We start from the raw sequence: 230,686 nt of genomic DNA on the forward strand, positions 1-230,686 counted from the left end.
TTTCAGAAAATCGGTATGTGAAGCATCATCAAACCATTCACGGATCGCATATTCACCTGCATGTCCAAAAGGTGGATTGCCAATATCATGTGCCAGACAGGCTGCCTGAATGATTGCCCCAACATCAGCAGGGGAAATCCATACGGGTAATTCATCCTGAATTTTTTCGGCAGCAAGCATCCCCAGTGATCGCCCAATACAGGACACTTCAAGGGAATGGGTTAAACGTGTGTGAATACCGTCATGTTGCGTCAGAGGGTGAACCTGAGTTTTACGGTTCAGTTGCCGGAAACTTTGTGAAAATATAATGCGGTCATAATCTTTGTGAAATGGGCTGCGTGCCTGTTCTGTACTTTGTTTTTTACTGCCTAAACGAACTGTGGACAGCAGTTCTAACCAACGCATCTGAGTCATTTATCGTTATTCACTGAATGTTTCTGTTACTGCTTTGCATCATGCCAAATTTCACTGTAAAGCACCAGTGCAGTGCGACATCAGTTGTCATGTCTTTTCTTTATTTTTAGTCATATGTGGATGCTGTCGGGCGACATTCAGGCTTTCCAGGGATGTTTTTCAGTGTGATTCAGCAGATGTGCTGACTCCTGGGGGACTGATGATGAATTTCTTCATCATTCTGTTTGAATATCATCATTACTTTTAAGGTGGTAAATAAAATAAATGAATAAAAACAGCTGGTTATTTTTATGCTAATGGTTGGCATGCATTTTGATATATGAAAGGTCAGAGACTGATTAAAAAAGATGGACAGGAAATCCATCAGCGGTCTTGAAGATTTTTGAATATGTGAAGGGAGTACAGCATGCCAAATTTATCTATTTTTAAAAGTGCCGGAAGACTGGTGACAGGACGGGATGCGCTGGACAGTCTACAGAGTGCGCTTGAAAAAATGAATGCAAAACGTGCATTTATTATTACTGATCAGGGTGTTATGAACTCTGGAACGATCAACAGAGTACTGGAAAAGCTGAATATTCCTTTTGATATTTATGATCAGGTCAATCCAGAACCTGAGCTGGAACAGGTTGAACGCTGTATTGAGCTGTTTCATCAGCAGAAAAATGATGTGCTGATCGCCGTGGGCGGTGGCAGTGCAATGGATGTTGCAAAATGTACTGCTTCACTTTCTGACAAGCCTGGGACGGTCAGGGATTATATTGGTCTGGACACCATCAGTTCACGCAATATTCCTTTGATTGCAATTCCAACCACATCAGGTACAGGTTCAGAAGTGACCAATGTGGCAATCCTTTCAGATACCGCAAAACAGACGAAAGAAGGCTTTGTTTCTGAAGCATTGCTGCCGGATATTGCGATTGTTTCTCCTTATATGTCTTTAACCTGTCCTGCATCTGTGACGGCTGCAAGTGGTGTCGATGCTCTGGTACACGCAGTTGAGTCCTATATTTCACTGAACCGATCAGAAATTACTGATGGTCTGGCATTGAAAGCCATTCAGCTGATCTGTGAGTTTTTGCCGCAGGCTTATACCAACCCTGAAGACCTGACAGCCCGGGAAAAAATGGCAACGGCAAGTCTGATAGCAGGGCTGGCTTTTGGTAATGGTGGTGTAGGCGCAGTACATGCGCTGGCTTATCCACTGGGCGGGAAATATAAAATGTCCCATGGGGTCAGTAATGCATTAATGCTGCCTTATGTCATGAAATGGAATGCACAGGGATGTGAAGAACGGTTTACTGATATCGCGGTTGCAATGCGGCTGGAAGTTTCAGCAGATCATGCAGAAAACGTTCAGAAAGTAGTTGCTTATTTGCATGATTTTTGTCGTAATTTAAATATCCCTTCAGGTCTGAAAACTCTAAATATTCCTTTTGAAGATATTCCATATCTGGCAGAAGAAGCCATCAATGTTAAAAGGCTTTTAAAGAATAATCCCCGAGTTTTGAGTCTTTCAGATATTGAGGAAATTTACCGCGAAGCATATTAAAAGGAACTTTATATGCAACAACTTTCAACTGATTCTGTGCAGGAATTAGGGCAAAAACTGATTCGTTTCTGTAAGTCTGATGATGCCTTTGTTTCTGAACCGGTGAACTCGATTCTGGAAGCTATTCAGGATGGTCTGTACATCACGGATAAAAATGCAATCACGGTTACTGTGAACAAAGCATATGAGCGGATTACAGGTCTGGACAGGAAGCTGCTGATCGGACGCAGTATGGATGAAATTGTGACCCAGGGGTATCTGACCAACTCGATCAGTGCGGATGTTCTGAGAAAAAAGGAAGTGGTCACCACTGTCCAGACCATCAATCAGAATCAGAAAATACTGGTGACAGGAAGTCCGCTTTTTGATGAACAGGGAAATGTCAGTTATATCATCAGCAGTGTGCGGGATGTAACCGAACTTGTTGCTGCAAAACATGCTCAGGAACAGCTGGAAAATCTTTATAAAACCAAGTCTCAGCATAAAGTGCAGTGCAGTGACACCGATTTTATTATTTCCCGACAGTCGCAGGCTGTCTTTGACCAGGCAACGCATATTGCTCAGTTTGACTGCAAAGTACTGATTCAGGGCGAAACAGGAACAGGGAAAAGTAAACTGGCTCGCTACATACACAGTTGCAGTCCTCGGGCTTCTGAAGTGTTTATGGAGCTGAACTGTTCCGGTATTCCTGAAAATTTACTTGAAATAGAACTTTTTGGTTATGTCGCAGGTGCATTTACAGGAGCATCTGCCAAAGGCAAAAAAGGTCTGCTTGAAATTGCACACAAAGGTACACTTTTTCTGGATGAAATAGGTGATCTGCCGTTGCCATTGCAGGTCAAAATTTTAAAGGTTATTGAAGAACAAAGGTTTATACCGGTCGGTGCGACTGAATATAAAACTATTGATATCCGGGTTATTTCAGCTACGCATAAACATCTGAAAACTCAGATTTCCAAAGGTGAGTTCAGGGAAGATCTGTATTACCGCTTAAATGTGGTGGAGCTGGAGCTTGCACCTTTAAGAGAAAGACGGACAGAAATTATTCCACTCATACAGTTTTATAAAAATCACGTTAATCAGAAATATGGGCTGAATACGGAGATTGAACTTGAAGTACTGGAGTTTCTTTCCTGCTGGAACTGGCCTGGCAACATCAGAGAGCTGATTAACCTGGTGGAACGGCTGCTCGTATCCAGTACAGACCGGATGATTACACTGAATCATCTGCCGAAAGAATTTACTGAATTTGGATTAAAAAAAGCAGTATCCACATCCTTGAAAGATCGCATGGTTGCCTATGAAAAGAGCCTGATTATTGAAGCAATGAGTAAGTTTTCTTCAATGCGCCAGGCAGCAATGGCACTTGGGGTGGATCAGTCCACCCTGGTGAAAAAAATAGCCCGTTATAAGCATGAACCCTAAGCATCACTGAGCAGAAAAACAGGGAAATACAGTTTCAGGAGTAAGAAAATGGATGTTACGGCGTTATCGGTATTTGAAAACCGCTGTCTGATTAATGGTCAATGGATTGAAACAGGGGGAACAGCTTCTGGGCAGCGAATAGATGTTACAAACCCTGCCACAGGTGAGTTACTCAGTTCTGTGCCGGTACTGTCTGAAGCTCAGATTCATGAGAGTGTTCAGACGGCACAGGCAGCTCAGGTGTTGTGGAAAAAATATTCGCCACAGCAGCGTGCAGATGTTCTGAAGAAATGGTTCAACCTGATGCATGAGCATAAGGAAGAACTGGCGACTTTACTGACTCTTGAGCAGGGCAAGCCTTTAAAAGAGTCCAGAGGAGAGATAACTTACGCTGCCAGTTATCTGGAATGGTATGCAGAAGAAGGCAAGCGAGCGTATGGGGACATTATTCCTTCTGCGGACAGCTCAGAAGTCCTTGTTTTTAAAGAGCCAATCGGGGTCTGTGCTGCAATTACACCGTGGAATTTCCCTGCGGGCATGATTACCCGCAAGGTCGCGCCTGCACTGGCTGCGGGCTGCACCATGATTTTAAAACCAGCATCTGAAACACCTTTAACCGCACTGGCTCTGGCAAAACTGGCTACTGAAGCAGGGGTGCCTGCAGGTGTTCTGAATGTGGTAACAGGTTCTTCGACATTGATTGGAAAAATCCTGACTGAAAGTCCTGTGGTTAAAAAGCTGAGTTTTACAGGTTCTACACCGATTGGCGCAAAACTGATGGAACAGTCTGCACCGACCATTAAAAAACTGTCACTTGAACTGGGTGGAAATGCACCGGTACTTGTTTTTAATGACTGCAATCTTGAGCAGGCAGTTCAGCAGGTGCTGGACTGTAAATTCAGAAATGCAGGTCAGACCTGTGTCTGTGCCAACCGTATTTATGTACAAAGCGGAATTTATGATGAATTTCTGGAAAAACTGGCACTGAAAGTTTCACAGTTAAAAGTGGGTAATGGACTGGATGAATCAACAACAGTTGGACCCCTGATTAATGCCAAAGCCACACTGAAAGTTCAGGAGCAGATTGATGATGCACTGGCAAAAGGAGCAGAGCTGGTTACTGGTACAGCTGTGCAGCAACCCGGGAACTGGTGTGTGCCGACTGTGCTGAAAAATGTCAGTCAGGACATGCTGTGTGCAAAAGAAGAAACTTTTGGACCTTTGGCACCGGTTTTTGTATTTGAAACCGAAGATGAAGCCGCGCAGTACGCAAATGATACTGAGTTTGGACTGGCTTCTTATGTCTTTACCCAGGATCTGAACCGTTTCATTCGGGTTTCAAGAGCACTGGAATACGGTATGGTCGGTGTAAATACAGGCATTTTATCCAATGAAGCTGCACCATTTGGTGGTGTTAAGGCATCAGGACTGGGACGTGAGGGAGCGAAATACGGTCTGGAAGACTATCTGGAAATTAAATATGTGTGTGTAGGGAATATCACATAAAAATCAACAGTTTTAGCTGAAAACGGTTCTAAAAATTTCAGCTGCTGTTTTATGGAAATGAAGAAGGGAAAAATAAAATGGAATTGACAACAGATAAGTCTGCTGCACTGGAAAGTGCAGCAAAGGATAAAGCATCCATTCGGAAAGTGGTTGGCGCTTCAATGGCAGGCACAGTAGCTGAATGGTATGAATTTTTTATTTACGGGATTGCAAGTACGCTTGTATTTTCCAAACTTTTTTTCCCATCCAGCGGGGTTGGGGTTTCAGTATTTGACGGGATTATTGCTGCGTTTGCAACCTATGCGGTGGGCTTTCTCGCACGACCAATCGGTGGTCTGGTCTTTGGTCATTTTGGTGATAAATACGGTCGTAAAAAACTTCTGCAGATCAGTCTGATTCTGGTTGGGGCTTCAACGTTTCTGATCGGCTGTATACCAGGTTATGCCTCGATTGGTTATATGGCACCCGTACTGCTGGTCATTTTAAGATTTATACAGGGCTTTGCTGTCGGGGGGGAATGGGGTGGTGCAATGCTGCTGGTCAGTGAGCACAGCGATGAAAAGCGTCGTGGTTTTTACTCCAGCTTCTTACAGGCAGCTGCGCCTGCGGGAAGTGTTGCAGCCAGTCTGGTACTGCTGACACTCTCTATGACACTTCCAGAAGAATCATTTCTGGCTTGGGGCTGGCGGGTTGCTTTCTGGCTTTCAGCAGTCATTATTATCATTGGCTATTATATCCGTAAGAATGTAGAAGAATCGGACGTCTTTAAGGCTTCACTTGAAAAGCAGGAAGCGACCCGAAAATCTTCAGCTGGTCTCAAGGAAGTTCTGAAATATTATCCAAAACAGGCAATCTGCGGCATGCTGATGCGTGTAGGTGAAAACTCGGCTTATTATATTATTGTGGTTTTCTCGATCACCTATCTGTCGGTTCAGCATCATATTGGTTATACCACCATGCTTTTGCTGCTCCTGTGTGCCAATACCTTCCACTTTTTTGCCATGATTTTTGGTGGTCATCTGTCTGATAAGTTTGGTCGTAAAAATATCATGATGTTTGGTTATGTCGGTATTTTACTGTGGATGCCATTCTATTTTCATGGACTGGATCAGGGAAGTTTTGCGGTCACTCTGTTTGCCATGTGTGTCGGTTTATTTTTCCAGGGCGTGACGTATTCAGGACAGGGCGCAGTACTGGCGGAAATTTTCCCGACCCGCATGCGTTATTCAGGTGTTTCGTTCTGCTATCAGGTTGCAGGCATTCTGGCAGGTTCAATTGCACCAATGATTGCTACAATGCTGTGGAAAGAGTTTGGCAGTACTTTACCGGTCATTATTTATATTCTGAGTATCAGTGTGATGTCGATGATTGCTATTTTCCTGCTGAAAGAATCCAAGCATAAATCACTGAAAGAAATTGATCTCGAAGACCGTAAAAATATAGCGTAGTACTGAAATTCTTAATCTGATTTTTAATAGGGCAGGACTGAATCATCCAGCAGATGTTTCAGTCCTGCTTTTTATGCAGTAGATCATATTTCATAAAGACGGTTTTATTCAGATATGTAACGTGGGTGTTCCTGAATTATCTGGATACAAACAGCCTGAGCCTTTCTATTGCTGTAGATTCAAAACTTTTATCTGAAAACAAAGCAGTTCTTTGAACTATTATACGATTAGCTTGCAGATTCGTGATTTTCCATCTAGCTGATTTGAGTAATACACAGTAGAATATGCGCTCTCTTCAAGTCACATTGCGGTAGGTTGTCTAGACCTGCCCGTGGAGCCAAAAACAGCATGTTTATCGTTGCCGGTGCACCTGCACACTCTTCTTTTAAGCAAACACAACTATTAGCACGCCTTGCGTCAATCAGTTCTGTTCAATCAATAGAAAGCCAATGGGTTTACCTTTTCGACCAAGCGCTCAACGAGCAACAACAGCAATCTGCTTTACAGCTTTTAAACGATGGCGCATCGTTTGAAGTTCGTCAGGCTGCAAGTGATGAAGTCCAGATTTTAGTGACACCTCGTGTCGGTACAATTTCGCCGTGGTCATCTAAGGCAACTGATATTTTTGCCAACTGTAATACACCTGTACACCGCCTAGAACGCGGTGTTTTGTTTACTTTAAAGGGTATTTCTGACGTATCTGATGAAGTTAAACAGGTTTTACATGACCGTATGACGGAAAGTGTTTTCAATCAGATTGATGATGCTGCGGCATTATTCTCTGAAACTGCACCAAAACCTTTAAATTCAATTGATATTTTAGGTCAAGGTAAAGATGCATTAGTCAAAGCAAACTCTGAGTTTGGTTTTGCACTGTCTGATGAAGAAATTGACTATTTAGTTGCGGCATTCAATAAACTGGGTCGTAACCCACATGACATCGAACTGATGATGTTTGCTCAGGCAAACTCTGAACATTGTCGTCATAAAATCTTTGGTTCTGAATGGACAATTGATGGCGAAGTTCAGCCATTGTCATTGTTCCAGATGATTAAGAATACCTACAAAGAATCTCCAACAGACGTATTGTCAGCATATAAAGACAACGCATCTGTGATCGTGGGCTTTGATACTCAACGTTTCTATCCGAAAAAAGACGAAGCGACAGGTCACCACGTTTATAAATACAAGAGTCAAGCCGCTCACATTCTGATGAAAGTGGAAACCCATAACCATCCAACAGCGATTGCACCATTTGCAGGTGCTGCGACAGGTTCAGGCGGTGAAATCCGTGATGAAGGCGCAACAGGTCGTGGTGGTAAACCAAAAGCAGGTTTAACAGGTTTTACAGTTTCAAACCTGAACATTCCTGGTTTTGAACAGCCTTGGGAAGACAACTATGGCAAACCATCACGTATGGCTTCACCTTTACAGATCATGATTGATGGTCCTTTAGGTGGCGCTGCATTTAACAACGAATTTGGTCGCCCTGCATTAAACGGTTACTTCCGTACATTTGAACAGAATGTAAATGGTGATGTGAAAGGTTTCCATAAACCAATCATGATCGCAGGTGGTTACGGCAACATCCGTCCTGACCATGTCGAAAAAGATGCAATTCAACCAGGCGACTTACTGATTGTCCTTGGTGGTCCTGCAATGCTCATCGGTTTAGGTGGTGGCGCAGCGTCTTCTGTAGACAGCGGTAAACTCGGTGAAAACCTTGATTTTGCTTCAGTTCAACGTGAAAACCCAGAAATGGAGCGTCGTTGCCAGGAAGTGATTGATGCCTGCTGGCGCATGGAAGACTTCAACCCAATCGTATCTGTACATGATGTGGGTGCGGGTGGTATTTCCAATGCAATGCCTGAACTTGTTAATGATCACGAGTTAGGCGCAATCCTTGATCTTCGTAAGATTCCATCCTTAGAGCCTGGTATGTCTCCAATGGAAATCTGGTCAAACGAAGCACAGGAACGTTATGTCCTTGCGATCAAACCAGAATCTTTAGAATTATTTGAATCCATCTGTGCGCGTGAACGTTGCCCATTTGCCGTTCTTGGTGAAGCAACTGAAGCACGTCAGTTGACTGTAAACGATCCATTGTTTGATAACAAAGCGGTGGATATGCCAATGCAAGTGATGCTTGGCGGTACTCCACGTATGAGCCGTTCATACGAAACTGTTGAACGTAAAGGTGATGATTTTACTGCTGTACAAGTGACTGATTTAAAAGATGCGATTTTCCGTGTCTTAAAAAATCCTACAGTTGCATCTAAATCATTCCTGATCACCATCGGTGACCGTTCAATCACAGGTATGGTTGCACGTGATCAGATGGTGGGTCGTTGGCAGGTTCCAGTGGCGGATGCTGCTGTAACAACCACAAGCTTACAAGGCTATACAGGTGAAGCAATGGCAATGGGTGAACGTCCACCTGTGGCATTGTTGAATCCTGCGGCTTCTGCTCGTTTATCAGTTGCTGAATCTATTTCAAACATCATGTGTGCCAACATCGAACAGATCAGCGACATTAAACTGTCTGCAAACTGGATGGCGGCTGCGGGTCAGAAAGGTGAAGATCAGGCATTATTCGAGGGTGTAAAAGCCATTGGTATGGAAATGTGTCCTGCATTAGGCATCGCAATTCCAGTTGGTAAAGACTCATTGTCAATGCGTACCACTTGGAATGACGAAGGTGAAGACAAATCTGTAACTTCACCAATGTCTGGCGTGATTACTGCATTTGCACCTGTTTTAGATGTACGTAAAACATTGACACCTGAACTGAAGAATGAAGATTCAGTACTGGTTCGCATTGATTTGTCTAAAGGTCAGTTCCGTCTAGGTGGTTCGATCCTTGCACAGGTTTATAAGGCAATCGGTTCAGTGACACCTGACGTAGACAGCTTTGATGATTTCAAAGCATTCTTTGCACTGGTTCAGGACTGGAACAACCGTGGCTTGATCAAAGCGTATCATGACATTGGTGATGGTGGTTTACTCGCAACTGTTGCTGAAATGATGTTTGCTTCACGCTTAGGTGTAGCACTTGAAAATCAATCGACTGAAAGCTTATTTGCAGAAGAAATTGGTGCAGTATTACAGATTTCTAAAGCAGACTGGGCAACTCTGGCAGACGAAGTTGCTGCTTCAAGCTTGAAAGATGCGATTGCTGTTGTTGGTACAGTGAATGATTCAGACACGTTATCTGTGAATGGTTTAGTGCTTGAACGTGCTGAATTACAACAGGCCTGGACTGAAGTTTCACATCAGATCCAGCGCTTACGTGATAACGTTGAAACCGCTGATTCTGAATATTCATTGATTGCTGATAAAAACCATAAAGGTATTATTGCATTACCAACATTCGATTTGAATGAGCCAGTAGAAGCGCCATACATCAATGAACGCCGTCCAAACATGATGATTTTACGTGAACAAGGCGTAAACGGTCATGTGGAAATGGCTGCGGCATTTGATAAAGTTGGCTTTAACACTGTCGATGTTCACATGAGCGATTTACTTTCAGGTCGTATTGATTTAGACGATTTTGAAGGTTTAGTGGCGTGTGGTGGTTTCTCTTACGGTGACGTACTGGGCGCAGGTGGTGGTTGGGCTAAATCTGTACTGTTCAATCCAAAACTGCGTGATCAGTTTGAAAAATTCTTTAACCGTGACAATACCTTCTCTGTCGGTATCTGTAATGGATGTCAGATGCTTGCACAGCTTGCTCCACTGATTCCAGGTGCAGACAACTGGCCTCGTTTCCGTCGTAATACGTCTGAAATGTTTGAAGCGCGTGTTGTGAACGTCAAAGTTGAAAAATCTCCATCTATTCTTTTAGAAGGTATGGAAGGTTCAATTTTACCAATCGCCGTGGCACATGGTGAAGGTCGTGCAGATACGACTGCTGAAAACTTTGCATCGTTGAATGCAGGTAATCAGGTGATCTTACGTTATGTAGACAGTCAGGGTAATGCAACTCAACAGTATCCATTAAACCCGAATGGTTCTCCTGAAGCGATTTCTGGTGTGACGTCAAAAGATGGTCGTGCAACGATTATGATGCCGCATCCTGAGCGTAACTTCCGTGCGATTCAGCATTCGTGGAAACCTGAAGAATGGACTGAAGATGGTGCATGGTTACGTATGTTCCGTAATGCACGTAAGTTTATTGGTTGATATTTTTAAATATCAATTGATTTGAAGAAGCTCCGAAAGGGGCTTTTTTTTTTAAAGGAATAAAATGCAAACTACAATTTTTACTAAGATGTTTATAAGTTTACTTATAGTATTATTTTGTATAGGGTTTAAAATTGATAATCCAAATTTAGAAATAAAAAAATATCTTGATTTATTAGGATCTTTTTCTTTTTTAATTATGATAGCTAGTTTAAGGATGTCATTAATTGGATTCTATCAAGGAAGCAACTTTTTTTTAAATCATCTAACTCCCAATAAAATTTTAGATGAAAGATATAATAAGTTGATTAAATGAAATATTAAATTATTTTTATTTTCTCAAGTTCCTTTATTGGAATCTAAGTATCAGAAATATTGCACTAATGATCGTGAAATTTTCATTTTTTTTAAATTATATGAAAATCAAGAATGAGCGATGTGATGAATATAATAAAAGAAAATTATTTTTGGCATTTTATTCTATAAATATCTGTATAGAAATGGCGATTTGGGGAATAATATTTCTAATGATTAAATACTCTATTGAAATTTTTTGAGTTGATAGGTGGGGTATTTTTTTGATTTTTAGATAAAATTAAAATGATATCAATTAATTAAGTTGTAAATCTCATAAGCAATTATTTAATGCTTTATCTATTAATTGTTATAAAAATATTTGAGAATGATAATGAAATTTAAAATCCAATTTCGTGAATTTGCATTGCTTATGTCGATCGTATTATTTTCCATAGATGCTGTTCTGCTTGCATTGGATGAAGATATTACACCTTGAACGTAACCTTCAGTGCGATTCAGCATTCTTGGAAACCTGAAGAATGGACAGAAGATGGTGCATGGTACGTATGTTTCGTAATGCACGTAAATTTATTGGTTGATATTTTTAAATATCAATTGATTTGAAGAAGCCTCGAAAGTGGCTTTTTTCTTTGCATGCACGTTTAAAATTGAGTGGAAAATAATCTTTAGTTACATTTCAAAACTTGGTTTATTTTTTGCTTCATTTAAATTGTTCAGATAAGGATAGATTTTTTGCTCCATATCTTATCAATTCAGTGAAGAATAAATGAGGGTGCTAAAATGATAAAAACAGTCAATTATCAAAGTATAGATCGAGTCGCGTTACGCCAAAAGGGTTGGTTGTGGTTTGGGACAGTGATGAGCTTACAAGTCTTTATTATTTTAATCGCTTATTTGTTTGCATAGATTTGCTGTATGGATTAGCAAAAAGACAGTTGGATTTTGTACTTTAATAAAAAAACCACCCGAAGGTGGTTTAAATTGATCAAACAGATAATTGAATCTGCCCCAATACAGACTTCAATGTATTTTCATAGTCAAAAGCATCATTTGTACTGTCCTGATAACGCCATGCGACATAGCCATCAGGGCGCACCAGTACTGCACCTGATTCATGAATTTCAGATATTGCATTCCATGTGCCATAAACATCACGGTAGTCACGTGAGCCAATCTGAATGACATCCATATAAGGTAGGTCCAAAGCTTCAACAGCTTTTTTCCAGCCTTTGCCTGACAGTCCTGTGATTAAGGTAAAACGTCCTTTACCACTGACATCCAGGGTTGAAAGTTTCTGACCTTTTGCATTAATCAGCCAGGTATGCGGTACTTTTGCACCTGGACGTGTGGTTGCCTGTAAGTACAGTTGTTGGTCTTTTTCAAACACTTCAGGTTCAGATTCAACAATCACTGCATTTGAAGCATAACGCTGATTCAGTTCTACACCCTGAGCATTAAACTCAAAGTTTTTAATTTCCAGTGCCTGATACAGTCTCTGACGGATTTCAGCACCTTGTTCATTTTCAGCGAAGATACGTTCCAGCATTTGCTTCTGCGTGGTCACACCCTGGTCAAAGCCAAAAACTTCTTTGAGATGTTTATAATCAAAGCGTGACTGGTTGGCACGCGCTACAATCTGTTTGCCGACAGGAGCACGCTCCAGTGTATAAGAGTCAAGCAGAGCAGGTTCAGCCCAGCCTTTCACTGCGTAGGCGAGTTTCCAGCCCAGGTTAAAGGCATCCTGCATACAGGTGTTTGAACCTAAACCGCTGGAGGGTGGATGACGGTGTACTGCATCGCCACCACAGAATACACGACCTTTGGAGTATTCGGTTGCCCAGGTCTGGTTGACGTACCAGTATGACAGTTTCTGGATCTCAACATCTTCAACTTCAGTGCCTACGAAAGTATTGAGACGGGCACGAACCTGCGCCTCTGTGACTTGTGGTTCACCCTTGGATATGTCAAAACCCCAACCCATAATCCACTCATTCCATGGCGTTATGGTACGCAGCAAGCCCATTCCCAGGTCACCAAAACGTGCTTCAGGATTGACAATCCATTGCAGAATAGCAGGGCGATGCTGAACGTATCTGGATAGATCGGCTTTAAAAGTCACATAAACTGTACCTGCACGGGACATTACGCCTTCAAGTGGTAAATCAAGCTGTTCAAGAACACGTGACTTAGCCCCATCCATACCCACTAAATATCTGGCACGTAAGCTGAATTCGGTATTGGTGATATGATTTAAAAAGGTTGCAGTAACGCCATCTTCATCCTGAACATGAGATAAATATTCAGTGTTGAAGTTATAGATTGCGCCTCGTTCACCCGCATTTTTAACCAGTAATGCTTCCATTTTGGGCTGGATTAAATCCACCAGTGGACAAGGACTGCCCTTAATATAATCCCCGTGACGTTCATCTCCAGTACCCCAGGCACTTAAACGGGCAATTTCTTCACCAACCAGACTGGTGGTTACCAGACTTTCCCCCATCTGTTCCCAGGGAGTGGCAATTTCCTTAACCTGTTCTTCAATGCCTAAATCACGTAATACTTCCATGGCACGCTGGTTGGTAATATGCGCACGTGGGCTGTTGGCTAACCAGTTAAACTGAGTAAAAAGCTGAACTTTCACTCCATAATTTGCCAGTGCTAAGCCCAGGGTTGAGCCCGCAGGTCCCGTACCAATGACTAATACATCGGTATCATATGCTTGTGTCATACTTAAATCCGTCTTTTAAAAATCCAGTACAGTCTTTGACTGGTGCAGCACGTGAGTCTATGCAAGCACTTCGGGTTATGAAATGCGTATTGGTTTTAAGTCTGGGTGTATATAAATTTCCTCTGCATACGTTTGATGATGAGGGAAATAATGAATAGGTTGTGCGATGGAACTGCGTCATTTACGTTACTTTTTAACGGTTGCTGAAGAGCAAAGCTTCACCAGAGCCGCAGAAAAATTGTTTACGGCTCAGCCATCTCTGAGTCAGCAGATTAAAGACATCGAGCAGGAGGTGGGTGTCGCACTGTTTGAACGTTCAGCACGGAAAGTTATATTGACGGATGAAGGGCATGCTTTTCTCATACATGCAAAACAGGCTCTGGAGAGCAGTAAACTGGCTGTGGCAGCTGCCCGGCAAGTAGCACAGCAAAAGAATAATCAGATTCATATTGGTTTTTTAAATGTCGCAGAAATTAAACTGATGCCTGGTATTCTGGCACAGCTGAAAACAACCATTCCCGATTTAAAAATTCATCTACACAGTCTGACCTGTTCAGAGCAAATCCAGGGACTGAAAAATGCGGAACTGGATTTAAGCTTTACCCGTTATGAGTTGCGGCATCCTGATTATGAAAATATTCACTTAATGAGTGAACAGATTTATCTGGTCGCTTTGGACAGTTTGCATCCAGCAGACCGTCCATTGAAACTTCAGGAACTGAAAAATCATACCTTGATCATGTGTGAGCAAAATGCTTCACCGGTTTTTTATGAAAAACTGAATACCATTATTCCATTCGATCAGCAAAGCCATGATCGAATGTTGTGGGTGACCAATGTGATGCAGCATTTAAACCTGATTAATATGGGAATGGGCTTTAGTTTTGTACCTGAATATTTATTAAAATTTTTAAATCCACAGGTTAAAATTATTCAGACAGATACAGTTTTACCTGAGCTTGGCTTATATGCAGGTTACGCTAAAAATGCCAGAAATACCGCGCTGAATCTGATCATAAAAGCCTTAAAACAGGATCATGCTGTTACAGAGGGTAAATATGCTTAAACTCATTTACTACGTTCCGGAATCTCACCTTGAACCCACCAAACTTGCGATATTTGCAGCGGGTGCAGGTGGAATCGGTAATTATGAACACTGTGCCTGGCAGGTTTTAGGTACAGGGCAGTTTAAACCTGTAAAAGGAGCCAATCCGTTTATAGGTGAACTGGATACTTTGGAGAGTGTTCCTGAATGGCGGGTGGAAACAATTGTCCCTGAAAATAAAGCAGGTGATGTGGCAAGGGCTCTAAAGGCGAGCCATCCTTATGAGGAACCTGCTTTTGAGTTTATTCAAACAGTGGATGTTGTATATTAAAGTGCTTCTGAACGAAAAAATATAAGTGGATACGCGTAGGGAGACATGGATGTCTCCCGTTAGCTGGAGGTTCAGGGATGAACCTTCCAGCTAACAAAGGATTTTGGTTACTTTGATCCTTCAAAGTAACGTATGCCTATACGGTAAAATCTGTAGTAAAGGATACAGCTTGAGGCAGTGCAGGCTAAAGTAAATCAAACCTTCTGAATAAATAAATCACGGTCAAAACGATACTGCGGAAAGAACACACCATCAGCTGCACGTTCACCAGCTCCAATCACCATCACAGGATATTGCTGATCATTCAGATTTAAAATCTTTTGGACCAGTGGTTCATCAAAACCTTCCATCATACAGCTGTCAAAACCGTAAGCACGTAAAGCTAAAACAAGGTTTTCACAGGCAAGTGCTGTGGTTTTGCTTGCCCATAATTTAGCATCAGCCTGATTAAAAGCAGTCACAGGCAATTGTTTATCGAGTGTACGTGCAACTTTGAAAGCTACTTTCTTAAAGTTACCAAGTGAGTTGAAGTAACCTGTTTTATAGTTATATGGAATAAACCTGTAATACTTCTGCACTGCAGCAGGAGCTTCAGGAAATGGAAATTCTGAAATATTACGTTTTGCCATTTCATCAACACGATCGGTACGTGCTACACAGACAATCAGTTCAGCCGCAGTTTTCGCAGCCAGCTGTCCTAAACACGCTTTTACCAACAGCTTCTTTTTAGCAGGGTTTTGTACTACATAAAATGTCCATGGCTGTAAGTTGGATGAATTGGGTGCGAGCAGGGCAAGGTCCAGACATTCATCCAGGATTTCAGCAGGAATTGCTTTGTCAGTAAATTTTCGTACAGAGCGGCGGCTTTGAATGACTTTTTTGAAATTTTCAACATCTATGTCTGTCGGTGCAGCTTCAAAATAGCGTTTCTTTTCGGTTTTAGCTTGTTCAGTCATGGTTTATATATTCACGAAAGGATTTGAAGTTTTAATGGGGATCAAACATGAAAAAACCACTTAACAGGTACTGCGAAGTGGTTTTTATCTCAATGAACAGAATCAGTTGAACTGAGCAAAATCAGGTTTGCGTTTTTGCATAAATGCAGCAACGGCTTCCGCCATTTCAGGTGACTTGACACGCTGCATGAAAATGACAGCTTCATCATCAACACACTGAATGATTTCTTCCAGATTATGTTTCATCATTTTTTTGGTCTGTACCAGAGATGCCAGTGGCAGTGCAGCCAGAGTCTGAGCCTGACGCAGTGCATGACCATAGACGTCATCTTCAATGCTGTTGATCAGACCTGCTGCCAGTGCTTTTTCACTGTTGAACTTCTGAGCCGTCAGTAACAGTTCAGCTGCTTTATGATAGCCTGCCTGCTGAATCAGCAGTTTACTGGAAGCACCTTCTGGTGACAGCCCTAAGCTGACAAACGGAATCTGGAACAGTGCGGTTGAGTCACTGTAAACAAGATCTGCATGAAGAAGAATCGTCACCCCAATGCCAATAGCAACACCACGGATCGCACAGATGAGTGGCTTGGACAGTCGTGCAGCAGATTTCAACAGTACAAAAGGAGGACCATCACCTTCTTTGCCCACTAAAGGCTGGGAGATGAATGCCATAAAATCTTTCATGTCATTGCCGGCACTGAAGTCTGCATCTGCACCACGTAAAATGACGACACGGACATCACGATCCTGATCGGCTTCATCAAGTGCTTTAGCAATCCATAAGTATAATTCACCATACAGAGCATTTTTAGCTTCTGGACGGTTAATGGCGAGTGTAAGAATGCCATTTTCAAGATTTGCGTTTAAATGTTGATGTGGTTGTTGAATACAACTGAGTGTCATCGTACTATCCTTGCTTCAATCTTAATTAGATTTTATGACCTCATTATGTCGCATATTTTATAACGTGGCACAACTGGTGAGTTCATAAAAAATGAATCCATGAACTATACATTTGATTATCTTGTTTATATTGGACGCTTCCAGCCTTTTCACCTGGCGCATATGCAGACCATCAACATTGCATTGCAACAGGGGCAGCATATTATTCTGGCACTGGGTTCCGCTCAGGATGAACGTAATGTCAAAAATCCATTTTCGGCATCTGAACGGGAACAGATGATTCTCTCAAATTTTTCTGAAGATATGCAGAAACGTATTCATTTTGTTCATGTGATTGATGTCTATAACGATGTGAAATGGGTCAGACAGGTTAAATCGCTGATTGCAGAGGTGGTTCAACCCTCTGATCGGGTAGGATTGATTGGACATTTTAAAGATGATTCATCTTATTATCTTGCGCTGTTTCCAGAATGGCCTTTGGTTGAACTGGACAGTCTGAAAGGCTCAATTTCAGCGACACCCTTACGCGAAGCGTATTATCGCGGTGAAATCATGCGGGCAGAATTTCCGCAGGGAACGATCAGTTTTTTGGAGCAATTTCAGAAAACTGAGACTTATCTTGAACTTAAAAATAAGTTTATGAGCGGTGATGCTTCAAATTTATAAAGACTCAAATAGCGGTCAGTAAAAATTGCATCTGTATCATCAGAATTAACAGAACGGGTTGTTAAAATCATTCATGATGTGTGGATTACATGCCGTGAGTAAAATGATATGAACAACAGCATTACAGAGATCCAGCAGTTGATACAGCATTATTTTGATGGTCTGTATCGTTGTGATGTTGCATTGCTCAGTCAGATTTTTCATCCCGATGCACGCTATGTCACGGCGACTGAAACACCTCCTTTGATGCTGTCTGTTCCAGAATATTTTAAAATTGTTGAACAGAGAACCTCTCCTGAGTCTTTAGGGCAGGAGAGACAGGATCAAATCACCTCCATTCAGATTTTAAGTGAAACCACAGCTGTGGTAACGCTTGAATGTGTGATTGCACCCAGATATTTTTATGATGTGCTGACATTGATTTATACAGATCAGCAATGGTGGATTATTTCCAAAGTGTTTCATTACAAAATATTCAATGAACAGATACAGACTCATTTTCAGTAGGCAATTAAGGTATTTTATTGATTTTCATTCATGAAGAAATGAATTGCTTATGCGGAAGATTCAGTTTTTGAAGAAAAATATTTTATTGAACAGTGCTGTAACTCTGATAGCACTGAGCCTGCTAACATCAGCAAATGCCGGAACTTATACACTGGCTCAAAACAGTCATGTTGGCTTTCACATTGAATCCATGGGTGTCAGTATTGTGAAAGCTCAGTTCACCAAAGTTCAGTCATCATTAAATTTTGATGTGAAAGTGCCACAGAATGCTTCAACCTCTTTTATCATGGATGTAAACAGTCTGAGTGTGAATAAACCGTCTCTGAAAAATATGATTATGGGACAGGATCTGTTTTATGCTGCGAAATACAAAACCGCCAGTTTTAAAAGTACTGCATTTCAACCTCTCGGTGGTCATCATTACAACATTCAGGGTTATCTGACTTTAAGGGGAGTTACCCGGCCAGTTACTTTTACTGCAACCATTAAACCTGCTGTGGCAGATGCCAGTGTGATGGATTTTAAATCTTCCACCACGATTAAGCGCAGTGATTTCGGTATGAAAAAATCAGTAGGTGGTGTGGGTGAAAAAGTCAGTATTGATGTTTCAGGACAGTGGAAAGCCCAGTAATTTTCAATGAAAAACCTGAAAATGGCGACTGAATCTGTTCGCCTTTTTCTGTCTACAGGTTTTGACCGATCTGATGGAAATAAACCATCAGCCATTTAAGAAATACCTGGCTTGCGTGGTCAGTAACTGAGTCAGGCTTTGCAATGGTGCAGACTGCTGTTTCCAGTGATGCCAGTATAAAGGCAGATCAATGCAAAGTTCAGGGGCAATTTCCAGTAATGTTTTATCCTGAAAATAGGGTTTTGCCTGGTGGAAAGGCAACCAACCATAACCCAGTCCCATTGTAACTGCATCAACAAAAGCAGTGGATGACGGTACAAAAAAATGTGGGTATTGCGATGAATGCAATCCAAACTCGCGCTGTATGTATTCGGTATGCATTTGATCTTTTGCATTGAAAATAACGGCTGGAGCATCGCGGAGAGTTTCCCTGTGTACGCCGTGGCTAAACCATTGCTGTGCAAATTCAGGTGTACAGCAAAAATGATAATGCATGGTACCCAGCGGACTCGCGACACAGCCCTTCATGGCACTGGCTTCCGCACTGACGCAGGCATTGACCAGACCCGCTTCCAGCAGGTGATGGGTTTCAGACTGATCATCCACATGAAAATGCAATGTGATCTTTTCCTGGATAAGTGTCTGCTTCAGCAGAGGGAGTAACCAGGTGGCCAGTGAATCTGCATTACTGGCAATTTTCAGCTGATAAAAAGCAGAGTCTGAAGACTTTCCCTGTAACTGCTGAGTCAGGTGCTGCTCCATCAGTTGTATCTGTTGCAGATGCTGCAACAGTTCCTGCCCGGCAGCAGTCACACGGCAGGGACGATCCCGTACGATCAGCACCTGTCCCAGCTGTTTTTCCAGATTCTGGATACGTAAAGTCACCGCGGAAGCTGTGATATGCAGTTTATCTGCCGCCTGCTCAAAACTGCCACACTCTGCAAGTGCCAGAAAGGCTTCACTTTGCCTGCTTTGTAATATAGACATGACGGGTTTTTAAACTAAGAAAAATTTAGTTTAACTGATATTTATTTAAAAATATTTAATATGATGAAAATTTACGGATAATGGCTGCATTGTAAAATTGATGAAATAACCATGTTAAATGCAGTGACTCAAGGCTTTTTGGTGGGGCTCAGCCTGATTGTAGCGATAGGGGCACAGAATGCTTTTGTACTCAAACAGGGGCTGAAAAAGCAGCATATTTTCTGGATCTGTCTGGTCTGTGCGCTGTCAGACTCATTACTGATTTTATCTGGGGTTATGGGTTTTGCTCAGATCATGATTCAGTATCCTGCGGTTGTGCAGATCAGTAAATTTGCAGGTGCTTTATTTCTGATCGTATATGGTGCACAGCATTTTTATCATTCGTTTAAGCATAGTGCTGTGATGCAGGAAAGCAGCATTCAGAAGCAGCATTTAAGTGAGCTGTTGCTGATCTGTCTGGCTTTAACCTGGCTGAATCCACATGTCTATCTGGATACAGTTGTTTTAATTGGCACAGTGTCCACTCAGTTTGCAGGGCAGGAGATGGCTTTTGCAACAGGAGCAATCACGGCTTCCTGGTTGTTCTTTTTCAGTCTGGGTTATGCTGCCAGATGGTTGCAACCTGTATTTACACATCCAGAAGCATGGAAAATACTGGATTTTCTGATAGGTGTTGTGATGTGGTCAATCGCAGTTTCACTGCTTATATAAAGTCAGTACCTGTATGAAAGGATTGGTGCATCTGTTGAACAGATACAAAAAAGCGAAAGATGATATCTTTCGCTTTTTTCAGAACTGTAGAGCTTATGCGTTTTGCAGAGCTTTTAGATCTTCCAGTACTGCTTCAGCATGACCTGCTGCTTTAACTTTACGGTACTCTTTCACCAGCTGACCTTGATGGAAAATGAAAGTTGAGCGTTCGATGCCCATGACTTTTTTGCCATACATATTTTTTTCTTTAATCACATCAAAGTGCTTACACAGAATTTCTTCTTTATCACTGATCAGATCAATGTTCAGGTTCTGCTTTTCAGTGAAGTTCTGATGAGCTTTGACAGAGTCACGTGATACACCATAAATATGGCAGTTCAGTGCTTCAAACTGATCTTTCAGACATGAAAAACCAACTGCCTGAGTGGTACAGCCAGGGGTATTATCCTTAGGGTAAAAATAAATAATCAACCATTCGGCAGCTGATGTTGCCAGATTGATTTCTCCATTTGTTGTTGGAAAAATTTGATCTGGAAGTTGAATGCTGTCAGACATATAAATAATCCTTCATGTTCATTTTGACGATGAATGAATGCTAAAAGTATTTTTCAGAACCAAGAATATCATCTTTATATGAAAAATGGCTTTGAAGTGGCATTGTTCATACATTATGTATTTCGAGTTTATTCAGGTTTAAACGGATAGGCAGTGAATACCATGTGCTGGAGCATAAAAAAGCCCGCATTCTGCAGGCTTTTTTATATCTGAACACTTAGTTTTTCGCTTGTGCAGCCTGAGCAGCTTTCATTGCTTCTTCAGTCAGATTTTTCAGTTTACCTGTTAACTGAGGACCAAAGCATGCCTGTAAATCTTTATTCTGTTTCTGTACAAAAGCTAAAGTTGCAGGGCTTTTCTTCTGATTGATTGTGCTTTGAATTTCCCATTTCTGAGCATTGGTCAGACGGCCATCCGCTTCAACAGCACATGAACAGTATTTACTGATTTCAGCAGCAGAAAGTTTTTTGCCTTTAGCTGTTTCATCTTTACAAACATTAATCAGCGCTGCTTTTACATTGGAGCTTTTATAAGCTTCCTGCAGTTTATTGGATTCTGCTGCATGAGTCGCAGTTGCAAACAGAGCGACAGTTGAAAAACAAGCAGACATAATAATGTTTGATTTTAAAATATTCATAAAAACTACCTTATTAATTCGGTATGTAACGAGTCGGGTCAGCAACATCTGCATCAGCAAAACCTTGCTTACGTAAACGACAGCTGTCGCATTTACCACAGGCTCGCCCCTGGTCATCTGCCTGATAGCAGGACACTGTATTGGCATAGTCTACGCCATGTTCCATACCTAAGCGAATGATATTTGCTTTGGATAAATGTAACAGAGGTGTTTCAAATTTAAGAGGTTTTCCTTCAACACCGACTTTGGTTGCGAGGCGTGCCATGTTGGCAAAAGCGTCAATAAATTCTGGACGGCAGTCCGGGTAACCCGAATAGTCCACAGCATTAATACCAATAACAATTGCTTGTGCATCAAATACTTCAGCTGCTGCCAGGGCATAAGATAAAAAGATGGTGTTGCGGGCTGGAACATAAGTGACAGGAATACCTTCCTGCTCGTGATCAGGTACTTCAATGTTATGGTCTGTTAACGCAGAGCCACCCAGGTTACCTAAATCTATATTAATGACACGATGTTCTACACCAGCCTGTTTTGTCAGTGCACGTGCAGCATCCAGTTCAGTTGTTGAACGCTGACCGTACATGAAACTCAGAGCAATACATTCGTAACGAGCCTGCGCCCATGCCAGACAGGTGGTTGAGTCAAGGCCGCCAGATAATAAAACGATGGCACGTGGGCGCATACTGAAATCTCCAGAAAATTGAAATCAAAAGGGTTTAACGACCAGTTTCGTCATTCCACAACAGTTTATGTAACTGTAACTGGAAGCGAACAGGGAGATGGTCTTCAAGAATCCACTGTGCAAGATCACGGGCAAGCTGAGGTAGTTTTACAGCACCTTTTTCGACAGCAAAAGCAGGGGAAAACCACACTGTGCTTACTTTCTCATTCAGTTGATACTGTTCGAGCTGCTGCCTGGACCATTCATAGTCCTGACGGTTGCAGATCACAAATTTGATCTGATCATGCTGTGTCAGATAATCCAGATTACTCAACAGATTACGGTGATCTTCGCCAGAGGTTGGTGTCTTTAAGTCTAAGACTTTAGACACTCGCGGGTCAACCCGGGATACATCAAGTGCTCCACTTGTTTCTAAGGAAACTTCGCAGCCGGCATCTGCCAGTCGCTGCATCAGAGGCAGGGCATTGGGTTGAGCCAGAGGTTCACCACCTGTAACACAGATATAAGGTGTTCTGAAATTCAGTGTAGTTTCAATAATCTGATCGAGGGACTGCCGTTCACCACCTTCAAATGAATACGTCGTGTCGCAGTATGTACAACGTAAGGGACAGCCCGTCAGACGGATAAAAACAGTGGGTAAGCCGGCAGCGTTGGCTTCACCTTGCAACGAATAAAAAATCTCCGTAATGCGTAACCCCGCAGACGGATCAGAAACAGGAATAGCGGAAGATCGGAGCGAATTCATAGCAATATTTACCATACTTCATAAAAACAAAAATCCCCACGGCCATGACTGACCGTAGAGATGAGAACTTTACAGTTCCGCAGAAAAGGGTGAAATCAATCAGTCTTCACGAAGAAGTTCGTTCAGGCTGGTTTTAGCACGTGTTTTAGCATCAACTTTTTTAACAATAATAGCTGCATAAAGATTGCAGGTACCGTCTTTGGAAGGCAGGCTGCCAGAAACAACCACAGAACCGGCAGGTACACGGCCGTAGTGGATTTCACCAGTTTCACGGTCAAAGATTTTAGTGGACTGACCAATGAACACACCCATTGAAATCACAGAACCTTCTTCGACAATAACACCTTCAACAATTTCAGAACGCGCACCGATGAAGCAGTTATCTTCAATAATGGTCGGGTTTGCCTGAAGTGGTTCAAGAACACCACCGATACCTACACCACCAGACAGGTGAACATTTTTACCAATCTGTGCGCATGAACCAACAGTTGCCCATGTGTCAACCATAGTGCCTTCATCTACATATGCACCAATGTTCACATAAGAAGGCATCAGCACCACATTTTTCGCCTGGAAAGAACCTTTACGGGCAACAGCTGGTGGTACTACACGTACGCCTGCTGCTTTGAACTGTTCTTCAGTCCAGCCGGTGAATTTAGTGTCTACTTTATCATAGAACTGAAGATCACATGATTCGATTGGCTTATTGTCATTTAACTTAAAAGACAGCAACACTGCTTTTTTAAGCCATTGATGAACAATCCATTCACCATCAATTTTTTCTGCTACACGAAGTGTACCGTTATCAAGTCCAGCAATAGCCTGCTCAACTGCCTGACGGATTTCAGCAGGGCAATCAGCCGCTGTGAAATTTGCACGGTCTTCAAACGCCTGTTCGATGATAGTAGAAAGCTGAGTCATGGTCGTCCTTCCAAAAAAATTTTCAAGATTTTACACTAAATTGTGACGGAGATAGATGAAAAAACCACAGAAGATCGAAAAAATATAATCAAGCCAGGTTGATTTATCCTGTATTTACAGCATGTTTTTTCTTCATTATTTAAAATCTGTTCTAAAAAACAGGTGGTTTTTCAAGCGGAAAAGTGAAATTGTATCAAAAAATAACAAAAACTAAGCAAAATTTGAATAAACAGTGATCAGGTTCTGCATTATAGTTCGCCATATAGAAAAACCAGTAATAAGTTTAAAAACCTTTTTTGAGGAGAAACACAATGAAAGCTTTACGTACTCTTTTAGTTGTATCCGCTTTAACAGCAGCTGGCACAGCAATGGCTGATTCATCTGTAGTGAAAGATGGTTATCAGTTTGCACCAAACCAGCTTGTTCCAACAGGTGTACGTGCTGAAGTTGGTACAACAGGTTATGGTGCTGCATTCCTTTGGACTGCTAACCCATACGTAGGTCTTGCGCTTGGTTATAATGGTGGTGACATTTCATGGTCTGATGATCTGTCTATTGACGGCACTAAATATGACATGGATATGGACAACAAACTTGCATATTTAAATGCTGAGATCCGTCCTTGGGGTGCCAGCGACAATGTATTGGCTCAAGGTCTGTATGTTGCAGCAGGTGTTGGTTATGTTGATAACGAATACGGCCTGAAAAAATCACTGCACAATTCAAATGACGTGATTAAAATTGATGGCAAAAACTACAATGCTCCATCTGGTAGCGGTAGTATCCAGGGCTCAATGAACTATGATAACCAGTTTGCTCCATACGTTGGTTTAGGTTTTGCACCTAAAATCAACAAAAACTTCGGTTTATTCGGTGAAATTGGCGCATACTATACAGGTAATCCATCTGTAAATCTGACTGCAACTGGCTTGAAAGAAGTTGGTGGTACTGGTACTGGTGTTGAAGCAGCGGATCGTCTTGAAGATAAAATCCGTAACAAAGATAAATATGAATGGTTACCAGTTGGTAAAGTTGGTGTGAGCTACCATTGGTAAGTTCAACACTGATTCATTCAGTATAAAAAACGGGCTTTGGCCCGTTTTTTTATGTCTATAGTTTATTAAAAATGAAAGCCTGTTTTAAAACCATAAATAATGGCGTGGTTATTTTCAGCTTCAGATAAAGAGGCGATTACATTTGAATCTGTACTTTTTTGTCTGGAAGCTTTTCTGAATCTGACATAATGCAGTCCAATGGCAAAAAAACTTTTTTCATTAAAGTGATAGATTAATGCTCCTCCAATGCCCAGATAGCCATTACTTGGGTTGAGTGTGGATAATGAATCATCTGTCCCAGAATCCCATGACAGCTCGTGTGCAGTGGACCAGTCTGAATTCCACTTGTGTATCAGACCTGCTTTGGCAGACAGCTGATTCTGATTGTACTGAATCATTCTGACGTTTTTTAATGAGGAATCGTAGACTGAATAAGCATTCAGAACCTCTTGAAAGGTTGGTGGCTGAACATAAAAGTCTTTCCATTCCACCCATCTTAGTGATGCATAAATGAGATCGGTTGTACTGACCGCAGTCTGAATATCAAAATTGACGGATTGAGGTGTTTTGACGGTGGTCTTACCTGTCAGTGTCACTGGTGTGGCTATGGGCAGCTGTTCCTGAACATCAAAAGTATGTTTGACAGGAGAGCGGTAACTGAGATTGGTTCTGAATGCAATTTCAGGAATCTGATAACTGAGCCCAGCCAGCCAGCCCATTGAAAAATCCTGCTTCAGGTCAGAGGTGTATCCATTCAGTAAATAATAGTTCTGTCCGCCCAGTTCAGCCTCTCCTTTCAGCGTCTGTAAGACTGGACCTGCAAAAAAGTTCCAGTGAGCATCTGGCTGATACCCAACAGGAATGCTGATATTGTTACTGTCAAATTTGACCCTGACGGATTCAATATCTAAAGGCCCGATGACAGTTTCTGGGCGGTAACGATAGTCCAGATCAGTTCCAAAAGGTTTGTCAAACAGGAATCCGACGGATAGATCAGGACGTAGTTGTAGTTTTATTGCCCCTGTAATGAAAAGATAGTTTTTGTTGACAAGGTTTCCAGTGGAAAAGTCTGAAATACCAATCTGTGCGAGGGAATCCTGATTTTGCACCTGACCTGAAATGTCAGCTTTAAGCTGTGCAATCCCAAGTTCTGCATAATTCCCTGACTCAAGAAAAGGCATGATTGTCTGGCTTGATTTTTCCATACCCGCTGAAAACGAAGCCTGTGCGAACAACAGTAAAACTCCAGACACAGCAAGTGCTGAAATATTCATGTGTAGACCCCGGCGATGTGATTAATTAATTATTTTTGGAGGAATTTTGATAAATCCGAATGTAATGTATTGTAATTCTTATTTCGGTACAAGAGGGTGCGTGATTGGATTTACTGGTGGATACAATTGATTTTATTAATATTATAAAAAGGGCAATAATGCTGTTCATTATTGCCCTTTAATGTTCAGTCTTCAGGATATGCGACTTTTTTCAGCGCTTTAATATCTGCTTCTGGTGAGCACAGAGAGATAAATTCATAGCCATAACCACGCAGCAGGTGACCTTTACGGACTGCAATCCAGGTTGTATTGACCCCAAAAATATCTGTTGGAATCTGTTTCAGACGATAGTCACGCTCTTTGTCATAGGCGACAGCATTGACAATACCTACACCCATGCCAAGTTCGACATAGGTTTTGATGACATCGGCATCCAGAGCTGACATGACAATATCTGCATCTACGCCTGCATCTTCAAATGCTTTATCAATTTTGGAACGTCCTGTAAAACCGCCATGGTAGGTAATAATAGGGTGTTCAGCGAGATCTTCGAGGCTGATATTGTCTTTGGTCGCCAGAGGATGGTGTTCAGGAGTAATGATGCTGTGCTGCCATTGATAATAAGGCACACTGGCAAGATTTTCTTCTGTAGTTAATGATTCGGTTGCAATCCCCAGATCAGCTTCACCCAGTAACAGCATTTCTGTGATTTCCACAGGGCTTGCCTGTTGTAAAATCAGATGAACTTTTGGAAACAGTTTTTTGAATGCATTGACAATCGGTGGAAGCACATAACGTGCCTGTGTATGTGTTGTGGCAATGGTCAGTGTGCCTTCATCCACTTTGTTGAAGTCATCTGCCAGACGTTTGATGTTGTCTGCATCGACCAGCATGCGTTCAACTATGCCAAGCAGCGACTGTCCTGGTTCTGTCAGACCCAGTAAGCGTTTACCTTTACGGACAAACAGCTGTACGCCCAGTTCATCTTCGAGGTCTTTGATATGTTTACTGACGCCTGACTGAGATGTATAGAGTGCTGCCGATGCTTCTGTCAGGTTAAAATTCTGACGCACTGTTTCCCGTATAATTCTTAGTTGTTGGAAATTCATAATTTTATTACTCTGGTTGGATGGGGGAGTTGCCCCCATCGGCATATTTTTATGCTACTTCATTTGCGAATAAATGTAATGCAGAAAGACTGATCCAGACGGTCTGATTCGGACGGAACTGATGCAGTTTTGCTTCTTCAGCCGACAGATTGATTTCAATCAGATTGCCTTGACGGTCAGTCAGTTCAGCCAGTACCTTTCCTGCAATCCAGACTTCACGCAGGAAGGTCGCCTGAATGGCATTTTCCTGAGGCTGAGCATGAATCTGCATTTCATCAGGACGGGCAAAAGCAATCACGGAACCCTGAGCTGCATTTTTAGCTGAAGCGAGCTGAATGGTGTCCTGACCAATCTGAACAGTGCCGGAGTTATTCTGTCCTTCAAAACGGTTTGCCTGACCTAAAAAGTCAAAAACAAACGGTGTTGCCGGTTTTTCATAAACTTCACGTGGCGAACCAATCTGTTCTACATTTCCTTTATTCATCACGATGATCTGGTCAGCAACTTCGAGTGCTTCTTCCTGATCGTGAGTCACAAAAATAGAGGTAATATGCAGTTCATCGTGCAGTGTACGCAACCAGCGGCGTAATTCCTTACGGACTTTGGCATCCAGTGCACCAAAAGGTTCATCCAGCAGTAATACCCGTGGTTCTACAGCCAGTGCACGTGCCAGTGCAATACGCTGACGCTGACCACCGGAAAGCTGTGCAGGGTATCTGTCAGCCAGGAAGCCTAACTGAACGAGGTCCAGCAGACGGGTGACACGTTTTTTAATTTCAGCTTCGTTCGGGCGGGTTGCACGTGGGCGTACACGCAGACCAAAAGCAATATTGTCGAAAACGGTCATGTGGCGGAACAGTGCATAGTGCTGAAATACGAAACCGACTTCACGTTCACGGACATGAACATTGGTTGCGTCTTCGCCTTCCAGAATAACCTGACCACCATCAGCAGATTCAAGACCTGCGATAATGCGTAGCAGTGTGGTTTTACCACAACCCGATGGTCCAAGCAGGGCAACCAGCTGTCCATCTGGAAAATCCAGGGAGATGTTTTTCAGTGCATGGAATGCACCAAAGTGTTTTTCAATATTTTTAACTTGAATACTCATGAGGTCATTCCTTAAGAAGCTGTTGAATCATCATTACGGGCGTTCTGTTTTTCCTGGCGTAACTCAACCCAGGTTTTCAGAATCAGTGTCACAATTGCAAGTAATGCAAGCAGTGAAGACACGGCAAATGCTGCGCTGAAGGTATATTCGTTGTAGAGAATTTCTACATGCAGTGGCAGGGTGTTGGTTTCACCACGAATATGTCCTGAAACAACAGAAACAGCGCCGAATTCACCCATTGCACGTGCATTACACAGAATGACGCCGTAAATGAGACCCCATTTAATATTTGGCAGGGTAACTTTCCAGAAAGTCTGCCAGCCTGAAGCACCCAGTACAATGGCAGCTTCTTCTTCTTCAGTTCCCTGTGCTTCCATTAAAGGAATCAGTTCACGGGCAACAAAAGGAACGGTAATAAACACAGTTGCAAGAACAATAGCAGGAACGGCGTACAGAATTTTAATGTCATTGTCCATGAGCCATCCGCCAAACCAGCCTTGCGTACCAAAAATCAGCACCAGCATTAAGCCTGCAATGACCGGAGAAACAGAAAAGGGCATATCAATGATTGTGGTCAGAATGGATTTGCCACGGAAGTTGAACTTTGCAACACACCATGCAGCGGCAACACCAAAAACAACGTTCAGTGGAACGGCAATCACAGCAGTCAGCAGGGTCAGTTTTACTGCGGACAATGTATCTGGGTGAACCAGTGCCTGAAAATAAACACCGACACCCTGTTTGAATGCTTCAACAAAAACCAGTACCAATGGCAGAATCAGGCAGCTGATAAAAAAGATCAGTGCAATGATAATCAGGGTATTGCGTACCCATGCCGGTTCACGTGTTGCATCACGGGATTGCAGTTTCTGGGCTAATGCATTGCTGTTTGTATTCAGACTCATTTTACAGTCCTCCCTGTGCGACGGCTTGCCCATGCCTGAACCAGGTTAATCAGGAACAGAATGGCAAAGGAGATGACCAGCATAACCACAGCAATCGTGGTTGCACCTGCATAGTCATATTCTTCCAGTCGGGAAATAATCATGAGAGGAGCAATCTCTGTTTCAAAAGGCTGGTTACCGGCAATGAAAATTACAGAACCATATTCACCGACGCCACGGGCAAATGCCAGGGCAAAACCTGTCAGCAGTGCCGGAAAAAGTACAGGCAGAATGACTTTGGTAATAATCTGGAAGCGGTTGGCACCTAAGGCAGATGCAGCTTCTTCAAGTTCTGTTTCAAAGTCACTCAGAACAGGCTGAACTGTCCGAACAACAAAAGGAATACCAATAAAAATCAGAGCAAGGGTAATCCCGATAGGTGTATAGGCAACCTTGATTCCTATCGGTTCCAGATACTGACCCAGCCAGCCTGTCGGTGCGTAAAGAGACGTTAAAGCAATACCGGCTACGGCTGTAGGCAGGGCAAACGGTAAATCCACCAGTGCATCTACAATACGTTTTCCAGGAAAACTGTAACGAACCAGACACCATGCCAGCAGCAGGCCGAAAATGACGTTAATAAACGCAGCAATAAGTGCTGCACTGAAACTTAACTGCAAAGATTTTAAAATACGTTCTGAGCTGAGAATTTCCCATAAACCATCCCATCCGATACCTAAAGATTTAATAAAAACCGCAGATAAAGGAATCAGAACAATTAATGATAAATACGCAAGGGTAAAGCCCAATGAAAGACCAAATCCAGGCAGCACTCGGGATCGCTGCGACATGATTACTCCTCAAAGAGAGAATACTGACCGAAGTCGGTCAGTGAAGATAAAATTCAATTTCGGCACAAGCATAATTTGCAGCTCTTAAATTGCAAATTTAAATAAATACTTCCTGTCATCAGTATTGCTGATATAAGGCAGAACATTTTCTGAAATCAGGAAATTCTGAAGTTGCGGGAATGTTCCAAAACCAGAAGCCACATTAATATGACCTGCCAGCCCAATATTTACAGGGGGCAGATCCCAGGCATCAGCCAGTTGCAGCGCATCTGAAAAATTCAGCCAGGGATCATTTTCACTGATGATCAGGGTGGTCGGAACATGAATCTTCAGATTATGGAAATAAGCCTGATAATCCGTCCGACTCAGTCTGGCAAAACCTGCTTCTCCAAATCTTGCAGGATTTGCAGGTGCAACCAGAATGACACTCTTAATTTTTTTTGCTAAGCGTGGATGCTGTGCCAGTGCGGCGACTGTGGTCAGACAGCCAAAACTGTGTGCAACAATCTGGATATTCTGTTGAACGGCATCTACAGTATTTACAAACTCTGCGATCCAGTCTTTCAGAACAGGAAGATTCCAGTCCTTTTGTTCAACACGGGAGCAGGACACAAGCTGACGCTGTAAAACTGACTGCCAGTGATCGTGTTCACTACCACCTACACCAGGTACAATTACGGTATGTATCATGTCCATGACTCCTTTGCTGATTTCAGGTCAGATTATTTGCTGGCACTGTTGGCTTTGACGATCTGGTCAAAAACACCACCATTTTCAAAATGCTGTTTCTGAACTTTTGCCCAGCCACCAAACTCTTTATCAATTGTGACGAGTTTTAAAGGCTTGAACGTTGCTGAATATTTTTTCAGAACAGCTGCATTACGTGGACGGTAGAAATTCTTTGCCGCAATTTCCTGACCTGCCGGTGAATACAGATAGTTCAGATAGGCTTTGGCAAGATTCAGTGTTCCATCTTTCTGTGCATTTTTTTCTACAATCGCAACAGGCGGTTCAGCCAGAATGGAAAGAGACGGGGTAATGATTTCAAATTTACCAGGTTGTTCGCGGGTTGCCAGGAATGCTTCATTTTCCCATGCAAGCAGAACATCACCAATGCCACGCTCTGCAAACGTGGTGGTTGAACCACGGGCACCTGAGTCAAGGACTTTTGTCTGTTTATAAATCTGACGTACAAAGTCCTGTGCTTTTGCATCTGAACCATGCTTATGTTTAGCCCATGCCCATGCGCCTAAATAGTTCCAGCGCGCACCGCCTGAAGTTTTAGGGTTGGGAGTTACAATTTCCACACCTGGTTTAACTAAATCGCCCCAGTCTTTAATCCCTTTTGGGTTGCCTTTACGCACTAAAAATACAATGGTGGATGTATAAGGTGTCGAGTTCTGTGGAAATTTCTTTTGCCAGTCTTTTGGAAGCAGGTTACTGTTCTCTGCAATCGCATCAATATCAGCAGCCAGTGCCAGTGTTACAACATCGGCATTCAGACCATCAATGACAGCACGTGCCTGTTTGCCTGAGCCGCCGTGAGACTGTTTGAAATCAATGTCCTGACCGGTTTTTGACTTCCAGTAGCTTGCAAACTGTTTGTTGAAGTTGTCATAAAGCTCACGCGTTGGGTCATAAGATACATTCAGGAAATCTTTAGCCACTGCGCCAAAAGATACCGCTGAAATCACTGCTGCCAGAACCCCGGTTCTTAATGTTTTGAATTGCATGTTCATACCTCGGAAATTTTAAATTTTTTAAATGTTTGTAACGTGAGGCAAGAATACATCTGCTTACTTTGCATAAAAAATAATAAAAAATGAATTTTATATGAATAAAAATGAAATATAAGATTTCATGATTTTCTTTTACACTATGGGCGGATTCAGCAGGAGCTTTCCGGTATGCGATGTTTCAGAAATGGTAAAGAGGTCAGTGACATTCATGTGCTTGATCGGGCATTTCATTATGGTGATGGCTGTTTTACAACGGCAAGGATCCGTAATGGTCTGATTGAAATGCAGCAACGGCATTTTACCCGCCTTGAAGACAGTTGCAGCCGACTCGCCCTGAAAGCAGATCTGAAACACATCACACAGACCTTTGAATTACTGGCGCAGACACAGGAAAGTGTTACTGGAACGCTGAAAATTCTGATCAGTCGTGGTCAGGGGCAAAGAGGTTACAGCCTGCCTGATCATCCGGCTGATGTATGGGTTTATTATTATCCGGCTCAGATGCTTGAATTTACTCATGACAGTATAACGACGGGTGTGCTGAAACAGTCCCTGGGCTTAAGCATGCCTGCACTGGTGGGACTGAAATCTTTAAACCGTCTGGAACAGGTGATGCTTAAAACAGAAGCAGACCTGCACGGATGGCAGGAAGCACTGGTCACAGATGTACAGGGTGCGGTTGTTGAAGGTGTGAGCAGTAATTGTTTCATGCGTATAAACGATACATGGATTACACCAGAACTCCGCTATAATGGCGTACATGGCGTGATGCGTGCAGAAATACTGGAGCGTATGCAACAGTCTTCGATTGTCTGTGAACAGCGTTATGTCGATATGGATGAAATCCGACAGATACAGAGTCTGTTTTTCTGTAATGCGCTTCACCCCATGAAAATTGCAGCGGAACTGGATCAGCGCCAGCTGGAAGTACAGCCGTGTATTGACCTTTTTAATGTTTTACAACTGAATCAGATTCATTGATATGTCCACACCCAAAAAGAAAACCAGAAAGAACGCTCAGAAAAAAGCAGCAGGTCTTCCTTTCAGCATGAAAGGTGTGCTGATTGCCTGTGCAGTATTTTCAGTCATGATCATTGTGATTTTAAAGCTGAGTCTGTTTAAGGACTATCCTGTAGAGGGTAAAAAACAGATGCTTGCAGTGGGTGCGGGAGATACCTATACAGGCTTTATTGACCGGCTGGCAAAGGAAAATAAAGTCAGTTTTCCTGCGGTGCTTAAGCTTTACCGAAAACTGATGATTCATGACACGATGAAAGCAGGTGTCTATGAAGTCCGTGCAGGCATGAGTATCCGTCAGGTACTGGAAATGATTTCAGATGTAAATAATGCTCAGATGAACCGGGTACTGATCATTGAAGGGACAACATTCAGACAGCTGGTCGATGCACTGAAAAAAGATGATCTGGTCAAAAAAGAAGTGATCAGCTTGCCTTATGATCAGATGCTGAAAGCACTGGATATTCCATACAGTCATCCTGAAGGACTGTTTGCACCGGATACATATTTTTTTGCTAAAGGTGAATCTGACCGTAAGATTCTGACAGATCTGTATAAACGTCAGATGAAAGCACTCGATGAAGCATGGGAGAACCGTGCCCCAGATCTGCCTTATAAAGATAAATATGAAGCGCTGATTATGGCTTCCATTATTGAAAAAGAAACCAGCCTGGACAGTGAACTGGAACAGGTTTCGGGTGTGTTTGTCCGTCGTCTGAAAATAGGGATGCGTTTACAGACAGACCCAACCGTGATTTATGGAATGGGTGAGCGTTATAACGGTAATATCACGCGGAAGGATTTAAGAACACCAACGCCTTATAACACCTACACTATAAATGGACTTCCGCCTACACCGATTGCATTGCCCGGTGCAAAAGCGATTCAGGCTGCCATGCATCCGGACAGCTCAGACAATATTTATTTTGTAGCCACAGGAAACGGTGGACACAAATTCAGCACCAGTTTAGTAGAGCATAATAAGGCGGTTCAGGATTATCTTTCAGTCATTCGTTCAAAAAATTAAGGAATCTGCATGTTTATCAGTTTTGAAGGCACTGAAGGTGTAGGAAAAACAACGCTCATTCGCAGTCTGTATGAATATTTTCAGCAGCAGGGACAGGATGTGGTGCTGACACGTGAGCCAGGTGGAACACCGATGGCTGAACAGATCCGCTCCCTGTTGCTTTCAGTCAATCATGATGAACAGATGAGTAATGACACTGAGTTGCTGCTGATGTATGCGGCACGTGCACAGCATCTTGAACAGGTGATTCTTCCTGCTTTGCAGGCAGGAAAAGTGATTCTCTGTGACCGTTTTACCGATTCCAGTTTTGCATATCAGTGTGCAGGTCGTGGTCTCAGTCGTGAAAAACTGCAGTTATTGAATGATAATTTTGTGGTGAAAATGCCTGATATCACCTTCTGGCTTGATGCACCTACGGAGCTTGGCATGAGTCGGGCGCGTGAGCGTGGCGCACTGGACCGTTTTGAACAGGAAAAAGTCAGCTTTTTTGAAAAAGTTCGTTCAGGCTTTGCAGAGATTTATCAGAATGAACCTTTAAGAATGAAGCGTCTGGATGCAACTCAGACACCTGAACAGGTGTTTAAGGACGCCCTGGAACAGATTCAGCATAAGCTCTGAAGATAACTGAATAAAAAAGCTGATCTGAGTCAGCTTTTTTTATTTGAACTGGCTTGTTTGCGATATTTTATGGCTGAATCAATCAATCATGAGTTTTCTACATTGATACAATAAATGAGAATTATTATTGATAAAGGTGGGATTCATGTACATTCATCGCGTTGAAAATTTTCCTGTTGTTGAAATCGACTGTTCCAGGTCTATGCCTGTCGATGAGTCACTGGCTGTTTTTTCAGAGTTGCTTTTGCGTAAGCAGCCATTTGTCTTTATCGGTTCGGGTTCATTTCAGGACGAACAGAACAGCCATGAAGACCGTAAAAAAGTCGCCTTATGGGTGAAAGCGCATAAAGCGGAACTGACAGCATTTGTTCAGGCAATGATTTATATTCAGCCTGATAAAGCCATCCCGGCTGTTTTGAGACAGTTTGCAGAAAACTATGAAAAATTTTCGGGTTATCCCATGATCATGGTTGAAAATGCAGAGCAGGCAAACCAGACTGTTCAAAGCTTATTATCTGCCTGATTTCCGGATTATAAAATGAGTCATATCCATCCACCCTTCAGTGTTACAGAACCGGATTCGATTGCGCGACCTGTGGCAGTGATGGCAATGGGTGGTGAAATTCCTGACTGGGAAATGGGAGCGCATACTCATCTTAAATCTCAGCTTATGGTGACTCAGTCCGGTATGCTGACAGTGGGTACAGCGGAAGGCATGTGGGTCGTTCCACCACGGACAGCCATCTGGATACCTGCCGGTGTGAGTCACTCGGTCACCAGTTTTGGTCTGTCTAAAGGGATTGTGGTTTTTCTTGATTCTGAGATTGTTTTTGAACATCTGCGCTTGTGTACCGTGCTTGAGGTCAGTACATTTTTGAATGTGCTGCTGGAGCGGGTCGTTGATATACCACAACTGTATGAGACTGAAGAAGATATTCGTTTGATGCAGGTCGTTGTTGATGAAATCGCTCAGGCACGGCAGCAGTGGTTTTATTTACCTGTTCCTAAAGACAAACGTCTGAAAAAACTGACTGATGAATTAATCAGAATGCCGGATATGGAGCTGCGTCTGGAACTTGCAGCTGACCTGTGTCATATCAGTCAGCGTACACTGACCCGACTGTTTCTGAAGGAAACTGGGTTGTCACTGAATGACTGGAAAAGGCGGCTGCATATCCTGCTCGCATTGCAATGGTTGCATGAAGGAAAGCCTGTGCAGATCGTGGCTCAGTTACTCGGTTATGAAAGCGATTCGAGTTTTATTGCCATGTTTAAAAAAATTATGAAAAGCCCACCTAAAAAGTATCTAAAACAATAAGGTACTTGTTATTTGTCAGGTCTGCGATTTATATTAAGTCAACAATATGAGCGTAGATAAAAGGATTTATGAAAAGTTCAAAAGATGAAATCAATGCCTTCCTGGAAAAGGAATTTCCACAAAGTTTAAAAAAATGTGAAATTGAATCCGTGTCAGATCGGGAAGCAACGGTTATTTATCATGTGGATGAACATGATCTGAGACCAGGTGGAACAGTTTCAGGACCTTCCATGATGACAGTTGCTGATTATGCTTTGTATATCGCTATTTTGGGTGAAATTGGCATTGTGGGTCTTGCGGTAACAACAAATCTCAGTATTAACTTTTTAAGAAAACCGACAGCCAATCAGGACATCAAGGGCGTATGTACCCTGATGAAAGTTGGTAAGGCTCTGGCAGTGGGTGATGTTTGGCTTTACTCGCTGGGCAGTGATGAACCGATTGCGCATGTGGTTGGGACATATTCCATTCCACCACGCTAGTTTTTTATGCAGTACAGGGCAAAAGCACCTGTGCTGCAAAACCGTATTATAAAATTAAAAAAAATCAGAAAAATGAAGCTTTATTTCTATAAAAAATGACAGGGGTAGGGGAATGACACAGGATCATGAAATTATCAGCCTGTATAAGGCAAAGGGCTTTGCGCTGTCTGCCACACTCACAGATATGCTGAATGAACTGTATATACATCGGACTGAGCGTAGAGGGTGTGGATATACTCAGTCAACCCGGTTGCTTGCAGGCTATATCAATGTTTCCCGAAACGCAGATGATTATTCAGATCTGAAACTTTTCCTGGATTACGACATACGTCCCTTAAAACGGATACTGGAGTTGTCCCGTGTTTCAGGCTTAAGTTTACAGGACTGGCATAACCTGGATATCAATGGCGAGGTTCAGACATTTATTCACAGCACAGGAGACAGTGAGCTGAAAAACCTGTTGCAACAGCAGTCAGATTTTCAGTCTTTGCTCAGGCAGACTGCATCAGAAGTCAGTCTCGAAGAAAGTAAGCTGTTATGTGGTCTGATTCAGGATGTTATTTTACCCAAAACACCACAAAGTTCAGGTCTTGTAGAGCTTAAACCGCTGGAGGAAAAACCGAAAGTCGGTTCTTGCCCAATGGCAGAACAGTTTTTTCTGAAAATTGCACATAGACGGGTATTACGTCAGGGCGAGCTGAATGTATTTGTCGATGCCGAGCAGCGACCTTTACTGCTTGAAAAAATGAATATGGGCGATAATCATTCATGTATCAGTCTGCAACCTCTGTTAATGAATGGCGTACAGTTGCCACCTGGGTCACTGTTTTCAGTGGATTATGACCGTGATCTGATACAGAACAAAATACCGAACAGAGAGTATGCAGGTTTTGTAATGCCATTTTCAGAAATAAGTGGATTCTGGTTTTTGCGTTTTACAACGCTGGTAATTTCACCTGAAAACCGAAAACGTGCGTTTACCACACATTTTGAACAGCAGGTCGCAAACGGACTGTTCAGTCCAGGTGTGACTCAGCTCCAGCAGCTGATAGATGTGGCTCAGGCTCAGATAAGGGGATGAAATATGCTCAATGTCTGTTATTCACCTGACTATTTTGCTCAGACACATACCAACAGTATGGAAAAATTAAAAGCAGTTGCTGATGCACTTAAAAAATCTTCTGTAATTTTATGGAATGAGCCTGAAGCCGTCAGTACCGAACTGCTGTACGTGTTGCATGACCCCGCTTATGTCGATGCTTTTTTAACAGGCTATCCTGAAAAACTTGCCACCTTTGCAGGGTTCAGACCGTGGAATGAACAGCTGAAAAATGCGGTGCTGAAGATCAATGGAGGGCAGCTTCTTGCCGCAGAACTGGCTCTGGAATATGGCATTTCAGGCAATATTGCGCAGGGCTTTCATCATGCACAGTATGAATATGGCGGATCATTCTGTACTTTTAACGGGCTGGCACTGGTGGCTCAGAAATATCCAGATAAACGTATTTTTGTACTGGACTGCGATCAGCATGGAGGAGATGGCACGGCAGAATTTACCCGAAGACTTGAGAATCTTTTTAATTTCAGTATCTATGGGCTTGCATGTGACTGTCCCACTTATGAACGTTCAGAAACCCGACATATTCACCGTGAACAGGGGAATTTTGCACGCTATACCATGGCAATTCATGAAGCGTTCAGAACAGCTTCACTATGGCAGGCTGATCTGATGATTTATCAGGCGGGAATGGACTGTCATCAGGCTGATCCTTTTGGATCGGCATGGTTCAGCTCTGAATTACTGCACAAACGTGATGAAATGGTTTTCAGTCTGGCAAAAAAGCATGATATTCCCATCATGTTTGTTCTTGCAGGGGGCTATCAGCCACTGGACGACCTGGTCCGTCTGCATTTACAGACCTTTGATGCAGCCCTGGATGTCTTTTACGCCGTATAAAAAAAGCCGAATGACAGTGCATCCGGCTTTTTGTTTTAATTCATGCTGTATTCAGCCTGATCGGCATTGACCAGTGGCTGTTCGACTTTAAAGTCAGGTGGGGTCAGTACAGTTTTGCGCAGTTCACCTGAGAGTTCAGGATAGTCCAGGGTGAAGTGCAGCCCTCGGGACTCTTTACGCTGCATGGCACAACGCACAATCATTTCTGAAACAAGGACAAGGTTACGCAGTTCAATCAGGTTTTTGCTGACCTGATAGTCCTGGTAATACTCAGTGATTTCCCGTTTCAGCATTTCTATACGGTGCAGGGCACGTTCCAGACGCTTGGTGGTACGGACAATTCCGACATAGTTCCACATGGTGGCACGCAGCTCATCCCAGTTCTGTAAAATGACGACATCTTCATCCGGATTTGTAACCTGAGTGTCATCCCATGCAGGAACAGCAGGAGACTGATAATCAGCACTGAAATTCTGTTCAATGTGTTGGGCTGCACTCATTCCATAAACAAAGCATTCCAGCAGGGAGTTACTCGCCATCCGGTTCGCACCGTGCAGACCTGTATATGAGGTTTCACCAATCGCATACAGTCCATCAATGTCAGTCTGACTGTTTTCATCGACCATGACACCACCACATGTGTAATGTGCAGCAGGCACAACAGGAATCATGTCTTTGGTAATATCAATGCCAAGTTCGAGCAGGCGTGCATACAGTGTAGGGAAGTGCTCTTTCACAAACTCAGGCGATTTGTGAGTAATGTCCAACCATACATGACGGATGCCGAGACGTTTGATTTCAAAATCAATTGCACGGGCAACGATATCACGTGGTGCAAGCTCAGCACGCTCATCAAAGCGCAGCATGAAACGTTCACCATCAGGAAGTCGCAGATATGCACCTTCACCGCGCATGGCTTCAGTAATCAGAAATGATCTTGCCTGCGGATGATAAAGACAGGTCGGATGGAACTGATTGAACTCCATATTTGCAACACGGCAACCTGCACGGTATGCCATGGCAATACCATCACCGGTTGCAATATCAGGATTGGAGGTATAAAGGTAGGCTTTCATTGCGCCACCACAGGCAAGTGCTGTAGAGGGGGCCAGAAAAGTATGGACTGTTTCAGTTGTTTCATCTAAAGCATAGAGACCAACGGCACGGTTATCCTGTTGCTTAAGTCCCAGTTTATGCGATGTGATCAGATCAATTGCGATGTAATTTTCAAAGATATGAATATTTTTCTTTTCCTGAGCTCTTTGAACCAGGGTTGTTGAAATGGCTTTGCCCGTTGCATCTGCTGAATGAATGATACGGCGCTGAGAATGCCCGCCTTCACGCGTCAGGTGCAGCTGTTCCTGTTCATCTAAAGTGAACTGAACACCATGTTTCAACAGAAAATCGACTGAGGGTTTCCCACCTTCCACTGTATGTTTAACCGCATCAAGCTCACATAGATGTGCCCCTGCAATCATTGTGTCATCAATATGCTGTTCAATGGAATCTGTTTCATCCAGTACAGCGGCAACACCACCCTGAGCGAAGTATGTGCTGGCATCCGTCAGGGTTGACTTCGCAAGAACGGCAATATTGAAATGCTGTGGCAAAGATAATGCCAGACTGAGACCAGCGCCACCACTACCCACAATGATCACATCAAAATGATGAGTTGTGCTTAAATTAGACATGTCCATCAGCTAATTTGAAAAAAGTCCGATAATGACACCCCTTTTTTATAAAAAAGGCAATAGCCAAAAAGCAGTGTATTCATGAGAAAAAGCGAATAAGTCACATTATTTTAATAAAATGTTTAAACGGTTGTTTTGACAGAACATAATCAAACATATTATTACGCAAGATATACCAGGATTGTGATAAAAAAAGATTGTTCAAATTTTAAAACAATTGAGTGAATGCATTAAATGAAAAATCGCTATTTACAACAGGGCTTATATGCAGCGGTATTCACCATGGCTGCGGTACAGACACAGGCTTCCTCGGTGGATTTTTCCAACCTGGTTGAGCAGGTCAGTCCAGCTGTGGTCAGTGTCAATGTTGTGAAAAAAATGACTCAGGAAGAGTTACTGCAGCAACAGGTGCCTGAAATCTTAAGACGCTTTTTTGGAAATCAGGTGATTGTTCCACAGCAGCAGGTCCCACAGGAAAAAACGGGCTACGGCAGTGCATTTTTTATTACTAAAGACGGTTATCTTCTGACCAACCACCACGTTGTTGAAGATGCGTCCAAAGTTACGATTGTACTGAATGACCGCCGTGAAATAGACGCAACTGTTGTAGGTAGTGATGAGCGTACGGATGTTGCACTGCTGAAAGTGAATGGAAATAACTTTCCTGCGCTGACCACAGGTAATGTTGAGCGTCTGCGTGTAGGTGAGCCTGTTCTTGCCATTGGTTCGCCATTCGGTTTTGATTATTCAGCTTCTGCAGGTATTGTCAGTGCGAAAATGCGGAATATGATGGGTGAGACATCAGTGCCATTCATTCAGACCGATGTTGCACTGAACCCAGGTAACTCAGGTGGCCCACTGTTCAACCAGAAAGGTGAAGTGGTGGGTGTGAACTCCCGTATCTTCAGTGGTACAGGCGGTTATATGGGGCTTTCGTTCTCTATCCCGATTGATGTTGCGATGGATGTAGCTGATCAGTTAAAGAAAAACGGTAAAGTCACCCGTTCTTATCTGGGCGTTATGCTTCAGGATATTGACAGAAATCTGGCAGATTCATATAAACTGCCAAAACCTGAAGGTGCGCTGATTACTCAGGTCACACCGGGTTCTCCAGCCGATAAAGCCGGCTTCCGTTCTGGTGATGTTGTTCTGAAATTTAATGGCGCTGCTATTTCCAGAACTTCAGATCTGTTGAACTATCTGAACAGAACTGTACCTAAACAGTCCATTCAGCTTGAAATTTTACGTGACGATAAAGTCCGCTCTATCTCTGCAACCCTTGAAACAGCACCAGATGATACGCCTGCTAAAACAGTCAGTCCTGCAAAAACCAAAGGACCGGTACTGGGCGTTGCAATCCGTAATCTGACTGCTGCTGAACTGAGTCAGCTGGATGTCAAAGGTGGAATCCTGATTCAGGAAGTCAGCCGTGGTGGACTGGCATCTCAGTCTAAAATTCTGTCTGGCGATGTTGTGATTCAGATCAACAACAAAGCAATCAACAATACCAATGAATTTGTCAGCGTTGTTTCTGAGCTGAAAAAGGGCACAGTTGCCAGAGTGACCATAGTGCGTCAGGGGCAGCGTGCCATGCTGGGTATGCGTATTCCTGAGTAAGTGAAACATCAGTAAAAAACCACTCGATTCAGAGTGGTTTTTTATATTTTGCAATTTGCAGTCTGGCTGTAAATGCGTAGACTGCACTTTAAATGGCGGTACTTTTATAAGACTCAGTTCTGACAGAGCGGATCAGCAGGACTTATGGAACACCCCATCATACTGTATGGCGAAATAAAAGAAGTGGAATGAAATGAGTACTGTTTTTGATATGAAGATCACTGTTCAGCCTGAACATATTGATGTACTGGGTCATGTAAATAACGTGGTCTATGTTGGCTGGATGCAGGATGTAGCAACTGCTCATATCAGCGAAACAGGTCTGGGGCTGGAGCAGTATCTGGAAATGAATCATGCCATGGTTGCTGTGGAACATCATGTACAGTACCGTAAGGCAGCTATGCTGGGAGATGAAATCATTCTTCGGACCTGGTTTTATGATATCAATGCGCTGTATTCATTCAGACAGTATGCTTTTTTTAAGGTAGAAGACAAAAGCCTGCTGTTTACCGCAACGACAAAATGGGCATGCGTGGAAATTTCTACAGGAAGAGCAAAACGGATGTCACCGACTTTTATGCAGGCGTATCAGCCACTGAATTCAGATATTGACCCGTTTCAGCTCTAAATTTCCCAATGATTTATAAAGATGCCATGCGGTATCAGAGCATATTAAAAATATGATGGCTTAAAGCGACTGCAATTGCTGTGAAAACAACTCCTGATGCTGTGCTTTGAACGCTTCAGAAGCAGAATGCGGTCACTTTTTTTGCATGGAAGATATTTTCTTGGGTGGATTCATTAATATGAATACATTGAAAATACCATCTGCTATAATCCACGGCAATTTCTTAAATGCTTTTGCTATGTAATGCAGTTTCATACATAGCGCACTTTATTTGTTCAAGGTAGCCCATGGCGCAAGCTAAAAAATCTGTCGATATTAAAAATATCCGAAACTTTTCGATTATTGCTCACATCGACCACGGTAAGTCGACACTTGCTGACCGTTTTATTCAGACCTGTGGTGGTTTACAGGATCGTGAGATGCAAGCTCAGGTTCTCGACTCAATGGAACTGGAACGTGAGCGTGGGATTACCATTAAAGCCACTTCTGTGACTTTATACTACACACATCCAGATGGTCAGGAATATCAGCTGAACTTCATTGATACCCCAGGACACGTGGACTTTTCTTATGAAGTGTCACGTTCTTTAGCGGCGTGTGAAGGCGCTTTATTGGTTGTGGATGCTGCACAGGGTGTGGAAGCACAGTCTGTTGCTAACTGCTATACCGCGATTGAACAGGGTCTGGAAGTTCTTCCAATTTTAAATAAAATTGATTTACCGCAGGCAGAGCCTGAGCGTGTAATTCAGGAAATTGAAGACATTATCGGGATTGAAGCAACTGAAGCGCCGACGTGTTCTGCAAAAACCGGTCTGGGCATTGAAGGTGTATTGGAAACACTGGTCAATGTAATCCCAGCACCTGAAGGTGATCGTGACGCGCCTTTACAGGCACTGATCGTGGACTCGTGGTTTGATAACTACTTAGGCGTTGTGTCTTTAGTACGTGTGAAACAGGGGCGCGTGCGTAAAGGCGATAAAATGCTGGTCAAATCAACAGGTCAGACGCACATCATTACTTCTGTGGGTATTTTTAATCCAAAACATACTGAAACCGGCATGCTTGAAGCGGGCGAAGTTGGCTTTGTGATTGCAGGGATTAAAGACATTTTTGGTGCGCCAGTGGGTGATACCATTACCTTATCCACTACGCCAGAAGTTGAAACATTACCTGGTTTTAAAAAGGTTAAACCGCAGGTTTATGCTGGTTTGTTCCCAATTGATGCCAGTGATTTTGAACCATTCCGTGAAGCGTTGCATAAACTGCAAATTAACGATTCGGCATTGTTCTTTGAACCTGAAAGTTCTGATGCGCTCGGTTTTGGTTTCCGTTGTGGCTTCCTGGGTATGCTGCACATGGAAATCGTACAGGAGCGTTTAGAGCGTGAGTACGATCTTGACCTGATCAGTTCTGCTCCAACCGTAATTTATGAAGCATTCATGAAAAACGGTGAGACGAAATATATTGATAGCCCGTCAAAAATGCCTGATGGTTCGACAGTTGAAGACTTACGTGAACCAATTGCTGAATGTCACATTCTTGTTCCTCAGGAATACCTGGGTAATGTCATGACATTGTGTGTAGAGCGCCGTGGTGTGCAGAAAGACATGAAGTTTATGGCAAATCAGGTTTCTATTACCTTTGAAATTCCAATGGCTGAAGTAGTCATGGATTTCTTTGATAAGCTGAAATCCTGTTCGCGTGGTTTTGCATCACTGGATTACAATTTTGTACGTTTTGAGAGTTCATCTTTAGTTAAGGTTGACGTGTTAATCAATGGCGATAAAGTTGATGCTTTAGCCATGATCTGCCACCGTCAGGATGCCCGTCATCGTGGTATTGCGCTTGTTGAAAAAATGAAAGACCTGATTCCTCGTCAGATGTTTGACGTCGCGATTCAGGCTGCCATTGGTGCGCAGGTGATCGCACGTTCAACTGTAAAAGCGATGCGTAAAAACGTACTGGCGAAGTGTTATGGTGGTGACGTTTCACGTAAGAAGAAACTGTTGGCGAAACAAAAAGAAGGTAAGAAGCGCATGAAGCAGGTGGGTAGTGTTGAAATCCCACAGGAAGCGTTCCTTGCTGTATTGAAAGTAGACAGATAAAAAAACTGGAGGGCTCATAGCTCATGGATTTTGATTTTAATTTAATCCTCGTACCCGTCACACTGGTATTTTTTCTGGTGTGGTTGCTGGATAAGTTTGTTTTTAAACAAAGACAGACCAAAGGCAGAGGAAATGAAAATTTTATCATTACCTGGGCATATGACTTCTGGCCAGTACTGGCTGTTGTATTAGTGTTGCGTTCTTTTTTATATGAACCGTTCAACATCCCTTCAGATTCAATGGTTCCAACCCTTGAAACCGGGGATTTTATTCTGGTCAATAAGTTTGACTATGGTGTCCGCTTACCGATTATCAATAAAAAAATTATTGATGTGGGTGAGCCGGAGCGTGGTGAGGTGATCGTATTCCGTTATCCACCACAACCAACCATCAGTTATATCAAGCGTGTGGTTGGTTTACCTGGGGATCACATTGTTTATGATCATGGTCAGTTAAGTATCAATGGTCAGAAAGTGCCAAAAGTACCTGTTCAGTTCAGTCGTGAAAAAGACAGTCAGGATACACCGACTTCTATTTATCATAAGGAAACACTGGGTAAGCATACTTTTACCATGCGTGAGCTGGAAGGTATGAATATTGCCCGTCAGGCGCCATTTATCAATTATGTTGAAAATGGTAAATACTCAACTGAAAATGGTTTATACTGGGAAGTGACCGTTCCGAAAGGGCACTATTTTGCGATGGGGGATAATCGTGATCAAAGTGCTGACAGTCGTTTCTGGGGATTTGTTCCTGAAGAAAATCTGACTGGTCGTGCGTTCTATGTATGGATGCACAAGGAACCTGGATTCCGGATACCATCATTCGGTCGTAACGGAAAAATTGATTAATAGCGAATCAGGAAAATAATAAATGCGTCAACATCAAAAAGGTGCATCGTATATTGCTATTTTAATTGCAATTATTGGTTTTGCGTTTCTTGCAAAAATCGCAATTGCAGTTTGGGGACCATATTGGGATGATCGAGTGGTGGATACTCAGATTACAGAGCTTATGCAAAGTAGTCCGAAAAATATCGCTCCTTCTAAGTTTGTAGGTCAGATGAGTCAGCGTCTGGATATGAACAATGTCCGCGATCTTAAATTCGAGGAAATTGCTCAGGTCACAAATGTTGAGGGCTTACAGGTTAAAAAAGCATATGAAATAAGAAAACCTTTCTTATTGAATATTGATTTAGTGTTAAAGTTCGAGAAAAGTTTTGATCAAAGCTCACTCCCGGCTAAGTGATGTTCGCTTGGCAAGTCGTATCGGTTATCAGTTCAAACAGCCTGAATTATTGCAGCTTGCGCTGACACACCGATCGGTGAGCCATAAATACAATTATGAACGTCTGGAATTTCTGGGTGACTCATTGTTGGGCATGATTATTGCCAACCATCTTTATCATGCATATCCGCATGAAAATGAAGGACGTTTAACGCGAATGCGTGCAACGTTAGTCCGTCAGGAAGCATTGGGTAAAATTGCCAATGACCTGAAACTCAGTCAGAATCTGATTCTGAGTACAGGTGAACTGAAGTCTGGCGGACATCACCGTGAATCCATCCTGGCTGATACCGTTGAGGCAATCATTGGTGCTATTTTTGTCGATTGTGAAGACCTCACGGTTTTAAGACCAATCGTGTTAAAATGGTACGAGCCTTATTTGGACAATATGGAACCAACTGACCAGCTGAAAGATCCAAAATCGCGTCTACAGGAATATTTGCAGGCGCGTAAAAAACCTCTTCCAGTTTATGAAGTGGTGGATATTCAGGGCGATGCTCCAAACCAGCATTTCAAAGTTGAATGTGCGGTTGAGGGGATGCCGGTCTTTAAAGGTGAAGGTTTAAGTCGTAGATTTGCTGAACAGGCAGCTGCGGCAGATATTTTAAAATTACTGGAGCAGTAATCTGCATGACCACAAATTCCGATCACAACGATGCTGATCACGAGCCACAGACAAACAGTGGCAATGACTTAATTAATCAATTCTTCAGTTCACAGGGAACAGAAATTCCTGCGGACTATAAAAGTGGTTTTGTTGCAATTGTAGGTCGTCCAAATGTCGGCAAATCGACACTGATGAACCACCTGCTGGGACAGAAGTTATCCATCACTTCACGTAAGCCACAAACGACCCGCCATAAAATTGTGGGAATTGACAGTCGTGAAACATCCCAGGCTGTATTTGTGGATACCCCGGGTATGCACAAAAAAGAAGTGCGTGCCATCAATAAAATGATGAACAAAGCGGCACATTCGGCGTTACGTGATGTCAACCTGGTTCTGTTTGTACTTGATGCAGACAAGTGGACACAGAATGATGAACTGGTATTGGAAAAGCTGAAAAATGCAGAGATGCCAGTGATTCTTGTGATCAATAAAATTGATACACTGGAAAATAAAAATCATGCTTTGCCATTGATTCAGGAACGCGCAAAATTAATGAATTTTGCTGAAATTGTTCCTGTATCTGCTTTACGTGGTGCAAATCTGGATCATTTACGCAATACCATTGAAAAGTATCTGCCATTCCAGCCACCGCTGTATTCACTTGATCAGGTCACTGACCGCTCAGAAAGATTCCTGGCTTCTGAAATTATCCGTGAAAAAATCATGCGTCAGTTGGGTGAAGAATTACCTTATGACCTGACCGTGCAGATTGAATCGTTTAAAACTGAAGAAGCGACAATCAACGAAAAAACGGGTCGCCCTAAAGCAGCCTGTACGTATATTGATGCCACCATCTTTGTTGACCGTCCTGGACAGAAAGCAATTGTGATTGGTGAAAAGGGTGCTAAGCTGAAAAAAATCGGTATGGATGCCCGTGTTGATATGGAAAAAATGTTTGAACAGAAAATTATGCTGACACTCTGGGTGAAAGTGAAAGGTGGCTGGTCTGATGACGAGCGTGCTTTGAAAAGCCTTGGGTACAGCGATATCTGATGATCTGAAACAGGAGCGGAAATGATTAAAGTTCTGGCTGTAATTGCGTGTGTCATGTTTTTACAGGGCTGCATTCATAAAATTGTGACCGTTCCTGTTAAAGTTGCCTATAAAACAACGAAAGGTGTGGTGAAAGGTACTGCTGCTGTCGTTGGGGCTGTCATTCCAGATGGGGATGACGAAGACAAAGATCAGAAAAAGGATTGATTATCTGAATCATGCGCAATGAAATTCTGCATGGTTATCTGATCCATCATCGTAAATACCGTGAACGCAGTCATATTGTACATCTGTTTACTCAGGAATATGGTCGTGTTGACGGTATTTTGCGTCAGACACCTCCTCCTCAGTATCAGCCAGTTTGTGTGCAGGCTTCAGGAAAGTCTGAGCTGAAAAATTTCAGTCAGCTGGAAATTGTGAATCAGCCTGTATTTTTCTTTGGTGATGCTTTTTTTTCAGGCTTTTATCTGAATGAAATTGTGCTGAGATTATGTCCTGCTGAAGTAGAAATGCCGCAGACTTTTCTCCAGTATGCTGCAACATTGTCTGATCTGCAGCGGATGTCTGAACAGGAAAATCCAGCTTTATTTCTCCGGCAGATTCTAAGAAAGTTTGAACATGAGCTGCTTGCAGAACTTGGGTTCTATCTGGACTTTGCTTCGGATACTGCTCAGCAGGAAATAGATCCTGCTCAGTATTATGTATTTCAGATGGATGAGGGATTCATTCCTGTTATTCAGCAAAACCGATCTGCTTTTTCGGGAGCATTGATTCTGTCCATGCTTAAATATGAAAAGGGTACTGATTTCAATCAGGAACAGTTACAATTATTGTCCCGACTGTACAGACAGATGATCAGCTCCTTACTGGGTGATCGTCCACTGAAAAGTCGGCAATTATGGATTCAGAATACTCAATCTTAATCAGGAAATTGTTATGGCTGCTTTACTGGGTGTAAATATTGATCATGTTGCAACATTGCGTCAGGCGCGCGGGACTGCTTATCCAGATCCTGTAAATGCAGCATTGATCTGTGAACAGGCAGGTGCTGAAGGCATCACTTTGCATTTACGTGAAGACCGTCGTCATATTCAGGATGATGATGTACGCCGTATGCGCCCATTGCTGAAAACACGTATGAATCTGGAAATAGCGGTTACAGCTGAAATGATTGAGTTTGCAAAAGAAATCAAACCGCATCATGTCTGCTTTGTTCCAGAAAAACGCCAGGAAATTACCACTGAAGGTGGTCTCGATGTGGTTGGGCATTTTGAAGATGTCAAAGCGGCGACTCAGGCGCTGACAGCGATTGGCTGTGATGTATCGTTGTTTATTGATGCTGATATTGCTCAGATTGATGCTGCGGTTGCGTGTGGCGCACCTACGATTGAACTGCACACTGGTGCATATGCGGATGCTGAAACAGCAGAAGCACAGCAGCATGAACTTGAGCGCATTATCCAGGGAGCTGAATATGCTGCATCCAAAGGGCTTGTGGTGAATGCAGGTCACGGGCTGAATCTGGAAAATGTGACGCCAGTGGCTCAGATCAAACAGATCCACGAGTTAAACATTGGTCATTCTATTATTGCAGATGCTGTTTTTGTGGGGCTTGCTCAGGCAGTTCAGCAAATGAAAGCAGCTATTCAGGCTGCACGTTAATTTTTTAATTTTGTTTTTAGATTATGTCTACGATTGATTATGATGAGCTGATGAAACCTGTCAAAGGTTTCCTTGGTTGTGAAACTCCCCAGGCGTGGCTTGATGAAGCGTTGAAGAATCTTGATATTCTGATGCAGGATCATGCCAACTGTGAGAAAAAAGCAGCAGGTACAGCAATGAACCTGATGTTCAGATACAGCTTTTTTACTGATCTGCAGGTTAAACTGGCGCAACTGGTGCGTGAAGAAATGCTGCATTATGAGCAGGTTCTTGAATTTATGACCAAACGTGGTCAGGAATGGAAAGGGCTGAGTGCAGGGCGTTATGCAGGTGGTTTACGTAAGGAAATCCGTACCTATGAACCTGAAGCGCTGATTGATGTGCTGGTAATCGGTGCATTTGTGGAGGCGCGTTCCTGTGAACGTTTTTACGCCCTTGCTCCTGTGGTTGATGATGAACTGGGACGTTATTACCGTTATCTGCTGAAGTCTGAATCACGGCACTATGAGGATTATCTGGCTTTGGCACTTGATGTTGCTAAAACAGCAAAACTCAAAAATCCTGAAGAAGATATCCAGCAGCGGATTGAACATATCCGTGAAGTTGAAAAAAATCTGATTCAAAGCCCTGATGAGACTTTCCGTTTTCACAGCGGTGTGCCTGTTTAAGTTGTTCTTGTATTTTAAAAGGCTGAATATCAATTCAGCCTTTTTTATTGGATGTTTTCAGGAGGCGGGATGTACTTGTGCTGATTGTAATTCATCAGTCAGCAAATACCGCATTGATGTGATTTATCTTATTTTTCAGATACTGATGACATGATAAATTTCAGGCATAAAAAAGCCCACTTCGTTATGAGTGGGCTTTTTAAAATCTGGCTCTCCAACCTGGGCTCGAACCAGGGACCTGCGGATTAACAGTCCGTCGCTCTACCGACTGAGCTATTGGAGAATCTGCATGCGATTATAAGCAGATTTTGTGAGGGGTCAAGTTAAAAGTGTCATCAGGGCTTCATTTTTGTTGCATATGCTTTTTATTTGAGCAGGAATGGTGAAATTGTTAAAAAAACTTGCACAGTCCTGTCAGGCTTGTTAGATTTAATTCATAAAGAGTGTCTGAGTAACTTCAGACGGTGTGGATTTAAACCAACTTGCCAGCACTAAATGGCTAAACAGGAGAAAGCGAATGAATGCGCTGACTATTTCGTCTATTATTAAAAATCTTCATATTTATCAATCCCAGTATCTTGAAATCATTGCAACTTCAGAGTGGTATTTTACACCTGTTGAAGATGCGTATATCCATTTATGGCCTTTGAAAAAGCAACAGTTGTTTCTTGGTGATCTGCTTCAGTTATGGTTTTCCAGAAAGTGGTGTCTGAATGTTCCTGAAATTCACTTTTTTGAAGCAGTCCATCAACAGGATTATCTTACCGGGTTTTCAAAACAGGATGGACTGCTGTTTAAAATCACAGGTAATCTTCTTACGGGAGAGGGATGTGCCGATGCATGGCAGGATCAGCAGCTGATATCAGAATCTCATTCATTTATATTCAGAACGCTATGTGAATATAAAGCTTTGAAACGACCTGAAGTATCTGTTCAGCATGGCCTATTTAAAACTGAAAAACTTCAGCATATCAGATAGTCTCTTTTTATTTTCTGCAGTCAGTTTGACAGCGTGAACCTGCGGTACAGAAAGTCAGCTTGAAACAGAGCAGACAACTGATTAAGCTGGTTTGAGCTTTTAAATTTATTGCAGGGAATACATCGGCATGGATATGTCAGTTACAGATTTTCAGATTCCTTTTCAGTCAGGTCAGTTGTTTGCCAGGAGATGGCAGGTTACAGATCTGACTACAGTTCCGATTGTATTAATGCATGATTCACTTGGCTGTGTAGCATTATGGCGTGATTTTCCAGAACAGCTTGCACAGGTAACGGGTAGAAATGTAGTGGCTTATGACCGTTATGGCTTTGGGCGTTCAAGTGCCTGCCAGGAGCTATTACGAACCGACTTTGTAAGGACTGAAGCGTCTGAAGCATTTCATGCGGTTTGTCAGTTTTTTGAAATTGAAAAATTTATTGTCATGGGGCATAGCGTTGGTGGTGGAATGTCTGTCTGCTGTGCGGCACAGTATCCAGATCGCTGTATGGCTTTAGTGACGATGTCAGCGCAGGCTTTTGTAGAAGACAGAACACGTAAAGGCATTATTCTGGCAAATGAAGCATTTCAGGATCAGCAACAGTTCTCCAGACTGGAAAAATACCATGGCGGACAAGCTCAGTGGGTACTGAGTGCATGGGTGGATACCTGGTTGTCTGAGCCGTTTGCAGAGTGGACCATAGATACTGAGTTACAGCAGGTTCAATGTCCCGCTTTAGTCATACATGGGGAGCATGATGAGTATGGTTCACTGCTGCACCCACAAAGATATGCAGAGCTGATCCCGGTTCAGACTGAAATGCGGATAGTTGAAGGGGCATTTCATATGCCGCATAAAGAAAAAACAGCAGAAGTTCTTCAGTATATACAGCAATTTTTAAACGGTATTGCTTAGTTTTTCTGGGGGAAAAGGGAAGTATTATCCTTCCCTTTATAACAGTAAATTTATGGATGGATAATCATGCAGGTTGCAGTGGCATGTGCATACAGTTTGCCATCTTCATCAATCAGCTGACCTTCTGAAATTGCCAGATTTTTACTTAAATTGATGACCTTACCAACCGCCAGCAGCGTTTTGTCTTTAGGTACGGGGCGGCACATTTTTACATTCAGATCAATCGTGCCATATCCGACACCGGCTTCCAGTGTGGTATGTACAGCACAACCGGTTACAGAATCAAGCACGGTGGCAGCAAAGCCACCATGAACCCCACCGAGCGGATTTAAATGACGATGGTCAGCCTTGACGTTAAAGCTTGCTTCACCTTTTGAAATAGAGTGCAAATCCATGGGGATAGTTTCGCTGATACTGGCTCTAGGGATATGACGATCGATCATTGCCTGTAAAAACTCAAGTCCAGTCATTTCTTTTGGGTGTTTCATGCTGCTATCCTTATGTAAGTTCTAAAAAGGAACCTTTTGATAAAAATAGGAGATACAGAACTGTCTGTCAATTTATTTTGTGAGTACTGCTTATATTAAAAATGAAAAATATACTGATTTATATCGTAAAACTGTTTTAACCATGATGGAAAATGGATCAGTGATTCATCTGATAAAATTTTTCGATATGATCTGAGCGATGAATAATTTTTAACTCAATTTTTTCACCTGTAGCCCAGGTTGCACTTGAATTGCTGAGATCAACATCAATAATATCCAGCTCTTTGCACAGCGTCCTTGATGTCTCTATCACAATGAACTGCGGTGTCTGATTTTTCAGACATCTGGCAATATAGCGGTGGATATTATTCAAAGGGTATACATCAATAATTTTATAACGCATATTTTTCCAAATATTATAATTAAGTTATTGAAATTTTATTAGAAATCAAATTATTTTATTTTTCAAATAAAAAATGAATCAAAATACCTGTTTGATTATTTACTGACAGAAAGGGCTGCATAGAGGGTGATTGTATGGGTTTCAGCATACTGTAGATATCACGGTCTTAAAAGTGCAGATTCATGATTAAGCTGAATTTTAAATAGCCTAAGCATTAGGCTTAATCCTTTATTTACAACAGGAACATATTTTCAGCGAAATGGAATGAAGTCCACTTTTGTTTATTCAGCAAATTTAACTTGTTGGAGGATGTACATAGTTGTTGTAATTTACTGATATGAATATCAAACAGTTGAGAATAAAAATGAAAGGACAGTGTGTATGTGGTGAGACTGCATTTACCGTTACGCTGAAAGACCATAATGTGCATGTATGCCATTGTTCAATCTGTCGCAGGCAGACCAGTGGTGTCATTATGACTGTGGATACGGTTCAGGGTAGCCTGAATTTTGACAAACAGAAATATTTGTCTGTATACAGTTCTTCTGACTGGGGTGAGCGCGGATTTTGTAATGCCTGTGGTACCAATCTTTTCTGGCGGACCAAAGATCAAAGTTACTGTAATATTAATGTATTTTCTTTAGAAGAAGCGCCTGAGGATCTGAAGCTTGATATGGAAATTTATATTGACAATAAACCTGAGTTTTATTCATTTTCAAACAGAACTCAAAAGATGACTGAGGCGGAGGTGGTTGCGCTGTTTTCTTCGGATCAATAAGAGAAGGAGCTGATGGTGATGCTGAAGCTGTGTTTTACATCAGTACTATTGATAAGTTTGATGAGAAAAATGCTATAGATTTAATAAGATATATTCGATATATCTAAAGCAGGCTGTTGAATAAGGATGCTCAGACATGCTGCTTAAAATAGTGATTGCCATGCTGGCATTTGCTGCAAACTCTGTATTGTGCCGTTTAGCACTTGCTGAACAGCAGATTGATCCTATGAGTTTCAGTCTGATTCGTGTATGCAGTGGTGCAGCAGTATTGTGGGGACTGTATTGGTTTTCTTCAAACCAGGCAACGATCGAATGGAGCGTGAAAAATGGATTTTTTCTCGCCTTATATATCATCGCTTTTTCCCTTGCTTATTTGCATATTGATGCGGGTGTAGGGGCATTACTTCTCTTTGGCACAGTTCAGCTCAGCATGGTTGGCTATGGTTTATGCCACGGTGAGAGGATAAATCTGCGTCGCGGTACAGGATTGGTCATTGCGATTGTGGGGATTCTGATTTTGTTATTGCCTGGAGCATCCGCACCTCATCTGGGCTATGCTGCAATGATGGTACTTTCGGGTATCGGATGGGCAATGTACAGTATCACAGGAAAAAATATGCATAATCCACTGGCAAGCAGTCTGGGGAATTTTGTACTTGCGATTCCTTTTGTATTGCTGGCATATCTGGTTTTTTACACACAGAGTTTTATCAAGCCGCAGGGCGTACTTTTAGCACTGTTGTCGGGCGGTCTGGCTTCAAGTGGTGCCTATGTACTCTGGTACGCCATAGTGAAGCAGATTGATCGTGTTACAGCCAGCAGTGTGCAACTGTCAGTACCATGTCTGGCTATTTTGGGGGGAGCTTTGTTTATTGGCGAGGCACTGAGTTTCAGAGTTGTTATTTCTGCAGTCATTGTTCTGGCTGGGATCGCTTTGGTGATCAGGTCTTCATCTGACAGTCAGCATTTGAACAAAGCAGTTTCAGCTGATTCGACAGGTTTGTACAAGAAGTTGAAGTAAGGTTCTCGGTCTGTTAATAAAAAACCCGCGATATTCGCGGGTTTTTTATTCTGATATTTAAATCAGATTATTTTTCAGCAGCAATTGAAGCAATCGCAGCATCAACGCCTTCGATTGAATCAGCAGCTTTCTTGATACGCGCAAGTGCATCTACAAGAACTTCATCAGCAGTTGCATAAGAAATACGCATATAACCGCCTAAACCGAATGCATCACCAGGAACAACAGCAACACCGGTTTCTTCCAGTAACCATGCAGAGAATTCTGTGCAGGACTTTAAACCTTTAGCACGGATTAATGGACGGATGTTTGCATATGCATAGAATGCACCATCAGCAGGCAGACAAGTGATACCTTTGATGTCGTTCAAGCCATTTACCACTAAGTCATGACGACGGTGGAATGCTTCGATCATAGGTTGAAGAACGTCCTGTGGACCATTCAATGCAGCTTCAGCAGCAACCTGTGAAATTGAAGTTGGGTTTGAAGTTGATTGAGACTGGATTTTTTTCATTGCGCCAATCAGTTTTGCAGGACCTGCTGCATAGCCAATACGCCAGCCAGTCATTGCATACGCTTTAGATACACCATTTAACACGATCGTGCGGTCATAAAGGTCAGGTGCAACAGTTGCGATGTTGTAGAACTCATCATCCCAGCGGATTGGTTCATACATATCATCAGAAGCAATAAACACTTCAGGATATTTACGAAGAACTTCAGCCAGAGCTTCCAGTTCAGCTTTAGTGTAGATCATACCTGTAGGGTTAGAAGGGCTGTTTAACACCACTAAACGGGTTTTGTCAGTGATTGCAGCTTCAAGTTGCGTAGGCGTGATTTTGAAACGCTGTTCTTCACCACATTTCACAACAACTGGTACGCCTTCAGCGATGATCACCATGTCTGGGTAGCTTACCCAGTAAGGTGCAGGGATGATCACTTCATCGCCTTTGTTTAACAAAGCAAGCGCAAGGTTAAAGAATGACTGTTTACCACCACAAGAAACCAGGATCTGGTTTGCAGCATATTCAAGATTGTTGTCACGTTTTAATTTAGCAATAATTGCTTTTTTAAGGCCTGGCGTACCATCTACAGCGGTGTATTTTGTAAAACCGTTGTTAATCGCTTGAATAGCAGCATCTTTGATGTGTTGCGGAGTGTCAAAATCTGGTTCGCCGGCGCCCAAGCCAATTACGTTCTTACCAGCTGCTTTTAATTCAGCAGCTTTGTTGGTAACAGCAAGTGTTGGGGACGGTTTGATGGCATTTACACGATCAGAGAGACGTACGTCCACGGCAATATTCCTTCTTATAGGGATAAAAAAATAAAAGCACACTATCTTAGCCTAAAACGGTGTGTTACGTCGCCCAGTATATGAAGAAATGTTTAAAAAAATGAATCAAAATGGAAAAAATCTGTTTCAAAAAATCAATTTATCCATTACTGCATGCCTGACTCGCATCAGGATGCAAATTTACGTACAATATAGCGAGCTGAAATTGAGTGAATCACATGACCACCCAAAATACTCCCAAGAAAAAGCCATTGGTTAACTTACCTTTTCCAGTGCAGAAAGTGAATGATGCTACACCTGCGGACGAGGAAATTGAAGACATGCGTCCAAAACCACAGCGTTATGCAGACCGGACATGGATGCCTCCAAGAGGTACACGTCGTTCGATGGGCAAGCGTTAATTTAGACGCGAATTAAAAATAGGTGCTGAATGCGCCTATTTTTATGCAAAGAAGATTTATAAGTCAGGAGATAAAATATTTTCAGGTTGAAAAGTAATACAGATCAAAGTCTTTTAATACGCTTTAGATTGATAATACGTGCTTTTAGCTGATTGTAATTTTAACGTTTTAATGGATATCTGAATTTTTAAGAGTTGCTCTTAATTTCAAAATTAATCTTTTAAAGATGCGTCATAGAAAGCCTGTTTATTGCGATACATAATTTCATCAGCTCTTTTGAGTAATTCCTCTATGCTTTCATCCTGTTGTGTAGTTGCATAACCCATCGCAACATGAATTGGAAAATCAGGATGTTTGATCTGGTCAATTTCAAGTTCACAGCGAATCCGATCTAATAATCGAATGATTTGCGTCTGTTTTGCTTTGGGCATCAGAATGACAAATTCATCACCCCCCAGCCGGGAAGCTGAAAAAGTTGTTTGTGTAAGTGATGTTTTTAAAATTTTACCAAACCGTCTTAATATCTGATCGCCCTGATCATGCCCATAGACATCATTAATTTCTTTTAAGCCATTAATGTCTAAAAATATACAGGAAACAGGATGATCCTTTTTTGCCTGTATATTAATGACTTCATCATTAAAAAAAGTACGATTATAGAGTTGGGTCAAATGATCATGTTTACTGACATGAAGTAAATGATTTTCTAATTTTTTACGTTCTGAGAAATCTGTAAAGGCGATCTGCACTGTATCCCAGTTATGGTGAGAATGAGGAAAAATCACCAGTTGCTCGCGTATATTGAGAATATCACCGTCAAGGGTCTGATATTCACACTCACGGGTTTGCTGGTGTTCACCATTCCAAAGTGCCAGTAATTGGGTATGGAAATTCTGCTGACTTGATTCACGTAAAATCTGCCATAAATTTTGCAGGAAACTTTGCTTACTGTCGGCTTTAAACAGTTCTAAAAGTGCCTGATTTACACCAATATTCTGAACGCTTTCAAAGCACATTCTGACAAAGTCAGGATGTCGGATCATATAATTGTCTAAATCATTGATTCCTTGTTGCTTCAAACGATCAAATATCAGTTTGATCTGACTGCAATCCCTGACCCATAATGCTGTAGGGGAGTGTAAAAACAAGGACTCAGCAAATCTACGGGCATTCTGATAATCTGAAATATTTTCAGTCGTGAGTAACAGACGTTCCCAGTCATCTTCATGTCCAGGCATAAAACTGGCTTTAAGATGAATATCAATTTGTTTGCCTTTGCAGGTGTAATTGACAGAAGGGCAAATGCATTGGTTTTTTCGGTTCCATAAGGCAACAAAAAAATTAACTTTTTCTATGCTGACTTTTTCTGCATGCAAGCTTGCAAAGCTTTGTAAAATTTCATTTAAATCTGAAGCTTCATACAGATCAAGGGTACTTTGATTGATCTGAATGGTCTGAATTGCCATTAAACAGGGCTGTAAGCGTTCGGGGTCTTCAAGCAGATATTGCTCCAGGTCTTCAATGCCTTCATCTGTCCATTGCTGAAAGATTTTTTTGACCGCACTGAAGTCCTGAATCCACATCGCCATGGGAGATAGGTGAAAAATGGATAAATCGACTTCCTCCATAATATTCTTCCTTCTCACCAGTATTGTTTATTGTTAAAACTGCTTTGTTCAAACCGTTTTATCAGCATCAGTTATTTTTTTGCACGATGTGCAGCTCTTGGTGGCATCACTTCTTTTTGAGCATTCCACGTTTCTATAAAATCATGCTCGTTGATATTATACAACTCTAAAATTGCTAAAATCACACCACCCAAAGTCCTGGTTTCATCACTCTGAATGTCATCTGTTAAAACATGTTTGCTTTTGAGTGTATTTAAAATATCGCTGATTTCATAACTGCGATCCCGACCGTTACTGTCGGTTGGATACATTGGGGTATTGATCACAATCGTTGCAAGGGTCTTTTCTGCATCGCTTAAATCTAAAGTCTGAATTTTTTCTTCGACTGTATGAAAGATCACTTCATTGCTGAGAATGCTTTGCAGAAATTTCTGAGTCAGTTTCGGTAAAGTTTTTTCCACGAATGGACGGAAAGAGACAGGGAAGATTACGTTACGTGAAATTCCTTTAAACATTGGAGCGATTTCTTCGACTTTGTAGCCTGCAACACCACAACCAACTGAAGTGATGAAATACTTCATTTTGAGATGGTTTCTGGTATAGATTTTAAAATCATCAATATAATGCTGAATTTGTGAAAGCGGCATCTGCTGAAGATGTTCATTCATGGTTGGAATGGCAAAGCTTTGTCCTGCCCAGCCCCGTCCGACACCTTTGGTCGCACCAAAGTGTAACAGTGCTGTTTTCGCAGCCCCCCCCTGGTGAGTACCCGCCATATTGCTTCCAAAGACAAAGATTGTATCTTCAGGTAAATCTTTGATTATGCTTTCATCATGATATTGATAAGTCATGTTTTCAATCTTTTAGCCGGCTTGTTTCAATGTTGCTATCGAAATAAAAAAGGGTCAAGGGTATTTGTTGAATATTGTGTAAAAAGCCCCATTAAAAAACAGTGTAAACCGTAGTTTGCGTGACATTCTGTTAAACTATCCTGTGCTTCTTAGCCTGGTCAAAGAGTGAATTATTGTGAGTGAAAACCAACCTTTTGAACTTGTGACAAATTATCAACCCGCAGGGGATCAGCCACAGGCGATTGCAAAACTGGTTGATGGGGTAAATCGAGGTTTACACGATCAATTGTTATTGGGTGTGACAGGATCCGGTAAGACTTACACCATGGCAAATGTGATTGCGCAAACGCAGCGACCAACCATTATCATGGCGCATAATAAAACCCTGGCAGCTCAGCTGTATGGTGAATTTAAAGCATTTTTTCCAAATAACGCTGTTGAATATTTTGTCAGTTATTATGACTATTATCAGCCTGAAGCCTACGTACCATCTTCAGATACATTTATCGAAAAAGATTCAGCCATTAATGATCATATAGATCAGATGCGTCTTTCAGCGACCCGGTCATTGCTGGAACGCCGGGATGCCATTATTGTGGCATCGGTTTCAGCCATTTATGGTCTGGGCGATCCGAATGCTTATATGAGCATGCTGCTGCATGTGGTTCAGGGAGACAGAATCAACCGTGATGATCTGATCCGTCGGCTTGTGGAAATGCAGTACACACGAAATGAACTGGAATTTTTGCGGGGTACTTATCGAATCCGTGGAGAAATCCTGGATGTTTTTCCTGCTGAATCCGACCAGTATGCCATCAGGATTGAACTGTTTGATGATGAAGTGGATTCGATTCGCTGGTTTGATCCTTTAACCGGTAAACTGGTACGCAAAGTACCAAGAGTGACGATTTATCCTAAAAGTCACTATGTCACGCCCAAAGACAATCTTGAACGGGCAATCGGTACAATTAAAGAAGAACTGAAAGAACGTCAGGTATTTTTTAAAGAACATGACAAACTGATTGAATTACAGCGGATTGAACAGCGAACCCGCTATGATCTGGAAATGATGCAGCAGCTGGGTTATACCAACGGGATTGAAAACTATTCACGTCATTTATCAGGACGACCGGCAGGCGAAGCACCACCAACGCTGTTTGACTATATTCCTGATGATGCTTTACTGATTATTGATGAATCGCATGTGACGGTTCCTCAGATTGGTGCCATGTATAAAGGCGACCGTTCACGTAAAGAAAACTTAGTGAATTATGGATTCCGTCTGCCGAGTGCGCTGGATAACCGTCCAATGAAATTTGAAGAATGGGAGCGGATTGTACCGTCAACGATTTATGTCAGTGCAACGCCTGCCCTTTATGAACTGGAAAAATCTGAGCAGGTTGCAGAGCAGGTGGTACGTCCAACAGGTCTGGTTGATCCTACGATTGAAATTCGACCGGTGCTCACCCAGGTCGATGATGTCCTGTCAGAAATCAATATCCGTAAGGAGCTGGATGAACGTGTACTGGTCACAACCCTGACTAAGCGAATGGCTGAAGATTTAACCTCGTATTTAAAGGAATATGGGGTAAAAGTAGCTTATTTACATTCAGATATTGATACGGTTGAACGTGTCAAAATTATTCATGAACTTCGGACAGGTGTGCATGATGTGCTGGTTGGCATTAACCTGTTGAGAGAAGGTCTGGATATGCCTGAAGTGTCTTTGGTTGCTATTCTAGATGCAGATAAAGAGGGCTTTTTGCGTTCGGAACGCTCGCTGATTCAGACCATTGGTCGTGCCGCACGTCATGTGAAAGGTAAAGCGATTCTGTATGCTGATCGTGTGACTGATTCGATGCAGAAAGCAATTGATGAAACTGACCGTCGCCGAGCGAAACAGATTCAGTTCAACGAAGAACATGGCATCATTCCACGCAGTGCAAAACGTCAGGCTATTAAGGAAATTGATACGGGCGAAGTGCTGACTGATGAACAGATCGAAGTCGGGGCTTCAGAGCAGAACAACGTGCTCACTGCTGATGAACGACACTTGCTTTCAGATCCTAAACTGCTTGCGAAGCATATTGCAAAACTCGAAAAAGATATGCTTAAAGCATCCAGAGAGTTGCAGTTTGAGCAGGCAGCCCAACTCAGGGATGAAATTGTCCGCCTGAAAGCACAAATGCTGCAATAATTTTCAGATTGTCAGACATCTTACATAACAATACAGTATGAGGAAAAAATAATCGTTATTTTAATGATAGTTACATCAGTTTAAATAAGCTGGAATCAGACAGGTAATATCATGATAACGAAAAATATTCCTCGTGCAGGTTATACATTGGCAAAAATTGCGGTTGGTGGCGTGCTGCTGGCAGGGCTTGGAATAGCTGCAGTGAGTTATGCACAGTCCAGACCTTTAACAACCGTGGATAAAATTGAAATAGACCGCTATTTAGGGGTGTGGTATGAAATTGCCCGTAAACCTATGTATTTTCAGAAACAGTGTGACCGTCATGTCACGGCAACCTATACCTTAAATGAAAATGGCAATGTGGATGTGCTGAATCGTTGTCTGAGTGAGGATGGCACAGTCAACCAGGTCAAAGGTGAAGCTTTTATTCAGAATGCACCGTTTAACAGTAAGCTGAAAGTCAGCTTTCTACCCGAAGTGGTTCGCTGGTTGCCGGTTGCCAGAGGGGATTACTGGATTCTGAAGATTGATGATGATTATCAGACTGTACTGGTGGGAGAGCCTAAGCGTAAATACATGTGGGTACTGTCCAGAACACCAGATCTGAATGAAGCCAAGCTCAACGAATACCTGCAGTATGCTCAGTCGCAGGGTTATAATACCAAAGACCTGATCCGGACAAAGCAGTCACTGAAATTGCTGAAGGAAACAGAGCAGCAGTTTTAATAATGGATTGATTTATATTCAGGAGTCTTTATTGTCCTGGAATATAATTTAAATTGAATATTCATGTTTTAGTTGCTTTAAAGCCATTATACTGATCTGCCCCATATCTCAGGAGTCAAAGATGTATAAAGGCGTAGCGCTGTCTGTATTGGCATCTGTGACTTTTGGGATTCTGTATTTTTTTACAACGTACCTGAAACCGATGGACAGTGAGCAGACCTTTGCCTGGCGAATGTTTGCAACAATTCCTTTTCTGACCCTGTTTATGTGGTGGTCAGGTGATCTTAAAAATATCCAGTCCATTTTCAGGCGGATACTGGATAAGCCGTTTTTTTTGATCTGGTTGCTTTTCAGCTCGTTGCTTTGTACGACTCAGTTGTGGCTTTTTTTGTGGGGTCCCATCAATGGACGGGGGCTTCAGGTATCTCTGGGGTATTTTTTACTTCCCTTAGTTATGGTATTGGTCGGTTGCCTGGTTTACAAAGAAAAATTGTCCAGATGGCAGCTTGCGGCTGTGATTTTTGCAGTACTTGGTGTTGCGCATGAAATATGGCGTATAGGCAGTATTGCTTGGGAAACGGTTTATGTGGCTCTAGCGTATCCTCTGTATTTCTTTTTAAGACGTTATTTTAAAACAGATCATTTAGGCGGTTTCTGGTGGGATCTGTTTCTGATTCTGCCCGTCGCGGTCTATCTTGGGTTCAGCCTGAGTGATTCAACAGGACTGATTGCTGCTTTTCCACATCTGATCTGGGCAATTATTGTGCTCGGTTTTTTAAGTGCGCTGGGACTGGGAAGTTATATTCTCGCCAGTCGTTATCTGCCATTTGTCATTTTTGGATTGTTGAGTTATCTGGAACCTGTGTTACTTGCACTGGCTTCAATCGTTCTGGGAGAGCGGGTGGAAGCAGGTGAGTGGCTGACCTATATTCCAATCTGGTTTGCTGTTTTACTGCTGGTTATTGAGGGTGTACTGCACATTTTCAGACAAAGACAGAAATCACAGGAACTGGAATGTAAAGCTGTTCAGTATAAGGATGAACAGAACTGAGCAGTGAAGCAAAAGTCATAAATAAATTAAGGGTTTAGATAAAATACCTTGTGTCGTCAGGAAAATGCATTCTGTCGTAAAAATAAAGCAAAAAGCTATTCATTGTGCTATTTGATTGAATAGAAAAATCTGTGTTTCATTGCTTACTGAAAATAAGTAATTGATTCACTAACATGATGAATATATTTAAAAAAGATAATCTAAAATAATTCAGCCGGGGATAAATTAATATGCAGCCAGCAATGATCCCATTTCATATCCGGGAAAAATTATTACAACTTGAGCCAGGTTTTGAGCCTGGCTGGCAAAGTGTGCTTGAAAACGTTTTTTCAGGACAGGATTCAGCCATTCAGGATATGCTGAATCAGCAGTTTTTAAAGACCAAAGAAATTGTCTGGGACAGGGAAGACAACAGTTTCAGTTACAGTTTTACGACTGCCTTAAATATTCTTAAACATTGTGTCAATAATACAGAGTTACAACTACTCGCGGATCAGCTGAACCAGGATCTTGAGGCAATGAAACTCAGTTCAGATGCTATGGCTGTTGCATCGTGTCTGGAACAGGGTGTTGCAGCAATCAGGCAGTTGCAGATGAAGGAAGATCAGTCAGGATGGCGGGAAAAAAACCTGTTGCTGAAAACATATCTGATTCAGGCAGCACAGATTGTTCATGCCATGACCATAGTGCCACCCACAGGTCAGAGAGAGCTGACAGAAGATCAGATCAGGCATTTTATTGTTGATGTTTTTCTGCGCTATCAGCTGCCGGTACCTTCTATAAAACCACAGTTCAAAGAAATTCAGGAGCTGAAAAAGCACCCTTTTTTTCGTTATTCCCTGAACAGAAAACAGGAGCTGAAACCTGTAGAACTGATCAGATCCTCCGACTATATTTTTGTCATTGCACCGAGTACGGATATTGAACAGAATCCTTATTCAATCAGCCGTTTTCTCAGGGAAACAGACAGAACAAGAGGGATGGAATGTTGTGTACTCGTGCTGGATCTTGAAAAATCACTTGAAAATGATTATATGGAGAGATTTCAGTCATTATTGCAGACGCTCCCTGAAAGTGTTGTAAAACTGAGCCCGAAAGCTTTTGAGCAGATTCAGCAGATGAATGAAATCTGTGAACAGACCATTTTTCCTTTACTGACTGAGTCGGTACATCTGGAAGAAAAAAGTTCGGATGTTTTCGTACAGCAGCATCTGAAAGAGCTGGAAAACACTTTGACTGAAAAACTGCTGATTCCACTGGCAGATCAGCTGAAAGACAATATATTTTCTGCTGAAGAATCAGCCGTGCTTTACTGGAATCTGAACCGCCTGTTTACAGAAATGTATGCTTATTATCGGGTGTTCTGTGCCCAGCCTGCTTTAAAGTCCAGTCAGGGAATAAAAGCATTTGAATATAAATTTGTCTCATTGGTGCGTTTACTGCAAAAGCGCCGTGCACAGATTTTTTCTGTTGCGACTGCATCTGAATGGCAGAATGCTCACAGTGAATCAACCGGACCTGTTCAGGGCATGATTCAGATCATGAATATCTGCTTGCCGGAATACCGAGAACTGAAAATCCGCCTGAATAAATTGCGGAGAGAGCTTTCAGAAGCCAGAAATTCTCTGTTTAAAAGAATGATTAAAAGTGACCAGTATGAAAAAGATATACAGCAGATCAGTGAGGAAATGCAGTTACTGAAAAGGCAGATATTCACCGACATACGCCGATTGCTTGAAGCCACACGCCATAACATGATTCATCTGGAAACAGAGAGTATGCTGAGCTTTACTGAAACAGCACGTCATTTTGCATTTCCATGTGGGGAAAATGGGCTGAGTCGTTTGCCGGTTGTGATTAAACTGCCCGAATCTTTCCTGGATTTTGATGTGGAAGTGTTCAATGCAAAATTTAATTATGAACTGAATTTTTCTGAAGGCTCAAAGGTTGAAAAAGAAATACAGAATCAGTCAGACAGCATGATGTCCTGATAGATTCCTGGTTCTGTTGGATCAGACTTTTTTGATGACATGGACGTATGAAAAAAACAGTAAAATGATCGGTATATGAAAATCATAAAAATAATTACAAGTATTTTTAAAATTTATAGTGAATATATGGGAAAATAAGCACCGCTTGAACAGCTTTTGATTCAAACTTTTCGATAATTCCATTACAATTGTCGGGTTTTGAATTTTATGCCTAGATTTACAATTAATTAGAGGACGTTTCTGTGAGCAAAGAGACTATCATCGCCCTACACGCAGAGCACCAGGGTCGTTGGAAAAACCGTGAAGAAATCGCGGAACAAATGATCGCTTTGATTGGTCAGCTTTACCGTGAAAAAAATATTGTGGTTTCAGTGTTTGGACGCTCTTTGGTTAACCGTTCAGTAATCCAGATTCTTAAAGCGCATCGTTTCACCCGTATGATGGATGTTGAACTTTCAGTTGTACATACATTCCCGATTCTTGAAGCGCTGGCTAAAATTGAAAATATTGGCACTGCTGAGATTGATCTGGGCAAATTAGCCGTTGCTTTCAAAGAGCAGGGTGGCGATGTTGATGCTTTTGTTGCAGCTTCAGTTAAATCAGTTGAAGGTCGTGCGACTTCTGTAGAAGGTCGTGATGTTGTACTTTACGGTTTTGGTCGTATCGGTCGTATTCTGGCTCGTCTGATGATTGGTCAGTCTGGTCTTGGTCGTGGCTTAAACCTAAAGGCAATCGTTGTTCGTAAGTCATCTGATGGTGACCTGGAAAAACGTGCTTCACTGTTACGTCGTGACTCAATTCACGGTCCATTCTCAGGCACTATTTCTGTTGATGAAGAAAACGAAGCAATTATTGCTAACGGTCAGTTCATTAAAGTGATTTATGCGTCGAACCCGACTGAAGTTGATTACACAGCTTACGGTATTGAAAACGCACTTGTGATTGATAACACAGGTAAATGGCGTGATTCAGAAGGTCTTGCACAGCATCTGAAATGCCCTGGCGCTGCACGCGTTATTCTGACTGCACCTGGTAAAGGTGACATGAAGAACGTTGTGTATGGTGTAAACCAGACAGACATCCTGGATGAAGATGCGATTATTTCAGCAGCAAGCTGTACAACCAATGCCATCACTCCAACTCTGAAAGTTTTACATGATAAATACACAGTATTGAATGGCCATGTTGAAACAGTTCACTCGTTCACAAACGATCAGAACTTAATTGATAACTATCATAAAGCTGACCGTCGTGGCCGTGCTGCAACACTGAACATGGTAATCACTGAAACAGGTGCGGCTAAAGCAGTTGCTAAAGCACTTCCTGCACTTCAGGGCAAACTGACTGGTAACTCAGTACGTGTTCCAACACCTAACGTATCTCTTGCTATTCTGAACTTAACTTTGGATAAAGAAGTTGATCGTGATGAAGTGAACGAATACATCCGTCAGATTTCTATCAGCTCAAGCCTTCAGGGTCAGATTGGTTATACCAACTCAACTGAAGTTGTATCTTCTGACTTTATTGGTTCACGTACAGCAGGTGTATTTGATGCTCAGGCAACAATCACTTCAGGCAACCGTCTGACTGCTTATGTATGGTATGACAATGAAGTAGGTTACAGCTGCCAGGTACTGCGTATTGCAGAACAGATGGGCGGTGTAAGCTATCCTAAGATTCCTGCAGAAAAAACTGCATAATCTTTAAATAAAAAAGAGCTTCTTCGGAGGCTCTTTTTTTTGCCCGTTTTTTTATGAATAAAAATATGGCGTATGTCTGAGGTATACGGGCTGAGACAGGGAGATTCAGAAAATCAGTTATTCAGAGTAAAACAGAGGAGTGTACAAATGTAATAGACTCTTATACATAAAAAAGCGATTCAATTCACAATAATAATTAAAATAATGAAAGGAAATGGAACTTAAGGATAAGTTTTGCAACTGAAAAATGTATTGAGCATTATTGTATTTATTCTGCTGACCAGTATCTGTGGAATTGTATTGGGAATCTGGGCTTTTAAGCATTTCAATATTTATATTCCTTTAGAGAATCAGCAGGTCAATATTGATTTACAGGAACCCCTCCAGGCGCAGGTTCATGTCAAAGATGCACTGGATGTAGATATATCAGGTCGGATCAATGCAGAAATTCCGATTGATGAAAAACTGAATATTCCACTGAAGCAGACTCTGACTCCTCGTGTATATTTTGATAATCAGGTGCCGATTAAAACCACGATTCCAGTCCGTGAGGTTTTAAAAATCAGGCAGGATATGCCCGTTAACACAACAGTGCAGACAACCATCCTGGGTAAAGAGATTACTTTGCCACTGAAGGGAACCATTCCGATCAATCTGGATGTTCCGATTGAGCTGAATGTCCCCCTTGCACAAAAAGTACATCTGAAGTTTGATGCACCTGTCAGAGTGGAGCTACAGGAAAATCTGCATATTCCCTTAAAGACGACACTGAAAACCAAAGTTCCTGTGAGTGGTCATTTGAATGTGCCGGTGAAATCTGCCTTGAATGCTTCGGTTGATGTTCAGAATACACTTCCAGTCAAAATCAGGCAGGGTGAGCTGCGTATTCCATTAAATTCAGTGCGTATAGCAACATCAAAACATGCTGAAACTGAAGCTGTTCAGGTGAAGTGATATGCGAATATTTTCTTCCCCGAAGCTGTGGATGATCAGTTTTATTCTGACAGGATTGCTGATTGCATTTTTATTCTGGCTGTATCTGAATGTTGTTGCTTCCATGCGTGTCAGTGCTCAGCAGGCAGATATTCAGTTACCACATTCCTTGCCGGTCAGAATCAATGTGGCTAACCACTTACAGGCAACTTCGCTTGGGCAGGTGGATACTCAGCTGACGGTGGATAAAAAGTTACTGTTGCCTTTAAAAGGAAAATACAGGGCAAAACTGGGTTTTGAGGTGGAAGTTCCTGTTTCGGTGCAGATTGATTATCAGACGACCATTCATATCAATCAGAGTATGCCACTGAACACAACGACTGATCTGATTTATCAGAACAGGCTTTTACCTGAGTTTCCTTTAAATCTCGATATTCCAGTCCGACTGGATGTGCCGTTTGAGTTAAAGAAAACCTATCAGGTTCCGATCAGAATTGCATTTGATGGTCCGGTTGATCTGGAGTTTGATGAGCCTGTAAGTTTAACGGTGCTGCATAAATTTGCGCCACGTCTGAATCTCAATGATCCTGTCAGTATGCAGAATATTGCAGGTTTTAATGCTGTAATGACAAATGATGTACGGGATACTGTTGCTGCACTGGAGATGAAGATGGCATTACCTGTGCGTAATATCCATCCTTAAACAGTAGGAGAAATAATCATAATTCAGCTTGATGTTTAAAAAATAATCATTTAACTTACTTATTGAAAGTTTATATTTAAAAGTAAGCATTTTAATCAAATGAGAACCCGTTTATGAGCCAGTATGCAACAAGTCAGGTACTTGGGCAGGTATTGTCCAGTGAGTGTCCATCGAGAGAGTTGCTTGAACATATTACCAGTAAGTGGTCATTGCTGGTTTTACATTGTTTAAGTCAGGGGGTTCATCGTTTCAGTGAGCTGAAACAGAAAATTGATGGTGTCAGTGAAAAAATGTTGTCGCAGACCCTGAAAGTGCTTGAACAGGATGGGCTCGTGCTGCGAACAGTGTATCCCGTTGTTCCACCAAAAGTAGAGTATCAGCTGACATTTACTGGTTCTCAGACAGCAGAGAAAGTGAATATTCTGATCAGCTGGATAGAACGGAATTTACCTGAAATATTAAATAATAAAGCGCAGTTAATGAAATAAAACAGCAGTCTGGGTTACATGGTTGAAGTATGGGCAGCTGGATGATTGCTTCTGAACATTATTCGCATGATTTTTACTGCAAACAGACTGTTTTATCATCAGGTGGGGCATTTTCAAAAAGTCAGAGTGAACTTTTATTCAGTCAAATGGCGGTCAGAAAAATTTAAAACAGATAAAAATAAATAAAATGAATCATATTTCAGTCTGAGCTGAATAAATCTATTCGAGAAAAACTTTAAAATATGGCAGAATAGGCGGTTTTTAAAGTTTTTAGAGGATTGGCAATATGCGCTTTGTTGATGAAGCAGTCATTACCGTAGAGGCTGGCGACGGTGGCAATGGCGTAGCCAGTTTTCGCCGAGAGAAGTTCGTACCGTTTGGTGGTCCAGATGGTGGTGATGGTGGTCGTGGTGGCAGCATTTATATTCAGGCTGAGGACGACACCAGTACACTGGTAGATTATCGTTATACCCGTAAATTCCGCGCTGAACGCGGTAAAAATGGTGCAGGCGCAAACTGTGCTGGTCGTGGTGGTGAATCCGTGATTCTGAAAGTTCCTGTAGGAACAACCATCGTAGATACAGAATCTGGCGACATTATTGGTGACCTGATTGAAGATGGTCAGAAAGTTCTGGTCGCTGCGGGCGGTGATGGTGGATTGGGTAATACTCATTTCAAATCATCCACAAACCGTTCTCCACGTAAATGTACACATGGCTTCAAAGGTGAATTCCGTGAAATTCGCCTGGAGCTGAAAGTGTTGGCTGATGTTGGTCTTCTAGGTATGCCGAATGCCGGTAAATCCACATTTATCCGTGCTGTTTCTGCTGCAAAACCTAAAGTTGCAGATTATCCATTTACAACTATGGTGCCAAACCTGGGTGTAGTGGATGCAGATCGTCACCGTTCATTTGTTATGGCTGATATTCCAGGACTGATTGAAGGTGCTGCTGAGGGTGCTGGTCTTGGGATCCGTTTCCTTAAACATCTGGCGCGTACCCGTATTCTTCTACATATTGTGGATGTTCAGCCAATTGATGGTTCAGACCCTGCTCACAATGCTAAGGCAATTGTTGCTGAGCTGGCAAAATTCTCTCCGACACTGGCGAAACTGCCTGTTGTGCTGGTACTGAATAAGCTGGATCAGATCGCAGAAGAAAGCCGTGAAGAGTGGTGTAAACATATTCTGGATGAACTTCAGTGGGATGGACCTGTATTTAAAACATCTGGTCTGCTCGAAGAAGGAACCAAACAGGTTGTTTACTACCTGATGGATCAGATTGAACAGCAGCGTGAGCGTGAAGAGGAAGATCCGGAATACGCAGCAGAAGTGAAAGCATTCCGTGATCAGCTTGAAGTTGAAACCCGTGAACAGACGATTGCTGCAAAAGAAGCGTATCGTGAAATGCGTCGTCAGCAACGCCTTGCAGGGCAGGACGATGATGATGACTTCGATGATGAAGATGACGGCGAAGTGGAAGTACATTACGTACGTTAATCTCCTGGTATAAAAAGAGTCACTGAGGACAAGATGATAGAAGTGGTGGATGGGCAGCGTCAGCTCAAGGATTGTAAAAGGATCGTAGTCAAGATCGGATCATCTTTACTGACAGCAAATGGCAAAGGTTTGGACCTGGATGCGATTTCGCACTGGGCCAGACAGATTGCAGACCTGCACAGTGCAGGTCATGAAATCATTCTGGTTTCATCAGGGGCTGTCGCGGAAGGGATGGTCAGAATGAAGCTGGAAAACCGACCCACCGATCTACCCAGTCTTCAGGCCTGTGCTGCCATTGGTCAGATGGGGTTAATCCACACCTGGTCCAGTGTGCTGGATAAACACAGCATTCAGACAGCTCAGGTTTTACTGACTCATGATGATCTGGCTGACCGTCGTCGCTATCTGAACTCATGTGATGCATTACAGCATTTAATTGAATGGCGGGTTATACCTGTGATCAATGAAAATGACACGGTGTCTACAGATGAAATCCGCTTTGGTGATAATGACACACTGGCTGCGATGGTTGCAGGCCAGGTACATGCCGATCTGCTGATTATTCTGACAGATCAGCAGGGAATGTTTGATTCAGACCCACGTTCCAACCCTGACGCTAAACTGTTTCATACCGTTCGTGCGCTTGATGAAAGCCTGTTTGATATGGCAGGTGGCGGTGGAAAATTTGGACGTGGCGGTATGCTGACCAAAGTTCGTGCTGCCCGTCTGGCTGCCAAGTCAGGCTGTCCAACTCTGATTGCCAGTGGCGACAGTGATCACGTGCTCTCCCGTCTGATGGGCGGTGAGATGCTGGGTACGCTGTTTATCACAGATAATGACAGAATGACGGCTCATCAGCAGTGGCTTGCTGCGCATTTACAGACTGCAGGACGCCTGGTGATTGATCATGGTGCTGTAAAAGCGATCAAAGAAAATCACCGCAGCCTTTTACCTGTGGGTGTGAAAGCGGTTGAAGGTCACTTTGAGCGTGGTGATGTGGTTGAATGTGTGGATCAGTATGGACATCGTGTTGCTGTAGGGCGGGTCAATTTCAGTTCCCGTTCTGCAGAAATCGTTAAAGGTCTGGCATCTGACAAAGTACATCAGGTACTTGGAGAAGCCCGTTCTCTTGAAATGATTCACCGCAATCATATGGCGATCTATTAGTTTTTTTAATTATTGAATTTAATTAATAATTATCTTCATCAGTTGATTTTAACTACTCGCTTAGCTACTTGAAAAAGTTCACTTGTAAAAGTGGGCTTTTTTTATGAAGTATTGATAACTATTTCTATACTCAGAACTGTCTAAAAAACCGATTGTAAAAAAAAGTAGATTGATTCTTTTCGACTTTTTAAGTCGAAATACCAGTTTGCAGTTATGTTTGTCAGTTCATAATTCATTCAAAATAGAGAAAATGATTATATTTTTCTGGGGATGAACTGATGAAAATTAAAATGATGAGTAAAGTATCTGGAAAGGTGCAGATACTGGACATTAATAATAATATTAAAATGGAAGACCACACTGTACTGAGTCCAGATCTTTCAGCCGACCAGATCAGTCATGCTGTCAGACAGGGAAATGACCTGCTCATAGTCCTTAAAAATGGTGAAATCCTGACGGTTCAGGATTATTTCCTGTATCTACAAAGCTCCATTATCTTAAACGGAGAAGCATCCCCTTTACTTTTTCAGGTGACTGAAGATGCAGCCGGTGCATTACTGATTGAATATAACCCTGTAACAGAACCTGTTTTAAGCTCGCTGTTCAGTTCGGACTTACTGCTGGGAGGTGCTGCCCTGGTGTTGGCTGGCGGAGTCGTGTACGAGCTGACTAAAAAAGATGAAACCAATAAACCTGCAGATCTGGGCACAGCATCCATTAATTTAAAGGAAACAGATGCGCCTTTAAGTTCGGGCGGTCAGCTCTCGATCAGAGATAAAGATGATCCAGAAACTTTTCAGAGTCAGGTGAACACAGCAGGTAAATATGGCCATTTCAGTATAGATCAGGATGGGAAATGGCAGTATCTGGCTGACTCTGCATACAATGAACTTGCCGAAGGTGAAACCCTTACAGAGGACTTCATCGTTTTCAGTTCGGATGGAACACGGACAACAGTCAGTATAACGATAACGGGAACCAATGATCTACCGGTGATAGGAGGAACTGTTACTGGTGTTCTGACTGAGGATATGACAGGGAAAGTATCGGGTCAGTTGACTGTATCTGATGCTGATACTGGTGATACACATACCTGGAATGTTTCCGGTAATGGTGCTGGTCAGTACGGCAGTTTCACAGTGGATGCGACCGGGAAGTGGAGTTATCAGTTAAACAGCACTCATAAGGATGTTCAGGCACTGGCTGTAGGGGAAAGCCTGACTGATACCGTGATAGTCACTGTCACAGACAAATCAGGAGGCACTGATACTCAGGTTCTGAGCATAACAGTCAATGGTTCAAATGATCTCCCTGTATTAAGTGGTGTGATAACAGGCAATGTTGTAGAGGACAGTTCATTAACAGTCACGGGTCAGTTGAGTGTCACAGATACAGACCTTACAGATACACATACCTGGAATGTTTCCGGTAATGGTGCTGGTCAGTACGGCAGTTTCACAGTGGATGCGACCGGGAAGTGGAGTTATCAGTTAAACAGCACTCATAAGGATGTTCAGGCACTGGCTGAGGGCGAAAGCCTGACTGATACCATAATCGTAATGGTCAATGATGGAAATGGAGGTGCTGCCTCTGAGACGTTGACCATCACCATACTGGGTACTAATGATGCTGCCATTCTCAGTTCGGTAACTGAAGTTCTGATCGAAACAGATGTGGTCTTGACTACAGGTGGTACTCTAACGATCACTGATGTAGACAGCGCAGCTACGTTTATTGCACAGACAGGTACTGTTGGTGACTATGGGACATTCAGTATTGATGCCGCAGGTGCATGGACTTATGTTGCCTTTGAAGCTTATAACGGACTGAATGCTGGTGATCAGCATACTGATACATTTGATGTATTCAGTGCAGATGGTACTAAAACAAATGTTACGGTCATTATTAATGGTTCAAACGATGCCCCGGTTGCTGTTGCAGACAGCATTCAGGTTGCAGAAGGTGGAACGGCAACTGTACTGGTAGGAGGTGCAGCCAGTGTCCTTACCAACGACAGCGATGCAGAAAACAACCTACTGACAGCCATCCTGGTGACAGGACCAGCCCACGGCACACTGACCCTGAACGCTGATGGCACATTCAGTTATGTTCATGACGGCAGTGAAACCACATCAGACAGCTTCACGTATAAAGTGAATGACGGCACAGTGGACGGCAACACGGTCACGGTGCAGATCAGTGTGACACCGGTCAATGATGCGCCTGTTGCTGTGGCAGACAGCTTTACCGTAGTTGAAGGTGGCACCATCAGTTCAGGCAGTGTCCTTACCAACGACAGCGATGCTGATGGCGATACTTTAACTGCGATCCTGGTGACAGGACCAGCCCACGGCACACTGACCCTGAACACCAACGGCACATTCAGCTATGTTCATAATGGCAGTGAAACCACATCAGACAGCTTCACGTATAAAGTGAATGACGGCACAGTGGACGGCAATACAGTCACGGTGCAGATCAGTGTGACACCGGTCAATGATGCTCCGGTTGCTGTGGCAGACAGCTTTACCGTAGTTGAAGGTGGCACCATCAGTTCAGGCAGTGTCCTTACCAACGACAGCGATGCAGAAAACAACCCACTGACAGCCATCCTGGTGACAGGACCAGCCCACGGCACACTGACCCTGAACACCAACGGCACATTCAGCTATGTTCATAATGGCAGTGAAACCACATCAGACAGCTTCACGTATAAAGTGAATGACGGCACAGTGGACGGCAATACAGTCACGGTGCAGATCAGTGTGACACCGGTCAATGATGCGCCTGTTGCTGTGGCAGACAGCTTTACCGTAGTTGAAGGTGGCACCATCAGTTCAGGCAGTGTCCTTGTCAACGACAGCGATGCTGATGGCGATACTTTAACTGCGATCCTGGTGACAGGACCAGCCCATGGCACACTGACCCTGAACACCAACGGCACATTCAGCTATGTTCATAATGGCAGTGAAACCACATCAGACAGCTTCACGTATAAAGTGAATGACGGCACAGTGGACGGCAATACAGTCACGGTGCAGATCAGTGTGACACCGGTCAATGATGCGCCTGTTGCTGTGGCAGACAGCTTTACCGTAGTTGAAGGTGGCACCATCAGTTCAGGCAGTGTCCTTGTCAACGACAGCGATGCTGATGGCGATACTTTAACTGCGATCCTGGTGACAGGACCAGCCCATGGCACACTGACCCTGAACACCAACGGCACATTCAGCTATGTTCATAATGGCAGTGAAACCACATCAGACAGCTTCACGTATAAAGTGAATGACGGCACAGTGGACGGCAATACAGTCACGGTGCAGATCAGTGTGACACCGGTCAATGATGCGCCTGTTGCTGTGGCAGACAGCTTTACCGTAGTTGAAGGTGGCACCATCAGTTCAGGCAGTGTCCTTGTCAACGACAGCGATGCTGATGGCGATACTTTAACTGCGATCCTGGTGACAGGACCAGCCCATGGCACACTGACCCTGAACACCAACGGCACATTCAGTTATGTTCATAATGGCGGTGAAACCACATCAGACAGCTTCACGTATAAGGTCAATGACGGCACAGTGGACGGCAACACGGTCACAATGCAGATCAGTGTGACACCGGTCAATGATGTCCCGGTTGCTGTTAATGATACCACCACTGTTGATGAGGGAAGTTCAGTCACAGTGGCTGTACGTGACAATGATACAGACGCAGAACAGAACAGCTTAACAGTGTCAGCTGTCACACAGGGTACAAATGGCTCAGTGGTGATCGATGCTGTCACGGGCAATCCTGTATACACCCCAGATGTAGGTTATTCAGGTACAGACAGCTTTACATATACCGTCAGTGATGGTCAGGGAGGAAGCAGTACAGCTACTGTGAATGTGACCGTCAATGCAGTCAACCATGCCCCTGAATTTACCACCACAGGTGAGTTCCCGGTCAATACCTATACTGATAATAATCAGAATAGCTCTTCAGTCACAGCACTGTCCGATGGTGGCTTTGTGGTGACATGGCAGTCTAATGGGCAGGATGGTTCGGGCTTTGGAATCTATGCCCAGCGTTATGCTGCGGATGGTCAGCCTCAGGGGGGGGAGTTCAGGGTCAATACCTATACTGCCAGTAGTCAGTATTACTCCTCAGTCACAGCACTGTCCGATGGAGGCTTTGTGGTGACATGGCAGTCTAATGGGCAGGATAGTTGGGACGATGGCATCTATGCCCAACGTTATGTTGCAGATGGTCAGCCCCAGGGGGGGGAGTTCAGGGTTAATACCTATACTGTCAGTAGTCAGGATAGCTCGTCAGTCACAGCACTGTCCGATGGAGGCTTTGTGGTGACATGGCAGTCTATTGGGCAGGATAGTTCGGGCTATGGTGTTTATGCCCAACGTTATGCTGCGGATGGGCAGCCTCAGGGTGGTGAGTTCCAGGTCAATACCTACACGTATAACTGGCAGGATAACCCGTCAGTCACAGCACTGTCCGATGGTGGTTTTGTGGTGACATGGCAGTCTAATGGGCAGGATGGTTCGGGCTATGGTGTTTATGCCCAACGTTATGCTGCGGATGGTCAGCCTCAGGGTGGGGAGTTCAAGGTCAATACCTACACGTATAACTGGCAGGAGAACCCGTCAGTCACAGCACTGTCCGATGGTGGCTTTGTGGTGACATGGCAGTCTAATGGGCAGGATGGTTTAGGGTATGGCATCTATGGACAGCGTTATGCTGCGGATGGTCAGCCTCAGGGTGGGGAGTTCAAGGTCAACACCTACACAACTGACGGGCAGGCTTACTCCTCAGTCACAGCACTGTCCGATGGTGGTTTTGTGGTGACATGGCAGTCTAATGGGCAGGATGGTTCGGGCTATGGTGTTTATGCCCAACGTTATGCTGCGGATGGACAGCCTCAGGGTGGTGAGTTCCAGGTCAATACCTACACGTATAACTGGCAGGATAGCCCGTCAGTCACAGCACTGTCCGATGGTGGCTTTGTGGTGACATGGTCATCAAACGGACAGGATGGTTCAGGCTTTGGTATTTATGCTCAGCGTTATGATAAAGACGGTGTGCCATATACCGCCACAGGTCATGTGACTGAGGACGCAGCAGAAAACACCATCAAAGGTCAGTTACAGGCAAGCGATGCAGATGCAGGCGATACGCTGACCTACAGCATACAGGGTTCTGTAAATGGAACTTATGGTAGTCTGACTGTGGATCCAACGACAGGACTGTGGATTTACAGCCTGGATAACAGCAGCACTGCGACACAGGCACTGGGCAAAGGTCAGACAGGTACAGAGACCTTTAAGGTCAGAGTAACCGACAGTAAAGGTGGATATGACGAAACGGATATTGTTATTCAGGTGCTGGGGGGCAATGACGTTGCTGTGATTAAGGGGAGTCAGAGCGGTGCAGTCAAAGAGGATACGCCAGCTCAAGCCGTGGCAACTGGCAAACTGAGCATAACTGACCTGGATGCAGGTGAGGCGGAATTTAAGCCCCAGATCAGTACATCAGGGACTTATGGCAGTTTCTCTATAAATGCGGTAGGTGAGTGGGCGTATACACTGGATAACAGCAAACCTGCTGTTCAGGCACTGAAGGAAGGTGAGACAAAAACTGAAAGTTTTACAGTGAACAGTCTGGATGGAACAGCGACCACAGTAACTGTAACCATAACAGGAACCAATGAAGCACCAGTCGCTGTAGCAGATAATAGCGTTATATTACAGAATAATACTTTGACACTGACACCTGTTGAGTTACTGCAAAATGATACAGATATTGATGGTGGTGTTCTAAGTATTATTTCTGTACAGGGTGCTGTAAATGGCACAGTGAGCCTGGTCGGCGGGAATGTACAGTTTATTCCAGCTACGCGCTATGAAGGTCCAGCAAGCTTTAGCTACACCGTCAGTGACAGTCAGGGGGGGACATCGACAGCCACAGTCAATGTGGGGGTAGGATCAGCGACTGCACCAAGTGTTGTTGTCAGTAAATCTTTAGTTGCCATTGCCCATGGTACAGGCGGTACCAGTGTCAAATTCCCAGTCACAACTGCCCTGGTCGATACCGATGGTTCAGAAAGTCTGTCGATTAAAATATCGGGTGTTCCGACTAATCTCAGTTTTAATGCAGGGATAAATATGGGTAGTGGTGTCTGGCAGTTTACAGAAGCTGATTTGCCGAATCTTATCCTGAATCTACCTGGCAGTTATACAACCAATGCAACCCAACTGACGGTACAGGTCACTGCAACTGAAATGTATGGGAATTTTACTGCTTCGACTTCTACTGTAGTGACTTTAAAGGCTGGCTATACCACTGTGGATGTGACAACTACAGACAGTGGTAGCTATACAGGTTCTTCTGCCAGTGAATACATTCAGGGAGGAACAGGTGATAATACCATCAATGGAAATAGTGGTAATAATGTCATCAATGGTGGTGCAGGCAATGATAACCTATCGGCAGGCAGTGGTTCTGATGTGATCAATGGTGGTTTGGGTAACGACACCATCAATGCTGGCAGTGGTTCAGACCGGATCAGCGGTGGCGCAGGTAACGATATTCTGAAAGGAGGAGATGCAGGAGAAAACTTTGTAGATCTGTTTATGTGGGCACTGGGTGATCAGGGAGCAGCAGGAACACCTGCATTGGATACAATCGAAAACTTTGCAACCGCAGCGGCAGTTACAAACGGTGCAGGCGGTGATGTACTTGATTTGAGTGATCTGCTACAGGGAGAGTCTGTGGGGGCAGCCAACAGTGCGGGCAATCTTGGGAATTATCTGCATTTTGAGATATCGGGTAACGATACGCTGATTCACATCAGTCACACAGGGGGTTTTACTGCTGACTCACATACGGTTGGAGCCGCCTATACTTCTGCTGCTGAAACTCAGCAGATCAAATTATCAGGTGTAAATCTACAGAGTTTTTATGCAGGGGCTACGACAGACAGTCAGATCATTACGCAGCTGTTAAATAATAATAAGCTGATCATTGGCTGAGTATGATCTGCTGGAAAAGCACGCTGAACAGTAAAGTCTGGCGTGCTTTTTTTATGAATATGAAAAGTATAAACCTGATCAGACTGCTGTATTACAGAGTTTTTTTTCATCATATTTTTATGAATTTTTAAAAGCAGTATTTCGTCAGGGTAAATAATCCTTCTGAATAAGTCACATTTCGGATAAAGCGCAATGGAGGGCACTAAAGACCATGACTTCCTCATTTATTTATTACTGATGACGTCAATACCCTCAACTTTTAATTTCGCTCACGTAAAAAAAATTCCTTAGGGCACGGTCATTTAACCCTAAACCTCTGACTTTTAGCCCCCCTGGCTATTCACCTGAATCATCCAGGAAAAAGTGCAACAAAAACAGGCTTAAATTTCTGGTCATTATTGCTGTATGGGGCTCGTAGCCGCGTTATACAAAGTGCAATCCGTTAAAGTGGAATAGCCTGTTTATAGTTGTTCTGTAGTCCGTTGTCGTTATTTTTAGCCTTGTTTTTATCAAAAATAATGAGTTTTAAGCATATTTAAGCAATCAAAATTACAGATTGGGAGCTATGGATAGCCATAGAAAGCAGAAGCAAGCCATCTTTAAAAATGGCACTGTCTCATATTATTGGAGAGATATTGAAGCCAATGCGATATGAGCTGTCGTAAATCTTTTGTGAAATTGCTCATGGAATACAATACTTTTTCTTTGATAAGTGGAAATAGTGTTGGGTGATAGTCCTGTCATTTACAGCAATTGTGAGTTCAGTGAAAGTTGGGAAACAGAATGCATACGAGCATACAGTGATTAAGGAATATAAGCTTTTTTACTTAGTCTGATGATATATCACAGAATGAGTATTTGATTTTGGGCGTGGTGGAAATGACTGTACACATAAAGATCAGGGCATGGGATACGGTCGGAGGTTAAATAGGAGGTTGGATATTTATTGATATAAAAATAATTAAAATTAAACAGGGTATTATGTGCTTTATATGTCGCAATCATATGGCGATCTATTAGTAATTATGCGTTATAACTGAACATAGCACAAAGGCCTGATTCCGTAAGGAATTGAGCCTTTTTACTGTGCTATGAGCTGTCGAAAATTATCTGTAAGGTTGCTCTCGGAATAAAAATATTATTTTTTCGCAACAGGAACCAATGTTTCTTTTAATGATAAAAGATCATCAGGGGTTACGTGAATAACACCTTTTCCAGGAACATCAATTTCTGAAATGATAAATAAGGATAGAGTAATTAAAAATGGTAAAACCAGGATCATCAGATTCATTTTCTGTTCCTGTCGGGCATTGTATCCAATCAAAATATTGGATACGACAGCAAAGAAGATAAGTAAAGCCCATACGATTTTAGGTATCTGATCACGCCAGCTGACACTTGTTTTTTCCTGAGCAAGGTATAAATCACTGTATGAGCTTAGAACAGAGTTAATGACAGGATTTGGTGCTTCTTTTGCCTCCGTAACAGCGATTTCCCAAAGTTGTTTCTGCTTTTCTGTAGAGGTTATTCGCCACTGTTTATTTTCAAGCAGGTTATCAGCATTAAAAAATTCAATCCTGGCATCTAAATATTCATGTAATAGTTTTTCTGCTTGATCTTTCTGAGGTGAATTTAAAAGTTGAGTACGCTGCAGTGCAGAACTGATAACAAGCATTTCATTTTCTTCTGTTTTTTGCCTGTCGTTATATCCATTAATAGAGATCGAGAGTACAAAGCCTATAAGTAAACCCAACAGGGACAATATTGCACCAAGTACGATTTTTGCCTGGTCATCACTAAAAGTGGGATTATGGTTTTTAAAGAAGAATTTACCGGCATATGCCGCACCGCCCAATAGAATGAAAATAGTCCAGAAATTTGAAGCCGAGTTTATAGATAGTTCGCTTAAAAGATTTTGTATCCATGACATATTAGCGCCCCATTGAAGATAAATAAAATGTGAATAATTTAAAAATAAAAGTTATTTAATTTAAGTTAAATAGTTGAAAAAAGATATGATTTTTATGGGGGGAACCTTTGGGTAACGTGCGTAATAAAATACTTCATCTTTGATAAGAAAATATAGGGTTGAGTGATTTCCCTGTCATTTACAGCAATTGTGAGTTCTGCGATAGCCGGGAAATAGAATAAATACGCATATAAAATGATGAAGGGATATCAGGATTTTTTGCTTTTTTAATGATATGTCAGTAAAGAGTATTTAATTTCCAGTGTAGTGGAAATGGTCATACTTATAAAAGGGCGTGGTAGAAATATATGGAGAGCTTAAACAGGAAGCTGACACTGATATCTATTAAAGTAATTAGATTAAAGCAACAGCTTAAGTTTTTTATATATTGCAATTTACTGAGCCATCAAATCTGTAAAGCCTGATTCATAAAAAATGCCCACCATGATGTGGGCATTTTTTTATCTGATAAAACCTTTTTCAATCAGTTTTCTGAACAGGTATTCGTAAATATACAGTACGTAATGCAGAAGACTGTTTTTATAACGGTTCCAGACGGAGAGACCAAGAAGGTTCAATGAGAATGCCAGAAAGAAGCCTCCAAGCATGTCCAGCGGGAAGTGTACACCTAAGTAGACACGTGACCAGGCAACCAGCCAGGCAAGTCCGATCAGGAAAATGCCTGTTCTGCGCTGAATGGAAAAGAAATAAGAAAATGCGATACTGCTGAATATCAACATGTGGTCGCTGGGAAATGAACCATTGGGAACGTGATATATCAGAGTCCGACCAACATCCATAACAAAAGGTCTTGGATGATAAAAAAACTGTGAAATACACTGGCTGATCAGTACAGCCACCACAGTAAAAATGAAAGCCTTCAGAATATATTTTTTGACAGTATAACCACCTCTAAGCCAGAACCAGGCAAATACTGCAATCATGATATAGAGCAGATCATTTGCGATGAAAATGGCAAGGTTAATCATAAAATCTGAAGCCTGTGGTGAGGCATTTATTATTTTAAAAAGATATAGATTCAGTTCAGAAAGCGTCATCATTTTGAAGACAGGAAGTAAATGAAGGACGCTTACTGTAGAAATAAAAAGGGATGGAGTAAATAAAAAGACTGTCAGGAAACAGTCTTTTTACGAAAATTTTACGTGTTTCAGTGTAAATATTATTTGAACTGGATTGTACCGTTTGCATTTACAGTGATTTTGGATTCACCTGAAGCGACATTCTGTGCAGCAGAGTCTTCATTTGCAAATTTAGCCATGCTTGCCCGCATCATAACAGGCTGTGGGTAGTTGTTGCTTGTATTCAGGTTCAGATTGACCAGGTTGTAGCCTGTTTTACTCCATGCCTGCGTCAGCATCTGTGCGCGTTGCTGAAAGTTTTTTGAAGCCTCAATCATCAGCTCATTTTCCACTTTTTTGCGCTGTGCATCGGACACACTGAAATTGATGGATTGTGTCTGGAAGTTCTGTTGCAGTTCGCTGACCAGCTGGCTTGCCGATTTAAAGTTGGTACTTTCAATATTGATTTCAGCACGACCACGCCATTCTTTAAGTTTACGGCTATCGTTATCGTAGACAGGATAGGTGGTCTGTGAACCCGTTTCAATTTTCACATCAGGATATTTTTTTGCTGTTGCAATTGCCTGATTCATCAGTTGAGTGATCTGCGCTGCAAGTTCAGCCGGCTGTTTATTGCTCTTTTCTATATATAAAACAGCATGCATTTCATCATTGGATACCTGGCGGGTGGCTTCCGCCTGAACGTTGACAAGATTGTAATTCAAGGTTTCGGTTTCTGCTGCAAAGGTCATGGTGCTGATCGCTGTTCCTAATATAATGGAAGGTAGAGTGAAATAACGCATGAGATTTCCTTTAATGAAGAGATTGAGCATTTGATTGACATAAATTGATACTAAATGCGGGACTGGGATTTCTGAGGGATAAATTGTGGTGCATTTGTAATATCTGTACAAAAGACGTAATCTATAACCTCCAAAAATACAATTAAATATTAAATACTTATTTGTGATATTGGAATCGGTTGAGTCCGGCTGAAGTAAAATTTCAGTAAAATATGAACAAAGCGAAAAATTCATGATTTTCTTCTCTTTGTCACATAGTATGATAATAATTCAGGTTTGTGGTCAGATGAATGTTTTTTTCAATCAACAGATTGTCGATAAGTACATAAAAGATATTTATTTTCTTAAAAAAAACTGTATTATCGCGCTCCTGGTTATGAATAAATAAAGCGATTTTCTGACCAGAAACTCTATAAAGCACCGAGTCAAAGGACCGCAAGTCACCCGACTTATTTCTTTCAACCCATATCAGAGATGGTAATTCGATATGAGCGTTTCTTCTGTAAATCCTGCCCCTAATTCTACTAACGAATACTACCTGACTCGCCAAAGTCAGATGGAGTCAAATGTTCGTAGCTATCCACGCAAATTGCCGTTAGCGATAGCCAAAGCTTCGGGGTGTTGGGTTACTGATGTAGAAGGTACTGAGTACCTTGATTGTCTGGCTGGGGCAGGAACACTGGCATTAGGCCATAATCATCCTGCGGTGATTCAAAGTATCCAGGACACTTTAGCAAGTGGTTTACCTTTACATACTCTGGATTTAACAACTCCTTTAAAAGATGCTTTTACTGAAGCATTACTTGAGCAATTGCCTGGTGGCAAGGAAGAGTACTGTCTACAGTTCTGTGGTCCATCTGGTGCAGATGGTACAGAAGCAGCAATTAAACTGGCGAAAACATATACGGGTCGCAGTACAGTTATCAGTTTTTCTGGTGGCTATCACGGTATGACTCATGGTTCGCTTGCAATGACAGGTAACCTGTCTGCGAAAAATGCAGTCAATGGCTTGATGCCAGGCGTACAGTTCATGCCATATCCGCATGAATACCGTTGCCCATTAGGTCTTGGTGGTGAAGCTGGTGTAAATGCACTGACTTATTTCTTTGAAAACTTCATCGAAGACGTAGAAAGTGGTGTTACAAAACCTGCTGCTGTGATTCTTGAAGCGATTCAGGGTGAAGGCGGTGTTGTTACAGCTCCTGCAAAATGGCTGCAAAAAATCCGCGAAGTGACTGAGCGTCATAACATTGTGCTGATTCTGGATGAAGTTCAGGCTGGTTTTGCCCGTTCAGGCAAAATGTTTGCTTTTGAGCATGCCGGTATTGAGCCAGATGTTGTCGTAATGTCAAAAGCGGTGGGTGGCAGCCTGCCACTTGCTGTACTTGCAATTAAGCGTAAGTTTGATGCATGGCAGCCAGCGGGTCACACGGGAACTTTCCGTGGTAACCAGCTTGCAATGGGTACAGGTCTTGCAACGATCAGAACCATTAAAGAACAGAATCTTGCGCAAAATGCACATGACCGTGGTGAATTTTTACAGGCTGAACTGAAAAAATTAGCTGCTGAATTCCCATGTATTGGTAATGTGCGTGGTCGTGGCTTAATGATCGGTGTTGAAATTGTTGATGAGCGTCAGCAAGCGGATCATATGGGTTCATTACCTGCCGATTCTCAGCTTGCAGCTGCGATTCAGACAGCATGTTTCAACAATAAATTATTGCTTGAAAAAGGTGGTCGTGGTGGTACGGTAATCCGTCTGCTTTGTCCACTGATTATTACTCAGGACGAATGTGTGGAAGCAATTGCACGCTTTAAGAAAGCACTTGCTGAAGCTCTTGTTGCGGTTCGAGGCGCATAAAACATGGTAGATTTTGCAGAACACCGTAAAGCGTTACTCTGCAATGATGCTGAGTCCATTGCTGACTATGAGTCAGCAATGGCTGAGGCGACCAAAGCGGTCGCAGCATGGTTGCAGAACGATAAAATGTATACAGGTGGCAGTATTAAAGAACTTCGTCAGGCGATTTCTTTTAACCCATCGAAAGAAGGTTTAGGTTTACATCAGTCGCTTGAGCGCATGGTGGAACTTTTCCTGAATAAAAGTTTAAAAGTACATCATCCACATTCTTTAGCGCATTTGCACTGCCCAACCATGGTGACCAGCCAGATCGCTGAAGTGCTGATCAATGCCACTAACCAGTCAATGGATTCATGGGATCAAAGCCCTGCGGGTTCATTGATGGAAGTGCAACTGATTGACTGGCTTCGCCAGAAAGTCGGTTATGGTGCAGGTCAGGCAGGCGTGTTCACTTCAGGTGGTACACAGTCAAACCTGATGGGTGTACTGCTTGCACGTGACTGGTGTATTGCGAAAAACTGGAAAGACGAAAACGGTAATCCGTGGTCTGTACAGCGTGATGGCGTGCCAAATGAAGCAATGCGTAATGTCAAAGTCATCTGTTCTGAAAATGCACATTTCTCGGTGCAAAAGAACATGGCAATGATGGGTATGGGCTTCCAGTCTGTTGTGACCGTTCCTGTGAATGAAAATGCACAGATGGACGTTGATGCACTGGAAAAAACCATGGCACACCTTCAGGCTGAAGGCAAAATCGTGGCATGTGTGGTTGCAACTGCGGGTACGACCGATGCCGGTGCAATTGATCCACTAAAAAAAATCCGTGAAATTACCACCAAATTTGGCGCGTGGATGCATATCGACGCGGCATGGGGTGGGGCACTGATTCTGTCGAATGATTACCGTTCTATGCTGGATGGTATTGAATTGTCAGATTCGATCACACTGGATTTCCATAAGCATTATTTCCAGAGCATTTCCTGTGGTGCGTTCCTGCTCAAAGATGAAGCGAACTATCGTTTCATGCATTATGAAGCAGAGTACTTGAACTCGGCTTATGATGAAGAGCACGGTGTTCCAAACTTAGTTTCTAAATCTCTACAGACAACTCGTCGTTTTGATGCGTTGAAATTGTGGATGACGATTGAGAACTTAGGTGAAGAGCTTTACGGTTCAATGATCGATCACGGTGTGAAACTGACTCGTGAAGTTGCAGATTATATCAATGCAACAGATGGCCTTGAAATGCTGGTTGATCCACAGTTCGCATCAGTATTATTCCGTGTGATTCCACAAGGTTATCCTGTTGAATTATTGGATACACTGAACCAGAACGTGGCAGATGAACTGTTTGCACGTGGTGAAGCGAATATCGGCGTGACTAAAGTGGGCAATGTTCAATCATTGAAAATGACCACTTTAAGCCCTGTTGCGACTTTGGAAAACGTACAGAACCTGCTTGCACTCGTGCTTGCTGAAGCTGATCGTATCAAAGATGCAATCGCGGATGGTACTTATACGCCTGCGATTGACTGATCGACCGTTTGGTTGAACAGACAGCATAAAACATAAAAAGAGGTCCTGGTGACCTCTTTTTTGATCTGTGATTATTGTGACAGGCAGACTGAAATGATGTGTTTTACTGAGGATAGAATAATACCGATGTTCAGTAATTATGACATTTAAATGAAATATTACATTTAAAATCTTCCTGCCTAAGTTTAAAGATATTTTTTCACAGTATTTTACATATTGAATTTTAAAGAAATTTAAATAAATCAAATACCAGACATCAATTATCATTAAAGCGTCATAAAGCTGTAACTTCTTTGTCATATTTTAAAATCAAAATGCAGTTATCCGAAAAGTACAACACAACAAACAAAAGTGGCGTGCTTCAAAATAACGGCTTTATTTAAGAGAGAAAAGAATGCGCTTTAATCATATTGCACTTGCTTTAGCAGTTTCAGGGGCAGCTGTAGCGACTACAGCTAATGCAGCTCGTGATACTATCCAGATTGCTGGTTCTTCAACTGTACTGCCTTTTTCAAGTATTGTTGCTGAAGAGTTTGGTAATACTTTCCCACAGTTTAAAGCACCGGTTGTTGGTTCAGGCGGTAGTTCAGCAGGTCTGAAACAGTTCTGTTCAGGTGTGGGTGATAACACGATCGACATCGCAAATGCTTCACGTAAAATTAAAGATACAGAAATTGCAGCGTGTAAAAAAGCTGGTGTAAATAAAGTCCAGGAAATCAAAATCGGTTATGACGGTATTGTTTTCGCATCCAACTCGACTAAAGCGGCTTATAAATTACGTCCACAGCACGTTTTTGCAGCACTTTCAGCTGAATTGCCATCAAATGGTAAACTGGTTCCAAACCCTTATACCCGCTGGAACCAGATTGACAAATCACTGCCGAATGAAGCAATTACTTTAGTGATCCCGGCATCTAACCACGGTACTCGTGAAGTGTTCCAGGAAAAGATGGTTGAAGCAGGCTGTGAAGCTTACGATTACTATAAAAAGCTGGATAAAGATGCTCAGAAAAAAGCATGTTCAACTTTCCGTAAAGATGGAAAAGTGATTGAAATTGCAGGCGACTATACAGAAACACTGGCACGTCTGAAAACTTCACCGAATGCGGTAGGTGTGTTTGGCTTAGGTTTCTATGATCAGAACCGTGACAAGTTACGTGTTGCAACTGTAAATAACGTTGTTCCTTCTGAACAGACGATTTTAAATGGTTCTTATCCTGTATCACGTCCACTGTACTTCTACGTGAAAGGTGAGCACATTAAATCAATCAAAGGTCTGAAAGAATTTACTGAATACTTCCTGAGCAAGAAAGTATCTGGTAAAGGTTCAAAACTGGATAAAGCAGGTCTGATTTCTCTGTCTGATGCAGAACGTGCAAAAGTACTGGCTACATTTAAAGCTGGTAAATAATCTGGCAGTCATTTAAAAAACTGATGGCGGTAAACTGCCATCAGTCTTTTTGTTCAGTAAAGTTTTTTCTAAGAATAAAGCAGAAAAAACGATGGAGATAACATGAATCTGCTTCTTGTAGGCATCCTGTTGGCACTGATCGCAATCGCATATCAAATTGGTCTGCGTAAAAGCAGAAATTTGGCAGGTGATGGAAACAATTCAGCGATATTACATTCCCGCCCGGGCTATTATGGTTCGCTGGTGGCTTTATGGTGTGGTATTCCTGCATTTTTTATTTTGATTGTCTGGAATCTTGTTGAACCGAGCGTTTTACAGCACTTTATATTACAGAATGTACCTGCCAGTGTTGTAGGTGGTCTTGATGAAGCAGGCGTGGATGTACTTGTAGACCGAGTGCAGGCTATTGCATCAGGCTTTGGGGTAACAGATATACCGGCTGCTTATGAAGTCGCAGCAGCTGAACAGCTTGCAGGATTCGAAAGGATTGCGTCTTTTGCTAAATTTGCAATCGTTATCTGTGTTGCAATACTGGGTCTGATCTGGGCGAGAAAAAAAGTATCTCAACAATATCGTGCCCGTAATCAGGTTGAAAAATCAATTAATGTTGCATTGATCCTGTGTTCAAGTGTCGCGATCCTGACAACTGTCGGCATTGTGATGTCAATGTTCAGCGAAGCACTCCGCTTTTTCCAGTTTGTCAGTCCAGCAAGTTTTTTCTTTGGTACTGAGTGGAATCCAGGTTTCAGTACATCAGGAAATGCAGAAGGAAGTTATGGTCTGTTACCATTACTGTGGGGAACACTCATGGTCAGTGGTATTGCCTTACTTGTTGCAGTTCCATTGGGTCTGATGATTGCGATCTATCTGGCTGAGTATGCTTCACCGCGCTTTCGTTCATGGGCAAAACCGACCATTGAAGTGCTTGCGGGTATTCCAACCATTGTTTATGGTGTTTTCGCCATCATGGTGATTGGTCCATTTTTCAAGTCTATTGGCGATGCCATCGGTCTTGAAGTCAATGCGACCAGTGCTTTAACAGCAGGTTTTGCAATGGGGATTATGATCATTCCTTTTGTATCTTCATTGTCTGATGACATTATTACTCAGGTTCCCCGTTCATTACGTGATGGTTCGCTGGGTCTGGGTGCAACCAAGTCTGAAACGATCCGCCGTGTGGTTTTACCGGCAGCTTTGCCTGGTATTACAGGTGCATTCCTGCTGGCGGTGTCCCGTGCAGTAGGTGAAACCATGATTGTGGTACTGGCAGCAGGGAACAGTCCATTGCTGCATGCGAACCCGCTTGAAGCAGTTTCAACAGTGACAGTGACCATTGTCAAACAGTTGACAGGTGATACTGATTTCGCAAGTCCGCAGGCACTGGTTGCCTTTGCACTGGGTCTGACACTGTTTGTCATTACGCTGTGTCTGAACATTATTGCACTCTACATTGTGCGTAAATATCGTGAGCAATACGAATGAGTACATCAAATACATCTCCAGTGGATCAAAATGTATTTGATCCTCAGGTTGCAGCAGAATTACGTGAAAAACGTAAACAGAAAGTCGCAAGTTCACTTGCGAAAAGACACCGTACAGAAAAGGCATTCCGTTTCTTTGGTTTCAGTTCAGTGATTGTTGGTCTTGCATTTGTAGCCTTACTGTTTGGCAGCATCATGTATAAAGGTATGCCTGCTTTCTGGCAGGCGAGTATGACTGTTCCGGTCTTCTTTGATCCTAAAATCATTGATGCAGGTCCTCGACCTGTTCAGACTACCGGTGAGTCTCCAGCGCATTTTGAAGAACGGTTTGTCGAGTGGCAGACCAAGATGGGTATGGTGGACTGGGATGCACTGATTGCAAATGGTCTGATTGCTAAAGATCCATCACTGGAAAGTAAACGTGATGAACTGAGCAGTCTTTACACCAGTTCAGAAGCTTATCGTATCCGTGACATGGTATTTAAAGATCCTGCTCTTGTAGGTAAAAAAGTTGAGCTGAATCTTCTGGCGGATGCCAATATTGATGTCTGGCTCTCAGGTAATATTGACCGTACCTTACCTGATGATCAACAGCAGTTAAGTCCTGAAGTCCGTCAGCTTTCAGATGATCTTGCAGCCAAAGGTGTGCTTGAAAGAACATTCAATACTCAGTTATTTACCAACCCTGATTCACGCAGTTCGCCAGCAACGGCGGGTCTGGCAGGTGCATTCATGGGTTCACTGTTCATGATGTTGATTGTGATTGTGATTTCCATTCCTTTGGGTGTGGCAAGTGCGATCTATCTGGAAGAGTTTGCACCAAAGAACTTTATTACAGACATTATTGAAGTCAACATCAACAACCTGGCTGCTGTACCTTCGATTGTCTTTGGTTTGCTTGGTGCGGCTATTTTTATCGGATGGATGCATTTACCGATTTCAGCACCCCTGGTTGGTGGTCTGGTCCTCAGTCTGATGACTTTACCAACGGTTATTATTACCACACGTGCTTCTTTGAAAGCGGTACCACCTTCGATCCGTCAGGCAGCACTAGGTATTGGCGCATCACGTATTCAGACTGTATTTCACCATGTATTACCTCTGGCGCTGCCAGGTATCATGACAGGTGCGATCATTGGTATTGCACATGCATTAGGTGAAACTGCACCATTATTACTGATTGGTATGAGTGCATTCGTTGCGAATATTCCGATGTCTCCTCTGGATCAGTCTACAGCATTACCTGTTCAGGTTTATCTGTGGCAGGGCAATGAGCTGCGTAACTTCTTCGAAGGGCGTACAGCTGCAGCCATTATCGTTTTACTTGCCCTGATGGTGGGACTGAACAGTCTTGCAATCTGGTTACGTAAGAAATTTGAAGTTCGCTGGTAATAGAGGGCACAATATGAACACAGTAGTTACAAACTCCCAGAAACAGGACAAGTCAGTGAATTCAGAACAACAGACACAATCCACAACGCCTGAAACTGAGCAGAAACGCAGCACTTCTTTTGTTTCTCAGTTTGATACGCAGCCATCTGCAAAAAATCAAAAGCAGACAGCAGATGTTAAAATCAGTACTTCCGATGTACATGTGTACTATGGTGAATCTGAAGCGATCAAAGGTATTGATTTAAATATTTATGAAAATGAAGTGATTGCTTTTATTGGACCATCGGGTTGTGGTAAGTCAACTTTCCTGCGTACGCTGAACAGGATGAACGATACGATTGAATCATGTCGTGTTACAGGTAAAGTGACGCTGGATAACCAGGATATTTATGACCCGAACCTGGATGTCGTATTACTGCGCGCGCAGGTTGGTATGGTGTTCCAGAAGCCGAATCCATTTCCAAAGTCTATTTTTGATAACGTGGCTTATGGTCCTAAACTGCATGGACTGGCGCGTGATAAATATGACATGGAAGAAATTGTGGAAAACAGTCTGCGTAAAGCAGGTCTGTGGGATGAAGTGAAAGACCGTCTGAATCAGCCTGGTACGGGTCTGTCCGGTGGTCAGCAGCAGCGTCTGTGTATTGCACGTACCATTGCTGTTTCGCCAGAAGTGATTCTGATGGATGAGCCTTGTTCAGCACTTGACCCTATTGCAACAGCAAAAGTGGAAGAACTGATTTCTGAGCTGTCCAATCAGTACACCATTGCGATTGTGACCCACTCAATGCAACAGGCGGCACGTGTTTCTGACCGTACAGCTTACTTCCATCTGGGTGATCTGATTGAAGTGAACTCGACTGAAAAAGTCTTTACTCAACCTGATCATCAGCTGACAGAAGCATATATTACCGGTCGTTTTGGTTGATTTAAGTGTCAATTTAAAAATTAATAAAAACAGAGCTTTAATGCTCTGTTTTTTATTGTGCTTATGAGGTGATTTAAAAAAACAGAATGGAAAATTCAAAAATACAGTATTCCTTTGAAAATATTAAAGACTTGGATATATCGCATTATTCGGCACGGGACATGTTACTGGATTTTAACCTGATGGCCGATTAATGTGGTGATGATTGCATGTTTGTATTGCTGCCGGATTTAAGTTTTTCTTTCTATTTTCATTGTTGAAGGTATGAGTGTGCATTTTCTGAAAATGAAACTTAAAGCAGAAAGGCAGTTGAAAGCAGATCTGGCAGATGCATTACACTTGGCACAAAAAACCATATTAAAAGAAAAGCCGCAGGAAAATGATTCAGATACATAAGTTTTAATTGAATCAGAGGTTTATGTGTTTTTGTCAGGTAATGAGTGTTATTTGCAAATATTCCATTGAATTTCTGGAATATAACCCACATCTTATACAGCATAAATATGAATTATATGAGTTTATGCCTTTATGCTGTTTCATAATCCTAAGCTGCCTGCTGAAATCCGTATCAGCCATTTAAATGCACGCATCAATGAACAAAGAAAGAAAATCGCTCAGACCACTGCATCCCGACTGGAACTACTACAGCTTGCGCAGCAGCTAGCCAAAGAAGCAAGAAGCCGTAAAAAAAATAATCAGAAGATATTTGTTCTTGATTTTAAGGGTGATACAGCAGCATCAGCTGTAGAACAGTTACGTGAAGAAATTACTTTAATTCTTGCAACAGCAAAGTCAGGTCGTGACCGTGTAGTGGTGCGTCTTGAAAGCCCGGGTGGTATGGTTCATGGATATGGGCTCGCTGCTGCACAGCTGGTACGTCTGCGTGATGCTGGCTTTCATCTGACCATCTGTGTCGATAAAGTTGCTGCCAGTGGTGGATATATGATGGCGTGTATAGGCAGTGAAATTGTATCTGCGCCATTTGCTGTGGTTGGATCAATCGGTGTTGTCGCTCAGGTTCCTAATTTTAACCGCCTGCTGAAAGAACATCATGTGGATTTTGAACTGTATACAGCCGGTCAGTTTAAACGGACGGTCACCATGTTCGGTGAAAACACACCTGAGGGCAAAGCCAAATTTGAAGAAGAACTTCAGCAGACACATCAGCTGTTCAAGCATTTTGTAGAAAAGTACCGACCAAAGCTGAATATTGAAAGTGTTGCAACAGGGGAGCACTGGTATGGTCAGGATGCGCAGAGCCTGAATCTGATTGACAAAATTCAGACCTCAGATGAATACCTGCTAGGTTTATTGCCTCAGCATGATGTGTATGTCATCACAACGCGCCGTAAACCGTCACTGGGCGAAAAACTTGGCTTGCAGGCTGCTCAGATTGCAGACAGTCTTGTGCCGTCTGTGATGAATAAACTGGTGGATGTACTGAGTCAGAAAAATGCTGACCTGGTACAGGTGCGAGACCCAAAATTTTAAATTGATTGTGAATATCAGAAACCAGCTTCGGCTGGTTTTTTTATGAGAAGCAGCTCTGTAAGTTATTGTGAAAAAAATCACACAATTTGCTCATTGTATGAAGCTTCATGTTTTGGTAATTTAAAAACAATTCTAATTCAAACACTTTTTATTTTAAAAAGCATATAAAAAATATTCTTAATGAGGATTACATGACAAGAATTGTAGTGGCTTCCAAGCAAAAAATGAGTCTGTTGCAGGATACACAGGCTGGAAGCGTGGTTTTGGAACAGCCATCCATTATTCAGATTGGAATAGCAAAAGAAAATATTTCCTCAATGGTTCGTTCAGGTAACAGTCTTCAGATTACCCTGAAAAATGGTGAAAAAATTGTCCTGGAAAATTTCTTTACTGAAAATGGCAGTCCTCACTCATTGGCATTCCCTGATAAATCAGGGGAATTTTTGGTTGCGGAGTTTGATGAAGCAGGCAAGCTGATTAAATATAATCCTGTAGATCATCTGAGTCAGCTGGGCAGCTCCATAAACAGTACTGGATTGACTGAAACTCAGCAGACCGCTGTTGTCACTGAAGGTGTGGATGATGGTGGAATCGCATGGTCATCGGTATTAAAAACAGGGCTGGCTGTACTGGGGGCAGAAGCGGTTTACCTTGTTGCATTTGATAAAGATGATGATAAGGATAAAGACAACACAAATGTAGATCTAACACCACCTGCTGCTCCTGTCGCTGCTCTGGATACTGATGGAAAAGTAATTTCTGGTACAGCAGAGGTGGGTTCAACAGTCTATGTAAAAGACCTGCTGGGAAACATTCTTGGGCAGGCGGTTGCAGACAGTGCCGGTAAATATGAAATTAAGCTGGATAAGGCTGTTACAGATGGCGCTAAGGTTATTGTTACTGCCAAAGATCCAGCAGGAAATGAGTCAAAACAGACTGTTGTGACAGGCACTAAAGATACTGTCAGTCCAGATAAAGCCCAGGCGCAGGCGAGTGACAATGGTTCAATTGTCACAGGTAAAGCTGAAGTTGGGGCAAAAATATATGTCTATGGTCCAGATGGAAAAACTGTGATTGGTGGACCTGTCACAGTGGCGAGTGATGGAAAGTTTTCCGTAACGGTAACTCCTGCACTGAAAGCCGGTGAAAAAGGGACGGTGGTCGTAGAAGATGCCGCAGGTAACAGATCTGAGGCTGCTGAAGTGGAAGTTGGAAAGGATACTTTGCCACCCGATCAGCCAAAAGTGACGGTCAGTGACAAAGGTGATCTGATTAAAGGGATTGCGGAAGCTGGAGCCAAAGTAAAAGTAATGGATGCCGCTGGTAAAGTCATTGGGGAGGCGACAGCGGATAACCAGGGTAATTTTACAGTGACACTGAATCCACCACTGACCGATAAAGCAAAGGGTACAGTTGTTGTTGAGGATGCAGCAGGTAATCAATCCAAGCCACTGGAAGTGATTGCAGGCAAGGATAATATTGCCCCTGATGCACCAGTAGCTGTGCTGAATGATGAAGGAACAATTGTAACGGGTAAGGCAGAGCCAGGTAGCAAGATTGAGGTGCGAAGCAGTGCAGATGGTACTTTACTGGGTTATGCAGAAGTTAAAGAAGACGGTACTTATACGCTGACCTTGTCTAAAGCTCTGACGGATAATACGCTGGCAAAAGTCTATGCCTCAGATAAGTCAGGAAATCAGTCTCCAGCTACCGAAATCAAAGGCATCAAAGATACAATTCCTCCTGGTAAAGTGGAAGAAGTAAAGGCGTATGATGATACAGGTTCAACAAAATTAAATATTGGAAATGATGGTAAAACCAAAGACAGTACGCCAGTTTTTGAAGGCAAGGGTGAAGCGGGTGCAACGGTATACATTTATCAGGATGGAAAACCTGTTGCTTCTGTAAAAGTCGATGAAAATGGTAAATGGACGTATACGACGGATGAGCTGGTGCCTGGCAGTTATAGTTATACATTCAGACAGGTAGATAAATCAGGTTTGAATGGTCAGGAAAGTGATCCGTTTAAATTTACTGTGGAATCTTCTGCTAAAACAGCTGCATTGGAAAGTCAAGATTCAGCTGCGTCCTCTGATCAGACTGCCGACACTGTAAATGATCAGAGTCTTGCCAAACTACTTAGTGCTCCCGTCCCTGTTATGGACTCATTTAACATCGCGGAAGATCAGAACCCACTGAATCCTGAGATGCTCCAGATACAGCAGTTATTTAAAGACACTGCTTCTGGTTCAGATGCCGGTACGATAGATTTATCGACTGTATTGCCGGAAAAAGAAATGGCAGCCAGTCAGGGTCAGTCAGCACCGACTCAGACAGAGCCAGTGACGGTCAGCATCAGAACTGATCTGAATGAGTTGCTCAATCAGCATATTTCTCTGATATAAGCGGAAACACAGAAAAGCACTTACTCTGTAGGTGCTTTTTTTATGAGCATATAAATACCTGTAATGATTGCACCAATGGTTGCCAGGAACATATCTTTATGAGCATCCCAGATATCACCTTGCTGACCGTTATAGTTTTCAGCCTCTTCAGGGGATAAACCAATGGCGATCCACCATTCAATCCATTCGTAAAACAAACTGCTTGCCATGACAAACTGAATAATTAATAAAAATAATATTTTGGGTTTTAAACTGGGCAGCCAGACCTGGAACAGGCGATAGAAAAATGGGTAAAGGAATAGCCCGTAGAAGAAATGGACAAAGCGGTCGAACATATTGCGTGTCCAGCCCATGGCTTGATTTAAATCAAAACCGAAGTATTTGATTGCCCAGTCATTATAAGGCACATAGGAATACAGGTAATGCGCTGCGATGACGTGAATGAGTAAAAAACCAGTATACAGTGCAAATGAAGAAAAACTCAGCCCGATTTTTTTTAAGCAGTAAAACAGGGCAATGAGCATCAATACCGTACCGACTTGATGCAACAGATAAGATTGAAATTCCAGGGGATTGATGCTGGCTAAAATAATTGCGATTGTGAGTACAGCAAGAACCAGCCAGTGTTTTTGAGTGAGAGAATGATAAATCATTAAGTCTTTTTTCTTAAATTTATTACAGATATTGTAATCAAAATGCAAAAAAATGCGAAGTCAAAACACAGTGACTGGTGCCTGATTTAATTCCAGACAGATGATCATTTCAGAACTGAGCAGTAAATGGATCAGGTGTTTTAACTGATAAATCAGGGTTTTTACAGATTAAATCCGCTAAACTGTATTTTTGAAATTTTAGAGATCAGGCATGGCGGTGATTGAGGCATTTGAGGCGAAGCAAAATTGTTATTTTAATTATGATTTTGAAGAACTGTATCAATTGACTGATGACTTTCCTGAAGAGCTTTCTGTGTCCTTACGTGGAATGCTGTATCGGCATGAGATCCAGTATCCTGATACGACGTATTATATTTATTTCAGTGATATTTTGACGGGTGATGAGCTGGAGAAAATGAAGGCGGATTGGAAGCGTTATTGCCCTTTGGCTGAATAAGAAATAGTGAACGTTGTTAAGATGGTTTAGAACTTTAATGAAGATTTCTTTTCTTTAAAATAGAGTGATATAGGTTTTGAAGGAAAAATTGATATGAAAAGTTCCCCCTCATTCTCTTGCGGAGTTACCTCCTCATCCCAAAGGGGGGAGGGATTTTCATTGTTAATTCCAAAGTTATTGATGGCTCTGACTTTCATGAGAACTCAATTGCAGATGTAAAAAAACGAAGCCGAAGCTTCGTTTTTTATTTTAAATGGTTTAAAGATTAGATTTTAGAAATCAGATCTTTAATCTGTTTTGCCTGTTCAGCAGCATTACCTGTATATGTAGCAGGGGTCATTTCAGCTAAACGTGCGCGATCCGCAGCAGGTACAGCTTCAAGCTCGTTACCATTTACGAAATCAACCATCATGTCACGTGTCATTGCCTGACCACGAGTCAGAGCTTTTAATTTTTCGTATGGTTTTTCAACGTTATAACGACGCATAACAGTTTGAATTGGTTCAGCTAAAACTTCCTGAGCATGATCCAGATCTTCAAGAATACGAGCAGCATTCAATTCAAGTTTACCAATCCCTTTTAAGCAAGCTTCAAAAGCGATTAAGCTTTGTGCCAAACCAACACCCATGTTACGAAGAACAGTAGAGTCAGTTAAGTCACGTTGCCAGCGGGAAATCGGAAGTTTTTCACCTAAGTGTGCAAGTACAGCATTTGCAATACCCAGGTTACCTTCAGAGTTTTCGAAGTCAATTGGGTTTACTTTATGTGGCATAGTTGAAGAGCCAACTTCACCATCTTTCAGACGCTGTTTGAAGAAACCTAAAGAGATATAACCCCAGACGTCACGGTTAAAGTCGATCAGTACTGTGTTGAAACGACGTAAAGCATCGAACATTTCAGCGATATAATCGTGTGGCTCGATCTGAGTGGTATACGGGTTGAATGTTAAACCTAAAGATTCAACAAAAGCTTGCGAGTGAGCAGGCCAGTTGATTTCTGGGTAAGCAGAGTAGTGTGCATTGTAGTTACCTACAGCACCGTTGATTTTACCGAGTAATTCAACCTGGTTGAACTGTTTGATCTGGCGAGCAAGGCGATATGCCACGTTTGCCATTTCTTTACCCAGTGTTGTCGGGCTTGCAGTCTGACCGTGTGTACGGGACAGCATTGGTTGTTCTGCATGAGTTTCAGCCAGTGCAGCAATCGCATCAACGATCTGTTGCATGGATTCAACCAGAACAGCACGACCATTTTTCAGCATTAATGCATGAGATAAGTTGTTGATGTCTTCAGAAGTACATGCAAAGTGAATGAATTCACCGGCATTTTTCAATTCTTCAATATCAGCAATCTGCTCTTTTAAAAAATATTCAACTGCTTTTACATCGTGGTTGGTTGTGCGTTCAATTTCTTTAATGCGGTTTGCATTATCTTCAGAAAAGTCTGCAACAATTGCATCCAGTGCAGCATTGGTTGCAGCAGAAAATGCAGGAACTTCTGTAATTTCAGGATGGTTAGCCAGTGCCTGTAACCAGCGTACTTCAACAGTCACACGAGCATGGATCAGACCAAACTCAGAGAGGAAAGGGCGCAGCGCATCACATTTGCTTGCGTAGCGTCCATCTAATGGCGAAAGTGCGGTTAAAGCGTTCATAGCGATTCCTTAAACATTGGAATTAAACGTAAAGTAATTTGTGTCATGGTGGTCAGACCACCTGATACTGCAGGCGAGCTAAATCCTGAATATCCTGAAGAAGTTTGCGCTTACTGAAAATCATGCCCCAGGAGCTTCCTCCCAGCTGACGCCATAAATGCGCCATTTGCAGACCAGTGAAAAGAGATGCGCGAATCCGGTTGGTATGAGAGCTGTCTTTAAAGGCTTCTGCATTCCCCCGAACCATAATCCGAGGGTTAATCTGTCCAGCAGTCTCGACATAAGTCTGCGCTAGATTGGCAATAATGCTTGGATGTAAATAATTATTATCAAAAAAAGACAGCTGCTTCAGAATTTTTTGTTGAGACTGTTCAATGATTTTGACAAATTCAGGATTACTGTAGACTTTCTTTTCAAGCTGCAGCAAAGCCATAGCATATGACATCGGCAGTTTGGTATTTGCAAGTTTAGGCAGTCTGGATTTTGGTGATACGGTAAATGGTTCGTTAATGCTGCTTTCCAGTGTTTTTAATCCAAGGGAAATATCAGCTAACTGAGTGAAGAAATCCAGGGGCTGGCAGGAGCATTTACCTGATGGACGGATATTCAGGCTGGCTTTGATCAGCTGTTCCAGGTAAAAATTTCCACTTTCACCAATACTTTGTCTGCCTGTCAGTGCAGTCATATGAGTCAGTTGAGTGGCCTGAAATACACCTGCCAGTGCCAGCGCCCGATTCTGACGCTGGTTTAAAGTCTGAGGCTGTTGAAAGGGCAACTCAACCATGCCTGGATTCCTTTAGAAAATGGATTGCAGATTATTCAAGAAAGTCTGGTTTTGGAGCATTGGTATGATGAATCACACCACCACCCAGACAGACTTCACCATCATAAAACACAACACTCTGACCTGGTGTGACAGCACGTTGCGGTTCATCAAATTCTACACGGACACCATTTGGGGTATCTGCATCTTTATAAATTGTACAACGCTGATCATCCTGGCGGTAACGGGTTTTTGCCGTGCATCGGAAACCTGCTTCAGAAATGTCCTGTTCACCGGCAACCCAGTCAATGGCTTCTGACCATAAAATGGTGCTTTGCATAAGCGGGTGTTCATGACCCTGACCAACAACCAAACGGTTACCTTCAATATCTTTATGCAGTACAAACCAGGCGCCTTCTTCAGCACCTTTTAAACCGCCAATACCAATGCCACCACGCTGACCGAGCGTATAGTACATTAAACCGTGATGATCACCAATGACTTTACCTGTATCCAGTACGATTTTACCAGGTTGAGCGGGCAGATACTGTTTTAAGAAATCATTAAAGCGACGTTCACCAATAAAACAGATACCCGTTGAGTCTTTTTTCTTAGCTGTGACTAAACCAAGTTCTTCAGCTATTTTACGAACTTCAGGTTTTTTAATTTCACCGACAGGGAACAGCGTTTTATTGATTTCACGACCATGCACAGCATGCAGGAAATAGGTTTGGTCTTTGTTATTGTCCAGACCGCGAAGTAATGGCGCATATTCCTCACCACGCGAATTGGTCGCAGTTTCACCACGACGGCAGTAGTGACCAGTCGCAATAAAATCAGCACCTAAGTTCACAGCGTGATCCAGGAAAGCACGAAATTTGATTTCTTTGTTGCAGAGAATATCTGGGTTTGGTGTACGACCTGCTGCATATTCTGCAAGGAAGTGCTCGAATACACGATCCCAGTATTCCATCGCAAAGTTTGCAGTATGCAGTTTAATACCGATCTTATCGCAGACAGCCTGTGCATCGGCAAGATCATCCATTGCCGTACAGTATTCCGTGCCGTCATCTTCTTCCCAGTTTTTCATGAAAAGACCTTCAACGTGATAACCCTGTTGAAGTAAAAGTGCAGCAGAAACAGATGAATCTACACCACCAGACATACCGACGATGACACGTTGTTGCATAGGATCAGGCATCCAGATTTGAAATTAAAGGAGAATTTTGGTGCTCATAAACGAGCGAAAGCGGGTATTTTTGCCCAGAAAGCGCATCTTGTACAGCCTTAATCACCAATGGACTGCGGGCACGGGCTGTTTCAAGTAATTCTTCGAGTGTCATCCACTTTGGACCTACGATTCCTGTATCGAGTTCAGCTTCCGGAAAATATTCCAGAACATGAGCCAGAAAACAGAATCTGAAATAGGTACGATCAGGAAACATAGGCGGGGTATAGGTATAAATACCAAGCAGTGAATCTATTTCTACCGCATGTCCCGTTTCTTCCATTGTTTCACGGATTGCAGCCTGAATAACGGATTCACCACATTCGACATGACCTGCTGGCTGATTAAATACAGTATGCGTCACACCTTCTGTATGTTCTTCTACAAAAAGAAATTTTCCATCTTTTTCAACAACAGTTGCGACAGTAACGTGGGGTGTCCAGGAGGTCATAACCAGCACCGTGGGAAGTAAAGCGCTATTCTACAAAATTTTGGAGGTGGTGGCTATGACGCTCTATTTTTTCTTTGATTTTGTGCTCAGATACTGTCTGGCGGATTTTAAAATGAATATGAATAACTGATAATTTTTCTTGTAAATGGAAATAATTCTTATTTAAATAAACAGTAATGCAGGAATGAATAGAGATGAATCCGTGAAAAAGCTTTTTTTGTCTGTACTGGGAGCGGTTTTGATTTCAGCTTCTCCGAATATTACTTTCGCTAAACCTGAGATTAAGCCACTTGCACCTAATATCGCTGAGACTGGTTCTGAGTATTACCGTTTCAGTATAAAGACTTTTGAATCTGCTGATAAAAAAAGGAAGTACAGAGTCTGGTTGGGAATACCGACTCAGCTGGACGCTTTACAACAAAAAGAGGGTTATCTGTACAGATCGGTATTTATGCTGGACGGTAATGCAGCAATGTCTCACCTGGATGATCAGATACTGAAGAAACTAAGCGAGCGGGATGCACCTGTGCTTGTTGCTATAGGGTATGAAACTAATCTTCCTTTCGAAACCGCTTCACGTGCTCTGGATTATACTCCGGCAGATTTAAAGACAGGACTGCCTGCGGCAGATCCACGCTCTCCTCAGAGAATGAGTGGTGGAAGCTCAGAATTTAAAAAGATAATAACCGAGAAAATTTCACCGTGGGTTGAGCAACAGATCAAACTCGATCCTTCACGCCGTGCGCTCTGGGGGCATTCTTATGGAGGATTGTTTGTGTTGGACAGTCTGCTGACTACAGCTTATTTCAGTCATTATTTTGCAGCGAGTCCATCTTTATCGTGGGCAGAACAGCGGATGATGCAGAAGATTGAAACGACAGCAGTTCCATTTCCTGAAAAAAAGCAGCTGTTACTGATGGAGGGAGATATAACAGCGCAAGCGGGAACGGCACTAAGCAGTAACTTTGATACGTCTGGTATTAATAATAATCGGAAAGTTTTGTTGAAGTTTAAAGCTCAGGGTTTGGATGCGAAATTTTTAATTTATCCTGACTTAAAACACGGCGAGATGTTTAAAGCTTCTTTGCTTGATGTTTTATTGAATCGATGGATGTGATTATTTGAGTCATCGGCTGAAATTTCATAATGTGGTCTAATATGGAAGTGAACTGGTATTGGATCTGGAATAATGAAGTAGAGCTATGAAACAATGTCTGAATACAGGGTATGGAATGTAAAAAATCAATGAAAATCCGTTCCAGTGCATAATTTAATGAAACGGATTTTTTTAACATATTGATATTATGGGTTACTCGTACTGTTTTTTGATAAAGATGCAGTAGAATCATAAGAAATGTTAGTGTACGGGAAGTAACCAAAGCGGAGTGAAATTAATATAAGCATGGTTAAAATCACAAAGCAAAGGCTATCAAACACGAATGAATAAAATTCAACGCGAAGCTATGTTAAAAATCATTAATTAAAAAGCATAATATTTAAACTACTGTTTTTTTTAATCAGTTAATTTTTTTAAATACATAGTGATATAAGCAGTTCCGGGACTTTGAGTAAATCCACTGGATGAAAATTCATCATAATTTAAAGTTAGAATGTAGCCATCTTCAGGAACAATAAATTTATTTTTTGTATCCCATTCAACGATATTTGAAGTTGAATTAACTCTGAGTTCATATCCTTTTTTTACAGTTGTCATTTCAATTAGCGGAGTAATGTCTGAATTTTTATAAAATTTACCACATTGCTTTATGTCATAAGATAATACAGTTGTACGTTTTTTAATAATTGAAGCAATTAAAACACCATCTTTTCCTTGTGCTTTTTCTAAGGTAGAACAACTTCCAGCCTGGAACCCATAAAATGGTTTTTCTTTCCCTTTGCTGATCAGGTCAACAATAACACTTCCATCCGCTAAATGAATATCAACAGTGCTGACATCCCATCTGACAATTCTGCTCCACTGTTTATTTACAGTATACTTACCGACCATTTCATTTTTAGATTTCATACCATCAGGGCTTGTATCAACAATCTGATTTAAATCATTTTTTATTGAATAGGTATCACTGGAATCAAGTGTTTGCTTTCCTCCCATCAATGCATACTCACTTGCCATCTGGCATCCCATAAGAGCTACTGTTAAAACAGATAAAGTTAATGTTGTTTTATATTTCATCTAAAAAATTCCTAAGATTAAAAATTTCTTTATTCATTTATATTTGCATCATAGATAATCGAAGTAATGTTGCTTTAATTAAAGCGGACTCTTTTCTAAAAATTCATTAAACATAAAATTTCGTATGCGAAACAGACCTAAGCCTGTTCCATATAATTATTCGACACTTTTACATAGTTCTGAGCAGAGTAGGGTAAAAACTCTTTTTCCTTATCAGTTAAAGGACGAACTTTCTGTACAGGACTGCCGACATACAGGTAACCGCTTTCCAGCACTTTTCGTGGTGGAACAAGCGAACCTGCACCAATCATCACATCATCTTCAATCACAGCATCATCTAAAATAATGGCATTGATCCCGACCAGAACACGGTTGCCAATGGTACAGCCATGCAAAGTCACATGATGACCAATCGTGACATCTTCACCAATAATCAAAGGTGAACCATTGGGTTTGGCATCATTTTTATGGCTTACGTGCAACATACAGTGATCCTGGACATTGGAATTGCGCCCGATCTTAATATGATTGACATCACCACGGATGACTGCGAAAGGCCACACCGACACATTTTCCGCAAGGGTCACTTCACCAATGACGACAGAAAGTTCGTCTATGTAACAGGTCGAATCAATTTTAGGATGATGATGCAGATATGGGCGGATATTCTTTTTCATGACATTCCATTGCAAAACTTTATATAGCGTAGAGTATAAAATAAAAAAGCATCCGAGCCGAGGCTGGGATGCTCTAGTCTAAGCTGAAAATCAGCCAGGAAAAATTTTAGAACAGGTTAGCAAAGAACTGCTTGATATGATCAATCATACGGGCAAAGAAACCGGCTTCTTCAACTGCTTTTAATGCAACCAGTGGTTTTTCAGCAATAACTTTACCATTGAGTGTTGCTACGTATTTACCAACAACCTGACCTGCTTTTAACGGAGCCGTCAGTTTAGGCTGAACAACCAGCTGAGTTTTAATGGCATTTGCCTGACCTTTAGGCATCGTGACATTAAACGCTTCAGGAAGACCGATCTGTACGTCATTCTCTTTACCGAAGTAAACTTTGGCTTTAGCCAGTACCTGGTTGGCAGGTTGTACTTTGACTGTTTCAAAGTTTGCATAGCCCCATGCCAGAATTTCGCGTGTCTGAGAAGCACGCTCATTCATGCTTGGCGCACCAAAAATAACCGAAATCAGGCGCATTGGACCACGTTTTGATGAGGTGGTCAGACAGTAACCTGCTTCTTCAGTATGACCTGTTTTTAAACCATCCACACTTGGGTCAGTGTAGAGCAATGCATTTCGGTTACCTTGTCTGATGCCATTAAAGGTGAATTCTTTTTCAGAATAGATCGGGTAATATTTAGAGCTGTCATGGATAATGTGCTGAGCTAGTGTCGCCATATCTTTAGCAGTAGAATAATGACCTTCAGCAGGCATACCTGTTGAGTTGATGAAGCTGGTATTGATCATGCCAATACGCTTTGCTTCTTCATTCATCATGTGTGCAAACGTACCTTCATTTCCGGCAATATGCTCAGCCATTGCTTTGGAAGCATCGTTACCAGACTGAACAATAATGCCACGAAGCATCTCAAGTGCGGTTGCTGTTCCATTCAGAGGAACATACATGCATGATTCGGTGCTGCTGCCACGACACCATGCAGATTCATTCATCCGTACTTTTTCATCTTCAGTGAGTTCACCCTTCAGTAACTTTTGTTCAATGATGTAGCTGGTCATCATTTTAGTCATTGAAGCAGGGGCCAGTTTTTCATTTTCGTTTTTTGAAGCCAGTATCTGTCCTGTTTCATAATCCATCAGTACATAGGATTTATTATTAAGTTCTGGTGGAGAAGCCAGGACAGTTGCTGCATGGGAAAAACATGGTAATAGTAATGCGGCAGCAAGGGCGCTTTTTCGGATCATGCTGGGTGGTTCCAATATTTTGATATAGCACAAAGAGCCTAGCATTTTAGGATAAAGCAAAGCCGACTTCCACGGTAGAAATCGGCTTATTTTAAAAGTATTTGTAACCAATTCGTTTTATTTGCTGTAATTGGTCAGTTCCTGACAGATTTTAAGGTTGCCGGCATTGCCAGCATTTTTGGCATCTGAACGGGCTTCTTTCAGAAAGCTCTGAAATTTTTTCTGTTTGCTCAGGTTAGCCAGGGCTGAAACAGAATCTTTTTCCTGCGGAAGATATTCTTTGGTCAGTTTTTGATAGCCCGCTGCAAACTTTTCTTTGTTGTCTACAATGGGTGGGCAGACTTCAGAAAGCACATAAATAGCAGCCAGTTCTTCCTGTGTGATTTTCTGTACAGGTGTAACTTCAATATTTTCATCGGCTGGGCTGTTTGCAGAAACAGAAGTGGAAATGACTGAGCATGCTGTCAGTGCTGTCAATGCAAAAGATTTTAGAACAGATAAAGTCATTTCAATATAAACCTGAATAATTACTGATAAAACATAAGCGGATTTAAGGGTACCCTGAATTTATGTAAATAAAACAGTAAAAATGTATAGGGAGTGCTGAATCGTGAAGAAGATATGTAGAAATAGAAAATAAAAAAGAACTTCAGTCGGGAAATTCTTTTTTAATCAAGGGATCTGAATTGTGTGGAGGATTATTCTGAATAGTTCAGAACATCATCACAGACAGATTTTTGCTCATCTTTAGATGTATCCTGAGCATCTTTGCGGGCTTCCTGCAAAATGGTTTTGTACTCAGTGTCATTTTGCAGTTTTTCGTAGGTCATGGACTTATCTGAGTATTCTTTCAGGTAGCTGTCGATCAGACTTTTTACATTTGTTGCAATTTTTGCACTGTTTCCTGTAACGGCAGGGCAAACTTCATTCATAATCTGTGCAGCCGCAATATCTTCTTTGGCAATAGTGTTTGCTTCTTCCTGGCTGAGACCCTCACTGGCTGATACAGCCTGAGTCAGTACAGCAGCAAAGATGAACCCCGATAAACTGCGGAAGAAAGTTGTGTATTTCATGCGAATCACTTTTTATGATGGAAGTTGGTGCTAAATATATATAATTTCTCATATATTTCAATTGAATGATCTGATCAGTCATGGTTTTTTACAGCAGGATTTTTGTATAGTGAATATTTTAATTGCAAATGATGATGGGGTACTTGCTCCTGGTATTCAGGCACTTGCACAGGCATTGCGTCCTTTAGGGCGGGTTGTTATTGTCGCGCCAGAGAGTGAACGTAGTGGATTTTCCAGTGCACTGACCCTGGACCGTCCATTAAAACCTTTACAGATTGCAGAAGATATCTGGGCAATCAATGGAACACCTGCGGACTGTGTCTATCTTTCCATGAACGGGCTGTTTGATTTTGAGTTTGATCTGGTGGTCAGCGGTATTAACAGTGGTGCAAACCTGGGTGATGATGTACTTTATTCAGGAACTGTCGGGGCGGCATTTGAAGGACGGTTAATGAAACTGCCGGCGGTTGCAGTTTCGATGTCAGGACCTGATGTCCGTTCATATACTCAGCCTGAACAGTATGCTGTTGCTGCACAATGGGTACATGATTTTATTGCTGCAGGACTCCCTGTACTGCCACAGCGTCATATTCTCAATATCAATATTCCGGATATTGCTGAAATCAAAGGTGCAAAAGTGACTTACCAGGGACGTAAAAGTCAGTCAAAACCAATCACCAGTCATGTAGACCCACGTGGTCGTCAGGTGTACTGGATCGGTCTTTCGGGAGAGTCTGTCGCAGAGCAGAAAGAAGGGCTGAATGGAATTGAGTCAGACTTTTTTGCTGTGGCAAATGGCTTTGTCAGTATAACGCCTATACAGATGGACGCCACAAATTATGAAATTCTGAATACATTGAGTGCTCAGCTGAGTAAATAACGCCAATTAATGTTATAACTTTGTGAAAATACGCATGTTGACGCTATTTTATGAATGTTTTTTGCTAATCTAACCGCAAAACCTAAATATACAGAAATGCAGAGAGGAAGCTGAATGCCTTTGGTGTCACAATATCGCTTATTTACAGTATCTTCGGCTATGCTCAAGACTGTTGTACTGTCTTCTGCTGTGATTTCAACCGTCATTTTGAGCGGTTGTGCTTCGAAGCCGCAGGTCAATAATCCAACCCGTTACGCTAAAGCACCTGATTACTACACAGTACGCTCAGGGGATACATTAAGTGGAATTGCTGCCCGTTACGGATTGAGCTATACCAGTGTTGCAGATATGAATGATATTGCTGCACCTTACAGAATCTATGTGGGACAGTCCATTCGACTGAAAAGCTCAGGTGCCCGTAAAACAGCATCGACGGCTGCGGTTACTCAGACTGCACCTATTCAGCGTCAGACAATTGCATTACCTGCTGGTCAGACAGCACCAGTTGTTCCTGTGACACCTGTTTCTCCTGCAGCACCGGCTGGCGTATCCGTAGCTTCGAGTCTGAAATGGGTTAAACCATCCACTGGCGCGGTTGTTGAAAGTTTCAATGCTGCAGCAAATGTAAAAGGTATCCGATATGGCGGTAACCAGGGCGATCCAGTCTTTGCAGCAGCGAATGGGCAGGTTGTATATGCTGCAGATGGCTTAAAGGAATACGGCAATCTGGTCCTGATCAAACATATTGATGGTTACATTACGGCTTATGCCCATAACAGTAAAATGTTGGTCAGCAGTGGTCAAAATGTAACGGCTGGTCAAAAAATTGCTGAGATGGGTTCGACGGGTGCAAGCCGGACAATGCTTGAGTTTCAGGTACGTTTGAACGGGAAACCGATCAATCCTGCGAATGTTTTACCAATAAACTGAATTTAGCTGATACAAAACACGAATTTCACCGTATAATACAATGAGTTGCTTTTATTGGGAGATAAGAGCACTCATAAGTTCAGAGGGAAATTTATGTTAGATCAACTTCGGGCAATGGGAGTATTTGCCTGTGTAGTTGAAAAAAGTTCGTTCAGTGGTGCTGCCCGCGAACTGGGTATTACTACAAGTGCTGTAAGTCAGCAGATACGTTCACTGGAACAGGAGATGGAAGTCACACTTCTGCATCGTTCCACACGTAAGCTGAGTCTGACAGAAGCAGGACAGGCCTTTTTTCATAGCTGCAAGGAAATGCTGGCTGCTGCTGAGCGTGGAAAAATACGCATTAATGAATTACGTGATGACCTTGTAGGTGATCTACGGATTGCAACGACCCCAGAACTTGGTGCAAATCATGTTGTACCTGCACTGTCTCACTGGATGCAGGCTCATCGTGGTCTTTCAGTACAGATCGAAGCAGACAATCAGTATATTGACCTGATTGAGGGACGCATTGATATTGCACTGAGAATGAGTTCAAAAATTGAAGACAGTAACCTGAATATTATTCCGCTTGCGAGAGTGGAGCAGGTGTTGGTCGCTTCACCAAGTTATCTGAATCAGTCAGCTCCGGTTTCGCGTCCGGAAGATTTAAAAAATCATGATCTGATTCCTGTGAATCTGATGAAAAATTATCAACATTTTTCATTTACTCACGGTGTAACAGCTGAAGCGGTTTCATTGGAAATGAACACACGTTTGACCACAAATAATGTACTGGTTGCAAAATCATTATGTCTGCATGGACATGGTATAGCCCGTATTTTATATCTGGATGTACAGAAAGATTTAGTCAATGGATCATTGATGGAAGTCCTGCCTGAGTGGAAACTGCCAACTTTCACTTTGTACGCCATTACTTCAAAAAGCGAACAGCAACCGATGAAAGTGCATCGTTGCCTGGATGCATTAAAACAATATTTTTGCCAGCTACCAGGTGGCAGAATATACCAAGAAGCTTCATAAAAGCCCGTAATATGAAAAAAAGCCGCTAAAAGCGGCTTTTCGTGTTTTTAAACCAGGAAAAAGTTTCAGGCAAGAAACTTTTTCACCATTTCAACAACGCGTTCAATGAGCTGATCAGCCTGAGCCTTATCAATATTCAGTGGTGGCAGCAGACGGATGACTGAGCCAGCAGTTACATTCAGAATCAGTCTGTATTCGTCACGGGCAATATTGACCAGTTCACCACATGGTTTTGGCAGTTCAATGCCGATCATCAGACCAAAGCCACGGACAGTGACATTCAGATCAGCCAGCTGTTCTTTAAACTGATTAACGATGTAAGCACCCATTGAGGCTGCATTTTCAACCAGCTGCTCTTTCTGAATGGTATTAATTACAGTGTAAACCACACGTGAACCCAGTGCTGTGCCACTGTAGGTGGAACCGTGATTTCCGGCAGTCAGTACACCAACACCGCGTCCCTGAGTCATGACAGCACCAATCGGGAAACCATTTCCCAGTCCTTTGGCTGTAGAGATTACATCAGGAACAATACTGGTGTGCTGGTAGGCAAAAAATTTACCTGTACGGCCATTACCGGTCTGAACTTCATCCAGCATCATTAACCAGTTGTGCTGATTACAGATACGACGGATGTCTTCCAGATAGCTGAAGCCCTGAGGTGCAGTATTTACACCACCTTCGCCCTGAATCGGTTCAATCAGAATGGCAACAATGTCCGGGTGGTTGATTGCAGCTTCTTCAATGGCTTCGATATCGCCAAACGGAACACGGATAAATCCTTCAACAAGCGGTGCAAAACCTTCCTGAACTTTTTTATTGCCTGTAGCTGACAGTGTTGCCAGGGTACGACCGTGGAAAGAATGGTCAGCGACAATAATTTTAGGGTTGGCAACACCTTGAAGATGACCAAATTTGCGGGCAATTTTAATTGCACCTTCATTTGATTCAGCACCACTGTTTGAAAAGAAGACTTCTTCCATACCGGCAACTTCTGCCAGTTTTTGAGCCGCAGCCGTCTGCCATGGAACTTCAAAAAGGTTACTGGTGTGAATCAGGGTTGCAGCCTGATCAGCAATTGCTTCAGTCACAGCAGGGTGTGCATGACCCAGACCACAGACCGCAATACCGGTCAGTGCATCCAGATATTCTGTACCGTCTGCTGTGTAGAGATAAGATCCTCGTCCTCGGACAAAGCTGATCGGTTGACGGCCAAATACAGGCATCAAATGTGATGGTTGATCAGTTTGTACAGGGGCAAGGGTAATGTTGTTCATGACTAACTCTTATCTGTCAGTAGGATTGAAAAAAAGAACTGAGCGCCATATTTTACAGGTCTGCTCAGCAAACTCTATATAAGCAAAATATACCCAGGAATAAAAGTCCGATTGTAAATAAAACTGGAAATATTGCTTTAGAGATACTGTTTTGTTGAGTTTTGGGTATAATGCACGACAGATTAGTTGAGGATTTTTCAATGACTGAACAAGCACGTGATACTGAAGCGTTAATTCGTGACCAAATTGCTAAACATGCTGTATTACTTTATATGAAAGGTACACCGCAATTCCCACAATGTGGTTTCTCTGCGCGCGCAGTAGAAGCACTCAGTCAGATTGGTCGTCCTTTTGCTTATGTGAATATTCTGGAAAATCAGGATATCCGCGCTATTTTACCGCAGATTGCAAACTGGCCAACTTTCCCACAACTGTGGATCAATGGTGAGTTGATTGGTGGTAGCGACATCATGCTTGAAATGTTCCAGAATGGTGAGTTAAAACCATTGGTTGAGCAGTATAGCCCAGCGCCTGAAGCGTAAGTCATGTAACAGATGATGTAAAAAAGCACCTTTTATAAGGTGCTTTTTTATGACTGAAATAACATGAACATTTCGGCAGCACCTGAAAATCTAAATGCTGCCGATCTGAGTTATCTGTTTTTATGCGCTTTTGCAGACAGTTCAGGCTGATCTGTGGTTTCAGCTTTTTCTTTCACTGACTTTGCACTTTTTTTCTTTTTCTTCTTCTTTTTCTTAGGCTCGACTGTAATCTCAGCACCATCTTCAAGTGCCTGCCAGTAGTCCAGCTGCGCCATAACTGCTGCATAAACAGAACCTTTGGTATAGCGTCCTTTTTTATCCAGAGTACCGACCGGACGAGCCATCAGGATTTCAAGCGCCTGATCAATGGTTTCAATGGCATGAATATGGAACTTGCCAGCTTCCACCATTTCAGTGATGTCTTTGCGTAACATCAGGTGCTGCATGTTCTGACGGGGAATAATCACCCCTTGTTTGCCGGTCAGTCCCTGCAGTTTGCAGGCATCGTAGAAACCTTCAATTTTAGCATTTACACCACCGATAGGCTGAACCTGACCCAGCTGGTTCATGGAACCTGTGATAGCCCAGGACTGGTCAATCGGTAGCTGACTGATGGCAGAGATTAAAGCTGAAAGCTCAGCGACTGTTGCGCTGTCACCATCGACCTGACCATAGCTTTGTTCAAAGGCAAGTGCCGCAGAAAAATGCAGCATCTGCTCACGCCCGAAGTGTGCTTTTAAGAAACTGGACATCAGCAGCACACCTTTGGCATGCAGTGAGCCACCAAGCTCCACAGAGCGTTCAATGTCCAGAATGTCGCCACCCCCCTGATAAACCGATGCAGTCAGTCTGGAAGGCAGACCAAACTCAACGTCGGCATAATGGATGACGGACAGGGCATTGATCTGCCCCAGGCGGTGTCCCTGAGTCTCAATGAGCTGGGTGCCACGGGACAGATCCTGCCAGTACAGTTCACGCAGATAACCAAGACGGTATTTACGATGATCAAGGGCAGTATCAATATGACGGTCGGACACAATTTTATCATTTGCCTGAACCGCATGATGGTGTGCTTCACGAATCAGATCGCCGAGTGTTAATGCATGCAGTGACAGTGAGCTCTGGTCTTCCGCCTGACGGCTTGAATCAGTCAGCAGTGCTGCCAGTGCTGAACGGTCAAATGGCAGCAGCTTATCCTGCTGGACATAATCTGCGATCAGCTGCATATATGCCTGTTCATTGGCATCATTACGCTGCAGAGTGTCTGTAAAATCAGCGCGGATTTTAAAAATACTGCCCAGTTCCGGTTCAAGTTCCAGGATGTCATAATAAATTTCTGGTTCAGCCAGTAAAACCACTTTTATATTCAGTGGAATGGATTCTGGTTCAATCGAAATGCTGCCTGTCAGTGTCAGCATATGTTCAAGAGAAGACAGCTTCAGATGCCCTGATTTGAGTGCCCGTTTAAGTCCCTGCCAGGCATAAGGTTGTTCAAGTAACTGTTCGACTTCGAGCATCATAAAACCACCATTGGCTTTATGCAGTGTGCCTGAGCGGATCAGAGAAAAATCCGTTGTAATAGTACCATTCTGAGTTAACTGCTCTACATGACCCAAAAGGTTGTAGTGCGTTGGAAAGTCTTCAAAAATAACAGGCGCACCGGAGTTTGGCTTATGGGTGACTACAATGTTGGCCTGGTATCTCGATGGGACACGGCTGAACAGACCAGGAGTAAAGTCATCTTCCTCCTGCTCCAGAACCATTTCAACATTATTGATAATGTCTTCTGCATAATGCTTTAAATATTCACTCAGCCCACTGACTTCACTGAATTTATTCAGAATGGCTTCTGTCCGAGGCAGGACTACCTGTTTAGCAATATCACGGTTCAGCAACTGAACTTTGTCACGGGCGTCATCTTCCAGGTCACCCAGGTGTAACCCAAGACGTTCCAGTTTTTTGTCCATATAGCGCATGTTGGATGCAATTTCTGCACGCTCTTTGCTGTTCAGTGCATTGATTTCCTCCTGAGACATTTCCTGAAATTTATCGTCTTTCAGATGCACAGGTATAAAACAGTGTTCTTCATTACTGGAAATCAGTTTAAGGTCAAGTTCTTCACCTTCACGGGTCAGTTCCGCCAGTGCGAGTTGCTGCTCGTCACCTGTCTGCTGACGGATCATCTCTATACGGTTGTGATAGATTTCTGCTGTAAAGCGACGTTCAAGCTGTTTAAGAATGGTTTGCCATGACTGCTGAAGCAGTGCCTGAAATTTGGTTGCCTGACCGGCAGGGAGTTGCAGCGCAATTGGCTTCCTTGGGTTTTTAAAATTATTGACATAAACCCAGTCATCTGGCGTAGGCATGGTTTTAGCGTGTTGCTGTAACAGGCGTTTCACCATTGTACGTTTGCCCAGCCCAGCCGTGCCTACTGCAAAAATGTTATAACCTGAATAAGGCAGGGCGATCCCAGCCTCAACAGAAGCACGGGCACGGTCCTGGCCCAGAAAATTATTCAGTGGTTTAATGCGCTTTGTGGACGCAGGAATTTTATCCAGCGCAGGGATATGAGTCAGTTGAGAAGCCTGAAGTCCTGTTTTGGTCAGCGTTGCCTGAATTTCTGTTTGATCAAATGCTGAAAGTAAACTGTTCTGTATATCTTTTGAGTTTTCTGATGTTTGAGTGGTGGATGATAAAGAAGAGTTAATCTGATCGAGTTTTTGGGTCACTGTTTGATAATCCGGAACATGCTTTTGACTGAAGTTTAAAGGTATACAGGTTTAAAGGAAAATTTCAAGCCGATATGCTGCATTTATCTGCAATTTAAAATAATCATTTCATAAATATTGTTGAAACCAGTTGCATTAAGCGTTTGAATAACCATATTCATTTTTAGACAAAAATAATGTAATGACAACTCAATCTAAAGACCATTCCAAAGGATGGAAAAGTGCCTTTACTGCATTTCTGGATCGTAGAGCATTAATTATGCTTTTCCTGGGGTTCTCATCGGGGATCCCCATTTTTCTGATCTTCTCTACGCTGTCTTTCTGGTTGACTGAGGCAGGTATCAGCCGCAGTACCATTACCATGTTTTCATGGGCGGCACTGGCCTATGCATTTAAGTTTATCTGGGCGCCTCTGATAGATAAATTACCTATACCACTTCTGACTAAAATGATGGGGCAACGCCGCAGCTGGTTACTGATTTCTCAGTTGCTGGTCATCTGTGCAATCTGCTTAATGGCAATGACCAATCCAGATCCGAACACGATGGCTTTTGGTTCAGTCAGCAGCCTGACTTTTATGGCAATGGCAGCTGTATTTCTGGGTTTTTCATCCGCAACTCAGGACATTATTGTGGATGCCTACCGGATTGAACTGGCAGATGATCCTGATGTGCAGACAGTACTGGCATCCACCTATAACGCAGGTTATCGGATTGCCACTATTATCACCCAGCTGGGCGCTTTGCTGTTTGCAGCCTCGCTTGGAACTGCTGTTGGAAACTATATTTATCAGGCATGGCAGACCACTTACCTGGTCATGGCGGGTCTGATGATTGTGGGTGTCATTACAACGTTTGTCATTCATGAACCTGTGGTAAAACGCCAGAGCGATCATTATAAAAGTACACAATATCTTCAGTTATTTTTAGTATTTGTTGTCTCGACGGGGATTTTTGTTACCGCATTCATTTATCTGGGACAATGGCTGAGTCTGCTGGCTGTTGAAGATGCATTTCTGAGTTTTGTCATTCAGGTCATACGTTTTGCAGGAAGTGTACTTTGCGCCGTGGCTGTGGTTATGCTGCTGGTTCAGACTCCTTTGGTTGACAGCAAGATTGTTGTTGATACATGGGTTGCTCCATTTCTGGATTTCTTTAAACGCTATGGGCTGAAAGTAGCCCTGGCAATTCTGTTATTGATCGGTTTTTATCGTATTTCAGATATTGTTGCAGGTGTCATGGCAAATCTTTTTTATCTGGATCTGAATTTTGATAAAGAGGAAATCGCCTGGTTCAATAAATTTTTTGCAATCTTTTTTGTGATACTCGGTGGTTTTTTAGGTGGTTTGCTGGCACAGCGCTACAATGTCATGAAAATGATGTTGCTGGGGGCTGTCCTTGCCAGTAGTACGAATCTGATTTTTGTCGGGTTAGTCAAATCGGGTTCCACGATCAATGATGTTCAGCTTTCTGCAGGAACCAGGCAGTATACGGTTCATCCTGATGAGGTCGGGAACTGGAATGTTAAAGTGGATGCAAAAGATTTTGCGGCATCTCCTCAGCTGAAAATTCAGGCACATCCTTCAGATACAGATCAGGCAATGGTGCTGACGGTTCCGGTTTCTGTATATCATGCAGGTGCTCAGCCACAGCTTATTGTTCGCGCGATTGGTGGAGATGATCAGTTACATCAGGATGAACTGAAAAAAGATGTGATTGTTCTGGGTTCACTGGTGAATTTGCCACAGCAGGCTACCGTTCAAAAAGTTCAGGTCAGTGTTCAGGGTGCAGAAGCTGTAGATGCTAAAATTGAAAATGGTTCATGGAGTGCAGTCATTCCTGGAGCACAACTGGCACAGCAGGATAAAATCAGCGTTCAGGCAGAATATCAGCATGCGGGACAGGTTCAGACTTTGACCCAGATGCATGCGTATCAGAATCTGAGCAATAAGGTACAGCCAAAGTACCGTTTATCTGTGGCAGATATTCCATCGGTCAATATAGATCAGCCGGAACAGGTGGAACTGAAAGGTAAAGTGATTGTGCCCTACAGTAAAGTCTGGCTGGTGATGGGGATTATTTTTGATAATCTGGCATCGGGGCTTGCTGGTGCAGTCTTTATTGCCTTTCTGTCCAGTCTGACCAGTGTGTCTTTTACAGCGATGCAGTATGCAATTTTCAGTTCATTAATGTTGCTTTTACCTAAAATGATTGGTGGATATTCGGGTACAATTGTGACCAGTTTTGGATATTCAAACTTTTTCTTCATCACTTTTTTGATGGGAATTCCAATCTTCCTGCTGGTGCTTTGGGTTGCTAAGCTGTTAAGTGATCACAAAACACCATAATTTAAAATATTAAACCCAAGATAGGTGAATATTATGCGTATGCTGCATACCATGTTACGTGTAGGCAATCTGGAGCGCTCACTGGCGTTCTATACTGAAGTCCTTGGTATGACTTTACTTCGTAAACGTGATTATGAAGAAGGTCGCTTTACCCTGGCATTTGTGGGTTATGGCGATGAAGAAAACAATACAGTGCTGGAGCTGACGCATAACTGGGATACAGATCATTATGAGTTGGGGAATGCTTATGGTCATATTGCAGTTGGTGTGGATGACGCCTATAAAGCCTGTGAAGAAATCAAAGCACGTGGTGGCAATGTCGTTCGTGAAGCGGGTCCTATGAAAGGTGGTGTAACGGTTATTGCTTTTGTTGAAGATCCGGATGGATATAAAGTGGAATTGATCCAGCAGGATCAGGATGCACGCAATAACTGATCTGAAAAAGGTCAGCTGTTAAGCATGTCTGATTTAAATTTAAGTGAACAATTAAGTAAAAGTTTAAGTGTCTGAAATAAATAGTGAACATTTTTCTCAGAAACTAGCTTAATTGAAACAGCCCAGTATGATGAATATTTACCCTGTGGTAAAACCATCTTCTGGGCTTTTTACTGCTCAGAAAAATCAGAAACACGACAGGATGTTGAATATGAATATATTAAAATTACTTGCACTTGATCGTTTCACAATTCTGTTGATCGTGATGGTCATACTGGCAACATTTTTACCTGTGTATGGACAGGCAGCCAGTATTTTTGGGGTTGTGACCAATATTGCTATTGCCATACTGTTTTTCCTGCATGGGGCAAAACTTTCGCGGGAAGCCATTGTGCAGGGGATACTGCACTGGCGACTGCATGGTGTGGTCTTTGCCATCACCTTTGCCGTGTTCCCCATTATTGGTTTACTGCTGAAACCTGTCATTGAGCCTTTACTGGGACAACAGCTTTACTGGGGCTTTCTGTTCATGTGCTTTTTGCCATCAACAGTTCAGTCTTCCATTGCCTTTACTTCAGTTGCTAAGGGTAATGTGGCAGCGGCAGTATGCAGTGCATCTTTTTCCAATCTAGTGGGTATGTTTATTACTCCAGTACTGGTCAGCCTGTTTATTTTTGGACAGAGTAAACATGAATACGATGCAACATCTTCCATCCTGGAAATTGCCTTGCTGTTACTGTTGCCGTTTATAGCAGGTCAGCTGTTAAGACCGCTGGTTTTCCCTTATATGGTGAAAATTCCGGGTATTGTAAAAGCATTTGATCAGGGCACCATTCTGATGGTGGTCTATGGAGCATTCAGTGGTGCTGTAGTGGCAGGTTTGTGGCATCAGGTCAGCTGGCAGACACTGCTGTTGTTAACGGTCATCTGTTCGCTGTTCCTGACCGTGATTATGTTGCTTGCATTGTATATTCCAAAATGGCTGGGCTTTAATAGGGAAGATCAGATTACGGTATTTTTCTGTGGGTCTAAAAAGACACTCGCCAGTGGTGTACCTATGGCTCAGATTTTATTTGCCGGACAGCCTTTGGGTATGATTGTTCTGCCTATTATGATTTTCCATCAGATTCAGTTGATGGTTTGCGGCATTATTGCCAATTACTGGTCAAAGCAGAATACTGAACAGAGTGATGATGGTGGATGGTGAGTTTTACTCGCATATTGTTGGAATTGGCTGTATAATACTGTCCACTTGTTGTGCTTAGCTCTGACGGAAGCCGTCTCGGTGGGCCAAAAGAAATGGTCTGTTATGGTGTTGGTCTGCACATTGTTCTGGATTTATCATTTGAATAATGCGCTTATTTCCTCATATTTATGAGAGTGATCAATTGCGATGACAGCGAAACCTTTCTTAACTTAGGAGAATCGACCATGCGCGCCGATATTCACCCAAAATATGAAACACTGGTTGCTACTTGTTCATGTGGTAACGTAATCGAAACTCGTTCTGCGTTAGGTAAAGAAACTATTTATCTTGACGTATGTTCAGCTTGCCACCCATTCTATACTGGTAAACAGAAGAATGTTGACACTGGCGGCCGTATCGACAAATTCAAACAGCGTTTTGCTGGTATGTCTCGTTCTATCAAACGCGACTGATCCATCAGGATGTAAAAAACGGGCAATTGCCCGTTTTTTTATGTCTGAAATTTTTAAACAGTACTGCTGTACGTAGATATTTAAAAATTTCAGTGTCAGATGTACAGAACCTACTGGTCCTGTACATCAATTAAATGATCCAGTTTCTTCTGGAAATAATCACCCTGGATGAAGCGGGCATCGACGTTCCATGCATTGGCGAATAAAGTCATATCATTCAGTTCGCGCAGCATAATCTGAACAGGTTTAATTTCATTGAAACGGGTCAGTTTTTCCTGTAACTCTTCCGTTGTCTTTTCACTTTGCAGCATTTTTGTCAGTGCATTGTGTAGAGTCAGAGAATTTACTTCGATCTGCTGAAGAATAGTCTCACTGTACATGGAGTTACCAAAATCACGGATAGCAATTTCAGCACCATGCTGTCTCAACTGAATAATCTGTTTCTGTGCTTCAATCTGATGCTGATTAATATCTTCTTCAGCAAACTGTAAAATCAGTGGATGGCTTTGTTTACTTCCAATAATCGTAATCAGTTTTGCGATAAATTCAGGGAAAGTTTTGTCCTGTAACAACACATGTTTGTTCAGGTTAACGATCAGTTTGGCATCAGGATACTGAGTGATAAAGTTATGCAGCTGCTTACAGGATTCCACCAGTATCCAGCGATCAAGTTTAATGGACAGTTCTGGGTCTTCAGCAAGTTCCATTAAGCTTGAAAGTGGTTTTAATGTATTTTCAAAAATGAAGCCACTGGTCACTTCATAGGTATATAAATTGCTGTCTTCTTTATCATACAGTTGTTGATATTTCAGGTGAATATCACCTTTTTCAAGACAGCTGCGTAAAGATTTGATCAGGGTTGAATCCTGTGAAGCAGGAGTGAGCTGAACCTGAGGAGCAAACAGTTCAATATCTGAAGTATCCAGGGAAATTTTCAGTGTGTCTTCAGACCCTTGATTCTGCGGTAATGCGGTTGTATAGGCTTTTGCAATCAGCTGTTCAAACTGATGTTCATCCTTTATTTCAGATTCCAGCAGGGTATAACCAATTCTTAAATTTAACGGGTAGGTTGCCTGATTGACATTGAGAAGTTGTGGCTTGCCTAGTGAGCTGAGACCGATCAGTTTTGATTCCAGACGGGCTTTGCTTTCCGCCTGGAAAAGCCCTGCTACAACAGAGGTATCTACGCTGAATAAAGGAACATTGGTCTGTTCTTTGATAAACTCTTTCATGTTTTTGAAATAGTTTTTAGAAGTGAGCCAGTCACTCTGGAAAATTTCATCAGGACATGAGTTTAATGAAAAAATAACCAGTGCATTGATATCAGATGGTTGTTTTGTTACGGTTCGGTTGATCTGCTGGAAGATGACTGGTTTCTGCTGTGCGTGATCAGGAGAAGAAGTGCCTGAAGCAGACTCTGTACTGCTGCCGGTATCGATTGTGATCTGTAAGGCATCATCATCAGAAGACGGTAAAAACTCAAGTTTCAGAGGATTATGGCTTGCAACCAGTTCATTTGCAGTACTGATATCAAAACGGCCTAAATCGAACTGACCCTGAGAAATCTTTTTAAAGCGTAATTTGAAGTCATTCAGATCATTGGGCTGTAAAAGATCCAGTAATGGCAGACCAATAATTTCATCTTCATTTTTAAAGCCGAAAAGTTCCAGATATTCAGGGTTTGCATTGACATGAATCCCTTCCTGAATGATGGCAACAGCTTTATGGCTGTCTTCAACAAGTGACTGCGCCTGAGTCTGAGCCGTTTCCAGTTCTTCCATCAGGTGTTCCTGAGCCTGTTGCAGGCGGCTGAAAGACAGGGCACGGATCAATCCCAGATAAAAGCGGTCTGTGTACTCCAGGTTCAGAATGTCAAACACACCCTTTCTGATATATGAGGTGTATTTTTCAGCCTCATAGTCGTTTGGCTTTAATAATAATAAAGGTAAATTAGGCTGTTTTGATGAGCGTATCAGCGGTAATGCCTGTTCAACTTTCAGGTCATAGGCCTGACCAAACAGAATTAAATCCCAGTTCAGATGAAGCTGTTTTTCAAAATTTTTAAGATCATCAAGCAGATAAGCATGTACCTGATGATCACTTTCCTGTAGCAGTTCACAGATTTTGTTATAACGGATCTGGTTATCGTCGATAATGAGTAAACGTGTTTCAGTACGTTTCAGTTTTTTGGATAGTAATGGATTTCTCACTTCAATGATTCCCATAAATCTTGATTTTTAATTTCACTGGCTTGTTTGCTGATGTAAGCATCAATCACAGATTGTTTCTGATCATTCAGTAACTCAAAGTCAAAGCGCATAAAGCTTTGAGTAATAAGTAAGGGTTTTACAAGGTAAACTTTCAGTTCTTCTGTTCCCAGTCTGAGCATTACGGTCTGTTTGTCGCGAAGCATCTGTAGCCCAGGAAGAATCAGGCTGCTGCTGACTTCATCGAGTTGAGTGGTCTGCACCAGCAAAGCAGGGTGATAATTGCCATGATTCCGGTCAGATTTGACGAAGATTGAGCATGGGTAAATATCCTGAGCCAGCATTTCAAGTCCAAGCTCAAGGCTCTTCTCTGCAGACTGTTTAATCCAGCGGATGACACCACCTCGCCACTGACTCTGCGCATTTTCCTGGACAAGAATAAATTCACCGGTTTTCAGGTTCTTAGGTGTTGCACCTGTCCATTTGATACGGTAACCATTTACACTGATATCGAGGACTTCTGTGGAGTAAATCTGTTTGGTTTCACGGTCCAGTGTTCTGGACGTGTTCATTTCAACAGGAATATTGGCACTCATTGAATTAATGAAATGACTTTCATTCTGGAACTGATAGTTTCCAGCATCGAGCTCTAAAGTTTCTTTGAAATTTTTACCTTTGGACAAATAGAAATGCGCAACAGTTAAGCCAAAGCAGATTTTCAGCTGTGCAGAATATTCATAACGTTCATGACGTCGCTCAGCGCTGTTGGTCAGCAGATTATGGATGTGAAAATGCAGTGCTGGAGTCAGGAACAGTTTTTCATTTCTGGACAGGTATTCGCCATTTTTACCCTGAGCATTGTTCAGGTGCTCAAGCAGATCCTGTGTGGAAATATAAATCCCAGGCTGGAAATTACCTGACTGGTGAGCGTTATAAATGGGAGGATGATCTTTTGATGTATCGACAATATAACGTGAAAGCGTGGTTTCTTTTGGAAGTACCTGTACCAGTTTAGCCCAATCAAAACTGCATAGATACAGTCCCTGAATTTCTGAAGGGCGGATCTGATGGGTATTGAAAATTTCAAGTAAAATCAGCTGGGCATAGGACTGATTGACAGACTGCAGCTGATGCTGAGTGCCCAGTAACTGATTGATATTGGTATGGTCATAGTGGTTCTGCAGAGCACAGTCCATAAGCTGATTGATGGTCAGCCACTGTCCTGGTAATGGCGCACTGTACTGAATCTGTTGTTGATACAGTAAAAGAGCCAGCTGCTGAAGTGCATAATATGAAGATACGATACGGGCTGTATGCAGATTTTTTTTCTGATTAAATGCAAAAAATGAAAATTTATTGTTATTCAGCTGATAATTGCTGCGACGGGCTATATCAATATAAATCTTTGCAAAATAGCATCTGAGCAACAGAGCAAGTTCAATGATATGTTCATTACGGTCATTGGTAATCAAGCCTTGATTGAAAAAATGCTTTTCAAGGCTGCTCAGAATATTTTCAATAATAGGATGGATGGACTGAATCAGATCAAAACGTAAGGTTTCCTGGCATTGCAGTTCAGATATTTCGAGCAGAGCATTGAACAGTGTTTTTGAAGAATCACCAAGCTGCAGAATGGAAAGACCCGCAGACCATTCCTGCACACTTTTGACGGTATTCTGACAGAAACTCAGTTTCTCACGCCGTAATTCGGTTGGAATCTGGAAGATGTCTGAAGGATTCGTAGTCATCGTTGTTATTTAACTCAATAAGTTGAAACCCCAAAAAGCGGTGTCTTGTTTTTTTCGCCCGCAATTTCCCTGACGAGTTTAGGAACCAGATAGCCTGGCAGGTTCGCTAAAACGTCCTTATAAATAAGATCAATGCTGTCAGGCATCAGATCAAAATGGTGAGCACCTTTCACTTTATCTAACACATGAAGATAATAAGGCATTACACCCGCATCAAAGAGTCGGTAACTTAAGTCGGTCAGGACCTGAGCTGAATTATTTACCCCTTTCAATAAAACAGCCTGATTCAGTACAGTGATCTGTTGCTGAGTCAGCTCCTTCAGTCTGGAACAGGTAAAATCATCCAGCTCTGATGCATGGTTTGAGTGTATCACCAGAATTATGCGTAGCCTACTGTTTTTTAAAATGGAAATCAGTGCTTCATCGACTCTGTTGGGGATTACAACAGGAACCCGTGAATGAATTCTCAAAAATTTTAACTGGGGAATGGACTCAAGTCGCTCTATCCACAACGCAAGTTTCCGGTTTGAGAGTGTCAGTGGGTCTCCACCGCTCAGAATCACTTCATTTATGTCGGGCTGACTTTCAAGATAAGCTTTAATATTAAGCCAGTCTTCATTTTTAGGCAGGTTTTCCTGGTAGGGGAAATGTCTGCGGAAACAGTAACGGCAATGTACGGCACATGCACCTGTTAATGTCAGTAAAAATCTGGATTTATATTTGTGAAGAACACCAGGTTGCTGGTTTGCATTTTCTTCAGCAAGTGGGTCTGTGACAAAGTCAGGATGTTCCTCCAGCTCAAGATGATGAGGGAGAACCTGGAGGAGCAGTGGGTCAAGTGGGTCACCTGTGACCATTTTTCCGACAAACGCTCGCGGTACACGTAATTTAAACTGTTCAGAAGCAAGAATTGCACCTGATAATAGTTGCTCAGGGGAGAGTCTGAGCTGTTCAAGCAATTCGAGAGGGTCTGTGATCAGATCACTGAGTTGAGATTGCCAGTTTTGCTCTTGGTACAAATAGTTTATCATGCCACGTGTTAAATAATGTTGGGTCAGGGATTGCAGGCAATTTCTGAAACCTGATGCGTTGTTGGAAAAATTGTTCAGAACAAGGTGTGAAACCTGCCATTGATGTTACCATGGTCAGAAATTGCGAACCTTGTTCAGACATTTTACCTGTAAGCCGAAGGCTCAGGGGCATTTTTTATATTGCTTTGCTGTGTGTTGCTTATTTAGAATACTAAACATTGCTCACGCGGTGGTTTCAGCACAGATGCTCTCTGTCGCTCAGCTGATAACTCAGCAATATTCCTTCGCGTCCATAGATTAAACCAGTAAGTTTGGAGTGTGCCATTCATGGCCTATTATTCTACAAATGATTTCAAGTCAGGCCTTAAAGTAATGCTTGACGGAAACCCATGTTCAATCATGGAAAATGAATACGTAAAACCTGGTAAAGGTCAAGCGTTCAACCGCGTAAAATTGCGTAACCTTCGTTCAGGTAAAGTTTTAGAAAAAACATTTAAATCTGGCGAATCTTTAGAAGCAGCAGATATTGTTGAAGTAGAGATGGATTATCTTTACAACGATGGCGAGCTGTGGAACTTCATGGATCCAGAAAGCTTTGAACAGATTGCAGCAGATAAAACTGCAATGGGCGATGCTGCTAAATGGCTGAAAGATGACTCCAATGAAAAATGTACAATTATGCTGTTTAATGGCGTTCCATTAAACGTAAGTGCACCAAACTTTGTTGTACTGAAAATTGTTGAAACTGATCCAGGTGTCCGTGGTGATACTTCTGGCGGTGGCGGTAAACCTGCAAAACTTGAAACTGGTGCTGTTGTCCGTGTACCACTTTTTGTTCAGCAGGAAGAAAGTGTGCGTGTTGATACCCGTACAGGTGATTACCTTGAACGTGCTTAATGCATGCTGATTCAGGTAAGACAGAAGGGATGATGAAAATCATCCCTTTTTTAATACTAAAGTATTAGATGAATAATGTGTGGGATAAGATAATTTCGAGAAGGAATGATCTGTTTAATAAAATGTAAACAACAAGAAATATATTGAAATTATCATGTGGAGATCGTGTTAATTATAAGCATTCAGAAGATTTTCATACCAAAGTATTGGGTGAAAAGTAAAGTATAAGGAGTACATTCGCAAAGGAAAAACAGCGGTACCTCGAACAATAAGAATTTCAAGCTGATTTGATGCAACAGATATGAGGGATTGAGATGGAATCTATTCAAACAAAATCCAGTATGACAGCCAAAATCATCTGGTTTTTAGTCGCAATTGTGGGAGCAGTGTCGTTCGGGATTCTCGCTCTCAGCCGTGGTGAACATGTAAATGCGGTCTGGCTGGTTTTAGCGGCGGCCTGTGTCTACAGTATTGCTTATCGTTTTTACAGTCTGTTTATTGCAACCCGCGTTTTTGAACTGAATTCAAGAAGACTGACGCCTGCGCAGCGTCTGGCGGATGGTCTGGATTATGTACCGACCAATAAATATGTATTATTTGGACATCACTTTGCTGCAATTGCTGGTGCGGGTCCACTGGTTGGTCCAATCCTGGCAGCTCAGATGGGTTATCTGCCGGGAACGATCTGGTTACTGGTGGGCGTAGTATTGGCTGGTGCGGTACAGGATTTTCTGGTTCTGTTTATTTCAACCCGTCGTGATGGACGCTCACTGGGTGAGATGGCGAAACAGGAACTTGGATCATTTGCCGGTGTAGTGGTCATGCTGGGTGCCTTAGGTGTGATGATTATCATCCTGGCGGTACTGGCACTTGTGGTTGTCAAAGCACTGACAAACAGCCCATGGGGTGTGTTCAGTATTGCTGCAACCATTCCGATTGCGCTGTTTATGGGAATTTATATGCGATTTATCCGTCCGGGTAAAATTGCAGAAGTTTCCATTATCGGTTTTGTTCTGATGATGGCTGCCATTATTTTTGGTGGTGATATTGCACAGCATCCTTACTGGGGAGCATTCTTCACACTGACAGGTACACAGCTGACCTGGTGTCTGATTATTTACGGTTTTGTTGCTTCAGTTTTACCGGTCTGGCTGTTACTGGCACCGCGTGATTATCTGTCAACCTTCCTGAAAATTGGTGTTATTGTTGGACTGGCGATTGGTATTGTTGTTGCACTGCCTGAAATGAAAATGCCGGCAGTCACGCATTTTATTGATGGTACAGGTCCTGTATTTGCAGGCTCAATGTTCCCATTCCTGTTCATTACTATTGCCTGTGGTGCGATTTCCGGTTTCCATGCGCTGGTATCTTCAGGAACCACACCTAAACTTGTTGATAATGAGAAAAACATCCGTGTCATCGGTTACGGTGGCATGTTAATGGAATCATTCGTTGCCATCATGGCAATGATCTGTGCGACCGTACTTGAGCCTGGTGTTTATTTTGCAATCAATGCGCCAGCCGCAGTACTGGGTACAACGGTGGAAAGCGCAGCAGAAGCAGTCAGAAATTTAGGCTTTGTTGTGACCCCTGAAGCGCTGACTTTACTTGCAAAAGAAGTCGGTGAATCGACTATTCTGTCCCGTACAGGTGGTGCTCCAACGTTTGCAATCGGTATGGCGCATATCATTACAGAAATCTTTAACAGCCGTGAAATGATGGCATTCTGGTATCACTTCGCTATTCTGTTTGAAGCACTGTTCATTTTGACCGCTGTGGATGCAGGCACACGTGCATGCCGTTTTATGGTTCAGGATACTGTTGGTATTGTTGTACCTGCACTGAAAAATTCACACAATTTTGTGGGGAATATGATCGGGACTGCGGTCGCTGTTTCAGGGTGGGGGTTCTTCGTCTACCAGGGTGTGGTCGATCCATTGGGTGGTATTAACAGCCTATGGCCACTGTTTGGTATCGGTAACCAGATGTTGGCAGCAATGGCACTGATTCTGGGTACAGTCATTCTGTTCAAGATGAAAAAAGAAAAATATGTCTGGGTTACTATTGTGCCTACAGTTTTCCTTTTCATTACCTGTATGACGGCTGGCTGGCAGAAGATTTTCCATGAAAATCCTAAAATCGGTTTCCTGGCTCAGGCAAACAGATTTTCCGATGCAATTGCTAAAGGCGAAATTTTAAAACCTGCGAAAACACTTGAGGAAATGCATACGATTGTGATTTCCAACCAGATCAATGCGGTACTTTGTGCATTCTTCATGATTGTTGCAGTTGTTATGCTGTTGGCTGCAATTGGTGTCATTCGCCGTGCACTGGCAAATCCAGAGCCTACGGTTAATGAAGCTGAAGCAATATACAGCGATGAAATACCTGTTGCTGGAGAAGTGAAATGAAACTGAAAGAGCAGATCCGTCAGAAACTGGCTGTAGGTAAAATCATTAAATTTACACTGCTTGCACAACCGAAAAAGTTTTTAATGCTGAATGGCATCCGAACAATTCAGTTGATATGGCAGCGTTTACAGCAGAGCTTCCGACTGATGGTGGGTGTACCTGATTATGCCAACTATGTTGAGCATATGAAAAAGCATCATCCTGATTTAAGCCCGATGGATGAAAAAACTTTCCACCGCTATTGTGTTGATGCCCGATATCCTTCAGCTGGTGGGACATTAAAAAAATGCCCTTGTTAAGCCTGGGAATCAGTCTGTAAATCAACTGATTTCTTTGGAAAAAACAGAAAACAGTGTATGTTGAACATGCACTGTTTTTTTATTGGGGAATATTGTGATCTGGGGCGCAAACAGGGTTCATAAAGAGGAATCCATAGATGGGCAGCATTTGCTGCAACAGCAGGTAGATCAATATGCACCTCGTATTCAGCAGTTTCTTCAGCAAATCAACACCATTATTCTGGATAAGGAAAAGCAGACCAGACTTTCATTGTGCTGTCTGTTTGCTGGTGGTCATATTCTGTTTGAAGATTTACCGGGTTTAGGGAAAACAACATTATCCAGTGTGCTGGCTCGTCTGGCTGGGCTGAAGTTCCAGCGGATTCAGTTCACCAATGACATGCTTGCCAGTGATGTCATTGGGGTAAATATGTTTAATCAGAAAGCGCATGAGTTTGAGTTCAGAAATGGCCCTGTGTTTACCCAGATTTTACTGGCTGATGAAATTAACCGTTGCAGCCCGAAAACTCAGAGTGCTTTGCTTGAAGCAATGGAAGAAGGTTTTGTGACTGTTGATGGTGAGCGGCATGTCCTGCCAAAACCATTCTGGGTGGTTGCCACTCAGAATCCATTATTTCAAAGTGGAACTTATGCTTTGCCTGAGTCTCAGCTGGACAGATTTCTGATGCGTTTATCACTGGGTTACCCATCCCGAGCCGCAGAGAAACAGCTTCTTCAGCAGGGTAAACGGCATGATTTAATTCCTGAACTGGCTCATGTATTTAATGAGCAGGAAATACTTGAACTTCAGACACTGACTGAACAGATTTATACCGGCGATGCCGCACTGGATTATCTGCTGAATCTTGTCGAGGAGAGTCGTAAGAACAGACATGGCTTATCGACCCGAGGTGTGCTGGCACTGAAGCGGGCAGCTCAGGCGCATGCATTGATTGAGCAGAGAACCTTTGTGACAGCAGATGATATTCAGGCAGTATTTGTTGCAGTGACTGCACATAGAACAGGATTGTCAGATGATGAAGCAAAAATGCTGATGCAGCGGGTTTCAGTCAGCTAGGGTGCAGTCATGTTAAAGCGCAGATGGCAAAAGTGGATCTCAGGCCGGTTTCAGGTACAGGATCATAAAGTTTTAAAACAGAATGATATTTTTGTTTTTATCTGGCAGCAGGGGTTTTTATACCTGGTATTAATTCTGATTACTTTTATTGCAGGTGTGAATTATGCAAATAACCTGATTTTAGGCTTTTGCTTTCTGATCAGTGCTGTTTTATGTGTCAGTTTCTATCTGACTTTTAAACAGTTGCATGAGCTTCAGATAGAACTGAAAGCAATGGATGTCGGTCAGGTCGGTCAGCCAGTGATAATGACACTCTATTTTAAACAGCCACGCTTACAGCAGCGTTATCTGTGGATACAGGCAGGAGAACAGCTTGAAAAAATAAAAATATCCGAACTGAGTGAGCATATAGAACTTCATTTTCATGCAGCAGACAGAGGTTTGTTTCAATATCCTGATATCCGTCTGTATTCACTGTATCCACTCGGACTGGTGAGGGCATGGACCTATCTGTTTATACAGGCTGAAACATGGGTTGCTCCGAAACCACTCAGTCACAGTACTGAAAATAAAAAGCACCGCCAGAGCTTTCAGCCAGATATGGATGAATTTCGTGAGTTGCGTGCTTTTCAGGATGGCGACTCATTACAGGCTGTTTCCTGGAAACAGGCGGCACGTGGTCAGGGGCTGTATATCAAGGTATTTGAGCAGTATGAGGATCAGAGAAAAATAGAAATTCATTATTCGCAGATGCCGGCTTTTTCACATGAAGAAAAGCTCAGTATGATGATGGGTATAGTAGAGCAATGCGAGCAGGAGCAGCATGCTTATGCCATGTATCTACCGAAAGCAGAGCTTGCTTCAGGTGTGGGACTGAATCAGCTGAATCAGGCAAAGCTGCTACTGGCACAGGCTTAAACATGAATTTATCAATAAGAAACTCCGCGACTCTGACTTTAGTGCTTATTCTGCTGACTCAGGTCATGTTCAGTCCCTGGATATTCAGCCTGATACTGGTGCTGATGAGTCTGTATTTTTACTATAGCCAGCGTAAACAGGATAGCCATATTTCAAAAAAATGGACTTATCTGCTGACTGTACTGGCATTGCTGAGTATTTTTTTCAGTTATAAAAGCTTTTTAGGTGTCGATGCCGGTGTTGCGACCTTAACCACTTTTCTTTTTGCAAAGGCACTGGAAACAAGGAATAGACGGGATTTGATTATTCTGTTTAATTTCGCACTTTTTGTCTGTGCCAGTTATTTTTTATACAGTCAGTCGATGTGGATGGCTGTTATGGTGGTGTTGTGCCTGGTCAGCTGTCTGATCGGTCTGTACAGAATTCAGACTACAGAATTTATTCAGCTAAAAAAGGGGACGCATACGTTTCACCAGGATCTGAAAGATATCCTGAAATTTATTGGCTTTGCATTTCCATTTTTTTTACTGCTTTTTCTGTTTTTTCCTCGACTTCCGCCACTGTGGTATATCCCTGTTCCTGATTCAAAAGGGGTGACTGGTCTGAGTGACAGAATGTCACCTGGAGATATTGCAGAACTTTCTCAGTCGAGTGAGCTTGCATTCCGTATCAGTGGAAATATTCAGAAATTGCCACCCCGACATGAACTGTACTGGCGGGCAATGGTACTGGACGAATATGATGGAATAACCTGGACATCGGGGTTTATCAATCAGCAGCCCATGAGACCGATTGAACAGCCGACCCGGAGTCTGTTGCAGTATCAGTATATTCCAGCAGATCCACAGCAGAACTGGGTTATGGGGCTGGAAAAATCATTACCGGCTACGGACAGATATCAGTTGAAGCAGGACTGGAGTATCAGCCCGTCAGGACTGCGTGGTGCGACAAAATCTATTCCTCTGATCTGGATTGGTACACAGGGAAATAATACTGCATCACATGAAGCCGCCAATGCCATGATGCTTAGAACTGCTACTGCAGTACCTGTTGCTGGTGATGAGCAGTCCAGACAGTTTGCATTAAAACTGTTTAAGCAAAGTGGTAATGATCCTGAGGTTTATATCAGCAATGTGTTGAAATGGTATCAGATGCAGGGGTTTGTCTATACATTAAGTCCAGGGCGGCTTGGGCAGAACCGCGTGGATGAGTTTCTGTTTAAAACAAAACAGGGTTTTTGCGAGCATTATGCATCCAGTTTTGCAATGTTGCTGCGTTATGCAGGTATTCCATCCAGGATTGTGGTTGGGTACCAGGGCGGTGAAGCAGCACCGGATCTGAAAAGCTGGGAGGTGAGACAGATGGATGCCCATGCATGGACTGAAGTCTGGTTGCATGGAAAATGGGTGCGATTTGATCCAACCGCTATTATTGCCCCGCAGCGTATAGATCAGGGCATGCAGAATTTAATCAGCGATCAGCGGCAGATACTGGGTGAAGGAACGGCTGAATGGAAATATCAGCAGCTTCAGATTTTACGGAATATCAGAATCTGGAGTGATTATGCGAGCTATCAGTGGCAGAGCAAAGTTGTCGGGTATGATGCAGCAGCTCAACAAAACTGGTTACAGCGGTTTGGACTGCATTCATCTTATTCATTAGCCGGTATATTAGTAACAGCAGTTACTTTACTCGCATTAATTTACGCAGCATTTATTTTTATAAAAAGTCGGGTACAGTTGAGTTCTGATGATCAGCAGGTGCAGAATCTGTCTAATGCATTGTCTGAGCCATACCAGCGGTTGCCAGCTGAAACGGTGACACAGTGGCTGACCAGGCTGGCACAAGAGGTCGTAGAAAGTGATAAAGCTATATTTACTGAAGCAGCATCTGTTTATGCTGAAAACAAATTTGGTGATATAAGCATCAGAAAAGAAAAGAAATTTAAGATTTTGATTAAAAGATGCACATACGTTCTGAAAAGTCAGGAAAAAGCTTGTTTTAAAAAATAAAACTGAATATCATGCTTCTCACATTAGGTTTATAGCTCAGTTGGTTAGAGCGCTACGTTGACATCGTAGAGGTCACCAGTTCGAATCTGGTTAAACCTACCAGAATTTGCTGATATATCAGTATATTAAAACCCACTAATTATTAGTGGGTTTTTTTATTTCAGCTTTTTTGTGTGTAAATTATTGTCAGGTATTTGTGCAGGATACATCTGATGATCAGTCAGTACTGTGTGAGTTGTGGAGAGAAATAAAACCCGTCAGGTGACAGGATTTTAATTTTTGCTGTTTGTCAGCATAAATGTCGCCGGTTTTTAAATTAAGGCATATATATTTGATCAGCTACAAAGAAAAAAATAAGAGTAACTCCCTAAAAAATCATAATTTTATGTAGGGAAATTGCTGGAATAGTCACTTTTTACAATTAATTCTTAAACTGAATTTGTATAAAATTGATTTTGTATCAAAAACTTAACGTGATTTATGTATTCTCATTATTGTAAGGGTTGTGGAAAGCATTTCTATTCGGTCAGTATGAATGATAACTATTGTTCAGCAAATTGTGCCTCAAGTCATATAAATTATAAACGGCAACAGGCTGCAGATCAGGAGAGTTTCAGGTCGAACCGTAATTCAGATTCTGGAAATTATCATTCTGGCGGGGCTCAACCCGCGATTCCTATAGAGCTGATTGTAATCGGTACTGCGGGTTACTTTGTATGGGAAGTAATAAAGAGATGGTATGAATTTGAGCCTGTTACACGCCATATTTTACTTATATTCCACTATATTTTTTATAAACCACTTTATTTCAGCACCAGTATTCATTCGTACTTAACCGAGGTAGATCAGCTCAATGAGCTGGGCGCCTGGTTCTTTTTCGTCAAATGGTTTGCAATCATTTTTTATATTATGTTTGTCTTTTCTTTTTATATTGTAATCATTGAGGCTCTTAATAAGAAAGGTTTAATGTGGCTTTGGATTTCTGTCTTAATTTCGCCAGCAATTACGCATGGGATCTGGTATTTTTTGATCAGATAAATAATGTGATATCTGTATTTTAAGCAGGATATTCAGATTTTAACTGAAGGGTGATCTGATGATTTTATTTCTTTAAGTGAAGTACCTGTAGCTCATACTGTATATGGGGGAAAATTTGATTACAGGTTTAAACTCTGTATGAGCATCTGGAAGTTATTGCAGGTTTGGGTATGCATTAACTCAGCGTGACGGGTTTTAAAAATATATATTTTAAATTTTGATGGCGTTATGCAGTTTGGAGCAGTCGATTATATGGAGAGGTTCATGTGAAGGGTATGGGGAGTGATCAGGAAAGTAAGTATGGTATTTGAATTATTTTGAGCTGAAAACTGGATTGTAAATAAAAAAGATAGAGCGGACTCTATCTTTTTTTAAAAAATAGGTAAGTGTGGTGCAGGGGAGACGTAGCTGAAACTGAAGCTGAAACTTAGTGCTGTAATTAAAATGACAGAATATAAGAAATAGCGTTTAGCCCAGATCTGATCATTTTCAGCTTTGAAGCCGATGATGGACAGATAGACCCAGTATGCACACATCAGGTTAAAAATAATCAGAAAAAATATATTGGTATAGCCAAAACAATATAGACCATTCAACACTGCTGCAAAAAGCACAACATAAATCAGACTTTCAACTTTGGTCCGATGGATGGAGCGGGCAACAGGCAGAATAGGAATTCCTGCATTTTTATAGTCATTGAAACGGTAAACAGCAATTCCCCATGAATGTGGCATTTGCCATAATGCATAAGCTAAGAAAATCAGCAGTGCAGCAACATCAAATTCATTGGAAACAGCGGTATAACCGATGACAGGTGGGCTTGCACCAGAAATACTGCCAATCACTGTCTGGTGAATGGTGGTGCGCTTGCTCCACAGGCTATAAAAAATAACGTAAACCACAAAACCAAGAGCAGCAAAACCAAAAGCGTATGCATTGACAAAAAACCACAGCAGGGCAAAGCCTGCAATTCCAAGTATTGCTGAGAAAGTCAAAGCAACAGATGGGCTGATGGTTTTTTTGACCAGGGCGCGATTCATCGTCCGTTCCATCTTTTGATCAATATCCTGATCAATGACGTTATTGACGACACAGCCTGATGCAACAACCAAGGTTGTACCCAGTAGTGTGATAAGGAGAAGAAGGAAATCTACAGACCCCTGAGCGGCTAAGAAGAAGCCGCCCAGAGTGGTAACGAAGTTACCAAAGAGAATTCCTGGCTTAGTCAGGAATAGATATTTTTTCAACATGACACCCTAGAGCATCATGTTTGAATGTAAGTAGTTCATGATCCATACAGAACCAATCAGTAGAACCGCAATACACATGATCGTATAAACGAATGCAATTACGTTCCAGCGCTGTTCGGATGATGAGTTCATGTGCAGGAAGAAAACCAACTGTACAAGAACCTGAGCAACAGCAGTAATTGCAATTGCTGCAACTACAACACCGCGGTCAATACCACCTGCCATCACCATCCCGAAAGGGATGATGGTTAACAGGACAGATAGGATGAAACCAATAGTGTATTGCTTTACATTGCCGTGCGAAGCACCAGCTGCGTTATGTTCATGACTCATTAGAGAACTCCCATCAGGTAAACTACGCTGAATACACAGATCCAAACGATGTCAAGGAAGTGCCAGAATAAGCTCAGGCAAGCAAGACGGCGAGTATTAGGAAGCGTCAGACCATTTTTCTTGATCTGATACATCAATACCAGCATCCATACAAGACCTGAAGTTACGTGAATACCGTGTGTACCTACCAGCGCAAAGAACGAAGACAGGAATGCACTTGTGCTAGGACCGTGACCGGCGTGAACTAAATGATTGAATTCATAAAGTTCCATACCGATAAAGGTTGCACCGAATACCCATGTAATTGCCAGCCACATAATCACCTGGCTGACATTTTTCTTATATGAAGCAAGAACTGCAAAACCAAATGTTACAGAAGAAATCAGGAGTGCAAAAGTTTCTACAAGAACGAAACCTAAAGACTCACCAAATAATTCTTTTGCACTTGGCGTACCTGGTGGAACATGACCACTTAATACAGCGAACGCGATGAAGAGTGTACCGAATAAAATCAAGTCACTCATCAAGTAGGTCCAGAAACCAAAGACGGTCAGATCAGTATCATCGTGATGATGATCGTCATGTCCATGGTTGTCGTGATGAAGTACTTCAGCCATATCCTTAGTCCTTCTTCAAGTGTTTTTCAAGTAAAGCATAACGTTCGTTTTCGATGCGTTCCACTTCAGCTGCAGGAACATAGTAGTCCACTTTTTTCGTGAAAGAACTCACGATGAAACTGATGATAGCACCAATGAACGTAGCGATAACCAACCACCACACATGCCATACTAAAGCAAGACCCATTACAGTAATGAACATTGCAATTACGAAGCCAGCAGCACGGTCAGTCGGCATATGAATATCTTCATACTTCGTTGGACGAGCATATGCTACACCATTCTCTTTGTCGTTCCAGAAAGTATCAATACCATTGATTTTTGGAAGTTCAGCAAAGTTATAGAATGGAGCAGGGGATGAAGTAGCCCATTCAAGTACACGGCCATCCCACGGGTCACCAGTGTGATCCATGTTTTGTTCGCGTTGTAAGAAGCCTACAACAACCTGCATGATGAAGCAGAAGATACCAATTGCAACAAGGACAGAACCGAAGAGTGCAATAGCGAGGTACGGATCCCATTCTGGGTTGTCATATGTATTCAGACGACGGGTCATACCCATGAAACCAAGGATATAAAGCGGCATGAATGCAAAGTAGAAACCGAAGAACCAGAACCAGAAAGATGCTTTACCCCAGGTCTCATTCAGTTTCCAGCCAAACATTTTCGGCCAGTAGAAAGTGATACCTGCAAACATTGCAAATACTACACCACCAATAATAACGTTATGGAAGTGAGCGATCAGGAATAAAGAGTTGTGTACCAGGAAGTCCGCAGGCGGAACAGCCATTAATACACCAGTCAAACCACCGATACCGAAAGTCACAAGGAAGCCCAGTGTCCAGTACATTGGTGATGTGAATGTAATACGACCCTTATACATAGTGAATAACCATGAGAAGATTTTCACACCAGTAGGAATCGCAATAACCATGGTCATGATACCGAAGAACGCGTTAACGTTGGCACCAGCACCCATTGTAAAGAAGTGGTGAACCCATACTACGAACGCAAGTACTGTGATCGCGATGGTTGCATACACCATTGATTTGTAACCGAACAACGTTTTGCGTGCAAAAGTTGAAACGATTTCAGAGTATAGACCAAATGCAGGCAATACAAGGATATATACTTCTGGGTGACCCCATGTCCAGATCAGGTTCACATACAGCATTGGGCTACCGCCCAGGTCATTTGTGAAGAAGTGGAAGTCGAAGTAACGGTCCAGAGTCAGCATTGCAAGCGTTGCTGTCAGAACAGGGAATGATGCAATGATCAGTACCGCTGTACATAAAGCAGTCCAGGTAAAGATAGGCATGTCCATAAGACCCATGCCAGGCGCACGCATTTTAATGATGGTAACGAAGAAGTTAACACCAGTCAGAAGCGTACCAAGACCTGAAACCTGAAGTGCCCAGATGTAGTAATCCACACCCACACCAGGAGAATACTGAATACCTGAAAGAGGAGGATATGCCATCCAGCCAGTTGCAGCGAATTCACCCAGTACAAGAGAAGCCATCATCAGACCCGCAGCGCCGGCAAACAGCCAGAAGCTCAGGGAGTTCAGTAATGGGAATGCTACATCACGTGCACCAATCTGAAGAGGTACAGAGATGTTCATCAAACCTACAACAAGACCCATTGCTACGAAGAAGATCATGATTACGCCATGCGCAGTGAAGATCTGATCGTAATGGTCAGGGTGTAAGTAACCTTCGCCGCCACCTTTAGCAAGGAACAGCTGAAGACGCATCATGATTGCATCTGCAAAACCACGCACAAGCATGACTACAGAAACAAGGATATACATGATACCGATTTTTTTATGGTCTACAGAAGTAAACCATTCGTTCCATAGGTATCCCCATTTTTTGAAATAGGTGATACCACCAAGAATCGCAACCGCACCAATTGCCATGATGATCATGGTAATAAGTACAATAGGTTCCTGGTATGGGATAGAGTCCCAGTTTAGTTTACCGAATAATACTGACATGTCTTATTCCTCTACTGAAGCAGTTGCATGTTCAGCAGCATTGGCAGTTCCATGAGCAGCATGGTCATCACCATGGTAGTTACTCATATATGTTCTGATAATGCCATCGAACAGGTTAGGCTCAACTGAAGAATAATAAGTTACAGGATGAGGCTTAGTAGGGAATGGACCTTTACGTTCAGCTTCTTCTGCAAGGGCTTTTTCTTCTGGGGTGTGAGCATTTTTGACCATAGCTTCAATCTGGTGCTTAGAACGGTCACCATCTTTAAGCGCAGCCAACTCTGCTTGATCCAAAACAGGTTTCTGTACTGCTTCTGCATTTACAGTAGTACCGTTACCTGCTTTAACAGCTGCAACCCAGTTGTTGAAGTCGGCTTCAGTGACGCTGTGTGCTTTAAAGCGCATCTGAGTGAAACCGTAACCACTGTAGTTGGAAGAGAAACCACGGTATACACCGGTTTCATCTGCCAGCATGTGCAGCTGAGTTTTCATGCCTGCCATTGCATAGACCTGACCTGCCAGCTTAGGAATGAAGAATGAGTTCATTGTAAAGTTGGAAGTGATCTGGAAATTGACAGGAGTCTGCTCAGGGAAACGAACTTCGTTAACAGTTGCGATCTGCTGTTCAGGATAGATAAAGATCCATTTGAACTGCTCAGCAACAACCTGAACGGTTAGTGGTGCTTTCTCTGACTCAATCGGACGGTAAGGATCATATTCATGTGAACCTTTCCATGTTAAGTAAGCAAGAATAGCAATAATAATGACGGGAATACCCCAAACTACGATTTCAATAGTAGTTGAGTGTGCCCAGGTAGGTTTATAGTCTGCATCTTTATTCGACGCGCGATATTTCCAACCAAACCAAACAGCCATGAGTATTGACGGAATTACGACCAATAGCATCAGGTAGATCGCAGTCATCATGAGGTTACTTTGACCTTCAGCAACTGGACCTTTAGAGTTTAGAAGTACCATATCACCACCACACCCAGTTAAGAGTGCAGCAATCGTAGATAAAGACAATACAGCTAAAATCGTTTGTCTCATTTTACAACCTCGGTGAAGAGTCCCATTCCCTATATAAATATGGGATAGCGATTAAAGTGTCGCATGATTGGAAATGTATTTTCTGTAAACACGGAAAAACCTTCCCAATCATGAGACACCGCTACGTTGTAGGGGATTATGCCTTATATCGACAAACTAAGCTATACATAAAGACGCTTTAAATAACTGTTATAAAACCTGATTTTTTTACTCGGAATTAAAAATTTTTATGAGAATTTTATTGTAATATCAATTAAGTGTGTATTTCAGGAGATGACTTTTCTCCTGAAATACAGCTGTGTTTCTATTGTTTTATAACTTTTGTTTTAGCCAGTCGGTCATGCAGCGTCTGACGTTTTTGCCCAAGTCCAAATGCATAATCTGCAATTGTGATAAAGGGTACCAGGAACAGGTTAAGTACAATAAACAGAACTGTCCGGATGGTAAATACCCGCATCAGACTGACCTGACCGGCTGTATCTGCATCTACAATTTTAATGCGCAGCATCTTTTTCCCGATGCTTTGCCCCTGACGGGCAAGTAAAAAAGCCTGTAAAGCCAGCATGATGAACAGATAAATACCAATCATGATGAAAGCTTCATTCGGAATCATGGCAATCAGCTGATGCTGAAACTGTACAGCCTGTTCGGAGCTTGTTGCTGACTGCATCTGTTTTTGCAGAGCAGTTAACTGTTCAAGCTGTTCGGGCTTAAAAAAGAATGAAGGAATAGCAAAGGCAGGGAACCAGAGAAACAGGTCTATAATTTTTGCCAGTACTCTGGAGTTGATGGATGCCAGTTCAGAGCTTTCTGCTGCTGGTCTGTTACTGAATCTGCCTGTGGTTGAACTGGTTTGTGCAGTTTCTCTGTTTGATGGAATATTCTGCTGGCTGAAAATATCAGTAGTTGTCTGCATTACAGGTTCATAGACCAGCTTACCCTGAGTGAGTTCACCCAGCGCTTTCCATTCAGTCATCCCCTGGTGCCATGCAAGATCAGTTAACAGAATCTGCTGACTTGCCAGCATCTGATTTAACTGCTCAAGGGTATATGGTCCAGCTTGTTGATTGTTACGTGCCAGGTAAATATGCATAAAACTAAAATCTCAAAAACGTAAATAAGAGTATAGATGAAAAAAAAGACCCAGATGTGGGTCTTTTTTTAACACAGATTCTTAAGCTTGTTGAGCTTTTTCTTCAGACAGGAAGAACCATGTGTCTAAAACTGAGTCTGGGTTCAGTGAAACAGATTCAATACCCTGTTCCATTAACCATTTTGCAAGATCAGGATGGTCAGAAGGACCCTGACCACAGATACCTACATATTTTCCTGCTTTACGGCATGCATGAATTGCCATGGAAAGTAATGCTTTAACAGCAGCATCACGCTCGTCAAACAGGTGAGAAACGATACCAGAGTCACGATCCAGACCAAGTGTTAACTGAGTCAGGTCGTTAGAACCGATAGAGAAACCATCGAAGTGTTCAAGGAACTGTTCAGCAAGCAGTGCATTGGTTGGCAGTTCACACATCATGATTACTTTAAGACCATTTTCGCCACGTTTAAGACCGTTCTGACCAAGTAATTCAATGACACGTTTAGCTTCAGAAACAGTACGTACAAATGGGATCATGATCTGAATGTTGGTCAGACCCATTTCATCACGTGCTTTTTTCAGTGCACGGCATTCAAGTTCGAAGCAGTCACGGAAGTTATCTGATACATAACGGCTCGCACCACGGAAGCCCAGCATTGGGTTTTCTTCTTCAGGTTCGTACAGTTTACCGCCAATCAGGTTCGCATATTCATTTGACTTGAAGTCAGACATACGGACAATCACTGGTTTGTCAGCAAATGCAGCAGCCAGAGTTGAAATACCTTCAACCAGTTTTTCTACATAGAATTCGATTGGAGATGCATAGCCTGCAGTACGGGCAAGAACAGCAGCACGTGTTTCACGTGGCAGGCTGTCAATGTTCAGCAATGCTTTAGGGTGAACACCGATCATGCGGTTAATGATGAACTCAAGACGTGCAAGACCAATCCCTTCGTTAGGAATCTGAGCGAAATCGAATGCACGGTCTGGGTTACCCACGTTCATCATGATTTTGAACGGTAGTTTAGGCATGGATTCAATAGAGTTGCGCTGGATTTCAAAATCCAGAGAACCTTCATAAATAAAGCCTGTGTCACCTTCAGCACACGATACAGTCACTTCCTGACCATCAGTCAGTACTTCAGTTGCGTTACCACAACCAACGATTGCAGGCACACCCAGTTCACGTGCAATAATTGCAGCGTGACAGGTACGACCACCACGGTTAGTGACGATTGCTGCAGCACGTTTCATGACCGGTTCCCAGTCTGGATCAGTCATGTCTGATACAAGAACGTCACCCGGCTGGACTTTGTCCATTTCTTTAATGGAAGTTACAATACGGACTTTACCAGAACCGATACGCTGACCGATTGAACGACCTTCGCACAGAACAGTACCTTTCTGTTTCAGCAGGTAGCGTTCCATTGTGCCGACATTTTCACGGCTTTTTACAGTTTCAGGACGAGCCTGAACAATATAGATCAGACCATCATCACCATCTTTTGCCCATTCGATATCCATCGGAGCCTGGTAATGTTCTTCAATAATCAGTGCCTGTTTAGCCAGTTCCTGAAGTTCATGATCGTTTAATGCAAACTGCTGACGATCAGCTTTTTCAACGTCAACAACTACAACAGATTTACCTGCTGAACCTTCTTCGCCATAAATCATTTTCTGATGTTTAGAGCCAAGGTTACGGCGCAGGATCGAGTGTCTGCCAGCTTTTAAAAGTGGTTTTGAAATATAGAATTCGTCTGGGTTGACAGCGCCCTGTACAACCATTTCACCGAGACCATAAGAAGCGGTAATGAATACAGCATCACGGAAGCCTGATTCTGTATCCAGTGTGAACATTACACCAGCCGCACCTGTTTCAGAGCGAACCATACGCTGAATACCAGCAGAAAGGGCAACGATGTCATGTGCAAAATTCTGGTGCACACGGTATGCAATGGCGCGGTCATTATACAGTGATGCAAAAACTTCCTTGATCGCGATTAATACGTTATCAATACCACGGATGTTCAGGAAGGTTTCCTGTTGCCCTGCAAAAGAAGCATCAGGTAAATCTTCTGCAGTTGCAGAAGAACGTACAGCAACCGCAATGTCAGCGTTGCCACTTGAAAGCGCAGTGAAAGCTTCGCGAACTTCTTTTTCCAGTTCTGCTGTAAGTGGAGTGTCTACAATCCATTTACGAATTTTTGCGCCGGTTTCTGCAAGTGCGTTGACATCTTCAACGTCAAGTGCAGCAAGTTCAGCATTAATTTTAGCGTTCAGGCCACTTTGCTCGAGAAATTCACGATACGCATCAGCAGTGGTAGCAAAACCACCTGGTACTGATACACCGGCATTTGACAGGTGACTGATCATTTCACCCAGTGATGAGTTTTTCCCACCTACGAGTTCAACGTCGTGTTTCCCTAATTTTTCCAGACCAATTACGCGCGCTTCCAAAGTTGTTACTCCACTTTTGCAGTATTAATCACTATCTTGGCATTAAATTATAACAAATTCGCCTGGCTTTTTGCTTTTACCAGGGGACAGTTATCTAAGATCAGTTTACTATAAAGATTATATAGCACTTAGACAAATATTTAAGGAGAATTTTAATGTCAGAAGGTAAACAGATTCAGCGAAGTGTATTTTTTGTTTCCGATGGTACTGCCATTACCGCTGAAACCCTTGGGCACTCGTTGTTAGCACAGTTTCCAAATGTTAATTTTGACATTCATATTATCCCTTATATCAGCTCCGAAGAGGCTGCAATGAACGTGGTTGCAGAGATCAATCAGCGGGCTGAAAAAGATGGTCAGTTACCCCTTGTATTTGATACCCTGGTAGACCCCGATGTCCGTGAAATCATCAATACGGCAAAAGCGGTAAATCTTGATGTTTTTGAGGGGCTTATCAGTAAATTGTCCGATGTCTTGGGAACTGCTCCTACAACTTTAGTCGGACAGACACATGCAGTGACTGATTCAGAGTCTTATAAATCAAGGATTGATGCTGTTCATTTTGCGCTTGATAACGACGATGGCGCCCGTACACGTCATTATGACAAAGCCGATCTGATTCTGATTGGGGTATCACGTTCGGGTAAAACTCCGACTTCAATTTATCTGTCATTACAGTTCGGTATCCGTGTGGCGAACTATCCTCTGACTGAAGAAGATCTGGACGATAACCGTCTGCCAGCCGTTCTGAAAGCACACAAGCATAAACTTTTTGGCTTAATGATTGATGCTGAGCGTCTTGTGGCAATCCGTACTGAACGTAAAGCGAACAGCCGCTATGCCAGTTTCAGCCAGTGCCAGATGGAATTGAGAGCGATTGAGGGTATTTATATTTCAGAAGGTATTAAATATCTGAATGTTTCTGAGATGTCGATTGAAGAAATTTCAACCCGTATTTTACAGATGACAGGTCTGAAACGTCGTATTGGATAAGCCTGTTTTGATTGTCAGGATGGCTTTTGGTGTCAGGGCAGAATTTATTTTGTCCTGACAGATTGATTAATAAAATCTTCATCAGTCAGATAAATAATGTATAAAGAAACGGTCTGAAATTTGCACCGTAAAAAATGGCTTTAAAAAGTCTGTCTGATTTGTGAACAGTAGAATAATAATTCTGTAGATGGTTGCTCATTTTTTATTTAAACCATTAAGCGAAATTTTAATATTGAAGCTCTGAATGATTCAGATTGATCATTATAAAAATGACATAAAGTCCGAAAAGGGCAGTTCAGTTGATCTGCTGCTGTATTAAAAAATCAGGTATTGATGGTATTAAAAAAGAGGCATTTATCTGCCTCTTTTTTATTGTTCCACTGAGATACCGGCAAGCGGTTGAATCAATAGGTGGTGATAATAATATCAACCAGGTGCTCAATGCCTTCCATGCTCTGTACTGCATCTGCGCTGATTTTAACCACAGGCCAGGTGATCAGTTTACAGTTTTCTTTTTGCAGAGCGGTGTAATAGCTGTCCGATTTAAGAAAAACCTTATTTGCAGCTGCGACGTTTGGCGTCAACTGACGCCTGGTCCAGGCATCCTGAACCTGAGAATCCAGATAGCGTAAAGCGAGCAGACTTTTGACACGGCTGTTGAACAGTCTTCGGTTTTTGATCACTAAAGGATGATTGATCAGTCTTTGCAGTCCCCGTTCGGTATTGGGCAGTACAAAATGTGGTGTGATCTGAAACACTTTGATGAACTGAGCGGACTGGCTGATCAGTTCCAGGTGAGTGACTGTATGCTGGTCAGCACCAATGATGGCAACTTTTTTATCTTTAAAGTCCGTCTGTTTGATGTCATGTGAGGGAATGATTTTACCTCTGAACTGCTCAAAAAATTCCGCAGTGTTCTGAAATATTCCGTGCACATTTACTTCCTGTTTTTTTATGGCCATGATCGTTCCTGTCATCATTTTTGTTTTATTGCGTTGCTTTTGGTTCAGCTGTTAATTCATATATCCAGGATGGTATCTCAGGTAAAGATTTTTCTGGAATCTGGTCAGTCACTTTGACCATTGCATCAATTGGCATATGGAACCATTTTTTATTACGGTCAACGACATTTTTACCGTGGAACTGAATAATCTGGAACCAGGGATTACGGCGTCCTTCAGCAGTACGACCACCGATGCGGGAAAATTTATTCATCGCGGCGTACAGTTTTTCCTCGGGTAAGCCAAGTTTAATCACGTTATCGCGCATTTTATTAATGAGAGGCAGATACGCCAGAATACCCAACAGCATGCGTGGATCAAGTACACGGGCTGCCATCTGTCCCAGTTCTATTACGGTTTTATTGATGCCCTGTGTTTCCATGACGCTGAAACCAACACCTAAATGTCGTGCTTCATCACCATTGATCAGTTCAAAAGCCTGATGACAGACTGGATCGTCAACGGTATCAAGCAGGAATGTACACAGTGCGCCATCGAGTGCAACTTCCAGCATGGGAATCACAGCACCCAATACATAAAAGGGCATGTCATCTGCATAGGTATCCAGCCATTCAATAATTAAGCGCAGATTTTTATTAGGTCTGGGAATGTCGCCTTCAAGCATGCCCCATCGTTTCATCAGTGCCATTTCAGCATTGGCATGACGCTGTTCTTCAGCATGGAAAATGGCATACATTTCACGAAGTGTTTCAGTCGGTGCTTTTTTTGACATTGCTGAAAATGCACGGGCTCCTACATGTTCAATCCACATTAGATCTGCCATGAAGTCTTTCAGTTTTGGCCATTGTTCAGCAGTGACCAGTTCACGACCAGGAGCATCCCAGTCAATGTCAGATAAAGTCCATTGGGAGTTTTTGACTTTATCCAGCATACGTTCAAGATCAATAGAAGCCATAATTTACATCCAGCAGGATTATGTTTATCTGAAACAGTTTATGAGTTTGCAGAATGTTGTGACTTGCTGGAATGCTCAAACTAAAATGATGTATTTTGTCAATCTATTAATTGGCTGATTTATAAAGTGAAAAATAAAGAGGTGTCGAAAATAACTTTAGTCCCAATATCAGTTCAGGACAAAATTTATCACAGAGATACAGCAGATTATTCGCACTGAAAAAAGGTGTGCAGAATTTATGGTTAACAGACGGATTAACCATAAATATAATGCAGCAGCGATGCCTTTACAGGACTGTATCAGGATTGATTGTCATCAAACGGTTCACTGGAAATGGCAGGCACGGGGTCATTGCTGGAGACATGGTGCTTTCTTAAATAATCCATGTCACGGATATTTTTCTGTACAGCAACAGCACCAAACAGACTTAATAGAAAGGCCATGATATAGAAGCCTTTTTCACTTAAATCCAGGGATGCATTCCATAGTCCGATGCTCAGCAAAACCAGACAGATGACCACAGAAGCCCAGCAAAGACCAAAGTAGATTGGAGTAACGTGAACCCCTTCAATTTTATCCCGAACCACTTTCTGTAATGAAACCGCGGAAAACAGACCGTAAAGAATAAGAATCAGATAGTAACCTTTTTCATTCAGTGCCATCTGAGCATTAAACAGACCGACACAGTAAGCTGCTGCTCCAGCAAGTAAAGCGACCCAGCTGGCAGCAATAAAAGCAGGGGTCGGCTTATTCATTAAATGATTCATTATTTGCCTTTGTTCTTTTAAATTCGATTTCTGTATTTTCCATTATGCATGTTCAGAACAGGATGGCAATTTGAATCAATATACAGCGGTTAATAATGAAAAAGCCGCAGTATTTAATTACGGCTTTTGAACAGGTTAAATAGCTTAGCCAGACTGTTTGATATCCATCAATAAGCTGAAATTTTCAAGGCGTTTATCTGTGTCATAAATATCACAGGTAAAGATGAATTCATCAACATCATAGTTCAACAGTATTTTATTCAGTCCCTGTTTAACGGTTTCAGGAGAGCCGATCTGTGCCATTGCAAGGAAATTCTGCACCGCAATTTTTTCTGAAGCTGTCCATCGTCCATCCATGCCATCTACAGGCGGTTTCAGTTTCAGACTCTGCCCTGTCAGCAGAGCCTGAATACGTTGATAAACGCTGGTTGCAAGGTATTCAGCTTCTTCATCTGTCTGAGCGACCACAGTCGGTACGCCCATGGAGACATAAGGTCTGTCCAGGTATTCGGAGGGCTGGAAGTTTTCACGGTACAGCTGAATTGCCTGTCCAAGCATACGTGGGGCAAAGTGTGAAGCAAATGAATAGGGCAGTCCCAGTCGTGCAGCAAGTTGCGCACTGAACAGGCTTGAGCCGAGTAACCACACAGGGATATGAGTACCTTGTCCTGGGGTTGCACTGATACGCTGACCAGGCTGTCTGTCTCCAAAATACTGAAGGATTTCGAGAACATCCTGCGGGAACTGATCTTCGGTTTCCTGACGGCCACGTCTTAAAGCCCGCATGGTGACAGGGTCGGTGCCCGGTGCCCGACCTAATCCGAGTTCCAGACGTCCAGGATAAAGTGTTTCCAGTGTGCCGAACTGTTCAGCGACAACCAGTGGCGCATGATTGGGGAGCATGATACCGCCAGAGCCCAGGCGGATTTTTTCGGTATTTGCCAGTAGATAGCCCAGCAGGACAGCGGTTGCAGAACTGGCAATACCATCCATGTTGTGGTGTTCAGCCAGCCATAAGCGTTCATAACCCAGTTTTTCTGCATGCTGGGTGAGTTCCAGCGCATGTTGAAGGGAGAAGTTTACATCCTGATCTTCACGTACTGGCGCCAGTTCAAGAATGGAAAAATTTATATCCTGAAGATTACGCATTAAAATTCTCTACAATCGATATATCGAAATAATACGATATATTGAGTTGATTGTATATCGAATAATGTCGATATTTGTATGCAGACGTAAAAAAAGCACCCGAAGGTGCTTAAAGGGATGAATCAGAAATATCGATTAATCGTTCCAGCGGTTTTTCTTATACTGACCATAATGATTGCCATTGTTATGACGGTAGTTACGGTTGTTATAGCGGTAATTGTTGTTACGGTAACCATAGCGGTTGTCGTAACGGTCATATCGGTCATAACGTTCGTCATCATAACGGCGGTCATCGCTGACCTGGCGTCCGAGGACTGAACCACCTGCACCACCTACAGCAGCACCAATATAACCACCATTGCTGCCAGCCATATTACGACCTACAGTATAACCACCGGCACTGCCCAGGGCTGCGCCAATTGCCGCACCATTACGGTCACGCTTGCTGGCAGATGCTGCTGCACCGCCTGCGCCACCAATTGCAGATCCAATCATGGCACCTGTAGAACCACCCATTTGCTGACCGATGGCTGCACCGACAACACCACCCAGTGCTGAAGTAATCGCTACACGGGTATCACTGTTTGCCTGAACATTTGCAACGCCTAATACTGATGTAGTGATCAGGGCTGTCATGAGTAAATTACGGTATTTCATATCAAACTCCTTTTTGAAGTTTCTTTGATTTATCTGTCTTAGGGTTAATGTACGGCATGACTGAGATTTAAATATGGATATGGCTGTTGCTGTATTGTTTAATGATCTGCTATTTTTCTTCATGATTATGTATGACTCAGTGGCTGAAACTGTTGCTGTTGCTGTTGCTGAGTCAGTTCTGTTAAAAACAGCAGGGCATCTGAGTGCATCAATAAAACTATTTTGTTTTTATTGAGAAATAAACCGGTGATGGATCAGTTTTGATCTGGAAATAAAAAAGCACCTTAAAAGGTGCTTTTTATCACTGAATATCTGATCAGTGGCGATGACGACGGTGTTTTTTCCATTTACGTTCCTGAGAACGGTCATAGTCTTTATCTTTGGAAATCTTATTTCCCAGTGCTGCGCCACCAGCTGCACCCAGTGCTGAACCGATATAACCACCATTGGTTCCGCCCATGCTTTTACCTACGGTATAGCCAGCTCCACCACCTAATGCACCACCAATGGCAGATTCGGTACGGTTGCGTTTGTTACTTGCAACTGCTGCACCACCTGCACCACCTAAAGCTGCACCAACGGTTGCACCAGTAGTTCCCCCCATGTTTTTACCAACAGCGGTACCGACTACGCTGCCTAAAGCACTTGCCGCTGCAACACGGGTTGTACTGTCTGCATGTGTGCTGACTGCCATCATGGATGATGCCGCAAGCACTGCACTGAACAGAACTGTATTAAGTTTCATAATGATTCTCCATGTCGCCAAAAAACTGGGACTGTTATATATCAGTTTCGTTGAGGCAAATGTAACAAAAATGTTGCGGCTAAATGTGGAGAGACTTCTGCTTAATTTATTGTTTATGTGTCTGCTTTGTACGGTATTTAATAATACTGTGTACAAAAGAGCTGCTTTGGCTAAAGCATGAACTGAATTGTGAAGAGAAAGTGAGGAAAGCAGAATTTTAAAAGTGGGTAAGACAGGGCATCTGTAGCGTACGGCTCCGTGGCTGATGAAGAATAATGATGTCAATTAAATGCTTAAAACGGTAAACTACAGGCAATTTTTTGAGTCAGTCCCGTTGGCTGACCATGTATTAGAGATATTTTGTAAAATGAAAGAATCGTTACGTTTACGATTGGATCAACTTTCTGACCGTCACGAAGAATTAAATGCGCTTCTGGCTGATGTTGAAGTCATTTCTGATAATAAGCGTTTCCGTCAGTTGTCACGTGAGCATAGCGACCTGTCCGAAATTACAGAAGTATGGACAAAGTACAGACAGGCTGAAGAAGATATTGAAACTGCTGAAGCCATGTTGACAGATCCTGACTTTAAGGAAATGGCTCAGGAAGAAATCAAAGACAATAAAGCACTGATTGAGCAGCTTGAAGAACGTCTGAATATTCTCATGATCCCTAAAGACCCGAATGATGGCAATTCGGCTTATCTGGAAATCCGTGCAGGAACAGGTGGTGACGAAGCCGCAATTTTCTCAGGCGATCTGTTCCGTATGTACAGCAAATACGCAGAGACACAGGGCTGGCGTGTAGAAATCCTTTCTGAAAATGAAGGTGAACATGGCGGTTATAAGGAAATTATCTGTCTGGTCAGTGGTGAAGCTGTTTATGGACGCCTGAAATTTGAAAGTGGCGCGCATCGTGTACAGCGTGTGCCAGCAACTGAGTCACAGGGGCGGGTACATACTTCTGCCTGTACAGTGGCCATTCTTCCTGAAATAGATGTAGACACCACAGTGGATATCAACCCTGCAGATTTACGCATTGATACTTACCGTGCATCAGGTGCTGGTGGTCAGCACATTAACAAAACTGATTCGGCTGTACGTATTACCCACTTACCGACAGGAACAGTGGTGGAATGTCAGGATGAACGCTCGCAGCACAAAAACAAAGCCAAAGCGATGGCTTTACTGGTTTCAAGACTGGAAAATGCCAAACGTGCAGCAGCTGATGCAGCCACTTCTGAAATGCGCCGTGATCTGGTGGGTTCAGGCGACCGTTCTGAACGTATCCGTACCTATAACTACCCGCAGGGGCGTATGACGGATCACCGTATCAATCTGACTTTATATAAGCTGGATGCGGTGATGGAAGGTGATCTGACTGAACTGCTGGACAGTCTGCAACGTGAATATCAGGCAGATCAGCTGGCGATGCTTGCTCAGCAGAATGGTGGCTGATGAATATTGCACAGGCGCTTTGCATACGCGGTGAAGCTGACAGCTATGAACGCCAGGAAACCAGCTGGTTACTCGAACATCTTTTAAAACTGAGTGCGCTGGAACTGCGTTTTCAGAGTGAAAAAGAGCTGTCAGCCGAGCAGGAGCGGGCTTTTCTGGCAGGACTGGCACAGCTTGAAAAAGGTGAACCGCTTGCTTATGTAACCGGCTCACAGCCTTTCTGGACACTTGATCTGAAAGTGACCCGCGATACACTGGTTCCAAGACCGGATACTGAAGTACTGGTGGAACAGTGTCTGAATCTTGCATTGCCTGAACGGGCATCTGTGATAGACCTGGGGACCGGAACAGGTGCCATTGCATTGTCTTTGAGCAGTGAAAGACCATTGTGGCAGGTGACAGCAACCGATATATATTTGCCGACTTTACAGGTTGCTCAGGAAAATGCAGCAAAATATGAACTGTCCAGAGTGAAATTTGCTTGTGGTGCCTGGTTCAGCGCACTTCAGCAGGATTTTTCAGATCAGCGTTTTGACCTGATTGTATCAAATCCGCCATATATAGATGCAGATGATGAACATATGCCTGCACTTGCATCTGAGCCTGAGCGTGCTTTAGTCGCTGCGGGTAAAGGACTGTCTGATATTGAAATTATTATTTATCAGGGACGGGACTGGCTGAATCCGAATGGATGGATCGCACTTGAGCATGGTTATGATCAGGGACAGGCAGTCCGTGATATTTTTCTGAATGCAGGATTCTGTGAAATTCAGACCATTCAGGACTATGGCGGCAATGACCGTGTCACACTGGCACAGTGGATGGATGTTGCTCTGGAACAGGGTGAAAACTTGTAATCCAGGTGTAAAAAAAGCGATCATGTCATGATCGCTTTTTTTATGAATTAAACTGGATAATCTTCCAGTAAATCTGAGACTTCCAGCTGGTGGAGAACATCTGTTTCCAGTGCCAGGCAAAGTGTAATGATACGGGTTGTATCTTCAAGATACATCTCATCTTTCAGTGAAGTGGCAGACAGTAAAGTCTGAACACGTTCTGGGTTGATATCCAGTGCATCTGCAATACTGACAGCATCCTGCCGGTTGAAAAAATGGGACACGGCCTTGTGTAGATCTGCATCTTCAGCATTGTTGATGCTTTGAGTCAACAGTTCAGTAAACTGTTCGGGCTGGGTTGAAACAGAACTGGAAAAATGTTGTACCAGACGGGGTCCGAATACATCAATCATCTTAAGCATGTCATTACCTATAAGGTGATTCAGGAGAGGGTGCTGTAACAGCAGGAGCAAAAATGCTCATAAATTGATTGAAAAGTAACCTTTTTTATAATGAATGGCAAATGGATTCAGATGTAATGCAGGCGCAGCATCAGTCATGATTTGTACAATATCTTATTATTGTGATTTAAATCATGAAGCTATGGCGTAAATGTCTAAAATGACTGAGTCGTTCAGCTTTCACTCTTGTTCCGATAAATGCCAGGGCTGACCCCCGTCCATTTTTTAAAAGCGCGATGGAAAGCACTCGGATCCTGAAAATTCAGCTCATCACTGATTTCCTGCAGTGACTGATCTGTTCGGGTCAGTAATTCAATGGCGGTATCTCTGCGGATTTCATTTTTAAGCTGCTGATAACTGCTGCCTTCATTTTTCAGGCGACGCTGTATGGTTGCTTCAGAAATGTTCAGATACTGAGGCAATTCACTCAGTTCATGCCATTCGGAAGGATGGCGGCTGATCAGATGTTTACGGATGATGGAACTGAGTGCGAAAGGATTTTTGAAACGGACAAGCAGATTGTGTGGGGTCTGACGAATAAACTGACGCCATGAGCTTTCATCCTGTTTAATGGTGGCTTTTAACCACGTGGCATCAAACTGAATGTAATTACGCTCAGACAGATAACTGATTTTCTCACAGAAGCGTACTTTATAGTCGGTATCATCTGCTGGAGGTGCGCATTTCAGTTCTATGTGGTTGATCGGCACACGCTGACCGGTCAGCCAGCACATCAGACCATGAATCAGCATCAGGTATGTGGCATAGCAGAACATGCCTTTGGGCTGTTGATCATGTATGACGATATAACTGTAGTTTTCTTCAGAAAAAAGATTGCTCTGAAAATCGTCCAACACAACATTCATGAACTGTAAAATCTGAATTAAAGCGGTTTCCATATTTTCTGCATGCATCACCATTCTGGATAACAGTTTGTAGCTGCCCCGACGCATGGCATGTGTATCCATACCAAAAAATTCATCATTCATGCTGTTGGCGATTTCAATCCAAAGCTGCGCATAGGCTTCAACTGAAACACGGGCAAGGGGAGAATGCAGGATTTCTTCTGCAATACCTGCTTTATGCAGAATATCCGTAATACTGAAGCCTTTGAGCTGTGCAGGTTTCAGGGCTTCATGCACCAGCGCAATGGAAATGGTTCCTTTACTGTATTGCAGCAGTTGATTATTCACATCTTAATCCATTAATTTGTGGAAGACGGTCATTGTCCAAATACATCATTAAAAATGCAATATTTGGAAATTGTACTTGAGCAGGACTGCAATTACTCTGCATCTTAAGTCGGATGTCCTATATATAACGAACAGGAAAATAAAATGAATATTAAAGGAAAAGTTATCGTTGTCACTGGTGGAGCTTCGGGTCTCGGTGCTGCTACCGCCACGCATTTCGTCGGGCAGGGTGCAAAAGTCATTATGGTGGATATGAACCAGCAGATGGGTGAAGAACTTCAGAAAAGACTGGGGGAACATTCTGAATTTGTTCAGCTGGATGTGACTGATGAAGCAGCTGTACAGGCATTTTTTGAACAGGTTGAAGCAAAATACGGTCAGCTGAATGGGCTGGTGAACTGTGCAGGTATCGGTCCTTCAGCAAAAGTGCTGGGTAAGGACGGTATTCATGAACTGGCGCTGTTTCAGAAAGTTTTAAATATTAATGTGACCGGTACATTTAATATGCTGCGTTTTGCATCCAGTGTGATTGCAAAATATGAGTTGAAAGCAGGCGAAGAAGAACGTGGGGTTATTGTCAATACCGCTTCTGTGGCTGCATATGATGGTCAGATCGGACAGACTGCTTATTCTGCCTCTAAAGGTGCAGTGGTGGCGATGACCTTACCTCTGGCACGTGAACTTGCACGTGAAAAAATCCGTGTAATGACTGTTGCACCAGGCATTATGGAAACACCTATGCTTAAAGCACTGCCGGAAAAAGTTCAGGATGCACTGGGAGCGATGGTGCCGTTTCCTCCACGCCTTGCAAAACCTGAAGAATTTGCGCATCTGGTGGGGCATATTTTTGAAAATGCGTATTTAAATGGTGAAACCATCCGTCTGGATGGTGCAATCCGTATGCAGCCAAAATAATCAGGCTGTCTGATCAGACTTATTCAACAAATATACAGTTTTTAACTTCTTTCGGAGCCTGTAAACAGGTTCTGAGGGGAAGTCATATCATTCAGTCAACCTGACATCCTGCAGCTGAATAAAAAAGGAACTTTTATGATTTTAAATGAAGAACAGAAAATGGTTCAGGACATGCTTCGGAATTATTCACAAAGCAGACTTAAGCCTACGGCTGCTGAGCGTGATAAAACGTCACGCTTTCCTGCTCAGGAACTCAAAGAGCTTGGCGAACTGGGAGCACTGGGCATGACCGTTGCTGCGGAATGGGGCGGTGCAGGACTGGATTATGTGTCACTTGTGGCTGCTATAGAGGAAATCGCTGCAGGCGATGGAGCCATTTCCACCATTGTCAGTGTTCAGAATTCTCTGCCATGTGGAATTATTCAGAAATATGGATCTGAACAGCAAAAACAGAAATATCTGAGCCTGCTGGCAACGGGAGAATGGTTGGGCTGTTTCTGTCTGACTGAGCCGCAGGCAGGATCTGATGCAGGCGCACTTCTGTGCCGTGCAGAAAAAGATGGGAACGAATGGGTGCTGAACGGAACCAAGCAGTTCATTACATCAGGACAGAATGCACAGCTTGCAATTGTATTTGCAGTGACGGACAGATCGGCTGGGAAAAAAGGAATTTCCTGCTTTCTTGTACCAACAGATACAGAAGGTTATGTGGTTTCACGTATTGAGGACAAAATGGGTCAGCACTGTTCTGACACAGCGACCATCGTTTTTGATCAGTGCAGAATACCCGCAGAAAACCTGCTGGGAACAGAGGGTGCAGGATATAAAATTGCACTGGCAAATCTGGAGTCCGGCAGAATAGGTATTGCAACGCAGTGCGTAGGCATGGCTAGAGCCGCACTCGATGCCGCCGTGGAATATGCCAGAGAAAGAAAGGCTTTTGGTGTTGAACTGGTACAGCATCAGGCTGTTGCATTTCGCCTGGCAGATATGGCGACTCAGATTGAGGCTGCCCGACAGCTGATTTACCATGCTGCTGAACTGAAAGATGCAGGATTGCCGTGTCTGAAAGAAGCCTCCATGGCGAAACTGTTTGCCTCTGAAATTGCAGAAAAAGTCTGTTCAGATGCCATCCAGATTCATGGTGGTTATGGTTATGTATCCGACTTTCCTGTTGAGCGTATTTACAGAGATGCGCGGGTCAGTCAGATCTATGAAGGCGCATCGGATATTCAGCGTCTGGTGATTGCCCGTGAAGTCATTCATGGATAAATTGGACTGATTTTCCATAGATCATGCTCTATGACAGCCATCAGTATCAGTATCAGTTAAGCTGACATCTGACGGTTTCATTTATTTCAGAAAAATATAAATGGTACTGCACAGGGGAATCATCCTGCGCAGTACCATTCTTTTTTGAAAAGTCGAAAAGTATAAAACGGCAATGGAAACCAGAAATTGCAGACGGTATTTTGCCTGAACGGTTATATATGAAACTTCAACATATTAAACAACCAGCTCAGCTTAAATAATGTCTGTCTGATCATGCCCTGTATATAACTGATCACTGAGGCATGAATGGCAAGCGGTCAGTCTGGAAATAGATTGAATCATGTAGTTTGGGCATGGTTTTATTTTGATCTTAAAACATACTAAAAGTAATAAACATACCACAAGAAAGTATAGTGTTTAAAAATGCTGATGGATTTATACCCAAAAAATGCAGTACAGCTGAGGTTTTTGGAAATTGTCGATCGAAGATATTCGTGGTTATCTAAAGAAACAGAAAAATGAACATTGCATACAGTGAATGTTCCGGAACAACAACAAAGTGAAAAATGGACAGACAGAACAGTGACGTTTTGTACAAGGGATAGGAGTTCATCGTGATGAAGACACTGGAACAGGCACACCAGGATTTTAATCTTGAGCAGTTGATTGAAGAACAGTTAAACGGTTCACCTCAGGCAATCAATGCCTATGTGGAATGTTGCGGACGTTATACAGGGCAGGACAGAACAGCACTGATCTGGGAAGGAAAAAACGGAGAATTTCAGCAGTGGAGTTTTGATCAGCTTGCTGCGGCATCCGCTCAGATGGCACATTATTTACAGTCCATAGGCATCAAAAAAGGTAACTGCATTGCGGGTTTACTGCCAAGAACTCCTGAGCTGCTGATTACGGTTCTGGCAACATGGCGAATCGGTGCGGTTTATCAGCCACTGTTTACAGCATTTGAATCCAAAGCGATTGAGCACCGTGTGCAGACAGCGGCTACGCAATTGATAGTGACCTGTGAAGAACAGAGACCGAAACTGAACAGTATTGCTGTTCCTCATATATTGACGGTTCATTCAGCGCAGAATGCTGAAAAAAAGGATAATGACTTCTGGACTGAACTGGAAAAATATCAGACGGAATTTGAACCTGTCATGCTGACTTTCGAAGATGATTTTCTGATGATGTTTACTTCAGGAACCACAGGTCTTGCAAAATCGGTACAGGTTTCTTTAAAGGCGGTACTGGCATTTAAAGAATATATGCGTCACGCTGTGGATCTGCGTGACAATGATTCATTCTGGAATCTTGCTGACCCAGGCTGGGCTTATGGTCTGTACTACGGGATCACGGGTCCACTCGGACTGGGGCACAGCATTATCATGAATGAATGCGCCTTCAGTGTGGACAATGCAGTACATCTGATTAAAAAATATAAGGTCAGTAATCTGACTGGTTCTCCGACAGCATTCCGTATGTTTTTTGGTTTTAAAGAAAAGTTTGATCAATCCATTAAAGAACATCTGCGTGCAGTCAGCAGTGCAGGTGAACCATTAACCCCTGAAGTGATTCACTGGTTCAATCATGATCTGAATGTCAATATTTTTGATCAGTATGGACAGACTGAACTTGGTATGGTGATTGGTAATCATCATGCACTGGAACATCCGATTAAAGTCGGTTCAGCTGGGTTTGCAAATCCGGGTCACCGTTTTGCTGTACTGGATCAGAATCATCAGGAACTGGAAAAGGGTGGAATTGGAACACTGGCGATTGATTTTTCAGAATCTCCGCTGACCTGGTTTAAAGGTTATGGTGGTGGTAACCGTAAGTCATTTGCTGGAAAGTATTATCTGACAGGGGATACAGTCAGGTTAAATGAACATGGTGGCGTGGATTTTGTAGGGCGTGCTGACGATGTCATTACAACTTCAGGATATCGGATTGGACCATTTGATGTGGAAAGTACTTTGCTTGAATGTGAAGAAGTACTTGAGTCTGCGGTTATCGGTAAACCGGATGCTGAACGCACAGAACTGGTGAAAGCCTTTGTGGTACTCAAGCCACAGTATCAGCCATCTGCATCTGAAGCCTTGATGCAGAAACTTCAGGACTATGTGCGTTCACGTCTCTCAAAGCATGCTTATCCAAGAGAGATCGAATTTGTTGAGAGCCTGCCAAAAACCTCAAGCGGTAAAATTCAGCGTAATCTTCTGAAACAGCAGGAGATCGCCAAGGCACAGGAAACTGAAAAAGTAAACTGAACTGTTTCTGATAGATTTAAACGTTTATGCTCTTGCACCCGAAAGGGTGCTTTTTTTTGCATTTAAATACTGAATATCGAGTCTGAGCTTGATTGTCTGAACGGTGGTTGTGAGCTGCTGTTGTCATTACATTTTAGAAGTTAAAACGCAGACCTGCTTTATAAGTCAGACCTTCAGTATCTCCGAAAGTATCATTATAGTATGCTACACCACCATGCCAGTAGCATGTGCCATTTCCTGTGCTGTTACTTGGACTGCCATCATTACAGACACTTTCAGATGTTGTATCCCATAACCATTTATATCCGACACCACCATAAACTGACAGTTCAGGTGTAAGGGAAAGCCCGACTTCAAGCCCCACCGGCAAAGACATAAAGTTGACGGTATTGTACATTTCAGGTGTTTCTGCCCATGCATATCCCAGTCCGACCTGGCCAAGTACATACAGTCCCAGATAGTTGATGAAATTGATCTGTGCACCCATGATAAATTCATAATAATCGGCATCAAATTCAGTATTTTTCAGCGCTTCAAACTTTCCATAAAAACCGGTCAGATGTGGGTTAATCGAAACAGCCAAAGCAACACCATCCAGATCAATTTTAGAGCGGTCATCCAGCGTGGCTTCAAAATTTGAATATTCCGCAGATACTGAAAGTCCTAAGCCTGGAATCTGTCTGCCTGGAAGTGGCATAGCTGGAGCTGCTGAATAACTGGATTGAGCCGTAAGTGGCACAGGATTCAGTGGTTGATTTGCCATGGCGCTACTGGACAGTGCCAGTAAAGAAAATGGAATAAGAAATTTATGCATTGGAACCCCTGAATAAAATGGCATGTTTATTTTCAATAAAGTTAAATCTGGATTTAAAGATTAATACGGTCGATCTGAAACACTTTGCTGTAGCAGATATAGACACGATATTCCTGTAAATCAATCCGGTAGTTATATTCACGGGCAGTACAGGACTGGTTGTTTCTGTTGATATGAACTGAGTGCCGGATGGAGGTTTTTCCTGCTTTTTTCAGTAAGGATGATTCGGAATCTCCAATACTGATAATACTGCCATTGATCCGCATGGAGTTAACTTCAACCGCCTGTACCGATGTATTGATCATGATTGTTATGAATGAAAGTAAAAATAATTTTCCCCACATAAAAAACCTGTAAATTTTTGTTTTATATATTTTAAATGAGCAAGATGACTGCACTCAAGTTTTAAATGACAGATTTCAGTGTCAGTCCGATGTTTAACTTAATTTTGATGAAAAAGATGCAGAAGGAGTATAAAACAGGAAAATTTGCCAGGATTCAATGAACTGATGTTGAGTTTTTTACTATAATTGATGCAAATGTAAAACTGGATGCAGGAACGCAATTGAGTATACCGTCTGATGCAGATTTTGAACTGAGTGATGATGAAATGCATCTGTATAGCAGACAGATTCTGCTGGATGGCTGGGATATTGATGCACAGGAAAAACTTAAACTGGCAAATGTCCTGATAGTCGGCTGTGGTGGTATCGGTTGTACAGCAGCAGAATTACTGGCTCGGGCAGGTGTCGGCAAAATTACGCTGCTCGATGCAGATACAGTTGAAATCAGTAATTTACAGAGACAGACCGCTTTCAGTTATGAGCATGTCGGGTTTTACAAAGCGGAAAAACTCGCAGAAAAACTCAGACAGATCAATCCTTATATTCAGGTGGAAAGCCATAGCTGCCATCTGACTGAGCAAAACGCTGATCAGTTTATTGAAAGACAGGATCTGGTGCTGGATGGGTGTGATAATTTTAGTACCCGTTACCTGGTCAACTGCATCTGTAACCGATATGCAGTTCCTTTGATCAGTGCTTCGGCTATCGGTTTTCAGGGGCAGTTACTGATGGTGGAGGCTACAACTGCATGTTATGAATGCCTGTTTCCTAAAGAAGCCCATGACAATGAAGGATTCAGATGTGCAGATTCGGGTGTTCTTGCAACAACACCAAATATCATGGCAACTCTCCAGGCGCATCATGCCTTACTGTATCTGGGACTGGGCAAAACACCGCTCAGACAGAAACTGTTGTTATGGGATGGGCTGAATATGAAACAGCGCATTCTTTCCTTTGAAAAAGATGAGGCTTGCAGCTGTTGTCAGGCAGGATAATGCCTCTGAGCTTCTTTTTTTGCTAAACTTGTGAAAATTTTAAGATACAACGATATTATGAAAAACAATATTTGGCTGGACGGCTTGCGGTCGGTTGCCCGTGTTGGGGAAACGGCAGTCATTGCTGCAAAAGCAGGTATTAAATATGCCACAGAGAAACCCAGTAACGCAAAACTGATGCGTGAGACTTTTGAGTCCCTGGGATCTACCTATATCAAACTTGGGCAGTTTATTGCCAGCACGCCATCGCTGTTTCCCCGCGAATATGTAGAAGAATTTCAGGGATGCCTGGATCAGACTCCAACATTGCCTTTCAGCTATGTGCAGGGCGTGCTGGCTTCTGAATTTGCAGGGCGTGATCTGGGTGAAATTTTTGCATCCATTGATGAAAAGCCACTGGCTTCTGCTTCTATTGCTCAGGTTCATGCAGCCCGACTGGTCACTGGTGAAGATGTAGTGATCAAAGTGCAGAAACCAGGGGTGGAAACGATTCTCTACACTGACCTGAATGTTCTGCACTGGGCAACAAAACTGCTGGAACGTGCTGTTCCCAAAGTTAAATTTGCATCACTTGCCGATATTGTGGAAGAGATCAAAACACGTATGGTGCGTGAGGTGGATTTTATTGAGGAAGCACAGAATCTGGATGATTTTGTGAATTATCTGAAAGTTTCTCAGAATACAGCCGCAACTGCGCCAAAGGTTTATCACCAGTATTCAACCCGCCGTGTACTGACCATGCAGCGTCTGTATGGTGTGCCACTGACAGATTTTGAAGTGGTCAAAAAAGTGTCCAAAGATCCGTCTCAGGTTCTGATTACAGCAATGAACACGTGGTTCGGCAGTTTAATGCTGTGTAAATCATTTCACGCTGATCTGCATGCTGGAAACCTGATGCTGCTTGAAGATGGACGTGTTGGATTTATTGATTTTGGAATTGTTGGACAGCTGAAACCTGAGGTCTGGCAGGCATGTATGGCATTTATGGATGCTTTACAGCGGACTGATTATGCAGCTATGGCTGAAAATATGCTGCACATGGGGGCAACCAGTCAGAAGATTGATACCCAGGTTCTTGCAGAAGATCTGGAAAGACTGTTCAGTGGAGTGCTGATGGCAGATCCTCAGCAGATTCTGTCTTCAAACCCAGCTGATCTGAATGACATCATGATGGATATGGTGGGTGTCGGTGAGCGTCATGGTATCCGTTTCCCACGTGACTTTGCTTTACTGTTCAAACAGATGCTTTATTTTGATCGTTTTATGCGCATACTGGCACCATATACAGATATTTACGCAGACCAGCGTTTACAGATGGTGCAGAACAGTCTTCCTGGGCTGAAGCATTAAGTCATTCCGTATTTATTTATACTGATCAGCAGGGTTATCCCTGCTGTATTTCTTTCATTAAAATGTGGAATATTCAACTGAAAGATTCTGATAGGGTAAAACATGGATTCAATTCTTATTGAAGGTTTAAAAGTTGAAACAGTGATTGGCTGTTTTGACTGGGAACGACAGATTATTCAGCCTTTGATGCTGGATCTGACGGTCAATACCTGTCTGAAAAATGCGGCAGAGTCTGATCTGTTGAACGATACACTGAATTATGCAGAAATCTGTGAGCTGTCGGCTCAGGTTATCCAGCAGGCACAGCCAGAATTGATTGAACATGCAGCACACCTTGTATTAAAGGTTCTTTTTACTACCTTTCCTGCTGTTGAATCCATTATCATAACCATCCGTAAGCCTGCCATTATCGCGCAAGCAAATTCTGTAGGAATTCGTCTTGAACGCCACCGAAACGATTTTCGCCCTAGCTCTGGCGAGTAATTGCAATCCACAACCTAATTTTCAGAAAACATTTGCACAGATTCAGCGTATGGGCACATCCGTATTTTCAGCTGTATATCTGATTCCCTGCAGGGATGGCATCGGTGCAGATTACTGGAATGCTGCCTGTCTGCTGAAAAGTGAGTTAACGGTAGATGAAATGACTGCCATTCTGAAAAAAATGGAAGCAGATTCTGGGCGGGTGCGTCCATCGCATCATATTTCACTGGATATTGATCTGATTGCCTGGGGAAGGGATTTAACTGCCATGACGTTTAATCCTAAAAAACTTCCCCTGGCGCTGGATGTCAAAATCCCAATGATGGAGATCTGGCAGGATGATCAGTTCAGACATGCTGAACATGATTTTCCACAGGTTTCATTGAATATTCAGTGAGAAATAACCAATGGTCAGAACCTTATTTTACAGTGTGGTTTCAACAGTCATATTTTTGTTTGGATGCGCCAGCATAAATACTGGGTTGGAAAATATCCAGTTTAGGGGGCAGGCAAATCAGCCTGAACAGAAAATCAAGATCCAGGAACAACAGTTACAGCAGGCGGTCTATGCCTATACTCAAACGACTGCGCAATACGACTTTGCACTGACTGACCTGAATGCAGATGCTGTGGATGACGCTGTAGTTCTATTGAAAGGTATGGACTGGTGTGGTTCAGGTGGATGTACATTGCTGATATTTAAAGGGACGGCTTTGGGCTTTGACTTTGTCAGTAAAACGACACTGGTGAATACACCTGTTGCTGTTTCAGATAAACCTATCAATGGATGGAAGTCGCTGAGTGTTTACAGTAAAGGTGCAGGGAATGTCCTGTTAAAATTTGATGGACACACCTATCCAGGAAATCCATCCATGATTCAGCAGGATAAAGAACAAAAGCAGTCCGACTTACAGATTCTGATTAAAGATTAAAATAAAAAATTTACGGCATATTTACGGCAATCCAGTTTTCCCGCATAGAGAGTTTACGCCTGTCTTTTTCATACTTGCATGTGGAATATCTCCGATGTAAAGGATAAAAAAGATGTCTGCTGAATTACAAGCGCATCAATTGCTGATACAGCATCAATCATGCTTAATTACGCTTAAAACAAATAATACAGATCAGGTTGTCTATAACCTGAATGTCCTGAATACACCTTCATTATGTGAGGTGCATCATGACTGAAATGATACTGCTCCTGACAGTAGTCATACTGCTTGCTGTTCCATTGGGGAAATATCTTGCTGCCGTCATGCAGAACAGACCCATGAAAACAGATCTGCTGTTCAGCTGGTTTGAAAAGCCGTTATATGCCTTACTTGGAACTGATCCCTCACGAGGAATGAATGCCAGAACTTATGCCTTAAGTTTTACTGTCAGCTGTGTGTTTCTGGGACTGGTGACCTGGCTGATGTTTATGGTTCAGGCAGCATTACCCCTCAATCCCAATAATGCACCCAATATGTCATGGGATCTTGCACTGCACACCATGATCTCGTTTCTGACCAACACCAACCAGCAGCATTATTCAGGTCAGGCTCAACTTTCCTATCTGTCGCAGATGGTTGGGATAGTCGGTATGCAGATCATTACTCCAATGATGGGACTGGCAATGGTGGTGGCTACAGTCCGTGCGCTGTTTTATAAACCAGAACCGCAGTCTGCTGAGAAAAAAAGCCTGAATGAAATTAATGTCGGAAACTACTGGGCTGATGTCATCCGTCCAACCTTCCGATTTTTACTGCCACTTTGCCTGGTATGGTCAGTGCTGTTGACAGGTCAGGGTGTGCCATCCACTTTTCAGGGCGGTCCTGAAGTACAGGTACTTGAACCGACTTCAGAAATGCAGACACAGAAAATACCTTTAGGTCCGATTGCTTCCATGGTTGCCATAAAACAGCTTGGCAGTAATGGTGGCGGCTGGTATGGACCGAACAGTACTGTTCCGCTGGAAAATCCAACCCCATTATCCAATTTTCTGGAAATGATGGCGATTTTACTGATTCCAGTCAGTGTGATTTTTATGCTTGGTTTTTTCACACGGCGTGCAAAATTTGCAGGGCTGGTGTTTGGTTCCATGCTGTTTATGTCTGTAGTTTCTGCAACAGCAGCGATCTGGTCAGAAAGTCTTTCATCCACTGCAAATCAGCTGTCCTCAATGGAAGGCAAAGAAGTCCGTTTTGGTGAATCATCTTCTGCACTGTGGGCAGCGGTAACCACTCAGGTCAACAACGGCTCTGTGGGCATGATGCACGATTCATCTGCACCGCTGACGGGACTTGTGAGCCTGTCAGACATGATGATCAATGCCATCTGGGGCGGTGTGGGTTGTGGATTACAGCAGTTTCTGGTGTATCTGTTCCTGGTGGTATTTATTGCAGGATTAATGACAGGACGAACACCTGAAATTTTTGGGCGGAAAATTGAAGCCGCTGAAATTAAACTGCTGGCGGTACTGATTTTACTTCAGCCATTGGTGATTCTGGGCTTTACAGCAATTACACTGGCTGTTCCGTCCCTGACAGGAAACAGTAATCCAGGTTATCACGGAATCAGTCAGGTACTGTACGAATATGTTTCTGCCTATGCCAATAACGGTTCAGGGTTTGAGGGACTGGCGGATAACACCATCTGGTGGAATGTCAGCTGTTCGGTGGCGTTACTGCTGGGACGTTTCCCTGCACTGATTATTCCGCTGTTCATTGCCGCACGACTGGCAACTAAAAGACAGGCACCTGAAAGTTCAGGCAGTCTGAAAATTGAAACTCCAACCTTTGCTCTGACACTGATAGCCATTGTGGTCATGCTGACATTACTTCAGTTCATGCCTGTGCTGGTTCTCGGTCCAATTGCAGATCACTTGTTGCTTGTTCAGGGTTAAGGAGCAGAAAAATGAATAAACAGATCCGTTCAGAAAATACCTCTGCATTTTTACAGCCTGAAGCCTGGAAAAATGCCTGTATTAAATTATTGCCCCAGCATGCGTTCAAAAATCCCGTAATGGCGATTGTATGGCTGGGTACGCTGATTACATTTTTCAGCACATTGATGGGTGCGGTGAATTTACTGTTTGGACTGTCAGTGACACTGATTCTGTTCATTACCGTACTGTTTGCCAATTATGCAGAAGCTGTTGCTGAAGCCAAGGGTCGGGGACAGGCATCTTCACTGCGTGCAGCCCGCCAGAACCTGACAGCCCGGAAACTTTTATCAGTTCATGACACTCAGGCTGTTCAGATTGCAGCAACAGATCTGAAGAAGAATGATCTGATCGAAGTCCATGCGGGGGAAATTATTCCGTCCGATGGTGAAATCATTGAGGGTTTTGCCACCATCAATGAAGCAGCAGTGACAGGTGAATCTGCACCTGTTTTACGTGAGGCTGGTACTGATCACTCTGGGGTGATAGGAGGGACAAAAGTTCTGACAGACCGCATTGTGGTTCAGGTCACAGCAGAAGCAGGGAACAGTTTTCTGGATCGTATGATTGCACTGGTGGAAGGCTCAAACCGTCAGAAAACACCCAATGAAATTGCACTGGGAATTCTGCTGACCGTAATGACAGTGACTTTTATACTGGTGGTTGTGACCTTACCGTTTATCAGCCACTTTCTGGGTATCCGCATTGATCCCGTCTTACTGGTTGCTTTGCTGGTCTGTCTGATTCCGACAACGATTGGTGGTTTATTGCCTGCAATTGGTATTGCTGGCATGAACAGGGCTTTAAAAGCCAATGTTATTGCAAAATCAGGTAAGGCAGTGGAGGTGGCTGGGGACGTTGATGTGTTGCTGCTGGATAAAACAGGCACGATTACCTATGGTGACCGCCAGGCAACAGCATTTTATCCGGTTGCAGGAGTATCTGAATCTGAGCTTCGTCAGGCAGCGGTCATGACTTCACTGGCAGACCCGACACCTGAAGGAAAATCCATTGTTGCTTTGGCGAAAGAGCTTGGAGATCGTATAAATGAGCCTGTAAATGCTGAGTTCATTGCCTTTAATGCTGCAACACGGATTTCAGGGGTAAATCTTCAGGAAGGACAGCAGATCCGTAAAGGGGCGATGGATGCCATTCTTAAATTTGTCGGTCAGAAAGAAGATCATACTGAGCTGAGAACCCGTGTGGAACAGGTCGCATCAAAAGGTGCAACTCCGCTGGTTGTGGCAAGAGATCAGACTTTACTGGGTGTGATAGAACTGTCCGATGTGATTAAACACGGTATTAAAGAAAAGTTTGCCCGTTTACGTGAAATGGGTATTAAAACAGTCATGGTGACAGGTGATAACCCATTAACCGCTGCGGCAATTGCTGCTGAAGCAGGTGTTGATGATTATATTGCTGAAGCAAAACCTGAAGACAAACTCGAATGTATCCGTAAAGAGCAGCAAAGTGGGCATCTGGTTGCCATGGTGGGTGATGGTACCAATGATGCACCGGCACTTGCACAGGCAGATATCGGACTGGCAATGAATTCAGGTACTCAGGCTGCCAAAGAAGCGGGCAATATGGTGGATCTGGATTCTGATCCAACCAAACTGCTGGCGGTTGTGGAAATTGGGAAACAGCAGCTGATTACCCGAGGCGCACTAACGACTTTTTCTCTGGCAAATGACATTTCAAAATACTTTGCTATTTTGCCTGCGTTGTTTGTAGTGGCGATTCCAGAAATGCAGGTATTGAATGTGATGCAGCTGGGCAGTTCACAAAGTGCAGTTCTGTCCGCACTGATATTCAATGCCATTGTGATTCCTTTACTGATTCCAGTTGCACTGCGAGGTGTGAAATTTAAACCTTCTACATCAACTCAGCTGCTCAGAAAAAATATGCTGATCTATGGTGTCGGCGGTGTGATTTTACCGTTCATAGCCATTAAAGCCATTGATATGGTGATCACTCAGATTATGTCTGTATAAATACAGGAGCAGACACATGAATATACAGAATGTACAGACCATTGAAACAGGTGCTCTGGGTACAGTCATCAGAGCATCACTGGGATTGACAGTGATCAGCCTGGGAATCTGCGGTTTTTTATACAGTGCTGTTGCCACGGGTGTAGGACAGTTGATTTTTCCACATCAGGCAAATGGCAGTCTGATTGTGCAGAATGAACAGATTGTGGGTTCTGAGCTGATTGCACAGCCCTTTCAGGGGATGGAATATTTTCACTCACGTCCATCTGTTTCAGCTTATGACCCAATGGCTGCAGCAGGAAGTAATATGGCACGAACCAATCCAGAACTGCAAAAGACCATTCAGCAGCGTGTTGCAGAGCAGGCAACTTTAAATGTCGTGTCACCGCATCAGATTCCTGAAGATCTGGTCACCGCATCGGGTAGTGGACTGGACCCTGAAATCAGTGTGCAGGCTGCAAAGATTCAGGCAAAAAGAATTGCTGCCAGACGTAATGTTTCAGAGCAGGATATTCTGACTTTGATTGCTCAGCATACACGGCATCCAACGGCTGGGTTGCTGGGAACTGCACGGATCAATGTACTGAAGCTGAACCTGTTGCTTGATCAGCAGTATGGCAAAGTCTAGAGCTTGAATGGGTGGATTCTGTATCTGCAGAATCTGCCCTGATTACAGATTTTATGACAATTGTTGAACCGTATCTGAATAGGATATCCTGTCGGATATAAGCAGAACTAAAATACTTTCATGCCAGTCATGAGAAATGGCAGAACAATGACAGAACATCGAAATATAAAAGCAGATACCTTATTACAGCACGTGCAGCGTTATCAGTCAGGTCGTCTGACTGTTTTTCTGGGTGCAGCACCGGGTGTCGGTAAAACCTATGCCATGCTGATGCGGGCGCGTGATCTGCACCAGCAGGGGCAGGATATTGTTATTGGCTATGTTGAGGCACATGGTCGGACTGAAACTGAAAGTCTGAGAGATGGTCTGCCCGAAATTCCGCTTAAACAGATCAGCTATCAGGGGCATTCACTGGTTGAAATGGATATTGATGCTGTTCTGAAACGTAAACCTGCGATTGTCCTTGTAGATGAATTTGCCCATCAGAATATCCCTGGCAGCAGACACAGTAAACGCTGGCAGGACGTCAATGAACTGCTGGACGCGGGTATAGATGTTTTTACCACCATGAATATTCAGCATCTTGAAAGTCTGAATGATGTGGTTTATCAGATTACCGGTGTCAGGGTTAAAGAAACCGTACCTGATCGGGTGCTTGAGCGCATCAGGGATATCCGCCTGATAGATTTACCGGTCAATGAACTGCTTGAACGGCTGAATCAGGGCAAAGTTTATGTGCCTGAGCAGACAGCACAGGCACTGCAGGGGTTTTTCAATATTTCCAATCTGACCGCTTTGCGTGAACTTGCAATTCAGACGGTTGCCGGTTACGTGGATGTGGATGTCCGTGAAAACTTTATGGTACAGGGGCAGATTCCTGTCCCTTTAAATAATCATGTACTGATCCTGCTTGAGGAAACTGTTCAACCTGAGGCAATGGTCAGAGCAGGTTGTCGACTTGCTGAAAAAAGAGCAGCTCAATGGACTGTGGTTGCATTTGCAGCAGATAAACGCAATGGTTCAGCACACGTAAAAGCCGTGGATGATGCATTTAATCTTGCCCGACAGATGGGAGGAATGACAGAAACATTATATGGTCAGGAAAAAGCCCGAATTTTAAATGATTTTGCGGTGACTAAAGGTATTGCGACCCTAATGCTGCCACAACAGAAAACAACTGTTCTGAACCATCTGAATCCATCCATTGCTCAGCAGCTGATGAAAAAACAGCCTTCTTATGAGCTGAGTATTGTTCCAGTTCGGCAGAAAGACAGAAGTGCGGACAAACAGCATTTAAAAGGCTCATTTCTGAGTGTGAGAGAAAGCCTGTTCGTTGTGCTGACAACATGCGTGAGTATTGCGATTGCGTGGGTCGGAGAATATTTTCTGGGAATAGAAGAACTGTCGGTTATTTTTATTACCGCTGTGGTGTTTGTTGCGTCAAAGACCCGAATGCTGGCTGCTGTCAGTTCTGCACTGCTGTTTTTTCTGGCTTATAATTTTTTCTTTATCAGTCCCGAATTTACCTTACAGATATCGGCACATCAGGGCGTGGTGACAGTCATTGCATTTTTAGCCGCTGCTCTGATTGCCAGTCGGCTAGCATCGCGTTTAAGGGAGCAGGTGGTTGCCTTAAAAACTGCCAACAGTCATAACAGTATCATGCAGGATCTTGGGCAGAAGCTGTCTATGGCTGTAAATCTGGAGCAGGTGATACAGCATGGACAGCAAAGTCTCGAACAGCATCTCCATGCACAGATCTGGATCAGTCTTTCAGACAGTACGGAAACAGGCAGTGATTTATCACTTTTGACAGAAAAAGAAAAAATCTCGGCAGAATGGACACGTAAGAATCATCAGCCATCGGGTCGTTTTACTCAGACACTCATGGAAAATGAATGGGTGTTTCTTCCTTTGCTGACTTCAAGGGAATCACTGGGAGTCGCAGGTATAAAATATCCTGCCGCAGTTTCGGCACTGAACAGTGAACAGAAACATCTGATGGAATCCATGGTCGATTATATTGCTCAGGCAGTTTATCGGACTCAGTTGACCAAAGAGCTTGAAATTGCCAATGTAAATTCTGAAACAGAAAAATTACGTTCGGCGCTACTGTCTTCAGTTTCTCATGATTTAAGATCACCACTGGCTTCCATGATTGGTTCGGCAGATACACTGATGCATTATCGTCTGAACATGAATGATGAAGACCAGAACAGTCTTCTACAGGCGATACATATTGAGGGTGAACGACTGGACCGTTATATTCAGAATCTGCTGGATATGACCCGTCTGGGGCATGAAGGCTTAAGTCTGAAACGGGACTGGATTGAAGCAGATGAGCTGGTTGGATCTGCTGTCCGTCGTTTGAAACGCTATATGCCTGAGACGCTGGTCAGTGTGATTTTACCAGCAGAACCCGTCAGTTTGTTTGTTCATGCGGCACTGATTGAACAGGCTGTTTTTAATGTGCTTGAAAATGCAGCAAAATTTTCGCCACAAGGTGTACCTGTAGAAGTTGAAGTGCTTCAGCTCAATCAGGAGCAGGTTCAGATTGTCATATCAGATCAGGGTGAAGGTATTCCTGAAGATGAACGTAACCGTATTTTTGATATGTTTTATACCATGCAGCGCGGTGACCGTGGGCAATATGGAACAGGTCTTGGGCTGACTATCGTGAAAGCAATTGTTGGTGCACATATGGGGCAGATTTCTGCTGAATCAGCAAAAAACAGTAAAGGCACCTGTATCAGAATGACTTTGCCGATCAGCCACGGTGATAACAGAGGACTGCGTTTTGGAATATGTAAAATTACAGAGTAATGCAGCGAGCATCCTGATCATTGATGATGAAAATCAGATCAGAAAGTTTCTGGATATTGCTTTACGGGCTCAGGGTTACCGGACTGAACTGACAGAAACCGGTCAGCAGGGACTGGAAGCACTGGCTTTACATGGAGCTGATCTTATTATTCTTGATTTAGGGTTGCCTGATCTGGATGGTCGTGAAGTGCTGACTGAATTACGGCAGTGGTCTCATGTTCCGGTGATTGTACTTTCAGTACGTGCAGACGAAGAAGAAAAAGTGGCATTGCTGGATGCAGGAGCAAATGACTATGTGACTAAACCTTTCAGTGTTCAGGAGTTGATGGCACGAATCCGTGTCATGCTCAGAAACACGCCTGTTACGACTGAGTCAGCAGTATATGATGATGGTGAGCTGAAAATAGATTTTGCACAGAGGCAGGTTTATCTGAATAAAGAACTGATTTCTTTGACCCGAAAAGAGTTTCAGCTGTTAAATATGCTGGCAATGCACCAGGGGCAGTTACTGACTCAGCCTCAGATTTTAAAAGATCTTTGGGGACCGACGCATCAGGAAGATACGCATTATTTGCGGATACTGGTGGCGAAGCTGAGAAGCAAACTGGGAGATGATGCTGTACATCCCCGTTATATTGTGACTGAACCTGGGGTTGGTCTCAGGTTTACAGGAAAATCAGCCCTTGGACTCTGACAGTCTGATCCCGTTGCTGATTCTGCTTTATCGTCATTGGTCTGTGGTTGTAAGTTCCAGATGAGTTATTAAAAAAGCCCCTGGGAAAATATTCAGGGGCTTTTTATGAAAACAGAACTGAACCTGTTGACTCAGATATAGTAACTGGTTTTTGTCATCAGTTTAGAAATAGCGGTCATTGTGATCCGTACCGGTAAAGGTAAATCAACACCACCTGCATTTAAAGCGGTATCACGATGATGCAGTTCATCTTCATTCATCTGCACCAGAATCTTGCGTGAACGATCATCCTGAGGAGGTAACTGACTGATATGATGCTCAAGGTGAAGACTGACCTGACGTTCTGTTTCAGCAACAAAACCCAGGCTGTATTTATCACCTGCAATCCCAGCAAGCGCACCCATACCAAAAGACAGTCCGTACCAGACAGGGTTCAGCAGACTGGTGTGGCTGTCCAGCTCTTTTAAGCGGTCTTCACACCATGCCAGGTGATCCTGTTCCTCTACAGCAGCCTGTTCCATTTCCTTGCGGACATTGGGCAGTTTTGCGGTCAGTGCCTGTCCATGATAAAGCGCCTGAGCACAGACTTCACCACTATGGTTTACACGCATCAGACCCGCCACATGACGGGCTTCACTGACTGCCAGCTGAGTCTCAGAGGTGTTTCCTGGATTACTGCGCTGGGCAGTGGTGACTCCAGGAACCAAACTGCGTAATGCCTGATCAAATGAATGAATGAGTTTGTCCATACCTGAATATTGGCGCATGAAATTATTCCTCCAGTGAGTCTTTGGCAGAGTGAAGTGCAGGTTTCAGCCTGATCAGTAACCAGGTGGTAAATATTGCACTGAGTACAGCAGTCATACAGAAAAGTATTTTGATATCAATCTTCAGTACGCTCAAGATGATAATGGAAAAAACCGCAGATGACACCATAAAAACAGCATTCAGGATATTATTTGCTGCTACGACCCGCGCACGGTGTGAACGTGGAGAATAAGCCTGCATTATGGCGTACAGCGGAACAATATAGAAACCGCCACTGATTCCGAGCAACGTCACAGCAATCATGACATGATAATAACTCCATCCCTGATGGAATATCTCAGACAGACCAATCAATGCACCTGTTTTTTCTGGAACAAAACTCAGGCTTGCTGCCAGATATAAAGCAAACAGTGTCAGACCGACAGCTCCAATGGGAACCATTTTCAGATTGACTTCAGAACCGCCAAAACGTCTGCACAGCAGAGAACCTACACCTATACCGACTGAAAAAAAGGTCAGCAGCAGACTGACTACGTTTTCTGATGCATGCAGATTCTGCTGAGTCAGTTGAGGAATCTGAGTCAGATAGGTTGCTCCATAAAACCAGTACCATGAATTGCCCAGTAAAATCAGAAAAACAGCAGGCAGGCTTTTCGCATAGCGGATGGTCTGATAACTGGTTCTGAAAAAGTTCCAGTCAATTTTAATGTCAGGTGCGGTAACTTTCTGCTTCAGGACAAAAGTACTTGAGATATAACCCAGTACAGCAATGGTGACAACGGTCAGACTGATCCAGATCAGATTACCCTGAGAGGCTGAAATCACAGCACCTCCGAGGATCATACCGATCAGAATTGCCATGGATGTACCTGACTGAAACAGTGCATTTCCAGACATCAGTTCACTGGGTTTCAGTATTTCAGGCAGTACTGCATATTTGATTGGACCAAAGAAGGTAGAGTGAGTCCCCATCATGAACAGTGCCAGTAACAGCAGCCATAAATTGCCGAGTAAAAAGCCTGCTGTACCGATCAGCATGATGATAATTTCAAGAATCTTGATGCCACGGATGAGTTTTGAGCGTTCAAACTTATCTGCAATCTGTCCGGCTGTCGCAGAAAAAATGAAGTAAGGTAAAATGAACAGCAACGCAGCCAGATTGTTCAGTGTGCTGATGTTTGCCCCTTGCTGATGAATCCATCCGTATGTCATCACGAGCAGCAGTGCCTGTTTATAAACATTGTCGTTTAAAGCACCAAAAAACTGCGTGATAAACATCGGTAAAAACCGCCGTGTACCTAACAGATGTTCATTTTTCTTCATAGTTCGGGACTTCATAAAGTTTTATTAAGAAATGTGTTCATTTGGTAAAACAGCAAGCAAAATCATGTATGATATTTTTAGCCTGTATTTCAGTGAAAAATCCAATACATTTGAGTTTGTTAGCAAACCTTTTGTTGGGAAATTTCCATCAAAAATATTATATTGTTCAGAGTTATCCATGCTTGCCAGAAAGAATTTTAAAAAGTCAGTGCTTTGTCTGAGTATGAGTTCCATCAGTCTGTGGAATCATCGCAGTATCTGCATGGGGGTCTTTTTAAGTGTACTTGCTCAACAGGGTTTTGCACAGAATAACCTGACTGAACTGGCGCAGACACAACCTGAGCCTACTCAAACAGAAATAACAGAACAACTCAAGAGCGAAGCTGTTAAACAGGGCATGGACAGTGCTGAACAGTTACAGAAAATAGAACTGTCCCAGTCAGAACAGCCTGCTCAGCCTGACAGTATGGCGATGTTGCAACAGCAGGAAACTTCGGTACAGCCACTGGCAGAGTTTAAACCGATAGAATTTGAAGACCTTCAGGACTTGCCCATTGCCCCTGTCGATCAGGCTATGGCAGATGAAATTTTCAAAGAAGCATCTGTAGCAAAACAGGAAGCAGAACAGTACCGTGCAGGTCAGACACAGGAAATAGTTGTCACTGATGCCAGCCAGCAGGAACTGGCTGAAATTAACCAGGCACCTGTAAATGTGGATCAGCTGATGAGCTCGATTCAGGTTGACAGTAAAATTGTAGTGGAAGCCAATGAAACAGGACGCTCCTTACCTGAACTTGGGCTGGTTACAGAGCCTGAAAATAAGGAAGAACCTGGTTTATTCAAACGCTGGTATTATAAAATCAGACCGCCACGTGAAGCCACTGTTTCCAAAGTACCCCGAATCAAAGCAGAGGTGGTTTTTACATCGACCACTCAGAACAGTACAGATATTTCTGATAAGAACTATGCCGCAGCATTGGACAGTCTGAAAGCAAATATACAGGGCAAACTGTCCAGTTTTACCCAGGAATCCTATTCAGATTTTCCTTCGGCTTTACCTCAGTTAAGGACGATGTCTAACCAGGCGGCACAGGCATTGGGTTTTTATAATGCCGTTTTCCGCTTTGAAAAAATCAGTGAAAGTAAGGTGCGTGTCAACGTAACCCCAAATGCTCCAGTTTTAGTGAAAACGCAGAATATCGAATTCAGCGGTGGTGGTGAAAATCAGCCACAGTTCCAGGTGATTGGCGTTCTGCCCGATCTTGAGATTGGGGATATTCTGAATCACGGTGAATATGAAAAGACCAAAAGCCGGATTAATGAAGCGGCATCCAACAACGGCTTTTTTGATGGCTACTGGCGCTTACATGATGTTAAGGTGGCTCAGCCTCAGAACACGGCAGACATTAACCTGCGTTATGCAACAGGTGAGCGCTATAAACTGGGTGCTGTAGAATTCAGAATGAGTGATCCATCCAAAGAGTTGCCTATTGATCTGGATGTACTGCAAAGCATGGTGTCATGGAAAGATGGTGCAGATTATGCATTCTGGCGGGTGAATTCTTTAGCAAACAACCTGACCAACTCCCGCTATTTCAACTACACACTGGTGGATGCTGTAAAACCAGATCCGATTGAAGTTCCAGGAGAGTTGCCACCTGACCTGCAGGAGCTTGTTGATCAGGATAAACTGTCACGTTCGGATGTCATGCCACAGACTGAAAATGCAGGGAAAACGGTGGCATCCAGAACGGAAGTCACTCAGAATGTCGTGGATGAAAAACAGTTTGCCGGTGCAAATGCTTCGGCACAGGACAGTGAAAAATTAAGAACCTTGCAGGTTGAACAGCAGAATAAGCTGAGTGAGGAAGATCTGCGTAAAGAGCAGGCACGTGAAGAAAAGAAAATTCCCGTGATTGTGACGCTGAATGCAGACAAACTGAACAATGCTGAAGTGGGTGTCGGTTATGGTACAGATACTGGCGCACGTCTGCGTGGACAGTATCGCCGTGCCATTGTAAACCGTCGTGGACACTCATTTGATGCCAATATGGAACTGTCACAGATCAGGCAGTCTATTGATGGTCGTTATAATATTCCTTATAACCACCCATTGAATGACTACATCAGCCTGGTAGGTGGTTATGAACGTGAAGAACGTGATGATGTCGGTCAGGGTGTCAACCTGATGATTGAATCTGCTGTTGCAGGTGCTGACCGGGTGATTAAAAACCCTCGTGGCAGCTGGCAGCATACATTTGGTTTACGTTACCGTCTGGATCGTTTAACACAGAGTGGAACCGTTGTAGCTGTAGAAGATATACCGGATGCATTCCTGGCAAACCGTAATTCAGAGCAGGAATCCTTACTGTTAGGTTATGAAATTTCACGTACTGACAGTGATAAACGGGTCAACCCGACACGTGGTTTTAAACAGACCTATAAGCTGGAACTGGGCAGTGAATCATTACTGTCTGATGCAGATATGGCAATTGTAAATGCTGCGTGGCATTTTATTTACTCACTGGGCGAGAACAATAACCATCAGTTTGTCGGAAGTACTCAGGCTGGTTATATCTTTACTCAGGATTTCAATAAGGTTCCGTATAATCTGCGTTACTTTACAGGTGGTGATCAGTCATTACGCGGTTTTGACTACAAGAGTCTTTCGCCTGAAGTGGACGGATTTAAAGTGGGTGGTCAGGCTCTGGCTGTAGGTTCACTTGAATATAATTATCAGTTCAAGGAAGGCTGGCGCGCAGCTGTATTCAGTGACTTTGGTAATGCGTATGATGAAAAATTCAGTAATGATCTGGAATACAGTGCAGGTATCGGGATTCGATGGGCATCACCTATTGGTCCAATCCGTATAGATGTCGCATCGGGTCTTTCAGACGAAAATCACCCTATTCGGTTACATTTCTTTATTGGTTCACAATTATAAAATTCGGGCGTTGGAAGAGTTATGGCTGAAACAGAACAGCAACAGGCACCTCAGGAACAGATTCCAGAACAGCCGCCGAAAAAAAGGAATGTGCTGCGAAGTATACTGCTGACTTTGCTTTTTGCAGTGCTGACGCTCGTAGCTGCACTGGCTCTGATGTTTTCGACTGACAAAGGCAGTAAATTTCTGCTCGATCGGGTATTGCAGACTCAGAGTATTATTAAATATGAGTATGAAGGTGGCAATCTGCTCAAAGGCATTATCCTGAAAAATGTGCTGGTCAGCTTAAAACCTGTGGATGTAAAAATAGACCGGGCTGATGTGACACTCGGCTGGCGGGCTATTCTCAATAAAGAAATCCATCTGAACCATGCCGATATCAATAATGTTCAGGTGATCAGTAAATCTCCTCCTTCAGATGAGCCATTTAAATTCAGTCCGATTAAACTGCCTTTTATTTTAAGAGTGGATGATGCTGCAATTGACCATCTGGCGATCAAGACTTCCAGTGCAGGTGTGGATTTCTACGATATTCAGCTGAACAATGCATTGTGGTCAGGTACAGAGCTGGAGTTTGAAGACTCGCATGTGGATATGGGTTATCTGGGCGTACGTAATGCCACAGGAACCATGAAGTTTGAAGGTAAATATCCATTGGACATCAAAGCGACGGTTAATTTACCTGCTTTGCGTGAAAGTCTGAATGTTCATGATATTGCTGTCGTTGCCAAAGGTACGCTTGATACCATTCAGGCCGGTGTGGCAACAAATACGCCTGACCTGCTGATGGGATGGGCAGTGGTTCATCCTGTACGTCCGCACGTACCTATGTCAGGCGCTTTAAAATTCAATAATTATCACTGGCCTTTAATGCAGGACCAAGAACTGCTTTCCAAAGAAGGTACAGCCAGATTTGATGGCAATATTCAGAAACTGAATCTGAATATTGTGACGGATTTAAGTGGTAAAAATATCCCGCAGGGACAGTACAACGCAGTGATGGACACGGACCTGGTCAATCAGCTGAATATTTCCAGTCTGAATGGTCAGTTAATGAAAGGTTCAGTCAACCTGAGTGGGCAGGTTGGATGGAATGAAAAAATTCACTGGGATATCAAGGGGCGTATGGATGGTATTGACCCGAAAGATAAGCTCATTCCTCAGGTGGTTCAGGACTTTTTACCTCCAGCACTTGATGCAGCACTTGCGTCTAAAGGTGAGCTGAAAGATGGAATGCATTTAAATGCACAGGTTGATTTTGACCGCTATGAAAGCTGGAATGTCAAACTGGATCAGAATCCGCCTGAAGCAGAAAAAGCTGCACCTATGCTGATGGATGTCAGCTGGCAGAAGATCGATCGGGCTGTTCCGTATGTGGGGTGGCTGACCAGTGATGCTGGTAATGTCAAAATGGCACTGGTTGAGGGTCAGCAGAATATCCATGTTGCAACAAAAATTACCCGTCATGAAAAAAGCAGCCTGCCTGCCGGTCTGTATCAAGCTCAGTTAAATCTGAAAAATAACAACTTAAATGTTCCTTCTTTCAGCTACATGGCTGATAAAGGCAGTCTGAGTGGGCATGCGAAAGTTGAGCTACCTCATGAAAAGCGTCTGCTGAAATGGTCAGCACTGTTAACTGCCAAAGATTTCAATCCACAGACTGTCGCAACAGCAGCACCAGTGAATCTGCTGAATGGTCAGATTAATGCCAGTGGTTATGCAGAGCCAGATAAACAGATCATTCAGCTGAATGCGATCAATCTGACAGGAAAAATGGCGGGACAGAATGAAACTATCCATCTGACAGGAAAGAGTACCGCAGCTGTGCTGTTCCATAATTCTGCGCAGGGTGGTGGTTTTAAAAGTTTTGCTGTGAATTATGACGGTGCATTGAATGCTTCGGCTGTACCTGCCAGTCAGGGTGTGCTGAAACTCGGTATTTCCGGAACACCTGAACTTATCCGAATTTCAGAGTTAAAACATAATGGTGCTGCAGGTCAGATTCTTGCCAGTGGTGCGGTGGATCTTAAAAATGGACTGGGATGGGATATCAATGCATCTCTCGTTCGTTTTAAGCCGCATTATTTTGTATCGAGTGTACGGGGCGAACTGTCTGGTAATGTAAAAACTCAGGGTATATGGTCAGATAAACTGAAACGGATCAATATTCAGAAACTGAACCTTGCCGGTATGCTGAATAATAAACCGGTACGTGGGACAGGTAATCTGGCGGTTATTCTCAATTCAGATCAGCAGGGTTTCATTCCTCAGCAGTTTGAGGCAAACAATCTGTTTCTGTCTTATGCCGCAAATCAGATTCAGGCAACTGGAAATGCCCAGAACCTGAGAGTAAAAGTCAATGCACCTGCGCTGTATGAGCTGTATGGTGGGTTACGTGGTCGGGTATATGGTTATTTAAACCTGCAGGCACAGCCACGTCTCAAAGCGACAGCCAATCTTGCAGTGGATGATTTCAGATTTAATGATCTGGTCAGCATCCGTAAAATGCGCCTCAAAGGTGAGTTGCCAACATCTGAAACAACACCGACGCTGATGACAGCAAGTATGGAAGGTTTGATGAATGGTAACCGTGAAATCCGTAAGGGGGAAATTTCCCTGGCTGGTACACGTAAAGCCCATTTACTCAAAGTCCAGGCAGAAAACAGTCTGACCAAATTTTATGTCCAGCTTGCAGGTGGATTCAATAACAGCAATGACTGGCTTGGGCAGATCCAGAAAGGTGATTTTGACTCATTAAGAACCCGTCTGGTTCAGCGTCAGAATGCTTCCGTTATTTATAATTCTGCCCGAACTGAGCTTTTTGTTGGCGCACACTGCTGGATGAGCATGCAGAGTCAGCTGTGTTTTGATCAGCCAATAACAGTCAGTAAAACCAAAGGAAATGTTTCTTTTGTCACACAGAACCTTGATCTGAATGATTTTGCTGCATTTATGCCGGAAGGACTTGCGGTGACAGGTAAAGTGAATGGCTATGCAAAAGCATCCTGGGCACAGGGTTCAAAACCTAAAATTGATGCAAGACTGGTGACCCGTGACGGTGTGATTGGTCTTGCAGCAGATGATCCGCAGGAAAAAGCATCGGCTCTGACTTATAACCAGATTGCGGTTGTTGCAAAAAGTGTAGCTGAAGGTCTGCAGATGCGACTTGATGTTAAAACACCAGAAATCGGTGCAGGTTATGCCAACGTCATTATAGACCCATACAAAGACAGTAAGCCTATGCGTGGGGAAATCGCCTTTAATGAAATACAGCTGAAAGTATTCAAGCCTTTTATTCAGGATGTCCGTTCACTGGGCGGTACGCTGTCATTTGCCGGTAAGGTCAATGGTACACTGACACAGCCATTGCTGAATGGTGAAATGCGCCTGAAAGATGGTGCGATCAGTATGATTTCCCTGCCTGTGAATCTGACAAATTTACAGATTTACTCATCCATCCGTCAGGACAGCGCAACTATTAATGGTGCATTCAACAGTGGTCGGGGCGTTGGGCATCTGAGCGGTAATATTGACTGGAAAGGTGATCCACGTATTCAGTTGTCTCTGAAAGGTGAAGATATGCTGATTCGTCAGGCACCTTTGATCACAGCTGTGATCAAACCGGATCTGACACTTGAAGCCTTACCACTGAGTAAAAAACTGGTCCTGAAGGGTAAAGTGGATGTACCTCGTGCGCTTATTTCAATGCCGGAAGCATCTGCACCCGTGGTCAACGTTTCTTCGGATGTCCGTATTGTTCAGGAAGGCCAGAATCAGCTGGCGATTCTGAAATCGGCTAAACCCTGGGATATTCGGGCAGATGTAGACGTTAGCTTAGGAAATCAGGTGATTTTTCAGGGCTTTGACAGTCGTATTCCATTGATTGGTCGTCTGTATTTATCTCAGCGTGGACTGGAGACTGCCATGCGTGCCAATGGTGCAATTGGTGTCAGTCAGAAAGTCAAAATTGAAGCTTATGGTCAGAGTCTTGATCTGAACCGTGCAATTGCCCGTTTCAATGGACCACTGGAAAACCCGACACTGGATATTGAAGCCAATAAAAATGTTCAGGGCAGTACCATTGGTGTTCGTGTTACAGGAACTGCATCGGGTCCAAATATCCAGATTTATAACGATGCAGGGCTGTCAGAACAGGAAGCCTTAAATGCCATGCTGACTGGTCGTATTAATGAAGGAACTAGCGGTATCAGCCAGACAGAAGGCTTTAAGTCCGATGTAAATAATACAATTGCTGCTGCCGGTATCAGTATGGGGTTGGGCGGAACAAGGGCACTGACCAATCAGATTGGTCGGACTTTTGGTCTGAGTGGGCTTGCACTGGATGCACAGGGAACAGGCAATGATACTCAGGTCAGCGTGACAGGATATATCACGCCTGATCTGTTTATCCGTTACGGTGTGGGGGTCTTTACTCCGGTAAATAAACTGACGTTGCGTTATCAGATGAACAAACGGATGTACCTGGAGGCAAGTCAGTCGCTGGAACGTGCGATTGATGTGTTCTATAACTGGAAATTCTGATGGGATATAACCGTAACTTTAATCAGTGACGGTTATATTTTTTGATTTTTCTCCATTTTACTTATCGGCAGATTTATGAGCCTGATTAAGTGAGAGATTGAGTGGAAATGAACGAAATACAGAAAGCTGCTGCGGGGCTTTTATATGATGCAAATTTTGACCCAGAAATTCTGAAAATGCGGTTAAAAACAAAACAGACTTTGTTTGAGTTTAATCAGACTCCCCCTGAGAAGCAGGAAGAACGAAACAGCATTTTGAAAAGTCTGTTTGGAAAAATTGGCAGCAGTTTTGTGATAGAAGGTCCAGTTCATTGTGATTATGGCTTCAATATTGAAATAGGGGATAACTTCTATGCCAATGTCAATCTGGTAATCCTGGACGGTGCAAAAGTTACGATAGGGGATAATGTATTTATTGCTCCAAATACAGGTATCTATACTGCGGGGCATCCACTTGAAAAAGACTTGCGTAATCAAGGACTCGAGTATGCCAAACCGGTTCATATCGGTAACAATGTCTGGATTGGTGCAGGTGTATCCATCATGCCAGGTGTAACGATTGGTGATGATACAGTGATTGGTGCGGGTAGCGTGGTCACTAGATCCATACCATCAGGTGTGATTGCTCTAGGGAACCCATGTAAAGTTCTGAAGAAAATAGCGAGCACAGATTCTCAGACATGAAACTTTGTTAATGATGAGGGATCAGTTTTTTAAGCCATCAGGCAAAAAGAAGACAGTAAGCATCTGATATAAAAAAACCCTCATCAATATGAGGGTTTTTTATCAGGGATCAGTCAGCTTTATAGTATTTGACCAGTTCCTGAAAGACCGGTGCTTTGACATCATCTTTAACAATATGTCTTGAAATAACACCTTTATCAGTATGAATGTTCATTAAGATGCTGGAAGAACCACCAAGCTGTGCAACCAGGTTGACTGGAACCAGAACACTGTTGCGTGATCTGTTCGCTTTAAATGGTCGATCAATCTCAGTAGGACCTGTCACATTAAATGGCAGGCTCTTCTCACCATTGGTAAATACCACTTTCTGAATATTGTAGGAAGTATGCGCATCATTCAGGCTTATTTTCACTTTCAGTACATCTTTGTGGGTTTCATTCCACACGACTGTCAATACAGGGCAGAGTTCAGCTGGCTGACAGATCAGCAGTCCTTTAGTCCCCAGATTGGTGTTGTCCTGAACATGAGTGGTCGCACAGCCTGTAATGAGCAGCATACTGACTGGTAAGTACCATAGTTTATTCATCATAATTAAGTTCTACTGTATACCCAGGAATTGAAATGGCTGAGCTGTTTTGAAAGAAGCATTCGCCTTACCTGCATATACTTTAGCCTGATCTGGGCCAAGTTCAAGCTTTTTTGTCTGGCCATCACTGAAATTGATGTCTTTTAAATCAACCCAGAAAACATTCGGTGATACCGCAGACTCAAAGAAATAAAGCTGTCTTTTGTGATCGACGACTGTACGCCAGCGGGTAGAGGAAATATTGGGTTCTTCTTCAGTGTTCAGACCAAAAGGAACTGAAGTGTTACGTATCACACTGAATACACTGGCAAGTGAGTGTTCAGGTGTCGCATCTTTGGGAATTGCATTGATATAAAAAGATGCACGGGCAAAACGGTCTGCCGCACGGTTTGTTCCTGGCAGCATGGTTGTTCCACCAATCTGCCCCCAATAGGTATTCAGGGCGAGCTGCTGGTCAAAAGTCGGGGAGTTGGTCATCACCTGGTATTTACGGTTATGGTGAATGACCTGTTTACCGCTGATATATTCAATAATTGCACTGTCACCGCTTGCATCTGAAATGGACAGATGAAGTGTTGCCAGACGTTTTTCACCAGGAACCTGGTCAGTTACAACCATGAAGGGTTCTTTTTCAAGCGCTTTAATCGCTTCGTCGACTGTTGCAAAGTTATCCAGTACATACTGTGCCCAGAGGGAAATGCTCAGAGGTGGTTTTTTATTATTTTTTACATCTGGATATTCTGATTCAACCAGCCACAGCAGGTTTGCAGCCAGACCTTTCTCATTGACTCCATCTGTGGTGGATATGTCATAACCGGTCGCAACGACACTGCCATATTTTGAAGTCCACTGAATGGATTTTGGACCAGCCATACCTGTACGTTTCACGTTGTTCGGCAATATCCATAAACTGGTTCCGACATCACTTTTCCAGTCCATGGATCGGGCTGTCATGACATCGTTATTGCCCAGATAGACAACGCGTGTACATGCCATGGTCAGCTCTGCTGCAATAAGAAGCCCCGCTGCAAGGAGTGCTTTTTTTAAAGATTTATTCATTATTTAACCCTTTATTAAAAAATTGGTAAGTTAATGCCTATAACAGGCCCTTTCTGAATAATGTCCCAGTGAAAATTACCTGACTTATAATCCTGCTCCAGGTAACGGTAACCTGCTCTCAGATTGATATGCCTGTTCATGACAGGAATACGGTATCCGGCGTAAGCATGAGCAGAAACTGTGTTTTCAGTGCCGAATGTAATCTCAGATGCCAGATTCCATGGACTGTTAAAATTATATTTAAAACGTGTACCCCAGAAAAATTCATCCCATGACTGATCCGCTTTTACGGACTGATTTAAAACGGAGAGTGTTGCTTTAGCCTCTGTGTGGTGAATACCTACAGTGGGTTCAACGATCAGTCTTGGCTGATTATTCTGTGCTGTTTCTGGAGATATATAGGCCTGATAATAAATACCGTATCTGTCCTGATTGAGCTTTGTATTCAATGCGACAGGTAATTGCAGGGCATGTTTATTCTGTGATGTTTTAACAGTCTGCTTATCGGTATAAAATCCCCATAATCCTTTACTGATATCTGCATGAACCATAAAAGCACTGTCCAGCTCTTTTACAGTTTCTTTAAATGGCTGATCCACATCATATCTGATATGCCCCTGGTTAATTGAACCATCCACATCTGCTGCAAATGCATACAGGTTGATATACAGTTTTGGTGAGCCCTGAAATGTGTCTGAAAAGCTGCCGGCGGTGGCAACCTGGCTGCAAATGACAGCCATTGAAAAAAATAAATAAGATTTAAAATGCATTAAATTCTCCCCATTTGTATATTTTTTTACCATACGTTGAATATTATGAACAGGACTTAATTCATCAATTTTAAATGATCTTACTGAATTTACAGTGTAATTGGCTGGGGTATGGCTATAATGTCTTTTTCTAAATCCATCCATGTAATATAGCCACTGGCAATGTCATAGACGGCAGGAAGAACCTGAGCATCCTGTTCAATTTTAGCCTGATGTGTTTTGAGGGCAGTGTTCAGAAGCCGTGCTGTAACTAATGTATGGTTTCTGATGGAATCTTCAGCTGTACCGTTAAGGATCAGATTTTCATCAATCTGGGTGATCAGATCCTGTAATGGACCTTTCATTTTTTTATTTTCATGAGCAGCTGTCACCGCACCACAGCAAGTATGACCAAGAACAATAATTAAAGGTGTTTTCAGATGCTGTATCGCATACTGAATACTTCCCAGCACAGAGGTATCACTGACATTACCTGCGTTCTGTATGACGAACAGACTCCCCAGGCTCTGGTCAAAAATGATGTCTGGAGAAACTCTGGAATCTGAACAGCAAAGGATAACAGCATAAGGATTCTGAGCTTCCGAAAGCGTCTGGAGGTCATGGTGCAAAACATTATTCATTTTATGCTGAATAAAGCGTGCATTGCCTTCCCGTAAAATATTCAGCGACTCTTGCCATGTTCTCAATTTTCAGTCCTTTTTGTATTTTAACTGTTGAATAACCTAGCATAAATGATGCAGTTTTTTATAGCACTTATAAAAAGTGTGGTTGAAGGTCTGTAGATGCGACTTGATGTTAAGACATCAGAAATTGATGCTGGTTATGCCGATGTTATTATAGGACTATACAAAGGCAGCAAGCCTATGCGTGGGGAAATAGCATTTAAAGAAATACAGCTTTTATAACTGGAAGTTACAGTCGCATGGAACAGGGTTTTGATATAAGTCATTTTTATTCAGGTCTTTGAAGCATATTCAGGCTGTTGAAAACGTTCTAACTTAAAAAACAGGTGTGGAATCTGTGGGTTGAATTTGATATGAGACTCAACATGACGAATGTTGATGCTACTGTATCAGTGAGCAAAGTGAGTCCAGGTCGTTATTGCTTTTACACAAAGCGAAGGTGAGCAGATTCACTGAACAGTTTGAACAAGCCATAAAACAGTTCAGTGAAGAATTCACTTTGGTATGCATGACAGAAGAAACTTGAAAAATATTATAAAAATAAGTACAGCTAAGCATCCTGGTTAACCTGTCAATAGTCTTAAAGTTTATTGAAAGATGGACTTTTTTGTTGAATCAGAATTGGTTAGGTTGGATTTTGTGTTGTATAATCCTTTGTATTTTTTAATAAAATACTTTTTCAGGGGTTGTTGTGTTGAAATTTTTTTTGGGTGTGCTGGTAGCGGGTATTTTTTCGACGAATGTAAATGCTGACTGGGAAAGAGTCGGAAGCAGTGATGAATATTATTATTATGTTGATACGGATAAAACCCGGAAAGCCTCAGAGTATGGAAAAACCTACCTGAAAGTCTGGGGAAAGCAGGTTGTCTATAATGATATTACTAAAGATGGTTTAAGTGTGGATGATTATTCCATATCGTTGTGGCATATAAATTGTAATGAATTGACTATAGGCATGAAGTCATACAATGAATATAAAAAGAGCGGAAAATTGCTGAATTCAGATCATAATTCTTATGTCACGATGAAAGATGTTATCCCGAATTCCATTGGTGAATCAATTTTAGAAAAATCATGCAAAGCCTTTGAAACACCATCTTTTTGATATCTGATAGTTGAGAAAAGATATGAAGGCAATATTATCAGGCTGTTTGCTGACCGCATTTTCTTTAAATGCAGTGGCAGATTCGTCATATGAGCAGTATAAAGTACAAGTACGTAATCAATTGGTTGAATGTCTGGAAGATCCTGAAAATAATAAATTTTCTGCTGCATACAATGCCTGTTTGCTTAAGGCAGCAGATGATTTTATTGGTAAAGCAGATATCGAGTATAAGTCGGCGTACAAAAAAGCGAATGAGTATGAAAAGGATAATCTGATAAAGAACAGAAAAATTTATGTGAATGTTTTTAAGGCTTGTGAAAATTTCCAGAATCTGAGTTTTGATGGTTTTGGTAATGAAGCTGCCTGTAAAATTACAGTAGCTAAAAATTATTTAGGTTCTTTAACTAACTCTGCAGCATCTTTGCCGGATGACTGGACAATCGCAAACAGGGTGGATAAATACTTTATTGGATACTGAATATAAAGCCACCTTTGGGTGGTTTTATGCATGAGCAACAACATAAGATATATTTTATATACATCTTTATTGAAAGTATATATAATTATAGCCTGCTTAACAGCATCCTGTATCAGCGCAAATGATAAAGGCGAAGCTCCGTAGATCTCTATGGAGCTTTTTAATGTCTGAGATCTGAACGTAATTTGATCGTCGATCGTTTATAAATTTTCAAAAACTATCCATTAGTCTGCTGTTCGAAATTTAATAATCGGGTGAGCAAACCATCTTCAGTTAAACCGATGAATAAAAATATTAATGTAACAAGATAAATTAACCACTCGCCAATTCCTATATTCATGTAGTTTCTACGGAGATCCTTTTCAAAGAAAAACACTGCAATCACAGCAACAATGCAAAATATAGCAAACATTTTAAATCCATATATTTTTATATTTAGAAAGATGAACAGCTTAGTGTAATTTACGAGCGGAATCATTATGCCATCATGTGGAGATGCATGTACTGGTGTTCCAGGTGGTGTTGGAGTAGGTATGTGTTCAGCAGAGTGGCAATTAAAAACGGTACAACATTCTGCCATCAGGAATATGCAAACCTTCAGGGAGGATGGGATATTTTTCTTCAAGTGTGATTTTAGTCTGTATGAGTTATCACAGACTATCCATCCAGAGTGGGGGTATTCACTGATGTTTTCATCACTGAGTTGGGTTGCAGATACCCATGTGATTTATGTCTGCATGTACAGCTGGCAGGCTAAGTGATTATAAGTTTCATGTTTAATTATTATTAATAAATATAAGGAGGAAATGAGCGCTGAAGTTGTTGTTGGCTAATGAGATACGAAAGGTGAGATGAATTTGCATACAGTTAATATTGTGATTTAATTCACTTTTAAGTGTTGATTAGTTTGTTTGTTATCAATATAATGCGCAAACTTTGTTATGTATTGAGGATTTTGAGATGGATACAATTTTATGGGATGAAGAAAATACTTTTCCTGAAAAGATTGAGTCTTTTAAGAAGTTCTTAAAGAAATACTTAAGCTCAGTGAACAGTACAGATATTCTGGAAAACAAGCCATTTAACTATGACGCTGAAAATGATGAGTTTTTAAACTCAGATATTCAGGAATATTATGAGCTTTGGCAGATGGCTTAGTGCTTAGCTGACCGTATTCCAGATTTAAAGTTTATACCGCCTTCAAGGCGGTTTTTTTATACTTGTCTGTCCCGTATCTTAAATGGTTAAGGGTATCGCCGATATTGCAGGCTGAGTTTGAGGGAATTATAGATCGTTGTGCCGGAAGTGAAACTGAACTTATGCCAGAATGTAACAATACAGTGGCAGATGCTTTTGTATCCTATGCTACAGCGAATACTTAGCTGTACATTGTCAGGATGCTGTATATTTTTGAGAACACAGGGCTTAAGAATGGAGTAAATATAGCAATTGATAACAAGTACCTGAGTTGTCAGGATGAAGAAAACCTATGAATAACAGCGAATGGATACCTAAAATCAATAAAACCATAATAAAAGTATGTGTATAGTAAATGGACATGTAAATTCAGAGTGATATTCACCATGCCAGCTAAATTTGTAATGCGTTTCGCAGCGATTTTATTTTCAGTTCTAATTTTAGTGGCTCTTGCTATTCAATTTTACTTTGATCCACACTATACCGTGGTCTTCTGGATTTTTGCCATGCCATTCATTTTAGGTGCTCCAATTTTAGCATCTGTAGTTTTAACTAAAAATGAAGAACTGGATATTCATTCAGTTAACTGAAATGACGTAAAAACAGTTTTCAATGCAACAAAGCCCATCAATTGATGGGCTTTGTTATATGACATTGAATTTTGCAAAACCTGTGCGGTTTTTTAAAGTATATTGGCTATGTCAATATTTTAGTAGAAGAAATATTTTATGAAAAAATTCGTAATGCTTGGATTGATGATTGCAGCTGTTTCGGGTTGCAGTACTGTGCAGAAAAGTGAAGACAAGCCTGCTTTGGGTATGGCAAATCCTGCCAGTACATACTGTGTTGAACAGGGCGGTAAGCTGGAAATCAGAAAAGAAGCCAGTGGTGAAACAGGTTATTGTCATTTACCAGATGGTCAGGTCGTTGAAGAGTGGACACTGTTCCGTGCAGCACAGAGTAAATGCGTCTCTGAACAGGCGACAGCTCTGATTGGTCAGCCAAAGTTAACAGAAGCTCAGATTCAGAAAAAAACGGGTGCGAAGACAGTACGCTTAGTACAGCCAGGACAGCCTGTAACCATGGATTACCGCGAAGACCGTGTCACTGTGACGGTTGACCCTGAAACTGGTAAAGTGGTTCATGCCAGTTGCGGTTAATTTTTTCAGTGATAAAAGCCCAAATCTGGGCTTTTATTGTATTTAAAGTTGATAATGATTCTTCATTTGCCCGTTATTTTGAGTAAGATAGTGCGCAACAGGAGAGATATATGAAAAAGTTGATTAGCTTGAGTACGGTGGCAGCCTTAGTGCTGGTTGCTGGGTGTGCTGAGAAAAAGCCTGCAACACCAGAAGAAATCTGGAAAGGTTACTGTACCAGTATTGGCAATGCAGCACGCACGATTGTACTGGACCGTCAGAATGGCATCCTGTACAAAGAAGCGGCTGACTATGCAGCAAAAGTTACCGACCCTACCACCAAAGGTTTTGTAACAGAATATCTTGAAAAAATTTATGCTGTACCAGAAGCAGAGCTTAAAGCTGACAGAAATGCGATACAGGAAAAATTCCGTGCGCAGGCATTTGAACAGTGTCTTAAGTCGCCACATGATCCGAAAAAAATGCCTGATTATAAACCGTTCTGATGAACGGTTTTTTTATGTAGGATTCATATTGCTGAACTGAAAAATGCACGCCTTTGATATTGATATTGCGCACCAGTGTAATTGTGATACAGTGGATATGCTCATAAAATAATCAATACAGAGTGAAAGGGAGTAGTGCTATGGAAGTGATAGGATATTTACACAATGCTGACCTTATTCTTGAAGGTGAGCAGGGTATGGCAATTATTGGTGGCAGCAGTTATGTACTGAGTCTGGGTGATAAAGTCATGATCAGACAGTGCATAGATCAGGATGCACATATCTATCAGGTACAGATTTCATTTGCAGGTGCAGAGCACAGTATGTTGCACGATGATGAAATTTTAATAAAATTTGAAGGCTGTAAAGACAAATTACAACAGTACATTCAGGCAAGCACAGTACACTAAGGTTGAATATCTTAAACTGAAGAAAAAGGGCAACATGGGTTGCCTTTTTTAATGAATGAAAAATACAGTCAAAAGTTAAGACCGTTTTGGTGAAATTGCTTAAGATTCAGCAATTATGATGAGCATCATTTAGTTAGAAAATAATGGGCATCACAAAGAAACACTTTCTGTGCATTAACTTTTGACTGGATTTTTAGTAAAATTTGATAGTCCATATTGCATGTAAAGCTTTTACTAAGCTGGAATTTACAGGCAATTTTTTAAAAAAGAGGAATAACACCGTGCTAGAAGCTTACCGCCAACACGTTGAAGAACGTGCCGCACTCGGAGTCCCACCGAAGCCACTTGACGATGCTCAGACTGCTGACCTGGTTGAATTATTAAAAAATCCACCAGCAGGCGAAGAAGCATTTTTAGTTGATTTGCTTGAAAACCGTGTTCCTGCAGGTGTTGACCAGGCTGCTTATGTTAAAGCTGCATTCCTGGCTGCTGTCGCAAAAGGCGAAGCTGCATCTCCATTAGTATCTAAAGAACGTGCTGTTTACTTACTGGGTACTATGCTTGGTGGTTATAACGTAGCTCCTTTAGTTGCATTACTTGACGATGCTGCACTGGCGGGTCTTGCTGCAGAAGCGTTAAAGAAAACTCTTCTTGTATTTGATGCGTTCCATGACGTTGCTGAAAAAGCAAAAGCGGGCAATGCAAATGCACAGGCAGTTATGCAATCCTGGGCTGATGCTGAATGGTTCACTAGCCGTAAAGACGTTCCAACTGAAATCAAACTTACTGTTTTCAAAGTAACTGGCGAAACAAACACAGACGACCTGTCACCTGCACAGGACGCTTGGAGCCGTCCAGATATTCCATTACATGCAAATGCAATGCTGAAAAACGTACGTGACGGTATCAACCCAGAAGTTCCTGGTGAAGTTGGTCCGTTAAACCAGATTAAAGACCTTGTTGCTAAAGGTAATCAGGTTGCTTACGTTGGTGACGTTGTTGGTACAGGTTCAAGCCGTAAATCAGCAACTAACTCTGTTCTTTGGTTCTTTGGTGATGACATTGCTCACATCCCGAACAAAAAAGACGGTGGTTACTGCTTAGGTTCTAAAATCGCTCCGATTTTCTTCAACACTATGGAAGATGCAGGCGCGTTACCAATCGAAATCGATGTTCAGAACATGAACATGGGTGACGAAATCGTTCTGAATATCGATCACGCTGCTGCAAAAGTAACTGCATCTAAAAACGGTGCTGTGATTGCAGAAGCTGAACTGAAAACTCCAGTACTTTTAGACGAAGTACGTGCGGGTGGTCGTATCAACCTGATCGTTGGTCGTGGTCTGACTACTAAAGCGCGTGAAGCTTTAGGTCTGCCAGTATCTACTCTGTTCCGTACACCAGTTCAGCCTGCTGCAACTGGCAAAGGCTTTACTCAAGCTCAGAAAATGGTTGGTCGCGCTTGCGGTCTTCCTGAAGGTCAAGGTGTACTTCCAGGTACTTACTGTGAACCTAAGATGACGACTGTTGGTTCTCAGGATACAACTGGTCCAATGACTCGTGACGAACTGAAAGACTTAGCTTGCTTAGGTTTCTCTGCTGACTTAGTGATGCAGTCTTTCTGTCACACAGCTGCGTATCCAAAACCAGTTGACGTTCAAATGCAACACTCGCTTCCTGATTTCATCATGAATCGTGGTGGTGTATCACTACGTCCAGGTGACGGTATTATCCACTCCTGGTTAAACCGTATGCTTCTTCCAGATACAGTTGGTACTGGTGGTGACTCACATACTCGTTTCCCAATCGGTATTTCTTTCCCAGCGGGTTCTGGTCTTGTAGCGTTCGCTGCTGCAACTGGTGTTATGCCACTTGATATGCCTGAATCTGTTCTTGTTAAGTTCAAGGGTAAAATGCAACCTGGTATCACTCTACGTGACCTGGTACATGCAATCCCTTATGTTGCGATCCAGCAAGGTGACTTAACTGTAGAGAAGAAAGGTAAGAAAAACATCTTCTCTGGTCGTATCCTTGAGATCGACTTAACAGAAATGGAAACTGACTTAACTGTTGAGCAAGCATTCGAACTTTCTGATGCGTCTGCTGAACGTTCTGCTGCGGGTTGTTCAATCACGCTTTCAGAAGAGAAAGTTGCTGAATACCTGAAATCAAACATCACTATGCTTAAGTGGATGATTTCTGAAGGTTATGGCGATGCACGTACTATGGCGCGCCGTGTAGAGAACATGGAAAAATGGTTGGCAAATCCATCACTTCTTAAAGCTGATGCTGACGCTGAATACACTAAAGTGTATGAAATCGACCTTGCGACAATCACTGAGCCAGTTCTTTGCTGTCCAAACGATCCAGATGATGCAAAACTGTTATCTGACGTTCAGGGCGTAAAAATTGACGAAGTATTTGTTGGTTCTTGTATGACTAACATCGGTCACTTCCGTGCAGCGGGTAAACTTTTAGAGAAAGTTCCTGGTGGTTCTTTATCTACCCGTCTTTGGTTAGCTCCTCCAACTCGTATGGACGAGCGCCAGTTGATGGAAGAAGGTTTCTACAATACTTATGGTAAAGCTGGCGCTCGTACTGAAATGCCAGGTTGTTCATTATGTATGGGTAACCAGGCACGTGTAGCTCCGAACACTACTTGTGTATCGACTTCTACCCGTAACTTCCCGAACCGTTTAGGTCAAGGTGCTAACGTTTACTTAGCTTCTGCTGAACTTGCTTCTGTTGCTGCTGTACTTGGTAAATTACCAACTCCAGAAGAATATCAACAGTATGCAGCTCAGATTGACAGCATGTCTGCTGACATCTATCAATACTTAAGCTTCGACAAAATGGAAACATATACTGACGCTTCTAAAGACGTTGATACTAAGAAAATCGCTGCTGCTCAATTAAGCTAATTTATTGAAAAATAAATTAAATTGAGTTACAAATAAGGGCTGATCATTCAGCCCTTATTTTTATGCAAAATTATTATGAAAAAAAATTTGAATCTCTCGTATTTGAGTTTGATTCTGTGGTCGCAAAAGAAAAAATTGTAGAAGAGCTTTTATATAAAAGTTCACAGCCAAAATTTGAAAATTATAAAAATAAATTTGATATGTTTTGGCAATCAAATTTTATAAACTTACTTACAGAAGATAATGTAAGGCATGAAAATTATATTCTCGCATTAAGCCAATATATACGGTTTGGCATTACTAATAAAAATATTTGTATAAATTATTTAAAACGAAATATTCAAAGTTTTATTTTATCGGTGCGTTATTCAGGGTTAATCCTTCGATCAGATCATAATTCGTGGTGTGTTCTAAATGAAATTGAACAAGAAATAGAAAATGAAACACTACATGCTTTTTTTCAGACAGTACAATATTTACAATCACAATATAAGCATCGACTAGAAATTTATGAAGATATAAAAAATAAGCTTAATATAGGTCAAGTCACTGCTATGGTTTTTGGCAGTTTATATGCTTATGAGTATTTGATACCTAATCAAGATTATTTTGATTATTTACCTTATCAGTTTGACACAATCGAAAAAAATTCAGCGGAAACAGTTTGGAAAGCTTTTGATGAGATTGTTAAAACATCTAATAAAAATACTAGAAGATTAACTGAACAATCAATAGCTTTAGCTTTAAAAAATAAATTAATGCCTTTTTTGATTGATGAGGGTATGACCTTACCGCTTCAAGAGCAATATGAACTTTATAAAAAACTTGTGGCTATTAAAATTGAGATTATTAATTATAAAAGAAATGTACTAGAGTCGTTTTGTTTTGATAAGCAGGTAAATTACAAGCTAAACAATTCAGAACTGATTTATACAAATACAGAAGAGAATAAGGATAATTGGTCAGAGAAAAATGTGTTATTAATAAACTATTGGTTTAGTGTTGGTGCTGAAAAATTACTAAATTCTGATGCAATATACAGCATTATAAATACGGGTGATAATTTAGAGGCTAATGCAGTTGCACTATCAAAAGCGTTTGGTATACAAGAGCAGTTATCTAAAGTTTATGGGGTCTCACAATTCAGTATTAATAATCAAAAGCTCGATGCTTATGAAACAATGATCACCATGACTTTGTCACAAGCTCATTATTTTAAAGATCATATAGAAAAATTTATGTGTTTTTTACCTAATGCAAAAAGTAATTTGCATGCATTAGCACAGATGACTATGCATGGTTTTGTGATAGGTGAAAATAGAATGCCTTTCACATTTGCCAAGCATGAAGATAAGATACAAACAATGTCTTCTTGGGTAAAAGGAAGTTCAAATACTGTCAAAAAAAAGAAAATGGCTCAAATCTTAACTTTTTGGAGTTGTGATTTATATCATGAGAATGATATTTCTACCTTTCAACAAAAGCCATTCTATAAAATTGATGATTTTATTTTTCAATTTCCTTGGTTAACAGCATTTCAAAATGTGAACACAATGATGATTAACTATGTTCGTAAACTTCATAAAAATCGTTCAGAGCTTAGAAGTGAAACTGATAATATTGAATTAAATCTGGCTGATAAATTTAAAAATGCTGGATTTCAAGTGTTTTGCCAATATCAGCCTCAAGATAGAGAGGTTGGTGAGATTGATCTTATAGCGCTATACGATAACAATGTGATTGTGGCAGAGGTTAAATCGACATACATTAAAAGCAGTATTCAAGAAATTTACGAATATAGAAACTTCACTTTAAATAAGGCAGCTTATCAACTATCAAAAAAAGTAGCCTACGTCAGAAATGAATTTTTAAAGCAATATTTTGATAATGTAGATGATGTGAAAATTCACTCTTGGATTATAGATACAACTTTAGAATTTGATCATCAGTATTTTGGTAATCATCTTAAAATATCTATGGATGAAATAATTATATCCTTAAATGGAAAAGTTGATTTTATGGATTCGATTGTAGATGGTTTATTGGATGAAGAGGGGGTTGTAAATAATATTGATCCTCTTAAGTTTATTAATGATATTGAGGATGATAAATTTTGGACACATCAAATTGGTAATTATGATGGTTTTATGAATCGGATGTTGAGTAAATTGGATGTCTAAACAATCCCGATTCCTCTGTATAGGCGGTTTCCTCAACGGAACACAAGTCAAAGACCAAGGTGACAGCTTTGTCTGTATTGAAAATGGCAAACAAATCACTTATTTCAAAAAAGAGATTTTCAATCAGGATGCTTGGGATCATGATTACTATGTCTGTGAAACAACAAGTGATTTAGACCCTAAAAAATGGGTCTATGACATCGAGTAAGCATTTTAAAAGTAAATTTTAAAAGTGAATTTAAGAAGCAAAAAAAGATGAGCAGTTGCTCATCTTTTTTATTGAAAGGCTTATATATTACTGAGCATTCGCCACAGCAGGTGTACTTACAGTTGCATCATTGGCAGCTTTACGTGTAGGCGTATAGTTCAAACCAAGTGTAGAACTGGTATAAGTACGAACCTGATCAAGCAGAGCAGGGTTAGCATTCAAATCCTGTTGATACGATTTTACAATCTCATGCAACTTAGGATTCCACTTACCTTTAACCTGTTCAGGGAACGCTTTTTCCATCAGATTCAACATAATATATGGCGAAGTTGAAGCACCAGGAGAAGCACCTAATAAAGCTGTGATCGAACCATCTTTAGAAGCAAAAATTTCAGTACCAAACTGTAAGGTTGCATCCTTACCTGGAACTTTCTTAATGATCTGAACACGTTGACCACCCTGGTTCAGTTTCCAGTCTTCAAATTTTGCATCAGGATAATATTTTTTCAATTCATTGAACTGATCTTTTTGAGACATCGCAACCTGGCTGACTAAGTATTTCACCAGATCAAGATTTTCAATACCAATCGTTGCCATTGGGATCACGTTGTTTTTATTGGTTGCATCCATCAAATCAAACTGAGAACCATTTTTAAGGAACTTGTTTGAATAGGTTGCAAATGGTCCAAACAGAACATATTTTTTGCCATCAATATAACGTGTATCAATATGCGGAACTGACATAGGAGGCGCACCTAATTCAGGCTTACCATAAACTTTTGCAGTGTGTTGTGAAGTCACCGCAGGATTATCCGTCATCAGGAAAATACCGCCAATCGGGAAGCCCGCATATTGTTTGGTTTCTTCAAGACCCGTCATTTGTAAAAGTCTGATTGCAGCACCGCCCGCACCGATAAATACATGACGGGTTTTCACATGGCTGACAGATTTATCTTTCAGATTTTTAAATGTAACTGTCCAGGTCTTATCCGCATTTGGACTGATACCGGTGACTTCAGTTGAAGTTTCAACTTTAAAGTTAGACTGTTTTTGTAAATGGTTAATTAACTGAGAGGTAATCGCACCATAGTTTACATCTGAACCGACTTCCATACGTGTTGCAGCAACTTTCTGATTCGGATCACGACCTTGCATGACCAAAGGTGCCCATTGCTTAATCTCAGCAGGGTTTTCAGTATACTTTAAACCCTCAAACATCGGGCTTTGAAGCATCGCTTCATGGCGTTTTTTCATATAAGGAACGCTGTCACCCCAGACAAATGCAATATGAGGAACAGGGTTGATAAAGCTTTTAGGCTCAGCTAAAACGCCATTTTTAACCTGATAAGACCAGAACTGCTTACTGACTTCAAACTGTGAAGCAGTATCAATGGCTTTTTTAATATCCACTTTGCCATCTGCTTCAGGTGTGTAATTCATTTCCATAAAGCCAGAATGCCCCGTACCTGCATTATTCAAACCTGCAGAACTTTCCTGAGCGACCTGGTCCAGTCGTTCATACATCTGGATTTTCCAGTCAGGTTCCAGCTCATTCAGGTAAGTACCTAAGGTTGCACTCATGATCCCGCCACCAATCAGAACCACATCTATAATTGGTTCATCATTTTTAGTAGTAACGGTTTTCGAGGCGATAGGGCGAAACAGGAAGACAAGACCGAGCAGGAGAACAATAACGATCAAAATGATCAGGTATTTTAAAAATTTCTTCATTTTTATGGCAGCTAGTGACTGAGTATAGTTTGTAAATAATAATAAACAGAAAGCGTATAAATTGTGAACTTATGTAGGTAATGTGTTTAAGTTAAACTAAATAATTGGAATGTATAGGTTATTTGTGAACAGGAGAAATATTGAAAAACTGCTGATGCAGGAAAGTATACAGCTCACTTTCTGCAGAATATAAGCCCTGTTTTTTATAAAAAGGGGAAAGGATGGCTTCTTTTTAAAAGAGTGATTAAATATTTTTAATCGATGATTTAGATAAATTAAATAATTGAAAAATAAGTATATTAAGCTGTGAAAAGCGTAAATTTTCACATATTATTACAATGGGGAATAATATTTTATCGGTTGAAAAATGACAAATTTAGATACGGAAAAGACGGGATATCTGATTCAGCAGTACGATAAAGCTGTCGCTGAACTGGAAGTACAGACAAAAAAATACTATGAACTTGAAGCTAAAGCAAAAGAGTATTTACCGGCAGTTGAGCAGGCAGCACGCAGTGCTGAGCATAAGCTGAAAAATTTATGCGAACAAAAAAGTGCTGATCTGGTTAAACAGGCCAGCAGTGAAAGTTTAACAAAATCTCTGACCCTGGTACCTGCATGCAAATATCCATTTGTAGCCTTTGTAGTCGGACTGATTCTGCTTTTCGGAATCCCTTATTTTCTGGGTAAATTTTTCGGACTGATTGTAAGCATTGGTATATATGTCTGGCTTGTAAGAACTGGAATGAAAAAACAGGGACTCTTAAATACAGCGAAGCAACGTGAATCTATTCAAAAACTGAGTACGTTTCCAGTTTTACTGATGCATTTTTCTGATAAAGAAAGCAGTGACAGTACATTTCCATATCTGGCTGTTCGCGCACCGGTAAAAGAGGGTGAGAGTAATACGACGACCTGGAAAATGGACAAACAGTATGGCGATCTGAAAAATGCAGATTTTCTTGTGATCAATTCTTCAGCATCCGTAAACAGTGAATTTGCTTTTGTTCATATACCTGAAAATCAGGGGAAACCGCAGGTTATTGGTGTTAGAGCTAACACGGATGGCTGGGACTGGTCTTTATACTGTGAGCTTATGGAGCAGCTGGGTACTCAGACCAGAGATGAGATTAAAGCGATTCAGAGCTATGCTGAACATGCCGAAGAAAGTGGTCGCGCAGGGCAGCAGGTTGATGCTTTATTGCAGCGTATTAAAACTTTAAAAGAAGTTGAAATAAACTGGTCAGATGTTTCAATTGAAGAAGAAACGCTGGACCGTATTTTAAAACTGGTTGATTTATTTATTTCAGGGCGTAAGCCATCGCCAAAAGGTGTATTGCTTTATGGTCCACCCGGAACAGGTAAAACCCTGATTGCCCGTAAACTGGCAAAACATGCAGACTGTCATTTTGAAGCTGTCAATATTGCAGATTTAAAAGCCGGGCACATTGGTCAGACTGCACCAAAAGTGAAAGAGCTTTGGAAGCGCTGTCGTGAAAATGCACCGACCATATTGTTTGTAGATGAATGTGAAAGCGCATTTGCAAAACGTGGTGGTGTTGACAATGACAGCTTCGGTAATGAACTGGTTCAGACTTTTATTTCTGAATGGGATGGTTTTAATCAGGCAGCAGGTCAGGTTTTTGTCATTGGTGCGACCAACCGTTTTGATATTCTGGATACAGCAGTATTGTCCCGTTTCACATCAACTGTTGAAATTGGTCTGCCAAGTGATAAAGAGCGTCGAAAAATTCTTGAAAATGAATTCAACCAGGCTGATTTCAAGCTGGAAGTATCCGATGAGCTTGTAACAGAAACCACTGGAATGTCTGGACGGGATATTCATACACTGGTTGCGACCCTGGTTGCTGAAAATTTCAATTCAGACCTGGATACCGATAAAATTGTTGAGCAGGTGCGCAAGCTGAGAGGCAAGTCTTCAACGCAGATCAAGACTCTATCCTGGGAAGATATTATTCTGCCTGAGCAGTCATTAAATGAGTTTATGAACCTCGGCAAAGAATTACGCAACTCAGAACGTCTGGAAAAAATGGGGATTTCCACGCCTAAAGGTATTTTACTTTATGGTCCGCCAGGAACAGGTAAAACCCAGATCGCGCGTGTTTTAGCAGGTCAGTCGGGTCTTTCATTTATAGCAGCGGCAACTTCAGACTTAAAAGCAAATTATACCGGTCAGTCTGGTTCAAAAGTGAAAGCACTGTTTGAGCGTGCGCGTTCACAGGCACCCTGTATTGTATTTATAGATGAAATTGATATCGTTGCAGGTTCGAGAGGTGGCAGTTCTGATGGATTTGTTCAGGAGATTGTTGGGCAGTTGCTTCAGGAAATTGATGGTGTAGCCAGTAAAGCTGGACAGGTTTTCTTACTGGCAGCGAGTAATCACCCTGACAATATCGATTCTGCTTTGCTTTCCCGCTTTGAGCGCAAAATTGAAATCGGTCTGCCGGATGAAAGTTCACGCGCTAAAATTTTAGCTTTATTGTTGCAGAACAAGCCTGTGGATTTTGATGTTGTAACTGAGGCAGAAAATCTGGCAGCTATCACAGCAGGGTTGTCAGGTCGTGACCTGAGTTCACTGGTGACACGTGCGACACGTAAAGCAGTAAGCCGTGCAATGATGGATGGTGATGATATTGAGAATATTAAAATCAGTATGGATGATTTAAACAGTGTTTCCAGGGAACTGGAAACAGAAGAATAAACTGTACTGTCAGGACTTCAGAACAGATATTGTGTTGAAAATACAATATCTGTTTTTTTAACTTTTTGATTTGCAGATTATAAATTTCAGGCATTAAAAAGCCCCATATTTCAGGGGCTGATCGTACCACTCGCGTGATACTCATATAAGGCTCATCTCATACTGAAGGTATTAAAGCACAATTGTTCCAGTAAGTCATCAGGAGCTGTTTGGAAGTAAGAGGTTTATTCAATTGCCTGCTGCATAATTTCGATCAGATTCAGGATTTACGCTTACAGAAGTTGGATCTGATAATTATCTGGATTAAAAAACAACCAAAGTAACAGAACTGTAATAAAGAAAAACATAATTATTTTATATATATTATTTTTCACTTAATAATTCCTGTTTTGTTGGGCAGTCTGAATTGTCCGATCTGCTCAGTCACAGCTTTAAAAGTGATCATAAATGTGATTCATTTTGCTTATTAAATAAAAAATGAGCTATTACATTAAATAACAATAAAAAAGCACGATTGCTTAACGCACTTATTATGCTTAATAAGCGAACAATATAAATAATTAATTTAAAACAAATAAAGCAATGGATGGTTGAGTTATGAGCAGTAAATATACATTACATGCCTTAAATCTGGCAGTCTGTGGATTTTTATTAAGCGCCTGTGGTGGAGGGGGCAGCGGTGGTTCTGGTCAGGGAAATTCTGCTGCTGAAAATGGAAAAACTGAAAAAGAAATGGTGGAAGTTTTATCTACACGTCCTGATCTGGTCACAGACAATGATGTGCTGATTGCACTGGATCTGCCTGTTGATGCTGCTTCATCTGAGTATCAGGTCATATTAAACGGCAAAGACATCACATCACTTTTTAATAATTCTGACAAGGCTGCTTTGCTTCAGGGGCTGAAGCAAGGGGATAATCAGCTGAATGTCAGTACCGCTAAATACTTTCAGAATCTGGTTCTGACCAATCACAGTACAGATGGACCTGTCTTATCAGGACCTCAGTTAAATCCGTGGACATGTACAAATGGGTCAACGGATGCATCCTGCAATAAGCCAGTGCAGTACAATTATTATTATAAAGACAAGGTCGGTCTGATTCAGAAATACAATACTTCAAAACCGCCGGCAGCAGGTCTGATTGCTACGGCAACAACGGATGCAGGTGTAACGGTTCCTTTTATTATCCGCGAAGAAGTAGGTTATCAGAACCGTGATGAATACCGCTATGCGGTGCTTTTTGATCCGTCCCGACCGTGGACAGCACTGCAACCCCAGGCGCAGTTCAATCATAAACTGGTGGTGACGCATGGTTCCAGCTGTGGAACAGATTATCAAAGTGGAACATCTCCAACAGTGATTGCGACCTCCGCAGCTATTTTACCGGACATAACGGTAACTGCGCTGGGACGAGGCTTTGCTGTCATGTCTACTGCACTTTCCAACAGTGGACATAACTGTAATTTAGCTGTTCAGGCAGAATCACTGATCATGGCAAAAGAACGTTTTGTTGAGCAGTATGGAAAACTGCGATATACCATTGGGCAGGGCTGTTCAGGCGGTTCACTGGCAGCCCAGTGGGTTGCAAACGCATATCCTGGAATTTATCAGGGAATATTACCGACCTGCTCATTTCCTGATGCCTGGAGTACAGCATCACAGTTTGCTGACTACCATCTGATGATCAATTATTTTTCAAAACCCTTACAGACCGGTGCATTATGGGCTGAATGGGAAATTGCCCATGTTGAAGGACATGTATCTCAGTTAAACAGTTATATCAGTGAACTTGCACAGTTTGAAGTCGCCCGCCCTGATGGAGCGTGTAATGGAATTTCTGAAAGTCAGCGTTATCATCCTGTGAATCATCCTGCGGGCGTTCGCTGTTCCATTACAGATGCTGCTATCAATATGTTGGCGCCACGCCCAGAGCAGATCTGGTCGGACAATGAAAAAAGGCTCGGACGCGGTTTTGCGGGTTTACCGATTGACAATGTCGGAGTTCAGTACGGACTGGACAGTGTGATGAATGGCGTGATCAGTGCGGAAAAATTTGTACTGCTGAATGAACGTCTGGGAGGGGTCAATATTGACATTAAGGATGTACCTCAGCGTCTGGAAGCAAACGAAGGTGCATTAAGAAATGCTTACCGCACAGGTCTGATCAATGTTGCCAATCACCTGGATAAAGTGGCAATCATTGACTGCCGTGGTCCAGATGAAGGCTTATTCCATGATGCCTACAGAGCTTTTGCTGTACGGGCAAGGCTTGAAAAAGCACATGGAAATTATAACAACCATGTTATTTATGGTGGAATTCTGGCATTGGTTGCAGATCCGAAATGTCTGGAAGTCAGTTTTACTGATATGGATCGCTGGTTGACTCAGGTGGAAAAGGATAACAGCGCAGTACCTTTGGCTGAAAAGCTGACCAGAAATAAACCAGCTGATATAAAAGATTCGTGTATGAATGGAGTGGGTGGCATTGACCGTTCGAAGCTATGTTCAACCACACTGCTACCAGTGCACAGAACCCCTCGGATGGTTGCAGGTGACAGTATGACAACCTATGCAAATAAATGTCAGTTGAAACCGCTCAATACTTCTGATTATGGCAATAAAGTCCGCTTTACAGATACTCAGCTACAACGCCTGAAAGCTGTTTTTCCGGATGGCGTTTGTGATTATACAAAAGCACCTGTCGGTTTCAGTAATACTGAGGCATGGTTGAGTTATCAGGACAGACAGGGGCGGGTTATTTATGGTGGGCAGCCATTGCCATCGGTGGGCAGTAAGTCTGCACGTGGCTGGGCTTCAGGAGCATTTCAGCTGTTTTGAAATATTTAAAGTTGATCTTTGACTGTTTAAAATATGAAAAAGGCTGATTGTTCAGCCTTTTTCATTTATGTGTCTGTTGTCTTTGCACATGAAGTTTTCACATGATTCAGCAAGGATCTGGATAATAAAAAGTATAACCACATTCACTCTATCAGCAGCAGGTCAGCCGTATTTGCCAGTTTCAGCGAACGCAAAGCAAAAATAGAGCGGGTATGGCGTACAGCTTTCATTGAATAGAGGTTCTTTCTTAAAAAGCGTTCATAGTGTTCAGCATTTTTTACCGCAATTTTTACCAGATAATCATAATCACCTGTGACCAGATGAGCTTCTACAACTTCGGGCATTTCTGCAAGGGCTTCACTGAACTGCTGTAAAATATCGTCATCGTGTCTTTCCAGAGTGATTTCGATGAAGAACAGCTCATTGATACCAATGGCTTTAGGATTGATATTTGCAGTATAGCCTTCAATAATATTCAGATTTTCCAGGCGTTTGACCCGGGTCCAGCAGGGAGAGGAAGACAGCCCCACCAGATCTGCAAGCTGTGCAACGGTAAGACGACCATCTTTACGGAGAGCAGATAAAATTTTGCGGTCAATCTTATCTAATGTGTAGTGACTATCGTTCATAAGCTATACCACAGGAAAAAATTCGGAAAAGTAGCGAAGTTCTGAAATATTATTCCAGAAATAAACAACAATTCGTTTTATTACGGGAAACATTTTATTTTAAACCAAGTTAAAATAATCTTATTGAATCAAAGACATTTGGGAGATTGGCTTTGATTCCATGGACAGCATCTTTAGCGGAAGGGTGCCATTAAAGATGCTGTCCATACACTTATCTTAGACCTATAAATACAGCCACGACTATTTTTCTGCAGCCGCTTTACTTTTTTTCTGCTTAAACCAGTAAGCCAGGCTTAAACACGCAATCCATACCGGAATCAGTATTACTGCAATCTGCATATCAGGTGTATTCCACATAATAACAAGAATGCCGAGCATAAAGGCGACACAGATATAATTTGTCCACGGATAAGCAATTGCTGGAAACAGTGTCTTTTTATTTAAATTCAGTTGATGCCGCTTAAACTTAAGATGAGTCAGTGACAGCACCATCCAGTTAATCACAATCGCGGATACAACCAGGCTCATCAGCAGTTTGAAGGCTTTGTCCGGAAAGATATAATTCAGTACTACACAGATCAGCGTAATTGCAGCAGAACATAAAATTGCTGCATAAGGGATTCCACGGTTATTGATTCTGCTTAAAAATGAGGGTGCATTGCCTTGTTCTGCCAGCCCAAGCAGCATACGACTGGTGCCGTAACTGGTGCCGTTATAGACAGAAATGGCTGCCGTCAGTACCACAAAGTTTAAAACAGTGGCAACGCCCTGACTGCCCAGTGAGTCAAAAATCAGTACAAATGGGCTGCCGCCTTCTGCAATCTGATTCCATGGAAATAAAGACAGTAGAATAAAAATAGTCAGTACATAAAACAGTAAAACCCGATAGACAATCTGATTGACCGCTTTAGGAATGGTCTGAGTCGGATTTTTGGTTTCAGCTGCGGCTATACCAACGAGCTCAATTCCCCCGAAAGAAAACATGATAATGGCCATAGCCATCACTAGTCCAGAAAGACCATGTGGAAAAAATCCACCCAAAGCCCATAAGTTACTGACAGAAGCGGTTTCACCTGCCTGACCGCTGGCAAGTAACCAGGCACCAAATCCGATCATGCCGATAATGGCTGCAATTTTAACGATGGAAAACAGAAACTCCATTTCGCCAAAGACTTTTACATGCGTCAGATTAATGACATTGATCAGAATAAAAAATCCCAGTGCAGAAACCCAGGTCGGAATCTCAGGCCACCAGTAATGAATATATAAACCGATTGCACTCAGTTCAGCCATGCATACCAGCACATTCAGCACCCAGTAGTTCCAGCCCGACATAAAGCCAGCAAAGGGACTCCAGAATTTATAAGCAAAATAACTGAATGAACCACTGACAGGCTCTTCCACCACCATTTCACCCAGCTGGCGCATCATAAAAAAAGCAATTAAACCGGCAATGGCATAACCTAAAATAACAGAAGGACCTGCCAGGTTAATGGTCTGAGAAATACCAAGGAACAAGCCAGTTCCAATGGAACCACCTAAAGCAATAAGCTGAATATGACGGTTGCTCAGTCCATGTTTAAGCTGGCTGTTGTTGCGTGCTGACATTGAAAACCAATTCTGAAAGGGGAGGTGAGAAGAAAGGAGGAATTATAATTATAATAAAAAATTATGATTTCATAAAATTATTTTTATAAAATGTGTGTTTATACAAAATGGATGGACTTAATTTCTTTAAATAATCAGTATCTTATCGTAAATGTTATGGTTTATAGTAGGATTCCATCACTTTACCATCGAGTACAAATACCTGATTTCAGGGATATTCACAGGTATTCAAAAAAAATAAGATGCCATTTTCTGAAATGGAATAACCATCATGTATGTTTCAGAAGTTGTATTTGATTTAAAGAAAATATCCTTATTAAAACAAAACTGCGTATTTCAGGATATGCTGAAACTGGATAAGCAGATTTTTCCTGAAACGACAGATCAGAGCTTCATGGACTTTGTTTATGATCCTGCAGCAATTTCAGTTTATGTGATTCAGTATTTTTGCGAAGACAGGCTGATCGGGCAGAATATTATTCCGATTCTGAAGCTTGAAACAGAAACGGGTATGGTTCTGATTGTGTCATCACGTGCAGGTTTTCTGCCTGACTACAGAAAACTGGATCAGACACTGAATGGGGCTGTACGGCTCATTATGAACCATAGAATGAAGTATCCATTTACGCCCTACTGGTTTGTCACGACACTGGCTCAACCCAGACTGTATGGGCTGTTTGCTTCACGATCATCACATTTTTTTCCACGCAAAGATAAGAACAGCCCTGGAGAATACAGGGAAATGCTGAATTTTATTGCCCAAAGACAGCCGAATGTAGAACAGCGGGGCGAGGATATTTATATTCAGGACTGTAATTTACCGGTACCTTCCGCCGATGAGCTGATGCATTGCGGTATTGTTCCTGACAGTCACAGTGCTTTTTTTACGAAACATGCTCCAGACTGGTTTTATGGAAAGGGAATGATCTGTCTGTGCAAACTCGATGGCAGAACATTGACAGAAACCGCAATGAATGTGTTTCTGGACAGACGCCTGACCTGAGTCCCAAAAGCCTGTTCAGAGCGGAAGTATCTTTTAAGGACTCATCAGGATATCAGTTCGATATCCGCATATTGCTGAATCAGTTCAGCATTCATCCCATTGATATAATCCATAAATGCGACATTGAAACTTCCGGTTTTCTGAGCAGTCTCATAAGCCAGTTTACCTGCTATGGCAAAATGGACATGGGCAGCAATGGTCGCAATCTCAACAGAAGTGACAGCGGTATAGGCTGCAATCAATGCCCCCAGTGCACAGCCTGTAGCCGTTACTTTAGGCTGTAAATGTGAACCGCCATTAATTTTGATAATCTGCCCAGTACTTCTGCACAGTATATAATCGGATTCGCCAGAAATTGCGATACATTCGGCATGGTTCAAAAGAACTTTTGCCTGGCTGTAGACTTCATTACTGCTGAGCGTACTGTCCACACCTTTGCTGTTGACCTGATTTCCTGCCAGCGTACTGATTTCGGAAGCATTCCCACGAATAACAGCAGGTTTGTACTGTAAAATTTCATTGACCAGGTCAGAACGCCATTTGAGTAAAGGGCTGTAACCCACAGGGTCAATAACCCAGGGCGTACCCGTATGGTGAGCAGTACGTGCAGCAATGCGCATGGCTTCCATCTGTTCAGATGTCGGTGTTCCTGTATTCAGGCTGACGGCAGCAGCCACCTGTGCAAATGCTTCTGTTTCAAAAGGGTTATCAATCATGGCAGGAGATGCACCTGCTGCCAGTAAAATATTGGCAACATAGTTGGCTGCAACAGAATTGGTTATACACTGCACCAAAGGCTGCTGAATCTGAAGCTGTCGCCACGCCTCTGTAACTTTTTGCAGTAAAGCATCGGGTTCTGTCACTAAGGTATCTGTCAGGATATTTTCTAAATGTTCAGGATGATTCATGTGCAGACCTATCGTGTAAAATAATGATCCTGCTGTTTACAGGTTCTGCAGAACAGCGAAATATGGTTATGTGCATCATATTCAATATCAAGTTCATCTGAACCACAATGCATACAGCGTTTCAGTGCATAGAACTTAAGCCGTGGTTCTATTTTTTCCCAGATTTTCCAAACGGGCTGTACAAAAATCATTTCATCATAGCCCAGAAATCTGAAAAACAGGATTTCTGCCATACCGCTGAATGGAAGCTGCGGAGGGTGAGGTAAGGTTGTCGTGACCCATTTTTCCTGCAGTCCACGTTCACGGTATTGTTCCACTGTTTTTTTCAGCAGATTGGTATTGATGAATTTTTCGTTACGGAGCTGCAGAAGTTTTTTGGAATGCAGATAATCCAGGGCAGTCTGAACCAGATAGAAAATCTGTCCACAGGCAAGGCTGTCCAGCAGGCGGTAACACAAGGCTTTAAAGCTGTTGTTTCCAGAAATCTGCACCTGCCATAAGCGACAGTAGTACTGCATGAACTGAACAATTTTTTCATACAGCAGTTCATAAATCGCATCTTTTACTTCATCGGCACTTTTAAAGGGAATGCCCTGCGACAGATTTTCGTAAAACCATTGTCTTAGGCGGAAGGTGATGCTGTATAGACTCGGTTCTGAATAGCCATCGAGACGTACATTAATATAGTACTGACCTGCCGTGTCAGCAGAGTCTCTGGAGATCAGTATCTGCTGGTCGAGCATCTGATTGATCAGTCTTTTCTGATACTGATAGTTGGGAGAAAAAGGAACGTATTTAATCTTTTCCCAATCAATGTATTCATGGTGATGCGAACTTTCAGAAACCTGATCATCGAGTATGGAAAGTAAAAACAGTTTTTGAATAAAACTGAGCTGATTGAGTTTATGCTCAACCATGTCTTTATCTTTACCTTTGTTTTTCAGGTTGTAGCTTTCTTTGGACAGCGCTTCCTTGATGAGTTTACGTTTATTTTTCTCACAGCTTTCGCAATGGCAACTCTGTTTCTGATCTGCATAAATACGGTGTTCACAGTAACTGCATTCATGAAAATTCAGTTCACGGTCGTATTGTTCTGCTTCAATCCAGTACATCGAACCTTTACATAATGGGCAAAATGCACTTTCATCGAGCTGTTTTTGCAGAATATGTAATGGAAGCATGGTTTACCTGAAAATCTGAAGCACAGGATTGATTATACACATGTCTGTCATGATAAATGCAGTGGTATTGAAATATGAAAAGAGCAGCCTGAGCTGCTCCTTTAGATGAAGAATAAATGAGCTGGATCAATAGGCAGCAGGACAGGGTAATGATTCATCCTCCAGTCCATCATGTTTGGCATTGAGTAGAGCACGGACTTTTTTCTGAAGAATTTTTCTGGAACCGAGTGAGTCATAACTGTTCAGAATGGCACTGACTTCACCAGGTTTCATTGGAATTCCTTCGCAGCTCATAAAAAGTGCAATCACTTTGTGGTCAATGTTTGCTGCATCCAGTGCTTTCATGGTCCTGATGTTTTCAACACGGACGATATGTTCTTTTAAATACATGCTGCACCTCATTTATATAGGTAGATTTTTATAGTGCGCTTTGCACAGAAGATAACAAGCAAAAAATGTGCTCAAAATGTATCTGTTTTGAAGAAATATTTTTAAATCTGTACAGTAACAATGCCAAACAGATATTAATCAAAGGCTTATTTTTTCGGTTCAGTACATATAGCCTGCTTAATCATTCATTTATCAATATCGCTTTATGTATTGTGTAAATATTCATCTGCCTGAACGGTTTTTTACAGGCATGGATTGAAAACCGTTGCATAAAGACCCATATTGAAAGGTAAAGCAACAGAACAGACAGATTGTGGAATCTGACCTTTGATCGGTTCATTTCACAACACTCAGTCTGCGTCAGACGGAAGAATCAGGACATTATATGAATATTGCAGCACATCCAGTGGTTGAAGCAGATCAGACCGTTTATTTAAAAGATTATCAGAAGCCGACATTCAGTGTTGAATCCATCCAGCTGGATATCCGTGTTTTTGCGGAGCAGACACTCGTTACTGCAACACTGAAAATGCAGCGTCAGACCCCTGGAGATCTGGTATTGCTGGGGCGTGATCTGGAACTGAAATCCATCAGTATCAATGGTAAGCAACTGTCTGAAAGTGAGTATAAGCTCGATGCTGAACAGCTCAGCATCAGTGATGCACCGGATGAAGCTGTTGTTGAAACAGAAGTGGTGATTCATCCTGAGACCAATACTCAACTGGAAGGGCTGTATCTGGCTGGTGGTGATTTATTTGTGACTCAGAATGAACCTGAGGGCTTCCGTAAAATTACCTTCTACCCTGACCGTCCAGATGTGCTTTCTGTTTTTACCACGCGTGTGGAAGCAGATAAAAAATATCCAGTACTGCTTGCCAACGGTAACCTGATTGAAGCGGGTGAAGCGGGTGAAGGACGTCACTATACGGTCTGGGAAGATCCGACTAAAAAGCCATCTTATCTGTTTGCCTGTGTGATCGGTGACCTGGCTGTGCTGAAAGACCGTTATACGACTTCTGAAGGTCGTGACGTGGCGCTGGAAATTTATGCAGAAGAAAAAGACATTCCAAAATGCCATATTGCTATGGAAGCCTTAAAACATTCGATGCGCTGGGATGAAGAACATTATGGTCGTCCTTATGACCTGGACAACTACATGATTGTGGCAACCAGTCAGTTCAACATGGGTGCAATGGAAAATAAAGGGCTGAATATTTTCAATACTTCATGCGTACTTGCAGATGAGGAATACACCACAGATGCAGCGATCATGCGTGTACAGTCTGTGATTGCCCATGAATATTTCCATAACTGGACAGGTAACCGTATTACCTGCCGTGACTGGTTCCAGCTGTGTCTGAAAGAAGGTTTAACTGTTTTCCGTGATCAGTCGTTCTCTGAAGATTTACAGTCAGCAGCGGTTCAGCGTATTGATGACGTAGCAGTGTTAAAAGCGCATCAGTTCCCTGAAGATGCAGGTCCTCTGTCGCATCCACCACGTCCGGATCATTTTGTTGAAATCAATAATTTCTATACAGCGACTGTTTATGAAAAAGGCGCAGAAATTAACCGTATGATGGCGACTTTACTGGGCAAGGAAAAATTCCGTAAGGGAACGGATGAATATTTTAAACGCCATGATGGTCAGGCGGTTACAGTTGAAGACTGGGTTGCTGCTCTGACTGCAGGTTCTGGTGTGGATTTATCTGAGTTTCTGCTCTGGTATAACCAGCCAGGTACACCAAAACTGGAAGCCAAAGGTGAATATGATGCTGAAAATCAGACGTATCGTCTTCATTTAAAACAAAGTCTGAAAACACATCCAAAATATCCAGACTTAAAAGCATTACCTGTTCCTGTGGCTTTGGCATTGTTCAATGCACAGACAGGCGAGCAGGAAACACTGCACTCCACAGCTATTGTGGAAAATAATGTGAAAGATGGTGTTTATCTGTTTGATCAGCCAGAAGTAACGATTGAGTTTACAGGTGTGTCTGCAAAACCTGTCGCCTCACTGTTACGTAATTTCTCTGCACCTGTAAATCTTGAGTTTAATTATTCTGATGAAGAACTGGCATTTCTGTTGCAGTATGAAACTAACGGTTTTAACCAGTGGCAGGCAACACAGACCTTACTTGAGCGTATTTTACTGAATGGTCATGACGCACAGATTTATCTGAATGCCATTCAGCAGACTTTACCGGCAGTGATTGCAAAAGATCCGTTATTGGCTTCACGCCTGTTTGATGTGCCTGCTGAGGGCTATTTGGGCAGCCGTATTGACCAGAATTATAATCCGGCAGTCGTAAATGAAGCTCGGGAAGCACTGCTGAATCAGCTGGCAAAAAATCTGGGTGATTTTGTGAAAGAAACGTATCTGTCACTTCAGCCTGAAGAACAGAAAGAATTTTCACAGGCAATGGGTGTCCGTGCGCTGAAAAATATCATGCTCAGTTTAATGGCTCGTCAGGGTGATGCGGAAGTCTTTGATCTGGCTTATCAGCAATATCAGCAGACAGGCAATATGTCGGAACGGCTGGGTGCATTGAAAGTACTGGTATGGAATGATGCAGCTCAGGCTAAAGATGCATTGCAGGATTTCTATACCCGTTTCAAAGATGAAGCACTGTCTCTGGATCAGTGGTTTATGATTCAGGCAGCACATCCAAAAGCAACAGCAGAGACGGTTCAGTATTTAACTTCTCATGCTGATTATGACCTGAGTACACCGAACCGTATTCGTTCTGTCAGTGGTGGCCTGAATGCCAATCCTGTAAATACCTGGAGTTTTGGTGTGCAGCATTTTATTCAGCTGGCAAAATACCTGGACGAGAAAAATCCAATCGTAGGTTCACGTTTACTTCAGGTTCTGAGCCGCTGGTATACGCTGGCTGAACCTCAGCGCAGTGACGTGAAAACAGCACTTGAAGCATTGAAGCCTCAGGTTAAATCAAAGAATGTCAGTGAAACACTGAACAGTATGCTGAGTATTTAACTCACTCTTACTGGTTCAGTATAAAAACAGCCTGCTTATGCAGGCTGTTTTATGTTCAGTCCTTCAATTTTTGCAATGAAATGATTCTTATATCCGTGACAAACAGAATTGATTAACAAAACTTAAAAGATCTTATTTTTGTTTTGTTGTTAAATTAATCAAAGAAAATGAATAAATGTTTATTTACCACAATTAAACATAATAAATAAGTTAAAATTATCACACAAATTCAGATATGACTGACTTGGCTCAATAGTGCTGTATTCAAGATGTGAGCATTAAATATCTGAAATGAAATCTGTTTGGAGCTTGATATGTTAGTAAAAATTGAAGATGGGTTTTATTTAAATTCTCAGCATATTATCGCTGTCAAAATTAAAAAAAGTGCAGCAAATGGTCGATTCAATGTTCAGGTTGAATACACACCAAACAGTGTACAGACCACAGGTCTGTATCAGAAAGAATTTGATAATGGAATTGAAGCAGAAAGTTATCTGTTTACCCTGAATAAGGCGATTGGTGGATAGATCAGTGGTGTCTGATGTATACAGGCAATTGGGCTGATCAATTAAATAAGAATATGCAACTGAAAATATATGCATAAAAAATCCCTCGGTACAGAGGGATTTTTTATTGCAGTTCTGGTTGATCAGACTTTGACGATCAGTACCGGAACAGGGGACTGAGTCAGAACATTCTGGGCTACACTTCCTAGCATGAGCTTTTTGAAGCCGGTTCTGCCATGTGAACCCATAATAATTAAATCAGCTCCCACTTCATCAGCAATCTGAATAATACCTTCAGAAGGCACAACACCACGAACCACTCGTGTATTTACAGTTATGCCATCACGGTCAAAAGACAGTTTTATTTCTGCCAGTCGGTCCTGAGCATTTTTTTCTGCCTGCATAAAATAGTCTGTAATTGCAGGAGCAACTTTATAAAAATCCACCCCGACAAATGGGTCTACAGCAATGACACTCATAACAGTGACTGTGCTTTTCAGTTCCTGAGCAAGGGAAAGAGCTTGTTCAACTGCGGCATAAGAAATAGGGGATTCATCTACAGGTACTAAAATATGTTTATAAGTCATGGTGATATTCCTGTGAAAGTTATGCTTTTGTATTCTTTAATATCATGATCATGATCATGATCATGTTCTGAGCACTGAGCTGTAACAGTGTTCAGAAAAGTGTAAGGCTGAAGCGTTATGCTTTAATGACCATAACCGGAAGTTCGGTTGAACCCAGTACATCCTGTGCAAAGCTGCCAAGAAGAAACTTTTTGAAGCCTTTATTACCATGTGAACCAATCACGATCAGGTCAGCCTTGAGATCTTTTGCTGCATCAACAATCCCTTCAGCAGAAACTTCGCCTTTGGTAATTTTAGGTTGTGCGCTGACACCTGCATCATCTGCAATTTTCAAAGCTTCCTGGAGAGCTTTTTCAGCATTTTGATATGCCTGTACAAAGTACTCTTTCATAATGGCGGAAGAATAATAGAAATCGACATCTGTGAATGGGTCTTCTGCGACCAGGCTGATTAAACTGAGCTGAGCATTGAACTGTTTAGCGATCTCTGCAGCGTGGCGGACAGCAGAAAAGGAGATTTGTGAACCATCGACAGGAACTAGAATATGGTTATAGGACATGGGTGTCTCCTTTATCATTTATATACATTGCCTTTCAATTCATTGATAGCACAGAGCCTTGCCAAGTTCAATTTAAGCCCTCTTAATTCCGTAAAATTCATTAAAAAAGTGTGTCTGCAGCCACAGATAATTCCAGGTGATGCAGTGTGTTTTTTTATTTATGAAAGCTATTTTGATTCAGTCGGTATAAGGAGCTGATTGTCGAAATTCAGTTTTTCATACTATTGATTACATTTCTAATGAGTAGTTGATTGATTAAGTCTGAGTCATGCCTGATTCAGTCAATTTTCAGAGGGTTTCAGGTGGACTCCAGGTTTAAAAATATATTTTTTGTAGATTTTCAGCTGAAAATCTTGTCTTTTATCATGAAATGTATAAGATACCAACCGATTGGTATCTTTATTCTGGATGAGAAAATGAATCCTGTTTATACAGCATATGCATTGCTGGCCTGTGCTATCGTCACTGAAGTGATCGGTTCGGCTTTCCTGGTCAAATCCGAAGGGTTTACTAAACCTGTACCGACGCTTGTTGTTGTTGTACTTTATGTGATTGCATTTTATCTGCTTGCTCAGGTGATCAAGGTTATACCATTGGGAATAGCCTATGCGATATGGGCAGGGGTTGGCATTGTTCTGACGGCTGTTGTAGGATTCATTTTTTTCCGCCAGCAGCTGGATTTACCCGCAATGCTGGGTATTGGACTGATTGTCGCGGGTGTGATGGTCATCAATCTGTTTTCAGCTTCTTCAGGACATTAAGATGGTCAATGCATATCAGCGGAAAAAAGATCCGGAACATATCCGTAAACTGATCCTTGAAAACACCATGATTCTTGCAGCTGAAAAAGGTGTCAGTGGAGTTTCAATACAGACTGTGGCTGAAATGGCCGGAGTCACCAAAGGTGGTGTTTTTCACCATTTTCCAAATAAAAAGGCATTACTGGAAGCCATGCTTCATTTTGTCATGAGTCAGATTGATGCAGAGACAGAAAAACTGATCTGTGCAGATACTGAAAGCTATGGCTGTTTTACCCGTGCATATATCGAGATTACGCTGAATGCTAATGCGACAGCTGTAAGCCGATACTGGGATGCAATTTCCATGACCATGCTGACTGAACCGGATTTAAACGCAATCTGGGCACAGTGGCTTGAAAAAAGACTGTCCATTCATGCAGATACGGATCAGTCTGTGCAGTTGAAGATATTGCGTTATGCAGCTGATGGGGTCTGGCTGACCGGATTTGCAGAAATGAAACTGGCAGAAGATTTTATAAAAATGAAGCAGGAACTGATTTCAAGAACTTATCCTGCTTCATCGCAATCATTTAACGGGCTCTGAATTTTAAAACAGCAGAGACAGCAAAACCAAACAGAAGTCCCCAGAAAGCAGAGCCTATACCAAAAAACTGGACACCCGAGGCACTGAACAGAAATGTCATCAATGCGGCTTCACGATCACCGACATTGTGAAACGCCAGGGCAATATTGTGGCTGATGGTACCGAACAGAGCGATACCCGCAAGCGCAACAATGAAAATATGAGGAAATGACATCAGCAGGCTGGTCAGTGTTGCTGCAAAAAGTCCCATCAGAATATAGAAAAAACCACAACTCATTCCAGCAATGTAGCGTTTTGATGAATCAGGATGTACCTGATCATCCAGGCTGACGGCAGCACTGATTGCAGCGATATTGACGGTGTAACAGCCAAATGGGGCAAGAATTGCCTGTATGGTTCCCGTCCATCCTATCAGCTGGTTCACATGGGGTTGATAACCATAGCTTTTAATCATGGCAAGACCTGGCAGATACTGCGATGCCATGTTAATCACAAATAAAGGGAGTGCCAGGCCAAACAGTGCAGACCAGGTGAAATCAGGCGTCATCCATACGGGAGCAGCAAGATGCCACTGTATGGCAGGCGTATGAAAGTCCATAAACAATGGGCAGAGTATAAGACCTGCAATCACAGTGATGACAATACTGTAGCGCGGTGAAAGACGCTTTGAAAAAATATAGACTGCCAGTAATGACAGAATAAAGCCCCAGTCATTCTGAAGGCTTGCAAACAGCGTAATGCCAAACTTGAGCAATACACCTGCAAGCATGGCACTGGTCAGGCTTTGTGGAATATAGGAAAGGACTTTTTCAAAAATTCCTAAAAATCCAAGTACAGCAGTGACTGCACCACAGACCAGAAATGCACCTATTGCTTCATACAGGCTGTAACCACTGCCGGTTGCAATAATCAGGGCAAGACCCGCCGTGGACCAGGAAGTTGCAACGGGATATTTAAATTTCCATGACAGAATTAAGCCTGAAAGACCAATGCCGAGTCCCAGTGCCCAGAACCATGAAGTGATCTGTTCAGCAGATGCACCAAGAATCTGCGCAGCCTGAATCACCAGTACAGCTGAAACACTGATACCAATCAGAAATGTAATAAAACCTGCGAATACAGCAGGGATGGAAAAGTCCTGTAGAAATTTTTGCATGATCCTTTGCTTTTATTTGACCAGATGTTGGAGAAATATGTGAATCATACGCTTTCCTGTGGTGAGCGAAAAGCGTTGATTGGAAATAAACATCATGTCTGGATATTCTCATATACAGATAAATCTTCTTTTTTTATAACGTGGATGTTGCAAGTTTCAGTCCAAATCCACAGAAAAGGAATCCTACGCAGGCAACGCAGATTGCAGCAAATTTGTATCTGCTGTTAAAAAAGCTTGCCAGTTTTACACCGGAAAATATCAGGATGGTCAGGTAGCCCATACTGATGATTTGCAGAATAAAAGAAAGCATGGCAAAACTGATCGCAGGATAAGGATAGGCTGGATCAACAAACTGTACGAAAAAAGACAGATAAAAGAAGATTGCTTTAGGATTGAGCACACTGATAGTCAGTGCTGTCCGATAGGCATGTACTTCAGTAGAGGCTTCAGAAGCTGTATCTGAAGTTATTTTCTGAGGTGTATTTGACCATGTACGGACACTGGCAATCAGGAGTTTAATACCCAGCCATGAAAGATAAGCAGCACCAAAAACTTTAAGGATGGTAAAAAGCCAGGGGAAAGCATCCAGCAGGGAAGCTGCGCCTAATACTGTACACAGAATCAGGATCAGGTCGCCGGTAAAAACACCCAGTGCCCCCAGATAACCCGTTTTAATACCAAAACGGGATGCAATGGACATCACATACAGTGAGTTAGGTCCTGGTAGAATGACAATTAAAATAGTCCCAATAATATAAGTGGTGACGTCTGTAATGCCAAACACGGGACACTCTCAAATAAAAAGGCTGATATTGAATTATAACAATATCAGCCTTAAAGGTGCACTGTCGGAGTGCATTAATCCTGAATTTCTGCATCCAGACCGAAGGACTGACGCAATAAGCTGTTCAGTTGCTGACGTGCTTTGATAAATCCATCAATCCCACCCTGGAGCAGCTGAAAAGCCATCAGATCATTTTCAAGCTGGGTTTTGAAAGTGTCGTGATTCAGAACCTCTACAAAATGCTGTACATGTGCCTGAGCATGCTCAGGAGAGAGTTGAGCCTGGACTTCACGATCATCCGTTTCAAGTTCCGCAAGCAGATTTGGAGAAACGGTAAGTAAGTCACAACCTGCCAACCCAAGAACCTGCTCAACACTTCTGAAACTTGCACCCATAATTTCGGTTTTGATCTGGTGCTGTTTGTAAAAGTGATAGATCTGTTTGACAGACAATACGCCGGGATCTTTATCTACAGGATAATGATCAACATTTTCAGCTTTTTTAAACCAGTCCAGAATACGACCTACAAATGGTGAAATCAGCGTAACACCTGCATCTGCACACGCCTGAGCCTGATGAAGACCGAATAAAAGTGTCAGATTACAGTGAATACCTTCAGCTTCAAGCTGTCTGGCTGCCTGAATACCATCCCAGGTGGATGCAATTTTAATCAGAATCCGGTTCTGATCCACCCCATATTCTTTATACAGAGCAAGCAGCTCTTTTGCTTTCGCAACAGTGGCTTCAGTGTCGTATGAAAGTGCTGCATCGACTTCGGTTGAGACCCGACCATCAATCAGTTTAAGGATTTCAACACCCAGTTTAACAGTCAGAATATCAATCGTGCGTTCGACCAGAAGATCTGAAGTATATCCTTCGCTGAGTGCCTGTTCGTAAGCTTCTTCGATCAGCTCACGACTTTCAGGCTGACTTGCAGCAGCGGTAATCAATGAAGGATTTGTTGTTGCATCAAGAGGACGGAATTTTTCAATGGCAGTCAGATCACTGCTGTCAGCAACAATGGTAGTCAGTTTTTTTAGTTGGTCTAAAGCTGTTTGTGTCATTTAAATCAGATTCTTAAAGTTATTGCCTGTAATTCAGTTATATCACAAAGTTTACTCAACCCAAGTATCTGTATGCATTCTAAGCAGCTTAAATTGCGTCTTTTCGTAAATTTCTGAGGTGATTAATCAAAAAACGAGCAGCTGAACCCAGTTCACTTTCCCTGTTCCAGACCAGATCGACAAAATATTCAAATTTAGGTGTGAAATCCAGAAAATTCAGCACTTTTAAATGCTGCTGCAGTTCAGGGTTTTCATTGAACATTTCAAGGGGTAAAACTCCCCAGCCCAGATTTTGCATAATCATGCTGCAGGCGGAATGATGATTGTCAGTTCGCCAGTGATGTTTTGAAAACAGAAGCTCAGGTTTGATGCTTTTATCACGGCTGGCAACGGCAATCTGTCTGCTTTGATGAATCTGTTCAAAACTGACCTGATCATATGCAGCAAGCGGATGGTGAACAGATGCAACGGGAACCAGTGCTTCACGTTTTAACTCAACAAACTGTTCACTGCTTTCCAGCTGCTCACGTTCAAACATCAAGGCAAACTGAGCTGACTGATTTGTCAGCATTTTCTGGGCATCTTCCTGTGGAGCAGAATAAATATTGATCTGAAGTTCAGGAAACTGTTTTTCCAGCAGGGCAATATAATCAGTCCAGTTGGTATGCAGTAATTCAGATACGACCACAATATTCAGTGATGACTCCAGGCCTGAGCTGAGTGAAAGCGCATATTGTCTCCATTCATTGATTTCAATCAGCAGATTCTGTGTGCGTTCATACAGCGCAATTGCCTGTGCAGTCGGCACAGGTTCACGACCCTGACGGATAAACAGTGTCAGATTTAAATCTATTTCCATATTGGCAATGGACATACTGACAGCTGAAGGTACTTTTCCGATCTTTCTTGCGGCAGCTGAAAATGAGCCTGTTTCCATGACAGTCTTAAAAATGGATAACTGTTCCTGATTAATGTTCATTAACTTATCAGATTATTTAAAAGAATTTATCTGATCTTAATAGTTATAGTGAAAGATTGAAATATATAGTAGAAAAGTGAATTAATTATTTGTTAAATAAAGCTAATAATATATTTAATATTATTTTATTTATTTAAGAACAAAACTGTGATGCATTCCCTTTGTTGTGATAAATATTGACCTTTAATGACTAAAATTACAAAAATATGTTTACTGTGTGGTAAAAAAACTTGCAAACAAACATACGTTGAATGTATACAAATCACTTAATAAGTGTGGTTATAAATAAAAATTCGTAACATAAATTAAAAGTCAGACAAGGAGTTGGACGATGAAACTTGGATATCTAGCAGTACCTCTGGCACTCGTATGTGCAATGCAGAATGCAGCAGCTGCCCCAGAAAATGGTAAACGTTTTTCTGTATCGGCGGGTTGGTTGCATGTCATGCCTCAGGGGAAAGCCAATCCATTTAATATTAATACAGCAGTGAAAGGTGGTACCAATGCTAAAGTAGGTCTAATTTCTCAGGATGGATTTCTTAAAGCAATTGATTCTGATGCTGTAACTGGGACAGGTTCTAACTTGAAAAATCAGCTGGAGGGACTATTGAACGGTCCTTTAGGGAGTAATGGCGGATCATTAAAGGATGCTGAGGGTAATATCAGGGAAAATATTGCGGGTACTGCGATTATTGATGGTTTGGAATCATGGGGAGCGAAGGGTACTGGGCTTGAGGCTGAAGATATAGATACATTGGGTTTGATGTTTAACTATTATCTAAATGATAAAGTGTCTCTACAGTTGATAGGTGGTATTCCACCTAAAGTTGATATTAAAGGAAAAGGTGAAATCACGGCACCATTGACTGGAAGTGCAAAACCCGGTGGAATAGCAGGTATCCTTTACAAGGATTTACCCTTGAATTATGCAGTACCAATTACCAATCTGAACTCATATAGTAAAGCTGCAACTGCACGTGCCTGGACACCTGCACTTGAAGCACAGTATCAGTTTGGTAAGCCGGGTATAGACAAGTTCAGACCATTTGTGGGCGCAGGTTTAATGTATGCTTATTTCAATGATATTGAGTTGAATAAAGGTATTGAATCAGATCTGATCGCTGCTGGTCATATGATTCAGAATATTCATGATGGCAAAGCAGGTGCTGCACTGGATGGTAAAATATCCTCAGGTGATATGCGTGTCAAAGTGGATGCCAGTGATGCCATTGCACCAATTGTAACTGCTGGTTTCACTTATGATATTACACCATCATGGTTTACAACAGCATCTGTGTCCTACGCAAAGCTGAACAATAAAGTGACCATTGATGTGATGAATAAAAACACCAATGAAAAACTGATTCATGCAACGACTAAAATTGATATTGATCCAGTGATCACTTATGTCGGTGTAGGTTACCGTTTCTGATCATGGCGTGAGTAACAGTATTGATTTACTGTTACTCATTTTCTTGATATCCGTCAGATGTAAAAGTAGTGCCGTTTTATTCAGATAAAAATAATGTAGCTGTATCGGGTACAGATCCGGATTTTTCATTTCATATTTACTCCATGACATTCTACATACACAGATAAAAGATCACATCTGGATTATTTAGATAAAAGTGATGGCTTTTTATTTCACATTCTTTGCTTTAATTATCACTGAAGCTATTTTATAGACAGCATGAAAGTGCAATACTGATCCTGCACAAATAAAAATACAAATAAGGTCAATATGGAACAAAAAGAATTTGATTATATTGTCATTGGTGGTGGCAGCGCTGGAAGTGTGCTGGCTGGTCGTCTGAGTGAAAACCCTGATGTTACTGTATGTCTGCTTGAAGCAGGTGGAAAGGGTAACAGCTGGACGGTCAATGTGCCTTCAGCAGCAGTCGTGAGTATACCTACTAAAATTAATAACTGGGCTTTTGAAACCGTTCCTCAGAAAGGCTTAAATGGTCGCAAGGGTTATCAGCCTCGTGGGAAAGGGCTTGGAGGCTCATCCAATATCAATGCGATGGTTTATGTACGGGGAAATAAAGCTGATTATGATGACTGGGCATCTTTAGGTAATCCAGGCTGGTCATACGATGATGTTCTGCCTTATTTTATAAAATCTGAAAACAATGAACGGATACGCAATGCATTTCATGGCAATGATGGTCCGCTGTCTATTTCGGATTTAAGAACGGACAATATCTGGCATGAGCGTTATGTTGCTGCTGCCAGAGAGCAGGGTTATCAGATTCTGGATGATTTCAACGGTGAGGAACAGGAAGGACTGGGTGTTTATCAGGTGACTCAGGTCGACGGAGAACGTTGTACTGCGGCAAAAGCCTATCTGTTCCCCCATCTTGAACGTAAAAATCTGACCATCATTACTGAAGCTCTGACTCAGAAAATCATCATTGAAAATAATACTGCCACTGGGGTTGAGTTTAAACAGGATGGCAGCGTTGTGCAGATTAAAGCTCGGCAGGAAGTTCTGCTCAGTGCCGGTGCGATCCAGTCACCTCAGATTTTAATGCTGTCAGGTGTTGGTGATAAAGAAGAGTTGAATCAGCATCAGATCGAAGTCAAAAAACATCTGCCGGGTGTGGGTAAAAATTTTCATGATCATCCGGATTTTATTTTTGGATTTACTGCTAAAGATACGCAGGATACTTTTGGAATTTCCATACCTGGTACACTGGACATGTTTAAGCAGATTGGCAGATACCGTAAAGAAAAAGCAGGTAAGCTGACATCCAATTTTGCTGAATGCGGTGGTTTTATTAAAAGCTCTCCAGAACAGAAAGTGCCTAATCTGCAGCTGCATTTTGTTGTGGCAATTGTGGAAGACCATGCCCGAAAATTTCATGCCAGTCATGGTATTTCCTGCCATGTCTGCCTGTTGAATCCTCTGAGTCGCGGAACAGTCAGACTGAGTGGTCCTAAGGTTGAAGATCCACTGTTGATTGATCCTGCATTTCTGGCGGAGGAGCAGGATCTGGAGGAGATGGTGAAAGCCTATAAAATTACCCGTCAGCTTTTAAACTCAAAATCCATTGCGGAACACTGTAAAAAAGATCTGTTTACCGAAAATGTTCAGACAGATGATGAAATCAGGCAGATTCTCAGAGAGCGGACGGATACGGTCTATCATCCTGTGGGTAGCTGTCGGATGGGTATGGATGAAATGGCCGTGGTTGATCCACAGCTCAGGGTGCATGGCATAAAAAATCTGCGTGTGGTGGATGCATCCATTATGCCGACCGTTGTAAATGGCAATACAAATGCACCGGTGATCATGATTGCTGAGAAAGCTGTCGATATGATCAGAAAAACTCAACAGCTTGCAGTACAGCAGGCAGAATCGGCATAATCTGAAAATACTGCATATAAAGTGATACTGAAGTTGAAGCTGATGTTCGGCAGGAGCTGAGAAAAATAATATGCTCCGCTGAACGCATGTTTCATCAAATAAAGGAAATGCATATGAATACCATACTTCCGATGGATGATCAGGCACTTGAGCTGGAAAGGATTTTTCATCAGCAGAAAGAAGCATACAGTCAGCAGCCTTATCCATCGCTTGAGCAACGTAAGGCACAGCTTCAGACCTTAAAGGAACTGCTGGTCAGACACCAGGATGAAATCGCTGAGGCAATCAGTCAGGACTTTTCAAACCGTAGTAAAGATGAAACTTTGCTGTTTGAACTGATGACCAGTATTTCGGGTATCAAGCACAGTCTGAAGAACTTAAAGAAATGGATGAAACCTGAAAAAAGGGATGTGGGGATACTGTTTCAGCCTGCAAAAGCCTATATCCGTTATCAGCCTGTAGGTGTTGTTGGGGTTGTGGTTCCCTGGAACTACCCATTGTTCCTGGCGGTGGGTCCTTTGGCACAGGCGATTGCAGCGGGTAATCGTGTCATGCTGAAAATGAGTGAATTTACTCCTGTATTTTCAGCACTGTTTAAGCGTCTGATTGCAGAAAATTTTTCTGATGATCAGATCTGTGTGGTGACTGGTGATGCGCAGGTTGCTCAGAGTTTTACGGCACTTGGTTTTGACCATTTACTGTTTACTGGAGCAACGTCCATTGGCAAGCATGTGTTACGTGCAGCTGCGGAAAATATGACACCAGTCACGCTGGAGCTGGGCGGGAAATCTCCTGCAGTCGTTGCTTCAGATGCTGAACTGACTGAAACGGCTAAACGGATTGTTTTTGGTAAGGCAATGAATGCAGGGCAGACCTGTGTTGCACCGGATTATGCATTTGTTCACAGCTCTCAGGTGGAGCAGTTTATTACCGCCTATAAAGCGGCACTTGAGCAGTTTTATCCTGGAGATATTCAGAACAATCCGGACTACACTGCCATTATCAGTGAGCGGCAGTTTTTACGTTTACAGAGTTATCTGACTGATGCAGAGCAGAAAGGAGCAAATGTCATTCTGTTAAAAGGTGAAGACAGTCAGCGGCGTATGGCACACAGAATTGTGGCTGGGGTTTCTGATGATATGCTGCTCATGCAGAATGAAATTTTTGGACCGGTTTTACCTGTTGTGGCGTATCAGTCCATGGATGAGGTGATTGAGTACATTAACGGACATGACAGACCACTGGCGCTGTACTATTTTGGATATAATAAGGCAGAACAGCAACGAATTCTGAACCATACACACAGCGGTGGAGTATGCCTGAATGAAACGCTGCTGCATGTTGGACAGGAAGATATGCCTTTTGGTGGCATTGGTCCATCAGGTATGGGGCATTATCATGGGGTGGAAGGTTTCAAGACGTTCAGTCATGCAAAATCTGTATTTGAACGGCCAAAATTCAGTATGATGAAGCTGGTCTATCCACCTTATGGCACAGCCATACAGCAGTGGATTTATAAGCTCTTTATCGGTACAGTCAAAAAGCTTCAGAAATAGAACTGAATCCGTGACCAATAAAAAAAGCGTTAAACTGAGTTAACGCTTTTTTTATTTTTAAGAAGCAGGATTACTGAATTTTTTTGAAAAGAAAATCATTGATTTTGTGGCCTTCTTCAAGACCACGACGTTCAAATTTAGTCTGAGGACGCCATTCAGGGCGAGGATAGCTGTTACCTTTGCCTGCCATATTTTCCAGGCGAGGGCGGTTGTCCAGCACATCCAGCATCCACTCTGCATAAGGTTCCCAGTCCGTTGCTGAATGGAATGTTCCACCCATTTCAAGTTTCTGTTCAACCAGAGGCATGCGGTCATGTGAAACAAAACGGCGTTTGAAATGGCGTTTTTTCTGCCACGGATCCGGGAAATACAGCTGAACAGCATTAATACTGTTATCAGGCATTTCACGTAGAACCTGAATGGCATCAGCATCCAGTAAACGCAGGTTTTTCAGTTCAGCTATGCCAGCTTCATAGACACACTGTGCAATACCTGGAACATGAACTTCAATACCGACATAGTTACGTTCAGGGTTGGCTTTTGCCATCAGTACCAGCGAACGACCCATACCAAAACCGATTTCAACAGTCAGTGGTCGTTCAGGGTGCTCAAAGTGCTGGCGCAGATCACCCACTGGGTATTCCAGAATCATATGACCATATTGTTCCAGAGCAGTACGCTGTGAAGTATTCAGTGGAGAAGAACGGCGCATAAACGTCACAATTTCACGGTGCTCGTTCAGATTATCCAGTTCCACGACCTGCTGGTCTAATTGATCGTTTGACATAACTTTGGCAAATCTAAAAATTCAGAATGCGGTATTTTAAGTCCTGAGCTGAACAAGTCAAACCTTTTGCCCTGAATTTATGTATAAAACAGTTCAGCAGTTCTTCTGTTTTAAGCATGGTCACAGCAACTGAAACTCAGCAGTGATTATCAGGTCTGTTGAATATCGGGTGTTAATGGCAGCATAACTTCAATGACTGTACGCCCAGGTTGTGATTCAACCTGGAACTGACCACCGATACGTTCGATACGCGCACGCATGCTTTGCAGTCCGACATGCAGTCCTGAGTCCACTTCAGCAGGAGAAAAGCCGATGCCATTGTCTTCAATCTGAAGCACCAGCCAGCCATTTTCATTTTCACGCAGTGTGACGTAAACCAGTGTGGCTTTGCTGTGTTTTAAAATATTGGTCAGGGCTTCTTCGGCAATACGTGTAAGGGTAATGCAGTACAGTGCACTGGGTTGAGTCTGCCACTGCTGTTCAAAATGCCACTTAGAACGGATATCTGTTTCTTCAAACAGCTGTACAAATCTGTGGCGGATTGGTGCTGCCCATTCCACTGGTGTGGTCGGAATTTTGGAGGTCAGACTTGAGCCTGAATCAATGACTTGCCGTAAATCGTTACGGAGCAGTTTCAGAATGGACATAACCTGAGGCTTTTCTATTTTCTCATTATGTTCCAGGGTCAGCATGGAGCGGACAATTGAACCGCCTAAGCCATCATGCAGATCGTGGGATAGATGTATACGCTCTTGCAGGCGGACATTTTCAAGTGCAAGCTGATGCTGTTTTTCCAAGGATTCAGTCAGTTCAGCTCTGGCGCGATACACATTTTCAGAAAGGGTTTTATTAAACTGTTTGATCTGACGACTGTTACGCGCTAAACGTAATGCTAAAACTGCACCTAAAGCTAAAGTTGTAAAAGGACCTGTATATGGAGAAAGAGGGTGTCCTTCCATTGTAATGACAAAGTGCGCATCATGTAGAGCAATGGGTATAAATATTAAATACACGCCTGCCATTAAATAACTTTCAGGGAGTTTTGAACGATAGGCAAGGAACGGAAAACTGATGCATTTTGCTAAAAAAATCAGCATGGCAATCGCAAAAAATATCTGTATAACACTGTTTAGCTGAGACAGTGGTGAAAGGCTCAGGCAGACTGAAGCGCATAAGAAAAAAATCCATAAAATCTTTTCCAGGCGTGCAAAACTGAGATGTACAAAGGTCCAGGCTGCAACACAGCCGGCTACGGTATAAAAACAGAAAATAATATTCTGAATGCGGTCCAGTGTTGTAGTTGAAAATAACAGTGGATCGGACAATAAATAGCATGTGCTGTATAGAATCCAGCAGATATTGGTAATGCCATACCAGAAAAAACTTCGTTCTTCACGGTTGGTGAACCATGCCAGGAAATAGAAAATACCGACCACAAAACAGATCATGACGTTGAATATTGCCAGGGTGCGTTTTTCTAATACCCAGTTTTTATAAATGGGGTAAACATGCTGGTTTATTCCCATCTCCAGGCGACCTAAGCCAGATTTTTGTGTAAGACTGCCATAAACCTGTATCCATAAAACGTTTTGACCTTCCTTTATGCTGGAAGACGCGATGTTCCACTGGCGAGGCATATACTGACTACGTGAAGCAGGTTCCTGTAAGGATAAATCACTCCAGAGCAATGCATCATTGATAAAAATTCTGCCGCTCTGGGTTATATTTTCAAGGGCGAAACTCAGCGGAGCCTGGATCGGGTCTTTACATGCATAATCAAACTGGACTTTGTACCATGCCATATCATGAAAGTCGGGCCAGCGTTTTTCCCATCGGTCAGGCAGTTTTTCAAGCTTGATCCACCCATCTGTAGGCTTCTGCATCGGCTGATTCAGGTTGCCTTTTGCCACTTCAATCTGCTGTACTCTTATCTGGCACGAATCAGCTGGATTCTGTGAGGGAATGGATGCAGACGCTGTACTGCAAAGTCCACTGAACACCATAAAGCACATGAAGAGTACCGTCATAACAGTATCTGTACTGAACTTAAATGAATATTGAGTGGATTTCTGCATCATTACACGTGTTTCCCGCTACATCATGACTATACTGGTGAGTCGAAAATAAATATTTAATATCAAAGACTAATCTAAAAATTATAGTTTTTTTATGAACAGATATACAGCGATATTTAATGAAATTTCTGTGAAAATTCAGACAAGATTCATAGCGTATGTACAATCAGCATAAACCTTGTATATCGCCTTTGTATTACTGAAAAACCTGTGTTTTTACCTAAGTGTTGATACGCTCAATCAGCAGACTGCTGGCTTCATTCAAACCGATGACTTTGACCTGAATACCCTGAGATTCAAATTTCTGTACGACAGTGTTCAGCATATTGACTGAGGTGATATCCCAGATGTGTGCATGCGTCAGGTCTATGACAACAGACAGAATCGCTTCTTTGAAATCAAAAAACTGATAAAATTTTTCTGAACTGCTGAAAAATATCTGTCCATAAACAATATATTTACGGGTGTTCTGATTCAGTGAAGACTCAACTCTGACACTGCTTTCAAGTTTGTTGATCATAAACAGCGCAGAGAGCAGCACACCGGAAAGTACGCCTAAAGCAAGATTGTGAGTACTCAGTACAATAATGACAACAGTAATCATCACAATATTAAAGGAGGTCGTGTGCTGTCTGAACTGTCTGACAGATGCCCATTGAAACGTTGTAAAGGACACCATGATCATAATGGCAACCAGTGCTGCCATTGGAACATAAGCCAGCCAGTCTTTCAGAAAAACAACAAGACAGAGCAGGAAGACACCTGCAATCAGTGTGGACAGGCGTGTACGCGCTCCAGATGATACATTGATCATGGACTGACCAATCATGGCGCAGCCCGCCATTCCTCCCATAAAACCACTGATGATGTTGGCAATCCCTTGACCACGGCATTCCTGATGACGGTCACCTTCGCTTTGCGTGATCTCATCAATCACGGTTGTGGTCATCATGGTTTCAAGTAAACCTACAGTGGCTAAGGTAATGGAATAAGGAAAAATGATCTGTAAAGTCTCAAAACTCAGTGGAATCTGAGGGATCAGAAAAACAGGTAATGTATCAGGAAGCTGTCCCAGGTCACTGACTGTACGCATATCAGCATTCAGTAAAAGAGTCAGAGCACTCAGCACAATAATGCAGATCAAAGGTGAGGGCAGAAGCTTTCCGATTTTAGGGATATAGGGAAACAGGTAAATGATGGCTAAGCCTGCTGCGATAAATAAATAGCCTAAGCTATCCATTTTGTTTATTTCAGGGAGCTGCGCTGCAAAAATCAAAATTGCGAGAGCATTTAAAAACCCATAAACCACAGCCTGTGATACAAAACGCATCAGCTTTGCAATTTTAAAATAACCGGCAACAAGCTGAATTACTCCTGTTAACACTGTTGCAGCAAGCAGGTACTCTAAGCCATGTTCTTTAACCAGGGTGATCATCAGTAAAGCCATTGCACCGGTTGCTGCTGAAATCATGGCAGGGCGACCGCCAAAAAAAGCAATACTGACTGCAATACAGAAAGAAGCGTATAAACCCACCTGTGGATCGACACCTGCAATTGCTGAAAATGCAATTGACTCAGGAATCAGTGCCAGACCGACTACTAAACCTGCCAGTACATCTGTTCTGATACTGGAAAACCACTGTTCTTTTTTCAGGTGAATCACAACTGACCTTATCGCTTTTTTGAAAGCGGCTATGTTAATCCATTCAGAAATAAAAGCGCATGAGAATTTTTCAATGAAAAGTGGATTAAATTTCAGCAAATAACAGAGGGTCTGTTTTTATTTTTACGCTTGCTTGCAATTTTGCGCAGTTCACATCTTGCAAAACGTGCTGAAGCCATTTAAAACAGTATGAGTTATATAACAAGGATTATTTATGAAGTTGTATTATTCTCCAGGCGCGTGCTCACTGGCTTCTCATATTATTTTAAATGAAATCAATGTGGATTTTGACCTGGTTCGGGTAGATTTAAAAACACATACAACAGAAAAAGGTGTGGATTATTACGAAATTAACCCAAAGGGTTATGTGCCGGCACTGGAAATCAATCCAGGTCTGATTCTGACAGAAAATGTGGCGGTTCTTCCTTTTCTTGCACAACATGATCCTAAACAGGATCTGATTCCACCATCAGGTCTTGGGCGTGCTAAAGTTCTTGAATGGCTTGGTTACCTGAACTCTGAACTGCATGATGCCTATGCGGTATTTTTTGGTCCTGAGTTATCCGCTGAAGAAAAACAGCGTGCTTATGCGGGGATTGATAAAATTCTGAAATATACCGAAGAGTATCTTCAGGAGTCAGATTATGATTATCTGGTCAATGATCACTTTGGTCCTGCAGATGCTTATCTGTTTGTTCTGACCAACTGGTCTTCTATGATTGGTCATGATCTCAGCGCGTATAAAAATATTAATGCACTGCGTGAAAAAGTAGGTTCGCGTCAGTCTGTACAGATTGCCATGCGTGATGAAGGACTGATTCCTTAAAGAATCAACTGACTTATGTAATAAAAAAGCAGGCATGATTGCCTGCTTTTTTTGAATCTGTTTTCTTATTTAAAGAAATAACCAGTTTCAGGTGAGCTTGCACTAGCCATGCGTTTGCGTGGCATACGACCTGCAAGGAAAGCCTCACGACCAGCTTCAATTGCTTTTTTCATTGCAGAAGCCATCAATACAGGATTTTGAGCTGCTGCAATTGCCGTGTTCATCAGAACACCATCACAGCCCAGTTCCATTGCAATCGCAGCATCACTTGCTGTACCGACACCAGCATCTACCAGGACAGGAACTTTTGCATTTTCTTTAATAATGGAAACCGTATGAGGATTCAGAATACCTAAACCAGAACCGATCAGACTGCCTAATGGCATGATGGCAACACAGCCCATGCTTTCAAGTTCCTGAGCAACAATTGGATCGTCTGAGGTATAAACCATCACTTCAAAACCATCATCAATCAAAGTTTTTGCTGCTTTAAGTGTCTCTACAACATTGGGATACAGAGTTTTTTCGTCCCCAAGAACTTCCAGTTTGACGAGGTTGTGTCCATCCAGCAGTTCACGTGCAAGCATACAGGTGCGCACTGCGCTGTTTGCATCGAAGCAGCCGGCAGTATTCGGAAGAATGGTGTATTTCTCAGGCGGAATCACAGAGAGTAAATTTGGTTGGTCTGGATGCTGACCAATGTTGACGCGACGGATTGCAACAGTCACGATTTCAGCACCACTTGCCTGAATAGCCAGGTCTGTTTCCTGAAGGTCTTTGTATTTGCCTGTGCCCACCAGTAAGCGGGATTTAAAAGTACGTGAACCAATAATGAGGGGGGTGTCTTGCATGGGAGCTCCAGTTCAGCCGCCACCAACGGCCTGAATGATTTCAATTCGGTCTGCATCACAGACAGGGGTTTGTTCAAGTTTGCTTTTGGAAATAATCATTTCATTTCTTTCCACTGCAAAACGCTTGCCTTCGAGGGACATTTCCTGAATTAATTCAAGCAGGTTGGAGCAATGGGTTTCTTTTGCTTCCCCATTCAGATAAATCAGCATACAGAATTTCTCTTTATTTACCGTGTTTCGCAGCATTCCATGCCAGTAATAACCAGCCTGCAATCATCAGAGCACCACCCATAGGTGTGATTGCACCCAGTCCGCGTGGAAGTCCGAGCGCCATAATATACAGAGAGCCTGAGAACAGCAGTATACCCAGCTGAATAAGGATAAAACTGTTTCTGACAGGTATCTGGGGGCTGACCCGGGCAATAATGGAAAGTGCCATTAAGCCAAGCGCATGCCAGAAAAAATAGTCAGTAGCAGTTTGCCACCAGTTTAATTGTGCTGCTGTTGCGTGAGCTTTCAGACCATGTGCACCAAAAGCACCAAGAATGACTGCAAGAGCAAGGTTAAGCGCTGAAATGGCAATGAACATAGCAAAGATGAACTGTTGAAAATTGCGCATTACCTTATCATAGTTTTTATGGCAGGTTAATGCTGAATTGCACCTGAACGTCAGGCAAAACAAAAGGGCAGAAATCGCCCTTTTATTTTCGTATGTATGACATCAGTTGGAAGACATGGCAACTTTAATTTTTTCCATGGCATTTTTTTCAAGCTGACGGATACGTTCAGCTGAAACATTATATTCTGCTGCAAGTTCATGCAGTGTGGATTTGTCATCATCCAGCCATCTGCGCTGAAGAATGTTGCGTGAACGGTCATCCAGCTGATCCATTGCTTCATGAAGTGCAGAGGTGCTCTGTTCTTCATAATCTTCATTTTCAACCAGAACAGCAGGATCGTAGCGGTTATCTTCAAGATACAATGCCGGTGCAACATGAGTTGAACCTTCATCATCATCGTCGCCCTGAGCCTCAAAAGCTGCATCATAGGCAGTCAGACGACCCTCCATTTCAAGAACCTGTTCTGGTGTGACATTCAGGTCTCTGGCAATGGACTTTGCTTCTTCGAGTGTCAGTTTTTTACTGGATTTTTTTAAGCTGCGCAGATTAAAGAACAGTTTACGCTGTGCTTTGGTTGTTGCGATTTTGACAATCCGCCAGTTCCGGATCACATATTCATGAATTTCAGCTTTGATCCAGTGAACCGCAAAAGACACCAGGCGTACGCCCATGTTTGGGTCGAAACGTTTAACGGCTTTCATCAGCCCCAGGTTACCTTCCTGGATCAGATCGCCCTGAGGTAAGCCATAACCTGCATAGCTGCGGGCAATATGTACAACAAAGCGCAAATGCGACATTACGAGCATTTTGGCTGCATCAAGATCCTGGTCATAATAATAGCGTTCGGCCAGCTCTTTTTCCTGTTCAGCAGTTAAAATAGGAATCTGATTGACAGTACTGATATAGGCACCAAGATTTACGCCAGGTGCCGATAATGACAGGGGCATCAACTGATTGCTGCTGTCACTCATGTGTACTCCTTAATATAGGGATAATGGTTTTTTTACCAGGTTTTTTCATCTTAAAGCCAATGTTCCTGGGAATTAAGGAAAATTGGGTAGAGAAATGTAAAAAATTATGCAGATTTGAAAAATAATATATTAAATGAAAATAATTAAGATTCAATTAAGTAATGGTATTCAGTTTCAGAAATTTTCAGCAGTTCACATTTAATCTGATGAATCTGACAATAACGAAGAACATCCTGCTGGCTGTGCGGGTCAGATGACTTTAATAACAGTATCTGATGCTGCTCATTTTTTAAAGCGCGTTTCAGCATCAGCAGTGGCATAGGGCAGGGTTTACCCATGGCATCAATAACAGGGGGAAGCGGTTGCTCATTCATAAAGCAGTCTGTTCTGGAAGCATTCATTTCTGGTCTATTTTAACAAAGACATGCCGTTAACCCAAACTTAATTTTTAACCAGACTTGCTGATATTAAAGGAGATATAAGCATTTCTGAAAATAAGATTAACTTTACAGACGATATGTTAAAAAAAATCTATTATTTGTGAGCAACCCGTGTTAAGCTCGTTGCGTACTGCGGATTTACTACAATTTTGTTTTAAAATCCTATGCTACAAATGGATGTAACCGGGATTTTGTTAATAGTAATACAGAATGATTACAAGCTTAGAAATAATAATTTCAATTCTTGTTTGCTCTGCTGTTTGCAACACCGGGTGGTCCTTCTTTTTTAAACAATGAGGATTAACTTATGACAGCTCGCGAACAAGGCGTTGTTAAATGGTTCAATGACACTAAAGGTTTTGGTTTTATTCAACGTAATGGCGGCGATGACGTATTCGTTCATTTCCGTGCAATTATGGGTGATGGCCACCGTTCACTTCGTGATGGTCAACGCGTTGAATTCAGCGTAGTGAAAGGTCAGAAAGGTTTCCAGGCTGAAGAAGTTCAACCTTTAGACTAATTCTGAAGTTTCCTGAAAAACGCCCCAATGTATATTGGGGCGTTTTTCGTTTATAATGGCGCATCTTTTTGTGATGATTTAAGTTAGAGCACATTTTTATGTCATCTGGTTTTGAAACCTTAAATTTACACCCGAAACTGAAACAGGCTATTGATGCTCTCGGTTTCAAGGAAATGACTCCGATTCAGCAGAAGGTTTTGAAATTTACTCTGGCTGGACATGATGCAATTGGTCGTGCGCAGACAGGTACAGGAAAAACAGCTGCATTCCTTGTCAGTGTCATTAATGATCTTTTGAATAATCCCATTACAGATCAACGCTTCAGGGGAGAACCTCGGGCTTTGATTCTTGCGCCAACAAGGGAGCTTGCATTACAGATTGAAAGTGATGCAAAGGATCTGACAAAATTTACAGATCTACATCTGGTCACTTTACTGGGTGGTGTTGACTTCGATAAACAGAAAGCTCAGCTGGATAAAAAATTCGTCGATATTATGGTTGCAACCCCTGGTCGACTGATTGACTTTGTTGAGCAGAAAGAAGTCTGGCTGGATCGTATCGAATTTCTGGTTATTGATGAAGCAGACCGTTTACTGGATATGGGATTCATTCCATCGGTTAAGCGTATTGTCCGTTTCTCTCCAAGAAAAGAACAGCGACAGACACTGATGTTTTCTGCAACGTTCAGCTATGACGTACTGAATCTTGCACAGCAATGGCTGTTTGAACCGGTTACGGTGGAAATTGAACCTGAGAAAAAAACTAATGCTGACGTAGAGCAGCGGGTTTATATGGTAGCGGGTTCAGATAAATACAGACTATTGCGTGATATTTTACGTGATGAACCGATTGAAAAAGTGATGATCTTTGCCAACCGTCGTGATCAGGTGCGTAAGCTCTATGATCATCTGAAAAGAGATGGTTATAAGGTTGTTATGCTTTCGGGTGAAATCGCTCAGGACAAACGCCTGAAAATGCTTGATCAGTTCAAAAATGGTCAGCACAATATTATGATCGCAACGGATGTGGCTGGTCGTGGTATTCATGTGGATGGTGTTTCACATGTCGTGAACTTTACTTTGCCAGAGCAGTCCGATGATTATGTACACCGTATTGGTCGTACTGGTCGTGCAGGAACTCGTGGAGTCAGTATCAGTTTCCTTTCAGAGGATGATGCTTTTTATCTGCCAGAAATTGAAAAAGCAATCGGACAAAAATTACCATTGACCCGTCTGGATGGTTATTGCTGATATTTGATCTGAAGTAAAAAGCCCTTTTGAAAGGGCTTTTTTTGTATCAGGCAGTTTTTATTTTGCTTTGCAGTAAAAGTTCAGAACGGTCTGATAGTCTTCATCACTGTTTAAGCCTGTGCTTTTGCCGGTAATTGAACCAAGTACACCTGCTGCAGCCTGAATCATCTGTCCGGTTTTTTCATCAACCACGCCTTTCAGTGCACCATTGTATTCAGTTTTTTCATCAGTAATTACAGCTGTTGCTTTGTTACCGCAGGTTTTATTGGCAGCTTCAACTGCATTGTTTTTTGCAATCAGATTGCTTTTGCCTACCCCTGTAACTTCAAACTGATTGTTTTCTTTCTGGATCGCCAGAGAGCTGGTTGGATTTGATGCACAGGCAGTCAAAACTAAGGCAGTGGTTAAAACTGCGGTCAGAGATAATAATTTTTTCATAGTATTCCTGTTGAGGATGTATTTAATTTAATTAAACATATTTTTTCAGTTTAACCTGGTAGGCGGTGTATGCAAAATGCAGTTTTGTATTGTCACTTTGTGAAGATCATCAGAGTTGAGAGTGACATTACATGTGCAGGGTGAGCTTTCTGGTAATTCATCGTATGCAGGTTTTTTAGTGGTTCATGGTTGCTGAGTGTGAAATGCCTGTTATGGGGGATGTTGTGCCTGTAAATAGTAATAGAGTTCAGTTTCATGAGTATGCTAATCTTGCACTCAACTGGAATTTTAAAATTTACAAGTCAATGACGGATACAGCAGTAGATACAGTACTTCAAAATATTCACCATCGTCAGTCGGTTGGTCATCTGATTGAACCTGCACCTGATGTTGAACAGCTGGAGCTTGCGTTTCATGCTGCATTAACAGCACCGGATCACCATCGTTTAAAGCCAACCAGATTTGTTGTAATTGCCGGAGATCAGCGGGAAGCTTTTGGTAGTCTGTTATCTGAAGCGATGGCAGACTTAGGTGAAACTGAGGCTGCACAGCTTGAAAGAGTAAAGCAGCATCCATTTCGCGCGCCTATGCTGGTGGTGGTAATGACTAAATTTCAGGAGCATGCAAAAGTTCCTGATTTTGAACAGACTTTAAGTACAGGTGCTGCTGTACAGAATTTTCTGCTGGCATTACAGGCTCAGGGATTTGCAACGATGTGGCGCAGTGGGGCTGTTGTGGAGTCTGGATTGTTTAAGAAAGCACTGGGGCTTGAGGAAAAGGATCTTGTTTCTGGCATTATTTATGTCGGTACTGCGGCGAAAGCAATTCCTCCACGTGGTGAAATCAATATCCAGGATTATGTATCAGACTGGAAGAAATAGTTTTTAAATTTGTGATTGGGATATAAAAATAATGTCAGAGTTAAAGTTTTCAGATCTGGTCGAGCCTGTTGCTGTCAATGAGAAAACAGCTTTAAGAGTTACTGTAGTGGGTGGTGGCAGTTTCGGAACAGCGATGGCTAATACTGCTGTTAGAAATGGTTGCGATACTATGATCTGGATCCGTGATGAAAAAACGGCAAATGAAATCAATCAGACGCATATCAACAAACGCTATTTACCGGATTTTCCACTGGAACCTGCACTGAAAGCGGTTTCTGATATTGAAACTGCTGTATGTAACCGGGATATTATTCTGGTTGCGATTCCGAGTCATTCTTTCCGCGATGTTCTGAAACAGATAAAACCGTTCATTACATCTCAGGCTGTTGTTTCCCTGACTAAAGGTATTGAAGCGGAAACCTTCAGTTTTATGAGTGACATCATCCGTGCAGAATTGCCTGAAGTTCCTTATGGAGTGCTGTCGGGTCCAAATCTGGCAAAAGAAATTGTAGCTGGTCAACCAGCAGGTACAGTGATTGCCAGTGATTCTGAGCTGGTTCGTTATGCGGTACAACAGGCACTGCACAGTGCATTGTTTCGTGTATTTGGCAGTGATGATGTTCATGGTGTGGAACTGGGCGGTGCGCTGAAAAATATTTATGCTGTCGCGATGGGAATGGCTGCTGCTTATAATGTGGGTGAAAATACAAAAAGTATGATTCTGACTCGGGCATTGGCTGAAATGAGTCGTTTTGCTGTCAAACTTGGTGCGAATCCTCTGACTTTCCTGGGGTTGTCGGGAGTGGGTGATCTTTTTGCAACCTGTAACAGTCCATTAAGCCGTAATTATCAGGTTGGATATGCTTTAGGCAAAGGTAAAAGTCTGGAGCAGGCGACTAAAGAGCTGGGGCAGACTGCTGAAGGGATCAACACCATTGTTCAGGTAAAGAAACGCTCAGCGGATCTGGATGTATACATGCCAATCACCTGTGCCTTATATGATGTGATTTTTGATGGTGCGCCACCCATGTCCATTGCAGTTTCTCTGATGAAAAACGGGCATCGCAGTGATGTGGAGTTTGTACTTCCTCATCATGCTGTCTGATTTATAAAATATTGATCATTTATGATGGTTTAAAGAATCTGAACTGTCATAAAGCCTGTTTATTATGGCTGTAAAACGGATAAGGAAATTTTATGCAACTGACACTGGTTCGTCATGGTGAGGCTGTTCCGCCTGTAGACGGTAATGATATCAAGCGTCCGCTGACAGAGCGTGGACATTTGCAGGCTGCTGAAACAGCTGAGTTTTTAAAAAACAGAATTCAGCCAGATGTATTTGTTGTCAGCCCACTTTTACGGGCACAGGAAACCTTAAGTTATATTCAGAAAAATTTTCCTGATGTTCCTGTGGTTGT

At 42.4% G+C, this 230,686-nt stretch carries 206 protein-coding genes and 2 tRNA genes (2 of these 208 running past the window's edge); 122 read left to right on the forward strand and 86 right to left on the reverse strand.

All coding sequences use genetic code 11. The features are described 5' to 3' along the window. Window positions 1-414, reverse strand: partial view of a deoxyguanosinetriphosphate triphosphohydrolase gene (locus CDG61_RS06345; RefSeq protein ID WP_087550809.1) — the beginning only. It extends 927 nt beyond the left edge of the window; 414 of the gene's 1,341 nt are visible here — the first part of the coding sequence; it begins with the start codon at window positions 412-414; the stop codon falls past the left edge of the window. A gap of 406 nt (window positions 415-820) precedes the next feature. Between CDG61_RS06345 and CDG61_RS06350 the strand changes: the two genes are divergently transcribed. The 7 genes from CDG61_RS06350 to CDG61_RS17730 all read left to right on the forward strand — a co-directional run bounded on the left by CDG61_RS06350 (window position 821) and on the right by CDG61_RS17730 (window position 11,754). Then, entirely contained in the window at window positions 821-1,966 is a 1,146-nt protein-coding gene (locus tag CDG61_RS06350) for an iron-containing alcohol dehydrogenase (RefSeq protein ID WP_087550810.1), read from the forward strand. A 12-nt stretch (window positions 1,967-1,978) separates the two neighbouring features. After that, window positions 1,979-3,391 carry a sigma-54 interaction domain-containing protein gene (locus tag CDG61_RS06355; RefSeq protein WP_087511255.1) on the forward strand — a complete coding sequence of 471 codons (1,413 nt, stop codon included), beginning with the start codon at window positions 1,979-1,981 and terminating at the stop codon, window positions 3,389-3,391. Between the two features lie 48 nt (window positions 3,392-3,439). Next, the gene (locus CDG61_RS06360) at window positions 3,440-4,897 is read left to right on the forward strand and encodes an NAD-dependent succinate-semialdehyde dehydrogenase (protein WP_087550811.1); all 1,458 of its coding nucleotides are present in this window, start codon (window positions 3,440-3,442) and stop codon (window positions 4,895-4,897) included. A gap of 77 nt (window positions 4,898-4,974) precedes the next feature. After that, window positions 4,975-6,345: an MFS transporter gene (locus CDG61_RS06365; protein ID WP_087550812.1), complete on the forward strand. Its 1,371-nt coding sequence runs from the start codon at window positions 4,975-4,977 to the stop codon at window positions 6,343-6,345. A gap of 348 nt (window positions 6,346-6,693) precedes the next feature. Further along, window positions 6,694-10,530, forward strand: a complete 3,837-nt coding sequence (gene purL / locus CDG61_RS06370) for a phosphoribosylformylglycinamidine synthase (protein WP_087550813.1) — start codon at window positions 6,694-6,696, stop codon at window positions 10,528-10,530. Between the two features lie 64 nt (window positions 10,531-10,594). Beyond that, window positions 10,595-10,846 (forward strand): hypothetical protein, encoded by a 252-nt coding sequence (locus tag CDG61_RS06375; protein WP_087550814.1) that lies wholly within the window; start codon window positions 10,595-10,597, stop codon window positions 10,844-10,846. A gap of 782 nt (window positions 10,847-11,628) precedes the next feature. Beyond that, the gene (locus CDG61_RS17730) at window positions 11,629-11,754 is read left to right on the forward strand and encodes a KGW motif small protein (RefSeq protein WP_265936250.1); all 126 of its coding nucleotides are present in this window, start codon (window positions 11,629-11,631) and stop codon (window positions 11,752-11,754) included. 79 nt (window positions 11,755-11,833) lie between these two features. Here CDG61_RS17730 and CDG61_RS06380 read toward each other — a convergent pair whose 3' ends face one another. Further along, entirely contained in the window at window positions 11,834-13,576 is a 1,743-nt protein-coding gene (locus CDG61_RS06380) for an FAD-dependent monooxygenase (protein WP_087550815.1), read from the reverse strand. 166 nt (window positions 13,577-13,742) lie between these two features. On the opposite strand from CDG61_RS06380, the gene CDG61_RS06385 reads away from it, so the two are divergent. Together CDG61_RS06385 and CDG61_RS06390 are read left to right on the forward strand one after the other, a co-directional pair. Further along, window positions 13,743-14,642, forward strand: a complete 900-nt coding sequence (locus tag CDG61_RS06385; RefSeq protein ID WP_087550816.1) for a LysR substrate-binding domain-containing protein — start codon at window positions 13,743-13,745, stop codon at window positions 14,640-14,642. Next, window positions 14,635-14,952, forward strand: a complete 318-nt coding sequence (locus tag CDG61_RS06390; RefSeq protein WP_087550817.1) for an NGG1p interacting factor NIF3 — start codon at window positions 14,635-14,637, stop codon at window positions 14,950-14,952. The genes CDG61_RS06385 and CDG61_RS06390 overlap by 8 nt, the downstream gene beginning before the upstream one ends. Before the next feature lie 194 nt (window positions 14,953-15,146). On the opposite strand, the gene CDG61_RS06395 is transcribed toward CDG61_RS06390, so the two are convergent. Further along, a complete protein-coding gene (locus CDG61_RS06395; RefSeq protein ID WP_087550818.1) occupies window positions 15,147-15,908 on the reverse strand; it encodes a nitroreductase family protein in 762 nt (253 codons plus the stop codon). A 102-nt stretch (window positions 15,909-16,010) separates the two neighbouring features. Then, on the reverse strand, window positions 16,011-16,811 hold the full coding sequence (locus tag CDG61_RS06400) for an enoyl-CoA hydratase-related protein (protein ID WP_087511271.1): 801 nt from the start codon (window positions 16,809-16,811) through the stop codon (window positions 16,011-16,013). Between the two features lie 99 nt (window positions 16,812-16,910). On the opposite strand from CDG61_RS06400, the gene CDG61_RS06405 reads away from it, so the two are divergent. The 3 genes from CDG61_RS06405 (at window position 16,911) to CDG61_RS06415 (ending at window position 18,615) form a co-directional block, all read left to right on the forward strand. After that, on the forward strand, window positions 16,911-17,477 hold the full coding sequence (locus CDG61_RS06405) for a nicotinate-nicotinamide nucleotide adenylyltransferase (RefSeq protein ID WP_087511273.1): 567 nt from the start codon (window positions 16,911-16,913) through the stop codon (window positions 17,475-17,477). Window positions 17,478-17,585: 108 nt separating this feature from the next. Then, entirely contained in the window at window positions 17,586-17,984 is a 399-nt protein-coding gene (locus CDG61_RS06410) for a nuclear transport factor 2 family protein (RefSeq protein WP_087550819.1), read from the forward strand. 49 nt (window positions 17,985-18,033) lie between these two features. Continuing rightward, the gene (locus CDG61_RS06415) at window positions 18,034-18,615 is read left to right on the forward strand and encodes a YceI family protein (RefSeq protein ID WP_087550820.1); all 582 of its coding nucleotides are present in this window, start codon (window positions 18,034-18,036) and stop codon (window positions 18,613-18,615) included. 87 nt (window positions 18,616-18,702) lie between these two features. Here CDG61_RS06415 and CDG61_RS06420 read toward each other — a convergent pair whose 3' ends face one another. After that, window positions 18,703-19,596: a LysR family transcriptional regulator ArgP gene (locus CDG61_RS06420; RefSeq protein WP_087550876.1), complete on the reverse strand. Its 894-nt coding sequence runs from the start codon at window positions 19,594-19,596 to the stop codon at window positions 18,703-18,705. 111 nt (window positions 19,597-19,707) lie between these two features. Here CDG61_RS06420 and CDG61_RS06425 point away from each other — a divergent pair, with 111 nt between their 5' ends. Beyond that, on the forward strand, window positions 19,708-20,313 hold the full coding sequence (locus CDG61_RS06425; RefSeq protein ID WP_416240707.1) for a LysE/ArgO family amino acid transporter: 606 nt from the start codon (window positions 19,708-19,710) through the stop codon (window positions 20,311-20,313). A gap of 93 nt (window positions 20,314-20,406) precedes the next feature. Here the strand turns inward: CDG61_RS06425 and CDG61_RS06430 are convergent, their stop codons facing one another. The 5 genes from CDG61_RS06430 to dapD all read right to left on the reverse strand — a co-directional run bounded on the left by CDG61_RS06430 (window position 20,407) and on the right by dapD (window position 23,856). Next, window positions 20,407-20,868, reverse strand: coding sequence for a peroxiredoxin (locus CDG61_RS06430; RefSeq protein WP_087550822.1), 462 nt, complete (start codon window positions 20,866-20,868; stop codon window positions 20,407-20,409). Between the two features lie 217 nt (window positions 20,869-21,085). After that, a complete protein-coding gene (locus tag CDG61_RS06435; protein ID WP_087550823.1) occupies window positions 21,086-21,505 on the reverse strand; it encodes a hypothetical protein in 420 nt (139 codons plus the stop codon). Between the two features lie 13 nt (window positions 21,506-21,518). Further along, window positions 21,519-22,190: a 7-cyano-7-deazaguanine synthase QueC gene (gene queC / locus CDG61_RS06440; protein ID WP_087511281.1), complete on the reverse strand. Its 672-nt coding sequence runs from the start codon at window positions 22,188-22,190 to the stop codon at window positions 21,519-21,521. A gap of 34 nt (window positions 22,191-22,224) precedes the next feature. Next, window positions 22,225-22,935 carry a 7-carboxy-7-deazaguanine synthase QueE gene (gene queE, locus CDG61_RS06445; protein ID WP_087550877.1) on the reverse strand — a complete coding sequence of 237 codons (711 nt, stop codon included), beginning with the start codon at window positions 22,933-22,935 and terminating at the stop codon, window positions 22,225-22,227. A gap of 99 nt (window positions 22,936-23,034) precedes the next feature. Then, entirely contained in the window at window positions 23,035-23,856 is an 822-nt protein-coding gene (gene dapD, locus CDG61_RS06450) for a 2,3,4,5-tetrahydropyridine-2,6-dicarboxylate N-succinyltransferase (RefSeq protein WP_087550824.1), read from the reverse strand. Between the two features lie 311 nt (window positions 23,857-24,167). Here dapD and carO point away from each other — a divergent pair, with 311 nt between their 5' ends. After that, window positions 24,168-24,911: an ornithine uptake porin CarO gene (gene carO, locus CDG61_RS06455; protein ID WP_087550825.1), complete on the forward strand. Its 744-nt coding sequence runs from the start codon at window positions 24,168-24,170 to the stop codon at window positions 24,909-24,911. 65 nt (window positions 24,912-24,976) lie between these two features. On the opposite strand, the gene CDG61_RS06460 is transcribed toward carO, so the two are convergent. The 7 genes from CDG61_RS06460 to CDG61_RS06490 form a co-directional block, all read right to left on the reverse strand. After that, entirely contained in the window at window positions 24,977-26,185 is a 1,209-nt protein-coding gene (locus CDG61_RS06460; RefSeq protein ID WP_087550826.1) for an OmpP1/FadL family transporter, read from the reverse strand. Between the two features lie 185 nt (window positions 26,186-26,370). Further along, window positions 26,371-27,294: a CysB family HTH-type transcriptional regulator gene (locus CDG61_RS06465; RefSeq protein ID WP_087511703.1), complete on the reverse strand. Its 924-nt coding sequence runs from the start codon at window positions 27,292-27,294 to the stop codon at window positions 26,371-26,373. Window positions 27,295-27,343: 49 nt separating this feature from the next. Beyond that, window positions 27,344-28,405 (reverse strand): sulfate/molybdate ABC transporter ATP-binding protein, encoded by a 1,062-nt coding sequence (locus CDG61_RS06470; RefSeq protein WP_087511288.1) that lies wholly within the window; start codon window positions 28,403-28,405, stop codon window positions 27,344-27,346. An 11-nt stretch (window positions 28,406-28,416) separates the two neighbouring features. Further along, on the reverse strand, window positions 28,417-29,310 hold the full coding sequence (gene cysW, locus CDG61_RS06475) for a sulfate ABC transporter permease subunit CysW (RefSeq protein WP_087511290.1): 894 nt from the start codon (window positions 29,308-29,310) through the stop codon (window positions 28,417-28,419). Continuing rightward, complete coding sequence (cysT, locus tag CDG61_RS06480; RefSeq protein ID WP_087511292.1) at window positions 29,307-30,140, reverse strand: sulfate ABC transporter permease subunit CysT; 834 nt, start codon at window positions 30,138-30,140, stop codon at window positions 29,307-29,309. The genes cysW and cysT overlap by 4 nt, the downstream gene beginning before the upstream one ends. A gap of 84 nt (window positions 30,141-30,224) precedes the next feature. After that, window positions 30,225-30,830 carry an alpha/beta hydrolase gene (locus tag CDG61_RS06485; RefSeq protein ID WP_087550878.1) on the reverse strand — a complete coding sequence of 202 codons (606 nt, stop codon included), beginning with the start codon at window positions 30,828-30,830 and terminating at the stop codon, window positions 30,225-30,227. A 32-nt stretch (window positions 30,831-30,862) separates the two neighbouring features. Continuing rightward, on the reverse strand, window positions 30,863-31,873 hold the full coding sequence (locus tag CDG61_RS06490; RefSeq protein WP_087550827.1) for a sulfate ABC transporter substrate-binding protein: 1,011 nt from the start codon (window positions 31,871-31,873) through the stop codon (window positions 30,863-30,865). A 174-nt stretch (window positions 31,874-32,047) separates the two neighbouring features. On the opposite strand from CDG61_RS06490, the gene pabC reads away from it, so the two are divergent. The 8 genes from pabC to CDG61_RS06530 all read left to right on the forward strand — a co-directional run bounded on the left by pabC (window position 32,048) and on the right by CDG61_RS06530 (window position 38,298). After that, on the forward strand, window positions 32,048-32,860 hold the full coding sequence (pabC, locus tag CDG61_RS06495) for an aminodeoxychorismate lyase (protein WP_087550828.1): 813 nt from the start codon (window positions 32,048-32,050) through the stop codon (window positions 32,858-32,860). A 1-nt stretch (window position 32,861) separates the two neighbouring features. After that, entirely contained in the window at window positions 32,862-33,923 is a 1,062-nt protein-coding gene (gene mltG / locus CDG61_RS06500) for an endolytic transglycosylase MltG (RefSeq protein WP_087550829.1), read from the forward strand. A gap of 9 nt (window positions 33,924-33,932) precedes the next feature. Further along, on the forward strand, window positions 33,933-34,541 hold the full coding sequence (gene tmk / locus CDG61_RS06505; protein ID WP_087550830.1) for a dTMP kinase: 609 nt from the start codon (window positions 33,933-33,935) through the stop codon (window positions 34,539-34,541). 145 nt (window positions 34,542-34,686) lie between these two features. Further along, window positions 34,687-35,064, forward strand: coding sequence for a hypothetical protein (locus CDG61_RS06510; protein WP_087550831.1), 378 nt, complete (start codon window positions 34,687-34,689; stop codon window positions 35,062-35,064). Window positions 35,065-35,079: 15 nt separating this feature from the next. Continuing rightward, window positions 35,080-35,859 (forward strand): AraC family transcriptional regulator, encoded by a 780-nt coding sequence (locus CDG61_RS06515; protein WP_171405579.1) that lies wholly within the window; start codon window positions 35,080-35,082, stop codon window positions 35,857-35,859. A gap of 68 nt (window positions 35,860-35,927) precedes the next feature. Continuing rightward, the gene (locus CDG61_RS06520) at window positions 35,928-36,341 is read left to right on the forward strand and encodes a PaaI family thioesterase (RefSeq protein ID WP_087511304.1); all 414 of its coding nucleotides are present in this window, start codon (window positions 35,928-35,930) and stop codon (window positions 36,339-36,341) included. Window positions 36,342-36,453: 112 nt separating this feature from the next. After that, window positions 36,454-37,422 carry a hypothetical protein gene (locus CDG61_RS06525; RefSeq protein ID WP_087550832.1) on the forward strand — a complete coding sequence of 323 codons (969 nt, stop codon included), beginning with the start codon at window positions 36,454-36,456 and terminating at the stop codon, window positions 37,420-37,422. Between the two features lie 3 nt (window positions 37,423-37,425). Next, window positions 37,426-38,298, forward strand: a complete 873-nt coding sequence (locus tag CDG61_RS06530; RefSeq protein ID WP_087550833.1) for a histone deacetylase — start codon at window positions 37,426-37,428, stop codon at window positions 38,296-38,298. A 35-nt stretch (window positions 38,299-38,333) separates the two neighbouring features. Here CDG61_RS06530 and nadB read toward each other — a convergent pair whose 3' ends face one another. After that, window positions 38,334-39,995 carry an L-aspartate oxidase gene (nadB, locus tag CDG61_RS06535; RefSeq protein ID WP_087550834.1) on the reverse strand — a complete coding sequence of 554 codons (1,662 nt, stop codon included), beginning with the start codon at window positions 39,993-39,995 and terminating at the stop codon, window positions 38,334-38,336. A 228-nt stretch (window positions 39,996-40,223) separates the two neighbouring features. Between nadB and CDG61_RS06540 the strand changes: the two genes are divergently transcribed. The 11 genes from CDG61_RS06540 to CDG61_RS06590 all read left to right on the forward strand — a co-directional run bounded on the left by CDG61_RS06540 (window position 40,224) and on the right by CDG61_RS06590 (window position 49,618). Next, the gene (locus CDG61_RS06540) at window positions 40,224-41,606 is read left to right on the forward strand and encodes a Do family serine endopeptidase (RefSeq protein ID WP_087550835.1); all 1,383 of its coding nucleotides are present in this window, start codon (window positions 40,224-40,226) and stop codon (window positions 41,604-41,606) included. A gap of 193 nt (window positions 41,607-41,799) precedes the next feature. Beyond that, window positions 41,800-42,234: an acyl-CoA thioesterase gene (locus CDG61_RS06545; protein ID WP_087550836.1), complete on the forward strand. Its 435-nt coding sequence runs from the start codon at window positions 41,800-41,802 to the stop codon at window positions 42,232-42,234. Between the two features lie 287 nt (window positions 42,235-42,521). Then, window positions 42,522-44,339 (forward strand): translation elongation factor 4, encoded by a 1,818-nt coding sequence (lepA, locus tag CDG61_RS06550; protein WP_087511315.1) that lies wholly within the window; start codon window positions 42,522-42,524, stop codon window positions 44,337-44,339. A gap of 23 nt (window positions 44,340-44,362) precedes the next feature. Further along, window positions 44,363-45,190, forward strand: coding sequence for a signal peptidase I (gene lepB, locus CDG61_RS06555; protein WP_087550837.1), 828 nt, complete (start codon window positions 44,363-44,365; stop codon window positions 45,188-45,190). Window positions 45,191-45,212: 22 nt separating this feature from the next. Continuing rightward, window positions 45,213-45,587 (forward strand): DUF4845 domain-containing protein, encoded by a 375-nt coding sequence (locus CDG61_RS06560; RefSeq protein WP_087511317.1) that lies wholly within the window; start codon window positions 45,213-45,215, stop codon window positions 45,585-45,587. After that, entirely contained in the window at window positions 45,559-46,251 is a 693-nt protein-coding gene (gene rnc, locus CDG61_RS06565; protein WP_087550838.1) for a ribonuclease III, read from the forward strand. Before CDG61_RS06560 ends, rnc begins: the two co-directional genes overlap by 29 nt. A gap of 5 nt (window positions 46,252-46,256) precedes the next feature. Next, window positions 46,257-47,288, forward strand: a complete 1,032-nt coding sequence (gene era / locus CDG61_RS06570) for a GTPase Era (RefSeq protein ID WP_087511321.1) — start codon at window positions 46,257-46,259, stop codon at window positions 47,286-47,288. A gap of 21 nt (window positions 47,289-47,309) precedes the next feature. Further along, window positions 47,310-47,495 (forward strand): NF038104 family lipoprotein, encoded by a 186-nt coding sequence (locus tag CDG61_RS06575; RefSeq protein WP_087550839.1) that lies wholly within the window; start codon window positions 47,310-47,312, stop codon window positions 47,493-47,495. An 8-nt stretch (window positions 47,496-47,503) separates the two neighbouring features. Then, window positions 47,504-48,211, forward strand: coding sequence for a DNA repair protein RecO (gene recO / locus CDG61_RS06580; protein WP_171405629.1), 708 nt, complete (start codon window positions 47,504-47,506; stop codon window positions 48,209-48,211). A 13-nt stretch (window positions 48,212-48,224) separates the two neighbouring features. Beyond that, a complete protein-coding gene (gene pdxJ, locus CDG61_RS06585; RefSeq protein ID WP_087550841.1) occupies window positions 48,225-48,950 on the forward strand; it encodes a pyridoxine 5'-phosphate synthase in 726 nt (241 codons plus the stop codon). 23 nt (window positions 48,951-48,973) lie between these two features. After that, window positions 48,974-49,618, forward strand: a complete 645-nt coding sequence (locus tag CDG61_RS06590) for a tRNA-(ms[2]io[6]A)-hydroxylase (RefSeq protein WP_087511329.1) — start codon at window positions 48,974-48,976, stop codon at window positions 49,616-49,618. Window positions 49,619-49,825: 207 nt separating this feature from the next. On the opposite strand, the gene CDG61_RS06595 is transcribed toward CDG61_RS06590, so the two are convergent. Further along, a tRNA-Asn gene (locus tag CDG61_RS06595) sits at window positions 49,826-49,901 on the reverse strand. 234 nt (window positions 49,902-50,135) lie between these two features. Between CDG61_RS06595 and CDG61_RS06600 the strand changes: the two genes are divergently transcribed. Then, window positions 50,136-50,597, forward strand: a complete 462-nt coding sequence (locus CDG61_RS06600) for a hypothetical protein (RefSeq protein WP_087550842.1) — start codon at window positions 50,136-50,138, stop codon at window positions 50,595-50,597. A 127-nt stretch (window positions 50,598-50,724) separates the two neighbouring features. Next, window positions 50,725-51,510 carry an alpha/beta fold hydrolase gene (locus CDG61_RS06605; protein WP_087550843.1) on the forward strand — a complete coding sequence of 262 codons (786 nt, stop codon included), beginning with the start codon at window positions 50,725-50,727 and terminating at the stop codon, window positions 51,508-51,510. Window positions 51,511-51,560: 50 nt separating this feature from the next. Here CDG61_RS06605 and CDG61_RS06610 read toward each other — a convergent pair whose 3' ends face one another. Then, window positions 51,561-51,998, reverse strand: coding sequence for a PaaI family thioesterase (locus CDG61_RS06610; RefSeq protein ID WP_087550844.1), 438 nt, complete (start codon window positions 51,996-51,998; stop codon window positions 51,561-51,563). A gap of 157 nt (window positions 51,999-52,155) precedes the next feature. Further along, window positions 52,156-52,401, reverse strand: a complete 246-nt coding sequence (locus CDG61_RS06615; RefSeq protein ID WP_087550845.1) for a hypothetical protein — start codon at window positions 52,399-52,401, stop codon at window positions 52,156-52,158. 364 nt (window positions 52,402-52,765) lie between these two features. Between CDG61_RS06615 and CDG61_RS06620 the strand changes: the two genes are divergently transcribed. Beyond that, window positions 52,766-53,179 (forward strand): GFA family protein, encoded by a 414-nt coding sequence (locus tag CDG61_RS06620; protein ID WP_087550846.1) that lies wholly within the window; start codon window positions 52,766-52,768, stop codon window positions 53,177-53,179. Window positions 53,180-53,315: 136 nt separating this feature from the next. Next, the gene (locus CDG61_RS06625) at window positions 53,316-54,200 is read left to right on the forward strand and encodes a DMT family transporter (protein ID WP_087550847.1); all 885 of its coding nucleotides are present in this window, start codon (window positions 53,316-53,318) and stop codon (window positions 54,198-54,200) included. A 67-nt stretch (window positions 54,201-54,267) separates the two neighbouring features. Here CDG61_RS06625 and CDG61_RS06630 read toward each other — a convergent pair whose 3' ends face one another. Continuing rightward, window positions 54,268-55,494 carry a pyridoxal phosphate-dependent aminotransferase gene (locus CDG61_RS06630; RefSeq protein WP_087550848.1) on the reverse strand — a complete coding sequence of 409 codons (1,227 nt, stop codon included), beginning with the start codon at window positions 55,492-55,494 and terminating at the stop codon, window positions 54,268-54,270. 218 nt (window positions 55,495-55,712) lie between these two features. Between CDG61_RS06630 and CDG61_RS06635 the strand changes: the two genes are divergently transcribed. Next, on the forward strand, window positions 55,713-55,895 hold the full coding sequence (locus CDG61_RS06635) for a hypothetical protein (RefSeq protein ID WP_087511344.1): 183 nt from the start codon (window positions 55,713-55,715) through the stop codon (window positions 55,893-55,895). A gap of 212 nt (window positions 55,896-56,107) precedes the next feature. On the opposite strand, the gene CDG61_RS06640 is transcribed toward CDG61_RS06635, so the two are convergent. Continuing rightward, on the reverse strand, window positions 56,108-57,523 hold the full coding sequence (locus CDG61_RS06640; RefSeq protein WP_087550849.1) for a GGDEF domain-containing protein: 1,416 nt from the start codon (window positions 57,521-57,523) through the stop codon (window positions 56,108-56,110). A 71-nt stretch (window positions 57,524-57,594) separates the two neighbouring features. Then, window positions 57,595-58,374, reverse strand: a complete 780-nt coding sequence (locus tag CDG61_RS06645; protein WP_087550850.1) for a hypothetical protein — start codon at window positions 58,372-58,374, stop codon at window positions 57,595-57,597. Between the two features lie 175 nt (window positions 58,375-58,549). Here CDG61_RS06645 and uvrB point away from each other — a divergent pair, with 175 nt between their 5' ends. From uvrB to CDG61_RS06700, 11 genes are all read left to right on the forward strand, one after another. Continuing rightward, a complete protein-coding gene (gene uvrB, locus CDG61_RS06650; RefSeq protein WP_087550851.1) occupies window positions 58,550-60,571 on the forward strand; it encodes an excinuclease ABC subunit UvrB in 2,022 nt (673 codons plus the stop codon). Window positions 60,572-60,682: 111 nt separating this feature from the next. Next, window positions 60,683-61,297 carry a lipocalin family protein gene (locus CDG61_RS06655; RefSeq protein WP_087550852.1) on the forward strand — a complete coding sequence of 205 codons (615 nt, stop codon included), beginning with the start codon at window positions 60,683-60,685 and terminating at the stop codon, window positions 61,295-61,297. Window positions 61,298-61,418: 121 nt separating this feature from the next. Then, window positions 61,419-62,348, forward strand: a complete 930-nt coding sequence (gene rarD / locus CDG61_RS06660; RefSeq protein WP_087550853.1) for an EamA family transporter RarD — start codon at window positions 61,419-61,421, stop codon at window positions 62,346-62,348. A gap of 230 nt (window positions 62,349-62,578) precedes the next feature. After that, window positions 62,579-64,339, forward strand: a complete 1,761-nt coding sequence (locus CDG61_RS06665) for a hypothetical protein (RefSeq protein ID WP_087550854.1) — start codon at window positions 62,579-62,581, stop codon at window positions 64,337-64,339. 242 nt (window positions 64,340-64,581) lie between these two features. After that, window positions 64,582-66,039: a glyceraldehyde-3-phosphate dehydrogenase gene (locus tag CDG61_RS06670; protein ID WP_087550855.1), complete on the forward strand. Its 1,458-nt coding sequence runs from the start codon at window positions 64,582-64,584 to the stop codon at window positions 66,037-66,039. Window positions 66,040-66,273: 234 nt separating this feature from the next. Next, a complete protein-coding gene (locus CDG61_RS06675; RefSeq protein WP_087550856.1) occupies window positions 66,274-66,993 on the forward strand; it encodes an MFS transporter in 720 nt (239 codons plus the stop codon). Between the two features lie 7 nt (window positions 66,994-67,000). Then, complete coding sequence (locus CDG61_RS06680; RefSeq protein ID WP_205671803.1) at window positions 67,001-67,675, forward strand: hypothetical protein; 675 nt, start codon at window positions 67,001-67,003, stop codon at window positions 67,673-67,675. Between the two features lie 113 nt (window positions 67,676-67,788). Beyond that, on the forward strand, window positions 67,789-68,163 hold the full coding sequence (locus CDG61_RS06685; RefSeq protein WP_087511363.1) for a winged helix-turn-helix transcriptional regulator: 375 nt from the start codon (window positions 67,789-67,791) through the stop codon (window positions 68,161-68,163). A gap of 286 nt (window positions 68,164-68,449) precedes the next feature. Then, window positions 68,450-69,661, forward strand: coding sequence for an Obg family GTPase CgtA (cgtA, locus tag CDG61_RS06690; protein WP_087550858.1), 1,212 nt, complete (start codon window positions 68,450-68,452; stop codon window positions 69,659-69,661). 33 nt (window positions 69,662-69,694) lie between these two features. Beyond that, a complete protein-coding gene (gene proB / locus CDG61_RS06695; protein ID WP_087550859.1) occupies window positions 69,695-70,828 on the forward strand; it encodes a glutamate 5-kinase in 1,134 nt (377 codons plus the stop codon). A 278-nt stretch (window positions 70,829-71,106) separates the two neighbouring features. Next, the gene (locus CDG61_RS06700) at window positions 71,107-77,853 is read left to right on the forward strand and encodes a VCBS domain-containing protein (protein ID WP_118998481.1); all 6,747 of its coding nucleotides are present in this window, start codon (window positions 71,107-71,109) and stop codon (window positions 77,851-77,853) included. 1,138 nt (window positions 77,854-78,991) lie between these two features. Here CDG61_RS06700 and CDG61_RS06705 read toward each other — a convergent pair. The 3 genes from CDG61_RS06705 to CDG61_RS06715 all read right to left on the reverse strand — a co-directional run bounded on the left by CDG61_RS06705 (window position 78,992) and on the right by CDG61_RS06715 (window position 81,653). Then, window positions 78,992-79,783: a hypothetical protein gene (locus CDG61_RS06705; RefSeq protein ID WP_087550342.1), complete on the reverse strand. Its 792-nt coding sequence runs from the start codon at window positions 79,781-79,783 to the stop codon at window positions 78,992-78,994. Between the two features lie 500 nt (window positions 79,784-80,283). Beyond that, window positions 80,284-80,880 carry a phosphatase PAP2 family protein gene (locus CDG61_RS06710; protein ID WP_087550375.1) on the reverse strand — a complete coding sequence of 199 codons (597 nt, stop codon included), beginning with the start codon at window positions 80,878-80,880 and terminating at the stop codon, window positions 80,284-80,286. A 122-nt stretch (window positions 80,881-81,002) separates the two neighbouring features. Beyond that, window positions 81,003-81,653, reverse strand: a complete 651-nt coding sequence (locus tag CDG61_RS06715; protein ID WP_416240708.1) for an SIMPL domain-containing protein — start codon at window positions 81,651-81,653, stop codon at window positions 81,003-81,005. A gap of 538 nt (window positions 81,654-82,191) precedes the next feature. On the opposite strand from CDG61_RS06715, the gene CDG61_RS06720 reads away from it, so the two are divergent. The 8 genes from CDG61_RS06720 to CDG61_RS06755 all read left to right on the forward strand — a co-directional run bounded on the left by CDG61_RS06720 (window position 82,192) and on the right by CDG61_RS06755 (window position 94,209). Then, entirely contained in the window at window positions 82,192-83,565 is a 1,374-nt protein-coding gene (locus tag CDG61_RS06720; protein WP_087550340.1) for a diaminobutyrate--2-oxoglutarate transaminase, read from the forward strand. Window positions 83,566-83,568: 3 nt separating this feature from the next. Continuing rightward, window positions 83,569-85,101, forward strand: a complete 1,533-nt coding sequence (locus CDG61_RS06725) for a pyridoxal phosphate-dependent decarboxylase family protein (RefSeq protein WP_087550339.1) — start codon at window positions 83,569-83,571, stop codon at window positions 85,099-85,101. Between the two features lie 394 nt (window positions 85,102-85,495). Next, on the forward strand, window positions 85,496-86,512 hold the full coding sequence (locus CDG61_RS06730) for a substrate-binding domain-containing protein (RefSeq protein ID WP_087550338.1): 1,017 nt from the start codon (window positions 85,496-85,498) through the stop codon (window positions 86,510-86,512). Between the two features lie 102 nt (window positions 86,513-86,614). Next, window positions 86,615-87,994, forward strand: coding sequence for a phosphate ABC transporter permease subunit PstC (gene pstC, locus CDG61_RS06735; protein WP_087550337.1), 1,380 nt, complete (start codon window positions 86,615-86,617; stop codon window positions 87,992-87,994). Beyond that, window positions 87,991-89,385, forward strand: coding sequence for a phosphate ABC transporter permease PstA (pstA, locus tag CDG61_RS06740; RefSeq protein WP_087550336.1), 1,395 nt, complete (start codon window positions 87,991-87,993; stop codon window positions 89,383-89,385). The genes pstC and pstA overlap by 4 nt, the downstream gene beginning before the upstream one ends. A 13-nt stretch (window positions 89,386-89,398) precedes the next feature. After that, entirely contained in the window at window positions 89,399-90,313 is a 915-nt protein-coding gene (gene pstB / locus CDG61_RS06745; protein ID WP_087550335.1) for a phosphate ABC transporter ATP-binding protein PstB, read from the forward strand. 528 nt (window positions 90,314-90,841) lie between these two features. After that, window positions 90,842-91,804: a protease SohB gene (gene sohB, locus CDG61_RS06750; RefSeq protein ID WP_087550334.1), complete on the forward strand. Its 963-nt coding sequence runs from the start codon at window positions 90,842-90,844 to the stop codon at window positions 91,802-91,804. 191 nt (window positions 91,805-91,995) lie between these two features. Continuing rightward, on the forward strand, window positions 91,996-94,209 hold the full coding sequence (locus CDG61_RS06755) for an Ig-like domain-containing protein (protein ID WP_087550333.1): 2,214 nt from the start codon (window positions 91,996-91,998) through the stop codon (window positions 94,207-94,209). Between the two features lie 20 nt (window positions 94,210-94,229). Here CDG61_RS06755 and CDG61_RS06760 read toward each other — a convergent pair whose 3' ends face one another. Beyond that, entirely contained in the window at window positions 94,230-94,862 is a 633-nt protein-coding gene (locus CDG61_RS06760; protein ID WP_087550332.1) for a DUF2238 domain-containing protein, read from the reverse strand. A 211-nt stretch (window positions 94,863-95,073) separates the two neighbouring features. On the opposite strand from CDG61_RS06760, the gene CDG61_RS06765 reads away from it, so the two are divergent. Then, window positions 95,074-95,319, forward strand: coding sequence for a hypothetical protein (locus tag CDG61_RS06765; RefSeq protein ID WP_087550331.1), 246 nt, complete (start codon window positions 95,074-95,076; stop codon window positions 95,317-95,319). A gap of 265 nt (window positions 95,320-95,584) precedes the next feature. On the opposite strand, the gene purB is transcribed toward CDG61_RS06765, so the two are convergent. The 4 genes from purB to CDG61_RS06785 are packed head-to-tail and all read right to left on the reverse strand — an operon-like array spanning window position 95,585 to window position 99,415. Beyond that, the gene (gene purB, locus CDG61_RS06770; RefSeq protein ID WP_087550330.1) at window positions 95,585-96,973 is read right to left on the reverse strand and encodes an adenylosuccinate lyase; all 1,389 of its coding nucleotides are present in this window, start codon (window positions 96,971-96,973) and stop codon (window positions 95,585-95,587) included. Between the two features lie 52 nt (window positions 96,974-97,025). After that, a complete protein-coding gene (gene hflD / locus CDG61_RS06775; protein ID WP_087550329.1) occupies window positions 97,026-97,757 on the reverse strand; it encodes a high frequency lysogenization protein HflD in 732 nt (243 codons plus the stop codon). Between the two features lie 31 nt (window positions 97,758-97,788). Beyond that, window positions 97,789-98,925, reverse strand: a complete 1,137-nt coding sequence (gene mnmA, locus CDG61_RS06780) for a tRNA 2-thiouridine(34) synthase MnmA (protein ID WP_087550374.1) — start codon at window positions 98,923-98,925, stop codon at window positions 97,789-97,791. 4 nt (window positions 98,926-98,929) lie between these two features. Further along, window positions 98,930-99,415, reverse strand: a complete 486-nt coding sequence (locus tag CDG61_RS06785) for an NUDIX hydrolase (RefSeq protein WP_087550328.1) — start codon at window positions 99,413-99,415, stop codon at window positions 98,930-98,932. Window positions 99,416-99,632: 217 nt separating this feature from the next. On the opposite strand from CDG61_RS06785, the gene CDG61_RS06790 reads away from it, so the two are divergent. Continuing rightward, window positions 99,633-100,532, forward strand: coding sequence for an alpha/beta hydrolase (locus CDG61_RS06790; protein ID WP_087550373.1), 900 nt, complete (start codon window positions 99,633-99,635; stop codon window positions 100,530-100,532). Between the two features lie 396 nt (window positions 100,533-100,928). On the opposite strand, the gene CDG61_RS06800 is transcribed toward CDG61_RS06790, so the two are convergent. The 5 genes from CDG61_RS06800 to CDG61_RS06820 form a co-directional block, all read right to left on the reverse strand. Next, window positions 100,929-101,609: a hypothetical protein gene (locus tag CDG61_RS06800; protein ID WP_147387775.1), complete on the reverse strand. Its 681-nt coding sequence runs from the start codon at window positions 101,607-101,609 to the stop codon at window positions 100,929-100,931. 137 nt (window positions 101,610-101,746) lie between these two features. Then, window positions 101,747-102,286: a gamma carbonic anhydrase family protein gene (locus CDG61_RS06805; protein WP_087511401.1), complete on the reverse strand. Its 540-nt coding sequence runs from the start codon at window positions 102,284-102,286 to the stop codon at window positions 101,747-101,749. Window positions 102,287-102,392: 106 nt separating this feature from the next. Further along, window positions 102,393-103,541, reverse strand: a complete 1,149-nt coding sequence (gene dacC, locus CDG61_RS06810) for a D-alanyl-D-alanine carboxypeptidase PBP5/6 (protein WP_087550326.1) — start codon at window positions 103,539-103,541, stop codon at window positions 102,393-102,395. A gap of 117 nt (window positions 103,542-103,658) precedes the next feature. Further along, window positions 103,659-104,048, reverse strand: coding sequence for an MCR_0457 family protein (locus tag CDG61_RS06815; RefSeq protein WP_087550325.1), 390 nt, complete (start codon window positions 104,046-104,048; stop codon window positions 103,659-103,661). A gap of 191 nt (window positions 104,049-104,239) precedes the next feature. Continuing rightward, on the reverse strand, window positions 104,240-104,614 hold the full coding sequence (locus CDG61_RS06820; protein WP_087511405.1) for an MCR_0457 family protein: 375 nt from the start codon (window positions 104,612-104,614) through the stop codon (window positions 104,240-104,242). A 109-nt stretch (window positions 104,615-104,723) separates the two neighbouring features. Between CDG61_RS06820 and surE the strand changes: the two genes are divergently transcribed. The 3 genes from surE (at window position 104,724) to CDG61_RS06835 (ending at window position 107,447) form a co-directional block, all read left to right on the forward strand. After that, window positions 104,724-105,494, forward strand: a complete 771-nt coding sequence (gene surE / locus CDG61_RS06825) for a 5'/3'-nucleotidase SurE (RefSeq protein WP_087550324.1) — start codon at window positions 104,724-104,726, stop codon at window positions 105,492-105,494. A gap of 114 nt (window positions 105,495-105,608) precedes the next feature. Beyond that, window positions 105,609-106,424, forward strand: coding sequence for a peptidoglycan DD-metalloendopeptidase family protein (locus CDG61_RS06830; protein WP_087550323.1), 816 nt, complete (start codon window positions 105,609-105,611; stop codon window positions 106,422-106,424). A 93-nt stretch (window positions 106,425-106,517) separates the two neighbouring features. Next, window positions 106,518-107,447, forward strand: coding sequence for a LysR family transcriptional regulator (locus CDG61_RS06835; RefSeq protein WP_087550322.1), 930 nt, complete (start codon window positions 106,518-106,520; stop codon window positions 107,445-107,447). A 65-nt stretch (window positions 107,448-107,512) separates the two neighbouring features. On the opposite strand, the gene CDG61_RS06840 is transcribed toward CDG61_RS06835, so the two are convergent. Beyond that, on the reverse strand, window positions 107,513-108,724 hold the full coding sequence (locus CDG61_RS06840) for an aspartate aminotransferase family protein (RefSeq protein WP_087550321.1): 1,212 nt from the start codon (window positions 108,722-108,724) through the stop codon (window positions 107,513-107,515). 200 nt (window positions 108,725-108,924) lie between these two features. Between CDG61_RS06840 and grxD the strand changes: the two genes are divergently transcribed. After that, entirely contained in the window at window positions 108,925-109,266 is a 342-nt protein-coding gene (gene grxD, locus CDG61_RS06845) for a Grx4 family monothiol glutaredoxin (protein WP_087511409.1), read from the forward strand. A 110-nt stretch (window positions 109,267-109,376) separates the two neighbouring features. Here grxD and CDG61_RS06850 read toward each other — a convergent pair whose 3' ends face one another. Beyond that, window positions 109,377-111,995 carry a Lon protease family protein gene (locus CDG61_RS06850; RefSeq protein WP_087550320.1) on the reverse strand — a complete coding sequence of 873 codons (2,619 nt, stop codon included), beginning with the start codon at window positions 111,993-111,995 and terminating at the stop codon, window positions 109,377-109,379. Between the two features lie 181 nt (window positions 111,996-112,176). Here CDG61_RS06850 and CDG61_RS06855 point away from each other — a divergent pair, with 181 nt between their 5' ends. From CDG61_RS06855 to rpmE, 4 genes are all read left to right on the forward strand, one after another. Continuing rightward, window positions 112,177-114,342 carry an AmpG family muropeptide MFS transporter gene (locus CDG61_RS06855; RefSeq protein ID WP_087550319.1) on the forward strand — a complete coding sequence of 722 codons (2,166 nt, stop codon included), beginning with the start codon at window positions 112,177-112,179 and terminating at the stop codon, window positions 114,340-114,342. Between the two features lie 33 nt (window positions 114,343-114,375). Beyond that, window positions 114,376-114,777, forward strand: coding sequence for a lactoylglutathione lyase (gene gloA / locus CDG61_RS06860; RefSeq protein WP_087511413.1), 402 nt, complete (start codon window positions 114,376-114,378; stop codon window positions 114,775-114,777). Window positions 114,778-114,988: 211 nt separating this feature from the next. Continuing rightward, window positions 114,989-115,984, forward strand: a complete 996-nt coding sequence (locus CDG61_RS06865) for a bile acid:sodium symporter family protein (RefSeq protein WP_087511709.1) — start codon at window positions 114,989-114,991, stop codon at window positions 115,982-115,984. Window positions 115,985-116,208: 224 nt separating this feature from the next. After that, complete coding sequence (gene rpmE, locus CDG61_RS06870; protein WP_087511415.1) at window positions 116,209-116,436, forward strand: 50S ribosomal protein L31; 228 nt, start codon at window positions 116,209-116,211, stop codon at window positions 116,434-116,436. Between the two features lie 110 nt (window positions 116,437-116,546). Here rpmE and CDG61_RS06875 read toward each other — a convergent pair whose 3' ends face one another. Genes CDG61_RS06875 through epmB form a run of 3 tightly spaced genes read right to left on the reverse strand, consistent with a single transcriptional unit; the run spans window position 116,547 to window position 121,422 of the window. Further along, entirely contained in the window at window positions 116,547-118,661 is a 2,115-nt protein-coding gene (locus CDG61_RS06875) for an EAL domain-containing protein (RefSeq protein ID WP_087550318.1), read from the reverse strand. After that, window positions 118,643-120,391 carry a GTPase gene (locus CDG61_RS06880; protein WP_087550317.1) on the reverse strand — a complete coding sequence of 583 codons (1,749 nt, stop codon included), beginning with the start codon at window positions 120,389-120,391 and terminating at the stop codon, window positions 118,643-118,645. The genes CDG61_RS06875 and CDG61_RS06880 overlap by 19 nt, the downstream gene beginning before the upstream one ends. A 14-nt stretch (window positions 120,392-120,405) precedes the next feature. Beyond that, a complete protein-coding gene (gene epmB, locus CDG61_RS06885) occupies window positions 120,406-121,422 on the reverse strand; it encodes an EF-P beta-lysylation protein EpmB (protein ID WP_087511421.1) in 1,017 nt (338 codons plus the stop codon). Between the two features lie 327 nt (window positions 121,423-121,749). Between epmB and efp the strand changes: the two genes are divergently transcribed. The 8 genes from efp (at window position 121,750) to CDG61_RS06925 (ending at window position 130,054) form a co-directional block, all read left to right on the forward strand. Beyond that, complete coding sequence (efp, locus tag CDG61_RS06890; protein ID WP_087511423.1) at window positions 121,750-122,319, forward strand: elongation factor P; 570 nt, start codon at window positions 121,750-121,752, stop codon at window positions 122,317-122,319. A gap of 314 nt (window positions 122,320-122,633) precedes the next feature. Next, window positions 122,634-124,730: a carbon starvation CstA family protein gene (locus CDG61_RS06895; RefSeq protein WP_087550316.1), complete on the forward strand. Its 2,097-nt coding sequence runs from the start codon at window positions 122,634-122,636 to the stop codon at window positions 124,728-124,730. Continuing rightward, window positions 124,727-125,029, forward strand: coding sequence for a YbdD/YjiX family protein (locus tag CDG61_RS06900; protein ID WP_087511427.1), 303 nt, complete (start codon window positions 124,727-124,729; stop codon window positions 125,027-125,029). Before CDG61_RS06895 ends, CDG61_RS06900 begins: the two co-directional genes overlap by 4 nt. A 133-nt stretch (window positions 125,030-125,162) precedes the next feature. Next, window positions 125,163-126,086 carry an AAA family ATPase gene (locus CDG61_RS06905; protein ID WP_416240709.1) on the forward strand — a complete coding sequence of 308 codons (924 nt, stop codon included), beginning with the start codon at window positions 125,163-125,165 and terminating at the stop codon, window positions 126,084-126,086. 9 nt (window positions 126,087-126,095) lie between these two features. Beyond that, window positions 126,096-127,004: a DUF58 domain-containing protein gene (locus CDG61_RS06910; protein ID WP_087550315.1), complete on the forward strand. Its 909-nt coding sequence runs from the start codon at window positions 126,096-126,098 to the stop codon at window positions 127,002-127,004. A 2-nt stretch (window positions 127,005-127,006) separates the two neighbouring features. Next, entirely contained in the window at window positions 127,007-129,016 is a 2,010-nt protein-coding gene (locus tag CDG61_RS06915) for a transglutaminaseTgpA domain-containing protein (RefSeq protein ID WP_087550314.1), read from the forward strand. Window positions 129,017-129,041: 25 nt separating this feature from the next. Next, a tRNA-Val gene (locus CDG61_RS06920) sits at window positions 129,042-129,118 on the forward strand. Window positions 129,119-129,547: 429 nt separating this feature from the next. Further along, a complete protein-coding gene (locus tag CDG61_RS06925; RefSeq protein WP_087550313.1) occupies window positions 129,548-130,054 on the forward strand; it encodes a hypothetical protein in 507 nt (168 codons plus the stop codon). A 371-nt stretch (window positions 130,055-130,425) separates the two neighbouring features. On the opposite strand, the gene cyoE is transcribed toward CDG61_RS06925, so the two are convergent. The 7 genes from cyoE to ppsA all read right to left on the reverse strand — a co-directional run bounded on the left by cyoE (window position 130,426) and on the right by ppsA (window position 138,856). After that, complete coding sequence (cyoE, locus tag CDG61_RS06930; protein ID WP_087511435.1) at window positions 130,426-131,304, reverse strand: heme o synthase; 879 nt, start codon at window positions 131,302-131,304, stop codon at window positions 130,426-130,428. A gap of 6 nt (window positions 131,305-131,310) precedes the next feature. Then, entirely contained in the window at window positions 131,311-131,637 is a 327-nt protein-coding gene (gene cyoD / locus CDG61_RS06935; RefSeq protein ID WP_087511437.1) for a cytochrome o ubiquinol oxidase subunit IV, read from the reverse strand. Further along, window positions 131,637-132,254 (reverse strand): cytochrome o ubiquinol oxidase subunit III, encoded by a 618-nt coding sequence (gene cyoC, locus CDG61_RS06940; RefSeq protein WP_087511438.1) that lies wholly within the window; start codon window positions 132,252-132,254, stop codon window positions 131,637-131,639. Before cyoC ends, cyoD begins: the two co-directional genes overlap by 1 nt. Window positions 132,255-132,258: 4 nt before the next feature. Beyond that, on the reverse strand, window positions 132,259-134,253 hold the full coding sequence (gene cyoB / locus CDG61_RS06945) for a cytochrome o ubiquinol oxidase subunit I (protein WP_087550312.1): 1,995 nt from the start codon (window positions 134,251-134,253) through the stop codon (window positions 132,259-132,261). 3 nt (window positions 134,254-134,256) lie between these two features. Then, window positions 134,257-135,303, reverse strand: coding sequence for a ubiquinol oxidase subunit II (gene cyoA, locus CDG61_RS06950; protein ID WP_087511442.1), 1,047 nt, complete (start codon window positions 135,301-135,303; stop codon window positions 134,257-134,259). Between the two features lie 304 nt (window positions 135,304-135,607). Beyond that, window positions 135,608-136,396, reverse strand: coding sequence for an RDD family protein (locus CDG61_RS06955; protein WP_087550311.1), 789 nt, complete (start codon window positions 136,394-136,396; stop codon window positions 135,608-135,610). Window positions 136,397-136,477: 81 nt separating this feature from the next. Next, window positions 136,478-138,856: a phosphoenolpyruvate synthase gene (gene ppsA, locus CDG61_RS06960; RefSeq protein WP_087550310.1), complete on the reverse strand. Its 2,379-nt coding sequence runs from the start codon at window positions 138,854-138,856 to the stop codon at window positions 136,478-136,480. A 155-nt stretch (window positions 138,857-139,011) separates the two neighbouring features. Between ppsA and CDG61_RS06965 the strand changes: the two genes are divergently transcribed. Then, window positions 139,012-139,848 (forward strand): pyruvate, water dikinase regulatory protein, encoded by an 837-nt coding sequence (locus CDG61_RS06965; protein ID WP_087511447.1) that lies wholly within the window; start codon window positions 139,012-139,014, stop codon window positions 139,846-139,848. 404 nt (window positions 139,849-140,252) lie between these two features. Here the strand turns inward: CDG61_RS06965 and CDG61_RS06970 are convergent, their stop codons facing one another. The 6 genes from CDG61_RS06970 to CDG61_RS06995 form a co-directional block, all read right to left on the reverse strand. Next, complete coding sequence (locus CDG61_RS06970; protein ID WP_087550309.1) at window positions 140,253-140,810, reverse strand: flavoprotein; 558 nt, start codon at window positions 140,808-140,810, stop codon at window positions 140,253-140,255. A 25-nt stretch (window positions 140,811-140,835) separates the two neighbouring features. Beyond that, on the reverse strand, window positions 140,836-141,765 hold the full coding sequence (locus CDG61_RS06975) for a reductase (RefSeq protein ID WP_087550308.1): 930 nt from the start codon (window positions 141,763-141,765) through the stop codon (window positions 140,836-140,838). A gap of 299 nt (window positions 141,766-142,064) precedes the next feature. Continuing rightward, window positions 142,065-142,532 carry an inner membrane protein YiaA gene (gene yiaA / locus CDG61_RS06980; protein WP_087550307.1) on the reverse strand — a complete coding sequence of 156 codons (468 nt, stop codon included), beginning with the start codon at window positions 142,530-142,532 and terminating at the stop codon, window positions 142,065-142,067. A gap of 144 nt (window positions 142,533-142,676) precedes the next feature. Then, window positions 142,677-143,681: an LLM class flavin-dependent oxidoreductase gene (locus CDG61_RS06985; protein ID WP_087550306.1), complete on the reverse strand. Its 1,005-nt coding sequence runs from the start codon at window positions 143,679-143,681 to the stop codon at window positions 142,677-142,679. A 135-nt stretch (window positions 143,682-143,816) separates the two neighbouring features. Then, on the reverse strand, window positions 143,817-144,338 hold the full coding sequence (locus CDG61_RS06990; protein WP_087511456.1) for a glycine zipper 2TM domain-containing protein: 522 nt from the start codon (window positions 144,336-144,338) through the stop codon (window positions 143,817-143,819). A gap of 316 nt (window positions 144,339-144,654) precedes the next feature. Continuing rightward, complete coding sequence (locus CDG61_RS06995; protein ID WP_087550305.1) at window positions 144,655-145,083, reverse strand: glycine zipper domain-containing protein; 429 nt, start codon at window positions 145,081-145,083, stop codon at window positions 144,655-144,657. A gap of 367 nt (window positions 145,084-145,450) precedes the next feature. Between CDG61_RS06995 and prfA the strand changes: the two genes are divergently transcribed. Beyond that, complete coding sequence (gene prfA, locus CDG61_RS07005) at window positions 145,451-146,539, forward strand: peptide chain release factor 1 (RefSeq protein ID WP_087511462.1); 1,089 nt, start codon at window positions 145,451-145,453, stop codon at window positions 146,537-146,539. Next, the gene (prmC, locus tag CDG61_RS07010) at window positions 146,539-147,396 is read left to right on the forward strand and encodes a peptide chain release factor N(5)-glutamine methyltransferase (RefSeq protein ID WP_087550303.1); all 858 of its coding nucleotides are present in this window, start codon (window positions 146,539-146,541) and stop codon (window positions 147,394-147,396) included. The genes prfA and prmC overlap by 1 nt, the downstream gene beginning before the upstream one ends. Window positions 147,397-147,443: 47 nt before the next feature. Here the strand turns inward: prmC and CDG61_RS07015 are convergent, their stop codons facing one another. Together CDG61_RS07015 and CDG61_RS07020 are read right to left on the reverse strand one after the other, a co-directional pair. Beyond that, on the reverse strand, window positions 147,444-147,797 hold the full coding sequence (locus tag CDG61_RS07015; protein WP_087550302.1) for a hypothetical protein: 354 nt from the start codon (window positions 147,795-147,797) through the stop codon (window positions 147,444-147,446). 212 nt (window positions 147,798-148,009) lie between these two features. Beyond that, window positions 148,010-149,029: an AraC family transcriptional regulator gene (locus CDG61_RS07020; RefSeq protein ID WP_118847348.1), complete on the reverse strand. Its 1,020-nt coding sequence runs from the start codon at window positions 149,027-149,029 to the stop codon at window positions 148,010-148,012. Between the two features lie 144 nt (window positions 149,030-149,173). Here CDG61_RS07020 and CDG61_RS07025 point away from each other — a divergent pair, with 144 nt between their 5' ends. From CDG61_RS07025 to CDG61_RS07035, 3 genes are all read left to right on the forward strand, one after another. Then, window positions 149,174-149,944, forward strand: a complete 771-nt coding sequence (locus CDG61_RS07025; protein WP_087550301.1) for a 3-hydroxyacyl-CoA dehydrogenase — start codon at window positions 149,174-149,176, stop codon at window positions 149,942-149,944. 135 nt (window positions 149,945-150,079) lie between these two features. Next, window positions 150,080-151,216 carry an acyl-CoA dehydrogenase family protein gene (locus tag CDG61_RS07030; RefSeq protein WP_087550300.1) on the forward strand — a complete coding sequence of 379 codons (1,137 nt, stop codon included), beginning with the start codon at window positions 150,080-150,082 and terminating at the stop codon, window positions 151,214-151,216. A gap of 617 nt (window positions 151,217-151,833) precedes the next feature. Further along, the gene (locus CDG61_RS07035) at window positions 151,834-153,486 is read left to right on the forward strand and encodes an AMP-binding protein (protein ID WP_087550299.1); all 1,653 of its coding nucleotides are present in this window, start codon (window positions 151,834-151,836) and stop codon (window positions 153,484-153,486) included. 133 nt (window positions 153,487-153,619) lie between these two features. On the opposite strand, the gene CDG61_RS07040 is transcribed toward CDG61_RS07035, so the two are convergent. Together CDG61_RS07040 and CDG61_RS07045 are read right to left on the reverse strand one after the other, a co-directional pair. Beyond that, complete coding sequence (locus CDG61_RS07040; RefSeq protein ID WP_087550298.1) at window positions 153,620-154,300, reverse strand: hypothetical protein; 681 nt, start codon at window positions 154,298-154,300, stop codon at window positions 153,620-153,622. A 53-nt stretch (window positions 154,301-154,353) separates the two neighbouring features. Next, window positions 154,354-154,644 (reverse strand): hypothetical protein, encoded by a 291-nt coding sequence (locus CDG61_RS07045; RefSeq protein WP_087550297.1) that lies wholly within the window; start codon window positions 154,642-154,644, stop codon window positions 154,354-154,356. 266 nt (window positions 154,645-154,910) lie between these two features. On the opposite strand from CDG61_RS07045, the gene CDG61_RS07050 reads away from it, so the two are divergent. The 11 genes from CDG61_RS07050 to CDG61_RS07095 all read left to right on the forward strand — a co-directional run bounded on the left by CDG61_RS07050 (window position 154,911) and on the right by CDG61_RS07095 (window position 166,534). Further along, window positions 154,911-155,639, forward strand: a complete 729-nt coding sequence (locus CDG61_RS07050) for a HesA/MoeB/ThiF family protein (RefSeq protein ID WP_087550371.1) — start codon at window positions 154,911-154,913, stop codon at window positions 155,637-155,639. A gap of 57 nt (window positions 155,640-155,696) precedes the next feature. Beyond that, window positions 155,697-156,989 carry an ABC1 kinase family protein gene (locus CDG61_RS07055; protein ID WP_087550296.1) on the forward strand — a complete coding sequence of 431 codons (1,293 nt, stop codon included), beginning with the start codon at window positions 155,697-155,699 and terminating at the stop codon, window positions 156,987-156,989. Window positions 156,990-157,091: 102 nt separating this feature from the next. Beyond that, window positions 157,092-157,472: a dihydroneopterin aldolase gene (gene folB, locus CDG61_RS07060; protein WP_087511479.1), complete on the forward strand. Its 381-nt coding sequence runs from the start codon at window positions 157,092-157,094 to the stop codon at window positions 157,470-157,472. Further along, entirely contained in the window at window positions 157,429-157,869 is a 441-nt protein-coding gene (locus CDG61_RS07065) for a 2-amino-4-hydroxy-6-hydroxymethyldihydropteridine diphosphokinase (protein ID WP_087550295.1), read from the forward strand. The genes folB and CDG61_RS07065 overlap by 44 nt, the downstream gene beginning before the upstream one ends. An 85-nt stretch (window positions 157,870-157,954) precedes the next feature. After that, the gene (locus CDG61_RS07070) at window positions 157,955-158,404 is read left to right on the forward strand and encodes a hypothetical protein (RefSeq protein ID WP_147387776.1); all 450 of its coding nucleotides are present in this window, start codon (window positions 157,955-157,957) and stop codon (window positions 158,402-158,404) included. Window positions 158,405-158,516: 112 nt separating this feature from the next. Then, complete coding sequence (locus tag CDG61_RS17450) at window positions 158,517-158,660, forward strand: hypothetical protein (protein ID WP_160116997.1); 144 nt, start codon at window positions 158,517-158,519, stop codon at window positions 158,658-158,660. Continuing rightward, window positions 158,653-160,356, forward strand: coding sequence for a potassium-transporting ATPase subunit KdpA (kdpA, locus tag CDG61_RS07075; RefSeq protein ID WP_087550293.1), 1,704 nt, complete (start codon window positions 158,653-158,655; stop codon window positions 160,354-160,356). Before CDG61_RS17450 ends, kdpA begins: the two co-directional genes overlap by 8 nt. Before the next feature lie 11 nt (window positions 160,357-160,367). Then, entirely contained in the window at window positions 160,368-162,389 is a 2,022-nt protein-coding gene (gene kdpB, locus CDG61_RS07080) for a potassium-transporting ATPase subunit KdpB (RefSeq protein ID WP_087550292.1), read from the forward strand. 16 nt (window positions 162,390-162,405) lie between these two features. Then, complete coding sequence (gene kdpC / locus CDG61_RS07085) at window positions 162,406-163,017, forward strand: potassium-transporting ATPase subunit KdpC (RefSeq protein WP_087550291.1); 612 nt, start codon at window positions 162,406-162,408, stop codon at window positions 163,015-163,017. Window positions 163,018-163,164: 147 nt separating this feature from the next. Continuing rightward, window positions 163,165-165,840, forward strand: coding sequence for a sensor histidine kinase (locus CDG61_RS07090; RefSeq protein ID WP_087550290.1), 2,676 nt, complete (start codon window positions 163,165-163,167; stop codon window positions 165,838-165,840). After that, window positions 165,815-166,534, forward strand: coding sequence for a response regulator (locus tag CDG61_RS07095; RefSeq protein WP_087550289.1), 720 nt, complete (start codon window positions 165,815-165,817; stop codon window positions 166,532-166,534). The genes CDG61_RS07090 and CDG61_RS07095 overlap by 26 nt, the downstream gene beginning before the upstream one ends. A gap of 131 nt (window positions 166,535-166,665) precedes the next feature. Here CDG61_RS07095 and coq7 read toward each other — a convergent pair whose 3' ends face one another. Next, on the reverse strand, window positions 166,666-167,301 hold the full coding sequence (gene coq7 / locus CDG61_RS07100) for a 2-polyprenyl-3-methyl-6-methoxy-1,4-benzoquinone monooxygenase (protein ID WP_087511494.1): 636 nt from the start codon (window positions 167,299-167,301) through the stop codon (window positions 166,666-166,668). 4 nt (window positions 167,302-167,305) lie between these two features. Further along, the gene (locus CDG61_RS07105) at window positions 167,306-168,625 is read right to left on the reverse strand and encodes an MFS transporter (RefSeq protein WP_087550288.1); all 1,320 of its coding nucleotides are present in this window, start codon (window positions 168,623-168,625) and stop codon (window positions 167,306-167,308) included. A gap of 178 nt (window positions 168,626-168,803) precedes the next feature. On the opposite strand from CDG61_RS07105, the gene CDG61_RS07110 reads away from it, so the two are divergent. From CDG61_RS07110 to CDG61_RS07120, 3 genes are all read left to right on the forward strand, one after another. Continuing rightward, complete coding sequence (locus tag CDG61_RS07110; protein ID WP_087550370.1) at window positions 168,804-171,569, forward strand: autotransporter assembly complex protein TamA; 2,766 nt, start codon at window positions 168,804-168,806, stop codon at window positions 171,567-171,569. A 21-nt stretch (window positions 171,570-171,590) separates the two neighbouring features. Further along, a complete protein-coding gene (locus tag CDG61_RS07115; protein ID WP_087550287.1) occupies window positions 171,591-176,111 on the forward strand; it encodes a translocation/assembly module TamB domain-containing protein in 4,521 nt (1,506 codons plus the stop codon). Window positions 176,112-176,218: 107 nt separating this feature from the next. Then, a complete protein-coding gene (locus CDG61_RS07120; protein ID WP_087550286.1) occupies window positions 176,219-176,794 on the forward strand; it encodes a sugar O-acetyltransferase in 576 nt (191 codons plus the stop codon). Between the two features lie 109 nt (window positions 176,795-176,903). Here CDG61_RS07120 and CDG61_RS07125 read toward each other — a convergent pair whose 3' ends face one another. From CDG61_RS07125 to CDG61_RS07140, 4 genes are all read right to left on the reverse strand, one after another. Further along, window positions 176,904-177,383 (reverse strand): hypothetical protein, encoded by a 480-nt coding sequence (locus CDG61_RS07125; protein WP_087550285.1) that lies wholly within the window; start codon window positions 177,381-177,383, stop codon window positions 176,904-176,906. A 9-nt stretch (window positions 177,384-177,392) separates the two neighbouring features. After that, window positions 177,393-178,376, reverse strand: coding sequence for a linear amide C-N hydrolase (locus tag CDG61_RS07130; protein ID WP_416240710.1), 984 nt, complete (start codon window positions 178,374-178,376; stop codon window positions 177,393-177,395). A 77-nt stretch (window positions 178,377-178,453) separates the two neighbouring features. Then, complete coding sequence (locus CDG61_RS07135) at window positions 178,454-179,209, reverse strand: hypothetical protein (RefSeq protein ID WP_087550283.1); 756 nt, start codon at window positions 179,207-179,209, stop codon at window positions 178,454-178,456. Window positions 179,210-179,298: 89 nt separating this feature from the next. Then, window positions 179,299-179,895: a carbonic anhydrase gene (locus tag CDG61_RS07140; protein ID WP_205671801.1), complete on the reverse strand. Its 597-nt coding sequence runs from the start codon at window positions 179,893-179,895 to the stop codon at window positions 179,299-179,301. Between the two features lie 96 nt (window positions 179,896-179,991). On the opposite strand from CDG61_RS07140, the gene CDG61_RS17735 reads away from it, so the two are divergent. From CDG61_RS17735 to CDG61_RS07200, 11 genes are all read left to right on the forward strand, one after another. After that, a complete protein-coding gene (locus tag CDG61_RS17735) occupies window positions 179,992-180,114 on the forward strand; it encodes a hypothetical protein (RefSeq protein WP_265936251.1) in 123 nt (40 codons plus the stop codon). A gap of 469 nt (window positions 180,115-180,583) precedes the next feature. Then, entirely contained in the window at window positions 180,584-180,997 is a 414-nt protein-coding gene (locus CDG61_RS07145) for a surface-adhesin E family protein (RefSeq protein WP_087550282.1), read from the forward strand. Window positions 180,998-181,007: 10 nt separating this feature from the next. Then, window positions 181,008-181,475, forward strand: a complete 468-nt coding sequence (locus CDG61_RS07150; RefSeq protein ID WP_147387777.1) for a hypothetical protein — start codon at window positions 181,008-181,010, stop codon at window positions 181,473-181,475. Window positions 181,476-182,435: 960 nt separating this feature from the next. Then, window positions 182,436-182,633, forward strand: coding sequence for a hypothetical protein (locus tag CDG61_RS07165; RefSeq protein ID WP_087511513.1), 198 nt, complete (start codon window positions 182,436-182,438; stop codon window positions 182,631-182,633). A 425-nt stretch (window positions 182,634-183,058) separates the two neighbouring features. Then, window positions 183,059-183,262, forward strand: a complete 204-nt coding sequence (locus CDG61_RS07170; RefSeq protein WP_087550278.1) for a hypothetical protein — start codon at window positions 183,059-183,061, stop codon at window positions 183,260-183,262. 138 nt (window positions 183,263-183,400) lie between these two features. Then, window positions 183,401-183,832 (forward strand): I78 family peptidase inhibitor, encoded by a 432-nt coding sequence (locus CDG61_RS07175; RefSeq protein ID WP_087550277.1) that lies wholly within the window; start codon window positions 183,401-183,403, stop codon window positions 183,830-183,832. Between the two features lie 110 nt (window positions 183,833-183,942). After that, a complete protein-coding gene (locus tag CDG61_RS07180; protein ID WP_087511523.1) occupies window positions 183,943-184,317 on the forward strand; it encodes a hypothetical protein in 375 nt (124 codons plus the stop codon). A 140-nt stretch (window positions 184,318-184,457) separates the two neighbouring features. After that, a complete protein-coding gene (locus CDG61_RS07185) occupies window positions 184,458-184,727 on the forward strand; it encodes a hypothetical protein (RefSeq protein WP_087511525.1) in 270 nt (89 codons plus the stop codon). A gap of 281 nt (window positions 184,728-185,008) precedes the next feature. Continuing rightward, window positions 185,009-187,648, forward strand: a complete 2,640-nt coding sequence (locus CDG61_RS07190; RefSeq protein ID WP_087550276.1) for a bifunctional aconitate hydratase 2/2-methylisocitrate dehydratase — start codon at window positions 185,009-185,011, stop codon at window positions 187,646-187,648. Window positions 187,649-187,710: 62 nt separating this feature from the next. Then, a complete protein-coding gene (locus tag CDG61_RS07195; RefSeq protein ID WP_087550275.1) occupies window positions 187,711-189,828 on the forward strand; it encodes a hypothetical protein in 2,118 nt (705 codons plus the stop codon). Beyond that, on the forward strand, window positions 189,821-190,036 hold the full coding sequence (locus CDG61_RS07200; RefSeq protein WP_087550274.1) for a hypothetical protein: 216 nt from the start codon (window positions 189,821-189,823) through the stop codon (window positions 190,034-190,036). Before CDG61_RS07195 ends, CDG61_RS07200 begins: the two co-directional genes overlap by 8 nt. 87 nt (window positions 190,037-190,123) lie before the next feature. On the opposite strand, the gene mqo is transcribed toward CDG61_RS07200, so the two are convergent. Next, entirely contained in the window at window positions 190,124-191,767 is a 1,644-nt protein-coding gene (gene mqo / locus CDG61_RS07205) for a malate dehydrogenase (quinone) (RefSeq protein WP_087550273.1), read from the reverse strand. A gap of 367 nt (window positions 191,768-192,134) precedes the next feature. Here mqo and CDG61_RS07210 point away from each other — a divergent pair, with 367 nt between their 5' ends. After that, on the forward strand, window positions 192,135-194,489 hold the full coding sequence (locus CDG61_RS07210) for an AAA family ATPase (RefSeq protein ID WP_087550272.1): 2,355 nt from the start codon (window positions 192,135-192,137) through the stop codon (window positions 194,487-194,489). A 597-nt stretch (window positions 194,490-195,086) separates the two neighbouring features. Next, the gene (locus tag CDG61_RS07215) at window positions 195,087-197,327 is read left to right on the forward strand and encodes a DUF6351 family protein (RefSeq protein WP_087550271.1); all 2,241 of its coding nucleotides are present in this window, start codon (window positions 195,087-195,089) and stop codon (window positions 197,325-197,327) included. Between the two features lie 143 nt (window positions 197,328-197,470). Here the strand turns inward: CDG61_RS07215 and CDG61_RS07220 are convergent, their stop codons facing one another. Then, window positions 197,471-197,956 carry an Lrp/AsnC family transcriptional regulator gene (locus CDG61_RS07220; RefSeq protein ID WP_087511535.1) on the reverse strand — a complete coding sequence of 162 codons (486 nt, stop codon included), beginning with the start codon at window positions 197,954-197,956 and terminating at the stop codon, window positions 197,471-197,473. Between the two features lie 240 nt (window positions 197,957-198,196). Beyond that, window positions 198,197-199,564, reverse strand: coding sequence for an amino acid permease (locus tag CDG61_RS07225; RefSeq protein WP_087550270.1), 1,368 nt, complete (start codon window positions 199,562-199,564; stop codon window positions 198,197-198,199). Window positions 199,565-199,835: 271 nt separating this feature from the next. Between CDG61_RS07225 and CDG61_RS07230 the strand changes: the two genes are divergently transcribed. Continuing rightward, window positions 199,836-200,567, forward strand: a complete 732-nt coding sequence (locus CDG61_RS07230; RefSeq protein ID WP_087550269.1) for a hypothetical protein — start codon at window positions 199,836-199,838, stop codon at window positions 200,565-200,567. 44 nt (window positions 200,568-200,611) lie between these two features. Here CDG61_RS07230 and thiM read toward each other — a convergent pair whose 3' ends face one another. The 3 genes from thiM to CDG61_RS07245 all read right to left on the reverse strand — a co-directional run bounded on the left by thiM (window position 200,612) and on the right by CDG61_RS07245 (window position 203,046). Further along, on the reverse strand, window positions 200,612-201,475 hold the full coding sequence (gene thiM, locus CDG61_RS07235; protein WP_087550268.1) for a hydroxyethylthiazole kinase: 864 nt from the start codon (window positions 201,473-201,475) through the stop codon (window positions 200,612-200,614). Between the two features lie 8 nt (window positions 201,476-201,483). Continuing rightward, window positions 201,484-202,656 (reverse strand): hypothetical protein, encoded by a 1,173-nt coding sequence (locus tag CDG61_RS07240; RefSeq protein WP_087550267.1) that lies wholly within the window; start codon window positions 202,654-202,656, stop codon window positions 201,484-201,486. A gap of 126 nt (window positions 202,657-202,782) precedes the next feature. After that, window positions 202,783-203,046, reverse strand: coding sequence for a hypothetical protein (locus CDG61_RS07245; RefSeq protein ID WP_087550266.1), 264 nt, complete (start codon window positions 203,044-203,046; stop codon window positions 202,783-202,785). A gap of 385 nt (window positions 203,047-203,431) precedes the next feature. On the opposite strand from CDG61_RS07245, the gene pepN reads away from it, so the two are divergent. Both pepN and CDG61_RS07255 read left to right on the forward strand, forming a co-directional pair. Next, window positions 203,432-206,041, forward strand: coding sequence for an aminopeptidase N (gene pepN, locus CDG61_RS07250; RefSeq protein WP_087550265.1), 2,610 nt, complete (start codon window positions 203,432-203,434; stop codon window positions 206,039-206,041). Between the two features lie 314 nt (window positions 206,042-206,355). Further along, on the forward strand, window positions 206,356-206,568 hold the full coding sequence (locus CDG61_RS07255) for a hypothetical protein (RefSeq protein WP_087511547.1): 213 nt from the start codon (window positions 206,356-206,358) through the stop codon (window positions 206,566-206,568). Between the two features lie 122 nt (window positions 206,569-206,690). Here the strand turns inward: CDG61_RS07255 and CDG61_RS07260 are convergent, their stop codons facing one another. Together CDG61_RS07260 and CDG61_RS07265 are read right to left on the reverse strand one after the other, a co-directional pair. Further along, on the reverse strand, window positions 206,691-207,134 hold the full coding sequence (locus CDG61_RS07260) for a universal stress protein (protein ID WP_087550264.1): 444 nt from the start codon (window positions 207,132-207,134) through the stop codon (window positions 206,691-206,693). Window positions 207,135-207,249: 115 nt separating this feature from the next. Then, complete coding sequence (locus tag CDG61_RS07265; RefSeq protein WP_087550263.1) at window positions 207,250-207,693, reverse strand: universal stress protein; 444 nt, start codon at window positions 207,691-207,693, stop codon at window positions 207,250-207,252. Between the two features lie 416 nt (window positions 207,694-208,109). Between CDG61_RS07265 and CDG61_RS07270 the strand changes: the two genes are divergently transcribed. Together CDG61_RS07270 and CDG61_RS07275 are read left to right on the forward strand one after the other, a co-directional pair. After that, on the forward strand, window positions 208,110-208,454 hold the full coding sequence (locus tag CDG61_RS07270; RefSeq protein WP_087550261.1) for an SMR family transporter: 345 nt from the start codon (window positions 208,110-208,112) through the stop codon (window positions 208,452-208,454). A 1-nt stretch (window position 208,455) separates the two neighbouring features. After that, window positions 208,456-209,037 carry a TetR/AcrR family transcriptional regulator gene (locus CDG61_RS07275; protein WP_087550260.1) on the forward strand — a complete coding sequence of 194 codons (582 nt, stop codon included), beginning with the start codon at window positions 208,456-208,458 and terminating at the stop codon, window positions 209,035-209,037. Here the strand turns inward: CDG61_RS07275 and CDG61_RS07280 are convergent. From CDG61_RS07280 to CDG61_RS07295, 4 genes are all read right to left on the reverse strand, one after another. Then, window positions 209,024-210,193, reverse strand: a complete 1,170-nt coding sequence (locus tag CDG61_RS07280) for a benzoate/H(+) symporter BenE family transporter (protein WP_087550259.1) — start codon at window positions 210,191-210,193, stop codon at window positions 209,024-209,026. The two genes, CDG61_RS07275 and CDG61_RS07280, sit on opposite strands and share 14 nt — an antisense overlap. Window positions 210,194-210,326: 133 nt before the next feature. Beyond that, a complete protein-coding gene (gene leuE, locus CDG61_RS07285) occupies window positions 210,327-210,977 on the reverse strand; it encodes a leucine efflux protein LeuE (protein WP_087550258.1) in 651 nt (216 codons plus the stop codon). A 74-nt stretch (window positions 210,978-211,051) separates the two neighbouring features. Next, a complete protein-coding gene (gene tal / locus CDG61_RS07290; protein ID WP_087511557.1) occupies window positions 211,052-212,041 on the reverse strand; it encodes a transaldolase in 990 nt (329 codons plus the stop codon). Between the two features lie 88 nt (window positions 212,042-212,129). Further along, on the reverse strand, window positions 212,130-213,020 hold the full coding sequence (locus tag CDG61_RS07295; RefSeq protein WP_087511558.1) for a LysR family transcriptional regulator: 891 nt from the start codon (window positions 213,018-213,020) through the stop codon (window positions 212,130-212,132). Between the two features lie 376 nt (window positions 213,021-213,396). Between CDG61_RS07295 and CDG61_RS07300 the strand changes: the two genes are divergently transcribed. From CDG61_RS07300 to CDG61_RS07310, 3 genes are all read left to right on the forward strand, one after another. Continuing rightward, window positions 213,397-214,452 (forward strand): OmpW/AlkL family protein, encoded by a 1,056-nt coding sequence (locus CDG61_RS07300; protein ID WP_228199635.1) that lies wholly within the window; start codon window positions 213,397-213,399, stop codon window positions 214,450-214,452. A 309-nt stretch (window positions 214,453-214,761) separates the two neighbouring features. Then, entirely contained in the window at window positions 214,762-216,390 is a 1,629-nt protein-coding gene (locus CDG61_RS07305; protein ID WP_087550256.1) for a GMC family oxidoreductase, read from the forward strand. A 113-nt stretch (window positions 216,391-216,503) separates the two neighbouring features. Beyond that, the gene (locus CDG61_RS07310) at window positions 216,504-217,946 is read left to right on the forward strand and encodes a coniferyl aldehyde dehydrogenase (RefSeq protein WP_228199626.1); all 1,443 of its coding nucleotides are present in this window, start codon (window positions 216,504-216,506) and stop codon (window positions 217,944-217,946) included. Between the two features lie 70 nt (window positions 217,947-218,016). On the opposite strand, the gene trmB is transcribed toward CDG61_RS07310, so the two are convergent. The 3 genes from trmB to CDG61_RS07325 form a co-directional block, all read right to left on the reverse strand. Beyond that, the gene (gene trmB, locus CDG61_RS07315) at window positions 218,017-218,733 is read right to left on the reverse strand and encodes a tRNA (guanosine(46)-N7)-methyltransferase TrmB (protein ID WP_087550254.1); all 717 of its coding nucleotides are present in this window, start codon (window positions 218,731-218,733) and stop codon (window positions 218,017-218,019) included. Window positions 218,734-218,882: 149 nt separating this feature from the next. After that, a complete protein-coding gene (locus CDG61_RS07320; protein ID WP_087550253.1) occupies window positions 218,883-220,811 on the reverse strand; it encodes an ATP-binding protein in 1,929 nt (642 codons plus the stop codon). Between the two features lie 217 nt (window positions 220,812-221,028). Next, a complete protein-coding gene (locus CDG61_RS07325; RefSeq protein ID WP_087550368.1) occupies window positions 221,029-222,471 on the reverse strand; it encodes a SulP family inorganic anion transporter in 1,443 nt (480 codons plus the stop codon). Between the two features lie 214 nt (window positions 222,472-222,685). Here CDG61_RS07325 and CDG61_RS07330 point away from each other — a divergent pair, with 214 nt between their 5' ends. Beyond that, complete coding sequence (locus CDG61_RS07330) at window positions 222,686-223,297, forward strand: glutathione binding-like protein (RefSeq protein ID WP_087550252.1); 612 nt, start codon at window positions 222,686-222,688, stop codon at window positions 223,295-223,297. A 65-nt stretch (window positions 223,298-223,362) separates the two neighbouring features. On the opposite strand, the gene CDG61_RS07335 is transcribed toward CDG61_RS07330, so the two are convergent. The 5 genes from CDG61_RS07335 to CDG61_RS07355 all read right to left on the reverse strand — a co-directional run bounded on the left by CDG61_RS07335 (window position 223,363) and on the right by CDG61_RS07355 (window position 226,113). After that, window positions 223,363-224,148, reverse strand: a complete 786-nt coding sequence (locus tag CDG61_RS07335; RefSeq protein WP_087550251.1) for a thiazole synthase — start codon at window positions 224,146-224,148, stop codon at window positions 223,363-223,365. A gap of 12 nt (window positions 224,149-224,160) precedes the next feature. Further along, on the reverse strand, window positions 224,161-224,358 hold the full coding sequence (thiS, locus tag CDG61_RS07340; RefSeq protein ID WP_087550250.1) for a sulfur carrier protein ThiS: 198 nt from the start codon (window positions 224,356-224,358) through the stop codon (window positions 224,161-224,163). Between the two features lie 13 nt (window positions 224,359-224,371). Beyond that, the gene (locus CDG61_RS07345; protein WP_087511716.1) at window positions 224,372-224,737 is read right to left on the reverse strand and encodes a DUF423 domain-containing protein; all 366 of its coding nucleotides are present in this window, start codon (window positions 224,735-224,737) and stop codon (window positions 224,372-224,374) included. Between the two features lie 132 nt (window positions 224,738-224,869). Continuing rightward, window positions 224,870-225,739 (reverse strand): RNA polymerase sigma factor RpoH, encoded by an 870-nt coding sequence (gene rpoH, locus CDG61_RS07350; RefSeq protein ID WP_087511567.1) that lies wholly within the window; start codon window positions 225,737-225,739, stop codon window positions 224,870-224,872. Between the two features lie 143 nt (window positions 225,740-225,882). Beyond that, on the reverse strand, window positions 225,883-226,113 hold the full coding sequence (locus tag CDG61_RS07355; RefSeq protein WP_087511717.1) for a sulfurtransferase TusA family protein: 231 nt from the start codon (window positions 226,111-226,113) through the stop codon (window positions 225,883-225,885). A 373-nt stretch (window positions 226,114-226,486) separates the two neighbouring features. Between CDG61_RS07355 and CDG61_RS07360 the strand changes: the two genes are divergently transcribed. Both CDG61_RS07360 and rhlB read left to right on the forward strand, forming a co-directional pair. Then, window positions 226,487-226,699 carry a cold-shock protein gene (locus tag CDG61_RS07360; protein ID WP_086177837.1) on the forward strand — a complete coding sequence of 71 codons (213 nt, stop codon included), beginning with the start codon at window positions 226,487-226,489 and terminating at the stop codon, window positions 226,697-226,699. A 98-nt stretch (window positions 226,700-226,797) separates the two neighbouring features. Next, entirely contained in the window at window positions 226,798-227,949 is a 1,152-nt protein-coding gene (rhlB, locus tag CDG61_RS07365) for an ATP-dependent RNA helicase RhlB (protein ID WP_087511568.1), read from the forward strand. Between the two features lie 57 nt (window positions 227,950-228,006). Here the strand turns inward: rhlB and CDG61_RS07370 are convergent, their stop codons facing one another. Further along, complete coding sequence (locus CDG61_RS07370) at window positions 228,007-228,387, reverse strand: hypothetical protein (protein WP_087511569.1); 381 nt, start codon at window positions 228,385-228,387, stop codon at window positions 228,007-228,009. 305 nt (window positions 228,388-228,692) lie between these two features. Between CDG61_RS07370 and CDG61_RS07375 the strand changes: the two genes are divergently transcribed. From CDG61_RS07375 to CDG61_RS07385, 3 genes are all read left to right on the forward strand, one after another. Next, the gene (locus CDG61_RS07375; protein ID WP_087550367.1) at window positions 228,693-229,268 is read left to right on the forward strand and encodes a nitroreductase; all 576 of its coding nucleotides are present in this window, start codon (window positions 228,693-228,695) and stop codon (window positions 229,266-229,268) included. Between the two features lie 31 nt (window positions 229,269-229,299). Beyond that, entirely contained in the window at window positions 229,300-230,373 is a 1,074-nt protein-coding gene (locus CDG61_RS07380) for an NAD(P)H-dependent glycerol-3-phosphate dehydrogenase (RefSeq protein ID WP_087550249.1), read from the forward strand. A 92-nt stretch (window positions 230,374-230,465) separates the two neighbouring features. Continuing rightward, a protein-coding gene (locus CDG61_RS07385) for a phosphoglycerate mutase family protein (protein WP_087511571.1) crosses the window boundary here: on the forward strand, window positions 230,466-230,686 show its start. 235 nt of this gene lie beyond the right edge of the window; the window shows 221 of its 456 coding nt (coding positions 1-221); it begins with the start codon at window positions 230,466-230,468; the stop codon falls past the right edge of the window.

It is taken from the genome of Acinetobacter sp. WCHAc010052 (genome assembly GCF_002165295.2).
Classification (GTDB): domain Bacteria; phylum Pseudomonadota; class Gammaproteobacteria; order Pseudomonadales; family Moraxellaceae; genus Acinetobacter; species Acinetobacter chinensis.

Coding starts and splice junctions, on each gene's coding strand:
- prfA (WP_087511462.1), top strand. CDS start 145,451: ATGAAAGAATCGTTACGTTTACGATTGGATCAACTTTCTGACCGTCAC.
- CDG61_RS06375 (WP_087550814.1), top strand. CDS start 10,595: ATGCAAACTACAATTTTTACTAAGATGTTTATAAGTTTACTTATAGTA.
- CDG61_RS06785 (WP_087550328.1), bottom strand. CDS start 99,415: ATGACCTCCTGGACACCCCACGTTACTGTCGCAACTGTTGTTGAAAAA.
- CDG61_RS06655 (WP_087550852.1), top strand. CDS start 60,683: ATGATAACGAAAAATATTCCTCGTGCAGGTTATACATTGGCAAAAATT.
- CDG61_RS06620 (WP_087550846.1), top strand. CDS start 52,766: ATGAAAGGACAGTGTGTATGTGGTGAGACTGCATTTACCGTTACGCTG.
- yiaA (WP_087550307.1), bottom strand. CDS start 142,532: ATGAATCATTTAATGAATAAGCCGACCCCTGCTTTTATTGCTGCCAGC.
- CDG61_RS06995 (WP_087550305.1), bottom strand. CDS start 145,083: ATGAAACTTAATACAGTTCTGTTCAGTGCAGTGCTTGCGGCATCATCC.
- CDG61_RS07375 (WP_087550367.1), top strand. CDS start 228,693: ATGACGGATACAGCAGTAGATACAGTACTTCAAAATATTCACCATCGT.
- CDG61_RS06560 (WP_087511317.1), top strand. CDS start 45,213: ATGCGTCAACATCAAAAAGGTGCATCGTATATTGCTATTTTAATTGCA.
- CDG61_RS07345 (WP_087511716.1), bottom strand. CDS start 224,737: ATGTTCATTGCCATTTCAGCGCTTAACCTTGCTCTTGCAGTCATTCTT.
- CDG61_RS06530 (WP_087550833.1), top strand. CDS start 37,426: ATGCTCAATGTCTGTTATTCACCTGACTATTTTGCTCAGACACATACC.
- CDG61_RS06390 (WP_087550817.1), top strand. CDS start 14,635: ATGCTTAAACTCATTTACTACGTTCCGGAATCTCACCTTGAACCCACC.
- CDG61_RS06925 (WP_087550313.1), top strand. CDS start 129,548: ATGAATGATAACTATTGTTCAGCAAATTGTGCCTCAAGTCATATAAAT.
- mnmA (WP_087550374.1), bottom strand. CDS start 98,925: ATGCAACAACGTGTCATCGTCGGTATGTCTGGTGGTGTAGATTCATCT.
- dapD (WP_087550824.1), bottom strand. CDS start 23,856: ATGACTCAGCTTTCTACTATCATCGAACAGGCGTTTGAAGACCGTGCA.
- pdxJ (WP_087550841.1), top strand. CDS start 48,225: ATGGCTGCTTTACTGGGTGTAAATATTGATCATGTTGCAACATTGCGT.
- kdpA (WP_087550293.1), top strand. CDS start 158,653: ATGACTGAAATGATACTGCTCCTGACAGTAGTCATACTGCTTGCTGTT.
- folB (WP_087511479.1), top strand. CDS start 157,092: ATGGATTCAATTCTTATTGAAGGTTTAAAAGTTGAAACAGTGATTGGC.
- CDG61_RS07025 (WP_087550301.1), top strand. CDS start 149,174: ATGAATATTAAAGGAAAAGTTATCGTTGTCACTGGTGGAGCTTCGGGT.
- gloA (WP_087511413.1), top strand. CDS start 114,376: ATGCGTATGCTGCATACCATGTTACGTGTAGGCAATCTGGAGCGCTCA.
- CDG61_RS06365 (WP_087550812.1), top strand. CDS start 4,975: ATGGAATTGACAACAGATAAGTCTGCTGCACTGGAAAGTGCAGCAAAG.
- hflD (WP_087550329.1), bottom strand. CDS start 97,757: ATGGTTGAGTTGCCCTTTCAACAGCCTCAGACTTTAAACCAGCGTCAG.
- cyoD (WP_087511437.1), bottom strand. CDS start 131,637: ATGAGTCATGAACATAACGCAGCTGGTGCTTCGCACGGCAATGTAAAG.
- CDG61_RS06990 (WP_087511456.1), bottom strand. CDS start 144,338: ATGAAATACCGTAATTTACTCATGACAGCCCTGATCACTACATCAGTA.
- CDG61_RS06725 (WP_087550339.1), top strand. CDS start 83,569: ATGGTAGATTTTGCAGAACACCGTAAAGCGTTACTCTGCAATGATGCT.
- CDG61_RS07185 (WP_087511525.1), top strand. CDS start 184,458: ATGGAAGTGATAGGATATTTACACAATGCTGACCTTATTCTTGAAGGT.
- CDG61_RS07245 (WP_087550266.1), bottom strand. CDS start 203,046: ATGTATTTAAAAGAACATATCGTCCGTGTTGAAAACATCAGGACCATG.
- sohB (WP_087550334.1), top strand. CDS start 90,842: ATGCTGTTTCATAATCCTAAGCTGCCTGCTGAAATCCGTATCAGCCAT.
- CDG61_RS07240 (WP_087550267.1), bottom strand. CDS start 202,656: ATGCTTCCATTACATATTCTGCAAAAACAGCTCGATGAAAGTGCATTT.
- CDG61_RS07225 (WP_087550270.1), bottom strand. CDS start 199,564: ATGTCAGCACGCAACAACAGCCAGCTTAAACATGGACTGAGCAACCGT.
- CDG61_RS06875 (WP_087550318.1), bottom strand. CDS start 118,661: ATGGGAATCATTGAAGTGAGAAATCCATTACTATCCAAAAAACTGAAA.
- CDG61_RS06515 (WP_171405579.1), top strand. CDS start 35,080: ATGAGTCATATCCATCCACCCTTCAGTGTTACAGAACCGGATTCGATT.
- CDG61_RS06380 (WP_087550815.1), bottom strand. CDS start 13,576: ATGACACAAGCATATGATACCGATGTATTAGTCATTGGTACGGGACCT.
- CDG61_RS06460 (WP_087550826.1), bottom strand. CDS start 26,185: ATGAATATTTCAGCACTTGCTGTGTCTGGAGTTTTACTGTTGTTCGCA.
- CDG61_RS07015 (WP_087550302.1), bottom strand. CDS start 147,797: ATGCTTAAGATGATTGATGTATTCGGACCCCGTCTGGTACAACATTTT.
- CDG61_RS06385 (WP_087550816.1), top strand. CDS start 13,743: ATGGAACTGCGTCATTTACGTTACTTTTTAACGGTTGCTGAAGAGCAA.
- pepN (WP_087550265.1), top strand. CDS start 203,432: ATGAATATTGCAGCACATCCAGTGGTTGAAGCAGATCAGACCGTTTAT.
- rpoH (WP_087511567.1), bottom strand. CDS start 225,739: ATGAGTGACAGCAGCAATCAGTTGATGCCCCTGTCATTATCGGCACCT.
- CDG61_RS06405 (WP_087511273.1), top strand. CDS start 16,911: ATGAACTATACATTTGATTATCTTGTTTATATTGGACGCTTCCAGCCT.
- CDG61_RS07040 (WP_087550298.1), bottom strand. CDS start 154,300: ATGCATAAATTTCTTATTCCATTTTCTTTACTGGCACTGTCCAGTAGC.
- CDG61_RS07220 (WP_087511535.1), bottom strand. CDS start 197,956: ATGAACGATAGTCACTACACATTAGATAAGATTGACCGCAAAATTTTA.
- CDG61_RS06880 (WP_087550317.1), bottom strand. CDS start 120,391: ATGACTACGAATCCTTCAGACATCTTCCAGATTCCAACCGAATTACGG.
- CDG61_RS06360 (WP_087550811.1), top strand. CDS start 3,440: ATGGATGTTACGGCGTTATCGGTATTTGAAAACCGCTGTCTGATTAAT.
- grxD (WP_087511409.1), top strand. CDS start 108,925: ATGACTGAACAAGCACGTGATACTGAAGCGTTAATTCGTGACCAAATT.
- CDG61_RS06485 (WP_087550878.1), bottom strand. CDS start 30,830: ATGATACATACCGTAATTGTACCTGGTGTAGGTGGTAGTGAACACGAT.
- kdpC (WP_087550291.1), top strand. CDS start 162,406: ATGAATATACAGAATGTACAGACCATTGAAACAGGTGCTCTGGGTACA.
- CDG61_RS07230 (WP_087550269.1), top strand. CDS start 199,836: ATGTATGTTTCAGAAGTTGTATTTGATTTAAAGAAAATATCCTTATTA.
- mqo (WP_087550273.1), bottom strand. CDS start 191,767: ATGAAGAAATTTTTAAAATACCTGATCATTTTGATCGTTATTGTTCTC.
- CDG61_RS07265 (WP_087550263.1), bottom strand. CDS start 207,693: ATGTCCTATAACCATATTCTAGTTCCTGTCGATGGTTCACAAATCTCC.
- CDG61_RS06955 (WP_087550311.1), bottom strand. CDS start 136,396: ATGCATATTTACCTGGCACGTAACAATCAACAAGCTGGACCATATACC.
- CDG61_RS07295 (WP_087511558.1), bottom strand. CDS start 213,020: ATGAACATTAATCAGGAACAGTTATCCATTTTTAAGACTGTCATGGAA.
- CDG61_RS06625 (WP_087550847.1), top strand. CDS start 53,316: ATGCTGCTTAAAATAGTGATTGCCATGCTGGCATTTGCTGCAAACTCT.
- CDG61_RS06525 (WP_087550832.1), top strand. CDS start 36,454: ATGACACAGGATCATGAAATTATCAGCCTGTATAAGGCAAAGGGCTTT.
- CDG61_RS07310 (WP_228199626.1), top strand. CDS start 216,504: ATGAATACCATACTTCCGATGGATGATCAGGCACTTGAGCTGGAAAGG.
- CDG61_RS06490 (WP_087550827.1), bottom strand. CDS start 31,873: ATGCAATTCAAAACATTAAGAACCGGGGTTCTGGCAGCAGTGATTTCA.
- CDG61_RS06705 (WP_087550342.1), bottom strand. CDS start 79,783: ATGTCATGGATACAAAATCTTTTAAGCGAACTATCTATAAACTCGGCT.
- coq7 (WP_087511494.1), bottom strand. CDS start 167,301: ATGCGCCAATATTCAGGTATGGACAAACTCATTCATTCATTTGATCAG.
- CDG61_RS06545 (WP_087550836.1), top strand. CDS start 41,800: ATGAGTACTGTTTTTGATATGAAGATCACTGTTCAGCCTGAACATATT.
- CDG61_RS06720 (WP_087550340.1), top strand. CDS start 82,192: ATGAGCGTTTCTTCTGTAAATCCTGCCCCTAATTCTACTAACGAATAC.
- CDG61_RS06465 (WP_087511703.1), bottom strand. CDS start 27,294: ATGAATTTCCAACAACTAAGAATTATACGGGAAACAGTGCGTCAGAAT.
- CDG61_RS17730 (WP_265936250.1), top strand. CDS start 11,629: ATGATAAAAACAGTCAATTATCAAAGTATAGATCGAGTCGCGTTACGC.
- CDG61_RS07170 (WP_087550278.1), top strand. CDS start 183,059: ATGCCAGCTAAATTTGTAATGCGTTTCGCAGCGATTTTATTTTCAGTT.
- purL (WP_087550813.1), top strand. CDS start 6,694: ATGTTTATCGTTGCCGGTGCACCTGCACACTCTTCTTTTAAGCAAACA.
- CDG61_RS06520 (WP_087511304.1), top strand. CDS start 35,928: ATGAAAAGTTCAAAAGATGAAATCAATGCCTTCCTGGAAAAGGAATTT.
- CDG61_RS06915 (WP_087550314.1), top strand. CDS start 127,007: ATGAATTTATCAATAAGAAACTCCGCGACTCTGACTTTAGTGCTTATT.
- pstA (WP_087550336.1), top strand. CDS start 87,991: ATGAGTACATCAAATACATCTCCAGTGGATCAAAATGTATTTGATCCT.
- CDG61_RS07120 (WP_087550286.1), top strand. CDS start 176,219: ATGAACGAAATACAGAAAGCTGCTGCGGGGCTTTTATATGATGCAAAT.
- CDG61_RS06590 (WP_087511329.1), top strand. CDS start 48,974: ATGTCTACGATTGATTATGATGAGCTGATGAAACCTGTCAAAGGTTTC.
- rhlB (WP_087511568.1), top strand. CDS start 226,798: ATGTCATCTGGTTTTGAAACCTTAAATTTACACCCGAAACTGAAACAG.
- CDG61_RS07055 (WP_087550296.1), top strand. CDS start 155,697: ATGAAAAACAATATTTGGCTGGACGGCTTGCGGTCGGTTGCCCGTGTT.
- cyoB (WP_087550312.1), bottom strand. CDS start 134,253: ATGTCAGTATTATTCGGTAAACTAAACTGGGACTCTATCCCATACCAG.
- CDG61_RS07135 (WP_087550283.1), bottom strand. CDS start 179,209: ATGCATTTTAAATCTTATTTATTTTTTTCAATGGCTGTCATTTGCAGC.
- CDG61_RS07260 (WP_087550264.1), bottom strand. CDS start 207,134: ATGACTTATAAACATATTTTAGTACCTGTAGATGAATCCCCTATTTCT.
- CDG61_RS07200 (WP_087550274.1), top strand. CDS start 189,821: ATGTCTAAACAATCCCGATTCCTCTGTATAGGCGGTTTCCTCAACGGA.
- CDG61_RS06610 (WP_087550844.1), bottom strand. CDS start 51,998: ATGAAACACCCAAAAGAAATGACTGGACTTGAGTTTTTACAGGCAATG.
- CDG61_RS07045 (WP_087550297.1), bottom strand. CDS start 154,644: ATGTGGGGAAAATTATTTTTACTTTCATTCATAACAATCATGATCAAT.
- CDG61_RS06510 (WP_087550831.1), top strand. CDS start 34,687: ATGTACATTCATCGCGTTGAAAATTTTCCTGTTGTTGAAATCGACTGT.
- cyoE (WP_087511435.1), bottom strand. CDS start 131,304: ATGTTGAAAAAATATCTATTCCTGACTAAGCCAGGAATTCTCTTTGGT.
- CDG61_RS06645 (WP_087550850.1), bottom strand. CDS start 58,374: ATGACTTATCAATATCATGATGAAAGCATAATCAAAGATTTACCTGAA.
- CDG61_RS07320 (WP_087550253.1), bottom strand. CDS start 220,811: ATGATGCAGAAATCCACTCAATATTCATTTAAGTTCAGTACAGATACT.
- CDG61_RS06470 (WP_087511288.1), bottom strand. CDS start 28,405: ATGAGTATTCAAGTTAAAAATATTGAAAAACACTTTGGTGCATTCCAT.
- CDG61_RS07330 (WP_087550252.1), top strand. CDS start 222,686: ATGAAGTTGTATTATTCTCCAGGCGCGTGCTCACTGGCTTCTCATATT.
- CDG61_RS06975 (WP_087550308.1), bottom strand. CDS start 141,765: ATGGCTTCTATTGATCTTGAACGTATGCTGGATAAAGTCAAAAACTCC.
- CDG61_RS06415 (WP_087550820.1), top strand. CDS start 18,034: ATGCGGAAGATTCAGTTTTTGAAGAAAAATATTTTATTGAACAGTGCT.
- CDG61_RS07195 (WP_087550275.1), top strand. CDS start 187,711: ATGCAAAATTATTATGAAAAAAAATTTGAATCTCTCGTATTTGAGTTT.
- CDG61_RS06700 (WP_118998481.1), top strand. CDS start 71,107: ATGAAAATTAAAATGATGAGTAAAGTATCTGGAAAGGTGCAGATACTG.
- CDG61_RS06355 (WP_087511255.1), top strand. CDS start 1,979: ATGCAACAACTTTCAACTGATTCTGTGCAGGAATTAGGGCAAAAACTG.
- CDG61_RS06760 (WP_087550332.1), bottom strand. CDS start 94,862: ATGATTTATCATTCTCTCACTCAAAAACACTGGCTGGTTCTTGCTGTA.
- prmC (WP_087550303.1), top strand. CDS start 146,539: ATGAATATTGCACAGGCGCTTTGCATACGCGGTGAAGCTGACAGCTAT.
- CDG61_RS07255 (WP_087511547.1), top strand. CDS start 206,356: ATGTTAGTAAAAATTGAAGATGGGTTTTATTTAAATTCTCAGCATATT.
- CDG61_RS07275 (WP_087550260.1), top strand. CDS start 208,456: ATGGTCAATGCATATCAGCGGAAAAAAGATCCGGAACATATCCGTAAA.
- CDG61_RS06765 (WP_087550331.1), top strand. CDS start 95,074: ATGGCGGTGATTGAGGCATTTGAGGCGAAGCAAAATTGTTATTTTAAT.
- CDG61_RS06840 (WP_087550321.1), bottom strand. CDS start 108,724: ATGAACAACATTACCCTTGCCCCTGTACAAACTGATCAACCATCACAT.
- trmB (WP_087550254.1), bottom strand. CDS start 218,733: ATGTCAAACGATCAATTAGACCAGCAGGTCGTGGAACTGGATAATCTG.
- cgtA (WP_087550858.1), top strand. CDS start 68,450: ATGCGCTTTGTTGATGAAGCAGTCATTACCGTAGAGGCTGGCGACGGT.
- cysT (WP_087511292.1), bottom strand. CDS start 30,140: ATGTCGCAGCGATCCCGAGTGCTGCCTGGATTTGGTCTTTCATTGGGC.
- CDG61_RS06640 (WP_087550849.1), bottom strand. CDS start 57,523: ATGGAGGAAGTCGATTTATCCATTTTTCACCTATCTCCCATGGCGATG.
- CDG61_RS06970 (WP_087550309.1), bottom strand. CDS start 140,810: ATGGCCATAAAAAAACAGGAAGTAAATGTGCACGGAATATTTCAGAAC.
- CDG61_RS17450 (WP_160116997.1), top strand. CDS start 158,517: ATGTCTGCTGAATTACAAGCGCATCAATTGCTGATACAGCATCAATCA.
- thiM (WP_087550268.1), bottom strand. CDS start 201,475: ATGAATCATCCTGAACATTTAGAAAATATCCTGACAGATACCTTAGTG.
- CDG61_RS06755 (WP_087550333.1), top strand. CDS start 91,996: ATGACAAGAATTGTAGTGGCTTCCAAGCAAAAAATGAGTCTGTTGCAG.
- CDG61_RS07370 (WP_087511569.1), bottom strand. CDS start 228,387: ATGAAAAAATTATTATCTCTGACCGCAGTTTTAACCACTGCCTTAGTT.
- CDG61_RS06395 (WP_087550818.1), bottom strand. CDS start 15,908: ATGACTGAACAAGCTAAAACCGAAAAGAAACGCTATTTTGAAGCTGCA.
- CDG61_RS06730 (WP_087550338.1), top strand. CDS start 85,496: ATGCGCTTTAATCATATTGCACTTGCTTTAGCAGTTTCAGGGGCAGCT.
- CDG61_RS07035 (WP_087550299.1), top strand. CDS start 151,834: ATGAAGACACTGGAACAGGCACACCAGGATTTTAATCTTGAGCAGTTG.
- cyoC (WP_087511438.1), bottom strand. CDS start 132,254: ATGGCTGAAGTACTTCATCACGACAACCATGGACATGACGATCATCAT.
- CDG61_RS07360 (WP_086177837.1), top strand. CDS start 226,487: ATGACAGCTCGCGAACAAGGCGTTGTTAAATGGTTCAATGACACTAAA.
- CDG61_RS07165 (WP_087511513.1), top strand. CDS start 182,436: ATGGATACAATTTTATGGGATGAAGAAAATACTTTTCCTGAAAAGATT.
- CDG61_RS07300 (WP_228199635.1), top strand. CDS start 213,397: ATGCAGAATGCAGCAGCTGCCCCAGAAAATGGTAAACGTTTTTCTGTA.
- queE (WP_087550877.1), bottom strand. CDS start 22,935: ATGAATTCGCTCCGATCTTCCGCTATTCCTGTTTCTGATCCGTCTGCG.
- CDG61_RS06715 (WP_416240708.1), bottom strand. CDS start 81,653: ATGACCTTTGCAGCAGAAACCGAAACCTTGAATTACAATCTTGTCAAC.
- CDG61_RS06820 (WP_087511405.1), bottom strand. CDS start 104,614: ATGAAATACACAACTTTCTTCCGCAGTTTATCGGGGTTCATCTTTGCT.
- CDG61_RS07130 (WP_416240710.1), bottom strand. CDS start 178,376: ATGGCATGTACACGCGTTGTCTATCTGGGCAATAACGATGTCATGACA.
- CDG61_RS07270 (WP_087550261.1), top strand. CDS start 208,110: ATGAATCCTGTTTATACAGCATATGCATTGCTGGCCTGTGCTATCGTC.
- CDG61_RS07210 (WP_087550272.1), top strand. CDS start 192,135: ATGACAAATTTAGATACGGAAAAGACGGGATATCTGATTCAGCAGTAC.
- CDG61_RS06985 (WP_087550306.1), bottom strand. CDS start 143,681: ATGCGTAATCTTCAGGATATAAATTTTTCCATTCTTGAACTGGCGCCA.
- CDG61_RS06830 (WP_087550323.1), top strand. CDS start 105,609: ATGCCTTTGGTGTCACAATATCGCTTATTTACAGTATCTTCGGCTATG.
- CDG61_RS06815 (WP_087550325.1), bottom strand. CDS start 104,048: ATGACTTTATCTGTTCTAAAATCTTTTGCATTGACAGCACTGACAGCA.
- queC (WP_087511281.1), bottom strand. CDS start 22,190: ATGCGCCCACGTGCCATCGTTTTATTATCTGGCGGCCTTGACTCAACC.
- CDG61_RS06865 (WP_087511709.1), top strand. CDS start 114,989: ATGAATATATTAAAATTACTTGCACTTGATCGTTTCACAATTCTGTTG.
- kdpB (WP_087550292.1), top strand. CDS start 160,368: ATGAATAAACAGATCCGTTCAGAAAATACCTCTGCATTTTTACAGCCT.
- epmB (WP_087511421.1), bottom strand. CDS start 121,422: ATGATAAACTATTTGTACCAAGAGCAAAACTGGCAATCTCAACTCAGT.
- CDG61_RS07110 (WP_087550370.1), top strand. CDS start 168,804: ATGCTTGCCAGAAAGAATTTTAAAAAGTCAGTGCTTTGTCTGAGTATG.
- CDG61_RS06350 (WP_087550810.1), top strand. CDS start 821: ATGCCAAATTTATCTATTTTTAAAAGTGCCGGAAGACTGGTGACAGGA.
- pstC (WP_087550337.1), top strand. CDS start 86,615: ATGAATCTGCTTCTTGTAGGCATCCTGTTGGCACTGATCGCAATCGCA.
- cysW (WP_087511290.1), bottom strand. CDS start 29,310: ATGAGTCTGAATACAAACAGCAATGCATTAGCCCAGAAACTGCAATCC.
- CDG61_RS07380 (WP_087550249.1), top strand. CDS start 229,300: ATGTCAGAGTTAAAGTTTTCAGATCTGGTCGAGCCTGTTGCTGTCAAT.
- cyoA (WP_087511442.1), bottom strand. CDS start 135,303: ATGAGACAAACGATTTTAGCTGTATTGTCTTTATCTACGATTGCTGCA.
- CDG61_RS07180 (WP_087511523.1), top strand. CDS start 183,943: ATGAAAAAGTTGATTAGCTTGAGTACGGTGGCAGCCTTAGTGCTGGTT.
- CDG61_RS06575 (WP_087550839.1), top strand. CDS start 47,310: ATGATTAAAGTTCTGGCTGTAATTGCGTGTGTCATGTTTTTACAGGGC.
- CDG61_RS07215 (WP_087550271.1), top strand. CDS start 195,087: ATGAGCAGTAAATATACATTACATGCCTTAAATCTGGCAGTCTGTGGA.
- CDG61_RS06400 (WP_087511271.1), bottom strand. CDS start 16,811: ATGACACTCAGTTGTATTCAACAACCACATCAACATTTAAACGCAAAT.
- CDG61_RS07125 (WP_087550285.1), bottom strand. CDS start 177,383: ATGATGAATAAACTATGGTACTTACCAGTCAGTATGCTGCTCATTACA.
- CDG61_RS07030 (WP_087550300.1), top strand. CDS start 150,080: ATGATTTTAAATGAAGAACAGAAAATGGTTCAGGACATGCTTCGGAAT.
- CDG61_RS07175 (WP_087550277.1), top strand. CDS start 183,401: ATGAAAAAATTCGTAATGCTTGGATTGATGATTGCAGCTGTTTCGGGT.
- nadB (WP_087550834.1), bottom strand. CDS start 39,995: ATGGACATGTCTAATTTAAGCACAACTCATCATTTTGATGTGATCATT.
- CDG61_RS07050 (WP_087550371.1), top strand. CDS start 154,911: ATGCATCTGTATAGCAGACAGATTCTGCTGGATGGCTGGGATATTGAT.
- rarD (WP_087550853.1), top strand. CDS start 61,419: ATGTATAAAGGCGTAGCGCTGTCTGTATTGGCATCTGTGACTTTTGGG.
- thiS (WP_087550250.1), bottom strand. CDS start 224,358: ATGCTGATTTATCTGAATGGGGAAGCAAAAGAAACCCATTGCTCCAAC.
- CDG61_RS06800 (WP_147387775.1), bottom strand. CDS start 101,609: ATGAAATATAAAACAACATTAACTTTATCTGTTTTAACAGTAGCTCTT.
- purB (WP_087550330.1), bottom strand. CDS start 96,973: ATGAACGCTTTAACCGCACTTTCGCCATTAGATGGACGCTACGCAAGC.
- CDG61_RS07090 (WP_087550290.1), top strand. CDS start 163,165: ATGACAGAACATCGAAATATAAAAGCAGATACCTTATTACAGCACGTG.
- CDG61_RS06410 (WP_087550819.1), top strand. CDS start 17,586: ATGAACAACAGCATTACAGAGATCCAGCAGTTGATACAGCATTATTTT.
- CDG61_RS06910 (WP_087550315.1), top strand. CDS start 126,096: ATGTTAAAGCGCAGATGGCAAAAGTGGATCTCAGGCCGGTTTCAGGTA.
- CDG61_RS06900 (WP_087511427.1), top strand. CDS start 124,727: ATGAAACTGAAAGAGCAGATCCGTCAGAAACTGGCTGTAGGTAAAATC.
- CDG61_RS06600 (WP_087550842.1), top strand. CDS start 50,136: ATGAATGCGCTGACTATTTCGTCTATTATTAAAAATCTTCATATTTAT.
- CDG61_RS06435 (WP_087550823.1), bottom strand. CDS start 21,505: ATGAATATTTTAAAATCAAACATTATTATGTCTGCTTGTTTTTCAACT.
- CDG61_RS07355 (WP_087511717.1), bottom strand. CDS start 226,113: ATGAATGAGCAACCGCTTCCCCCTGTTATTGATGCCATGGGTAAACCC.
- CDG61_RS06615 (WP_087550845.1), bottom strand. CDS start 52,401: ATGCGTTATAAAATTATTGATGTATACCCTTTGAATAATATCCACCGC.
- tmk (WP_087550830.1), top strand. CDS start 33,933: ATGTTTATCAGTTTTGAAGGCACTGAAGGTGTAGGAAAAACAACGCTC.
- carO (WP_087550825.1), top strand. CDS start 24,168: ATGAAAGCTTTACGTACTCTTTTAGTTGTATCCGCTTTAACAGCAGCT.
- CDG61_RS06685 (WP_087511363.1), top strand. CDS start 67,789: ATGAGCCAGTATGCAACAAGTCAGGTACTTGGGCAGGTATTGTCCAGT.
- pabC (WP_087550828.1), top strand. CDS start 32,048: ATGCGATGTTTCAGAAATGGTAAAGAGGTCAGTGACATTCATGTGCTT.
- rpmE (WP_087511415.1), top strand. CDS start 116,209: ATGCGCGCCGATATTCACCCAAAATATGAAACACTGGTTGCTACTTGT.
- mltG (WP_087550829.1), top strand. CDS start 32,862: ATGTCCACACCCAAAAAGAAAACCAGAAAGAACGCTCAGAAAAAAGCA.
- CDG61_RS07335 (WP_087550251.1), bottom strand. CDS start 224,148: ATGCAAGACACCCCCCTCATTATTGGTTCACGTACTTTTAAATCCCGC.
- CDG61_RS07105 (WP_087550288.1), bottom strand. CDS start 168,625: ATGAAGAAAAATGAACATCTGTTAGGTACACGGCGGTTTTTACCGATG.
- CDG61_RS06605 (WP_087550843.1), top strand. CDS start 50,725: ATGGATATGTCAGTTACAGATTTTCAGATTCCTTTTCAGTCAGGTCAG.
- efp (WP_087511423.1), top strand. CDS start 121,750: ATGGCCTATTATTCTACAAATGATTTCAAGTCAGGCCTTAAAGTAATG.
- CDG61_RS07115 (WP_087550287.1), top strand. CDS start 171,591: ATGGCTGAAACAGAACAGCAACAGGCACCTCAGGAACAGATTCCAGAA.
- CDG61_RS06540 (WP_087550835.1), top strand. CDS start 40,224: ATGAAAAATCGCTATTTACAACAGGGCTTATATGCAGCGGTATTCACC.
- CDG61_RS06895 (WP_087550316.1), top strand. CDS start 122,634: ATGGAATCTATTCAAACAAAATCCAGTATGACAGCCAAAATCATCTGG.
- CDG61_RS06430 (WP_087550822.1), bottom strand. CDS start 20,868: ATGTCTGACAGCATTCAACTTCCAGATCAAATTTTTCCAACAACAAAT.
- CDG61_RS06855 (WP_087550319.1), top strand. CDS start 112,177: ATGACAACTCAATCTAAAGACCATTCCAAAGGATGGAAAAGTGCCTTT.
- CDG61_RS06665 (WP_087550854.1), top strand. CDS start 62,579: ATGCAGCCAGCAATGATCCCATTTCATATCCGGGAAAAATTATTACAA.
- CDG61_RS06835 (WP_087550322.1), top strand. CDS start 106,518: ATGTTAGATCAACTTCGGGCAATGGGAGTATTTGCCTGTGTAGTTGAA.
- CDG61_RS07305 (WP_087550256.1), top strand. CDS start 214,762: ATGGAACAAAAAGAATTTGATTATATTGTCATTGGTGGTGGCAGCGCT.
- proB (WP_087550859.1), top strand. CDS start 69,695: ATGATAGAAGTGGTGGATGGGCAGCGTCAGCTCAAGGATTGTAAAAGG.
- CDG61_RS06965 (WP_087511447.1), top strand. CDS start 139,012: ATGTCAGAAGGTAAACAGATTCAGCGAAGTGTATTTTTTGTTTCCGAT.
- CDG61_RS17735 (WP_265936251.1), top strand. CDS start 179,992: ATGCGACTTGATGTTAAGACATCAGAAATTGATGCTGGTTATGCCGAT.
- CDG61_RS06710 (WP_087550375.1), bottom strand. CDS start 80,880: ATGACGCTTTCTGAACTGAATCTATATCTTTTTAAAATAATAAATGCC.
- lepB (WP_087550837.1), top strand. CDS start 44,363: ATGGATTTTGATTTTAATTTAATCCTCGTACCCGTCACACTGGTATTT.
- pstB (WP_087550335.1), top strand. CDS start 89,399: ATGAACACAGTAGTTACAAACTCCCAGAAACAGGACAAGTCAGTGAAT.
- CDG61_RS07280 (WP_087550259.1), bottom strand. CDS start 210,193: ATGCAAAAATTTCTACAGGACTTTTCCATCCCTGCTGTATTCGCAGGT.
- lepA (WP_087511315.1), top strand. CDS start 42,522: ATGGCGCAAGCTAAAAAATCTGTCGATATTAAAAATATCCGAAACTTT.
- dacC (WP_087550326.1), bottom strand. CDS start 103,541: ATGATCCGAAAAAGCGCCCTTGCTGCCGCATTACTATTACCATGTTTT.
- tal (WP_087511557.1), bottom strand. CDS start 212,041: ATGACACAAACAGCTTTAGACCAACTAAAAAAACTGACTACCATTGTT.
- CDG61_RS06635 (WP_087511344.1), top strand. CDS start 55,713: ATGACCACCCAAAATACTCCCAAGAAAAAGCCATTGGTTAACTTACCT.
- era (WP_087511321.1), top strand. CDS start 46,257: ATGACCACAAATTCCGATCACAACGATGCTGATCACGAGCCACAGACA.
- CDG61_RS06805 (WP_087511401.1), bottom strand. CDS start 102,286: ATGAAAAAGAATATCCGCCCATATCTGCATCATCATCCTAAAATTGAT.